Source organism: Nonomuraea roseola (assembly GCF_039535395.1).
GTDB classification, from domain to species: Bacteria; Actinomycetota; Actinomycetes; order Streptosporangiales; family Streptosporangiaceae; genus Nonomuraea; species Nonomuraea roseola.
Map to the genome: position 1 here is coordinate 335579 of NZ_BAAAXC010000014.1, position 223602 is coordinate 559180.

At 71.5% G+C, this 223602-nt stretch carries 217 protein-coding genes, 2 tRNA genes and 4 pseudogenes (2 of these 223 only partly in view); 103 read left to right on the forward strand and 120 right to left on the reverse strand.

Annotation, left to right across the window (positions count from 1 at the left end):
- The 3 genes in view from ABFX55_RS19865 to ABFX55_RS19875 are tightly spaced (at most 30 nt apart) and all read right to left on the reverse strand, a layout consistent with a single transcriptional unit that may run on beyond the window.
- Positions 1-454 carry the 5' end (the start) of an ABC transporter substrate-binding protein gene (locus ABFX55_RS19865; RefSeq protein ID WP_346123079.1) on the reverse strand. It extends 809 nt beyond the left edge of the window, so 454 of the gene's 1263 nt are visible here — the first part of the coding sequence; it begins with the start codon at positions 452-454; its stop codon lies off the left edge, out of view.
- Between the two features lie 30 nt (positions 455-484).
- Positions 485-2089 (reverse strand): FAD-dependent oxidoreductase, encoded by a 1605-nt coding sequence (locus ABFX55_RS19870; protein WP_346123080.1) that lies wholly within the window; start codon positions 2087-2089, stop codon positions 485-487.
- Between the two features lie 7 nt (positions 2090-2096).
- The gene (locus ABFX55_RS19875; protein WP_346123082.1) at positions 2097-3122 is read right to left on the reverse strand and encodes a LacI family DNA-binding transcriptional regulator; all 1026 of its coding nucleotides are present in this window, start codon (positions 3120-3122) and stop codon (positions 2097-2099) included.
- Between the two features lie 295 nt (positions 3123-3417).
- Between ABFX55_RS19875 and ABFX55_RS19880 the strand changes: the two genes are divergently transcribed.
- Together ABFX55_RS19880 and ABFX55_RS19885 are read left to right on the forward strand one after the other, a co-directional pair.
- Positions 3418-4158, forward strand: a complete 741-nt coding sequence (locus ABFX55_RS19880) for a VOC family protein (RefSeq protein WP_346123083.1) — start codon at positions 3418-3420, stop codon at positions 4156-4158.
- Positions 4159-4281: 123 nt separating this feature from the next.
- On the forward strand, positions 4282-5226 hold the full coding sequence (locus ABFX55_RS19885) for an alpha/beta fold hydrolase (protein WP_346123085.1): 945 nt from the start codon (positions 4282-4284) through the stop codon (positions 5224-5226).
- Between the two features lie 72 nt (positions 5227-5298).
- Here the strand turns inward: ABFX55_RS19885 and ABFX55_RS19890 are convergent, their stop codons facing one another.
- Together ABFX55_RS19890 and ABFX55_RS19895 are read right to left on the reverse strand one after the other, a co-directional pair.
- Positions 5299-5943 carry a response regulator gene (locus tag ABFX55_RS19890; RefSeq protein WP_346123086.1) on the reverse strand — a complete coding sequence of 215 codons (645 nt, stop codon included), beginning with the start codon at positions 5941-5943 and terminating at the stop codon, positions 5299-5301.
- An 11-nt stretch (positions 5944-5954) separates the two neighbouring features.
- A complete protein-coding gene (locus tag ABFX55_RS19895) occupies positions 5955-7223 on the reverse strand; it encodes a sensor histidine kinase (RefSeq protein ID WP_346123088.1) in 1269 nt (422 codons plus the stop codon).
- 163 nt (positions 7224-7386) lie between these two features.
- Here ABFX55_RS19895 and ABFX55_RS19900 point away from each other — a divergent pair, with 163 nt between their 5' ends.
- On the forward strand, positions 7387-8850 hold the full coding sequence (locus tag ABFX55_RS19900; RefSeq protein WP_346123090.1) for an alpha/beta fold hydrolase: 1464 nt from the start codon (positions 7387-7389) through the stop codon (positions 8848-8850).
- A 65-nt stretch (positions 8851-8915) separates the two neighbouring features.
- Positions 8916-9800, forward strand: a complete 885-nt coding sequence (locus tag ABFX55_RS19905; RefSeq protein WP_346123092.1) for a hypothetical protein — start codon at positions 8916-8918, stop codon at positions 9798-9800.
- 20 nt (positions 9801-9820) lie between these two features.
- On the opposite strand, the gene ABFX55_RS19910 is transcribed toward ABFX55_RS19905, so the two are convergent.
- Complete coding sequence (locus ABFX55_RS19910) at positions 9821-10684, reverse strand: alpha/beta fold hydrolase (protein WP_346123094.1); 864 nt, start codon at positions 10682-10684, stop codon at positions 9821-9823.
- A gap of 16 nt (positions 10685-10700) precedes the next feature.
- Entirely contained in the window at positions 10701-10862 is a 162-nt protein-coding gene (locus ABFX55_RS19915; protein ID WP_346123095.1) for a hypothetical protein, read from the reverse strand.
- Positions 10863-11140: 278 nt separating this feature from the next.
- Between ABFX55_RS19915 and ABFX55_RS19920 the strand changes: the two genes are divergently transcribed.
- On the forward strand, positions 11141-11608 hold the full coding sequence (locus ABFX55_RS19920; protein WP_346123097.1) for a MarR family transcriptional regulator: 468 nt from the start codon (positions 11141-11143) through the stop codon (positions 11606-11608).
- A gap of 39 nt (positions 11609-11647) precedes the next feature.
- On the opposite strand, the gene ABFX55_RS19925 is transcribed toward ABFX55_RS19920, so the two are convergent.
- Positions 11648-11938 (reverse strand): DUF1876 domain-containing protein, encoded by a 291-nt coding sequence (locus ABFX55_RS19925; protein ID WP_346123098.1) that lies wholly within the window; start codon positions 11936-11938, stop codon positions 11648-11650.
- A 113-nt stretch (positions 11939-12051) separates the two neighbouring features.
- On the opposite strand from ABFX55_RS19925, the gene ABFX55_RS19930 reads away from it, so the two are divergent.
- The gene (locus ABFX55_RS19930; protein ID WP_346123100.1) at positions 12052-12990 is read left to right on the forward strand and encodes a TIGR03885 family FMN-dependent LLM class oxidoreductase; all 939 of its coding nucleotides are present in this window, start codon (positions 12052-12054) and stop codon (positions 12988-12990) included.
- A 12-nt stretch (positions 12991-13002) separates the two neighbouring features.
- Here the strand turns inward: ABFX55_RS19930 and ABFX55_RS19935 are convergent, their stop codons facing one another.
- Together ABFX55_RS19935 and ABFX55_RS19940 are read right to left on the reverse strand one after the other, a co-directional pair.
- Complete coding sequence (locus ABFX55_RS19935) at positions 13003-13629, reverse strand: TetR/AcrR family transcriptional regulator (RefSeq protein WP_183645289.1); 627 nt, start codon at positions 13627-13629, stop codon at positions 13003-13005.
- Between the two features lie 107 nt (positions 13630-13736).
- Positions 13737-15662 (reverse strand): hypothetical protein, encoded by a 1926-nt coding sequence (locus ABFX55_RS19940; protein ID WP_346123102.1) that lies wholly within the window; start codon positions 15660-15662, stop codon positions 13737-13739.
- A 223-nt stretch (positions 15663-15885) separates the two neighbouring features.
- Between ABFX55_RS19940 and ABFX55_RS19945 the strand changes: the two genes are divergently transcribed.
- A complete protein-coding gene (locus ABFX55_RS19945) occupies positions 15886-16410 on the forward strand; it encodes an EF-hand domain-containing protein (protein WP_346123104.1) in 525 nt (174 codons plus the stop codon).
- A gap of 78 nt (positions 16411-16488) precedes the next feature.
- Here ABFX55_RS19945 and ABFX55_RS19950 read toward each other — a convergent pair whose 3' ends face one another.
- Positions 16489-17514, reverse strand: coding sequence for a glycoside hydrolase family 113 protein (locus ABFX55_RS19950; protein ID WP_346123106.1), 1026 nt, complete (start codon positions 17512-17514; stop codon positions 16489-16491).
- A gap of 113 nt (positions 17515-17627) precedes the next feature.
- On the opposite strand from ABFX55_RS19950, the gene ABFX55_RS19955 reads away from it, so the two are divergent.
- Positions 17628-18248 carry a TetR/AcrR family transcriptional regulator gene (locus ABFX55_RS19955; RefSeq protein WP_346123108.1) on the forward strand — a complete coding sequence of 207 codons (621 nt, stop codon included), beginning with the start codon at positions 17628-17630 and terminating at the stop codon, positions 18246-18248.
- Positions 18249-18298: 50 nt separating this feature from the next.
- Here ABFX55_RS19955 and ABFX55_RS19960 read toward each other — a convergent pair whose 3' ends face one another.
- The 3 genes from ABFX55_RS19960 to ABFX55_RS19970 form a co-directional block, all read right to left on the reverse strand.
- Complete coding sequence (locus ABFX55_RS19960) at positions 18299-18808, reverse strand: hypothetical protein (RefSeq protein ID WP_346123109.1); 510 nt, start codon at positions 18806-18808, stop codon at positions 18299-18301.
- Positions 18809-19003: 195 nt separating this feature from the next.
- Entirely contained in the window at positions 19004-19747 is a 744-nt protein-coding gene (locus tag ABFX55_RS19965; protein WP_346123111.1) for a histidine kinase, read from the reverse strand.
- Positions 19748-19757: 10 nt separating this feature from the next.
- Entirely contained in the window at positions 19758-20225 is a 468-nt protein-coding gene (locus ABFX55_RS19970; RefSeq protein WP_346123113.1) for a hypothetical protein, read from the reverse strand.
- Between the two features lie 123 nt (positions 20226-20348).
- Between ABFX55_RS19970 and ABFX55_RS19975 the strand changes: the two genes are divergently transcribed.
- Complete coding sequence (locus ABFX55_RS19975) at positions 20349-21338, forward strand: GlxA family transcriptional regulator (protein ID WP_346123114.1); 990 nt, start codon at positions 20349-20351, stop codon at positions 21336-21338.
- Positions 21339-21362: 24 nt separating this feature from the next.
- On the opposite strand, the gene ABFX55_RS19980 is transcribed toward ABFX55_RS19975, so the two are convergent.
- From ABFX55_RS19980 to ABFX55_RS19995, 4 genes are all read right to left on the reverse strand, one after another.
- The gene (locus tag ABFX55_RS19980; RefSeq protein ID WP_346123116.1) at positions 21363-22340 is read right to left on the reverse strand and encodes an LLM class flavin-dependent oxidoreductase; all 978 of its coding nucleotides are present in this window, start codon (positions 22338-22340) and stop codon (positions 21363-21365) included.
- Positions 22341-22476: 136 nt separating this feature from the next.
- The gene (locus tag ABFX55_RS19985; RefSeq protein WP_346123118.1) at positions 22477-22860 is read right to left on the reverse strand and encodes a DoxX family protein; all 384 of its coding nucleotides are present in this window, start codon (positions 22858-22860) and stop codon (positions 22477-22479) included.
- A 270-nt stretch (positions 22861-23130) separates the two neighbouring features.
- Positions 23131-23967 carry an aldo/keto reductase gene (locus ABFX55_RS19990; protein ID WP_346123120.1) on the reverse strand — a complete coding sequence of 279 codons (837 nt, stop codon included), beginning with the start codon at positions 23965-23967 and terminating at the stop codon, positions 23131-23133.
- A gap of 170 nt (positions 23968-24137) precedes the next feature.
- Positions 24138-24689: a YceI family protein gene (locus ABFX55_RS19995; RefSeq protein WP_346123122.1), complete on the reverse strand. Its 552-nt coding sequence runs from the start codon at positions 24687-24689 to the stop codon at positions 24138-24140.
- Positions 24690-24790: 101 nt separating this feature from the next.
- Between ABFX55_RS19995 and ABFX55_RS20000 the strand changes: the two genes are divergently transcribed.
- Positions 24791-25642 (forward strand): helix-turn-helix domain-containing protein, encoded by an 852-nt coding sequence (locus tag ABFX55_RS20000; RefSeq protein ID WP_346123124.1) that lies wholly within the window; start codon positions 24791-24793, stop codon positions 25640-25642.
- A gap of 226 nt (positions 25643-25868) precedes the next feature.
- Positions 25869-26111 carry a hypothetical protein gene (locus tag ABFX55_RS20005; protein WP_346123126.1) on the forward strand — a complete coding sequence of 81 codons (243 nt, stop codon included), beginning with the start codon at positions 25869-25871 and terminating at the stop codon, positions 26109-26111.
- 487 nt (positions 26112-26598) lie between these two features.
- On the opposite strand, the gene ABFX55_RS20010 is transcribed toward ABFX55_RS20005, so the two are convergent.
- The gene (locus ABFX55_RS20010; protein WP_346123127.1) at positions 26599-27147 is read right to left on the reverse strand and encodes a MarR family winged helix-turn-helix transcriptional regulator; all 549 of its coding nucleotides are present in this window, start codon (positions 27145-27147) and stop codon (positions 26599-26601) included.
- 76 nt (positions 27148-27223) lie between these two features.
- Between ABFX55_RS20010 and ABFX55_RS20015 the strand changes: the two genes are divergently transcribed.
- From ABFX55_RS20015 to ABFX55_RS20035, 5 genes are all read left to right on the forward strand, one after another.
- Entirely contained in the window at positions 27224-28168 is a 945-nt protein-coding gene (locus ABFX55_RS20015) for an EamA family transporter (protein ID WP_346123129.1), read from the forward strand.
- A 2-nt stretch (positions 28169-28170) separates the two neighbouring features.
- Positions 28171-29055, forward strand: a complete 885-nt coding sequence (locus ABFX55_RS20020) for an SDR family oxidoreductase (protein WP_346123131.1) — start codon at positions 28171-28173, stop codon at positions 29053-29055.
- Positions 29056-29147: 92 nt separating this feature from the next.
- Positions 29148-30590, forward strand: coding sequence for an argininosuccinate synthase (gene argG / locus ABFX55_RS20025; RefSeq protein WP_346123133.1), 1443 nt, complete (start codon positions 29148-29150; stop codon positions 30588-30590).
- Positions 30591-30746: 156 nt separating this feature from the next.
- Positions 30747-31607, forward strand: a complete 861-nt coding sequence (locus ABFX55_RS20030; RefSeq protein WP_346123135.1) for an SDR family NAD(P)-dependent oxidoreductase — start codon at positions 30747-30749, stop codon at positions 31605-31607.
- Positions 31608-31617: 10 nt separating this feature from the next.
- On the forward strand, positions 31618-32142 hold the full coding sequence (locus ABFX55_RS20035) for a MerR family transcriptional regulator (RefSeq protein WP_346123137.1): 525 nt from the start codon (positions 31618-31620) through the stop codon (positions 32140-32142).
- A 77-nt stretch (positions 32143-32219) separates the two neighbouring features.
- Here the strand turns inward: ABFX55_RS20035 and ABFX55_RS20040 are convergent, their stop codons facing one another.
- The gene (locus ABFX55_RS20040; protein ID WP_346123138.1) at positions 32220-33389 is read right to left on the reverse strand and encodes an AfsR/SARP family transcriptional regulator; all 1170 of its coding nucleotides are present in this window, start codon (positions 33387-33389) and stop codon (positions 32220-32222) included.
- A gap of 120 nt (positions 33390-33509) precedes the next feature.
- Here ABFX55_RS20040 and ABFX55_RS20045 point away from each other — a divergent pair, with 120 nt between their 5' ends.
- The 3 genes from ABFX55_RS20045 (at position 33510) to ABFX55_RS20055 (ending at position 35308) form a co-directional block, all read left to right on the forward strand.
- Complete coding sequence (locus ABFX55_RS20045) at positions 33510-33905, forward strand: hypothetical protein (RefSeq protein ID WP_346123140.1); 396 nt, start codon at positions 33510-33512, stop codon at positions 33903-33905.
- Between the two features lie 110 nt (positions 33906-34015).
- A complete protein-coding gene (locus tag ABFX55_RS20050) occupies positions 34016-34873 on the forward strand; it encodes a hypothetical protein (protein WP_346123142.1) in 858 nt (285 codons plus the stop codon).
- Positions 34874-35011: 138 nt separating this feature from the next.
- Complete coding sequence (locus ABFX55_RS20055; RefSeq protein ID WP_346123144.1) at positions 35012-35308, forward strand: hypothetical protein; 297 nt, start codon at positions 35012-35014, stop codon at positions 35306-35308.
- A 169-nt stretch (positions 35309-35477) separates the two neighbouring features.
- Here ABFX55_RS20055 and ABFX55_RS20060 read toward each other — a convergent pair whose 3' ends face one another.
- Both ABFX55_RS20060 and ABFX55_RS20065 read right to left on the reverse strand, forming a co-directional pair.
- Complete coding sequence (locus ABFX55_RS20060) at positions 35478-36149, reverse strand: response regulator (RefSeq protein ID WP_346123146.1); 672 nt, start codon at positions 36147-36149, stop codon at positions 35478-35480.
- Positions 36146-37501: a sensor histidine kinase gene (locus tag ABFX55_RS20065; protein WP_346123147.1), complete on the reverse strand. Its 1356-nt coding sequence runs from the start codon at positions 37499-37501 to the stop codon at positions 36146-36148. Before ABFX55_RS20065 ends, ABFX55_RS20060 begins: the two co-directional genes overlap by 4 nt.
- 214 nt (positions 37502-37715) lie before the next feature.
- Here ABFX55_RS20065 and ABFX55_RS20070 point away from each other — a divergent pair, with 214 nt between their 5' ends.
- A complete protein-coding gene (locus ABFX55_RS20070) occupies positions 37716-38930 on the forward strand; it encodes an alpha/beta hydrolase family protein (protein ID WP_346123149.1) in 1215 nt (404 codons plus the stop codon).
- Between the two features lie 53 nt (positions 38931-38983).
- Here the strand turns inward: ABFX55_RS20070 and ABFX55_RS20075 are convergent, their stop codons facing one another.
- From ABFX55_RS20075 to ABFX55_RS20085, 3 genes are all read right to left on the reverse strand, one after another.
- Positions 38984-39205 (reverse strand): ferredoxin, encoded by a 222-nt coding sequence (locus ABFX55_RS20075; protein ID WP_346123151.1) that lies wholly within the window; start codon positions 39203-39205, stop codon positions 38984-38986.
- 109 nt (positions 39206-39314) lie between these two features.
- Positions 39315-39719, reverse strand: coding sequence for an SRPBCC family protein (locus ABFX55_RS20080; RefSeq protein ID WP_346123152.1), 405 nt, complete (start codon positions 39717-39719; stop codon positions 39315-39317).
- 5 nt (positions 39720-39724) lie between these two features.
- A complete protein-coding gene (locus tag ABFX55_RS20085) occupies positions 39725-40681 on the reverse strand; it encodes a helix-turn-helix transcriptional regulator (protein WP_346123153.1) in 957 nt (318 codons plus the stop codon).
- 47 nt (positions 40682-40728) lie between these two features.
- Here ABFX55_RS20085 and ABFX55_RS20090 point away from each other — a divergent pair, with 47 nt between their 5' ends.
- Positions 40729-41823, forward strand: a complete 1095-nt coding sequence (locus ABFX55_RS20090) for an epoxide hydrolase family protein (protein ID WP_346123155.1) — start codon at positions 40729-40731, stop codon at positions 41821-41823.
- On the opposite strand, the gene ABFX55_RS20095 is transcribed toward ABFX55_RS20090, so the two are convergent.
- Positions 41810-42844: a winged helix DNA-binding domain-containing protein gene (locus tag ABFX55_RS20095; protein ID WP_346123157.1), complete on the reverse strand. Its 1035-nt coding sequence runs from the start codon at positions 42842-42844 to the stop codon at positions 41810-41812. The genes ABFX55_RS20090 and ABFX55_RS20095 overlap by 14 nt on opposite strands.
- 452 nt (positions 42845-43296) lie before the next feature.
- Between ABFX55_RS20095 and ABFX55_RS20100 the strand changes: the two genes are divergently transcribed.
- The gene (locus ABFX55_RS20100; protein WP_346123159.1) at positions 43297-43449 is read left to right on the forward strand and encodes a hypothetical protein; all 153 of its coding nucleotides are present in this window, start codon (positions 43297-43299) and stop codon (positions 43447-43449) included.
- A 156-nt stretch (positions 43450-43605) separates the two neighbouring features.
- On the opposite strand, the gene ABFX55_RS20105 is transcribed toward ABFX55_RS20100, so the two are convergent.
- Both ABFX55_RS20105 and ABFX55_RS20110 read right to left on the reverse strand, forming a co-directional pair.
- A complete protein-coding gene (locus tag ABFX55_RS20105) occupies positions 43606-44895 on the reverse strand; it encodes an MFS transporter (protein WP_346123160.1) in 1290 nt (429 codons plus the stop codon).
- A complete protein-coding gene (locus ABFX55_RS20110; protein ID WP_346123162.1) occupies positions 44892-45380 on the reverse strand; it encodes a MarR family winged helix-turn-helix transcriptional regulator in 489 nt (162 codons plus the stop codon). Before ABFX55_RS20110 ends, ABFX55_RS20105 begins: the two co-directional genes overlap by 4 nt.
- Positions 45381-45739: 359 nt before the next feature.
- Here ABFX55_RS20110 and ABFX55_RS20115 point away from each other — a divergent pair, with 359 nt between their 5' ends.
- Positions 45740-46606 carry a hypothetical protein gene (locus tag ABFX55_RS20115; protein ID WP_346123164.1) on the forward strand — a complete coding sequence of 289 codons (867 nt, stop codon included), beginning with the start codon at positions 45740-45742 and terminating at the stop codon, positions 46604-46606.
- Positions 46607-46795: 189 nt separating this feature from the next.
- Positions 46796-46999 carry a hypothetical protein gene (locus tag ABFX55_RS20120; RefSeq protein WP_346123166.1) on the forward strand — a complete coding sequence of 68 codons (204 nt, stop codon included), beginning with the start codon at positions 46796-46798 and terminating at the stop codon, positions 46997-46999.
- A gap of 74 nt (positions 47000-47073) precedes the next feature.
- Here the strand turns inward: ABFX55_RS20120 and ABFX55_RS20125 are convergent, their stop codons facing one another.
- The 3 genes from ABFX55_RS20125 to ABFX55_RS20135 are packed head-to-tail and all read right to left on the reverse strand — an operon-like array spanning position 47074 to position 49377.
- Complete coding sequence (locus ABFX55_RS20125) at positions 47074-47715, reverse strand: response regulator (protein ID WP_346123168.1); 642 nt, start codon at positions 47713-47715, stop codon at positions 47074-47076.
- Positions 47706-48758 carry a sensor histidine kinase gene (locus ABFX55_RS20130; protein ID WP_346123170.1) on the reverse strand — a complete coding sequence of 351 codons (1053 nt, stop codon included), beginning with the start codon at positions 48756-48758 and terminating at the stop codon, positions 47706-47708. The genes ABFX55_RS20125 and ABFX55_RS20130 overlap by 10 nt, the downstream gene beginning before the upstream one ends.
- Positions 48742-49377, reverse strand: a complete 636-nt coding sequence (locus tag ABFX55_RS20135) for a DedA family protein (RefSeq protein ID WP_346123171.1) — start codon at positions 49375-49377, stop codon at positions 48742-48744. The genes ABFX55_RS20130 and ABFX55_RS20135 overlap by 17 nt, the downstream gene beginning before the upstream one ends.
- A 101-nt stretch (positions 49378-49478) precedes the next feature.
- Here ABFX55_RS20135 and ABFX55_RS20140 point away from each other — a divergent pair, with 101 nt between their 5' ends.
- From ABFX55_RS20140 to ABFX55_RS20155, 4 genes are all read left to right on the forward strand, one after another.
- Positions 49479-52061 (forward strand): DEAD/DEAH box helicase, encoded by a 2583-nt coding sequence (locus ABFX55_RS20140; RefSeq protein WP_346123173.1) that lies wholly within the window; start codon positions 49479-49481, stop codon positions 52059-52061.
- A complete protein-coding gene (locus tag ABFX55_RS20145; protein ID WP_346123175.1) occupies positions 52058-53116 on the forward strand; it encodes an SWIM zinc finger family protein in 1059 nt (352 codons plus the stop codon). The genes ABFX55_RS20140 and ABFX55_RS20145 overlap by 4 nt, the downstream gene beginning before the upstream one ends.
- A gap of 120 nt (positions 53117-53236) precedes the next feature.
- On the forward strand, positions 53237-54217 hold the full coding sequence (locus ABFX55_RS20150; RefSeq protein WP_346123177.1) for an acyl-CoA desaturase: 981 nt from the start codon (positions 53237-53239) through the stop codon (positions 54215-54217).
- Positions 54218-54337: 120 nt separating this feature from the next.
- On the forward strand, positions 54338-55222 hold the full coding sequence (locus tag ABFX55_RS20155; protein WP_346124101.1) for an aminoglycoside phosphotransferase family protein: 885 nt from the start codon (positions 54338-54340) through the stop codon (positions 55220-55222).
- A 133-nt stretch (positions 55223-55355) separates the two neighbouring features.
- Here ABFX55_RS20155 and sigJ read toward each other — a convergent pair whose 3' ends face one another.
- Complete coding sequence (gene sigJ, locus ABFX55_RS20160; RefSeq protein WP_346123178.1) at positions 55356-56291, reverse strand: RNA polymerase sigma factor SigJ; 936 nt, start codon at positions 56289-56291, stop codon at positions 55356-55358.
- Between the two features lie 271 nt (positions 56292-56562).
- Between sigJ and ABFX55_RS49860 the strand changes: the two are divergent.
- Positions 56563-57512: pseudogene (locus tag ABFX55_RS49860) on the forward strand (DUF3237 domain-containing protein).
- Positions 57513-57522: 10 nt separating this feature from the next.
- Here the strand turns inward: ABFX55_RS49860 and ABFX55_RS20175 are convergent.
- Positions 57523-58434, reverse strand: a complete 912-nt coding sequence (locus ABFX55_RS20175; RefSeq protein ID WP_346123180.1) for an alpha/beta fold hydrolase — start codon at positions 58432-58434, stop codon at positions 57523-57525.
- Between the two features lie 80 nt (positions 58435-58514).
- Here ABFX55_RS20175 and ABFX55_RS20180 point away from each other — a divergent pair, with 80 nt between their 5' ends.
- Complete coding sequence (locus tag ABFX55_RS20180; protein ID WP_346123182.1) at positions 58515-59087, forward strand: helix-turn-helix domain-containing protein; 573 nt, start codon at positions 58515-58517, stop codon at positions 59085-59087.
- Here the strand turns inward: ABFX55_RS20180 and ABFX55_RS20185 are convergent.
- Positions 59077-59697, reverse strand: coding sequence for a pentapeptide repeat-containing protein (locus ABFX55_RS20185; protein WP_346123184.1), 621 nt, complete (start codon positions 59695-59697; stop codon positions 59077-59079). The genes ABFX55_RS20180 and ABFX55_RS20185 overlap by 11 nt on opposite strands.
- Positions 59687-60400, reverse strand: coding sequence for a FadR/GntR family transcriptional regulator (locus tag ABFX55_RS20190; protein WP_346123185.1), 714 nt, complete (start codon positions 60398-60400; stop codon positions 59687-59689). Before ABFX55_RS20190 ends, ABFX55_RS20185 begins: the two co-directional genes overlap by 11 nt.
- 51 nt (positions 60401-60451) lie before the next feature.
- Here ABFX55_RS20190 and leuA point away from each other — a divergent pair, with 51 nt between their 5' ends.
- Positions 60452-62116 carry a 2-isopropylmalate synthase gene (gene leuA / locus ABFX55_RS20195; protein ID WP_346123187.1) on the forward strand — a complete coding sequence of 555 codons (1665 nt, stop codon included), beginning with the start codon at positions 60452-60454 and terminating at the stop codon, positions 62114-62116.
- On the opposite strand, the gene ABFX55_RS20200 is transcribed toward leuA, so the two are convergent.
- Together ABFX55_RS20200 and ABFX55_RS20205 are read right to left on the reverse strand one after the other, a co-directional pair.
- Positions 62109-63041 (reverse strand): PaaX family transcriptional regulator C-terminal domain-containing protein, encoded by a 933-nt coding sequence (locus ABFX55_RS20200; protein WP_346123188.1) that lies wholly within the window; start codon positions 63039-63041, stop codon positions 62109-62111. The two genes, leuA and ABFX55_RS20200, sit on opposite strands and share 8 nt — an antisense overlap.
- Positions 63041-63694 (reverse strand): GNAT family N-acetyltransferase, encoded by a 654-nt coding sequence (locus ABFX55_RS20205; protein WP_346123190.1) that lies wholly within the window; start codon positions 63692-63694, stop codon positions 63041-63043. Before ABFX55_RS20205 ends, ABFX55_RS20200 begins: the two co-directional genes overlap by 1 nt.
- Positions 63695-63813: 119 nt before the next feature.
- Here ABFX55_RS20205 and ABFX55_RS20210 point away from each other — a divergent pair, with 119 nt between their 5' ends.
- Both ABFX55_RS20210 and ABFX55_RS20215 read left to right on the forward strand, forming a co-directional pair.
- Entirely contained in the window at positions 63814-64857 is a 1044-nt protein-coding gene (locus ABFX55_RS20210; RefSeq protein ID WP_346123192.1) for an alpha/beta hydrolase family protein, read from the forward strand.
- Between the two features lie 276 nt (positions 64858-65133).
- Positions 65134-65664: a hypothetical protein gene (locus tag ABFX55_RS20215; protein ID WP_346123194.1), complete on the forward strand. Its 531-nt coding sequence runs from the start codon at positions 65134-65136 to the stop codon at positions 65662-65664.
- 104 nt (positions 65665-65768) lie between these two features.
- On the opposite strand, the gene ABFX55_RS20220 is transcribed toward ABFX55_RS20215, so the two are convergent.
- The 3 genes from ABFX55_RS20220 to ABFX55_RS20230 all read right to left on the reverse strand — a co-directional run bounded on the left by ABFX55_RS20220 (position 65769) and on the right by ABFX55_RS20230 (position 67199).
- Positions 65769-66011 (reverse strand): hypothetical protein, encoded by a 243-nt coding sequence (locus ABFX55_RS20220; protein ID WP_346123196.1) that lies wholly within the window; start codon positions 66009-66011, stop codon positions 65769-65771.
- A 16-nt stretch (positions 66012-66027) separates the two neighbouring features.
- Positions 66028-66372, reverse strand: coding sequence for a class I SAM-dependent methyltransferase (locus ABFX55_RS20225; RefSeq protein ID WP_346123198.1), 345 nt, complete (start codon positions 66370-66372; stop codon positions 66028-66030).
- Between the two features lie 179 nt (positions 66373-66551).
- Positions 66552-67199 (reverse strand): TetR/AcrR family transcriptional regulator C-terminal domain-containing protein, encoded by a 648-nt coding sequence (locus ABFX55_RS20230; protein WP_346123200.1) that lies wholly within the window; start codon positions 67197-67199, stop codon positions 66552-66554.
- Positions 67200-67252: 53 nt separating this feature from the next.
- Here ABFX55_RS20230 and ABFX55_RS20235 point away from each other — a divergent pair, with 53 nt between their 5' ends.
- Positions 67253-68044, forward strand: coding sequence for an alpha/beta fold hydrolase (locus tag ABFX55_RS20235; RefSeq protein WP_346123202.1), 792 nt, complete (start codon positions 67253-67255; stop codon positions 68042-68044).
- A 58-nt stretch (positions 68045-68102) separates the two neighbouring features.
- On the opposite strand, the gene ABFX55_RS20240 is transcribed toward ABFX55_RS20235, so the two are convergent.
- Positions 68103-69173: a Gfo/Idh/MocA family protein gene (locus ABFX55_RS20240; protein WP_346123203.1), complete on the reverse strand. Its 1071-nt coding sequence runs from the start codon at positions 69171-69173 to the stop codon at positions 68103-68105.
- Positions 69170-69859, reverse strand: a complete 690-nt coding sequence (locus tag ABFX55_RS20245; protein WP_346123205.1) for a sugar phosphate isomerase/epimerase family protein — start codon at positions 69857-69859, stop codon at positions 69170-69172. Before ABFX55_RS20245 ends, ABFX55_RS20240 begins: the two co-directional genes overlap by 4 nt.
- Positions 69860-69903: 44 nt before the next feature.
- Between ABFX55_RS20245 and ABFX55_RS20250 the strand changes: the two genes are divergently transcribed.
- Positions 69904-70875: an adenylate/guanylate cyclase domain-containing protein gene (locus ABFX55_RS20250; protein ID WP_346123206.1), complete on the forward strand. Its 972-nt coding sequence runs from the start codon at positions 69904-69906 to the stop codon at positions 70873-70875.
- Here ABFX55_RS20250 and ABFX55_RS20255 read toward each other — a convergent pair whose 3' ends face one another.
- Both ABFX55_RS20255 and ABFX55_RS20260 read right to left on the reverse strand, forming a co-directional pair.
- A complete protein-coding gene (locus tag ABFX55_RS20255) occupies positions 70876-71811 on the reverse strand; it encodes a S66 peptidase family protein (protein ID WP_346123208.1) in 936 nt (311 codons plus the stop codon).
- Positions 71812-71965: 154 nt separating this feature from the next.
- Positions 71966-72667 (reverse strand): NAD(P)-dependent oxidoreductase, encoded by a 702-nt coding sequence (locus ABFX55_RS20260; protein WP_346123210.1) that lies wholly within the window; start codon positions 72665-72667, stop codon positions 71966-71968.
- Between the two features lie 95 nt (positions 72668-72762).
- Between ABFX55_RS20260 and ABFX55_RS20265 the strand changes: the two genes are divergently transcribed.
- Positions 72763-73467, forward strand: a complete 705-nt coding sequence (locus tag ABFX55_RS20265) for a TetR/AcrR family transcriptional regulator (RefSeq protein WP_346123212.1) — start codon at positions 72763-72765, stop codon at positions 73465-73467.
- 36 nt (positions 73468-73503) lie between these two features.
- Here ABFX55_RS20265 and ABFX55_RS20270 read toward each other — a convergent pair whose 3' ends face one another.
- Positions 73504-77505 (reverse strand): hypothetical protein, encoded by a 4002-nt coding sequence (locus tag ABFX55_RS20270; protein ID WP_346123213.1) that lies wholly within the window; start codon positions 77503-77505, stop codon positions 73504-73506.
- 85 nt (positions 77506-77590) lie between these two features.
- Positions 77591-78193 (reverse strand): class I SAM-dependent methyltransferase, encoded by a 603-nt coding sequence (locus tag ABFX55_RS20275; RefSeq protein WP_346123215.1) that lies wholly within the window; start codon positions 78191-78193, stop codon positions 77591-77593.
- 56 nt (positions 78194-78249) lie between these two features.
- On the opposite strand from ABFX55_RS20275, the gene ABFX55_RS20280 reads away from it, so the two are divergent.
- Positions 78250-79068: an alpha/beta fold hydrolase gene (locus ABFX55_RS20280; protein WP_346123217.1), complete on the forward strand. Its 819-nt coding sequence runs from the start codon at positions 78250-78252 to the stop codon at positions 79066-79068.
- Between the two features lie 73 nt (positions 79069-79141).
- On the opposite strand, the gene ABFX55_RS20285 is transcribed toward ABFX55_RS20280, so the two are convergent.
- From ABFX55_RS20285 to ABFX55_RS20300, 4 genes are read right to left on the reverse strand one after another with little or no spacing between them, the layout of a single operon-like run.
- Positions 79142-79885 (reverse strand): SDR family NAD(P)-dependent oxidoreductase, encoded by a 744-nt coding sequence (locus ABFX55_RS20285; RefSeq protein WP_346123219.1) that lies wholly within the window; start codon positions 79883-79885, stop codon positions 79142-79144.
- Positions 79882-80718: an amidohydrolase family protein gene (locus ABFX55_RS20290; RefSeq protein ID WP_346123221.1), complete on the reverse strand. Its 837-nt coding sequence runs from the start codon at positions 80716-80718 to the stop codon at positions 79882-79884. The genes ABFX55_RS20285 and ABFX55_RS20290 overlap by 4 nt, the downstream gene beginning before the upstream one ends.
- Positions 80708-81886: a mandelate racemase/muconate lactonizing enzyme family protein gene (locus tag ABFX55_RS20295; RefSeq protein WP_346123223.1), complete on the reverse strand. Its 1179-nt coding sequence runs from the start codon at positions 81884-81886 to the stop codon at positions 80708-80710. Before ABFX55_RS20295 ends, ABFX55_RS20290 begins: the two co-directional genes overlap by 11 nt.
- Positions 81886-83223 carry an aspartate aminotransferase family protein gene (locus ABFX55_RS20300; RefSeq protein WP_346123225.1) on the reverse strand — a complete coding sequence of 446 codons (1338 nt, stop codon included), beginning with the start codon at positions 83221-83223 and terminating at the stop codon, positions 81886-81888. The genes ABFX55_RS20295 and ABFX55_RS20300 overlap by 1 nt, the downstream gene beginning before the upstream one ends.
- 187 nt (positions 83224-83410) lie before the next feature.
- On the opposite strand from ABFX55_RS20300, the gene ABFX55_RS20305 reads away from it, so the two are divergent.
- From ABFX55_RS20305 to ABFX55_RS20355, 11 genes are all read left to right on the forward strand, one after another.
- The gene (locus tag ABFX55_RS20305) at positions 83411-84172 is read left to right on the forward strand and encodes an IclR family transcriptional regulator (protein ID WP_346123227.1); all 762 of its coding nucleotides are present in this window, start codon (positions 83411-83413) and stop codon (positions 84170-84172) included.
- A 179-nt stretch (positions 84173-84351) separates the two neighbouring features.
- Positions 84352-86310: a hypothetical protein gene (locus ABFX55_RS20310; protein WP_346123229.1), complete on the forward strand. Its 1959-nt coding sequence runs from the start codon at positions 84352-84354 to the stop codon at positions 86308-86310.
- Positions 86297-88357: a hypothetical protein gene (locus tag ABFX55_RS20315; protein WP_346123231.1), complete on the forward strand. Its 2061-nt coding sequence runs from the start codon at positions 86297-86299 to the stop codon at positions 88355-88357. Before ABFX55_RS20310 ends, ABFX55_RS20315 begins: the two co-directional genes overlap by 14 nt.
- The gene (locus tag ABFX55_RS20320; protein ID WP_346123233.1) at positions 88354-89589 is read left to right on the forward strand and encodes a Gfo/Idh/MocA family protein; all 1236 of its coding nucleotides are present in this window, start codon (positions 88354-88356) and stop codon (positions 89587-89589) included. The genes ABFX55_RS20315 and ABFX55_RS20320 overlap by 4 nt, the downstream gene beginning before the upstream one ends.
- A complete protein-coding gene (locus tag ABFX55_RS20325) occupies positions 89586-90809 on the forward strand; it encodes an ABC transporter substrate-binding protein (protein WP_346123234.1) in 1224 nt (407 codons plus the stop codon). Before ABFX55_RS20320 ends, ABFX55_RS20325 begins: the two co-directional genes overlap by 4 nt.
- 2 nt (positions 90810-90811) lie before the next feature.
- Positions 90812-91660, forward strand: coding sequence for a carbohydrate ABC transporter permease (locus ABFX55_RS20330; protein ID WP_346123236.1), 849 nt, complete (start codon positions 90812-90814; stop codon positions 91658-91660).
- Positions 91657-92499 (forward strand): carbohydrate ABC transporter permease, encoded by an 843-nt coding sequence (locus tag ABFX55_RS20335; protein ID WP_346123238.1) that lies wholly within the window; start codon positions 91657-91659, stop codon positions 92497-92499. Before ABFX55_RS20330 ends, ABFX55_RS20335 begins: the two co-directional genes overlap by 4 nt.
- Positions 92496-93503 (forward strand): dihydrodipicolinate synthase family protein, encoded by a 1008-nt coding sequence (locus ABFX55_RS20340; RefSeq protein WP_346123240.1) that lies wholly within the window; start codon positions 92496-92498, stop codon positions 93501-93503. Before ABFX55_RS20335 ends, ABFX55_RS20340 begins: the two co-directional genes overlap by 4 nt.
- A complete protein-coding gene (locus ABFX55_RS20345; protein WP_346123242.1) occupies positions 93487-94455 on the forward strand; it encodes a hydroxyacid dehydrogenase in 969 nt (322 codons plus the stop codon). The genes ABFX55_RS20340 and ABFX55_RS20345 overlap by 17 nt, the downstream gene beginning before the upstream one ends.
- A complete protein-coding gene (locus ABFX55_RS20350; protein ID WP_346123244.1) occupies positions 94456-95331 on the forward strand; it encodes a GNAT family N-acetyltransferase in 876 nt (291 codons plus the stop codon). It begins immediately after the preceding gene.
- Between the two features lie 60 nt (positions 95332-95391).
- Complete coding sequence (locus ABFX55_RS20355) at positions 95392-95979, forward strand: cadmium resistance transporter (protein WP_346123245.1); 588 nt, start codon at positions 95392-95394, stop codon at positions 95977-95979.
- 4 nt (positions 95980-95983) lie between these two features.
- On the opposite strand, the gene ABFX55_RS20360 is transcribed toward ABFX55_RS20355, so the two are convergent.
- The gene (locus tag ABFX55_RS20360) at positions 95984-96436 is read right to left on the reverse strand and encodes an Lrp/AsnC family transcriptional regulator (protein ID WP_346123247.1); all 453 of its coding nucleotides are present in this window, start codon (positions 96434-96436) and stop codon (positions 95984-95986) included.
- A 79-nt stretch (positions 96437-96515) separates the two neighbouring features.
- Here ABFX55_RS20360 and ABFX55_RS20365 point away from each other — a divergent pair, with 79 nt between their 5' ends.
- Positions 96516-99779 (forward strand): indolepyruvate ferredoxin oxidoreductase family protein, encoded by a 3264-nt coding sequence (locus ABFX55_RS20365; RefSeq protein ID WP_346123249.1) that lies wholly within the window; start codon positions 96516-96518, stop codon positions 99777-99779.
- On the opposite strand, the gene ABFX55_RS20370 is transcribed toward ABFX55_RS20365, so the two are convergent.
- The gene (locus ABFX55_RS20370) at positions 99776-99979 is read right to left on the reverse strand and encodes a hypothetical protein (protein WP_346123251.1); all 204 of its coding nucleotides are present in this window, start codon (positions 99977-99979) and stop codon (positions 99776-99778) included. The two genes, ABFX55_RS20365 and ABFX55_RS20370, sit on opposite strands and share 4 nt — an antisense overlap.
- Positions 99980-100292: 313 nt before the next feature.
- Between ABFX55_RS20370 and ABFX55_RS20375 the strand changes: the two genes are divergently transcribed.
- From ABFX55_RS20375 to ABFX55_RS20395, 5 genes are all read left to right on the forward strand, one after another.
- Entirely contained in the window at positions 100293-101150 is an 858-nt protein-coding gene (locus tag ABFX55_RS20375) for a GNAT family N-acetyltransferase (RefSeq protein ID WP_346123253.1), read from the forward strand.
- A 212-nt stretch (positions 101151-101362) separates the two neighbouring features.
- On the forward strand, positions 101363-102394 hold the full coding sequence (locus ABFX55_RS20380; protein WP_346123255.1) for a hypothetical protein: 1032 nt from the start codon (positions 101363-101365) through the stop codon (positions 102392-102394).
- 337 nt (positions 102395-102731) lie between these two features.
- Entirely contained in the window at positions 102732-103046 is a 315-nt protein-coding gene (locus ABFX55_RS20385; protein ID WP_346123256.1) for a hypothetical protein, read from the forward strand.
- On the forward strand, positions 103043-104176 hold the full coding sequence (locus ABFX55_RS20390; protein WP_346123258.1) for a bifunctional WXG100 family type VII secretion target/C40 family peptidase: 1134 nt from the start codon (positions 103043-103045) through the stop codon (positions 104174-104176). Before ABFX55_RS20385 ends, ABFX55_RS20390 begins: the two co-directional genes overlap by 4 nt.
- Positions 104177-104273: 97 nt before the next feature.
- Positions 104274-104492: a cold-shock protein gene (locus ABFX55_RS20395; protein ID WP_346123259.1), complete on the forward strand. Its 219-nt coding sequence runs from the start codon at positions 104274-104276 to the stop codon at positions 104490-104492.
- A 1-nt stretch (position 104493) separates the two neighbouring features.
- Here ABFX55_RS20395 and ABFX55_RS20400 read toward each other — a convergent pair whose 3' ends face one another.
- Positions 104494-104931, reverse strand: coding sequence for a GNAT family N-acetyltransferase (locus ABFX55_RS20400; RefSeq protein ID WP_346123261.1), 438 nt, complete (start codon positions 104929-104931; stop codon positions 104494-104496).
- 61 nt (positions 104932-104992) lie between these two features.
- On the opposite strand from ABFX55_RS20400, the gene ABFX55_RS20405 reads away from it, so the two are divergent.
- Positions 104993-105757 (forward strand): SDR family NAD(P)-dependent oxidoreductase, encoded by a 765-nt coding sequence (locus ABFX55_RS20405; protein ID WP_346123262.1) that lies wholly within the window; start codon positions 104993-104995, stop codon positions 105755-105757.
- Here the strand turns inward: ABFX55_RS20405 and ABFX55_RS20410 are convergent.
- The 9 genes from ABFX55_RS20410 to ABFX55_RS20450 are packed head-to-tail and all read right to left on the reverse strand — an operon-like array spanning position 105741 to position 117305.
- Complete coding sequence (locus ABFX55_RS20410; RefSeq protein WP_346123264.1) at positions 105741-108725, reverse strand: chondroitinase family polysaccharide lyase; 2985 nt, start codon at positions 108723-108725, stop codon at positions 105741-105743. The genes ABFX55_RS20405 and ABFX55_RS20410 overlap by 17 nt on opposite strands.
- Before the next feature lie 57 nt (positions 108726-108782).
- Positions 108783-110204 (reverse strand): aldehyde dehydrogenase family protein, encoded by a 1422-nt coding sequence (locus tag ABFX55_RS20415; protein ID WP_346123265.1) that lies wholly within the window; start codon positions 110202-110204, stop codon positions 108783-108785.
- Entirely contained in the window at positions 110201-111250 is a 1050-nt protein-coding gene (locus ABFX55_RS20420) for a P1 family peptidase (RefSeq protein ID WP_346123267.1), read from the reverse strand. Before ABFX55_RS20420 ends, ABFX55_RS20415 begins: the two co-directional genes overlap by 4 nt.
- Positions 111247-112434, reverse strand: a complete 1188-nt coding sequence (locus tag ABFX55_RS20425; RefSeq protein ID WP_346123269.1) for a M20 family metallopeptidase — start codon at positions 112432-112434, stop codon at positions 111247-111249. The genes ABFX55_RS20420 and ABFX55_RS20425 overlap by 4 nt, the downstream gene beginning before the upstream one ends.
- Positions 112431-113216: an ABC transporter ATP-binding protein gene (locus ABFX55_RS20430; RefSeq protein WP_183645363.1), complete on the reverse strand. Its 786-nt coding sequence runs from the start codon at positions 113214-113216 to the stop codon at positions 112431-112433. The genes ABFX55_RS20425 and ABFX55_RS20430 overlap by 4 nt, the downstream gene beginning before the upstream one ends.
- Positions 113185-114081, reverse strand: a complete 897-nt coding sequence (locus tag ABFX55_RS20435; protein ID WP_346123271.1) for an ABC transporter ATP-binding protein — start codon at positions 114079-114081, stop codon at positions 113185-113187. The genes ABFX55_RS20430 and ABFX55_RS20435 overlap by 32 nt, the downstream gene beginning before the upstream one ends.
- Positions 114068-114889, reverse strand: coding sequence for an ABC transporter permease (locus tag ABFX55_RS20440; RefSeq protein ID WP_346123273.1), 822 nt, complete (start codon positions 114887-114889; stop codon positions 114068-114070). The genes ABFX55_RS20435 and ABFX55_RS20440 overlap by 14 nt, the downstream gene beginning before the upstream one ends.
- Positions 114886-115824 (reverse strand): ABC transporter permease, encoded by a 939-nt coding sequence (locus ABFX55_RS20445; protein WP_346123275.1) that lies wholly within the window; start codon positions 115822-115824, stop codon positions 114886-114888. Before ABFX55_RS20445 ends, ABFX55_RS20440 begins: the two co-directional genes overlap by 4 nt.
- Positions 115821-117305: an ABC transporter substrate-binding protein gene (locus tag ABFX55_RS20450; RefSeq protein WP_346123277.1), complete on the reverse strand. Its 1485-nt coding sequence runs from the start codon at positions 117303-117305 to the stop codon at positions 115821-115823. Before ABFX55_RS20450 ends, ABFX55_RS20445 begins: the two co-directional genes overlap by 4 nt.
- A gap of 87 nt (positions 117306-117392) precedes the next feature.
- Here ABFX55_RS20450 and ABFX55_RS20455 point away from each other — a divergent pair, with 87 nt between their 5' ends.
- Positions 117393-118118, forward strand: a complete 726-nt coding sequence (locus ABFX55_RS20455; RefSeq protein ID WP_183645368.1) for a FadR/GntR family transcriptional regulator — start codon at positions 117393-117395, stop codon at positions 118116-118118.
- Here ABFX55_RS20455 and ABFX55_RS20460 read toward each other — a convergent pair.
- From ABFX55_RS20460 to ABFX55_RS20485, 6 genes are read right to left on the reverse strand one after another with little or no spacing between them, the layout of a single operon-like run.
- Positions 118079-119524 carry a sensor histidine kinase gene (locus ABFX55_RS20460; protein WP_346123279.1) on the reverse strand — a complete coding sequence of 482 codons (1446 nt, stop codon included), beginning with the start codon at positions 119522-119524 and terminating at the stop codon, positions 118079-118081. The two genes, ABFX55_RS20455 and ABFX55_RS20460, sit on opposite strands and share 40 nt — an antisense overlap.
- Positions 119521-120222, reverse strand: a complete 702-nt coding sequence (locus tag ABFX55_RS20465) for a response regulator transcription factor (protein ID WP_346123281.1) — start codon at positions 120220-120222, stop codon at positions 119521-119523. Before ABFX55_RS20465 ends, ABFX55_RS20460 begins: the two co-directional genes overlap by 4 nt.
- Positions 120209-120742 carry a single stranded DNA-binding domain-containing protein gene (locus ABFX55_RS20470; protein WP_346123283.1) on the reverse strand — a complete coding sequence of 178 codons (534 nt, stop codon included), beginning with the start codon at positions 120740-120742 and terminating at the stop codon, positions 120209-120211. Before ABFX55_RS20470 ends, ABFX55_RS20465 begins: the two co-directional genes overlap by 14 nt.
- A gap of 10 nt (positions 120743-120752) precedes the next feature.
- Positions 120753-121985, reverse strand: coding sequence for an ABC transporter permease (locus ABFX55_RS20475; protein ID WP_346123284.1), 1233 nt, complete (start codon positions 121983-121985; stop codon positions 120753-120755).
- On the reverse strand, positions 121982-122839 hold the full coding sequence (locus tag ABFX55_RS20480) for an ABC transporter ATP-binding protein (protein ID WP_346123286.1): 858 nt from the start codon (positions 122837-122839) through the stop codon (positions 121982-121984). The genes ABFX55_RS20475 and ABFX55_RS20480 overlap by 4 nt, the downstream gene beginning before the upstream one ends.
- An 8-nt stretch (positions 122840-122847) precedes the next feature.
- On the reverse strand, positions 122848-123948 hold the full coding sequence (locus ABFX55_RS20485) for an efflux RND transporter periplasmic adaptor subunit (protein ID WP_346123287.1): 1101 nt from the start codon (positions 123946-123948) through the stop codon (positions 122848-122850).
- Between the two features lie 148 nt (positions 123949-124096).
- Between ABFX55_RS20485 and ABFX55_RS20490 the strand changes: the two genes are divergently transcribed.
- Together ABFX55_RS20490 and ABFX55_RS20495 are read left to right on the forward strand one after the other, a co-directional pair.
- Complete coding sequence (locus ABFX55_RS20490; protein ID WP_346123289.1) at positions 124097-125728, forward strand: efflux RND transporter periplasmic adaptor subunit; 1632 nt, start codon at positions 124097-124099, stop codon at positions 125726-125728.
- Between the two features lie 74 nt (positions 125729-125802).
- Positions 125803-126867 (forward strand): FUSC family protein, encoded by a 1065-nt coding sequence (locus tag ABFX55_RS20495; protein WP_346123291.1) that lies wholly within the window; start codon positions 125803-125805, stop codon positions 126865-126867.
- Between the two features lie 60 nt (positions 126868-126927).
- Here the strand turns inward: ABFX55_RS20495 and ABFX55_RS20500 are convergent, their stop codons facing one another.
- Genes ABFX55_RS20500 through ABFX55_RS20520 form a run of 5 tightly spaced genes read right to left on the reverse strand, consistent with a single transcriptional unit; the run spans position 126928 to position 133271 of the window.
- The gene (locus ABFX55_RS20500) at positions 126928-127833 is read right to left on the reverse strand and encodes a dihydrodipicolinate synthase family protein (RefSeq protein WP_346123292.1); all 906 of its coding nucleotides are present in this window, start codon (positions 127831-127833) and stop codon (positions 126928-126930) included.
- Complete coding sequence (locus ABFX55_RS20505; protein ID WP_346123294.1) at positions 127830-128819, reverse strand: oligopeptide/dipeptide ABC transporter ATP-binding protein; 990 nt, start codon at positions 128817-128819, stop codon at positions 127830-127832. Before ABFX55_RS20505 ends, ABFX55_RS20500 begins: the two co-directional genes overlap by 4 nt.
- Positions 128816-130711, reverse strand: a complete 1896-nt coding sequence (locus tag ABFX55_RS20510; RefSeq protein WP_346123296.1) for a dipeptide/oligopeptide/nickel ABC transporter permease/ATP-binding protein — start codon at positions 130709-130711, stop codon at positions 128816-128818. The genes ABFX55_RS20505 and ABFX55_RS20510 overlap by 4 nt, the downstream gene beginning before the upstream one ends.
- Positions 130711-131670: an ABC transporter permease gene (locus ABFX55_RS20515; protein ID WP_346123298.1), complete on the reverse strand. Its 960-nt coding sequence runs from the start codon at positions 131668-131670 to the stop codon at positions 130711-130713. The genes ABFX55_RS20510 and ABFX55_RS20515 overlap by 1 nt, the downstream gene beginning before the upstream one ends.
- Complete coding sequence (locus ABFX55_RS20520; RefSeq protein WP_346123300.1) at positions 131667-133271, reverse strand: ABC transporter substrate-binding protein; 1605 nt, start codon at positions 133269-133271, stop codon at positions 131667-131669. Before ABFX55_RS20520 ends, ABFX55_RS20515 begins: the two co-directional genes overlap by 4 nt.
- 115 nt (positions 133272-133386) lie before the next feature.
- Here ABFX55_RS20520 and ABFX55_RS20525 point away from each other — a divergent pair, with 115 nt between their 5' ends.
- Positions 133387-134076: an FCD domain-containing protein gene (locus ABFX55_RS20525; RefSeq protein ID WP_221241001.1), complete on the forward strand. Its 690-nt coding sequence runs from the start codon at positions 133387-133389 to the stop codon at positions 134074-134076.
- Here ABFX55_RS20525 and ABFX55_RS20530 read toward each other — a convergent pair.
- A complete protein-coding gene (locus ABFX55_RS20530) occupies positions 134069-134662 on the reverse strand; it encodes a transglutaminase domain-containing protein (RefSeq protein ID WP_346123302.1) in 594 nt (197 codons plus the stop codon). The genes ABFX55_RS20525 and ABFX55_RS20530 overlap by 8 nt on opposite strands.
- Before the next feature lie 37 nt (positions 134663-134699).
- Between ABFX55_RS20530 and ABFX55_RS20535 the strand changes: the two genes are divergently transcribed.
- Genes ABFX55_RS20535 through ABFX55_RS20545 form a run of 3 tightly spaced genes read left to right on the forward strand, consistent with a single transcriptional unit; the run spans position 134700 to position 136805 of the window.
- Entirely contained in the window at positions 134700-135074 is a 375-nt protein-coding gene (locus ABFX55_RS20535) for a BlaI/MecI/CopY family transcriptional regulator (protein ID WP_183645379.1), read from the forward strand.
- Positions 135071-136012 (forward strand): M56 family metallopeptidase, encoded by a 942-nt coding sequence (locus tag ABFX55_RS20540; protein WP_346123304.1) that lies wholly within the window; start codon positions 135071-135073, stop codon positions 136010-136012. Before ABFX55_RS20535 ends, ABFX55_RS20540 begins: the two co-directional genes overlap by 4 nt.
- Before the next feature lie 43 nt (positions 136013-136055).
- Positions 136056-136805 (forward strand): hypothetical protein, encoded by a 750-nt coding sequence (locus ABFX55_RS20545; protein WP_346123306.1) that lies wholly within the window; start codon positions 136056-136058, stop codon positions 136803-136805.
- 9 nt (positions 136806-136814) lie between these two features.
- Here the strand turns inward: ABFX55_RS20545 and ABFX55_RS20550 are convergent, their stop codons facing one another.
- From ABFX55_RS20550 to ABFX55_RS20575, 6 genes are all read right to left on the reverse strand, one after another.
- Positions 136815-137261: a hypothetical protein gene (locus ABFX55_RS20550; RefSeq protein ID WP_346123308.1), complete on the reverse strand. Its 447-nt coding sequence runs from the start codon at positions 137259-137261 to the stop codon at positions 136815-136817.
- The gene (locus ABFX55_RS20555) at positions 137252-137425 is read right to left on the reverse strand and encodes a hypothetical protein (protein WP_346123310.1); all 174 of its coding nucleotides are present in this window, start codon (positions 137423-137425) and stop codon (positions 137252-137254) included. The genes ABFX55_RS20550 and ABFX55_RS20555 overlap by 10 nt, the downstream gene beginning before the upstream one ends.
- Positions 137426-137443: 18 nt before the next feature.
- Positions 137444-138337, reverse strand: a complete 894-nt coding sequence (locus tag ABFX55_RS20560) for a TolB-like translocation protein (protein ID WP_346123312.1) — start codon at positions 138335-138337, stop codon at positions 137444-137446.
- Positions 138338-138386: 49 nt separating this feature from the next.
- Positions 138387-139568, reverse strand: coding sequence for an MFS transporter (locus tag ABFX55_RS20565; protein ID WP_346123314.1), 1182 nt, complete (start codon positions 139566-139568; stop codon positions 138387-138389).
- A gap of 3 nt (positions 139569-139571) precedes the next feature.
- Positions 139572-141242, reverse strand: coding sequence for a discoidin domain-containing protein (locus ABFX55_RS20570; protein WP_346123316.1), 1671 nt, complete (start codon positions 141240-141242; stop codon positions 139572-139574).
- 165 nt (positions 141243-141407) lie between these two features.
- Positions 141408-142994 (reverse strand): Na+/H+ antiporter, encoded by a 1587-nt coding sequence (locus ABFX55_RS20575; protein ID WP_346123318.1) that lies wholly within the window; start codon positions 142992-142994, stop codon positions 141408-141410.
- Positions 142995-143079: 85 nt separating this feature from the next.
- Here ABFX55_RS20575 and ABFX55_RS20580 point away from each other — a divergent pair, with 85 nt between their 5' ends.
- Entirely contained in the window at positions 143080-143253 is a 174-nt protein-coding gene (locus tag ABFX55_RS20580; protein WP_346123320.1) for a hypothetical protein, read from the forward strand.
- Here ABFX55_RS20580 and ABFX55_RS20585 read toward each other — a convergent pair.
- Positions 143250-143825: a TetR/AcrR family transcriptional regulator gene (locus tag ABFX55_RS20585; protein ID WP_346123321.1), complete on the reverse strand. Its 576-nt coding sequence runs from the start codon at positions 143823-143825 to the stop codon at positions 143250-143252. The genes ABFX55_RS20580 and ABFX55_RS20585 overlap by 4 nt on opposite strands.
- 110 nt (positions 143826-143935) lie before the next feature.
- On the opposite strand from ABFX55_RS20585, the gene ABFX55_RS20590 reads away from it, so the two are divergent.
- Positions 143936-144724, forward strand: a complete 789-nt coding sequence (locus ABFX55_RS20590) for an SDR family NAD(P)-dependent oxidoreductase (RefSeq protein ID WP_346123323.1) — start codon at positions 143936-143938, stop codon at positions 144722-144724.
- 102 nt (positions 144725-144826) lie between these two features.
- On the opposite strand, the gene ABFX55_RS20595 is transcribed toward ABFX55_RS20590, so the two are convergent.
- A complete protein-coding gene (locus ABFX55_RS20595) occupies positions 144827-145645 on the reverse strand; it encodes a PIG-L family deacetylase (RefSeq protein ID WP_346123325.1) in 819 nt (272 codons plus the stop codon).
- A gap of 160 nt (positions 145646-145805) precedes the next feature.
- Between ABFX55_RS20595 and ABFX55_RS20600 the strand changes: the two genes are divergently transcribed.
- The 3 genes from ABFX55_RS20600 to ABFX55_RS20610 are packed head-to-tail and all read left to right on the forward strand — an operon-like array spanning position 145806 to position 148581.
- Positions 145806-146231, forward strand: coding sequence for a DUF485 domain-containing protein (locus ABFX55_RS20600; protein ID WP_346123326.1), 426 nt, complete (start codon positions 145806-145808; stop codon positions 146229-146231).
- On the forward strand, positions 146228-147895 hold the full coding sequence (locus tag ABFX55_RS20605) for a solute symporter family protein (RefSeq protein ID WP_346123328.1): 1668 nt from the start codon (positions 146228-146230) through the stop codon (positions 147893-147895). The genes ABFX55_RS20600 and ABFX55_RS20605 overlap by 4 nt, the downstream gene beginning before the upstream one ends.
- A gap of 59 nt (positions 147896-147954) precedes the next feature.
- Positions 147955-148581, forward strand: a complete 627-nt coding sequence (locus ABFX55_RS20610) for a class I SAM-dependent methyltransferase (RefSeq protein ID WP_346123330.1) — start codon at positions 147955-147957, stop codon at positions 148579-148581.
- Between the two features lie 100 nt (positions 148582-148681).
- Here the strand turns inward: ABFX55_RS20610 and ABFX55_RS20615 are convergent, their stop codons facing one another.
- Both ABFX55_RS20615 and ABFX55_RS20620 read right to left on the reverse strand, forming a co-directional pair.
- Positions 148682-149233: a dihydrofolate reductase family protein gene (locus tag ABFX55_RS20615; protein ID WP_346123331.1), complete on the reverse strand. Its 552-nt coding sequence runs from the start codon at positions 149231-149233 to the stop codon at positions 148682-148684.
- 139 nt (positions 149234-149372) lie between these two features.
- Positions 149373-151706, reverse strand: coding sequence for an ATP-binding cassette domain-containing protein (locus tag ABFX55_RS20620; RefSeq protein WP_346123333.1), 2334 nt, complete (start codon positions 151704-151706; stop codon positions 149373-149375).
- A 110-nt stretch (positions 151707-151816) separates the two neighbouring features.
- On the opposite strand from ABFX55_RS20620, the gene ABFX55_RS20625 reads away from it, so the two are divergent.
- Positions 151817-152620, forward strand: a complete 804-nt coding sequence (locus tag ABFX55_RS20625) for an SMP-30/gluconolactonase/LRE family protein (RefSeq protein ID WP_346123334.1) — start codon at positions 151817-151819, stop codon at positions 152618-152620.
- On the opposite strand, the gene ABFX55_RS20630 is transcribed toward ABFX55_RS20625, so the two are convergent.
- Entirely contained in the window at positions 152610-153731 is a 1122-nt protein-coding gene (locus ABFX55_RS20630; protein WP_346123336.1) for a methyltransferase, read from the reverse strand. The genes ABFX55_RS20625 and ABFX55_RS20630 overlap by 11 nt on opposite strands.
- A 110-nt stretch (positions 153732-153841) precedes the next feature.
- Here ABFX55_RS20630 and ABFX55_RS20635 point away from each other — a divergent pair, with 110 nt between their 5' ends.
- The 10 genes from ABFX55_RS20635 to ABFX55_RS20680 all read left to right on the forward strand — a co-directional run bounded on the left by ABFX55_RS20635 (position 153842) and on the right by ABFX55_RS20680 (position 161664).
- Positions 153842-154285: a 2'-5' RNA ligase family protein gene (locus tag ABFX55_RS20635; RefSeq protein WP_346123338.1), complete on the forward strand. Its 444-nt coding sequence runs from the start codon at positions 153842-153844 to the stop codon at positions 154283-154285.
- Positions 154286-154334: 49 nt separating this feature from the next.
- A complete protein-coding gene (locus ABFX55_RS20640; protein WP_346123340.1) occupies positions 154335-154634 on the forward strand; it encodes an NUDIX domain-containing protein in 300 nt (99 codons plus the stop codon).
- Positions 154635-154664: 30 nt separating this feature from the next.
- On the forward strand, positions 154665-155450 hold the full coding sequence (locus tag ABFX55_RS20645) for a class I SAM-dependent methyltransferase (protein ID WP_346123341.1): 786 nt from the start codon (positions 154665-154667) through the stop codon (positions 155448-155450).
- Between the two features lie 10 nt (positions 155451-155460).
- On the forward strand, positions 155461-156606 hold the full coding sequence (locus tag ABFX55_RS20650; RefSeq protein WP_346123343.1) for a thiolase family protein: 1146 nt from the start codon (positions 155461-155463) through the stop codon (positions 156604-156606).
- 7 nt (positions 156607-156613) lie between these two features.
- On the forward strand, positions 156614-157354 hold the full coding sequence (gene pcaH, locus ABFX55_RS20655; protein WP_183645402.1) for a protocatechuate 3,4-dioxygenase subunit beta: 741 nt from the start codon (positions 156614-156616) through the stop codon (positions 157352-157354).
- A complete protein-coding gene (gene pcaG / locus ABFX55_RS20660) occupies positions 157351-157887 on the forward strand; it encodes a protocatechuate 3,4-dioxygenase subunit alpha (RefSeq protein WP_346123345.1) in 537 nt (178 codons plus the stop codon). The genes pcaH and pcaG overlap by 4 nt, the downstream gene beginning before the upstream one ends.
- Positions 157874-159346, forward strand: coding sequence for a lyase family protein (locus ABFX55_RS20665; RefSeq protein ID WP_346123347.1), 1473 nt, complete (start codon positions 157874-157876; stop codon positions 159344-159346). Before pcaG ends, ABFX55_RS20665 begins: the two co-directional genes overlap by 14 nt.
- Complete coding sequence (locus tag ABFX55_RS20670) at positions 159343-159537, forward strand: hypothetical protein (protein ID WP_346123349.1); 195 nt, start codon at positions 159343-159345, stop codon at positions 159535-159537. The genes ABFX55_RS20665 and ABFX55_RS20670 overlap by 4 nt, the downstream gene beginning before the upstream one ends.
- Positions 159534-160631 (forward strand): bifunctional 3-oxoadipate enol-lactonase/4-carboxymuconolactone decarboxylase PcaDC, encoded by a 1098-nt coding sequence (gene pcaDC / locus ABFX55_RS20675; RefSeq protein ID WP_346123350.1) that lies wholly within the window; start codon positions 159534-159536, stop codon positions 160629-160631. The genes ABFX55_RS20670 and pcaDC overlap by 4 nt, the downstream gene beginning before the upstream one ends.
- Before the next feature lie 703 nt (positions 160632-161334).
- The gene (locus ABFX55_RS20680) at positions 161335-161664 is read left to right on the forward strand and encodes a hypothetical protein (RefSeq protein WP_346123352.1); all 330 of its coding nucleotides are present in this window, start codon (positions 161335-161337) and stop codon (positions 161662-161664) included.
- A gap of 128 nt (positions 161665-161792) precedes the next feature.
- Here ABFX55_RS20680 and ABFX55_RS20685 read toward each other — a convergent pair whose 3' ends face one another.
- The 4 genes from ABFX55_RS20685 to ABFX55_RS20700 form a co-directional block, all read right to left on the reverse strand.
- Positions 161793-162815, reverse strand: coding sequence for a LacI family DNA-binding transcriptional regulator (locus ABFX55_RS20685; RefSeq protein ID WP_346123354.1), 1023 nt, complete (start codon positions 162813-162815; stop codon positions 161793-161795).
- Between the two features lie 67 nt (positions 162816-162882).
- Complete coding sequence (locus ABFX55_RS20690) at positions 162883-163752, reverse strand: carbohydrate ABC transporter permease (RefSeq protein ID WP_346123356.1); 870 nt, start codon at positions 163750-163752, stop codon at positions 162883-162885.
- A complete protein-coding gene (locus tag ABFX55_RS20695) occupies positions 163749-164702 on the reverse strand; it encodes a carbohydrate ABC transporter permease (RefSeq protein WP_346123357.1) in 954 nt (317 codons plus the stop codon). The genes ABFX55_RS20690 and ABFX55_RS20695 overlap by 4 nt, the downstream gene beginning before the upstream one ends.
- A gap of 19 nt (positions 164703-164721) precedes the next feature.
- Entirely contained in the window at positions 164722-166104 is a 1383-nt protein-coding gene (locus ABFX55_RS20700) for an ABC transporter substrate-binding protein (RefSeq protein WP_346123359.1), read from the reverse strand.
- 190 nt (positions 166105-166294) lie between these two features.
- On the opposite strand from ABFX55_RS20700, the gene ABFX55_RS20705 reads away from it, so the two are divergent.
- Genes ABFX55_RS20705 through ABFX55_RS20715 form a run of 3 tightly spaced genes read left to right on the forward strand, consistent with a single transcriptional unit; the run spans position 166295 to position 172086 of the window.
- Positions 166295-168685: a glycoside hydrolase family 2 protein gene (locus ABFX55_RS20705; RefSeq protein ID WP_346123360.1), complete on the forward strand. Its 2391-nt coding sequence runs from the start codon at positions 166295-166297 to the stop codon at positions 168683-168685.
- Positions 168686-168690: 5 nt separating this feature from the next.
- On the forward strand, positions 168691-170475 hold the full coding sequence (locus ABFX55_RS20710; protein WP_346123362.1) for a hypothetical protein: 1785 nt from the start codon (positions 168691-168693) through the stop codon (positions 170473-170475).
- 45 nt (positions 170476-170520) lie between these two features.
- Entirely contained in the window at positions 170521-172086 is a 1566-nt protein-coding gene (locus ABFX55_RS20715) for a Rossmann-fold NAD(P)-binding domain-containing protein (RefSeq protein WP_346123364.1), read from the forward strand.
- Between the two features lie 67 nt (positions 172087-172153).
- Here ABFX55_RS20715 and ABFX55_RS20720 read toward each other — a convergent pair whose 3' ends face one another.
- The 15 genes from ABFX55_RS20720 to ABFX55_RS20790 form a co-directional block, all read right to left on the reverse strand.
- The gene (locus tag ABFX55_RS20720; RefSeq protein WP_346123365.1) at positions 172154-172795 is read right to left on the reverse strand and encodes an SDR family NAD(P)-dependent oxidoreductase; all 642 of its coding nucleotides are present in this window, start codon (positions 172793-172795) and stop codon (positions 172154-172156) included.
- Positions 172796-172860: 65 nt separating this feature from the next.
- Positions 172861-173445 (reverse strand): TetR/AcrR family transcriptional regulator, encoded by a 585-nt coding sequence (locus ABFX55_RS20725; RefSeq protein WP_346123367.1) that lies wholly within the window; start codon positions 173443-173445, stop codon positions 172861-172863.
- A gap of 257 nt (positions 173446-173702) precedes the next feature.
- Positions 173703-175463, reverse strand: coding sequence for an ABC transporter substrate-binding protein (locus ABFX55_RS20730; protein WP_346123369.1), 1761 nt, complete (start codon positions 175461-175463; stop codon positions 173703-173705).
- Between the two features lie 10 nt (positions 175464-175473).
- A complete protein-coding gene (locus ABFX55_RS20735) occupies positions 175474-175749 on the reverse strand; it encodes a DUF2160 domain-containing protein (protein ID WP_221241011.1) in 276 nt (91 codons plus the stop codon).
- Between the two features lie 2 nt (positions 175750-175751).
- On the reverse strand, positions 175752-176555 hold the full coding sequence (locus ABFX55_RS20740) for a carbohydrate ABC transporter permease (RefSeq protein WP_183645416.1): 804 nt from the start codon (positions 176553-176555) through the stop codon (positions 175752-175754).
- Positions 176552-177487, reverse strand: coding sequence for a carbohydrate ABC transporter permease (locus ABFX55_RS20745; RefSeq protein WP_346123371.1), 936 nt, complete (start codon positions 177485-177487; stop codon positions 176552-176554). The genes ABFX55_RS20740 and ABFX55_RS20745 overlap by 4 nt, the downstream gene beginning before the upstream one ends.
- Positions 177484-178578: an ABC transporter ATP-binding protein gene (locus ABFX55_RS20750; RefSeq protein WP_346123373.1), complete on the reverse strand. Its 1095-nt coding sequence runs from the start codon at positions 178576-178578 to the stop codon at positions 177484-177486. The genes ABFX55_RS20745 and ABFX55_RS20750 overlap by 4 nt, the downstream gene beginning before the upstream one ends.
- A complete protein-coding gene (locus ABFX55_RS20755; protein ID WP_346123375.1) occupies positions 178571-179662 on the reverse strand; it encodes an ABC transporter ATP-binding protein in 1092 nt (363 codons plus the stop codon). Before ABFX55_RS20755 ends, ABFX55_RS20750 begins: the two co-directional genes overlap by 8 nt.
- Before the next feature lie 110 nt (positions 179663-179772).
- Positions 179773-180801, reverse strand: coding sequence for a 2-hydroxyacid dehydrogenase (locus tag ABFX55_RS20760; protein ID WP_346123377.1), 1029 nt, complete (start codon positions 180799-180801; stop codon positions 179773-179775).
- Positions 180798-181403 (reverse strand): histidine phosphatase family protein, encoded by a 606-nt coding sequence (locus ABFX55_RS20765; RefSeq protein WP_346123379.1) that lies wholly within the window; start codon positions 181401-181403, stop codon positions 180798-180800. Before ABFX55_RS20765 ends, ABFX55_RS20760 begins: the two co-directional genes overlap by 4 nt.
- Positions 181400-182863 carry an FGGY-family carbohydrate kinase gene (locus tag ABFX55_RS20770; RefSeq protein WP_346123381.1) on the reverse strand — a complete coding sequence of 488 codons (1464 nt, stop codon included), beginning with the start codon at positions 182861-182863 and terminating at the stop codon, positions 181400-181402. Before ABFX55_RS20770 ends, ABFX55_RS20765 begins: the two co-directional genes overlap by 4 nt.
- Entirely contained in the window at positions 182860-184287 is a 1428-nt protein-coding gene (locus ABFX55_RS20775; RefSeq protein ID WP_346123382.1) for an FGGY family carbohydrate kinase, read from the reverse strand. The genes ABFX55_RS20770 and ABFX55_RS20775 overlap by 4 nt, the downstream gene beginning before the upstream one ends.
- 12 nt (positions 184288-184299) lie before the next feature.
- Positions 184300-185538, reverse strand: a complete 1239-nt coding sequence (locus tag ABFX55_RS20780) for a sugar ABC transporter permease (protein ID WP_346123384.1) — start codon at positions 185536-185538, stop codon at positions 184300-184302.
- Positions 185535-186302 (reverse strand): ATP-binding cassette domain-containing protein, encoded by a 768-nt coding sequence (locus tag ABFX55_RS20785; protein ID WP_183645423.1) that lies wholly within the window; start codon positions 186300-186302, stop codon positions 185535-185537. The genes ABFX55_RS20780 and ABFX55_RS20785 overlap by 4 nt, the downstream gene beginning before the upstream one ends.
- Positions 186303-187364, reverse strand: coding sequence for a substrate-binding domain-containing protein (locus tag ABFX55_RS20790; protein WP_346123386.1), 1062 nt, complete (start codon positions 187362-187364; stop codon positions 186303-186305). It lies immediately after the preceding gene.
- Between the two features lie 179 nt (positions 187365-187543).
- On the opposite strand from ABFX55_RS20790, the gene ABFX55_RS20795 reads away from it, so the two are divergent.
- Positions 187544-188329: a DeoR/GlpR family DNA-binding transcription regulator gene (locus ABFX55_RS20795; protein WP_346123387.1), complete on the forward strand. Its 786-nt coding sequence runs from the start codon at positions 187544-187546 to the stop codon at positions 188327-188329.
- Positions 188330-188357: 28 nt separating this feature from the next.
- Here ABFX55_RS20795 and ABFX55_RS20800 read toward each other — a convergent pair whose 3' ends face one another.
- Positions 188358-188786 (reverse strand): hypothetical protein, encoded by a 429-nt coding sequence (locus ABFX55_RS20800; RefSeq protein WP_346123389.1) that lies wholly within the window; start codon positions 188784-188786, stop codon positions 188358-188360.
- A gap of 57 nt (positions 188787-188843) precedes the next feature.
- Entirely contained in the window at positions 188844-190604 is a 1761-nt protein-coding gene (locus ABFX55_RS20805) for an alpha/beta hydrolase (RefSeq protein WP_346123391.1), read from the reverse strand.
- A gap of 158 nt (positions 190605-190762) precedes the next feature.
- Between ABFX55_RS20805 and ABFX55_RS20810 the strand changes: the two genes are divergently transcribed.
- On the forward strand, positions 190763-191395 hold the full coding sequence (locus ABFX55_RS20810; RefSeq protein WP_346123392.1) for a DUF2278 family protein: 633 nt from the start codon (positions 190763-190765) through the stop codon (positions 191393-191395).
- Positions 191396-191442: 47 nt separating this feature from the next.
- Positions 191443-191721, forward strand: a pseudogene (locus ABFX55_RS49865) (substrate-binding domain-containing protein); the annotation flags it as partial.
- A gap of 88 nt (positions 191722-191809) precedes the next feature.
- Here ABFX55_RS49865 and ABFX55_RS49870 read toward each other — a convergent pair.
- Positions 191810-192332, reverse strand: a pseudogene (locus ABFX55_RS49870) (transposase family protein); the annotation flags it as partial.
- A 122-nt stretch (positions 192333-192454) separates the two neighbouring features.
- Between ABFX55_RS49870 and ABFX55_RS20825 the strand changes: the two are divergent.
- Positions 192455-192985 (forward strand): GNAT family N-acetyltransferase, encoded by a 531-nt coding sequence (locus ABFX55_RS20825; protein WP_346123396.1) that lies wholly within the window; start codon positions 192455-192457, stop codon positions 192983-192985.
- Between the two features lie 79 nt (positions 192986-193064).
- On the opposite strand, the gene ABFX55_RS20830 is transcribed toward ABFX55_RS20825, so the two are convergent.
- From ABFX55_RS20830 to ABFX55_RS20845, 4 genes are all read right to left on the reverse strand, one after another.
- Positions 193065-193661, reverse strand: coding sequence for a 2OG-Fe(II) oxygenase (locus tag ABFX55_RS20830; RefSeq protein WP_346123398.1), 597 nt, complete (start codon positions 193659-193661; stop codon positions 193065-193067).
- A 21-nt stretch (positions 193662-193682) separates the two neighbouring features.
- A complete protein-coding gene (locus ABFX55_RS20835; protein ID WP_346123400.1) occupies positions 193683-194171 on the reverse strand; it encodes a methylated-DNA--[protein]-cysteine S-methyltransferase in 489 nt (162 codons plus the stop codon).
- Positions 194172-194259: 88 nt separating this feature from the next.
- A complete protein-coding gene (locus ABFX55_RS20840; protein ID WP_379478985.1) occupies positions 194260-195102 on the reverse strand; it encodes an NAD-dependent protein deacetylase in 843 nt (280 codons plus the stop codon).
- 101 nt (positions 195103-195203) lie between these two features.
- Entirely contained in the window at positions 195204-195758 is a 555-nt protein-coding gene (locus tag ABFX55_RS20845; protein ID WP_346123403.1) for a TetR/AcrR family transcriptional regulator, read from the reverse strand.
- Between the two features lie 54 nt (positions 195759-195812).
- Here ABFX55_RS20845 and ABFX55_RS20850 point away from each other — a divergent pair, with 54 nt between their 5' ends.
- Positions 195813-198923, forward strand: a complete 3111-nt coding sequence (locus ABFX55_RS20850) for a bifunctional cytochrome P450/NADPH--P450 reductase (protein ID WP_346123405.1) — start codon at positions 195813-195815, stop codon at positions 198921-198923.
- Here the strand turns inward: ABFX55_RS20850 and ABFX55_RS20855 are convergent.
- Positions 198902-199522 (reverse strand): TetR/AcrR family transcriptional regulator, encoded by a 621-nt coding sequence (locus ABFX55_RS20855; RefSeq protein WP_346123407.1) that lies wholly within the window; start codon positions 199520-199522, stop codon positions 198902-198904. The two genes, ABFX55_RS20850 and ABFX55_RS20855, sit on opposite strands and share 22 nt — an antisense overlap.
- 68 nt (positions 199523-199590) lie before the next feature.
- Between ABFX55_RS20855 and ABFX55_RS20860 the strand changes: the two genes are divergently transcribed.
- The gene (locus tag ABFX55_RS20860; RefSeq protein ID WP_346123409.1) at positions 199591-200178 is read left to right on the forward strand and encodes a hypothetical protein; all 588 of its coding nucleotides are present in this window, start codon (positions 199591-199593) and stop codon (positions 200176-200178) included.
- An 18-nt stretch (positions 200179-200196) separates the two neighbouring features.
- Here ABFX55_RS20860 and ABFX55_RS20865 read toward each other — a convergent pair whose 3' ends face one another.
- The gene (locus tag ABFX55_RS20865) at positions 200197-201369 is read right to left on the reverse strand and encodes an MFS transporter (RefSeq protein ID WP_346123410.1); all 1173 of its coding nucleotides are present in this window, start codon (positions 201367-201369) and stop codon (positions 200197-200199) included.
- Between the two features lie 108 nt (positions 201370-201477).
- Between ABFX55_RS20865 and ABFX55_RS20870 the strand changes: the two genes are divergently transcribed.
- On the forward strand, positions 201478-202173 hold the full coding sequence (locus ABFX55_RS20870) for a TetR/AcrR family transcriptional regulator (RefSeq protein WP_346123412.1): 696 nt from the start codon (positions 201478-201480) through the stop codon (positions 202171-202173).
- On the opposite strand, the gene ABFX55_RS20875 is transcribed toward ABFX55_RS20870, so the two are convergent.
- From ABFX55_RS20875 to ABFX55_RS20895, 5 genes are all read right to left on the reverse strand, one after another.
- Positions 202166-204187, reverse strand: a complete 2022-nt coding sequence (locus ABFX55_RS20875; RefSeq protein ID WP_346124103.1) for an acetate--CoA ligase family protein — start codon at positions 204185-204187, stop codon at positions 202166-202168. The two genes, ABFX55_RS20870 and ABFX55_RS20875, sit on opposite strands and share 8 nt — an antisense overlap.
- A gap of 5 nt (positions 204188-204192) precedes the next feature.
- Positions 204193-205356: an acyl-CoA dehydrogenase family protein gene (locus ABFX55_RS20880; RefSeq protein ID WP_346123414.1), complete on the reverse strand. Its 1164-nt coding sequence runs from the start codon at positions 205354-205356 to the stop codon at positions 204193-204195.
- Between the two features lie 11 nt (positions 205357-205367).
- Positions 205368-206738, reverse strand: coding sequence for an aminobutyraldehyde dehydrogenase (locus ABFX55_RS20885; protein ID WP_346123416.1), 1371 nt, complete (start codon positions 206736-206738; stop codon positions 205368-205370).
- Positions 206735-208120 (reverse strand): aspartate aminotransferase family protein, encoded by a 1386-nt coding sequence (locus tag ABFX55_RS20890; RefSeq protein ID WP_346123418.1) that lies wholly within the window; start codon positions 208118-208120, stop codon positions 206735-206737. Before ABFX55_RS20890 ends, ABFX55_RS20885 begins: the two co-directional genes overlap by 4 nt.
- A gap of 72 nt (positions 208121-208192) precedes the next feature.
- Positions 208193-208792: a TetR/AcrR family transcriptional regulator gene (locus ABFX55_RS20895; RefSeq protein WP_346123420.1), complete on the reverse strand. Its 600-nt coding sequence runs from the start codon at positions 208790-208792 to the stop codon at positions 208193-208195.
- A gap of 116 nt (positions 208793-208908) precedes the next feature.
- On the opposite strand from ABFX55_RS20895, the gene ABFX55_RS20900 reads away from it, so the two are divergent.
- The 8 genes from ABFX55_RS20900 to ABFX55_RS20935 all read left to right on the forward strand — a co-directional run bounded on the left by ABFX55_RS20900 (position 208909) and on the right by ABFX55_RS20935 (position 215684).
- Positions 208909-210288, forward strand: coding sequence for an APC family permease (locus tag ABFX55_RS20900; RefSeq protein WP_346123422.1), 1380 nt, complete (start codon positions 208909-208911; stop codon positions 210286-210288).
- Positions 210289-210302: 14 nt separating this feature from the next.
- Positions 210303-211919 (forward strand): amidohydrolase, encoded by a 1617-nt coding sequence (locus tag ABFX55_RS20905; protein WP_346123424.1) that lies wholly within the window; start codon positions 210303-210305, stop codon positions 211917-211919.
- Positions 211920-212030: 111 nt separating this feature from the next.
- The gene (locus ABFX55_RS20910) at positions 212031-212909 is read left to right on the forward strand and encodes a polysaccharide deacetylase family protein (protein ID WP_346123426.1); all 879 of its coding nucleotides are present in this window, start codon (positions 212031-212033) and stop codon (positions 212907-212909) included.
- A gap of 12 nt (positions 212910-212921) precedes the next feature.
- Positions 212922-212996 (forward strand) — tRNA-Gly (locus tag ABFX55_RS20915).
- 11 nt (positions 212997-213007) lie between these two features.
- Positions 213008-213081, forward strand: a tRNA-Ala gene (locus ABFX55_RS20920).
- 20 nt (positions 213082-213101) lie between these two features.
- Positions 213102-214343, forward strand: a complete 1242-nt coding sequence (locus ABFX55_RS20925; protein WP_346123428.1) for an SDR family NAD(P)-dependent oxidoreductase — start codon at positions 213102-213104, stop codon at positions 214341-214343.
- Positions 214337-215458 (forward strand): leucine-rich repeat domain-containing protein, encoded by a 1122-nt coding sequence (locus ABFX55_RS20930; protein WP_346123429.1) that lies wholly within the window; start codon positions 214337-214339, stop codon positions 215456-215458. Before ABFX55_RS20925 ends, ABFX55_RS20930 begins: the two co-directional genes overlap by 7 nt.
- 55 nt (positions 215459-215513) lie before the next feature.
- Positions 215514-215684, forward strand: coding sequence for a hypothetical protein (locus ABFX55_RS20935; protein ID WP_346123431.1), 171 nt, complete (start codon positions 215514-215516; stop codon positions 215682-215684).
- Between the two features lie 13 nt (positions 215685-215697).
- Here ABFX55_RS20935 and ABFX55_RS20940 read toward each other — a convergent pair whose 3' ends face one another.
- On the reverse strand, positions 215698-215847 hold the full coding sequence (locus tag ABFX55_RS20940; protein ID WP_183645441.1) for a hypothetical protein: 150 nt from the start codon (positions 215845-215847) through the stop codon (positions 215698-215700).
- A 65-nt stretch (positions 215848-215912) separates the two neighbouring features.
- Between ABFX55_RS20940 and ABFX55_RS20945 the strand changes: the two genes are divergently transcribed.
- From ABFX55_RS20945 to ABFX55_RS20975, 7 genes and pseudogenes are all read left to right on the forward strand, one after another.
- A complete protein-coding gene (locus ABFX55_RS20945) occupies positions 215913-216104 on the forward strand; it encodes a hypothetical protein (RefSeq protein WP_346123433.1) in 192 nt (63 codons plus the stop codon).
- A gap of 158 nt (positions 216105-216262) precedes the next feature.
- Positions 216263-216988: pseudogene (locus ABFX55_RS49875) on the forward strand (serine/threonine-protein kinase); the annotation flags it as partial.
- A 280-nt stretch (positions 216989-217268) separates the two neighbouring features.
- Complete coding sequence (locus tag ABFX55_RS20955) at positions 217269-217943, forward strand: hypothetical protein (protein ID WP_346123437.1); 675 nt, start codon at positions 217269-217271, stop codon at positions 217941-217943.
- Between the two features lie 84 nt (positions 217944-218027).
- Positions 218028-219728 (forward strand): carotenoid oxygenase family protein, encoded by a 1701-nt coding sequence (locus tag ABFX55_RS20960; protein WP_346123439.1) that lies wholly within the window; start codon positions 218028-218030, stop codon positions 219726-219728.
- A 75-nt stretch (positions 219729-219803) separates the two neighbouring features.
- Positions 219804-220331 (forward strand): hypothetical protein, encoded by a 528-nt coding sequence (locus ABFX55_RS20965; RefSeq protein WP_346123441.1) that lies wholly within the window; start codon positions 219804-219806, stop codon positions 220329-220331.
- A 185-nt stretch (positions 220332-220516) separates the two neighbouring features.
- Positions 220517-222517: a glycosyl hydrolase family 28-related protein gene (locus tag ABFX55_RS20970; protein ID WP_346123443.1), complete on the forward strand. Its 2001-nt coding sequence runs from the start codon at positions 220517-220519 to the stop codon at positions 222515-222517.
- Positions 222518-222547: 30 nt separating this feature from the next.
- A complete protein-coding gene (locus ABFX55_RS20975; RefSeq protein WP_346123445.1) occupies positions 222548-223021 on the forward strand; it encodes a hypothetical protein in 474 nt (157 codons plus the stop codon).
- 13 nt (positions 223022-223034) lie between these two features.
- Here the strand turns inward: ABFX55_RS20975 and ABFX55_RS20980 are convergent, their stop codons facing one another.
- Positions 223035-223602: the 3' portion of a TetR/AcrR family transcriptional regulator gene (locus tag ABFX55_RS20980; protein WP_346123447.1), read on the reverse strand. Its footprint extends 23 nt past the window's final position; only the last 568 of its 591 coding nucleotides appear in the window; its start codon lies off the right edge, out of view — the gene reads right to left on this strand; the stop codon is at positions 223035-223037.

The following is a 223602-nucleotide window of genomic DNA, read 5'->3' on the forward strand; positions in this document are numbered from 1 at the left end:
CGAAGACGCCGAAGGGCGAGGTGGAGAACGGGTAGGCGTACAGCTCTCCGTCGCGCTCCCACAGCCGGGTGGCGGCCGGGACCAGCTCGCCCGCGTTCTCGATCTTGCTCTTGAGCGGGACGAGGGCGCCTGAGCCGACGAAGTCGGGGGCGGAGTTCTCCAGGATCCACGCCAGGTCGGGGGCGTTGCCGCCGGCGATCTGCGTGGTCAGCGTGGTCGTGTAGTTCTCGAACGGGATGGGGTCGAAGGTGATCTCGCCGACCTGCGGGTGGGACTTGCGGTACTCGGCGGCGATCTCGTTGAACAGTTTCAGGTGAGCCTCGTTGGAGGTCCAGATCGACATGCGCAGCGGCTGCGGGCCTTGTGCGGCTGGCGCGGGCTCGCCGCCGCCGCAGGCGGTGACCGCGAGGAGAGCGGTCAGCGAGAGGGCCGCCAGCTTCCCTGGTGCTTTCATGGGGGTTCTCCTTCTGGCGTGATTGCGGCGTCAGTAACCGGTGACGTCGGGCCAGCGCAGCTCCACGCCGTCTCGGGTGAGCCGGTCCTGGTAGTCGGCCAGGAGCCGCTCGCTCGCGCGCACGGCGTGCGGCGTGGTTGCACGGTCCAGGCAGAAAGCGGCGAGCGCGCCGGCGGCCTCGCCGACGTTCCACTCCACCGGGTGCAGGCGGTAGGCGCCGTTGGTGATGTGAGTGGTGCCGATGTTCTTGCATGCGGGCAGCAGATTGGTCATCCGCTGGGGGATCAGCGCCCCGAGAGGGATCTCGAACGGGGAGCAGGCGACGTCGATGTAGTTGTCGCCGCCGGTCGAGGGGTGCAGGTCGATGCGGTACATGCCCACGCCCACCGAGTCGTGATAGGAGACGGCGCCCTTGTCGCCGCGTACCGCCACGGACAGGTCCTGTTCGGTGACGGTGGTCAGGGCCCGGATGCGCCGGGACTCGCGGATGTAGGGGGCCTGGGCGAGCCCGTCGGCCCCGCCCGTGACGTCGCCGCGCAGCCGCAGACCTGGGTATCCGGTCCCGCCGTCGTGGCGGGGGGCCTCGGTCTGCAGCCAGTACAGCGCCGAGAGGGACAGCTCGCGGGCCTTCGCCAGGTGCTGGTCGGCGTCCGGCACGTCGATGACCGGGCCCTCCAGGTAGTCGATCATAGGCCAGTTGACCAGCGTGATGTCGCTCTCGTAGGCGCCGGGCACGAAGTTGTCGCGGGCGGCGATTCTGCGGAAGGTCCACAGGTTGCCGTCGCCCGGGTTGACCCGCTGATCGGCCTCCACCAGGCGCGGGTCGTCGCCGGGGTTCGGGGTGAAGGAACGCTCCACGATCTCCAGCGTCCGCGGGCTCGGGCAGCGCCATGACAGCAGCCGGTCGCCCCAGAAGGGCGGCTGGTAGGCGCGCCAGAAGTCGTACGAGGCGGGCTTGTCCACGGTGTGGTCGCCGTCCACGTGGTCGATCGCGAAGCACACGGACACGGCCTGCATGTTCATCGGCTGCGCCACTGCGGGGGCGCTCGGCTCCCCGGTGTCGCCCTGCGCCTCGAAGCCGGTCACGTACTCCGCCCCGGCCAGCGGCAGCAATTCGCCGGTCTCCGTGGCGTCCAGCACGTACGACGCCACGGCGGTGATCTGCGCGTCTCCGTCCCGGTGCGCGAGCCGCACGGCCGTGACGCGGTCGCCGTCCACCTCGGCCCCGACCGGCCGGTACGGCTGCAGCACGCGCAGCCTGCCCGAGCCCCGGTACGGGGCCAGCATGGCCTCGATGACCGCGACGGCGACCCGGGGTTCGTGGCACAGTTTGCTGACGTGCCCCGCTCCCGGGTTCAGCTCCCGCCAGGCCCGCGCCCGCTCGGTGAGCGGGTAATGGTCGCGGTAGTAGCGCCGGATGCCGTCGCGTAGCGCGCGATAGCTCGCCGTGACGCCGAACCGCTCCACCCAGGTGTGCTCGTCCGGCGGCACCGCCTGACTGGTCAGCTGACCGCCCAGCCAGTCGTACTCCTCGGTGAGCACCACCGAGCGGCCCGCCCGCAGCAATGCGAGCGCGGCGGCCACGCCGCCCAGCCCGCCGCCGACGACGAGCGCGTCTGCCGATATCTCAACCACGTAGGGATTACCTCTCATCATGGACGGGTGCCAGCGTCGAGCCCTCGACCAGCTCGCACGCCAGCAGTTCCTGCGGGACGCCGCCGTGCTCCAGCACCTGGGTGAGCAGCTCGACGGCCCTGCGGCCCATCTCCCGCCGGGGGATGCGGAAGCCGGCGAAGTCGATGTCGGTGGACACCGGCCTGGTGCGGGCGCCCAGCGCGACGATGGAAAGGTCGCGCGGCACGTTCAGGCCGCGAGTCCTGGCGATCTCGGCGATGGCCGCGCCGTCGGCCAGCTCCTCGGCGAACACGACGGTGGCGCCGGAGCCGAACAGGTGGTCAGCCTCCTCCAGGTGCACGCCTTCGAGGCCGGCCGCGGACACCCCCTCGGTGAAACCGCGCAGCCGGTCGGCGTAGGATTCGGCGCCCTGCCCCGTCCCGACGTAGGCCATACGCCGGTGCCCGAGCGCCGCCGCCCGCTTCACCAGGGCCCGCACTGCCGGCGGGTAGTCCGCCCCGACGTACGGCACCGGCCCGCCGGCGTCGTCGCGGCGGCCGACCGAGACGAACGGGATGCCCTCGGACAGCAGCCTGGACAGATCGTCCCGGTCGATCGTCCGGCCGAGCAGGACGCATCCGTCCGCCAGCCGGATCCGGCTCTCCGCGCTGAAGATCCGCCGCCGCTCGCCCTGCTCCACCTTGGCGCTGGTGAACAGCAGCAGGTCGCAGCCCGCCTCCTCGGCGCACTCCTCGATCCCGACCAGGAAGGGGTGGTAGAAGTCGGCGCTCTCCGCGGGGAAGACGGCCTCGTAGGTGAACACGCCGTAGATGCGGTTGCGGCGTTCGACGAGACGGCGCGCCGCGGGGTCGGCCACGTATCCGGTCTCCCTGATCACCTGAAGCACCCGGTCGCGGGTTTCGGGCGAGATCCGCACCTCGCCCTCGGCCCTCCCGTTGAGCACCAGGGACACCGTCGTCTGGCTCACACCTGCCATGCGTGCGATGTCCTGCTGCGTCAGACGCCGCCCGGAAGGAGTCACTGTGCGTATCACCCGTCGTCTTGGTAATGCGTATTAGTGCGGTCATTGTGTAACCGGGCACAACGGGGCGTCAAGGGGTAATCGCCCAACTAATTCGTATTAGCAGCGTGCTTCCCGCCGACGACGATCGCCTCCGGCCCCGTTCGTTCGGCGAACACCGCATGGCGATCGTGAGGCCTGCCGCTACGCCTGGTCGACGATGATTCCGGCGCCGGGCGACCGCCGGGCGAGACGAGATCCCTTACCGCCAGTAGAACCGAAAACGTGGTTCCTCCTGGTTTGTCTGTTGGGCATAAGGTAAGGCGGCATGGCACTGACTCTTGTTCAGGCGAATTTCAAAGCTCGGGATGACTCGGCGCTCGGCCGGTTCTGGGCGGAGGGGCTCGGTTGGGGGCTTTCCAGCGAGGGACCCGGCGTGACCAACCTCGAGCCCGAGGGCTTCGTCTGGCCGGACCCTGCCGCCTTCTACATCGATGTCGTCACCGTCCCGGACCCCGAAACGGTGAAGTACCGCGTGCACCTCGAACTCGCCACCACCTCTGCGGCTCATCAGACGGAGTTGGTCGCGCGCCTGAAGGAGCTCGGTGCGACGCCCGCCGATGTGGGCCAGGGCGACGTCCCGTGGACGGTCCTGGCCGACCCGGAGGGCAACGTGTTCCGCGTGCTGGAGCCTCGGGAGATCTACCGGGATACCGGGCCGATCGCCGCGGTGGTGGTCGACTGCGCGGACCCGCGGGCCATGGCCCGGTTCTGGGGCGAGGCGATCGACTGGGCCCTGCACGAGGTGACCGACGATCACGCGATGCTGCGCTCCGCCAAGGGCGTCGGACCGTATCTTGAGTTCCGCCGCACAACGCCCGGTGTGAAGACCGTGTGGAACCGCGTCCATCTCGACCTGCTGCCGAACCCCGTTGACGAACAGGCCGCGGAGGCGGCTCGGCTGCAGACCCTCGGCGCGACGCCCGCCGACGTCGGCCAGGGCGACGTCCCGTGGATCGTCCTCGCCGACCCGGAGGGCAACGAGTTCTGCGTCCTCGGTCGGGGCTGACGCGGAGCCTTCCAGTCACGGACAGCGACGGGTGGTCAGAGAGTGTCTCTGATCCTCTCTGACAATCTTTCCCGACACCCCGATCGGGTCCACGCTTCAGGCCCTGCGTGGCAGGCTGAAGGCGTGCGGTATGCGGACTGGGGCGAGCGCTCCCCACGGTGGGCCGGGATCCGGAGCCAGGCGATCGACGTCTCCGGTACCAAGGTCCATTACCTGAGCGCAGGCGAGGACCAGGGCGGGCCCACCCACCTGCTGATTCACCCCATGGCCGGTAGCGCGTCGATGTGGATGGACACCATCGCCGAGCTGAGCGCCCACGGTCCGGTGATCGCGCCCGACCTGCCTGGCTCGGTGTTCGGCCACACCGACTCACCGCACCCGCGCGCGTCCAAGGCCGAGCTGAGCGCGCGTTTTCTGCGAGCGTTCACCGGCCGCATGGGGCTCAAGGCCACCGTCACCCACGGCTGGTCCATGGGCGGCCTGGTCGCGGTGCACTTCGCGACTTCCTCGCCGGACCGGGTCGATCGTCTCGTCCTGGCCTGCCCGGCGCTGCCCGGCCCGATCCCGCCTGACGAGGTCACCTTCTGGCGTGTTCTGGGCCGCCCGCTGCTCGTGATCGGGCCCGGACTGCTGCGGGGCGTGCTGCGGGTGACGGGCCAGCGTGTGATCGATTTCAAGCTGCGCGCCTACGCCGATCCCGGCGCCTGGTCGGGCGGCGTGATCGGTGATGACCTCGAACGGCTCTCGCCCGAGATGCTGGCCTTGCTGATCGACGAGCTTCGGGCTACTGACCCGCGCCGCCTCGATGACGCCATCGCGGCCTTCGCCTCGGTGGTGTCCAGCCTCTACATCAACCGGGATGCAACCCACCGGATGATCGACCAGCTCGGCATGCCCACGCTGCTGCTGGCCGGGGCGCAGGACAAGCTGGTCACCACGACCACCGTCGACGACGTGGCCGCTCGCCGCCCCGACTGGGCGCACCGCACCTTCCCTTCGGCCGGGCACCTCCTGCCCCTGTCGGAGACGCGCGACTACGTCGCGACAGTCGCCGACTGGCTGGACTGATCTGGCAAGCGACGATGAGGCGGCAGCTTTCTTCACTCCCGCGCCACGGCAGGCAGGCACGGGCGTGGCGCGTCAGGCCTGCAGGTAGTGCAGGACGGCGAGCACCCTGCGGTGGTCACCGTCCGAGGGAGGCAGGCCGAGTTTGGTGAAGATCTGCGTGACGTGCTTCTCCACCGAGCCGTAGGAGAGGAACAACGCATCGGCGATGGCGCTGTTGGAGCGGCCCTCCGCCATCAGCGCCAGCACCTCGCGTTCCCTGGCGGTGAGCGTGCCCAGGACGTCGCCGCGCCTGCTGGCGCCCATGAGCTGGGTGACGACCTCCGGGTCGAGGACGGTCTCCCCCGCCGCGATCCTGTCGAGGGCGGCCAGGAAGTCCCTGACGTCGGCCACGCGCTCCTTCAGCAGGTAACCCACCCCGCGGGCGCCGCCCGCGAGCAGCTGCGCGGCGTAGCGCGTCTCGATGTACTGGGAGAACACCAGCACGCCCAGGTCAGGATGGTCGCCGCGGATCTGGATGGCGGCGCGCAGTCCTTCGTCGGTGTGGGAGGGCGGCATGCGCACGTCGACCACCGCGATGTCGGGACGGTGCTCGTCCACGCAGGCCCGCAGGGCCTCGCCGTCGCCCACGGCGGCGACCACCTCGTGGCCCCGGGAGGCGAGCAGCAGGCGGAGGCCGTCTCTGAGCACCACGGCGTCCTCGGCGATCACGATGCGCATGCGGCTTCCGTTCAGATGTGCAGGGGCAGTTCGACGGTGACCGTCGTAGGTCCTCCGGCCGGGCTGCGGATGTCGAGCCTGCCGTCCACCATCCGTATCCGGTCGGCGAGGCCACGCAGACCGGATCCGGCGTCCATCATCGCGCCGCCCTTGCCGTCGTCGCGCACGAGCAGGGTGAGCAGGCCTGCCCGGGTCCGTAACCCGACCGCGGCCCGCCGGGCGCCGCTGTGCTTGGCCACGTTGGCCAGCAGTTCGGCCGTGCAGAAGAAGGCGATGCTCTCGACGGCGGGCGACGGCCGCTCGGGCAGGTCGGCCTCGAGCGCCACGGGGATCGGGCTGCGCGCGGCGAGCGTTTCCAGGGCGATCTCGAGCCCCTTGTCCAGGGCGGGCGGGTGGATGCCGCGGGTCAGGACACGCAGCTCGGCCAGCGTCTCCTTGGCCTCGCGATGCGCGCCGTCGACGAGGCCGCGAGCGCGTTCGAGCCGCTCAGGGCGGTCCGCTTCGGACAGCTCCTCCTGCGCCATGCCCAGGCGCATCGCCAGCGCCACCAGGCGCGCCGCCGTCCCGTCGTGCAGGTCGCGCTCGATCCGGCGGAGCTCGGCGGCGGCATCGTCCACCGCCAGCGCCCGGGTCTGCTCCAGCGTGCGGATCCGAGCGGCGCCAGGGGCGGGTCCGAGCAGGGTCCTGGCGAGCCATCGCTCGGGAACCAGCGCCAGGCGCACGCCCCAGGGGGCGAGGAGCAGCAGCGCCACTCCCGCCGCGCTCAGGAGCAGCGCATCCGGCCAGGTGGTGGGGGCGATGGTGGGAAGGGCAGCGATCCGCCACCACAGCGGGCAGCTGAGAAGGAGCAGGCCATACCCCCACAGCCCCGCGGCGACCGCGAAGGCGAGAACCGCCGTCGGAAGGCGGACCAGGCCGTGGATGACGGCGCGCCATCCCACGACGTCACCCAGCGCCGCCGCGAGCCGGTTGAGCGGTCCAGGCCGGGAGCGGAAAGGAGCGGGAGCCGGCACCTGTTCCCCTGCCAGCGTGCGCGCCAGCCCGCGGTTTGCGGTGCCGAGCCCCCTCGCCCCCACCACGCACAGCGCGAGGAACGGGACCCCGACGACGTTGGCCGTCGCGATGACGCCCAACAGCACGACGAGCAGGTAGACGAGGCCGAGACCTGCCATCAGCGGCATCAGCAGCGCGTACGCCAGCTCGCGCCCCGCTCGTCCCCGCACAGAAGCGGTGATCAGCATCCGCCATGACTCGAAGCCGCCTAACGCTCGCCTGTCCACGCGTACAGCTTGACCGACACCGAGCCGGGCGGACCAGCCGGCCAACCCCCGGGGGACATCCCGAAAGAGGTACGGCGGGCGTCCCGGTGGTATCGGCCGACCGGTTTCGCGAGCGTGGCTCCTACACGGCGAAGCAATCGCCATCGAGACAGAGGAGTCGCGCATGCCCGGCAGGACCGGATGGCTGGTCGTTGGTGTGACCATGGCGGCGCTGGCAGGGATGACGCCATCGGCGGCCTCCGCCGCTCAGGGGGAGGCGTCAGGGAGCGGCCGGCCGAGGTGGCAGGCGTGCACGGGCCAGGACCTGCCCGCGGGCATGGAATGCGCCGCCATCGAGGTGCCCGTGGACTGGGCCCGACCAGCGGGGCGGCGGGTCAGGCTGGATCTGGCCCGGCTGCCCGCCACCGAGCCGGCGCGCAGGATCGGCAGCGTGCTCGGTGTCCCCGGCGGCCCCGGCGCCAAGGGCATCGAGGACCTGAAACGCGCGGCTGGCGACCTCACCGAGCTGCGCCGACGGTTCGACCTCGTCGCCTACGACCCCCGCCCTGCCGTGTGGAGGGATCAGCTGCCGCAGGTATGCAGGCGGCCAGGGGTCTCCCTGCACGAGCCCAGGAACCGCAGGCAGTACGAGTCGCTGGCCACCACGATGGCCAAGGCTTTCGCAGCATGCGCGAAAGAGGACAAGAGCGGGTTGTTCGCCCACATGGACTCCCTGTCGGTGGCCAGGGACATGGAGGCGGTCCGCAAGGCTCTGGGCGAGGAGCGGCTGAGCCTCATGGCCAACTCCTACGGCGGGGTGCCCGCGGCCGCCTATGCCCGGCTGTTCCCTCAGCGCATCCGGGCCATGTACCTCGACGGCGTGATCAACCAGACCGAGGGCTGGCCCGAGCAGGGACTGCTGGCCTTGCGTCGCATGGAGCAGGTGTTCAGCAGGTTCACCGGCTGGTGCGCGGACACCACCGCCTGCGCGCTGCACGGCGAGGACGCGGGAGCGGTCTGGCGCGAGCTCGTCCGGGGCGCCGATCGCGTGCCGATCCCGGTCACGTCCTCGGAGTTCGGGAAGGGGAAGCTGACCGGAGGGCATCTGAGGAGCTTCGGCTTCGTCGGGGACCCCGGGCAGGGGAACTCCCGGTGGCTGGCCTTCGCCGACGCGGTGGACAAGGCCAGGCGTGGGGACGGCTCCGGATTCGCCGACGTCGCTCTCGGCAACGCGCGCGTCTGGAGCATGCCGGGAGCGCTCGCGATGACGTGCGGGGACGAACGCGGCTACACCGGATACGCCCAGTTCCAGGAGGCCCGTCGGCAGGCGAAAGAGATCTCCCCGAACTTCGGCGGAGCCGCGTTCGACGCGCTGGGCTGCGCAGGGTGGCCGCTGCGGGTGGCCAACCCCTCGCGCCCGCTGCCGGTTCGCGGACTGCCGCCGTTCCTGGGGGTGGGCAGCACCTGGGGCGACCAGGCGTGGACCGAGAGCTTCACCGCGATGATCCCCGGCTCGGTCACCGTCGGCTACGACGGCCCCGGGCATGTGATGTACCTGTCGGGCAAGAAGTGCCCCATCGAGCACGCCACCAGGTATCTCACCACGCTGAGGCTGCCGGGGCCTGGCACCGTCTGCCCCGCCGAGTGAACGGGGCCGCCCCAGGTGGCTGATATGTACAAGACCGCAGGTCAGGGCTGAGGAAGGATGGCGACATGGATATCGACAAGGTCGCCTCCTTCATGGCCGGTCACGCGCGGCTGCTCGACAGGCGCCGCTTCGAGTTGCTGATGGGCGAGGGCGACCCCGCCGGCGCGCTGGCCGCGCTCGAGGGTTACCGCAACGCCGACGGCGGATACGGCTGGGGCCTGGAGCCGGACCTGCGCTCGCCCGAGAGCCAGCCGGGCTCCGCGCTGCACGCCTTCGAGGTGTTCGAGCAGGCGCCGAGCCCCCGTGCGGCCGAGCTGTGCGACTGGTTGCAGACGGTGACGCGGCCCGACGGCGGCCTGCCGTTCGCGCTGCCGCTGACGGTCGCGCAGGCGACGGCGCCGTGGTGGCAGGGCGCGGACCGTTCGGAGTCGTCGCTGCAGATCACCGCGGTGACGGCGGCGGCGGCCTGGCGGGTGGCCACCCATGACCCCGCCGTCGCCGCGCACCCGTGGCTGGCGCGGGCGAGCGCCTACTGCCTGGAGGCCATCTCCTCGCTGAAGGAACGGCCTCACGCCTACGTCCTGGCCTTCGCCGTGCGCTTCCTCGACACCCAGCCTTCGGCCTCCGACCTGCTCGACCGCCTGGGCGCGTTCGTGCCGCCCGACGGGAAGATGCACGTGGAGGGCGGCACCGAGCACGAGATGCTGCGCCCGCTGGACTTCTCCCCCTCTCCAGGCCTGCCTTCACGCCGGCTGTTCACGGCCGAGGCGGTGGCCGCCGACCTCGACCGGCTGGAGAGCCTGCAGCGGGAGGACGGCGGGTGGGCCGTCGACTACGCGACGATCTCCCAGGCGGGGGCGCTGGATTGGCGCGGCGCCGTCACCGTCGACGCCCTGCGGATCCTGCGCGACAACGGCAGGCTGGCCCAGGCGTCGGGGCGCCGCGCCTGACTGCCCACGCCCTCACGAAATCAACGCTTCCAGGCGCGGTCGAGGAAGTCCGCGACGAGCGGGGCGATCTCGGGCAGGTTCTCCTCCAGGGCGAAGTGCCCGGTGTCGAAGACGTGCAGCTCGGCCTCCGGCAGGTCGCGCAGGTAGGCGCGGGCGCCAGGCTCGGGGAAGAACGGGTCGTTGCGGCCCCAGACGACGAGCGCGGGCGGCGTGTGCTCGCGCAGCCACGCCTGCCAGCGCGGATAGCTCTCCACGTTCGACTTGTAGTCGAAGGCGAGGGCGACCTGAGCCTCGGCCCGTCCCGGCTGGTCGAGGAAGTGCTGGTCGAGGGTCCAGCCGTCGGGGGCGACGAGTTCGGGGTCGCTGGTGCCGCCCTCGTACTGGCCGCGCGTGCCCTGCAGGGTCAGCAGTTCCCTGATGGTCTGCTCGGCGCCGGGCTGCTCGGGCGACAGCGCGACGAAGGAGCGGGCGCCGTCCGACAGCCCCTCCTCGTAGGCGTTGCCGTTCTGGACCACCAGGCCCGCGATCCACTCGGGGTGACGCTCGGCCAGCCTGAAGCCGACAGGCGCGCCGAAGTCGAAGACGTACATCACGAACCTGGCCAGCCCGAGCCGCTCGATGAAGCCCTCGGTGATGTCGGCGAGCCTGTCGAAGGTGTAGGAGAACCCTTCGGGGGCCTCGGTGTGGCCGAATCCGGGGTAGTCGGGGGCGATCACCCTGTACCTGGTGCCGAGCGCGTCGATCAGCCTGCGGTACTGGTGCGAGGCGGAGGGGAAGCCGTGCAGGAGCAGCAGCACCGGCGCGTCCAGCGGCCCGGCCTCCCTGTAGAAGACGCGTACCCCTTCGACCTCGACGAACCTGTGCGCAACGCGGGGAATGTCCATGGCAAAGATCGTACGGTCAGCCGGTTTCCACTCTTTCGGCGGCCTCGGCGAGGTCCTCGGGGGTGGGGGCGTCGTCCTGGGTGAGCCTGAGCCGCCAGTAGCCGGCGAAGTCGATGGAGCGCTTGGCGACGCCCCTGTCGTCGACCAGGTGCCTGCGCGGCGCCCTGCCCTGCCCCACTCCCCCGCGATCCAGGCGAAGAGCTCGCCTGAAGGCAGCCGCGCCTGCCGTACGGCCTGCAGGAGCCGCTCCCCCGCCTGCGCGCGGACTCGTCCAGCGGCGGCTGCCTGGCGCTGCAGGAGGTCGCGCCCGACTTCGCCGAGCGCTTCCCCATGGCGCTGTGGCTGGAGAGCGAGGCCACGGCGCCTGGAGGCCGTCGCCAGGCAGTCCTTCCAGTCGGGGCTCACGGTCCTGCTGGACGGCATCGAGGCGGCCACGCGCCCCTAGAGTGAGGGGCCATGGAATCCAGTGAGCTGCTGGGCACGCGGCTGCGCCTGCTCCTCGACCTGCTCGACGACGGGGTCACGGCGCTCTATCCCAGCCTCGGGCTGGAGGGCTTCCGCCCCCGCTTCACCCCGATCCTGCGCCAGCTCGCCGCCGAAGGCCCCGCCTCCATCCGCGACCTGGCCCGCGCCATCGGCGTGACGCACTCGGCCGCCAGCCAGACCGTCGCGCAGATGGCCAAGGAGGAGCTGGTCACCCTCTCCCCCGGCGCCGACGCCCGCCAGCGCATCGTGCGGCCGACCAGCAGGGCCGAGGCGCTGCTGCCGGCCCTCGACAGGGAGTGGGCCGCCACCAGCGCCGCCGCGGCCGAGCTCGACGCCGAGCTGCCCTACCCGCTCAGCCGCCTGGTCGACGAGGCGCTGGAGGCCCTGAGCCGCCGTCCCATGCGCGACAGGATCAGCGAATCCGCCAGACACCTGTAGCGCAGGAGACCGGCGCCGCCGCCTGGATGGTTTCCTCGATCAAGGCGATGGGGTGAGTGTCGCACCTCCCGATCGGGCGGGTCCCGACAGCTCGGCGATGTCCTCGGCCCCGTCACCGAGGAGTTTTTCGGCCAGATCCATCAGGGCGCGCCCTGCCGCCAGCTCGTCGCCGATCTCGGGGACGGGACGGTCCTCGGGGTTGCGGCGGGCGTGGCCGACGCTCTCGTGCCTCCTGTTGCCGAGGGCGTAGAGCACGGCGGTGGCCGCGGTGCGCTTGTCCTCGTCGTCCTCGCTGATGAGGATCTTGACGGTCCATTCCTGGGTCTTCATGACGACTCCAAATGTCACAAAAGTGACGATGCGGACATATCTCTAGCATCCACCCAGACGTGTGATGAGCGCGAGGAGGTTCGCCGCGGATGTGATCGGGTAGCAGCGGCGCCATGCCTACGTACGGATTCCACGCCTCGCACGAGCAGGTCTCGCCCCGAGCGCTTCTCGACGCGGTCGCGGCCGCCGAGGAGGCCGGCTTCGGCGCTGCCATGTCGTCGGACCACTTCTCGCCGTGGAGCGAGCGGCAGGGCGAGTCGGGGTTCGCCTGGTCCTGGCTGGGCGCCGCCCTCGAGCGGACGTCGCTGCCCTTCGGCATCGTCAACGCCCCAGGGCAGCGCTACCACCCCGCGATCATCGCGCAGGCCATCGCCACGCTCGCCTCGATGTATCCCGGCAGGTTCTGGGCCGCGCTCGGCAGCGGCGAGGCGTCCAACGAGCACATCACCGGCGCCCCCTGGCCGCGCAAGCAGGTGCGCAACGCCCGCCTGCGCGAGTGCGTGGAGGTGATCAGGGCGCTGCTGGCCGGCGAGGAGGTCACGCACGAGGGGCTGGTCACGGTGGACAGGGCCAGGCTGTGGACGCTCCCTGCCGAGCCGCCCCACCTCGTCGGGGCGGCCGTGAGCCAGGAGACCGCGCGCTGGTGCGCCGAGTGGGCCGACGGTCTGATCACCGTGGGCGGGCCGCAGGCCGAGAGCGTGGCGCGCGCCTACAGGGAGGCAGGCGGACGTGGCCCGCTGCGCGTGCAGGTGCACCTGAGCTGGGCGCCCACTGAGGAGGAGGCGCTGCGGCTGGCCCACGACCAGTGGCGCTCCAACGTGTTCGCGCCGCCGGTCTGCTGGGACCTGGACCGCGTGGAGCTGTTCGACATCGTCTCCCGTGACGTCCCGCCGGAGAAGGTGGCCGAGGTCGTGCACGTCTCCGCCGACGTGGGCCGCCACGCCGAGCTCCTGCACTCCTACGCCGAGCAGGGCTTCGACGAGATCTTCCTGCACCATGTCGGCCAGGAGCAGCGCCCGTTCATCGAGGCCTTCGCCGAGATCGTCAAGTGAGCGGCCGCCCGGTCACGGCGGCGAACCGGGCAGCCCGAGCGTTCGATGGATCATCTGGTGCATGTGGGCGCGGAAGCGGCGCATGGCGCGCGGGTCGTCAGGACCGCGCCGCTGCGCCGCCGCGTCGAACACGCCGCTGAGGACGAACCCGTGCACGCACCAGATCATCGAGTTGATCGTGTAGTGCACGTCGGCGTGCTCCACGTTCGACGCCGGGATGATGTTCTCGATGGCGAACTCGGCCAGCGGCTGGACATACTGCGCCTCGAGGCTGCTGACGTCGCTGGCGTCCGACAGCCACCGGTGCATCCACAGTGACGGCACCTCGGGATGCTCGGCGGCGAAGTCGATGTAGGCGTCGATGAACCTGTGCACCGCGGCCACCTTGTCCTCGGGCGGCGCGACCTGAAGGTCTCTGATCCGCTCCTTCACGACGGCCGCGTGCAGGGTGTGGGCGCGCTCCATGACGGCTATGTACAGGTCACGCTTGGCGCCGAAGTGGGAGCTCACGGCCTTCGCGCTCAACCCGGCTGTCTCAGCGATCTGCCCGATGTCGGTCGCGTCGTAGCCGAGCGCGGCGAACAGCTTGGTCGCAGCGTTGAGGATGCGCTCCCGCTCACCCCCCTTTACTGACGTCATACTGGTGACCCTAGAATCCGACGTCGGCCAGGCCAATCACGTGATCGACAAATACCGGTCAAATCGCTCCTGTACGGCCGGCGGCCGCACAGGAGCGTGAGCCGGGCTCAGAGCACGATGCGCACCAGGTTGCGGCCGCGCAGGGCGTAGAGCGCGGCCCCGTCGGGAGCGGCCGCGAGCAGTGGCTGGGAGCCGTAGGCCTGCGCGGCGAGCCCGTCGACCACGGTCGAGATCGTCATGGTCAGCGGGTCGATCCGGTAGACGCTCTCCCCGTCGGTGCCGTAGAGACGGCCGCTCGCCCGCACGATCGTGCCGGTGCGAGACTTGCTGAGCGGCACCGCGACCGTCCTGGTGACCTTCTTGCGGCGCGGGTCGAACTCGAACAGCACGCCGGTGTCGGCGATGCCGTACAGCATGGCGCCGTGGGAGACCAGCTCGGAGATCACGGTCGTGCCCTCCACCGGGACCACCGACCAGCGGACCCGCTTGGTGCGCAGGTCGAAGGCGGCCAGCTCGGCCTGCTTGGCCACCGGGGTGGTGCCCAGGCCGCCGCTGATCTCGCTGGCGACGTAGGCGGTGCCGGCCCTGGCGGTGACCGAGCGGATCGACTGGTTCGCGATGATGTTCCTGAACGTCTCGATCCTGTCGCCGCGCGGGTCGTAGAGGGCCAGCGCGCCGCCGTGCAGGCCGTACTCGGGCTGGGTGCCCACCAGCAGCCGCCTGCTGACGGGGTCGTAGTGGGCGTCGAGCGGGCGGTTCTGCTCCTCGCCGACGCGGGCCAGCCTGCGCAGGTCGGAGCCGTCGGGCCGCATGCCGAACAGGTAGGCGAGGGTGTAGACCGACAGGTAGACCTGGTTGCCGACGACCGTCATCGCCTTGGCCTCGCCAGGCAGGAACGTGCGGGTGCTGCCGCCGGTGGCCAGGTCGTGCACCTGCACGCCCGCCTTGCCGCTGACCAGCACCTGGTCGCGCGTCGCTGTGACCGCCATGGCCAGCTCGGGCGCGGGTGGCATGCCCGCCTGCGTGAGGTCCACGCCGGTGAGCTCGCCGGTGGCCAGGTCGTACTCCACGACCGAGCTGGTCAGCACGCCCGTCACCTTGCCGCCGCCGACGAAGATGCGATTGAAGGACGCCCCGTCGTACGGCACCGCCAGCCGGTCGAGCTTCGCGGTGTCACGGTCGTAGCGGTAGAGCGTGCCTGAGGGCCTGGTGCCGAAGTAGACGTCGTTGTTGGGCGCGTCGATGCCGATCGCGGTGACGTAGGAGTCGCCGGGCGCGTCGACCAGCACGTGGCGCGAAGGGTCGGCGGTCTCCATCAGCATCAGGTCGCCCGTCGCCGACAGCCCCGCCGCCAGCAGCCCGCCCTCCAGCGCCAGGGTGGCCACGAAGGTGCGGTCGGCCAGCTCGGCGGGCAGGAGCTCGCGCTTGGCGCCGGTGACCCTGTCGATGGCGATCAGATGGGCCTTGGCGCCCACTCCCGCGTAGATCGTGGTGTCGTCGACGGCGATGCTGCGCACGTACTGCTCGCCCGCGACGGCTTGGCCGAAGTCGCGGGTCTGGCCGGTGGCGGGGTCGTACTCGACGACGCGGCCCCTGGGATAGGTGCCGGCGTAGATCTTGCCGTCGGGGGCGGCGTCGATGGACCAGATGAAGTTGTCAGGCCGTACGTCGGCGACCTTCGTGGCCGTGCCGGTGCGGGTGTCGACCTTGTGGATGTCGCCAGGGGTGTAGGTCCCGACGTACAGGTCGGTGCCGACGGCCGCGGCCGCCCACGTGCCGTCGCCGCTGGGCAGCTCGGTGATCGAGGTGACCTTGCGCTGCGCGGGGTCGTAGGCGCCGATCCTGGTCGGCTTGATGCCGCCGGTGCCCAGGTAGAGGCGGTCGCCGACGAACTCGGCCGCGCTGATCGAGGTCACCTGCGAGGCCGGGCCGAGGTCCTCGACGACGGGCGTCGCGCCTGCCGCGACGGGCGCGCCCGTCAGGCACAGAGCCATGGCCAGGGTCAACGCCGTGGCGAACCGTATCCTTCTCATCCACTTGCCTCTCGGGGGGCTCATTACGGACCAGGCCGATATTGGGCCAATTCGTACCATGCGTGGAAACGATCGAGCAAGACCCCTGATGCGCACATTCGCGCACGCACGGGGGTCCACCATTCGCCCCATTACCGAGGGTGAAAATTCCGTCACCACACGGGAAGGCGATGGAGCCCTTGGGGCACGGGTTGTCAGCCGTGACGCAGGGGACGATCCGCGCATGGCGAGCACGTTTCAGCGGGGCAAGGTGGAACTCGTGTTCAGCGCGATGGACGCCGACGGAGACGGCATCCTGCGCGAGGGCGATTTCGAGGCTCTCGCGCGGCGCTGGGCGTCCGTCCGCGCGGCGGGCGATGAGGAGCGCCTGACGTCGATCATGCACGGCTGGTGGGGAACGCTCGCCGCGAGCTCCCGCGACCCCGAGTCGGTCGCGGTCGAGGACGTCCTCACCGTCGTGGATCTGCTCGGCCGGATGCCTGACGCCGTCGCCGCCACCGCCGAGGTCATGTTCGAAGCCGTCGACGAGGACGGCGACGGCCGGATCTCCCCGGCCGAGTACCGGCGGATGATCGAGGCATGGAACGGCCGCCCCACCGACACCGCCGCCGCGTTCGCGCGCCTCGACGCCGACGGCGACGGCACCATCTCTCGCGCGGAGTTCATCCTCCACTGGCGCGAGTTCTGGGCGGGCGACGACCCCGCAGCACCCGGCACCCACGTCTTCGGCACGCCCCCTGCCCTCTGACCGTGCACGGTGACCGGAAAGGCTCTGCACGGAGGAGTCTCCCTGACTCCGGCTCTGGTCGGCCGCCTCGGCGAGGGCTCAGTGCTCCCGGTAGAAGTCGGCGAGCGCGGCGAACGCGGCCTTGGGCTCCCAGAGCATGTCGGGGTAGGTGACTCCGAGGCGGTCCTCGTAGACCTTGACGATGCCGTAGCCGGCCAGGTCCAGGTCCTCACGGGGATCGCCGTCGGGGCGGTGCAGGTGGTCGTGGAGCGCGAAGGTGAACACGAAGGCGCTGTCGACGCCTCCGGCGTCGAAGACCTCCAGCAGCTCGCGCAGGTACGCGGCCTGACCGGCCTCGTCGCGGGCGTACACACCGTCCAACCGAACAGGCGCACGGGTGTCCTTGTCGTATTCGACGATCTCCAACCCGAGAGCGCCCCTGTCACCCGCGCCCTGGTAGCCGGCGGCGCCGAACTCGGTGATCGCGACCGGCTTCCCCTGCGCGACGAGGCCATGGACGCCTTCGGCGAACCGGTCGGCGACCTCGGCCGACCGGTAGAGATCCATGGAGACGATGTCGAAGGGCTCCCAGTCGACGCGCTCAAGCGGTACGGAGGCATAGGTCACCTTGCCGCCGAAGCGCTCACGGACGAGCGCCACGGCCCTGCCGAGGAAGTCGTTGACCCGTGCGCCGATCTCCGCGATGTGCTCGCGCACGCGATGCGGCTGACGCAGCAGCTGGATCCGCTCGTCGATGTCGCCGCCCGGCAGGAACCCCTTGTTCATCAGGCTGAGCTCGGCTCCGGTGACGAACACGACCTCGGCTCCCCGCCGCCTGAGCCGCTCCGCGCGCTCAGCGCAGTCGGCGAACAGCGACAGCATCTCGTCGTCGGTCAGTTCGAGCGGGTAGGGGGAGAACCAGACCTCGAGACCGAGGTCGGCGGCGTGCGCCGCCGCGAGCTCCATCCGTTCCGGATCGCCGCCCATGACGCGGACCGCGGTGCAATACAGGTCATCTCGGATGATGCGCAACTCGCGCCTGACCGTCTCCGAGTCGAAACGCGTGTGGCCGATCACTCCGTTGTAGACGAAGCCGGTGTCGTAGCTGATGCCTTTGGCTCGCATGCGCTCCCTCTTTCAGGGTGTTGTTACGGTACTTGGCGTACCGTAGTTGCCCATAGGCAGGGATGACAAGCAGAATGCGGAGGTACGGCCGGTACCGATCGAGGGAAGGGGCCATGACAGCGGATCCGATGAGGCAGCCAGGCGCCGGGCAGACGCGGCGACGCGGAGCGGCCCTGGAGGAGGTGATCCTGCGCGCAGCGGCGGACGAACTGACCGCGTCGGGATACGCCGGGTTCACCATGGACAAGGTCGCCGCCCGCGCCGGCACCAACAAGAACGCCATCTACCGCCGCTGGTCGAACCGCCTCACGCTCGGCATCGCCGCCTATCGGCGGCTGGCCACGGCGGTCCCTCCCCCCGACACCGGTGAGCTGCGCGGCGACGTCCTCGAGTGGCTACGCCAGGCCAACCGCTACTGGAGCTCCCCCCTCGGCGCGCTCCTGCGCGAGCTGCTCTCCGCGGCGGGTGGCGCGTCGGAACTCCTGGCGCAGCTGCAGGATCAGTCCGGCGACGCCGCAGCAGCCCCCTGGTTGACCATCCTGGGCCGCGCGGTCGCTCGCGGTGAAGCCTGCCCCGAGGCGCTCCATCCCCGGGTCGCCACCGTGGCCGGCGTCCTGCTGCGGAACGAGTTCGTCGTGCGCGGGGCGCCTACCGTGCCCGACGACGTCCTCGTCGAGATCGTCGACGAGGTGTACCTGCCCCTTGTTCGGCGACGAGGTCCGAACCCGAGCTGACCTTCCGCCGGCGCCGTGACCCATGTCAGGAGGTCTCCGTCGGGCCGACCTCAGGGACGGCTGGCGACCATCTGCTGGCGGAGCCGCCACGTCCGGCCGCCGTCCGATGACTCGACGGCGCGCCAGTGGAAGGAGCCGGGCTTGACGTCGGAGAAGACCCAGCGGGTCAGCACGCCGTCGAAGGTCCCCTCCAGAACCATCTCCTCGCCCTGCTGACGAGCGATGAACGGCAGGACCCAACTTCGCGCGGGGCCGATCCACGTGGAACGGATGGCTTTGATCCGCGGATCGTAGAAGCGGAGCGTCGCCCCCCACTCCCCGCTCTCGTCCCCGGTCCTGGCCCGTTCGGCCCGGCTGGGAGCCAGCCACACGTCCTGGATGGCGCGGCCGTCCAGCACCCACCCGAAGTGCCACTCCCCCAGCAGCTCCTCGCCGGCGCCGTCAGGATGGTGGTTCGTCACCGCCACGTCCCAGGAGCCGACGAGCCGGCCGAAGAAGGCCAGCTCGACAGCGGCCTCGGACCGCGGCCCAGCGCTGAGCAGCACGTCAGCAAGACTCATACCCGATCACACCCTTCATCGGCAGGAGGCGGCGGGGCGGTATCCGGCCGATCACTCATGCTGGCACGCGGGGCCGAGAACACGAGTCGTATGACTGTCAGAATCCGTCGTCTTCCTGCCACGCCCCGCACCGCGTCCCCGGGACGGCCCGGCAGGTCAGCCAGGAGGCGGGAGTGACGGCCTGCGCGATCTGCGTCACGCGGGAGGGTCGGCGGCCGTGCGACGTGCGAGCGCGGCGGTGGCCAGCCTGTGCAGGTCGGCGGCCTCCTGCACGGCGCGCTCGGGGTCGCGCTCGGCCAGTTCGGCCTTCAGCGCGATCACCGACAGATCGCGGCCGAGGAGGTCGTACACCTCACGGGCCAGGCGTAGCCGCTCCTCGGCCGCCTCGAGCCTGGCCTGCGCCGTACGGCCGGATTCCGCCTCGAGCAGCAGCGTCCACAGCCACACGTGCAGGCCGTTGACGGCTACCACGCACAGCGCCGTGACCAGCGTGATGACCGCATAGGCGAGAGGCGCGCCCTGCCACCAGCCGACCGCCACCGAGACGGCGACGGCGGCGCCGCCCGTCCCGATCCGCAGCCACCTGCCGCCCAGGAAGGGAGCGGTGGCCAGGACCGAGCCGCCCACCCAGGCCCAGGTGTGCCAGCGAGTGCCGGCCAGCGGGGCCACCAGGGGCACCGAGGCGGCCGCGGCGAGCAGGAAGCCGGTCACCAGGCGAGCCAGGGCCCGGCTGGAGATCTGCGGGGTGACGGCGGCGTACAGCACGCCCGCCTGTGCGGCGGTGATCGCCAGGATGCCGATCGCGGCCAGGGCCGGACGGGTCGTGCCGCCGTCCCTGAGCAGTCCGGCCCCCGGCATCACGAGCGTCGTCAGGATCGCCGTGCTCAGGGTGGCGAGCGTGGCGATCCTGGCCACGCGCAGGTGCTGGGGATGCGGCACCTGCGTCCTTCTAGGCACCGGCGGCGGCGGGGAGCACGAGGACGGACGCGGCGACCAGCAGATCGACCGAGATGCACCATTCGGCGTACCAGCGGGGCACCACCCGACCGGCGCGGTGGTGGAAGTAGTCCCACGCCGCGTGCGCGGCCCACCCGGCGGCCACCAGGTAGCGGCCCAGGTCGGGGGCGACCGCGAAGGCCGCCACTGCGAGCAGGGCGTAGACCGCCAGGGTGCCGCCCTGCAGGCTGAGCACGCCGCGCCCGCGCAGCTCCCCTCGGAAGGCCCCGAAGATCAGGTACGCCAGGGCCAGCATCGGCAGGCCCCAGGTCACGAAGTCGGCGGCCTGCCAGGGTTCGGCGGTGAACAGGATGAAGCCGCCGCAGGCCAGGCCGACCAGGGTCGGCCAGCGGCGCAGGAGGGGATGGCCCCTGCGGGGCGTCGTGGTGGTCGCTTCCGGGACGCGCGTCGTGGTTTCCATGACTCAAGGCTCGGGCGGACGGCGCGCAAAAGGCAGATGAGGAACGCACGAAGGGTTCATGCGTTTCCCATGGCGGCCGCCTCGGATCATGCTCGGTCCGAGCGGTGTACCGTGATTCCTGCCATGCGTAGACACGTCGTCGCGGTCGCCGTGACCAGCGGCATGCCGACGTTCGAACTCGCCGTGCCGTGCGAGGTCTTCGGCCTCGACCGCAGCGACATCGTCGATCCGTGGTACGAGCTGCGCCTGTGCGCCGCCGGGCCAGGCCCGCTGCTGACCTCCGGCGGGCTGCAGATTCACACCCCTCACACCCTGGACGATCTTCTTGAGGCGGACACGGTCGTGGTGCCCGCGTGTGCGCGGGCCGTCCAGACCAGCCCGCCGCCGTCCCTGGTGGAGGCGGTGCGCAAGGCGCACGAGCTGGGCCGCCGCATCGTCTCGCTGTGCACGGGCGCCTACATCCTCGCCGCCGCCGGCGTGCTGGCAGGGCGTCCGGCCACGACACACTGGATGAACGCCGGCGACTTCACCCACCGCTTCCCCGAGGTCCGCTTCGAGCCGGCCGTGCTCTACACCGACGACGGGGACGTCCTCACCTCGGCAGGCACGGGCGCCGCCGTCGACCTGTGCCTGCACCTGCTGCGCCGCGACCACGGGGCCGCGGTCGCCAACGAGGTGGCCCGCCGCATGGTCGTGCCGCCGCACCGGGAGGGCGGGCAGGCCCAGCACGCCCCGCTGCTGGTCCAACCCGAGAACAGCGACGACCTGGCACCGGTGCTGCAGTGGGCGCGCGACCGCCTGGACCAGCCGCTGACCGTCTCGCAGTTCGCCAGGGCGGCGAAGCTGAGCGAGCGCACCCTGGCTCGCCGTTTCCACGACAAGCTGGGGACCACTCCCCTGCGCTGGCTCCTCCAGCAGAGGGTGCGGCTGGCACAGGAACTGCTGGAGACCTCGGACGAGCCGGTCGAGAGGATCGCGCGCCGCACCGGTTTCAGTACCGCCGCCAACCTCCGGCTTCACTTCGGACGCGTCACCGGCATGACCCCTCAGACGTACCGGCACGTCTTCCGCGCTCGGGCCCAGCGAGCGGCCGGGCCCAGGCCCGGCACCTGAGCGTGAAGGCCGCGGCGGGCGCGGTCACGGAGAGGTCCTGCCGAGGACGTCGTCGGCCAGCCGCTGCAACTGGTCCGCGAGACGGTCGGGCGGGAACAGCCACAGGCCGAGCGAGTCGGCACCGGAGTCGAGCAACCCCCGCAGTCGGCCTCTCACCTGGTCGGGACTGCCTGCGGCCGCGAACTCGTCGATCCACGCGTCCTCGACGGCGAGCGGTTCGTCCTCGCCGAGAGCCGCCACGCGCCGACGGATCTCGGTGCCGTACCGGGACTGTCCCACCAGCGCCGTGTGCGCCTCCGCCTTCAGGAAGAAACCGACCGCGTCCCGTACCGCGTCCCTCGCCGCCTGGTCGTCGTCGGCGACCGAGGCCAGGACGAAGGCCGTGATCGGCGGCGCGGCCCGTCCCGCGTGGGTGGCCACCCGCCTGGCCCAGTTCACATAGGCGGGGCTCGCGAGAACCGACAGCAGGATCCCGTCCGCCTTGCCACCGGCTGCGCGGAGCGCCCGCTCGTTGACCGCCCCGATCCACAGCTCCGGTGGCTGCTTCGGGGGGAAGTCCAGCCGGATGCCCTCCAGGTGGTGTGCGGCGGTCCCGCGGTCGACAGTGGCGCCGTCGAGCAGCTCGCGCACGACGTCGAAGGTCTCGGTGACCGCGCTCAGTGGGCGCGGGGGCAGCAGTCCCATCTGCCGCAGCCAGTGGGTGTTGCCGAGGCCGACGGCCGCCTTGACCCGCCCTGGATAGGTCCTGGCCAGTCCTGCCAGCTCCATCGCCAGGACGGCGGGGTGCCGCGTCATCACGCTGGCCAGCCCCAGTCCGGCGGGCATGGCGCGGGTCGCGGCGAGCAGCTGCGTCAGTCCGGACATGCCGCCGGTGAAGAAGCAGTCCTCGGAGAACCACAGCTCGCCGAAGCCGAGCCGCTCCGCCAGCGCGGCTCCCTCTCTCAGCTCCTCCGGTGGCGTGAGGCTACCGAAGACGATCCCGATCGTGCCGGTGTCCATCATGCGTCCCTTTCTGGTTCCTTCTTGGGGACGGTGGCCGCGCCCTCGACGGGAGCGAGCCCCCACGGCACCGGAGCTAACCGGACGCTATGTCCGCTTATTCCTGAGAACCCGTGTCAGCAGCCAGACCGGCAGCCGGTCAGCCGGTGAAGGACTCGGGGCCGAAGCGGCCCCACGCCACGAAGCCGGCCAGGACGAGATAGGCCAGGTTCGCCACGATCACCTTGGCCTCGTGGCGGCGGAGGTGCGTGATCATCGCGCCGACCATCAGCAGCACCACACCCACAGCGGCCAGCGGCACCAGAACCGGCGCGATGCCGAGCACGGCCGGCAGGATCAGGCCTACCGCGGCCAGGACCTCGAGAACTCCGATGACCTTGACGGTGCCGGCGCTGAAGTCTTCGACCCATCCCCCGCCGGGGGCGGCGGCCAGCTTCTCCTTCGACAGGGTCAGCTTGATGGCGCCGCCGGCCAGGAAGGCAACGGCCAGCAGTCCGGCGATGATCCACAGAGCGAGGTCCATGAGGCTCTCCTTACAGGGGTCGTAGGCGACTCCGGTCCTGCGGCCGGAGTGGGGATGGTGGGCTCCTCCCAGCTGTACGACGACACAGCCCCGCCGAATGTGAGGCGGCGTCGCGAGGTCTCGCCGACCGGCTCGTCTTCGACGAGACCCCCGTGCCCGTAGTGGAGCGGTGCAGGGCCGCTTCACCATGCGCGCGCCCGCCGCGGCCGTGGCCGACATGTCCGCGCGCTCACCGCCCCGACTCGCCGACGGGGCCGGCCTTCGGATGGCCTAACGCGGCTGGATCCGATCCAGTCGTCGCCACTGGTCGACGCTCAGCCGCAGACTCGCCGCGGCGATGTTCTCCTGCAGGTGGTCGATCGAGGCGGTGCCCGGAATCGGCAGCACGACCGGCGAGCGGTCGAGGAGCCACGCGAGCGAGACCTGCGCCGCCGTGGCGCCGAGTTCGGCCGCCACGGCGGTGACCTCGGCCGTCGCCGTCGTCACCGCGGGGTGGACGGGGCGCCAGGGCAGGAAGGCGATCCCAGCGGCGGCGCAGGCGTCGAGCACGGCCTCGTGCTCGCGATCGAGCAGGTTGTAGCGGTTCTGCACGCTCGCGACGTCGATGATCTGCCGCGCCTGCTCGAGCTCGGCGACGGTGACCTCGGACAGCCCGATGTGGCCGATCTTGCCCTGGACCTGGAGCTCGCGCAGCGTTCCCAGCTGGTCGGCGAGCGGCACCGCAGGATCGATGCGATGCAGCTGGAGCAGCTCGAGCCGGTCGACCCGGAGCCGGCGCAGGCCCTGCTCGACCTGATCGCGCAGGAAGTCCGGCCGTCCGCAGAGCGTCGCGTCGTGCGGCGGCTCCGGGGGCGCGACCCCGACCTTCGTCGCGACGAGCAGGTCGTCAGGATAGGGGTACAGCGCCTCGGCCAGGAGTTCCTCGTTGGCGCCCCACCCGTACATGTGAGCGGTGTCGATCAGCGTGACGCCCAGCTCGACGGCGCGCCGGGCCACGGCGATGGCGGCTTGCCGATCCGGTCCTGGTTCGGTCGGCAGTCGCATGGCCCCGAACCCGAGCCGCCGTACGCCGAGCTCACCCCCGATGCGGAACGTGCTCGATGTCATTGTCGGTTTCGCCCTCTCATTCAAAGTCGATCACGATGACAGCATCGGTGATCGTCATGGTCCTACGTGTCCGCGTGGCGGCGGACGTGCCCCACGTCCGGGCCATGGGGCAGTCGCCGCTCGTGCAGGCGAGCCCGTCCTGCGCCGGCGTCAGGGCCCGCCCGCCCATGTCACTCAGGCTCGACGAACTGCATGTCGAGCTGGATCTTGACCGAGTCACCGAGGATGGCCATGGCGAAGCCGAGACCGAAGTCGCTGCGACGGATCTCACCCTTCGCCTCGAAACCGGCGTGCCTGCGTCCGTCCACGATGGAGTCCTCGACCCCGCCGAACTCGACGTCGAAGGTGACGGACCTGGTCACCTCGCCGATGGTGAGGTCGCCCTCCATGGTCCAGTCGTCGCCGTCGCCGTCGATCCTGGTGGAGCGGAACGCCATGGCAGGGCGGTTGGCGACGTCGAGCATGTCGGGGCCGCTGACGTGGGCGTCACGGTCGGCGTTGCCGGTGTCGATCGAGTCGAGAGCGACGGTGGCGGTGACCACGCAGTCGTCGAGGGTGTCGCCGACGGTGAGGTCCGCCTCGAAGCGCCCGAACTGGCCGCGCACCTTCGAGATGCCGAGGTGGCGGATCGTGAAGCCGACCGCCGAGTGGAACGGATCGAGGGTCCAGTGACCGGCGGCGAGCGGCAGAGCGGTCGTGGTCGTCATGGTCTCAGAAGTCATGCCCTCCAATCTGGCCTGGACGGCGGTGCTCAGGGAGGCCGGGCTGAGGCGGGCCCTGACAGGGCGACGATGAGCGCGCCGGAGGCCGGTAGGTTGCAGGTGTGAGCGACAACGAGCTGGGCGCGTTCCTACGCAGCCGCCGGGAGGCCCTCAGCCCTGCCGATGTAGGGCTTCCCAACGGGTCCCGGCGCAGGACTCCCGGGCTGCGCCGCGCCGAGTTGGCCATGCTCGGTGGGATCAGTGTCGAGTACCTGGCACGGCTGGAGCAGGGCCGCGACCGTCATCCGTCCCCGCAGGTGCTCGGCGCGCTCGCCGACGCCCTGCGGATGTCCACCGACGAGCGGTTCCACCTCAGGCTCCTGGCGAAGGCGATCGAAGGCGGCAGCTCGTACGTCTGCCCTTCGGCACAGCCGCCGGTCGTGTCCATCCGGCCGACGGTGCGGGCGCTGCTCGACAAGTTGGAACCGTCCCCTGCGGTGCTGATCAACCGGATGACGCAGGTGCTCGCGTACACCACGGGCTTCGAGCGCCTGGCCCGCCCCAGCGGCCTCCTGGACCCTGCCGAGCCCAGCTTCCTGCGGTTCGTGTTCACCGACCCGCGCGCCCGCGACGTCTACCCCGACTGGGACGCCGTCGCGACCCAGCAGGTCGCCACCCTTAAGCACGCGGCCGGTCTCGCAGACCCGCACGTGGCCGCGCTCGTCGACGAGCTCACCATCACGGCCGGCGGACCTTTCAGCGAGCGGCTCACGACGCCGGGCGTCCCCGAGCGGGCCGGTGCCCAGCGCTGGACGCATCCGGAGGCCGGGGAGCTGCGCCTCGCGTACGAGGCTCTCGAACTCGCCGACGATCAGCGTCTGATCGCCTACCTGCCTGCGGACGAGACGTCGTCGGCCGCGCTCGATCGCCTGGCCGGCCGCCACCCCGGCACGCTCCGCGTCGTCAACGGCTGACCCGCGCCTCCGGGTCCAGGTGGACGCGCGCGCGTCCCCGGCTTCCTCAGCGCCTCAAGCGAGCAGGGGGCACGCCGGGCCTTGCGGGTGATCCCTGCGGCCCGGACCGCTCCCCGCGCACACCGCGACCGGGCTGAGCCGATCGAGCCTGTACGCGACCTTCGGCGGCAAAGGCCAGCTGTACGCGGCCGCGCTGCGCCGCTACCTGGAGCGGCAGTCCCGCCCGGTGTTCGACGCCCTGGCCGCCGACGAGCGGGGGCTGCCCGCCATCGCCGGCTTCTTCGAGCGGCTGGTGTCCGCGCGCTGCACGGGCGAGCACGCCCGCTGGGGCTGTCTGGTGACCAACGCCCACGCCGCAGCCCGACGCGAACTCCCCGAGGTACAGCACGTACTGGCGGCCCACCATGGGGCGTTGCGCTCGGCGATGCGTGCCGCGCTGGAGGCGGCCCGCGAGCGCGCGGCCATCTGAGATCCGGCCTCGATACGGACGCGAGCGCCGAGACGCTCGCCCTGCTGGCCTACGCGGTCAATCTCCGCTCACGATCCGGAGCCGAGGCGGCCGAACTGCTGGTCGGCGTGCGCACAGTCCTGGACGAAGCGTCGCCCTCGAGTCGACCCTGGTGGTCGCGATCGGCGCGCTGCTCGGCATCGTGGTGGCCGTGACGGCTCTGGTCGGCATCACCGCGGGGCTGACCAACATGATCGGCACGACCGTCGGCATGATCCTTCCCTGGCCCATCATCGGCGCGGTCATCGGCATCTGCCTCCTGCTCGCCGTCGCCTCCTCGGTCATCCCGGCCAGAGCCGCGCTCCAGCCGGCCGGTCCGGCCCGACCTTTCACCCCTCGCCGACGTCGGCAACGGGCGAGAGGAGTACCCCCGGAAGGCGCTGGTCAACCAGTACATCCTCGTGCTCCCCGGCTTCCCCGGGACCGTGTGACAGGAGGTCCCTACAAGTCAGTCTGGCGGATTCAGGGGATTGCCTGGCGAGTAGTCGCCGAGGCTCGTGAGCAGCTTGCGCAGCAGACCGGCGAGATCTTCCTGGTCGCGGCCGCTCAGTTTGCTGAGGAGCTTCGTCTCCAGGTCGACATGGTGGACGACGACTCGGTCGATCAGCTCCCGGCCGCCCTCGGTCAACGTGATCAACACGCTGCGCCGATTGAGGGGATCGACCTCGCGGGTCACCAGCCTCCTGGCGACGAGCCGGTCGATCCGGTTGGTGATCGCTCCGGAGGTGACCATCGACGACTCGACCAACTGCCCCGCGGTGAGCTGATACGGGGGCCCGGACCTGCGCAGCGTCCCCAGGATGTCGAACTCCCACAGCTGCAGGTCGTGCGTGGCGAAGTGGTCGCGAAGCTCGCGTTCGAGCAGTCGGCAGGCGCGCTGGATCCGGGCCACCACGCCCATCGGCGTGGGGTCGATGTCGGGTCGCTCGGTCCGCCACTGGTCCATCCGCCAGTCGACGTTGTCCTCCACGAGCCTGCCGCCTCCAGAACATCTCAACGTGAAACTGTTTGACGCCATGCTAACAGACGGCTACATTCGCCAACGTTGAACATTTCAATGTTAAGGAGATGGGATGACGCAGGCTCTGAGCCGGTCTGATGTGGGCAGCGCGCCCCCGTCCGGCGGCACCCTGGGAATGACCGCGCTGACCGCGCTCGCCCCGGCCAGCTGGGGCACCACATACCTGGTCACCACTGAGTTCCTCCCGCCCGGCCACCCGTTGGTGTCCGGTGTGATCCGCGCGCTGCCGGCCGGGCTGATCCTGCTCGCCGCCACGCGCAGACTGCCGCACGGCACGTGGCTGTGGCGCTCGTTGGTGCTCGGCACCCTCAACATCGGCGCGCTCTTCGCGCTGCTGTTCGTCGCCGCCTATCGACTGCCGGGTGGCATCGCGGCGACCCTCACCGCCGTCCAGCCGTTGCTCGTCGTCGGCCTGGCGTTCCTGCTGCTCGGCGAGAAGCCCACACGCTGGCGGCTCGGCTGGGGCCTGGTCGGCGTGGTGGGCGTCGGGTTGATCGTCCTGCGCGGCCAGCTCTCCTTCGACCTGCTCGGCATCCTGGCCGGCATCGCAGCCGCCGGCGTGATGGCCGGCGGGATCGTCCTGACCAAACGTTGGGGGCGTCCGGAGGGCGCCGGCGCGGCGACCATCGCCGGCTGGCAGCTCACCGCCGGCGGTCTCGTGCTCCTTCCCCTCGCCCTCGCCTTCGAGGGACTTCCGTCCGGGCTGGATCTTCGTGCGATCGGCGGCTACGCGTGGCTGTCCGTCGTAGGCGCCCTGCTGTCCTTCCTGGTCTGGTTCCACGGCATCGGCAGGCTGCCCGTGGTCGCCGTGTCGTTCCTCGCCCTGCTCTCACCCATGGTCGCCACGGTCCTGGGCTGGCTGTTCCTCGGTGAGTCCCTGACGGCCTGGCAGGGCGTCGGGTTCGTGCTCGCGCTGGCCGCGATCGCCGCCGCGCAGCTGACCCCCGCGGTCGTCCGCAACCTGGTCCGTATCCCCGCCCCCACCAAAGGAGAATGAGCGTGTCGCGCACCGTGCTGATCACCGGAGCCACCGGAACCGTGTCCACCGCGCTGATGAGTGCGCTGGAAGGGGCCGATGTGGATCTTCGTGCTCTCGTCCGCGAAGGGTCCAGAGCGGACGGCCCGCGCGAGCAGGGCGCCGAGGTCTTCGTCGGCGACCTCGATGACGCTCGCTCTCTGCAGCCCGCCTTCGAGGGCGTGCAGGACGTGTGGCTGCTCACCCCGAACGGCCCGCGCGCCCCGGAGAACAACATGAACGCCGTGTGGGCCGCACGCCAGGCCGGTGTGGAGCGCGTCGTGCGCCTGTCCGCCGTCGGCGCCGCGCACGACGCGCCGAACCGCAGCGGCAGGCTGCACGCGCTGTCCGACCGGGAGACCGAACGGTGCGGCATGCGCTGGACGATCCTGCGTCCGCTCTGGTTCATGCAGAACCTGCTGAACGAGGCGGGCGACATCTCCGCCACCGGCGCGTTCTCGCTGAACATGGCCTCGGCGCGGCTCAGCATGATCGACGTGCGCGACATCGCCGAGTGCGCCGCCCGCGTGCTCCTCGACGACCCGGATCACCACCACGGCCAGACGTACACCCTCACAGGCCCGCGCTCGCTGACGTTCGACGAGGTCGCCGGCCAGTTGGGCCTCGCTCTCGGCAGGCCCGTCACGTACCTGCCGGTCAGCGACGACGCCAAGCGCAGGACACTGCTCGGCTACGGCGTTCCGCGCTGGATCGTCGACATGGTCGAGGAGTACGCGCAGGCGTACGCCTCCGGCTGGGGAGACTTCACCACCGACACGGTCGCCGACCTTCTCGGCCGCCCCCCGCGCGACATCGCCGACTTCGCCCGCGACCACGCCGCGGCGTTCGCCTCGGCCGACGACCGCTGAACCGCGCCTCTGCGACGGTGTGAGCCGGCCATCCCGAAGCTGATTCATGGAAGGAATTGAATGTTCATGCGCCAGCGTGCATACTTCTGCACATGTCCAAAGTGCTCACCTCCCTGCCTGTCGGCACACGTGTCGGGATCGCCTTCTCCGGAGGCCTCGACACCTCGGTAGCGGTCGCGTGGATGCGGGAGAAGGGTGCCGTGCCGTGCACCTACACCGCTGATATCGGCCAGTACGACGAGCCGGACGTCGCATCGGTGCCCGGACGCGCCACGGCCTACGGCGCCGAGGTCGCCCGGCTGGTCGACTGCCGGGCCGCCCTCGTGGAGGAGGGGCTGGCGGCCCTCGCGTGCGGGGCGTTCCACATCCGGTCCGGCGGCCGCGTGTACTTCAACACCACGCCGCTGGCGCGGGCCGTCACGGGAACGTTGCTGGTGCGCGCGATGCTCGAGGACGACGTGCAGGTCTGGGGTGACGGCTCCACCTTCAAGGGCAACGACATCGAGCGGTTCTACCGGTACGGCCTGCTGGCCAACCCGTCCCTGCGGATCTACAAGCCATGGCTGGACGCGGACTTCGTCAGCGAGCTCGGCGGCCGCAAGGAGATGTCGGAGTGGCTGCTCGAGCGCGGCCTCCCCTATCGGGACAGCGTGGAGAAGGCCTACTCCACCGACGCGAACATCTGGGGCGCGACCCACGAGGCCAAGGCGCTCGAGCACCTCGACGCGGGCATCGAGACCGTCGAGCCGATCATGGGCGTGCGGTTCTGGGACGAAGCCACGCAGATCGCCGCCGAGGACGTCACGATCGGCTTCGAGCAGGGACGCCCGGTGACGATCAACGGTAAGGCGTTCGCCTCCGACGTCGACCTGGTGCTCGAGGCCAACGCCATCGGCGGCCGGCACGGCATGGGCATGTCCGACCAGATCGAGAACCGGGTCATCGAGGCCAAGAGCCGGGGCGTCTACGAGGCGCCCGGAATGGCGTTGCTGCACGTGGCGTACGAGCGGCTGGTCAACGCCATCCACAACGAGGAGACCCTCTCGATCTACTACAGCGAGGGACGGCGGCTGGGCAGGCTGCTGTACGAGGGCCGCTGGCTCGACCCGCAGGCGCTGATGCTGCGCGAGTCGCTGCAACGCTGGATCGGGACGGCGGTCACCGGCGAGGTGACCCTCCGGCTGCGCCGCGGCGAGGACTACTCCATCCTGAACACGTCAGGGCCCGCGTTCAGCTACCACCCTGACAAGCTCTCCATGGAGCGGACCGAGGATTCCGCCTTCGGGCCGGTCGACCGCATCGGCCAGCTGACCATGCGCAATCTCGACATCGCCGACTCCCGCGCCAAGCTCGAGCTGTACGCCGGACTCGGCATGGTCGGCACCCCGCACCCGGCGCTGATCGGTGCCGCCCCGACGACCAGCCTCGTCGGCGTGCTGCCCGAAGGCGGGGCCGAGGCGATCGCGTCCCGCGGGGAGAACCCCGACCACGACGAGCTGCTCGACCAGGCCGCGATGGAGTTCGGGACCGACTGACGGCATCGGGCTCGGCCGCCGATCGATCGGGCAGGAGCCCGGCATGACGGCGACCAGGCCGTGCGCGCCGGTGCGCGCGCGAGCGCCTCGGCGTGGTGCAGCCGGCCACCACGCCGGTTTGCGTTCGAGCGCGCTCGAAGCCATAGCGTCGCCGCCATGACGACACAGACGTGGATCATCACCGGCGCGTCCCGTGGTTTCGGGCGCGCCCTGGCGGAGTCGGCCCTCGCGGCGGGCGACCGCGTGGTGGCGGCCGTGCGCACGCCCGAGAGTGTGGCCGACCTGGAGGCCACCTACCCGGACACCTTCCTGATCGCGAGGTTCGACGCCCGCGACACCGCTGCGGCCGCGGACCTCGTGCGGGCCACCCTCGACCGCTTCGGTCAGCTCGACGTGCTCGTCAACAACGCGGGCAGGGCCGTGGTCGGAGCGGTCGAGGAGGTCAGCGACGCGCACCTGCGCGAGCTGATGGATCTGCACCTGTTCGGCCCCGCCGCGCTCGTCCGCGCGGCGCTGCCCGCGATGCGGGCGCGGGGCACAGGGACGATCGTGCAGATGAGCAGCCAGGGCGGGCGGATGTCGTTCCCCGGCGTGTCGACGTACTCCGCGTCGAAGTTCGCCCTCGAAGGCTGGTCCGAGGCGCTGGCCGGCGAGGTCGCGCCGTTCGGCGTCCGCGTGATGCTCGTCGAGCCCAGCCGGTTCAGGACCGACTTCAACGCGGCCGACGTGCTCGAGTTCGCCGAGACGTCCGGGACCTACCGTGACCTGCTCGCCGGCGTCCGTGCGGACATGGCAGGGACCGACGGCCACCAGGAAGGCGACCCGGCGCGGGCGGCCGAGATCATCGTCTCCCTCGCGCACGGCGACGAGGTGCCGCTGCGGCTGCCGCTCGGGCGCGAGGCGGTCGAGCGGCTCTCGGGTGCCTACCGGCGTGGCCTGGACGAGGTCGAGCGGTGGGCCGAGATCGCCCGCAGCGCCGACTTCGAGGGTGTCCCCGCATCGGCACGGCCGATTTAGGCTGGCAGGCATGGCCACCGACGATCTGATGACCAGGGCGCTCGACATGCTCGGGGACGACGGTCCGCTGTCGGTCGAGGCGATCCACCGCCTCACCGAGCCCGCCGACGTGCCCGAGTCGATGGTGATCGCCGAGGTCGCCGAGCTCCTCGACGTCTCGCCCCACACGCTGCGCTACTACGAGCGGGCCGGGCTGGTCGAGGTGGCCCGCGACGGCAACGGTCATCGCGTCTACGACGCCCAAGCGGTGCGGCGCCTGGTGTTCGTCACCAGGATGCGGCTGTCCGGTATGGCGATGCGCGACCTGCAGCACTACATCTCGCTCGTCGACGCGGGCGAGCACACCGAGCCCGAGCGGCTCGACATGCTGCTCGAACAGCGCGACACCATCCGCCGCCGACTCCGCGAGCTGACCCTTTCCCTCTCGGCGGTCGAGTACAAGATCGCCACGTACGGGGGCGCGACCGGACCGGACGTCCAGGCGTCCGACTCCGGAACCGGCACCGGCCGTACGGCGTCGCCGCAGGAGCCGTAACGACGGGCGCTACCGGCAGGGGTGAGGGACGCCGCTCGGTGGTCGCGCCTGCCATGGTCAGGCAGCCGACGGCACCCCTAGGCGGGTGGCTCCAGCCAGACGTAGCCGGCGGTGGCCACCAGCGAGACGAGCGCGAGCGCGGCTCCGCCCGCCGCCTTCTGCCAGCGAGGCCGCTCCACCGCAGGGTCGCGGGCGAAGACCTGCTCCCTGACCAGGACGGCGTGGCAGGTCCCGCCGAACCACAGGCTGATCAACGCCAGCATCGGGATGATGTCCAGCTTGTTCAGCCCGTCGTCGTCGGTCAGCGGCATCACCAGGAAGATGGCGCCCAGCCCGAGGTAGGCCAGGGCCCACAGGCCCAGTCCGAGCGAGCGACGCGTGACGGCGGCGTACACGAACGCCCACGGCGTGCCGTACCCGCAGCTCAGCAGCGGGATGGCCGCCCACACCCAGCTGCCCCACACCGGGCCGCCTTCCGGGGCCTGGACCTGAGGACGCGGCGGGGTGACGCCGAGATCGGGGTCGGGGTCGCCGTTGAGGATGCGCATCTCCAGCGCGCGCATGGCGGGGCCAGGCTCGATGCCCAGCTCGTCGACGAGCACCTTGCGCGTCTCCTGGTAGACCGCGAGCGCCTCGACCTGGCGGCCCGAGCGGTACAGGGCGAGCATCAGCTGCGCGCGCAGCCGCTCGCGCAGCGGGTACTCCTGGACCAGGCCGCGCAGCTCGGCGACGGCCTCCGCGTCGCGGCCCAGCGCGAGGTCGGCCTCGACGGCGTCCTCGGCGGCGGCGGCCCGCCGCTCCTCCAGGCGCAGGGCGGTCGCCGCGATCGGGTCGACATGCTCGACGTCGGCCAAGGCCCTGCCTCGCCACAGCGCGAGCGCCTGGCGCAGGAACACGCCGGCCATCACCGGGTCGCCACAGCCGCGGGCGGCGGTGAGGAGCTCCTCGAAACGGCCGGCGTCGAGCTCCCCGGGTCCGATGGTCAGGGCGTAGCCGTGCGGCCCCCTGACGATCCTGCCGGCGTCGCCGAGAAGCTTGCGGAGCTGCGACACGTACACGCGCAGGTTGTCCCCCGCCGACTTGGGGGGTTCCTCGCCCCACAGGACGTCGACGAGGCGATCGGTGGACACCGGCTCGTTGGGGTGGCACAGCAGCACGGCCAGCAGGAGTCGCGGCTTGCCTGCGGGAACCCGAAGCTCGATCCCGTTCTTGGCGATGCCGAGCGGACCGAGGATGCGGAATTCCATGCCTGTTTCCGTGGGGGAAATGCCCTGGTGGACAGCCCTTTATACGGTCCGCTATACGGCCCGCGCAACCCCCTGCTCCTACGTTGCCGCCCAACGACGACAACTCCCGAAAGAGGTTTCGTGATGAAGCGCACGCAGGTGCTGGTTGCCACGCTCGCCACCGGTCTGATGTTCACAGCGGTCCCCGCCGCCGCCATGGCGGAACGGGTGGATGACAGGGCGGTGTTCACCCTGACTCAGCTCTCCGGCCCCAAGGTCGGAAAGCTCGTCGTCGGCTACGCCGTCGTCTCCGTGAAGGACCTCGAGGACACCGCGACCGTGGAGAAGGCGACCAAGGCGGTCAAGGCCCGCGTTCCGTTCAGGAAGAGCTTCAGGGTGAAGCAGGACACCTGCGCGATCGTGGCCGTGGCCGAAGGCAGGAAGGGAGCCAGGCTCCGTCTGAGCGTCACCGTCGGCGGGGCCGTCGTCAGCGCCAAGAAGGGCAAGGCGCCCTACGACGCCTACTGCAACGTCTAGACGCCGGGTGCGGTACGGCGTGCCCGCCGTACCGCACCCTCTCGGCCGGGAACCCGGCCGGCCGCTCACGAGTTCCCGTAGTGATCGTCGCTGTGCTGAGGAGGCGAGCAGTGGCATTCAGGCGAGAGGACGAACCTCCCCCCTGGCTGTCGTCGGCGGACGAGCACGGGCTGGCCGGCCCGGCCGAACGCAGATGGATCGACTCCTCGATGGCCTGGTTCGTGCGCCAGTTCGGCAAGGACATCGTCCTTCGCGACGTCGCCCTGCCGACTCCGGAGTTCTTCCACTTCCTCTCCGTGCGACCGGGGGGCGAGGAGGCGCTCAACGCCCTGGTGAGCAAGGCGCGCAGGCTGATGGCCGTCGAGGCGTCCGACATCAGAGTGAGGCTCTTCACCGCCAAGGAGCACGCATCAGAAGGGACGACGGTGGGGCATTACGACACAGAAGACGGCCATCACGTCATCGGGATCGATCGGCGACAGCTTGCCGATCGCACCGTCCTGACGGCCGTCGTGGCGCACGAACTCTGCCATGTGCGCCTCCTCGGGGAGGGGCGCGTCTCGTGGGAGCGGGAGGACCAGGAGCGCCTGACCGACCTGCTCACGGTCTATCTCGGGTTCGGCGTCTTCACCGCGAACGCCGCGATGAGGTTCGCGCGGGCCGCGCGCGGCTGGCAGATCATGCCCAGGGGCTACCTGAGCGACGAGCTGCTCAACGGCGCGTCCAGCGACCTGAGCAGCCGGCGCCTCGGCTACCTCACCCAGCAGGAGTTCGGCTACGCGCTGGCCCGCTACTGCTGGCTGCGCGGGGAGACGCGGCCGAGCTGGGCCGCCTACCTGGGTCCCGGCGCCCGCGCCGCCCTGACGCGGGGTCTGGCCCACCTCGCCCACGACGCGGACGATCAGGAGTTCCGCAAGCCGGCCACTGAGATCCCTTTGAACAACCGCTGGTTCCTGCCCTACAAGTGATGCACCACGTAGCGCCTGGCCCATGATCTGCCCCGCACTCCTCGTGGCGGCTACACAGAGTGATCGAACGAACACTATTGTGCGACTTGGCGCCCTACGGCTGTAGCGCTTGATCACTCTCTCGAGAAGGAACCTTCGATGAAGATCACCGTTGCCACGCTGAGCTTCGCTCTCTTCGCCCTGGTCGGCCTGGCCTCACCTGCCCACGCAGGCTCGACCCCTGCCTACGTCTGCATGGTCGTGAACCTGGCGGAGGACGGCACGCTGGAGGGCACCTACTGCCACGAGAACGACGGCGCCCCCGCGCGCGGCGCGGTCAAGGGGCCGTTCGCCGTCTGGTCGCCCTTCCAGCTGACCCGCATCATCGTCTGCAGGTCAGGTCAGGCCGACGCGCCTTCCCGCATCACCGCATCCGGCTGTCACCGTCTCTTCTGAGCTGTCCTTCGGGGCGCGCCACGTCCTTTTCGGGGGACGCGGCGCGCTTTCGTCGCCCGGCTGAGCCGCCGGCCGAAGCCTTGGCGTCAAGCGACGACGCGGAGGACCCGAAGCGCGTGGTCGAATCCGGCACAGGCCGATCGCGTCGGCAAGGCGAGACCGGCGTCAGTCACCTCGCGCCCCGAGGGGAGACCAGTCCGGTCTCGTAGGCCAGCACGACGGCCTGCACGCGGTCGCGGAGGCCGAGTTTGGACAGGATGCGCGCGACATGGGTCTTCACCGTCGTCGGGCTGAGAGTCAGCCGGTCAGCGAGCTCGCCGTTGCTCAGGCCCGTGGCGAGCAGGCTCAGCACCTCCAGCTCCCGTGGCGTCAGCTCCGCCAGGTCGCGGTGCGGGGCGCTCTTCTCCTCCTCGCGAGGGGCGAAGCGCTCGATCAGGCGACGGGTGATGGTCGGCGCGAGCAGGGCGTCACCCGAGCGCACCAGCCGTACGGCGGCCACCAGGTGCTCTGGGGTGACATCCTTGAGCAGGAAGCCGCTGGCACCCGCGGTGAGCGCGGCGTAGACGTAGTGGTCGAGGTCGTAGGTGGTCAGGATGAGGACGCGGGTCTCCTCCGCGCCGCCACTGACGATCTGCCGGGTGGCTTCGAGTCCGTCCGTCCGCGGCATCCTGATGTCCATGAGCACGACGTCGGGCCTGGCGCGCCGGACGGCGGCGACCGCCTCCTCTCCGTCGGCCGCCTCTGCCACCACCTCGATGCCGTCGGCGGCGAGGATCATCCGGAAGCCGGTGCGCACCAGCGCCTGGTCGTCGGCGATGACCACACGCACGGGCCCGCTCACGCGCCCGTCCACGGCAGCCTGGCCACGAGCCGGTAGCCGCCGCCCGCTCTCCGTCCCGCGTCGAGCGTTCCTCCGTAGACGGCCAGCCGCTCGCGCAGCCCGATCAGCCCCCGGCCGTGGCCGGTCCCCGAGTGCTCCGCGGGCGCTCCGCCGGTGTCGGTGACCTCGATCTTCATCCAGTGGCCGTCGTGGCCGATCTCGACGGAGGCCGCCGCACCTGCCGCGTGCTTGATCGTGTTGGTCAGGGCCTCCTGCACGACGCGGTAGGCCGCCAGGTCGACGCCCGGAGGCAGCGAGCAGGGCGGGGGCGACAGCGCGACGCTCACGGGCACCCCCGCGGCGCGCACCCGTTCGAGGAGGGCATCGAGCTGCTGGAGCCCGGGCTGGGGTTCGAGCCCGTCGCCATGGCCGTCGGGACGCCCGCTCTCCGGCCCTGCGAGCAGGCCCATCACGTGGCGCAGTTCGGCCATGGCGGCCCTGCCGCCGGCCTCGACCTCGAGCAGGGCCTGCTTCGACTGCTCAGGCTCCGCGTCCATCACCCTGCGGGCCGCGCCGGCCTGGATCAGCATCACGCTCACATTGTGGGTCACCACATCGTGCAGCTCGCCGGCGATTCTGGCGCGCTCCAGCTCCACCGCCCTGCGCGTGGCCTCCCCCTGGGAGCGCTGTAGCTCGGTGAGCCGATGCCTGCTGACTCTGAGCTGTTGCCGCCAGAACCGGACGAAGCTCGCGCAGACCCCGGCGCTGAGCAGCACGACGAAGGGCCCGAGCCACGTCGGCAGCCCGGGGGCGACGTCTCTGAAGGCGACACCGGCCAGTACGGCCGCCAGCACCAGGCTGACCACGGCAGGGACCCTGGTGCGGCTGTGGGCGACGGCGCCGTAGGCGGCGACGGCGCAGGTCAGCACGGTGATCCAGGTCGCCGCATGAGCCACGAGCAGAGCCGCTGACACCACCGCCCAGAAGGTGGCGAGCGGATGGCGACGCCTGACCGCCAACGGCAGCGCCGTCAGCGCCACCAGGAACAGCGACAGGTCGCCGAGCCCATCATCCGCTCGCTCGGGTGGAGAGGGCCGGACCGGGCCGGGCGGCCGAGGGGTTTCAGGCGGCCGAGGGATGGCTGCGGCCTGAGAGGGCCGCAGCTGCAGGGGTTCGATCAGGTGGCTCGGAAGCTTGCCGAGGAGTTGGTCGCCGACGGGCGACCTCGCCACCGCGACCACCGCGACGATGGTCAGGACGAGCGCGAGCACCACGTCGGCGACGAGCGCCCGGCGAGACGGTATGGCGGGCTTCTCCGGGCGCAGCACGTCGAGCACGTACTGCCGCCACAGCCGTCGTTCGTCCACTTCCACGGCCATATTGTCGCGCCCGCCCGCTTCGGGCCACATCCGCCTATGTGACCAGACGGCGTCCCTGAGGAGTACATCGCAGGGATGACCTCGGGGCCGGGTCCTTCCCGTGAGGTATCCGAAATCGGCGCGACGGCCGACGCGCCCGGCCACCGGCCGGCCCTAGCGTCGTCCCCGCCAGCAGTTCTCGGGCGTTCCGACCGGAAGAACGGACATCATGGGTTATACGACAGTGCCTGCAGCGGCCACGCGGCGACATCCGCTCGTCCGGGGTGGCCTCGCCGCGGTGCTCGCGGTCGTGGCGTCCGCCTCCTGCGCCTCCGCCTCCTCTTCCAGAGAAGTTTCGGCGGCAGCTTCAACCGCGCGCGCCGCGCCGTCGCTGCCGGAGCCGAGCGGCTCTCATCCGGTCGGCGCCACGTCCCTGCATCTGAAGGACGGCTCTCGCCGCGATCCCTGGGTGCCCACCGTGAAGGCGAGGGAGCTCATGGTCTCCCTGTGGTACCCGGCGAAGTCGCGGGGAAAGCGGCGGGCGCAGTACATGACGCCCAAGGAGTCCGAGGTCTTCCTGAAGGGCGGGCGGATCACCAGCGTGCCGTACGACGTGCTCAGCAGGACGCGGACCAACGCCTTCACCGACGTCGAACCGGCTGGGCGCAGGCGCGGGCTGCCCCTGGTGGTGCTCTCCCCCGGCTTCACCCAGCCCCGCAGCACACTCACAGCGCTGGCGGAGGACCTGGCCAGCCGAGGCTATGTGGTCGCCGGAATCGATCACACCTACGAGAGCTTCGCCACCTTCCCCGGGGGTCGGATGACCATGTGCGCCGCGTGCGCGGTCGGCAAGGACAAGGACTTCGGCGTGAAGGTGGTCGGCGTCCGGGCCGCCGACGTCTCCTTCGTGCTCGACGAGCTGACGGGGTCACGCCCGAGGTGGAAGGGCTCGGCTCTGATCGACCCTTCCAGGATCGCGATGGCCGGCCAGTCGGTAGGAGGCGCGAGCGCCCTGGGAGCGATGGCGAAGGACTCCCGGGTGCGGGCCGCTGTCGACATGGACGGCTCCACGTTCGCCGCGCTGCCGGCGGGCGGGCTGTCGCGGCCGTTCCTGTTCCTGGGTTCGCAGGCGGTGCACAGCCCCGCGGGCAAGGACCCCTCGTGGGCGCGTGACTGGAAGAACCTGACCGGGTGGAAGCGCTGGCTCGTGGTGGCGGAGGCGCAGCACGCCTCCTTCACCGACATCCCGGTGCTGGCCGACCAGCTCGGCATCGAACACGGCGCCCGGCTGTCAGGGGCCCGCGCGCTGGAGATCACCCGACTGTACGCCGGGGCCTTCTTCGACCTGCACCTGCGCAAGAAGGCGCAGCCCCTGCTGGACAAGCCGTCGAAGCGCCATCCCGAGGTGAAGCACTGCTCACCGGCGAGGAAGACCTGCGTGTAGGACCTGACGTGTCCGGGCAGGGTCGCCGGTCATGCGATGCTTCCCGGCGTCGGTCATGAAGGGTCTGCGGGCGAGCCGGCGCGAGAGACAAGAGTGATCGCTCCCGACGGGCACACGTCGACCGCCCGGCGCGCCTTCGCCTGGTGCAGGGGTGGCGGTGACGAATCCAGCAGCAGCACTCTGCCGTCGTCGAGGTCCTGGTCGAACACCTCGGGGGCGGTCAGCGCGCACATCCCCGCCCCGATGCAGCGCTCGCGATCCGCTTCGAGTTCCATCGGCTACTCCTTGTCCCGTGCGACCGGGAGCCGGTGCACGCCGTAGATGTCGGAATCGGTGCGCAGCGGCACCTCTGCTGAGGGTACGGCCAGCCGCAGCGTTCAGGCCTCAGCCGCCTGCGGCGCGCACCAGCCTGCGCAGCGTCCAGCGCATGAAGAGCTTGGCCGCCGGCCGTACCAGGGATCCGAGCGGCAGCGACAGTTCCTCGGCCCAGATGAGCCGTCCGCCACCGATCCTGAAGATGCCGACGCCACGCACCAGCCGTCCGGTGTGGGCGACCGCGACCACCGTCGGGGGCTCCCACCGGGTGACGGTCATCGTGTCGAGGAAGCCCAGCCTGCCGACCCCCGTGAAGGCGGCCAGCTCGCTGCCCACCCCACGCCCGTCGCCCGCGACGACGCGGGCCGTGGTGAGGAACATCCACTCGGGATGGCGCGGCCAGTCGGTCAGCACCTCGAACAGCCGCGCCGGAGGAAGGTCGGTCTCCACGGCGACGGCCAGGCGGGTCGGCATGATCCCTAGCCTACGCCCGCCCCCCTGAGCAGCCTTCCCGCCAGATCGGCCAGCGCCGAGGGCAGCTCCGGCGGCTCGTGCACCTCGAACTCCACGCCGAGCATGCCGACCAGGAAGGCGATGCCCTCCAGCGAGTCGGCCCCCACCTCCAGCAGGCAGGAGGTGTCGTCGATGGGCGTGAGGACGCCCGCCGTGGGGCTCACGCGCGGCCGTACGAGCGAGATCGGGGCGTGCACGGTGACCCGCGCGCGGTAGCGGTAGACGGAGGAGGCGACCCTGCGGGAGATGTAGGCGGCCAGGTCGTCGGCGGGCGGCTCGCGCGGACTGAAGCGGGCGCCCAGAGAAGGGGTGCCGACGCGGTCGACGCGGAAGGTGCGCCAGTCGGCCCTGTCGACGTCCCAGGCCAGCAGGTACCAGCGGCGGCCGAGGTGGGCCAGGCGCAGCGGCTCGACGTGCCGGCGGGCCGGCTCGCCGCGGAAGCTCAGGTACTCGAATCGAAGGCGCTGCCGGTCGCGGCAGGCGGCGGCGAGCGCGGTCAGGGTGGCGTGGTCGACCAGGGGGGTGCCGCCCGCCATCGTGACCGTCGCGTCCTGCAGGGCGGTGACGCGCGGGCGCAGCCGGGAGGGCAGCACCTGCTCGAGCTTGGCCAGCGCGCGGACCGAGCTCTCCTCGATGCCCGCCACCGTGCCCGAGGCGGCGGTGCGCAGCCCGACGGCGACGGCGACCGCCTCCTCGTCGTCCAGCAGCAGGGGCGGCAGCGCGGCGCCGGCGCCCAGGCGGTAGCCGCCCGCCACTCCCCTGGCCGCGTGGACCGGGTAGCCGAGCTCGCGCAGCCGCTCCACGTCGCGCCTCAGCGTGCGGACGTCGATCTCCAGGCGTTCGGCGAGCTCGGTACCGGTCCAGTCGCGGCGGGACTGGAAGAGCGACAGCAGGCGAAGCAGCCGGGCCGAGGTCATGAACATGCATATTAAGGGCGGTAGCTGTCCTCTATTCGTCCTACCGTCGAGGTATGGAGATCAAGGAGTTCCGCATCGATGTCCCCCAGGCCGACCTCGACGACCTGCGCGAGCGACTGAGCCGTACCCGCTGGCCCTCGGAGATCCCCGGCCAGGGCTGGAGCCGCGGCGTGCCGGCGAGCTACCTCAGGGAGCTGGTGACCTACTGGCTCGAAACCTACGACTGGCGGGCGCAGGAGGCACGGCTCAACTCGTTACCGCAGTTCACCACAGAGATCGACGGCGCGAACGTGCACTTCGTCCACGTCCGCTCGCCGCGCGAGGACGCCACGCCGCTGATTCTCACGCACGGATGGCCGGGCTCGATCGTGGAGTTCCTCGACCTCGTCGAGCCGCTGTCGCGCGACTTCCACCTGGTCATCCCCTCGATCCCCGGCTACGGCTTCTCGGGGCCCACCGCCGAGCCCGGCTGGGACCTGGCCAGGGTGGCGCGGGCGTGGGCGCGGCTGATGAGCGGTCTCGGCTACGAGCGGTACGGCGCGCAGGGCGGCGACTGGGGCTCGGGCATCTCGCGCGAGCTGGGCATCGCCGAGCCCGACAGGGTGATCGGCGTGCACCTGAACTTCCTGCTCACCTTCCCCACCGGCGACCTGCCCGAGCTGAACGAGGAGGACAGGCGGCGCCTGGCCGTGTACGACACGTGGGAGGACACGGCCGGCTACATGAGGATCCAGGCCACCAGGCCGCAGACACTCGCCTACGGCCTGCACGACTCCCCCGTCGGCCAGCTCGCCTGGATCGTGGAGAAGTTCAAGGAGTGGACCGACTCCAAGGACGTGCCGGAGGAGGCGGTCGACCGCGACCTCATGCTCACCAACGTGATGATCTACTGGCTGACCGGCACGGCCGGATCGTCGGCGCAGCTCTACTACGAGTTCGGCAGGAGCTGGGCTCCGCCGCGGCGGCTGGAGGCGCCCACGGGCGTCGCGGTCTTCCCCGCGGAGGGCGGCAAGCCCGTGCGGGCGCTGGCCGAGGCGACCAACAACATCGTGCACTGGAGCGAGTTCGACAGGGGCGGCCACTTCGCCGCGATGGAGGAGCCCGACCTGCTGGCCGCCGACATCAGGGCCTTCTTCAGTCGAATCTGACGACCGGCTTCCTGCCGGGCTCGGCGAAGGCGAGAAGGGCGAGGGCCTCGGCCTCGATCTCCTCGCGCGGGCCTGGGCCGAACAGCGTGACCGTCACCGTGGCGGCGGTGCGCTTCCAGATGCCGCGCACGTAGCCGTCGACCAGGACGGTGCCGAGGACCTGACCGTTGATGGTGATGACGCGCTTGCGGTGCTCGTCGGAGATGACCCTGGTGCGGTCGGCGTGGCTGAGCACGAGGTTGTCGAACGGGGCGACCAGCCGTACGGGAGCGGGGGTGTCCTCGTCGGGGCGGGGCGCGTCGGGCAGGTCGAGCAGGCCACCGCCGAGATCGGCCAGGTCCATGCGGGCGACGGCCGCGCGCAGGCCGGTCAGTCCGGACCAGGCCTGCATGTCGGCGATCGTGGCGGGACCGAAGGCGGCGAGGTAGCGGGCCAGCAGCGCCTGAGGGTCGGGCGAGGGGTCGAGGTCGCGGCCCAGCCAGGCCTCCACGGGGGTGAGGACGGCATCGCCCGCCTTGCCCCAGACCGCGCGCGGTGGCACCTGGACCATCGGCAGCAGCCAGCGCAGGATCACCGGCGGCGCGGCGGAATCGGCGTCGGGGAAGCGCTCGGCCAGCAGCGGCGTCATGGCCTTGACCGACAGCGGACGCTCGGTGAGCAGCGCCCTGCCCTCGGCCACCACGGCCTCGTGGTCGAGCCCCTCGAGCCTCCTGGCCGTCAGCGCACGGGTGAGCATCGGCTGGATGAGCGGTCTGATGGCCAGGCAGTCGGCGGCGCTGACCAGGTGGACGGTGCCGCGCATGAGCGTGATGCGCACCACCTCGCGGCCGAGCAGCAGGTCGGCCAGCTCTTTCGGCTCGAAGCTCTCCAGGCGTGACCACAGGCCGAAGTAGGGCGCGAAGGGCGCCTGGGCCTGCAGCCCGACCAGATGCTCGATCGCCCGCAAGGGGCTCATGGCGTGGCGGCGCAGGAGCAGCTGCCTGGCGAGAGTGGCGCGGTTGAGGGCACGCTGGCTGATCACGGGGTCCACCCTAGACAGGGTCGCCGACATTCCTGATGGCGGCGGCCATGCCGTCCAGCAGATAGGCCAGGCCGTGCTCGAAGGCGAGGTCCCAGTCGGATCGATGGTCCGGACGGAAGGCTGCTGCTGAACGAGGTCTCCTTCATGGTCGGCGACGGCGCCGAGGCCCCCTCGTCGGCCCGAACGGCGCGGGCAAGACCACCCTGCTCCGCCTTGGGTTCGCCGGATACGCGGCGGCCAGGGCCGAGCGTCACGAGCGGCTGCACGAGCTGCGCCGCCGATGGGAGGACGAGCACGCCAGGCTGCGCGGCATCGCGCACACGCTACGCCGGAGGGCCGCCCACAACGACGCGCGGGCCGGCGGATACCAGGCGGCCCTGACGCGGCCGGCCAGGTTCGAGGAGGCCGGCCATCCCGTCGCGCACACCGGCGAGGCCGTCCTCGGCGTCAGAGTGCGGCCCGGCCTGTTCGCCCAGACTCATGTCCGGCCCGACTTGCACGGCAGGGCGATCGCCGACACTGTGATGGGCGACCACGCGCTGGAGCGCAACGACGCGATGGCCCTCCTCGCCCGCTACGAGCTGGCGTCGAGCCGCTGGTGTTAACCCCCGACGAGCGGCGGATGTTGCAAGGATGGGTCAGCCGGCGCTCCACCGCGCAGGGTTAGGCCAACGACAACGCCCGCCCGTTCGTCTGGGCCAAGACCGCAGATCAGGTCATCGACCGCATCCGCCAGTACTGCTCAAGAATCTCCCGACCGCTCACTGGCCAGCGGTCGCCGCCGCGTCGGCGACCCCAGGGGCGGTCGGCTTCACGGCAGCAGACGGCGTGCGGTAGGCGCGAAGGGGGGCGTTGGTCGCGGCCACGGCGGCGATCGCCAGGATGGCGGACAGCCCGCCGGCGACCAGGGAGAAGGAGGCGGAGGTGGCCGACGCCAAGAGGCCACCACGGAAGTTGCCGAGTTCGGGGCCCGCGACGCCGATGACGTGTTCCACGGAGGAGACCCGCCCCCGGTACGCGTCCGGGGTCTCCAATTGCACCAGGGCACTGCGGGTGACTACCGACACGGTGTCGGCAGCGCCTGCCACGGCCAGGCAGCCGAGCGCCAGCCACAGTGACCCGGCCAGACCGAAACAGGCCAGCGCCAGACCCCACACACCGGCTGCGGACAGCTGCACCAGGCCGCCACGGCGCCAGCCCGTCACCGTGCCGGAGAGCAAACCGGCCGTGATCCCCCCGACCGCAACGGCCGAGAGGAACAGGCCGAGGGTCTGCGGGTTGCCCTCGAAGCGGATCTCGTTGACCAGCGGGAAGAGCGAGATCGGCATGGCGAGCAGCGTCGCGGACAGGTCGGTGGCCATCGAGCCCCACAGCGTTGGGCGGCGCAGGACGATCCGCCAACCGCCACGCTCCGGCCGGCGCCTGCCGCCTGCTGCGTCGGCGCCTTCGGGCCTCATGGCAGGGAGGCGGATCATCGCGAGCATCGAGACTGCCATGGCCACGGCCTGGGCTGCGTATGCGGCAGAGAAGTCCCAGTGGGCGATGATTAGGCCGGCCATCGCGGGCCCGGCCAGCATCGCCGCCTGGAAGGAGACGTTGGTCAGCGCGAGACCGGCCGCGACCTGGTCGCCCGGCAACAGCCGGACCGGGAAGGTGCGCCGGGCAGGAGCTCCGAGAGCGCCGCAGGCCGTCCCCATGGCGACCAGGGCGAGCAGCAGCAGCACGTTTCGGTTGCCCGCCAGAGCCTGGGCGCACAGCCCTGCGGCGGCCAGCAGTTGGCCTACGGTGGTGGCCCGTACCACCGTACGACGGTCAACAGTATCGGCCAACGTACCGCCGAGCAGCCCGAACAGCACCATCGGCAGGCCGGTGGCGAGCCCGATGGCGCCGGTGCCCACCGGGCTGCCGGTCAGGTCCCAGACCTGGGCCAGCACCGCCACGTTGGCTATCTGTCCGCCGAGTTGAGAGGCCGAGGTGCCGATCCACAGATCGCGGAACGGCTGACTGCCACGCAGTGGGCGGGTGTCGAGGAACCGGACACGCCCCCTCATCGCGGTGGCTCGACGAGGTGGTGGAGGATCCGCTGCCGCATCGACCGGTGTTCCAGTGCCCGCCGCAGCTCCTTGACGACGGTGGTCATCGCATACGGGACCTCGCTGTCCAGTTCGGCGACCGTCTCGTGGGTAGCGCGCCACTCCGCCTCCAGGAACGGCACCAGCGACCGGCCGCGCTCGGTCAGGTCGATCCGCCGGGTGCGGGCGTCGGACCCCGGCTCGGAGGTGACCAGATTCTCCTTGCGCATGGCGGCGACGGTCTGGCTGATCGCGGAGTGCGAGCGGTCCAGGGATTTCGCAAGCTCGCGGATGGTCAGTGGTCCGGTGTGGGCGAGCCGGATCAGCGGATAGGCGAACCGAGGCCGCACCCCCTCGATGCCACGCTCGACGTAGACCTGCTCGATCTCGGCGTCCATGGCGGCCAGCAGCTCGTGCAGGGAGTGCCAGGGATCGGGTAGCGCCGTGGGATCGGAAGATGTCACAGCGCTAATATAACAGTGCTGCGATAATTGAGGAGGCCACGCTCGGTTGCCCCGCCTGGCCGAGGGGCTGGCCTCCGCTTCGCGCCGAGGGGGCGGGTCGGTCAGTTCGGCTGGGAATCGGTCAGGTCGCTGGCCACCTCCAGCAGGGCTCGCTCACTTCTGCTGAGAATGGACACCCAGTCCCCGGAGACGCCGGCGAGGATCAGCGGCGGGCCGTCACCGATCCCGCCGGCGCCACCGTGTTCGAGGATCTCTGCCAGCAGTGTGCCCCGCAGTCGGGCATCGCGCTCCGGCCGTGAGTTGCTCGCGCGCCAGCCAGGCGAGCAGCGGTCCTGCTGGTCCTAGCGGCCGGCATCCCGGTGGCGATAGGGATCGCCATCTTCAAGTATCGCCTTTACGACATCGACGCCGTCATCCACCGGACGTTCAGCCACACCGTGCTCGCAGGGTTCATCACGGCGGTCTACCTCGCCGTCGTCGTCGGAGTGGGCTCGGCCGTCGGCGCACGCACCGGCGGCGGGATGTTCCTTCCGCTCATCGCCACGGCCATCGCTGCACTGGGGTTCAGTGGGGTGCGCACCCGGGCACAACGACTGGCCGACCGCCTCGTCCACGGGGCCAGGGCCACGCCGTACGAGACTCTGTCACGCCTGTCCGAGCATCTGGCCACGACGTCGTCCATCGAGGAGTTCCTGCCATCGCTCGCCAGGGCGCTCGCCGACGCCACCGGAGCGCTGCGGGCGGACGTCTGGGTGCGGGTCGGCGGACGGCTGGAGCCGGCCGCCTCGCATCCGCCGACCGCCGAACCCGCCACGCCACTGGACCTCGTCGGGGAAGCCCTTCCGCGGCTTCCCTCCGGGCACACGGTCGCCGAGGTCCGCACCCACGAAACCCTCCTCGGGGCCATCGCGTTGACGAAACCGCCCGGCGAATCACGTGGTAGCCCCGCCATCAGGGTGCGGTCTCACGGGCGTCGCAGGGCAGCGAAGTCTTACGGGGGACTCCCCCTCTCGCCGTCGCTTCGGGAGGCAGACGAGCCCCTCGACCCCGGCGGGCTAGTCCCGGGCTCCTCCAGGAACGGCGTGCGGGACCTGCCCGCTCCCCTGCTGTCCGCCCTGGCCCTGGCGGCCGCGATCGGGCTGCACCTGAAGACCCGCGACGCTGTGATCAGCGTCCTGGGCGCCACCGCCTTGCACGTGGTGCTGTCGACCCTCTGGCATGCCTGAAGATCCGCCGCACGACTGCGGTCGTCTCGCGCGTACGCAGCCGAAGCCCCAGGACCACGGCCAGACCGAAGGTCACGAGGAGGGCCGCGACGGCGAAGGCCCAGTGAGTTCCTCGGGCCACCTCCGCTGACGCGGCTGTGGTCACATCACTCGTGCCGGCGGCGAAGGCGAAGACCGCACCCATGACCGATGCCCGCCACCGCACGTTCCGCCGCCGTGATGGCGTTGCGGAACAGCATCGCGACCGTGGTGGGCCTTACGCCGCCGAAACCGCGGCGTGATCGCGCCCGCCACGCTCTCGACCGACTCGTCCACATCCGGCAGCAGGCGGCGGCCCTCGTAGCGGACCCCGCCACCGACCACGACCACGCCGCGGCCTGGCACTTCACGTGATCCGTGACACCCTCTCCACCCCACAAGGCGCCGGTGGTGCACCGTTACTGCTCAAGAATCTCCCGACCAGCTCACTAGGACAGGAAGCGCAGCACGGCCAGGACGCGACGGCTGTAGCCGGTCGTGTGCGACAGGCCCAGCTTGTCGAAGACCGAGTTGACGTGCTTCTCGACCGCGCTCTGCGAGATGAACAGCGCCTCGGCGACGGAGGCGTTGGTGTAGCCCTGCGCCATGTGCTCCAGCACCTCGCGCTCACGCGGCGTGAGTCTGGCCAGCGGATCCACCTGCGGGCTGCGGGCCAGCAGCTGCCGTACGACCTCGGGGTCGAAGGCGGCCCCGCCCGCGCCCACCCGCTCCAGCGCGTCGAGGAAGTCGCCGACCTGCGCGACTCTGTCCTTCAGCAGGTAGCCGACGCCGTCGACGTCGCCCGACATCAGCTCGGTGGCGTATTTCTTCTCGACGTACTGCGACAGCACCAGGACCCTGACGCGTGGCCAGCGGCGCCTGATCTCCAGGGCGGCGCGCAGCCCCTCGTCGGTGTGGGTGGGCGGCATCCGCACGTCGACCACCACGATGTCGGGCCGCTCGGCCTCCACCGCCTCGACCAGCGCCGTGCCGTCGCCGACGGCGGCGAGCACCTCGTGGCCCTCCTCGGCCAGCAGCCTGACCAGGCCCTCGCGCAGCAGCGTCGAGTCTTCGGCAAGGATCACCCGCACGGCAGCTCCGCTCTCACCACGGTCGGCCCCCCTGAGGGGCTCGACACCGCGAACACGCCGTCGAGCGCGGCGACCCTGCGGGCCAGGCCGGACAGGCCGCCTCCCGAGGGGTCGGCCCCGCCCCTGCCGTCGTCTCGCACGCTCACGACGACCATCGTCCCATCGACGGCGACCTCCACGGTGATCAGGCCCGCCTCTGCGTGCTTGGCCGCGTTCGTCACCGACTCGCAGACCAGGAAGTACGCGGCCGTCTCCACCTCTCGCGGCGGCCGCGACGGCAGCTCGCAGCTCACCTTCACCGGTACGGCGGAGCGCTCGGCGACGGCGGCCAGCGCCTCGCCGAGGCCGAGGCTGTCCAGGCCGCTCGGGTAGGCCCGCCACGCGACCTCGCGCAGCTCGGCGAGGGCCTGCTGGGCCTCCTCGTGCGCCTGGTCGAGCAGCTCGACGCGGCCTCGTTTCGCTCTGCCGATCACCATGGCCAGCGCCACGAGGCGCTGCTGGAGCCCGTCGTGCAGGTCGCGCTCGATGCGGCGGCGTTCGGCGTCGACGGCGGCGAGCACGCCCGCGCGGGTCTCCGCGAGCTCGGCGATCCTGCGTTCGAGCGCCTCGGTGGAGTGCGGGCCGAGCGTGCGCAGGGCCAGGCGGCGCTCGAGCGCCTGCACGCCCACGATGCCGGTCAGGTCCATGAACAGCAGCACGACGCCCGAAACCGTCAGGTAGATCAGGATGGGAGGGGTCATGTACATGCCGTCGAAGGACTCTCCGCGAGCCCACCTCCACGCGATGAGCAGCGCCGTGACCGCACCGATGACAAGGAGGGCGACCACCAGGCCGCCCATCACGCCCACGGGCACCCGCAGCGCCAGATAGCGCAGCGCCTGGCCCCGGGAGAAGTCGCCCACCCGCACGCCCAGCCGCCGGGTCTCCAGCCGCGCCACCCGCGAGGCGTGCTCCGCCAGGCGGGGATGGGCCAGGAAAGGGAGCGCGACGAGTTCGGCCAGGGCGCTCAGCGCTCCCATGGTGACGCTAAGAACGACCCGCATGCCTGCCCTTGCGCCGCTCGGTCAGCCGTACGCCGACGAAGACGAGGATCGCGAGCACCACGATGCCGATCACCACGTTGGTGCCGATGCCGACGTAGCCCTCGACGAGCTGCCAGTTCTCACCGAGGTAGTAGCCCGCCATGACAAAGATGGTGTTCCAGATCGCGCTGCCGAGCGTGGTGAAGAGAAGGAACACCCAGATCGGCATGCGCTCCACCCCTGCGGGGATCGAGATCATGCTGCGGAAGATGGGGATCATCCGGCCGAAGAACACGGTCTTCACGCCGTGCTTGGCGAAGAAGGCCTCGGTCTTCTCGATGTCGGAGACCTTGATCAGCGGCAGCCGGCGCGCGATGGCCACCACCCTGTCCCTGCCCAGCAGGGCCCCGACCAGGTAGAGGGCGAGCGCTCCGACGACCGAGCCCGCGGTGGTCCACACCAGGGCCTCGACCAGCCCCATGCGGCCCTGGCCCGCGGTGAATCCGGCCAGAGGGAGGATCACTTCGCTCGGTAGCGGCGGGAAGAGATTCTCGAGCGCGATGGCCAGCCCCGCGCCAGGCGCGCCCAGGGTCTCCATCAGGCCGGTGGCCCACCCGGCGATCCCGTCGTTAGATGTCATGCCCTGAGCCTACGAGCGATCACACGATGTGCGAATGCGGTCACCTGCCGAATTCTGGGTGTGGTAAACCACAGCTACAGCGTACGGTACGCTGTACGGCTATGCGGGAACTCCTTCGGCACGCGGCCATCTTCGAACCGGGCGACCCGCCCAGGACGGGCACCATGGCCTTCCTCGACCCTGAAGGCGGCGAGCGCGCGACCATCGCCGAGCCGGAGGGGCTGCGCGAGGTACGCGTCACCCGCGTTCCCGTCAACGAGGCGATCGCACAGCTCAGCAGGGCTCGCGCCGACGACAGCGCCCATCCTGCCACCCGATTCTGGGGCACGGTGGCGCTGCTGGCGCTCCAGCTGGTCGCCAGGGGCCGCATCAGGCCCGGCGTCACCTCGGGCGACTTCGCCGCCTGGCGGGCGGGCCCGCTCGACGCCGCCGACGTGGCCAAGGTGAAGGAGCTGGCCGACGCCATGCCCGCCGCGGCCAGGGCCATCCCGCTCGAAGGGGTGCTGCTGCTGCCTGACGCCGAGGGGCTGGTGCGCGCCTTCCTCGACGCCGTCGCCGACGGGATGCCGCGCTCCCCCGGCGCGCTGCGGGCCGTCGGCGTGCCCGCCTTCTCCGCCGCCAAGCCGGTGAAGACGCCCCAGCTGCGCGAGTGGGCCGCCGACCCCGGCGTACGGCTGTCGCTGCGCGTGGAGAGCGCCGGCGACGGCCACGAGAGGTTCCGCGCGGTCGTCCAGCTGCACAGCCTCTCCGACCCCACGCTGGTCGTCGACGCCGCCGACCTGTGGGAGGGCCGCGACCCCGGCCTCGGCGCGAGGGCGAAGGTCGAGGCCCTCGTCGAGCTGCGCAGGGCGGTCAGGCGATGGCCGCCGCTCGAACGGCTGCTCGACGCCGAGGTGCCCGACGAGCTGGAGCTGACCGACGAGGAGGTCTCCGCCCTGTTGTCGGGCGCGGCCGCAGGGATCGACGTGCACTGGCCGCGCGAGCTGGTGCGCGGCGTGAGCGCGCGAGCGATGATCGACGGGGAGTCCAGCGGGCTGTTCAGCTTCAACTGGCACCTGTCGCTCGGCGACGACCCGCTGACCGCCGCCGAGATGGACCGGCTGGCCGAGGCGCACCGCCCCGTCGTACGGCTGCGCGACCAGTGGGTGCTGATCGACCCCGCCACGGCCCGCAAGGCCGCCAACCGCGAGATGAAGCCGCTGACCGGCATCGAGGCCATCGGCGCCGCCCTCACGGGCACGGCGCTGGTCGAGGAGGAGGAGATCGAGGTCTCCCCCGGCCCCGTCCTCGACGAGCTGCGCGGCAGGCTGCTGGCCGAACCGGTGGAGCAGCCGCCCGCCCTGGCCGCCACGCTGCGCGACTACCAGCTGGCGGGGCTGCGCTGGCTGGCCCAGATGACCGCGCTCGGGCTCGGCGGCTGCCTGGCCGACGACATGGGGCTCGGCAAGACGATCACGCTCATCGCCCTCCACCTGCATCGCGGCGGCGGCCCCACGCTCGTCGTCTGCCCTGCCTCGCTGCTGGGCAACTGGGAGAGGGAGATCGCCAGGTTCGCACCGGGCGTGCCCGTACGGCGCTACCACGGCGCCCAGCGCACGCTGCCGGAGAGCGGATTCGTGCTCACCACCTACGGCACCATGCGCGTCGACGCGGCCAAGCTGGCCGAGCACCCCTGGGACCTGGTGGTCGCCGACGAGGCCCAGCACGTCAAGAACCACCGCTCGGGCACCGCCAAGGCGCTGCGCGAGATCCCCTCTGCCGCCCGCGTCGCCCTGACCGGCACCCCCGTCGAGAACACGCTGTCGGAGTTGTGGGCGATCCTCGACTGGACCACCCCCGGCCTGCTGGGCTCGCTGGCGCGCTTCCGCGCCAGGTGGGAGCCGCAGCCCGACAAGCTCGGCCGCCTCATCGCGCCCTTCCTGCTGCGCCGCAAGAAGTCCGACCCCGGCATCGCGCCCGAGCTGCCGCCCAAGACCGAGACAGACAGGCCAGTCTCCCTGACCAGGGAGCAGACCGTGCTGTACGAGGCCACGGTGCGCGAGCTGATGTCGGCGATCTCCGACGCGGACGGCATGGCCAGGCGCGGCCTGATCGTGAAGCTGCTCACCGGGCTCAAGCAGATCTGCAACCACCCCGCCCAGTTCCTGCACGAGAAGGACCCCGCGCTGGAGGGCCGCTCGGGCAAGCTCGAGCTGCTGGACGAGCTGCTCGACACCATCCTCGCCGAGGACGGCGCCGTGCTGGTCTTCACCCAGTACGTCACGATGGCCCGCCTGCTGGAGCGGCATCTGGCCGCCAGGGGCGTGACCACCCAGTTCCTGCACGGCGGCACCCCCGTCCCCAGGCGCGAGGAGATGGTCAGGCGCTTCCAGGACGGCGAGAGCCCGGTCTTCCTGCTCTCGCTCAAGGCGGCAGGAACCGGCCTCAACCTCACCCGCGCCGACCACGTGATCCACTTCGACCGGTGGTGGAACCCCGCCGTCGAGGACCAGGCCACCGACCGCGCCTACCGCATCGGCCAGACCAAACCCGTCCAGGTGCACAGGCTCATCGCCGAGGGCACGGTCGAGGACCGCATCGCCGCGATGCTCGAGACCAAGCGGTCGCTCGCCGAGGCCGTGCTCTCCAACAACTTCACCGAACTCACCGACGCGGACCTGCTCAACCTCGTGGAGCTGCGATGACCGCCGCCAAGGGCTTCCCCGCCTTCCCTCCGCAGCGCGCCGGCGCCCGCTTCGCCACCTCGTGGTGGGGCAGGGCCTGGCTCAAGGCGCTGGAGGACACCTCCCTCGACCACACGCTGCTCGCCAAGGGCCGCGCCTTCGCCAAGACAGGCCAGCTGGGCCCCATCACGGTCAGCGAGGGCCGCATCGCCTCGGTGGCCTCGGCCGAGTACTCGGCGGTGGTGCACATCAGCCCGCTGCCCGACTGGGACCGCTTCCTCGAGCAGGTCGCCGCCAAGGCGGGCCACCTGGCCGCGCTGCTCGACGGCGACATGCCGTACGACCTGGTCGAGCTGCTGCCCGGAGTGGGCGACCTCGAGCCCGACTGCGAATGCCCCGACTGGGGTCACCCCTGCAAGCACGCCGCGGCCCTGTGCTACCAGGCCTCCTGGCTGCTCGACCGCGACCCGTTCCTGCTCATGCTCATGCGCGGCATGGACAAGGACGACCTGCTCGCGGCGCTCCAGCAGGCCGCCGCCCCCTCCGGCACGCCCGTCGAGGAGGCCTACGCCCACGGGGTGCCGCCGCTGCCCCGCCTGTCGTCGGCGGAGCTTCCCGCCGCCGAGCCGCTGGAGGTGGAGCCGGCGCCAGGCGTCGATCCCGCCGCGATGCGGGTGCTGGCCGCCGACGCCGCGCTGCGCGCCCGCGAGCTGCTGACCTCGGGCGCCGCCGCCGTGCTCACCGAGTTCCACGACAGAGTGCGGCTCGCCGCCGTCCACGACCTCGACATCGGGCTGCCCGCCGCCGTCCAGTCCTGGCGGTACGGCGGTGCGAGCGCCCTCGACACGCTGACCACGGCCTGGACCCCGCCCAAGCAGGCCGTCGCCCGCGCCGCCTGGCAGCTGCCGGGCTTCGAGGCCGCGCGCAACCGGTGGACTCTCGGCGAGGTCCAGCTCCGTTACGGCAAGGACGGCCGGTGGTATCCCTTCGTGGCCGCGGACGGAGACTGGCATCCCGCGGGACCGGCCGAGTCCGACCCCGCCGCCGCGCTGGCCGTCGCCAGGGGAGCCGACTGACTGCATGTCGCGGAGGTAGACTCGAAGACACCGAGGTCTCTTCGCGCGTTGGCATTCAGGTCGGCGTCGCCCACGGCGATTCACTGCATCGGCCCCTGAGCGGGCCCTGGACAGGCGACAATGACCGATTCTCCTTTTCTCGCGACGCGAGCGACGCCCTCCTCCCAGGGCTATGACGGAAGCGCACCCTTCCCCGAGCAGGACGCGCCGGCCGAGGCCGGCCCCCTGCAGATCTCCCTCACCACCGCGATCGTGGTCGCCCCCTTCCTCGCCCTGGCCGCCGGTGTCTGGCTGGCCTGGGGCAGCGGGATCTCCCTCACCGACGTGGTGCTGTTCGCGGTGCTCTACGTCGTGACAGGGCTCGGCGTCACGGTCGGCTTCCACCGGCTGCTCACCCACCGCTCCTTCGTCGCCCGCCCGTGGCTGCGCGTCACGCTGGCCGTCGCGGGCTCGATGGGCTTCCAGGGCAACGTCGTCGACTGGGTGGCGGTGCACCGCCGCCACCACGCCTTCACCGACCGACCCGGCGACCCGCACTCTCCCTACCGCTACGGCACCCACCTGCGTGGGCAGCTGCGCGGGCTGGCCCACGCCCACCTGGGCTGGATGTTCAGCGCCGACCCGACGCCGGCCGAACGCTACGCGCCCGACCTGCTCGACGACCCCGCCATGGTGCGCGTCGCGCGCGCCTTCCCCGCGCTGTGCGCGATCTCGCTGGCCCTGCCGTTCGTGGCGGGATGGGCGATCAGCGGCACCCTGTACGGCGGGCTGACCGCCTTCCTGTGGGCAGGGCTGGTCAGGGTCGCCCTGCTCCAGCACGTGACGTGGAGCGTCAACTCGCTCTGCCACATGATCGGCGACCGGCCGCACGCCACCCGTCGCCACGACCGCTCGACCAACCTGTGGCCGCTGGCCCTGCTGTCGTTCGGCGAGAGCTGGCACAACGGCCACCACAGCCAGCCCAGCTGCGCCCGCCACGGCCTCGGCCGCAACCAGATCGACCCGTCGGCCGCCCTCATCCGCCTGTTCGAGCGCCTGCGCTGGGCCGCCGACGTGCACTGGCAGAGGGAGATCAGACGCGGGGCCGATCGCGCCTCCTAGGGATTCGCGCCCCCGGCCTCGGGGGCGCGCAGCCGGCGCCTGTTTCCGGGTTCGGACCTTCGCGTGCGGAAAACGGGTTGCAGATCAAGATCGGGACGCGGGACGCTCCCCCGTGTGAAGATGCACGCCGACCAGCTCACGCTGTCGATCGAGATGGTGCGCACGCTGGTGGACAAGCAGTTTCCGCAGTGGCGGCGGCTGCCTGTCAGGAGCATCGCCGCCCAGGGGACGGTCAACGCCATCTTCCGCATCGGCGACCTGTTCGCGGCTCGGTTCCCTCTCCAGTACGGGGACGTCGAGTCGACGCGGCGCCGGTTGGAGTCGGAGGCGCAGGCAGCCCGTGAGCTGGTGGGCCGCACGCGCTTTCGCACGCCCGAGCCGGTCGCGCTCGGCGAGCCGGGGGCGGGTTACCCGCTTGCCTGGTCGGTGCAGACGTGGCTGCCCGGCCTCGTGGCCACGGACGAGGACCCGGGGGAGTCGGTCGCGTTCGCCCACGACCTGGCCGGCCTCATCAACGACCTGCGCGCCATCGACACGCGCGGCCGCACGTTCGCGGGAACAGGCCGCGGAGGCGACCTCGCATCCCATGACGGGTGGATGGAGACCTGCTTCAGGCACAGCGAGCCGCTTCTGGACGTCCCCCGGCTCCGCCGCAGGTGGGCCCGCATGCGGGATCTGCCGCGCGACGCCGTCGACGTGATGAGCCACAGTGATCTGATCCCCGGCAACGTGCTCGTCTCCGCCGGGCGGGTGGCCGGGATCCTCGACGTCGGCGGCCTCGGACCGGCTGACCCTGCTCTGGATCTCGTGAGCGCCTGGCATCTGCTCGAGGCGGGGCCGCGGCAGGTGCTCCGCGAGGAGCTCGGCTGCGACGACCTCGAATGGGAGCGCGGCAAGGCGTGGGCCTTCGAGCAGGCGATGGGGGTGGTCTGGTACTACGTCGACAGCAACCCCGGCATGAGCCGGATGGGCCGACGCACCCTGGACCGCATCCTGGCGGCCTGAGCGTCGAGCCGCCCCACCCGCTCCGACACCGTCTGTCCGGTCCCGGCAGGCGGGGGCTGTTCTCATCCCTCGCTCCGGACGCGCCCCGAGTGGGGCGGCCGACGGCCGGGCCGTCCCGGGTGGGCAGCGGGTGTCAGCCCGTCGTCCAAGGCCGGAGCTTCTCGGGGTTCCGTACTGCCCAGATGTGCTTGATCCGGTCGCCTGCGACGTCGATCGCCAGCACCACCACGGTGACGCCGTCCAACTGCGCCACCAGACCGGGCTGACCGTTGACCGTACGCTCCAGGATCGTCAGGCCGGGCGCCTTGGTGGCGATCTCGACGAAGATGCGCGCGATCTCCTCGCCACCTTCGATCGGGCGGAGCACGGCGCTGACGAGACCGCCGCCGTCGGCGATCCCCGTGGCGTCGGGGGCGAGGATGCCGACGAGAGCGGCGATGTCCTTGGCCTCCCATGCCTGCTTGAAGGCTCTGACGAGGTCGGCGCGCTGGGCTGCCGGGGTCGTGGGAGCCTCCGACGCGCGGATGCGACGGCGGGCTGAGGAGGCCAGCTGGCGGCAGGCCGCCGGCGTGCGGCCGACGATCTCGGCCACCTCTGTGAAGGAGTAGCGGAAGACGTCGTGCAGGATGAAGGCGACGCGCTCGGCCGGGGTCATCGATTCGAGCACGACGAGGAAGGCCATGTTGATCGACTCGTCGAGGGTCACCCGGTCGGCCGGGTCGGCCGTGGTGCCGCCCGACCGCCCGTCGATCCACTCCATACGATCGGGCAGCGGCTCCGGGATCCATTCGCCCACGTAGCGCTCACGCCGGGCCCGTGCAGAGCCGAGCAGGTCGAGGCAGATGCGGCTGGCGACTCTCGTCAGCCAGGCGCCGGGGGATTCGATGGCTTCCTGCTGCTGCCGGGACATGGCGTACCAGCGGGCGTAGGTCTCCTGGACGACGTCCTCGGCATCGGCCAGGGAGCCGAGGAGCCGGTAGGCGAGATTGATCAGCTGACGCCGCTCGCTCATGATCGCGCTCAGGCCCGGATCGGGCCGGCCGTCTCCTGGCCCGGATGGGGTGGTCATGGTGTGGCCGGCCTTCCTTGTCGCGTCTGCCCTCACCAGATCGACGAGACAGCCCCTCGGATTGTGAGGTTGAGGCGTCACCCCACGTTCCGAGGGGCCGCGTCGTATGCGCCGGTCACGGCCGGACGTGGCCTCTCGTTCCGATCGAGCCGCGAGAGGCAGGCGCGGATGTGATGTGTTCCGCGGGGCTCAGAGGAAGGTGACCGGGGTGATGTCCATGGTGCTGGAGCACGGCGACGGCACGCGAGACGTCGAGCAGACGGCGCGCAAGATGTACTTCGCCTCCCACTACGTGGACGCCGATCGCTACGAATGGGAGCCCGACTGGAGTGGCCGCCCGCTACGGGCGACGTTCGAGCGGTTCTTCAGGCAGCTCGGCAGGCGCTCACCCAACTTCGACCCCTCCGACCCCGTCCCTTCCGCTGGAGGCAACCCCTTCGCCGCCCTGGCCGACCGCTCGGACCTACGCTCCGTCGGGCAGCGCGACGACGTGCTCCGCTTCACCGAGCCGTCCGTGCCCGAGGACGTCGATCTGGTCGGCACCGTGACCCTGCTGGCGCGCCTGACGGCCCCCGCAGGCGCGAACGTGCACGTCCGGCTGCTCGACCTCACACCTGACGGCAGCGCGTTCCTCATGGCCAAGGGCCAGCTTCGGCTCGACGTGCCCCTGGCAGGGCAGGCGGCGACGCACGAACGAGCCATGACCGCCGAGACCGCCACCCGCTTCCCGCCTCTTCCCAAGGAGCCGAGCATGTCCGACACCCCCTTCGCCCCCGCCCTGACCTTCGCCTTCGAGATCCGCGCCCACCTGTCCCCCACCCTGCACGTCGGGCACGGAGACGGAGAGAGGACCGAGTTCACCCCCGTCGTCGGCGGCACGGTCGACGGCCCGTCGCTCAGGGGATCGTCCTGCCCGGCGGCGGCGACTGGTCGAACACGCGCGGCCGGGTCTGCGAACTCGACGCCCGCTACCTCCTCCAGGCGGAGGACGGCGCGGTCATCGACGTGGTCAACCGGGGGTACTACCACGAGGGCGGGCAGAGTGCGGACCAGTACGACGGCGACCTTCAGGTGGCCAGGACCGGCGTGTACCACCGCACCTCGCCCACCTTCCGCACCGACGCGCAGGCGCACCGGTGGCTCGCCGAGACCGTCTTCGTCGGTCTCGCCCGCGAGGCGGCCGGCGACGTCGTCGCCATCCGCATGTACGCCCTGGCCTGACGGGCCCCGCCTACCGGTGCGGCGCCGCCCTGTCGAGCAGGTCGCGGACGGCCTCGATGACGGCGTCAGGCTGTTCCACGTGGAGGTGGTTGTGCGCGGCGTCCTTGAGCACGCGCTGCTCCCCCCGTGGAACGGCCGCCGCCATCGCCGCGTGCATGGCGCGCACGCCCTCGAGCCCCTGGCGCATGACCTCGGGAGACATGAACTGCGCCCAGTAGGGGTTGTCGCCTCCGGCGGTGAGCACGATCAACGGGACGTCGGGCAGCCCTCCCCCATGCCTGAGCTCGTCGTAGATCTCGGTCTCGAAGTTCTCCGTCTCCCGCAGGCTCGTCCGCCACGACGCGAGGTGGTGATCGATCAGCGGCTCGCGCGCAGCGTCGGGCCACTGCGCGTAGATCTGCGCGTACTGCCCGCGGGCGGCCTCGATCTGCTCGGCGGTCAGGTCAGGCATCTCGGCCTCGTTCAGCTTCATCCGCTCGCTCAGCTCGGCCATCTGCTCCGGCATGAAGGTCAGAATGTCCTCGTGGCCGGGGTCCACCAGGAGCAGGCCGGCCACCTCGGCGGGGAAGAGCTGCGCGTAGCGGCGCGCGTAGAACGCGCCCAACGAGTGGCCCACCAGCAGGTAGGGGCCGGGCACCTCGGCGGCGCGCAGGAGGCGGCGCAGCTCGTGGGCGACCTCCTCCGCCCGGCGGGGCAGCTCGACCCGGTCGCTCCAGCCCGTCCCCGCGCGGTCGTAGAGCACGCTCGTGGCGAACTCGGCGGCCCGCTCCTGGACGTTCAGGAAGTCAAGGCCGACCAGGCCCGCCCCCGGCAGGAACACCACGCTCGGAGTCCCCTCGCCGGAGCGGTGCAGCAGCAGGCGCCGACCTTCCACGTCGTACTGCCGCCCCACGGGCGGCTCCTCGAATGACTGCTCTGACATGTCCGTTCCTTCCGCATCATCATTCTCAATGCGAGAACAGTATCAGCTTGCGAAAGGTTGCAGTGTGAGATGATGACGCCGTGGACACGTTGGAACTGCTGGCGCATCCGGTACGGCTGCGCGTCGTGCACGCCATGTCAGGCGGGCGGACGCTCACGACCTCCCAGCTGTGCGCGCGGATGCCCGATATCTCCAAGGCCACCGTCTACCGCCAGGTCGGCCTGCTCGCCGAGGGAGGCGTGCTCGAGATCGACGGCGAGCAGCGGGTGCGCGGCGCCGTCGAGCGCACGTACCGGCTGCGCGGGGAGCTGGCGCTGATCGACGCGGAGACGGCCGCGTCGGCGTCGCTGGAGGACCACCGCCGCGTGTTCGCCACCGCGATGGCCACTCTCATCGCCGAGTTCAACGTCTTCCTCGACAGGGGGCACGGCGGCTCGATCGCCGAGTCGGTCGGCTACCGCCAGCACGCGCTCTGGCTCAGCAGGGAGGAGCTCGCCGACATGATCAGCGAGCTGCGCGGGACGATCGTGGCCCGTATGGCCAACGAACCCACGCCCGAGCGCGCGCAGTACCTGCTCAGCCCGATCCTCTTCCCGCTCGAGGAGCCGGCGGCGCAGGCGCGGGCAGAGCGGGGGCCAGGAGTCACTCCCTGACGCTGAGGCCCAGGTTGGCGGCGATGGTGATGGCCTGGACGGGGTCGATGATCGCGCCGGCGATCTCGCAGGTGACGGGGTCGAGCGAGGTGAGGTCACTGCCCCGCAGATCGCACCGGGTGAGGTCGGCCTTGCTCAGCCAGGCGCCCGACAGGTCGACGCCCCTGAGCTTCGCCCCGGCGAAGCGGGCACCCGTCAGGTCGGCCTCCCGCATGCGCACGTCGGCGAACGTGGCGTTGCGCAGGTCGGCGCCGGGCAGCCCCACGAACGACCAGTCGCCGCCCGAGACCTTCATCAGGTCGTAGGTCGAGCCGTCGAACATGCTGCCCACGAACTTGCACCTGGTGAAGGTCGCGTCGAAGAAGGACGTCCTGGTGAAGGTGCAGTTGATGAAGCCGCTCTCCTCGTGTGTGGAGGCGTTGAAGCGGCAGTTGCGGAACGTGCACTCGAAGAACTCCGCGCCCCTGCTGACCGCCTCGGTGAGATCCACGTCGACGAAGGCGACCCGCCGGTGCTGCTCGCCCGACAGGTCCTTGCTGTCCCAGTCGGCGGAGTGAACGGTGGTGTCGGTCGGCGGCGCTGGCACCCCGTGCTTGCGGTCAGCCATCATGGGCGGAAAGCCTAGAGGGCGGCGGCGACAGTTTCTGCAGCGCCCTGAGCGTCGTGGCCAGTTCCTCCTGCACGATGCGGCTGGCCGCCTCCCTGTCGAACTTCTCGATCGCGGTGACCAGCCCGGCGTGCGAGGCGTCGCCGTGGTTGGGGTCGCCGGCGCGCAGCTTGAGCAGGTCGACCAGGTCGATCAACCCCTGCCGCAGCGCGGGCACGAACTCGGCGAACAGGTCGGTGAGCACCGGGTTGCGCGCCGCGGCCACCACCGCCGCGTGGAGGGCGATGTCGGCGTCGACGAAGGCGGCGTCGTCGCCCGCGGAGGCGGCGCGCCTGGCCGCGAGAGCCGCCTTCAACGCCTCGAGGTCGGCGGGCCTCCTGCGCTCGGCGGCCAGCCTGGCGGCCTGCACCTCGACCAGCATCCTGACCTCGTACACGTCCGCCACGGCCGCCCGCCGCAGGCGCGCGGACCACTCCTCGGCCGCCTCGGTCGCGATGACGAACACCCCGGCGCCCTGGCGGGCCTGCAGCAGCCCCGCCCCTGCCAGCGCGCGCAGCGCCTCGCGGACGGTCGACCTTCCCACGCCGAGCGTCTTGGCCAGTGTCGTCTCTCCGGGCAGCTTCGTGCCGACCGGGTAGCGCCCCGCGGCTATCTCCGCGCGGAGGTGCTGCGTGGCCTGGTCGACGAGCGGACTGGGACGGAGCATCGAAACCTCTCAGGTTGTCTGAGGAGCTGAGGTGTGCTTAATCTACCGCACATGACCTGGAATCCCCAGCGCCCGAGCCCCATGTCCTACCACCGTTACCAGTCCTTTGACCAGCGCGTCGAGGTGCCGCTCACCGAGCGGGCCTGGCCGGGGAGGCGGCTCGGACGGGCGCCCCTCTGGGTGTCTGTGGACCTGCGCGACGGCAACCAGGCGCTGGCCGAACCCATGGACACCCCGCGCAAGCGCCGCCTGTTCGACCTGCTGGTCAGAATGGGCTTCAAGGAGATCGAGGTCGGCTACCCCTCGGCCAGCCAGACCGACTTCGACTTCGTCAGACACCTGGCCGAGAGCGACGCCGTGCCCGACGACGTGACGCTGGTCGTCTTCACCGCCGCCCGCCGCGACCTGATCGAGCGGACCTTCGCCTCCGTCGAGGGGCTGCCGCGCACGGTCGTGCACCTGTACACCGCGACCGCGCCGGTCTGGCGGGAGGTGGTGCTGGGCCGGGCCAGGCCGGAGGTCCGCGCGCTGATCACGGACGCGGCCGAGCACATGGCCAGGCTGGGCACGGCCGCCACCCGCTTCCAGTTCTCGCCCGAGGTGTTCAACCTCACCGAGCCCGACTTCGTCCTGGAGGTCTGCGACGGCCTCACCGAGCTGTGGGACGCCTCCCCGGACCGTCCGGTGATCCACAACCTGCCCGCCACCGTCGAGATCGCCACCCCCAACGTCTACGCCGACCAGATCGAGTACATGCACAGGCACCTGGCCAGGCGCGAGTCGGTCATCCTGTCGGTCCACCCGCACAACGACAGGGGCACCGGCGTCGCCTGCGCGGAGCTGGCCGTACTGGCGGGGGCGCAGCGGGTGGAGGGCTGCCTGTTCGGCAACGGCGAGCGCACCGGCAACGTCGACCTGGTCACCCTGGCGATGAACCTCTACGCCCAGGGCGTGGACCCCATGCTGGACTTCTCCGACATCGACGCCGTCCGCGAGACCGTGGAGGCGTGCAACAGGCTGCCGGTGCACCCGCGCCATCCCTACGGCGGCGAGCTGGTCTACACCGCCTTCTCCGGCACCCACCAGGACGCCATCAGCAAGGGTCTGGCCCACCAGAGGCCCGACGAGCCGTGGCGGGTGCCGTACCTGCCGATCGATCCGGCCGACGTCGGCCGCAGCTACGAGGCTGTCATCAGGGTCAACAGCCAGTCGGGCAAGGGCGGCATCGCGCACCTGCTGCACACGCACTACGGGCTCGACCTGCCCGTACGGCTGCGCGCCGACTTCGCCGCCGTCGTGCAGGCCGCCACCGACGGCAGCGGCCACGAGGCCACGCCGCAGGACCTGTGGCGGCTGTTCCAGGCGACCTACCTCGAGACTCCCGCGATGGCGTGGAGCACGGCCGAGGTGGCGCCTGACGAGCACCGCTTCACCTGCGAGCTGGGCGAGGGGAGCGGCAACGGCCCTCTGTCCGCCCTCGTCGACGCCCTGCGCGGGGCGGGGATCGACGTGGACATCCTGCACTTCGCCGAGCACGCGGCGGTCGCGGGGCCCGACAGCCCCGCGATCGCCTATGCCGAGTGCAGGGTGGCGGGCGCGACCTGGTGGGGCGCAGGTCAGGACGGCTCGGTGCTGACCGCCTCGGTGCGGGCGGTCCTGTCCGCCGTCACCAGGGCGCGGCGAGGAGGCCGGACCACGGGGCCGTCTGTCAGGTGAGGCGGTCGGGGATCGACGCGAGGAGGTCCTCGTACTGGACGAACAGGCGCGGGACAGGGGTCCCGGTCGTGGCGTGGGTGTCGGCCTCGGTGAGCGCGGTCCAGCAGGCGGCCATGAGCCGGCGGGCGTGGGCGCCGGGCCAGGGCTGCGGGAGGAGCTCGGAGGGCAGGAGGGGGTCTGGTTCCATGGCGTGGGTGAAGGCCGCGGCGAGCTGGACGGCCATGGTCAGCTGCTCGGACCCGGTGAGGGTGTCCGGCTGCGCGAGCCGGTCGAGGCAGACCCGGGCGAAGTCGGCGAGGCGGTCGTGGCGGGCGGCGATGTCGTCCAGGGGCCAGAGGGCGGCGGCCAGGGCCAGCGGGTCATCGTGGCCCCCGATGCGCAGGTCGGTGGTGGTGAGGCAGGTGAGCGCGTGGGCGACGTCGAGGTGGCGGGCCTGGGCTTCGACGAGTTCTTCGATGCGGTTCGCGCTGACGTAGAGGCCGCTTTGGACGGGGGCGGCGCCGAGGTGGCGCAAGGTGTCGCGAAGGGCGTCGCGAGAGGTCCTGCTCGACTCGGGGATGGCGAAGGCGAACAGGTGCCAGACACCGTCCCAGGGGGCGAGCCCGTGGTCCTGGCGGTAGGCGTGGCGGACGTAGGCGAGGTTGGGGGTGAGCGAGCCGGTGGCGTCGGCGACCGTCCTCAACAGGGCCTTGCGTCCGCGGCCTTCGTGGCTGAAGCGGCCCTCGGCGACAAGCCGCTTGACGCACAGGCGGACCTGCTGGTCGCTCATGCCGAGAAGGCCCGCGACGGTGTAGAGCTCACCGGCGTCGACGGTGCCGTCCTCGCGGACCAGGGCGTGCACCAGCAGCCGGGTGGGGACGGGCGCAGGGGCGGCGCTGTCCGCGTCGGCCCGCGTGCGCATCGGGGTGTTCGAGAGGGTGCTCATCAAGCCGCCCTGCGCTTCGTCGAGACGGCCGGCGTGACGGGCCTGTGCATGGTGGTGACGGCGCCGAAGCCCATCAGGTGGCGTAGGTACGGGGTCTTCTCGGTGTGTACGGCGATGAAGCCGTGCCGTTCGTACAGGGCGCGGGCGCGCGGATTGACGTCGATGACGTCGAGGCGGATGCGCCGGCAGGAGTGCTCGGCGGCCACGGCCGCGATCTCGCGCAGCAGGAGGCTGCCGATGCCCTTGCCCCGGTGCTCGGGGGCGACGGCGATGCCGTCCATCACGAGCTCGCCGTCAGCAGGGCGCCGTTCCAACAGGGCGAGGAGGGCCAGGCGCGGCAGTCCGCGCAGAGTCCCGTAGGCGGACAGGACGTCGCCAGGGCCGCCGCCCGTCAGGCCGCGTCCGCCGAGCTGGTAGCCGGCCACCCCTGCCACCTCGCCGTCGACGACGGCTGCCACACCCCGGTCGTGGTGGAGGTGGGCCGCGAGGAAGGCGCGGGCCTTGTCCGGCGGGTTCAGGGCGGCGCCGAGCTTCCGTCCGAACGCCTGCCAGTACAGCGCGGCCACCCGGGACTCACTGCCCTCGGGCAGGCCCCTGCGCACCTCCGGGCCTTCCGGACTGCCCGGCCTGGTTCCCGGCTTCGTCGTGTCCATCGGCGCTCCTCCTGAGCGGCGGGCCGGACGCCCGCCCGTTTGCACTATCAACCCTACTACGCTCATTCTCTATACGAGCGTATCAACAACAATAGTTCGGAGTGGGTATGAGCCGAGGAATGGCAACGCGGCGCCGGCGGCGCGTCCTGGTGTGGTCGTTGGCCGCCGTGCTGCTGGTGGGCGCGGGGCTCGGCGGTGTCGCGGTCTGGCAGAACACCTACGCGCTACGGGAGGAGCGCATCACCGTGCGCCACGACGGGCGGTCGCTGGACGGCGTCCTCGCCCGGCCGGAGAGCGGCGACGGCCCCTTCGGCCTGGTGGTCTTCGTTCACGGCGACGGACCCATCGACGCCACGCACGACACCTTCTACCGGCCCCTGTGGGAGTCCTTCGCGAAGGCCGGCTACGCCTCGCTCTCCCTGAGCAAGCCCGGCATCGGCGCCTCCGAGGGGAGCTGGCTGGACCAGAGCATGGACGATCGAGCCGGCGAGACCCTCGCCGCGATCACCTGGGCGCGCACGCGTCCCGACATCGACGCTCGGCGCATCGGTCTGTGGGGGGCCAGTCAGGCAGGGTGGGTGCTGCCCAAGGTCGCGGCCCGCGACCGCGCTGTGCGGTTCGTCATCGCGGTCTCACCGGCCGTCGACTGGCAACAGCAGGGGCGCTACAACCTCCTCGCCGACCTGCGCACGAACGGCGCCACCGAGGACGAGAAACGTGCGGCGCTGCGACGGCGCGAGGCGAACCTGCGCCTGCTGCGGCAGGGCGCGACCTTCGAGGAGTACCGCACCGCCGTCGGCGACACCGACGGCATGACCGCCGAACGCTGGCGGTTCATCGCCAAGAACTACCGCTCCAACGCGAGCGAGGACCTGCGCGCCATGCGCGGCACCCCCACGCTCCTGGTGCTGGCCGGGCACGACGTCAACGTCGACGTCGCCGACACCGAGGCCGCCTACCGGCGCATCCTGCCTCCCGCCTCCCTGACTGTGCGGCACTACCCCGACGCCACCCACTCGCTGGTCGACCACGCCGTCGAGAACTCCTCGCCGCGCCTCACCCTCACCGCCGTCTTCGCCCCGCGCCGCCTGTACGCGCCCGGATTCCTCGCCGACCAGCGCCACTTCGTCGAACAGATCACCGACCACAAGGAAACCGACTGACCACCGCAACCATTCCTGCGGGTTAGGGCGGCCCTCTCGCAGCAGCACACCCAGCTCGTCGCGGGCTGCCACGTCCGGGGCTGGGCCATCCGTCACCAGGGCCGTGCGGCCCGGTCAGCGGCGCCGATCCACGACAACGAAGGCGGCGGCTTGTGCTTAGGGATCTTTCCCGACCTCTGCGGCCTCCCACGCGGCGCGGATCGCCGGCCCTGATGCGGCCTGATGCATTTGTGTGCGGCAGCCTCACCGGCGCCCCGTATGCGGCAAGATCGCTCCATGCGTCCGAGCCGCGATCCCTTCGTCCTGCTCTTCACCGGGGCCGTCGCGCTTGCCTCGGTCCTGACGCTCATCGAGGCGAGCACTCCCGGCCTGTCCTACTGGGCCTTGGCGCTGGCGCTGTACTGGGTGGCGCTCGCCATCGCCACCGCCTGGTTCGCACGGGTGAGGGAACCTGGCACCGGCAACCGAGCGTGGAAGCCCTGGATGTTCGTGCCGGTCGCGCTGGTGCTGGGCACCGTGCTGCTGGTCGAACTCGACGCGCCCCTTCACGCGCGCTTCGCCCTGTCCGAGCCGAGCCTGGAGCGCTACGCCCGGTCAGTGCGCGACGACCATGACAGCAACCGGTGGTGGGGCCTGTATCAGGTGGGCTACGTGGAGAAGATTCCAGGGGGAGCGAGGTTCACGGTCACCTCGCTCACGATGGATTGGCAGAGCTACGGCTTCGCCTACAGCCCGGATCGGGCGCCGGAAGAGGGCCGGTATGAACACTTCAAGGGCCCCTGGTACATCTGGAGCGAGGGACCCTGAAGGCGCCGAACAGCCGCGCCGATCCACTCGTTCACCGCGCATCACCAAGATCGTTCACTGGGGCCTCGGCCTGCCGACCCGTACGGCCGAGCGCGATGACCGGGCTAGCAGGTGGCGATGAGCGCGTAGCGTTCGTCGTCGATGTGCTTGCCCCACAGACGCGGGTCGGTCAGCGGCTCCACGCGAAGGCCGGTGACGAGGTCGCGCAGCGCGAGCGACAGCGTCGCCGCCGTGACCCCGCCCGACCATGGTGTCCCCCCCGTCGGAGCCCGTGCCCCAGCGGCCCTCGACGAGCACGAGCCTGCCGCCTGGACGCACCAGGTCGCGCCAGCGGCGCAGCGCGGCATGGGGATCGGGCATGGCCTACACCACGTGCCTGCACAGCAGCACGTCGAAGCGCGCCTCGCCCACGGGCGGGTCGGCCGCGTCGCCGGTGAGAACCTCGACGGGCAGCCCCGCCACCTTGGCCCTGGCCAGCTCGACCATGCGGGGCGACAGGTCGACACCGGTGACCGTGTGACCCTCCTCGGCCAGCAGGCGCGCCAGCGTGCCCGTGCCGCAGCCGACGTCGAGCACGCGTGAGGGCGGCTCGGGCAGCCAGGAGATCAGGCGCTCACGCCAGGCGGCGCGCACCTCGGGATCGAGCAGGCCGTGGTCGGCCTCCTGGTCGAAGGTGGCAGCGGCGCTGTCCCAGTAGTCCGTCGTCATGAGGGCGCTGTGCCAGGCGGCACCGACAGAACTGTGCCAGGCGGCACCGACAGAACGGCGTCCGCTCTCAGGGCGGTCCGAGGACCTCGAAGGTGACGAGCGGGAGGCGGCACCTCACTCCCGGGTGAGCCGCCGCAGTGGGCCATGGCCGTACGAGACCGCTGCGAGAGCAGCGCGCCTCACGTGTCCGAGCGCGGGCCCGCGGGGAGGGTTCCCGCGATGATGGCGTGGAGCCCGTGCTCGAAGGCCGCGTCTCCCCCGGCGGAGGAGCCCTCCCTCAGCGCCACGATCAGTGGCGCCTCGGCGTCGCCGTCAAGGAGAGCGATCAGGGGGTCGAGCGAGGCGGCGCCGGGCGGACGCGCGGCCTGCTCCTGCAGGACGAATCCCGTGACGTAGTGGCTGATCGCGGTGACGGTGCGCAGCGCGAGCACGGGCGTGAAGCCGTGGGCCTGCATCGCCGTCAGCTCCTCGTTGAGCCGCCTGATCGGCTCCTGGCCCAGGCCGGTGGCGTTGGCGACGACGCGAGCGCCGTCGCGGTGGGCCAGGAGCGACCTGCGGTAGGAGCGGCCACGTCTGGCCAGCCAGTCCTGCCAGGACTCACCCTCCTCGGGCGGCCCCATCCCCGCCGACAGGACGATGGCGCCCGCCATGCCGTCCAGCAGGTCCTGCTTGGTGCGGATATGCCAGTACAGGGCGGGCGAGCGCACGCCGAGCTCCGCGGCCAGGCGGCGGACCGTCAGCCCCTCCAGCCCCACCTCGTCGAGCAGGCGCAGCGCCGCGTCGATCAGCTTCTGCGGCGTCAGCCCCGCCCGCCTGTTCTCACCCATCGACCAGCCACCTTAGCACTGCTAAGCTCTCCTTAGCGTTGCTAAGGAGAGTCGTGATCACTGCATCCTCCGCGGACGGCACCGAGGTCAGGGCCTCGGATCAGGGTCAGGGCCCGATCGTGCTGGTGCTGCACGCGGGGCTCGACGACGGCTCGCAGTGGGGCGAGGTCGCCGCACGGCTCGCGCCGCGCTTCCGCGTCGTGCGCGTCCATCGCCGGCAGTACCGGCTGGACCTGACCCCGCCGAGCACGATCGCCCAGGAGGTCGAGGACGTGCTGGCGGTCGTGGCCGCGCTCGGCGGCGGGCCCGTCCTGCTCGTCGGGCACTCCTCGGGCGGCGTGGTGGCGTTGGAGGCCGCGCTCGCCTCCCCCGCCGCCTTCGGCGGGCTGGTCCTCTACGAGCCGCCCGTCGTGGTCGGCACGTCACTGGGCGGCACGGCGACCGCGGCGGCCCAGGCCGCCGTCGAGCGCGGCCGTCCCGGCAGGGCGCTCCAGATCTTCCTGCGCGATGTCGTACGGCTGCCGCCGTGGCAGGCCGGGCTCATCAGGCTGATCCTCCCCTTCTACCCCCGGCTGCGGGCGCTGGTCCCCCGGCAGATCGACGACCTCCAGGCCATCGACCGGTTGGGGGAACGCCTCGACGCCTACGGAGCCGTCGGGGCGCCCACCGTGCTGCTGGGCGGCGGGACCAGCCCCGCGCATCTCGGCGAGCGACTCGACGCCCTGGCCAGGGTGCTGCCGGCGGCCGAGCGCGTGACCCTGCCAGGGCAGGGCCACGGCGGCCATATGCGCGCCCCTGGCCAGGTGGCGCGGGTGATCGAGGAGCACGGCCTGCGGGTCTTGTAGGCGGGCGCGACGGCCCCCGAGGTCGAGCGTCGCGCCCGGCTCCTTCCTGACAGCGGCCTCAGACAGTGGCGTCCCACGGGTCAGGTGGGGTGAAGGTGGAGGTGACGGGGACGAAGCGGGAGTCCTCCGCCGAGGTCAGGATCGCGGTCATGACCTCGACGACGTGCAGCGCCAGCTCGCCCGACGCCCGGTGCGGCCGGCCCTCGGCGATGGCCTGCGCCATCTCCAGCACGCCGAGGCCGCGGCCCGCCGTGGCGCCCTTCACCGGCAGGTCGGTCCAGTCGGGGGCTCCGGTGCGGCGCAGCCGTACGGGGCCGGTGAAGTCGTTGGGGTTGGGCGCCGCGAGCGTCGCCTCGGTGCCCGTGAGCTCCAGGAAGTCGCCGCGCGACAGCGGCGAGTCGAAGGAGAACACGGTCGTGGCCCGCTGGCCTCCCGCGAACTCCAGCAGGGCGCTGACGTGCGTGAGCACCTCCACGTCGAAGACGGATCCCGCCAGCGGGCCCGAGCCGATGCGCCGCTGCGCGTGCGCCCTGCTGCCGTTGGCGGCCACCCTCGTGACCGGCCCGAACAGGACGGCGAGCGCGGTCAGGTAGTAGGGGCCCATGTCGAACAGCGGGCCCGCGCCCGGCTTGAAGAGGAACTCGGGGCTCGGATGCCAGCGCTCGGGGCCTGGCCCCTGCAGAAGGGTGATGGCCGACAGCGGCCTGCCGATGTCCCCCGCCGCGAGGCTGCGGGCGACGGTCTGCAGCCCCGCGCCGAGGAAGGTGTCGGGCGCGCAGCCGACCCTGACCCCCGCCGCCTCGGCCGCCTCCAGCAGTTCGCGGCCCGCGGCGGGCTCGAGGGTCAGCGGCTTCTCGTTGTAGACGTGCCGTCCCGCCGCGATGACCTGGGTAGCGACCTCGGCGTGCGCGGCCGGCACCGTGAGGTTGACGACGATCTCGACGTCGGGGTGGTTGACGACCCGCTCGACCTCTCCCGCGACCGGCACGCCGTACTCCTTGGCGACGGCCCGCGCGCGCTCCACGTCGAGGTCGGCGCAGGCGACCACGCGTACGTCGGTGAAGGAGGTCAGGTTGGTGAGGTACTGCTGACTGATGTTGCCGCAGCCGACGATGGCGATTCCCGTCATCGGCCCTCCACCGAGCGCAGGTAGGCGAGGGAGTCGGCCAGCGCGTCGAAGATGTCCGTGGCGCAGCTGTCGAGCTCGACCACGCGTCTTGCCTGCGGGGCGGCGGCCAGGATGTCGGGGATGGGCAGCGTGCCGGAGCCGACCGCGGTCATCGGCTCGCCGAGCGTGGCAGGGCCATCCTTGACGTGCAGGAACTGCACCCGTTCGCCCAGCCTGCCGAGCAGCGAGGGCACGTCGGCGCCGCCGACCGCGGCCCAGTAGACGTCCACCTCCAGCACCACGGCGGGGTCGAGCAGGTCGGCCAGCACCTCCAGCGCGTGACGTCCGCCGACCCGCGAGGCCAGCTCCCAGTGGTGGTTGTGGTAGCCGACGGTGACGCCGTGCTCGGCTCCCCACGCGGAGGCCGCGTTCAGCGCGTCGGCGGTCCTTCCGATCCCCTCCTGCGTCGTGAACTCCTCCGGCCCCACCATCGGCACGATGAGCGTGCCCGCGACCTTGAGATAGTCGTCCCTGTTCGGTCCGAGCAGGGGGGCGTGGGCGGAGGGGACCTCGAACCCGTCCACGGGGGTCAGATCGAACGGTTCGACCGCCTCGTACCCGAGTGAGGCGAGCCTGGAGAGGGTGGCGGCTGGGTCGGCGGCCAGATGGTCTCTGAGGGTGTAGAGCTGCACGGCATAAGACCTCATGGTGATGAACGCTAACTATGCCGGGTGTGTGGTGCAATGTCCCCATGACGGTCGAGGATCCCGAGATCGATCTCCTGACGGAGGCCTTTCTCCGCCAGCCCGCGCGCTACACCAGTCATCAGGTGGCCGCGATGGCGGGCGTGCCGGTCTACCGTGCGCGCCGCTACTGGCGCGCGCTCGGGTTCGCGAACGTCGCCGACGAGGCGGTGGTCTTCACCGACGCCGACGTGGAGGCGCTCAGGACCCTGGTCAGCCTGGTCGGCGACGGGTGCTACGACGAGGAGCACATGCTGCTGGTCACCAGGGCGCTCGGCAGGGCGACGGCCGCGCTGGCCGAGTCGCAGGCCGAGCTGGGCGCCGAGACGCTCGACCAGGCGGGCGTGCCGCTGTCGGCGCGCCCGACGGCGTGGAGGGCGCGCGCCGACCGCGTGGTGCCCTCGCTGGAGCAGCTGCTGGTCTACACCTGGCGGCGCCAGCTCGCCTCCGCCGCGGGGCGCATCGTGGACCAGGAGGTCGGCACCGTACGGCTGGCCGTCGGCTTCGCCGACATGGTGGGTTTCACAAGGATGAGCAGGCAGATCCCGGAGAAGGAGCTGGCCGGGCTGGTCGAGCGGTTCGAGGGCCGCTCCGCCGACGTCGTCACCTCCTCGGGCGGCAGGGTGGTGAAGACCCTGGGCGACTCGGTACTGTTCGTCGCCGACTCCGCGGCCGTGGCGGCCGAGATCGCGCTGCGACTGATCCAGGTGCACGCCCCCGACAGGGCGATGCCCGACCTGCGCGTCGGGCTGGCGCTCGGCCCGGTGATCAGCAGGATGGGCGACGTGTTCGGCACCACCGTCAACCTGGCTAGCAGGCTGACCTCGCTGGCGCCCGCGGGCGGGGTCCTGGCCGACCCTGAGCTGGCGGGCGGCCTGGTAGGGAGCGCGGCCTTCGCCCTGACCCCCGCCGAACCGATGACGGCCAAGGGCCTGGGCGAACTGCGCCCCTCCCTCCTTCGCAGGGCGGGCCGTCCGTAGCTACACCTGTTCGGGCTCGGTCAGCACGGGCTCGAGGAAGGTGAGGGCGCCCTTCTCGGTGTCGAGGCGGGCGCGCACGCCGATCGGGTAGGTCTGCATGGCGACGTTGTGGCCGATGTCCGCGCCCGCCAGCACGGGGACGCCCAGGTCGCCGAGGCGCTCGACGAGCATGCGCTCGACGTCGCGCGGGTCGCCGCAGTCGGTGAACGTGCCGAGGACGATGCCCGCGACGCCATCGCTGTAGGTGGCCCTGCGCAGCTGGGTGACGTAGCGGTCGAGGCGGAACAGCTCCTCGTCGACGTCCTCGAGGAAGAGGATCCCGCCACGGGCGGGCAGGCTGGTGTCGGTGCCGAGGGAGGCGGCCAGCAGGGTGACGGTCCCGCCGAGTGTGACGCCCTCCGCGACTCCTGGGACGACGGTCCTGAAGCCGGGGAAGGTCAGCTCCCTCACCTCTGCGGGGGTGAAGAGCAGCCGCATGAGCTGGTCGAAGTCGTACTCGCCAGGGCCCTGGTAGAAGCCGTCGCACGCCACCATCGGGCCGAACAGCGACACCCAGCCGAGCTTGACGGCGACGGCCTCCAGCAGCGCGGTCACGTCGGAGTAGCCCACCACGACCTTCGGCCTCGCGGGGTCGACGACGCTCCAGTCGACGAACTCGAGCGTGCGCTGCATGCCGTACCCCCCGCACGCGCAGAAGACGGCGGCGAAGGCGGGGTCGGCCAGCGCGGCGGTCAGCTCCGCCGCGCGGGTGGCGTCGTCTCCCGCCAGGTAGTCGTACTCGGTGCCGCCCATGCGCACGGCGCTGAAGACCTCGGGCTTGAGGCCGACGTGCTCCATCGCGAGCAGACCGCGTTCGAGGTTGACCTGGTTGGGCGGGCCGCTGGCGGCGATCACCGCCACGCGGTCGCCGGGGCGGAGGGCAGGCGGGCGGATCACTCGGTTACCTCCAGGGGGTCAGGGTGGGGCGGGTCGATCGTGCCGCACTCGCCGAATGGTGTCGACAGCGACCCGCCATCCCAAGGGCCGTGAACGCTTGTGAGCCTGACCGCGCACGGTTTCGAGGCTCCCCCAGGTCGCTCGGAGGGCCGGTTCAGTAGCCGATCGTGAAGCGCCGCTGGACGAAGCGGGGCAGTTCCGCCTCGTCGACAAGGGCGACGGCGGCATCCTCCGAGGAGATGCGGCTGCGTCCGTCAGCGTCGACGACCGGCTGGTCGCCGCCGATCCGGAACCGGCCGGTGCGCTGACCGGGCGCGATGTCCTCGGCCGGGCTGAAGTAGGTCCAGAGCCGATTGGACGTGCGCAGGACGTTCAGGGCATCCCGGTGCCCGCGTACGGCCGCGGCGTACGCCCTCGGCAGCCCCAGCTGATCGAGGCTCCCGTGCAGGATTTCGTCGGAGTCGGCTGGTACGAGGCCAGGTTCGATCTCCAGGCTGCCGGCGCCGCCGATCACGATCAGCCGGGTCCTGGGGTGGCTCTCCAGCGCCTTGAGCAGCGCTCGGGCGGCGGTGGCGTAGACCGTGGGATCGGCGATCGAACGCGCCACGGTGTCGGCGAAGTCATTGGCGGCGTTGCCGGGCTGGAATCCGCTGATCAGTATGTCCAGCCCAGGCAGGACCGCGGCGATGCTCTCGGCGTCGAGGACGTCGATGCTCCTCCAGACGACGTTCTTCCGCTCTTCGCTGATCCGGCTGGCGTCGCGGGTGAACGCTGTGACGTGGTGCCCTCTGTCGAGGGCCTCGGTGACGACGCGGCTTCCGATGCCGCCCGTCGCTCCGATGATTCCGATGTGCATGGGTCCCCCCGTGTAGTCGAGTCGGGCGTGAAGAAACTATACGGCGTGAAGTTTCTTCACGGCAACCAGTCCGGTGACGGGGTAGAGTGACCGCTGTGGAAGGCACGGGAGGGCGCCGGGCACGGCTGCGGGCCGAGACGACAGCGGAGATCAGGCAGGTCGCGCTCAAGCTGATGGCCTCGGGGGGACCTGACGCGATCACGCTGCGGGCCATCGCCCGCGAGATGGGCATGACCGCCAATGCCATCTACGGCTACTTCGCCACCCGCGACGATCTGGTCACCACGCTGATCAGCGAGGTCTACACCGCACTGGCCGACGCTGTCGACGCCGCATGGGCCGACGCCCCTGCCGCGGATCCAGCCGGCCGGATCCGGGCCTGGGCGCGGGCCTTCCGGGGCTGGGCCCTGGCCAACCCCGAGGGATTTCGCCTCATCTACGGCGACCCCGTGCCCGGCTACCAAGTCCCCGAGGGCGGTGCGGCCCCGGACGCCGCGTACCGGGTCTGCACGGGCATCGCCGCCCTCGCGGCGGCCGCCTGGCCACACGCAGGTCCGCTCTACGCGGACAGCGACTTCCAGTGGTCCGACTTCGACGCCGGGCTTCTGGACAAGCTCCGCCCGGCCTTCCCCGACCTGCCGCCGGCCGGCGTGGCACTCGCGCTGCGCATCTGGGGCCACCTGCACGGCCTGGTGTCACTGGAGATCTACGGACATCTGCGTACCCAGACGATCAGCCCTGACAAGCTCTTCCAAGAAGAACTGGCTCAGCTCATCCGGTCGCTGGGCGTCGACTCCTAGGGGTGCGAGCCCCGAGCGCCGAGGTGCCTCCCACCTCTAGTCGCAGGTGCCGGGGTCGACGGAGGAGACCTTCCAGTCGGCTCCAGGGAAGGGGGACATGAAGGAGGTCAGCAGGTCGAGGGCATAGCCCGGCGTCTGGCCTCCCGCGTCGAGCAGCGAGACGACCTGTGGCCCGTCGGCTCCGCGCAGCGTCAACGCGCCGCCTCGCCGGGCGGGCACCAGGCCGGGCTTGGCTTCGACGCCCACGCAGGCCAGCGGCACGCCGCCCGCCTGCACCGCCTGCCTGGAGCTGATCGGCCGCATCCGCTGGTCGTAGCGGCGCAGCCGCAGCGACGTCACCGGCCCGATCCGCACGCTCTCGTCGAAGACGTCCGCCCCGACGCTCCTGGTGACTTTCACGTCCATCCGGACGTCGGGGCGCAGGTCCACGCCGGCCGTGCGCAGGACGAGCCGGTCGTAGCCGCCCTCGAACCCTGGTGAGACGAACCCTGCGGCGGGCGGCGCGGACACCCCGAAGGGCAGCTTGCCTGGGCGGACCCTCAGCCACGACATCCCGTGGACGGCGAGCGTGAGGTCGTCGATCCTGCTGCGGCCCATGCCGAAGCTGCCGTCGAGCTGGTAGGCGAGGAACCCACCCGCGTACGGCACGTCCTTGCGGGCCGAGACCTTCCGCGCGGTGACGGGCGCCAGGTCCAGCCCCGTGCGGGCTCTCAGCAGCCTGGTGGGCGACGGCTTGGACACCAGATCGATGGACAGGTCGGGATTGAGCCTGGCGGTGGTCTCCTGCGCCAGGTCCTCGACCTCGAGCACGGTGTCGAGCAGGCCGCCCTGCGGCGGCTGGTACACCTTCTCCACCAGCGCGGCCTGGACGGCGAGCAGGCCGTCGAGGGTGCCGGCGTCGGCCTTGTAGGTGAGCCGGGGAATCTGGAGACCGCTGGCGTTGGTGTCGGCGTCGATGCCGAACACGGCGGGGACGTCGGTGAAGCGGAGCAGGCCGGTGGCCCCGCCCATGGTCACGGCGGCTTCGAGCCGCCTGACAGGGGCGGAGTTGCGGACGCGCACGCGGGTCTGCCCGCCGTACAGGCCGGTGACGGAGACGGCGGAGGGAACGGGATCGATCAGCACGCGCCCGCGCAGACCGCCCCTGTCGGTCTCGGCGCGGACGTCGAGCGTGCCGAGCGTGGCGGGCGGCAGGATCGTGTAGGCGGCGGTGACGGACCTGCCCTCGACCCCGATGGGACCGACGGTCATGCTGGTGATCGCGGAGGGCAGCCCCGTGAGAGTGGCGCTGGCCCTGATCGGGACGGGAGCGAGGACCGAGCTGTCGAGGTAGAGCGCGAGCCTGCGTCCCTCGGGGCGGAAGCCCTCGAAGGTGAAGGTCTTCTTCGCCAGGTCGACGCTCACCTTGCCGGGCAGCCCGCGCACGTCGACGTAGCCCTTGAGCCCCGGCCTGTCGCGGGTGCCGCCGTCGACGAGGGAGAGCCCTCCGCGCACGTGCGGGGCGTCGGGGACGGCGGCGCTGTCGCCGAGCCAGATCCGCCCCTTGAGCGCGACCTCGCCCGCCTCGTAGGTGAGCCTGCCCGCCGAGGTCGAGACGGCGACGCGGCCGGGCGCGGGGCCGAGGGCGGCCAGGGCGCCCCACCGCCTGCCGTCCGAGGTGCGCAGGTCGGCGTCGAGCGTGACGGGACGGCGGGCGGCGCGCACGTCGGCGTGGAAGCCCGTGCGGCCTGGGTCCGTGGCGAGGTCGGCGGCGCGCAGCCGGTCGAGGCGGGCGCTGGCGTCGAACCTGCCGGTGGCCGCGTCGTAGTGGGCGGCCAGGTGGGGCCCTTCGGGGGCGGTGGCGTCCGGGTGGTTGGCCACCGCGATCGTCGCCGACCCGAGGGGACCCGACAGCCCGCGAAAACTCACCACCTCCGCGGCGGCGGGCGCCGTGCCCTGAGCCGGGGCGCCGCTCTGGGCGGGGGTACCGGTCTGGGCCGGGGTGGCGGTCTGGGCCGGGGTGGCGGTCGGGGTGGTGGTCGCCTGGCCGGGGGTTCCCCAGGTGGCCTGCCAGCGGGCGGGGACGCCGACGGCGCTGACGGCGGCGCGCAGGTCGCCCGCCCTCGCCGAGACGGTCGCCGCGCTCACGGGGGCGTCGGCGGTCCAGTCCAGCCGCCTGCCCACGCTGTCGGCCACCGCCGACACCTTCCCTCGCACGCCCCGCACCCCTGCCCGCAGCGTCCCCTGCCCGCTCGCCGCGTGCAGGTCCACGCGCGCCAGCCTGGCGGGGCTGCGCACCTCGAGCGAGGTCCTGGGCCCGAGCTCCCACGAGGCGCGTACGCTGCCGCGTACCCCGCGCACGCTCGCCTCCACGCTCAGACCCGACGTGGGGTCGGCGTAGGCGGCGCGCAGGCGGTCGATGGCGCCGCCCGCCGAGTAGACGGCCCTGCGGGCGCCGGGATCCAGCTCGGCCTCGATCGTGGCGGGCGTGTTGGAGATCTCCAGCCTGGCCAGGTGCCTGCCGTCGATGCTGGCCGCGCCGACGAACGGCCTGCCGCCCGAGCCCAGCCTCAGCTTGACGCGCGGCGCGGCGCCGTACGTGACGTCGAACCCCGCGACCCCCGCCAGCCTGGCCGAGACGCCCAGCCGCGCCCCTTCCTTGATCATGGTGACGTGGTCGCCCGCGAGGCCGGCGATCGCGCCGCCGCCCCGCTGCAGGAGCAGGGAGCAGCCGCCGAGCGGGGAGCTGGAGGTGTGGACGACGCGGTTGGCCTCGGCGTCGTGCTCGATCGTCATCGTGGCGGGCAGCCCCGTGAGGCTCGCCTGGACGAGCGTCCGGTCGCGCGCGGCGTCGTAGAAGGTCAGCTGCGCGGCTTTGGGCCTGGGCGCGCCCGAGGCCACCGACAGCCCGCCCGAGCGGGCCGTGGCGCGGAACTCGCGGGGCAGCCGCGTGATCGACAGCGCCGCCGCTCTGGACAGCCGTCCCTCGCTGTAGAGGTAGTCGTGGAAGGTGGCCGAGGCGATCGGGGCGGCGGCGGCGAAGCGGACCTCGCCAGGCCTGGTCAGCTCGGCGGTCAGTTCGGCGCCCATCCTGTCGACGGTCACCTGCGTGAACCTGCGGCCTCCTGTGACGGCGAGGGCGTCGAGGCGCGCCGGCGTGGAGGCGGTGGCGGTCAGCGTGCTCCTGTCGCCGTCGAAGGCGGCGTGGGCGGCGAAGCGCTCGGTAGCGGGCGTCTGCCTGAGGCTGAGCAGCGCCTTGCCTTCCAGGCCCGCGATGGTCGCGACGGAGGCTCCGGGGTCGCTGCGCCGTACGGTGGCCCTGACGTCGACCCTGCCCTCGGCGAGGGCGGCGAGGTCGACGGTGAACAGGCCCGAGTCGCGGGCCGACAGCGACGTGCCGCGGCGGTAACCGTCGAAGCCGACCTTCACCACCCGTCCTTCGCCGATGCCGTACTCGGCCCACACCTGCGCGCTGACCGGGTCACCCAGCTGGACGACGGTCAGGCCGATGCCCACGCTGCCGCCCTCCGCCTTGCGCGGCACCAGCGTGGCGGTGAGGTCGGGCAGGCCGTCGCCCGTGACGTCCGCCTGGACGGGGGTGGCCACCGGCCGCGCCGACGAGCACGCCGCGGGCAGCCGTTCGCTGGCCGCGCACAGCCTGAAGGTGACCAGCGGCACCCGCTCGCGCCCGCCCGTCAGCACGCGGGCGCCCTTCATCGGCAGCAGCCCGAGGCCCTCGCCAGGGTCGGCGGGCAGGATGGCCTCCGTCGAGGGGCTGTCGGCGCCCATCCGCCGCTTCGCCTCCTCCGCCACCTTCCCCGCCAGCTCGGGGCCCTCAGGTACGGTGACCTCCGGCTTTCCCGGCCCGTCGGGTTTCTGCTCCCCCACGCGCGTCGCCAGCGACGGCTTGCCGGCCGGGGCCGCAGGGGCCGCGCCTGGCACCTTCACCCGCGCCACCGGCTCGATGCGCGGTCTGTCCTCCTTCGGTACGGCGTGAGCCACAGTGGGCACGCCGAAGACCAACGCGCAGGCGAGCAGGACGCAGGACAGCCGCGACATGACGGGCATTCCCCCGGGAATGTGGTTGCGCAATTACGAAAGGTAAGAGCCGACCATATCTCTCCACAGCCCGTCAAGGCCGGATTTACACGGACATCCCGGTGAATACGGTGAGCGTCTTCAGCTCATGCCTGGTCACGTCGGCGAAGTGCTCCCCGAGCGCGGCTGCGATCATCGCCAGCTTGTCCTCCGGCAGGGTGAGCTTCCTGGCGATGCGTCCCGGCGCGCTGCCGCCGTGCCAGGCGATCACCACGCGCCCGCCGGACCTGAGCACCCTGCGGAACTCCCTGAGGCCCGCGCCGAGGTCTGGCCAGAGCGCGACGTTGTTGACCGACACGACCCTGTCGAAGACGCCGTCGCCGAAGCCGATCGCGTCGGCGGTGCCGATCCGCAGATCCACCCGCCTGTCGGCGCGGTGCGGGCGGCCTGCGAGGTCGCGCATGTCCGGCGAGGGGTCCACGCCGCAGATGCGCGCCGAGGGCCCCTTCGCCAGCACCCTGACGAGGCCGCCCGGCCCGTAGCCGACCTCCAGTACGTGGTCGCCCTCCCCCGCGTCGATGAGGGCGACCAGCTCGCGCTGCTCGTTGGTGAGCAGCATGAACAGGCCCGCCAGCCGTCCCGCAAGACCGCGTGGCTGCGCGAAGGGGGAGGTGATCGGCCGGTCGAAGGCCCAGGGCGTGCTCTCCATTCTTCGACTGTACGTCACTCCTTGACAAAAAAATTTGTCGGTGAGATGCTCCTGCCATGAAGAAGACGGAAACCCTGCAAGCGCCGGGCGCGCGGCTCTACTACGAGGTCCAGGGCTCGGGCCCGGTCCTGCTGATGATCCCCGGCGGCCCCACGGACGCGGGCATCTTCGCCGCCGTGACCCCGCTGCTGGCCGAGCACTTCACCGTGGTGCCCTACGACCCCCGCGGCAACTCCCGCAGCGTCCCCGACGACCCTGCTCTCGAGCAGGACATCGACGTGCACGGTGACGACGCCGCCCGCCTGGTCGCCGAGCTGGGCGGCGAGCCCGCCTACGTCTTCGGCAGCAGCGGCGGCGCCCAGATCGCCCTGAACCTGGCCGCCAGGCACCCCGAGCTCGTCCGCGTCGTGGTGGCGCACGAGCCGCCGTGCGTGCGGCTGCTGCCCGACGCCGACGAGGTCGCCGCGGGCATGGAGGAGGTGGCCTCCACCTACGAGCGCGAGGGTGTGCCCGCCGGCATGCAGAAGTTCAACGAACTCATCGGCATGAGTGAGGAGGATGCCCCGCAGGGGCCGCCGAGCCCCGAGCAGCAGGAGATGTTCGGCCGCCTCATGGGCAACCTCGGCTACTTCCTCGGCAAGGGCGTGCGCCCGATCAGCACCTACAGGCCCGACGTCGAGGCGCTGCGGTCGGGCTCGCCGAAGATCGTGGTGGGCATCGGCGAGAGCACCGAGGGGCAGCTGGCCCGCCGTAGCGCGATCGCGCTGGCCGAGCAGGCGGGCCTCGAGCCCGTGGTCTTCCCCGGCGGCCACGGCGGCTTCGCCGACGCCCCCGAGGCGTTCGCGGCCAGGCTCGCCGAGGTGCTGCGCGCCTGACCGCGCGGTCCCTGAGCTCGCGCCGTCCGGGGACCGAGTTGCGGTTGAGCGCGCGGTCCCTGAGCTCGCGCGGTCAGGAGACCGAGTTGCGGTAGGGCGGCATGAAGCGCCGCCTCGGCATCTGGTCGGCCAGCACGCCGCCGTCCACGACCAGCGTGCTGCCCGTGACGTAGCGGGCCGCGCCCGAGACGAGATAGCGCACCGCGCCCGCCACGTCGGACGGCGCGCCGTACCCCCCTCGCAGCGGGATGCGTTCCTCCCACGCCGCCTCGAAGGCCGCCCTGTCCAGGGGGAAGTCCCCGTCGATCGGGGTGGCGACCATGCCAGGGGCCACCGCGTTGACGGTGATGCCGAACGGCCCGAGCTCGGCCGCGAGCGACTTGGTGATCAGCTCGAGCGCCCCCTTGGAGGCGTTGTAGTGCGCCAGGCCCGCCTCGGCCACGAGCCCGTTCTTGGAGGAGATGTTCACGATCCGCCCCTCCACCCCGTCGGCGATCATGTGCTCGGCCGTCCGCTGCGACAGGAAGAACGGCGCGTCGCAGTTGACAGCCATGACGTGCCTCCACGACTCGACGGTGATCTCGTTGAAGTGCTCGAGGCGGGCGGTGCCCGCGTTGTTGACCAGCACACCGATCGGGCCGTGCTCGCGGCGCACGCCGTCCACGAGCTCTGCCAGGGCCCGCGTGTCGGCCAGGTCCGCGAGCACGTCGGCGCCGGCGAGGTCCACGGTGACGACGTCGTAGCCGTCCTCGGTCAGGCCTGCGGCGATGGCGTGGCCGATGCCCCTGGCAGCGCCCGTCACGACGGCGAGCGTCATGTCAGGCCCAGCAGGTCGAGGGAGGGCCGGTGGATCATGTTCTCGATCTCCTGCCTGTCCAGCGGCGCGAGCCCCGGGATGCCGGGGACCGCGCCGACCGCGCGCAGCCCCTCGACGGAGGCGTCGACCGTGGTGAACGGGTAGTCGCTGCCGAACATCAGCTTGTCCCACACCCCGTAGTCCTGCACCAGGCGCAGGCTGTGCCACAGCTGGAAGGGGCGGTAGTGCAGCGCCGACACGTCCGCGTAGACGTGCCGGTGCTTGCGGATCACCGCGATGCACTCCCCCTCGAAGGGATGGCCGAGGTGGGCCAGGACCATCCGCAGTGACGGATGCCTGATGGCCACCTCGTCCAGGTGGACGGGCAGCGCGTAGCGCAGGGGCGCGGCCGAGACGAACGTCGTGCCGGTGTGCACGAGCAGCGGCAGGCCGTGCTCGGCCGCGTAGGAGTAGAGGCCGTCGAGCTCAGGGTCGGCGGGGTCGAAGCCGGCATACATCGGCATGAGCTTGATCCCGCGCAGGCCCAGGTCCTGGTGGCCGTGCTCGAGCTCCTCCCGCCAGCCCGGCTGGGTGGGGTCGAGGGCGAGGTAGCCGATCAGGTCGTGGTCGGCGGCGTAGCCCGCCACGGCCGCGTCGTCCACCCACAGCCCCGACCTGCGCGCCTTGCCCCCGACGACGATCGTCCGCGTGCCGGGCGGTGAGCTGGCCTCGTACTCCGCCCAGCGCACGGTGAGGTCCACGTGCCCGCCGTGGGCGCGGGCCGACTCGGCGGCGAACGGGTCGCCCACGTCGTCGGGGCAGGTGAACAGGTGGGAGTGGACGTCAACGATCACGCTTCTCCCAGCCTTCGGCGAAGAGGTTCCAGAACCGGTGGCTGGGCGGGTGCTCCTCGAAGACCTCGTCGACCAGCTCGACTCCCAGCCCCGGCGCGCCCGGCAGCCCGATGTGCCCGTCGACGACCGGCAGGGCGCCCCTGACTGCCTCGAAGACGTACGGCTCCAGCATCCCGTCGAAGGTCTCGAGGATGGTGAAGTTCGCCATCCCGAGCACCGCGTGGACGGAGGCGGTCGTGCACAGCGGGGAGTTGGAGTTGTGCGGCGCGACCAGCATGGCGTGCACCTCCGCCTGCACGGCCAGCTTCCTGACCTCGGTGAAGCCGCCCGCCATCGACAGGTCGGGCTGGATGATGTCCACGGCGTCGGTGTCGAAGAGCCTGGCGAACTCGTAGCGGTTGTGGAAGTGCTCACCGCCCGAGATCGGCATCGGCGCGCGCTGCCGCAGTTCGGCGTAGCGCTCGATGTGCGTCCACGGCAGCGGCTCCTCGAACCAGGCCAGGTCGTAGGGCTCCAGCTCGCGCAGCAGCCTGGAGGCCGTCGGCATGGCGAAGCGCGCGTGCCCCTCGACCATCAGGTCCACGTCGACCGCCTCCCTGACCGCGGCGACGATGTCGACCGAGCGGCGCAGCTCCTCGCGCGAGAGCTCGCCGAGGCCGGCGCCGAACGGGTCGAACTTCAGCGCGGTGTAGCCGCGCGCGACGACCTCCTTGGCCTTCTGCGCGAAGGTGGCGGGGTCGCGCTCGCCGGTGTACCAGCCGTTGGCGTACACCCTGACCTCCGAGCGGCACGCGCCGCCGGTCAGCCGGTAGGCGGGCACGTTCAGCGCCTTGCCCATGAGGTCGTACAGGGCCTGGTCGACGCCCGAGACGACGATCCCGCCGACGTCGCCGCCGCGCAGGAAGTCGCCCTGGTACATCCGCAGCCAGATCTCCTCCACGTCGAAGGGGTCGGCGCCGATCAGGTGCCGCTCGGCCATCGCGGTGGCCAGCGAGCACGTCTCCCTGCCTCTGTAGGGGTGGGTGATCTCGCCGACGCCGCTCAGCCCCTGGTCGGTGTGGATCCTGACGTAGGAGAAGTCGCGCCACGCGGTGCCGAGGGTGAGGGTCTCGACCCTGCTGATGCGCCCGGCAGGGCCCACGGGCCTGGTGGTGTTCACGGTGAGCATCAGCGGACCGCCCCTCCCATCGTGCTGGCCGCCGCGAGGTCCTGCACCTCGCCGCCCGCCTGCCTGGCGGCGACGGCGGCGGCCTCGAGGAGCCTGTCGACGTCGGCGTCGGTGTGGGCGTAGGAGACGTGGCTGCGTTTGAGGTTCAGCGGCAGCTCGAAGATCCCGTGGTCGAGCAGCCTGCGCCGGTAGCCGATGAACATGTTGGCATCATTGCGCAACAGGTCGTCGTAGGTCCGCGCGGGCCCCGTCATGAAATATCCGACGAAGACCGAGCCGTAGCCGGTGACCAGCGCGGGGATGCCCAGCGAGTCGAAGACCTCGGTCAGGCCCGAGCGGATCCGCTCGCCCAGGGCGAAGACGTGCGCGTGGACCGGCTCGGCGCGCAGCTTGCGCAGCGTGGCCAGGGCGGCCGCCACGACGGCGGGGTGGCCGTTGTAGGTGCCGGCGAAGAAGGCGGGGCCGCCGGGCCTGGAGCTGAACAGGTCCATGAGGTCGGCGCGACCTCCGAGCGCGCCGACAGGGTAGCCGTTGGCGATCGCCTTGCCCATGGTGGTCAGGTCGGGTGTGACGCCGCTGATGGCCTGCCAGCCGCCCAGATGGTGACGGAAGCCGGTGATCACCTCGTCGAAGACGAGCACGCTGCCCGCCTTCGTGCACTCCTCGCGCAGGGTCCGCAGGAACTCCTGCTCGGGAAGCAGGCAGCCGACGTTGTGCGGCACCGGCTCGACGATGACGGCCGCGATGTCGGCGCCGTGGTCGGCGAAGGCCTGCCGTACGGCCTGGCTGGAGTTGAAGGGCAGCACGAGCGTCGCCTCCAGCACCTCCGGCAGGATGCCGGTGGAGATGGGGTCCCTGCCGCCGACCTTCTCGGCGGAGGAGATGACGTTCAGGCTGACCGAGTCGTGCCAGCCGTGGTAGCAACCCTGGAACTTCACCACCAGCCGGCGGCCCGTCGCCGCTCTCGCCACGCGCAGGGCGTGGAAGGTGGCCTCGCTCCCCGTGCTGGTGAGCAGGACCCGCTCGACGCTGGGCACCAGCTCGGCCAGGGTCTCGGCGAGCTCGACCTCGCCCTCGGTGACGCCTACGCCGCACAGGTCGGCGCCGTTGCCCGCCTCGGCGACCGCGGCGTTGACGTCGGGGTCGTTGTGGCCGAGCAGGGGCGGGCCGAATGCCGCGTGGAAGTCGAGGTACTCCTTGCCGTCCGCGTCGCGGAAGCGGGCGCCCTCGGCGTGTGCGATCACGAGATCGCTGAGACCCGGAACGTTCCGCTGACCGCTGTTCACGCCGCCGGGGATGGCCCGCCGGGCGCGCTCGGCCAGGACTCGCTGATTCACATCTGCTCCTCGGTCGCGGAGCGCGGCCCGGCCCGGCCACGACTCCGCGGGGTTAACCGCCGCAAATTCCGAACAGTGTTTGGTACTGCCGAACAACATAGACCGAGCAAAATCCGTGCGTCAACCGCCTCACCGGGTAAGCTGTTCGGCTGTGACGAACACTGCTGCTGAGGATTCGCGTTATTGGGTGCGAAGCGTCGCCAGAGCCGCCGACGTCCTGGAGGCTCTGGCCACCGGCGCCCAGGGCGCGGGCATGAGCGTGACGGACCTCGCCGCGGCCTGCGGGCTGAGCAAGAGCGCGGCCTTCGCCACCCTCTACACGCTGCGCCAGTACGGCCTGGTGGCCGACGACGGCGAGGGCATGAACCGCCGCTACCGCCTGGGCATGGCGCTGGCCAGGCTCGGCGCCCGCGCGCAGGACCAGCTCTCGCTGCGCGACGTGGCCAGGCCCGTCCTGGTGGAGCTGACCGCCGCGACGGGGATGAACTCACGCCTCGCCGTACCCGACAACGGGCAGGCGGTGGTCGTCGACCAGGTGAGCAACCAGGACCGCATCCAGGTCGACCTGCGGATGGGCTCCAGGGAGCTGCCGCACTGCACGGGCCTCGGCAAGGCGCTGCTGGCCGAGATGCCCGACACCGAGGTCGCCGCGCTGGTCGACAGGGTCGGCCTGCCGCACAGGACCAGCCACACGATCACCGACCTGCCCACGCTGCTCGCGCATCTGAAGACCGTCCGCGAGCTCGGCTACGCGGTCGACGACGAGGAGGACGCCGACGGCGTCTTCTGCATCGGCGGGGCCCTGCGGGACCACACAGGCGCGTGCGTCGGGGCGATCAGCATCACCTCGCTGAAGCGGGATCTGCCCGCCTGGAAGTACCAGGAGCTGGGACGACAGGTCCGCGACGCCGCCGAGCGGATCTCCAGAGACCTCGGTCACACCCCTTGACAGCGCCGCCGCGCGCTGTCTAACGTCCCGTCACCTCGGGCGAACAAGCTGGCTCCCGTGCGTCGCGGCCCCGACGCGGGAAGTTCTGGCCAGCAGCTCCGCCGCCTGCGCGCCTTCGCGTGTCGCCCGACCTTCCACCCCCTGCCGGTCCTCCCGGCGACGAAGGTTGAGGCCCTTTCATGCACCATGTGGCCAGCGTCGCGCGCCTGCTGGCGCTCGACGCACGCACAATCGACGACGGCTCGCTCGTGTCCGTCGCGGGCTACCTTGCCCCCGGCGACGGCGGCGGGATGCTGGTCCGCTGGGACGCCTCCGCGACCCAGCCCTCCAACGGCGGCACCGTCCTCGGCGGCGGCTCCCGCGGCCGGTGGCTCCGGCTGCACGACGGCTGCCTGGACTTCAGGACGTTCGGCGTCTTCGACGCCGAGACCCCGGCCGACGCCGCGCTCGACGCGATGGTGAACGACCCCGCGGTCCACCGGGTCGAGGCGCACACCGACCTGCTCTTCACCAGGCGGCACACGTTCTCGAGGTCGGGCGTCGAGCTGGACTTCGGCGGCAACACCGTCCGCACGGACGGCATCGAGCGCAACACGCACGACAACCCCTTCGGCGCGGTGTTCCTCTTCCGCGGCGAGGTCACCGAGGAGGTCGTCACCCACAAACTGACGGCCGTCATGCCCGACCTGTCCGACGTCTTCGAGGTCGGCGACTCGGCGAGGTTCGAGGTCGGCCAGTGGTGGACGGCCGAGGTCGACGCCCTGGCCGGGAAGTACGAGCGCGAGCTGCAGCGGATGGTCCAGGTCACCCAGATCCTCGACGGCTCGCGCGTCAGGGTGAACTACAAGAACGGCTGGGAGCTGGCGGCCGGCCGTACGATCACCTGGACCAGGGTGAAGCCCGTCGAGAAGGCGCACGTCAGGAACCTCATCTTCGACGCCCCCGGCGGCGACCAGTACACCGGCTCCCACCCCGTCGCCTACGAGTACGCGGTGAGCTGCGACGTCGAGGGCGTCCACGCGACGGGCACGTTCTGGCCGGTGATCATGCGGCGCTGGTGCACGCACTTCCGCACCGTGGGCTGCAGCCTGAAGAACCCGCCGACCGTCATGTACGGCGGCGCCGGCTACCTCACCCAGCAGATCTACTGCCTCTACGGCCACGTCGCCGACTGCGTCACCTCGAACGTGCGCCACCTCAACGACTTCACCGCCTCGGCCTACTGCACGGTCGAGAACTGCCACGGCGACGGCGACGACGAGGGCGGCAACCCCTTCACCACGCACGGCCAGTACGAGCACGACCTGGTCTTCACCGGCTGCTCGGGCCTCATGGACCTGGCCAACTCCGGCGCGCTGTGGGGCACGAGCGCCAAGCGGATCACCGTGCGCAAGCACCTGTGCTCCTGGTTCGTCGCGGGCACGAAGATCACCGACCTGACGCTGGAGGACGTGCGGGTGATCCCCCGCTCGACCTTCGACCCCGGCGGAACGCTCCAGGTCAACGCCGACGGCGTGCAGCTGCGCGGCTGCGTGGCCAGGACCTTCGCGATCGGGCAGCGCTCCAACCGCTCGGGCAGGCCCAACCTCGTCCAGGGCTGCTCCTTCGACCTGCCCAAGGGCCAGGTGGTCGTGCAGACACCGGTCTCCAACCCCGTCCACTTCGTGGACTGCTCCTTCACCGGCGTGGACGGCGCCCACTTCAGGGGGTCGGGCCCGCTGCGCTTCACCGCCTGCCGCCTGGACGGCGCGAGCGCCACGCTGGGCGCGTCGGAGATCACCTTCTCGGGCGGCCTCGTGGACAACGTCACGATCGAGCTGAGCGCGGTCCGCGACCAGGTCCTGCGCCTGGACGGCACGACGCTCAGGAAGGCGCCGCTGACGAGGGCGGCCGGCCCAGGCAGGCTCGCATGGGAGCTGGACGGCTGCCGCGTCGAGGGCGGCGGCCTGGAGCTGACGACCGGCGAGAACCGCTACGCGGCGACCGGCACGTCCTTCACCGGCGGACGGCTGACGCTGACGGCCGTCTCCTCCCTCCTTCACACGGGCTGCGTCGAGGACGGCGTCGCCCGCTCCCTCCCCTCCTCCTCGTCCGTGCTCATCGCCGACACCCTGGAAGTGGCCCATGGAACGTCGTGACATCCTGCGCGCCTCGGGGCTGGCCCTGGGCACGCTGCTGATCGCCAGGCCCGCCGCCGCCGACCCCGCCCACAAGCCGAAGGACGAGGTCCTGACCGCGGGCACGGTCGCCGAGCTGCTCGCCTTCACCAAGGTGGAGGACGGCACGCTGGTCCAGGTGGCCGGCTACCACCGGCCGGGCGACGGCGGCGGGATGCTGACGCGCTGGGACGCCGCGTCCTCGTCAGCGCCCAACGGCGGCACGGTCCTCGGCTCCGGCGCGAAGGGCCGGTGGCTGATGGTGCACGACGGCGTCCTCGACTTCAGGAAGTTCGGCCTCTTCGACACCGAGACCCCCGCCGACGCCGCGCTCGACGCGATGGTGAACGACCCCGCCGTCCACCGCGTCGAAGCCCACACCGACCTGAACTTCGTCAGGCGCCACCGCTTCGCCAGGTCCGGCATCGAGCTCGACTTCAGCGGCCGCACCGTGACGACGGAGGGCATCGAGAAGGCGGGGCAGGACGACCCGTTCGCCGCCGTGCTCCTCTTCCGCGGTGAGGTCACCAAGGAGGTCGTCACCCACAAGCTGACGGCCCCCGTGCCCGACCTGTCCGACGTCTTCGAGGTCGGCGACTCGGCGAGGTTCAAGGTCGGCCAGTGGTGGACGGCCGAGGTGAACGCGCTGACCGGGCGGTGGGAGCGGGAGCTGCAGAAGCTCGTGCAGATCACCCAGATCCTCGACGGCTCGCGTGTCAGGGTGAACTACAAGAACGGCTGGGAGCTGGCGGCCGGCCGTACGATCACCTGGACCAGGGTGGAGCCCGTCGAGCGGGCGCACGTCAGGAACATGGTCTTCCAGGGTGTCGCGGGGGGCGACCAGTACACCGGCTCGCACCCGATCGCCTACGAGTACGCGGTGCGCTGTGACGTCTCGGGCGTCGACGCGACAGGCACGTTCTGGCCCGTCGTCATGCGCCGCTGGTGCACCCACTACCGCACCGAGCAGTGCACGCTGAAGAACCCCGCCTCGGTCACCTGGGGCGGCGCAGGCTACCTGACGCAGCAGATCTACTGCCTGTACGGGCACGTCTCCGACTGCCACGTCGCCAACTCCCGCCACCTCAACGACTTCACCGCCTCGGCCTACTGCTACGTGGACAACTGCCACGGCGACGGCGACGACCAGGGCCCGTTCGTGACGCACGGCCAGTACGAGCACGACCTCACCTACACCGGCAACTCGGGCCTGATGACCTTCGCCAACTCCGGCGCGGCGTGGGGCTCGGCGGCCAAGCGGATCACCGTCCGCAAGCACGTGTGCTCCTGGTTCGTGGCCAGGGTGAAGGTGACGGACCTGACGCTCGAGGACGTCCAGGTCATCGGCAAGCCGTCCCTGCAGGGGTCGGGGATGATCTGGGTGAACGCCGACGGCCTGCAGATGCGCGGCTGCTCGGCCAGCGACACATTGATCGTCTCCCAGCAGTCGAAGCTGTCGGGCAGGGCCAACCTCATCGAGGGCTGCACGTTCAACCTGCCCGCCAAGAGCGAGATCGTCCAGGCGAACGTCACCGCGCCCGTGCACATCAGCAGGTCCGCGCTGAACGGCCTGGACGGCAACGCCTTCAACGGCGCCGAGCTCCGTCTCACCGACACCGTCCTGCAGGCGCGGGACGGCGCCGCCCCGCTGACCGTCTCGGGCTCGGCCACGTTGACCGGGTGCACGGTCAAGGGCCTGGGGATCAGGGCGGCGGGCAAGGCCGACCAGCGCGTCCGCCTGGCGGGCGGCACCACGCTCACCGGCGCGGGCCTGTCGCGCGCGGACGCGGGCGGCGTCGTCACCTGGGAGCTGGACGGCTGCCGCGTGCAGGGCGGCGGCGTGGAACTGACCACGGGGCGCAACCGCTACACCGCGACCGGCTGCCAGTTCACCGGCGGACGCCTCGAGATCAGGGACGGGGCGTTCGACTACCTCAAGCACACCGGCAACCTCGAAGAGGGCGTCACCAGGGCCCTGCCCGCCGACGGCCCGAGGGTGCTCACGACAGGGAATCTGGTGATCCAGTGACAGTCACCGTGGCGCTCGCGGGCGCGGGGAACAGGGGGCAGACCTATGCCGCCTGGATCGCCGCGCACCCCGAGCGCGCCCGCCTGGTCGCCGTGGCCGACCCCTCGCCCGAGGCGAGGGCGAAGGTCGCCGCGCAGGTCGAGTTCGACGACTGGACGGGGCTGCTGAAGGAGCGGGTGGCGGACGCCGTCATCGTGGCCACCCAGGACGGACTGCACGTCGAGCCGGCGATCGCGCTGGCCGAGGCGGGCTACGCGCTCCTGCTGGAGAAGCCGCTCGCGCCGACCGAGCAGGAGTGCCGCAGGCTCGTCGAGGCGGTGGCCGCGACGGGCGTGCTGTTCGGGGTCTGCCACGTGCTGCGGTACACGCCGTACACGAACCTGGTCAAGCAGGTCGTCGACGGCGGGACGCTCGGCGAGATCATGAGCGTCGAGCATCTCGAGCCGGTCGGCTGGTGGCACCATGCCCACTCCTACGTGCGAGGGCCGTGGCGCAGCGAGCGGCTGGCCAGCCCGATGCTGCTGGCCAAGTCGTGCCACGACCTCGACTGGCTGGCCTACGTCACGGGGCGCGAGGTGGAGCGCGTCTCCAGCTTCGGCTCGCTCGGCCACTTCCGCCCCTCGCAGCGGCCCGAGGGCGCGGCCGACCGCTGCCTCGACTGCGCGATCGAGGAGGGCTGTCCGTACTCCGCGCCCAAGCTCTACCTGCCCGTCCTGCGCGACGAGGGCTTCGTCTGGCCGGTCAGCGTGCTGGCCGACAGCCCCGACGGCGTGATGGAGGCGCTGCGCACCGGCCCGTACGGCAGGTGCGTCTACGCCTGCGACAACGACGTGGTCGACCACCAGGTGCTGGCCATGGAGCTGTCGGGCGGCGCCACCGCGACGTTCACCATGACCGCCTTCACCGAGCAGACGCACCGCCAGACCAGGATCTTCGGCACACACGGCTGCCTGACCGGCGACGGCGAGAGCGTGACGATCGTGGACTTCCGCGATGGCCGTACCGAGAGAAGGTGGGCCGCCGTGGGCGGCTCCAGCGCCGCCGACGGGCACGGCGGCGGCGACGCCGGTCTCATGGACGCCTTCGTCAGGGCGCTGGAGACCGGCGACCCCGCCCCCATCCGCTCAGGCCCCTTCGAGTCGCTGAGCAGCCACCTGGCGGTCTTCGCCGCCGAGCGCGCCCGCCACACAGGAACCGTCGTGACCCTCCCCTCCGAAAGGAACCGACCATGAGAGCACTCGCAGCGGCGACCCTCGCGATCGGCCTGCTCACCGCCTGCGGCAGCGGCGGCTCAGGCGACGAGAAGCAGACCGTGACGATGTGGATCTACCCGATCATCGCCGACCAGGCCACCCACCAGGCCTTCTGGGACGGCCAGACCAAGGCGTTCGAGCAGGCCAACCCCGGCATCGACGTCAAGGTCGAGATCTACCCGTGGGCCAAGCGCGACGAGGCGCTGTCGACCGCCATCGCGGGCAACAAGGCGCCCGACGTCGTCTACCTGATCCCCGACCAGTTGCCCAAGTATGCCAAGACCCTCCAGCCCGTCGACGAGTACCTCTCGGCCGAGGCCAAAGGCGACTACCTCGACAACGCCAAGGCCGCGGTGACCATGGACGGCAAGCTGATGGGCGCGCCGATCCTGATGTCGGCCGTGCCGCTGATGTGCGACAAGAAGGCCTTCGACGACGCGGGCGTCACCGACTACCCCAGTACCTGGGACGACCTGCTTGCCGCCGCCCCCGCCTTCAAGGCCAAGGGCATCGACGTCACCAACTACTGGGCGGACCCCGCCGCCACGCTCAACCAGTCGTTCTACCCGCTGCTCTGGCAGGCGGGCGGCGACGTCTTCAAGCCCGACGGCAGGTCGGTCGCCTTCGCCGGCCCCGAGGGCGTCAGGGCGCTGACCTTCCTCAAGCAGCTCGCCGACGGCGGGCACCTGGAGAAGGATTTGCTGACCGGGCTGCCCAAGTTCGAGCAGACCCGCATCGCCCAGCACAAGGTCGCCTGCACCTGGCAGCACGTGCCCGCCGACGTCGAGTCGTTCTGGGGCAAGGAGAACATCAAGGTCTTCCCGCCGCTGACCGGCGTCAAGCAGGTCGCCTACGGCACGGTCGGCTCGCTTTCGATGCTGAAGGCGGGCGACGACAAGCAGGCGGCGGGCAAGTGGATCGCCTTTGCCTCGGGAGCGCAGGTGACCAAGGCGTTCGACGTGGCCTCCGGCTACTTCTCGCCGCAGAAGTCCACCGGCTCGCTCTACGCGGGCGACCCGCTGCAGGCCGAGGTGGAGAAGTCGCTGCGGTTCGCCACGGCGGGGCCGCTGCACGAGAAGGCGCGTGACGTCATGGGCGTGCTGGCGCCCGAGATCCAGGCCGCGCTCATCGGCGAGAAGACGCCCGAGCAGGCGCTCACCGACGCGGCCAAGGCGGCGGACGCGCTGCTCGGCGGGTGATCATGGGAGCGACCGCACGGTGGGAGCTGCGCACCGGACTGCTGTTCGTGCTGCCCTGTTTCCTGCTCTTCCTGGCTTTCAGGTTCGGCCCTTCGATCGCGGGGGTGCTGCTGGGGTTCTTCGAGTTCTCCATCGGCGACAGCCCGTCCTTCACCGGGCTGGACAACTTCACCCGCATGGCGGGCGACCCCGTCTTCTGGGACGCCCTCGGCGTGACGCTCGTCTACACCGTCCTGTACGTGCCGCTGTCGATGGCGCTGTCGGTCGGCATGGCGTTGCTGGTGCGCCGCTCCTTCCGCGGCTCCCGCTTCTTCCGCTCGGTGTTCTTCCTGCCCGTGGTGACCAGCCTGGTCCTCGCGGGAACCGTCTTCACCTGGCTGTTCTCCTCCGAGGGCCCCATCACCAAGCTGACGGGCGCCTCGTGGCTGGCCTCCTCGACGCTCGTCATCCCGGCCCTGGTCCTGGTCTCGGTCTGGTCCAGGTTCGGGTACGGCATGCTGATCATCCTGGCCCGGCTTCAGGACCTGCCGCGCGAGCTGGAGGAGGCGGCGCTCACCGACGGGGCCGGCGTCTGGCAGCGCTTCAGGCACATCGTCTTCCCGCAGCTGCGGCCCGCGCTGTTCTTCGTCGCCGTCATCGAGACCACGAGCTCGTTCCAGGTCTTCGACCTGGTGTACGTGATGACCGGCGGCGGGCCCGCGCACGCCAGCTACACCCTCGTCATGCACCTGTACGACCAGGGGTTCAAGTACTTCGACTTCGGCTACGCCAGCGCCATCGGCGTCGCGCTGTTCGTCATGACCCTCGTCGTCGCGCTCATCCAGCGCCTGATCATCGGGAGGAACAAGTGACACCGGTGTCCTACCGGGCGCTCGAACCCTCGCGCGGCGGCCGGATCGTCAGGACCGCCCTGCTGGTGCTGGCCACGCCCGTCACGCTCTTCCCCTTCTACGCGATGGTCGTGCTCTCGCTGAAGCCGGCCGCCGCCGTCGAGTTCCCCGGCAGCCTGCTGCCGTGGCCGATCGACACCTCGGCCTACGCCCAGGTGCTCGGCGGCCGCGACCTGCCCCGATGGACGCTCAACACGCTCGTCTACTCGGTGGTCAGCGTCGTCGCCGTCCTGCTGCTGGCCTCCCTGGCCGGGTACGCCTTCGCCAAGAAGCGCTTCCCCGGCAGGGAGCCGATGTTCTGGTCGTTCCTGGCGATGGTGATGGTGCCCTATCACGTCACGCTCATCCCGACCTTCGTCCTGGTCGCCCAGCTCGGCGGCGTGGACACCTACTGGGGACTGATCGTGCCGACGCTCGCCAACGCCCAGGCGGTCTTCCTCATGCGGCAGTTCATCATGGGGCTGCCCGACGAGCTGTTCGAGGCCGCGCGCCTGGACGGCTGCTCGGAGTGGCGCGTCTTCACCCGCATCGTGCTGCCGCTGTGCAAGCCGATCCTGGCCACGCTCGGCGTCTTCGTCTTCCTGTGGCACTGGAACGACTTCCTGTGGCCGCTGATCGTCGGCAGGGGCGCCGACATGCAGACCCTCACGGTCGGCATCGCCTCGCTCCAGCAGGAGAACGTCCCGCTGAACGTCGTCCTCGCGGGGGCCACCGTGGCCTTCGTCCCGATCTTCGCCGCCTACCTCGTGGGGCAGCGCTACTTCACAGAAGGCGTCACCATGTCAGGAATCAAGGGATGAACGCGGTCATTCCCGCTCATCCGCTCGCGCTGACGGCCGGCCGTACGCTCGACGAGCGGCGTCAGGCGGCTCTGACGCGCTACTACGTGGCGGCGGGGGTCAGCGGGCTCGCGGTCGGCGTCCACACCACCCAGTTCGAGATCCGTACGGCGGGCCTGCTGGAGCCCGTCCTCCGCCTGGCAGCCGACGTCGTCGCCGAGTCCCGCAGGACGCCGGTCTCAGGGCAGCCGGCGGGTCCCCCGGGGGCCGGCCGGTTCCAGCTGATCGCGGGGGCGTGCGGGCCTGTCGGGCAGGCGGTCCAGGAGGCCGAGCTCGCCGCCGGGCTCGGCTACAACGCGGTGCTGCTGTCCCCTGTGGTCCCTGGAGCGTCGGAGGCCGACTTGCTGGAGCGCGCCAGAGCCGTCGGCGAGGTGCTGCCCGTCGTCGGGTTCTACCTGCAGACGGCGATCGGCGGCCCTGTCCTTTCCCGGCGGTTCTGGCGAGAGCTGGCCGAGCAGCCCTCGACGGTCGCCGTCAAGGTCGCCGCCTTCGACCGCTACCGCACGCTCGAGGTCGCCCACGGCGTGGCCGCCTCGAGCCGCGCCGACCAGGTCGTCCTCTACACGGGCAACGACGACCACATCATCGGCGACCTGCTGGCCGACCTGCCGGGAGGGCTCAGGTTCTCCGGCGGCCTGCTCGGACAGTGGGCCGTGTGGACAAGGGCGGCGGTTGACATGGTCGCGGGGCTGGCGAAAGATCCGGAACTGTGGGCGAGCAGGGCCGCGGCGCTGACCGACGCCAACGCGGCCGTCTTCGACGCGGCGAACGGCTTCGCCGGCTGCATCGCCGGCGTCCACGAGGTGCTGCGCAGACAGCGACTGCTGGAGGGGATCTGGTGCCTCGACCCGGACGAAGGGCTCTCGCCAGGGCAGGCCGAGGAGCTGACCAGGGTGAGCGGCGCCTACCCGTGGCTGACCGACGACGACTTCGTCTCGGAGCACCTCGATGACTGGCTCGGCTGACAGCGGCGTGCTGGTGAGCGTCCCGCCCGGCCTGCGGGCGCAGTTCTTCCCCGACCCCTCCGGCCTGCTCGCGCTCGGCCGGGTGCGGCTGCTCGACGACCACGCGGGCCTGGCCGACGCCCTTCCTGGCACCGGCGTGCTGGTCACCAGCTGGGGCGTCCCCCCGCTCACCGCCGATCTGCTCGACAGGGCGCCGGGGCTGCGCCTGGTCGCGCACACCGGCGCGACCGTCAAGCCGTTCGTGACGGACGAGCTGTGGTCGCGCGGCGTCCAGGTGACCCAGGCGGGAGCGGGCATGGCGCGCTCCGTCGCCGAGGTCGCGCTGGCCTTCACGCTGGCGCTGCTGCACCAGGTGCACCGGTTCGACCACGCCCTGCGCGGCGGCCTGCCGTGGCAGGCCGCCGAGCGGGCCCCCGCCAGGCACGAGATCCTGGGCTGCCCGATCGGCGTGATCGGCGCCTCCCGCACCGGCAGGGCCTACATCGACCTGGTCCGCGCGCTGGGCGCCGACGTCAGGATCGCCGACCCCTACCACGAGGACGCGATCCCGCTCGACGACCTGCTGGCCACCAGCAGGATCGTCGCCGTCCACGCCCCTTCGCTGCCCGAGACCAGGCACCTGCTCGGCGAGCGGGAGCTGGCCCTCATGCCCGACGGCGCGGGCCTGGTCAACACCGCCAGGTCCTGGCTCGTGGACGAGCGGGCGCTGCTGGCCGAACTGCGCTCGGGACGCATCGACGCGGCCATGGACGTCTACGACGAGGAGCCGCTGCCCGCGGGCCACCCCTTCCGCTCGCTGCCGAACGCGCTGCTCACGCCGCACCAGGCGGCGGGGACCGTCGAGTGCAGACGCAGGCAGGGCGACGTGGTGGTCTCGGAGATCGCCCGCTTCGCCGCGGGACTGCCGCTGGAACACGCCGTCACCCCCGCGCTTCTCGACCGGATGGGATAGATGACCACCTACCGCGCCGCCACCCCCGCCGACGAGCCCGACCTCCACGCCCTGTGGGCCGTCTGCTTCACCGCCCCCCAGCTCCTGCCCCTCTACCGGAGCGATCCTGACCGCCTGCCCCGCACCATGGTGGCCGAGGGCTCGGACGGCGTGGAGGCGGTCGTCTACTGGCTGCCGCGCCGCCTGCGGAACGCCGAGGGCGGGATCGACCTGGTGGGCGGCGTGGCCAACGTCGCCACCCGTCCCGACGCGCGCGGCCGCGGCCACATCAGGAGCCTGCTGGGCCTGGCGCTGGAGAGCATGTCCGAGGCTGGCTGCGACTGGTCGCTGCTGTTCACCGGCAGCCCCGGCGTCTACGAGAGCTCGGGCTACAAGGTCTTCTCCCAGTCGCTGACGCGCGGCCCGCTCGCCGCCGCGACCCGCGAGGCGTCCGCCGTGCGGCGGGCCTCGCTCGCCGAGTGGCCGCTCCTGGCCGAGCTGTACGACAGGCACAACGCCCACCGGCCGCTCACCACGGTCCGCACGCCCGACGACTGGCGCCACAGGGTGCCCGCCCACTACGACGACTCCGTCGACCTGCGTCTGGCCGAGGGCTCGGGCTACGTGGCCCTGCGCTGGCACGACACCTCGGTGGAGGTGCTGGAGGCGGCGGGCCACCTGCCCGAGCTGTTCTCGTGGGTCGCCGCCGAGGCCGCCGCCCTCGGCATCACCCGGGCCAGTGCCCGCCTCACCCCCGGGGAGCCCGCGCTGCCCTTCCTGTTCGCCGGACTCGAGACCGTCGCCGACACCAGCGGCATGGCCCGCCCGCTGGCCGTCGACCCCTCCCCCACTCTCGCCTCGCCTTCGGCGATCCACTGGGTCGCCGACTACTTCTGACGGCCCAGCCGCTATCGTCGATCCGCGACCGCGCCCCGACCGAGAGGATGCACCGCGCCCGTGGATCTCGGCCTCGTCGGACAGGCAGCGGGACTGTTCGCCGTCACCAACCTCGACGACCTGGTCATCCTGGCCCTGTTCTTCGCCAGGACCTCCGGGCGTCCAGGCTCGGCCGCGCGGATCGTCGCCGGGCAGTATCTCGGCTTCGCGGCCATCCTCGCCTTCGCCGTGGCCGCCGCCTTCGGCGCCGCCCTGCTGCCTCCCGCGGTCCTGCCCTACCTCGGCCTGCTCCCCCTGGCCCTCGGGCTGAAGGCGGCCTGGCAGGCGTGGCGCGAGCGCGGGAACCCCGAGGAGAGCACGGTCGAGGACGGCGCGGCGGGCCCTCTCGCGGTGGCCGCCGTCACCTTCGCGAACGGCGGCGACAACATCGGCGTCTACGTGCCCGTCTTCGCCACGGCCGGTACCGGCGCCATGACCGGCTACGTGCTCGTCTTCCTCGTCCTGGTCGCCGTCTGGTGCGCGGCCGGCCGCTTCCTCGCCACCAGACCGTTCGTCGCCAGGACGCTGGCGCGCTGGGGTCACGTCGTGCTGCCCGCGGTCCTGGTCGGCCTCGGCCTGCTCATCCTCGTCGAGGGCGGGGTCCTGTAGCGCGCTACAGCGGCAGTGAGCCGCCCGGCTTCAGCGCCTTCATCGCGATCTGCGAGGTGAGCTTGTCCAGGCCGGGAAGGCGTCCGAGCTTCTCCAGGCACAGGCGGCTGTAGGCCTCCATGTCCGCCACCGCCACCCTGAGCACGTAGTCGGGGCGGCCGAACATGCGCAGGCACTCGATGACGTCCTCCACCTGCATGACCGCCGTCTCGAAGGCCGTCACCGTCTCGGCGTCCTGGCCCTCGAGCTCCACGAAGGCCAGCACCTGGAAGCCGCGTCCGACCGCTCCGGCGTCCACGACCGCGCGGTAACCGGAGATCACTCCCGTCTCCTCCAGGTTGCGCACCCGGCGCAGGCACGGCGACGGCGTCAGCCGCACCCGCTCGGCCAACTCGATGTTGCTGAGCCGTCCGTCCTCCTGCAGTAGACGGAGAATTGCGCGATCTGTGGCATCCATGGCAATAGATGCTAACCACTGCGGAAAACGCCGCAAGTATTGACATCGGCTATCCCGACCCCTGAAATAATCTCTCGACATGACCACCGACGCGTTCATGAGCGGCACCCAGGCCCTGGTGCACCTCCTCAAGGACCAGCTCGCCGCCGACCGCAGGGCGGGGCTGGACACCGGCGCGATGGTCTCCGGCTATCCCGGCTCGCCGCTGGGCGGTTTCGACCAGGAGCTGGCCAGGTCGACACCCGAGGGTGTCGTGCACCGTCCCGGCCAGAACGAGGAGCTGGGCGCCACGGCGGTGTGGGGCAGCCAGCTGGTCACCGCGCTGCCGGATCCCCGCAAGGCGGGCGTCCTCGGCGTCTGGTACGGCAAGGCCCCAGGCGTCGACAGGGCGGCCGACGCGTTCAGGCACGGCAACTTCGTCGGCGCGCACCCCGAAGGCGGGCTGATCGCGCTCTGCGGCGACGACCCCACCTGCAAGTCCTCCACGCTGCCGAGCGCCACCGAGAGCACGCTCGTCGCGCTCGGCATGCCCGTGGTCTACCCCGGCACCGTGCAGGAGCTGCTCGACCTGGGCAGGCACGCGATCGCCGCCTCGCGGGCCAGCGGCCTCTGGGTGGCGATCAAGGCGGTGGCCAACGTGGTCGACGCCACCGCGACGGTCGACCTCGACCCCGAGCGGATCAAGCCCGTCATGCCCGAGGTGCAGTGGCAGGGCAGGCCGTACCGGCACACACCCGACGCGACGCTGCTCACGCCGTACTCACTGGACATGGAGCGCACCCTGGTCGGGCCGCGGCTGGAGCTGGCCCGCGCCTACGCCCGTGAGAACGGCCTGAACCAGATCACCTGCGCCGCGCCCGAGGCGCGGCTCGGCGTCGTCGCGGCGGGCACGGCCTACTACGACGTGCGCGAGGCGCTGAGGAAGCTCGGCGTCGGCGACGAGGTCCGCCTGCTGAAGATCGGCATGCTCTGGCCGCTGGAGCCCACGGTGGTCAAGGAGTTCGCCCGCGGCCTCTCCGAGATCATCGTGGTCGAGGAGAAGGCGCCGCTGCTGGAGGGCCTGGTCAAGGATGTCCTCTACGGCACGCCCGACGCGCCCGCGGTCACCGGCAAGGCCGTCATCCCGCAGCACGGCGGCGTCGACGCCGACCTGGTCGCCAGGGTGCTCGCCGACCGGCTCTCCATCGACCTGCCGCGCCCGCGCGAACCGCTGAAGCTGCTCGGCCCCTCCCGCACGCCGTTCTTCTGCTCGGGCTGCCCGCACAACCGCTCCACCGCCGTCCCCGAGGGCTCGGTCGTGGCCGCGGGCATCGGCTGCCACACCATGGTCGTGCTCAACCCCGAGGGCAAGGGCGAGCTGACGGGGCTCACCCAGATGGGCGGTGAGGGCGCGCAGTGGATCGGGCAGGCGCCCTTCACCGGCACCCGTCACATCTTCCAGAACCTCGGCGACGGCACCTTCCACCACTCGGGCTCGCTGGCCGTCAGGGCGGCGGTCGGCGCCGGAGTGAACATCACCTACAAGCTCCTGTACAACAGCGCCATCGCCATGACCGGCGGCCAGACGATCACCCCTGCGCTGTCGGTCGCGGCGCTGACCAGCTGGCTGGAGCTCGAGGGCGTGCGCAAGGTGATCGTCACCACCGACGAGCCCTCCCGCTACAAGGGCGTACGGCTGTCGCGCATCGCCACCGTGCGCGACCGCGCCCACCTGGAGTCCGCGCAGCGCGAGCTGGCCGCGATCGAGGGCGTCACGGTCCTCATCCACGACCAGCAGTGCGCCGCGGAGAAGCGGCGGCTGCGCAAGAAGGGCGACCTGCCCGACCCGGTGAAGCGCGTGGCGATCAACCAGCGGGTCTGCGAGGGCTGCGGCGACTGCGGGCAGAAGTCCGAGTGCCTGTCGGTGCTGCCTGTCGAGACCGAGTTCGGCCGCAAGACCGAGATCCACCAGTCCTCCTGCAACAAGGACTACTCCTGCGTCGAGGGCGACTGCCCGTCGTTCCTCACGATCGTTCCAGGCTCGCGCAAGCGCGCCGCCGTCCCCGCTCCCCCTGCGATGCCCGCGCCCGACGTCGTCGTCAGAGACGCCACGATCAGGCTCGTCGGCATCGGCGGCACCGGCGTGGTGTCGGTCGCGCGGCTGCTCGGCAAGGCCGCGATGCTCGACGGCCGCCAGTCGCGCGGCCTCGACCAGACCGGCCTGGCGCAGAAGGGCGGCACGGTCGTCTCCGACCTGCGCCTGTTCGACGGCGACGAGGACCGCTCCGCCCAGGCCACCGCGGGCTCCGTCGACGCCTACCTCGCCCTCGACGTCATCGGCGGCACCGACCCCAAGCACCTGCGCACCGCCTCCCCCGAGCGCACGGTGGCCGTGGTCTCCACCCACCTGTCGCCCACGGGCGCGATGGTGCTCGACCCCTCGCAGCACGTCACCGACCTCGGCCCCCAGCTGGCCGCTCTCGAGTCGCGCACCCGCTCGGTCGTCGCGCTCAACGCCGAACGCCTGGCCCAGGCGCTGTTCGGCGACCACATGCAGGCCAACACGATCGTGCTGGGCGCGGCCTGGCAGCGCGGGCTGATCCCGCTGTCGCTGGAGTCGATGGAGAAGGCGCTCGGCAAGTCCGCCACCGCCTTCCACTGGGGGCGCGCGGTGATCTGCGCTCCTTCGGCGGTGGAGGCGCTGTTCACCGTCCCCGAGCCCGCCGCCCCCTCGGCCGAGGTGCTGCGGCAGATCGCCTTCGCCGACGGCGAGCTGCACAGGCTGCTGGCCGTACGGGTGCCCGACCTGGTCGCCTACCAGAGTCCGCGCTACGCGCTGCGCTACCTGGAGGCCGTGCGCGAGGTCCACTCGCGCGCGCCGGTCGCGATCACCGAGGCGTACGCCACCCAGCTGCACAGGCTGATGGCCTACAAGGACGAGTACGAGGTGGCCAGGCTGCACCTCGACCCGGCCGAGCGCGCCAGGATCGCCGCCGAGTTCGGCCACGGCGCCCGCGTCGCCTACAACCTGCACCCGCCGGTGCTGCGCGCGCTCGGGATGAAGCGCAAGCTGAGCCTAGGTCCGTGGTTCGACCCCGCCTTCAAAGCCCTGTACGGCCTGCGCACGCTGCGCGGCACCAAGCTGGACGTGTTCGGTCTCGGCGAGGTGCGCAGGACCGAGCGGTCGCTGCCGGAGGAGTACACCCGCGACGTGCTGCGCGCCCTGGCGTCGGGGGCCCCTGAGGAGACGGTCATGGAGCTGGTGCGGCTGCCCGAGGTGATCCGCGGCTACGAGCACGTCAAGCTGCGCGGGGTCGCCGACTACCGCGCCCGCGCCGCGGCCCTGCTGGAGCCGTCCGCCTAGCGGGAGACGCCCGCGCGTCGGGCGACTCGCAGGATGACGACCATGAAGGTCAGGCCCACGCCGATGCTCGCGCGGTGCTGAACGACGGCGGCCATCGTGTGCTCGGCGGTCACGAACCCGCCGGGCCGCAGGATCACCATCGGCAACTTCCAGCAGCTCCACGCGAACAGCGAGCCCGAAGCCGCGAAGGCCGGCGTCACCGGGATCCACCGCCGAAGCCCGACGGGCGGCGGCGGGTGATCGTCCAGATGCTCCAGGATCCCGGCGAAGCCGACGGCGAGGAAGACCGTCTTCCCCCGCGGAGCCTTCGCCTCCGCCCAGGTCGACCCCGAGTGCGCCGAGGACGCCGCTGATCACCATGTGGGGAAGCATCGGGACCAGGAGGCCCGCGACGAACCGGCCGCGCCGCGCTGCGCCGTGCGACGGCAGGGTGCTTTCATGGAGGAGATGGCGTTTCCAGATCCAGAGCGGACGCATGCCGAGCTGGTGACCAGCGGAGACGGAGGTTACGCCATGGAGCTTCTCCTACGGCCGGGGGCGCGCGCCGACGCGACTGACTGCGGAAGGATCTGCTTCGAAGCGTTCGACCGGTTGGCCCGCGAACACGGCTTCGTGGGCGACTTTCCCAGCGTGGAGGCCGCGACCGGGCTGATGGACACGCTTCTGGGCCACCCGGGCTTCTACAGCGTGACCGCGGAGCTCGACGGCCGGATCGCCGGCAGCAACTTCCTCGACGAGCGCTCGAGCGTCGTCGGCATCGGGCCGGTCACCGTCGATCCGGCCTGCCAGAACGCCGGCGTCGGCCGCAGGCTCATGGAGGATGTCATGCGCCGGGCCGACGAGCGGCAGGCGCCGGGCATCCGGCTGCTGCAGTCGGCCTACCACTGCAGGTCGTTCGCCCTGTACGCGGGCCTGGGCTTCCAGTTCCGCGAGACCCTGGCCTGCCTGCAGGGCCCGCCGATCGGGCACACCGTCCCCGGCTACACGGTACGGCCGGCGACGGACGCGGACCTGGCCGCCTGCAACGAGGTGTCCAGGCGCGTCCACGGCGTCGACCGCGGCGGCGAGGTGAGCGACGCGCTCAAGCAGGGCACGGCCCGTGTCGTCGAGCACGAGGGCCGGGTGACCGGCTACGCCACGGACCTGGCCTTCTTCGCCCACGCCGTGGGCGAGACGACCGAGGATCTCAAGGCGCTCATCGCCTCGGCCACGGCTTTCGGCGGCCCTGGCATCCTCGTGCCCGCGAGCGACGCGGCGCTGCTCCAGTGGTGTCTGCGCCATGGGCTCAAGGTCACCCAGCTCATGACCTTGATGACCGTCGGGCTCTACAACGAGCCCGCAGGGGCGTACCTGCCCAGCATCCTGTACTGACGCCGGCACCGAGCCCGCTGAGACGCGGCCTCGCGCAGGGGTATCGGCACGCCCGGCCACCCGCCACCGGCCTGATCCAGGTGGAACGACACGCTCTTGTTGGGCATTCGGCGTACAAGGGGTCACCCGCCCGGCAGTATGGCTTGGAGCCTTTCCGGCGCAGACCGGATATCGGCGCACGACGGCACGTCCGGAGCTGACAGGGAGATCTCATGCGCGCGGTTCCCCCCATCGCGGCGGTCCTCACCTTCCTTCTCGTCTGCACGATCGCCCCTTGGCCTGCCGCCGCGTCCACGGCGGCCCTGCCGGGCGGCAAGGCCACCTACGTCGTCTCGCAAGGACACCTGAAGGGCGCATCCAACCAGAACTGGGTACGACTCGGCAGCTACCGCTTCACCGCCGACGGCACGGTGACCGCGGCCCTGCATCTGTGGTGGCAGCGCCGTCCCGAGGCAAGGCAGGGCACCGGCACCACCCCCGACTCGGGCTGCACCACCAAGGCAGGCGGCTCCGCATCGCGCCCCCGTACCTGCGAGGTGCTCACCGCCGGGGGCTTCACCGGCGCCCCCGACGAGAACCGCACCGGGACGTACACCGTGTCAGGGAACGTGGTGAGCATCCGGTGGAAGATCGCCCAGACGTGGACCGAGCAGTGGTTCGTGCGGCCCTCCTCCGACGGCACGCTCGCCCGTCTGGACCTCAAGCACAGCACCCTGGCCACCCACGGTTACGGATACGGCAGCAACGCGGCGCTCGGCACGCGGCGTGCGATGAGCTCGGTGAAGGCGTTCTCCGGCACGCTCAGACAGGATCTGACTAGCTGGGCGGGCGGCGAGATCGTCAACTCCGGCGGCCAGCGGTTCGCCCACTCCTCCTTCCGCACCTGCGCCAGCACCACGTGGTGCCTGACCTACCTGCAGCCGTCGTCCTCGGGCGCGTGCCAGAAGTCGGGCGGCTGCCCCACGTACGGTGGCGGGACGAAGGCGAACGTGAGCTCCATCCAGTACTACCTCACGAAGGTCTCCAATTCCGATCGCCGCGACACGTTGTGGCACTGGTGCACCTGCCTGGCGATGGAGCGCGGCCAGTTCTGCTACACCGGCAACTCCCACGTCAAACCGCTCATGCAGATCATCGACGACAGGGGCGCCTTCCGCGGGTGGGTCGGCGCCGAAGCCTCCTTCTCCACCGGCGCCAGGGGCGCGGACATGCTGGCCGTCTTCCGCATCACCGACTTCCGCTGACCTGCCGCCCTGGAGCCGCGTCCCTGGCAGCCTCGGCAGGCTGACGACACGCTGGCGCCGCGGGCGGTGGCCAGCGTCCGCGGCGCCGGGGAGCGTCAGCAGAAACGTCGTCCAGGAGGTCGTTCAGGTCATCGTGTACGGCTGTGCCCGCCGCGAGGACAACCCTTCGACCGGTACGGCAGGGCCACCGAACCGGGTGCAGCCTCCGGCCCCCACCAGGTGACGGAACGACGCATGATCAGGCGAACGCCGACCCGGTCTGCCGCGCGACCCCGCCCGAAAAGTGCCAAAGGTGTGAGATTCTCGGAACAGTTGATGTTGGTGTGGCACGAGAGGCGTGACTCACGTGGCGGGGTTCGAGATCTACTATGACGGGCTCGAAGAGTGCGCGACCAGGGCCAGAGGGGTCGCGAACCAGTTCAAGAGTTTGGCCGACGAGGCTCCCCCGAGCGTCGGCTCCTCCTGTTTCGGAGACCTCGAGGGCTTCTCCGACAAGCTGGTCAAGGCCGTCAGCGACCTTGAGGCGAAGATCGAAGCCGAGGCACGCCACGCCCATCAGAACCTGACCAAGGTGGAGGCGGCCATCTACAAGGTCGTCGACAACGTTCGCAAGGCCGACCCATCCCCCGGTCCCCGGACGGAGCAGGCGTGACGGATCAGTACTTCAGCGCCATCCAGCGCCTCATCGACGACCTGACCGGCGACCAGGCCGAGATCTCGAAGATCTCGAAGCGCTGGCGGACGCTGGCCACCAACTTCACCACGGAGACCGGTGCCGTCAAGCGCGCGGTCAACACGGTGAACAACGCGTGGAACGGCGGCGCCGCCGAGAGCTTCGCCGACTACATGGCCAAGTATCCCGCGGCCGGTACGGCGCTGAGCAACGCCCTGACCAGCTGCGCCGGCAAGCTGGATGCCGCGGAGACCGCGCTGGAGACGGCCAAGGGCAAGGTACAGGCGCTCTACCGCGAGAAAAGCGCCTGGCTGGAGGCGCAGCGCAACGACCCCGAGACCACCGCGATCTCGCTGACCAGCATCAGGGCCCAGGTGTCCGACGCCCTCGAGCGGGCCAAGGCGCCGACGGCCGAGGCGACCCAGGCCATCAAGAACGCGACCGACGAGATCGGCAAGTACCTCGGCGAGGTGCAGTTCTTCTCCGCCATCCCGGCTCCCGGCGATCGGGACTTCGTCCCCGGCAACAACCCCGCGATGCGCTGGATCCCCGACCCCGATTTCCTGCCCCGCACCTCGACCACGCAGTTGGCGTCCTACAACGGGGGCAGCACGCCGGCCGGCGCCAACGGGTACAGCACGAACGGATCAGGCGGTGGCGGCGGAGGTGGCGGAGGTGGCGGCGGGGGCGGCGCGCCCTCGCTCGCCGTCCCGCCGAACGCGAGCAGCCTGGCGTCCAACCCCCGCGCCCAGGCCGTCATCGACTACGCGCTCAAGCAGATCGGTGACCCGTACGTGTGGGGCGCGACGGGACCCAACTCCTTCGACTGCTCCGGGCTGACGCTGCGCGCGTACGAGTCGGCGGGGACCCGCATCCCCCGAGTCGCCCACGATCAGTGGATGCGCGGACCTCGCGTCCCAGACGGCAACGCGCAGCCAGGCGATCTCGTCTTCTTCGACAACGACGGCGACGGCATCGCCGACCACGTGGGCATCGTGCTCGACCCCAAGGAGGGCACGATGATCCACGCGCCCAGGACGGGCTCCGACGTCAAGATCGCCCCCTACGGGGGCACTCCCCTGGGCTTCACCAGGCCGGGAAACAGCTGACCATGGCACGGGCCCGCACCTTCCGCCTGCTCCCGCGTGCCGCCCGGGGAGAGCATGGGGTTGTCGCCTGTGCGGCCCGAGGCGGCATGATTTCCTCATGACCCGAGGCACCGTGAAGTTCTGGAAGTCCGAGAAAGGGTGGGGAGCCGTCTCCTCCCCCGATCTTCCCTCTGGCCGCGACGCGTTCGTTCACTTCAGCGACATCCTCGGCGAGGGCTACAGGGAGCTGCACGAAGGCGACGCCGTGGAGTTCGACCTCGTCGAGCGCTCCCAGGACAGCTTCGACTACTGCGCCACCAACGTCCGCAGGCTCTGACCTACCGCCCGAGCTCCTTGCCGTAGGACCTGCTCGTCGGTTCGTCGACGTACTTGCTGTACGCGGGGATCGGCGTGTACCCCGCGCTCTCGTACAGCGCGATCGCCTCGGGCTGCCGGATGCCCGTGGTCAGCCTGAGGCGGGTGTGGCCGAGCTCGGCTCCCAGCGTCTCGAGCGCCTTCAGCAGCGCCCTCGCCGCTCCTCGCCCCCTGTGCGACGGCAGGACGTACATCCGCTTGATCTCGCCGGTCCGGTCGTCCGCCTGCTGGAGGGCGGCGCAGGCGATCGGCCGTCCTTCGTCCACCGCGACGAGGAAGCGGGCGGCGGGGTCCACGCCCGAGCGTCCCTCCGGCCCGTAGCGCGCGACGAGCTCGGCGAAGGCCGCCTCGAGCAGGGCCTGGAGCTGGGCGTCGGCGAGCGGACGTTCCTCGATGAGCACGGTGGAACTCTACACAGGAGCCACCTAGTGCACTGGTCGGACCAGTGGGTAGGGTTCGACCATGGACTACGAGCGGTTGTTCCGCCTTGACGGGCGTCGGGCGGTTGTCATCGGGGCGGGCAGCGGCATCGGCAGGCAGGCCGCCCTGGCGCTGGCCGCCCACGGCGCGCAGGTGGTCTGCGCCGACCGCGACCTGCCCTCAGCCGAGGAGACCGCGCGAGGCTGCGGCGGCTCGGCCGTCCTGCTCGACGTGCTCGACACCGAGGCGGTGCGGGAGACGGCCGCCGCCGCGGGAGCCGTCGACGTGCTGGTGTTCACCGCCGCCACCAACGTCCGCAAACGGCTGCTCGACTACTCGGGCGAGGAGTTCCAGCGCGTCGTGGACCTCAACCTGCGCGCCTCCTTCGAGGTGCTGAGGGCCTTCGGCGCCGGCATGGTCGAGCGGGGAACCGGCTCGATCATCGGCTTCGCCTCCATCAGGGCGGCGGTGACCGAGCCCGGCCAGGGCGTCTACTCGGCCACCAAGGCGGGCCTGGTCCAACTGCTGCGGACGGCCGCCGCCGAGTTCGGTCCCTCGGGCGTGCGGGTCAACGCGATCGCGCCCGGGGTGGTCGAGACGCCGCTCACCAGCCAGATCAAGAACGATCCCGCCTGGTACGACGCCTACGCCGCCAAGTCGGCGCTCGGCAGGTGGGCGCGGCCCGAGGAGATGGCCGGCGCCGTGGTCTACCTGGCCTCCGACGCGGCCACCTTCGTGACGGGCTCGGTCCTGTACGTCGACGGCGGCTGGACCGCCGTCGACGGCAGGTTCAATCCGCCGAACTGAGCCTCACCTGTAGCGACGTGCCGTGGACCGTCTCGAACTCCAGCACGGTCCTGCCCCCTGTGATCCGCGCCCCGCACGGGCCCTGCGCCCTCCACCTGCCCTGGACGGTCACCCGCAGCAGGTGGGGATGGCTGGGGCGGGTCAGCCACGGCCGTGACCACGGGCTGTAGTGGCCGACGTAGCGGCCTCCCTCGTACTGGTCGTGGTCGATGCCGTTGTACAGGCGAAGGTCGGGATCGGCGACCGCGAGGACGAGGTCGTCGCCGTCGCGGCGGGTCATGAGCAGCGAGGGCGTGTCGACCTCCAGGATCGGGCCCGCCAGCCGTACGCGCTCGAAGACGGCGTAACCGGTGATCCCGGTGGCGCGGTCGGTGACCACGTGCGCGAGGCCGTCCGCCCTGACCACCTCGTACGGCACGTCGGCGGCGAAGGCGGCCATGCGCTCGGCGGTGGTCTCGACGACCATGGCGTACTCGTAGGAGCCCGCGCGCGGGGCGCGGCCGTGGCTGATCCACGCGGTGGAGAAGTCGCCGCCGGTGGGCGCCTCGGTGGCGTTGTGGCGTGAGGCCTGCGTGGAGCGGGTGAGCCCGGCCCGCTGTCCCGGAGCCAGGTAGTAGCCGATGTTCTTGTCGTCGAGCAGCCAGCGAGGCCGCAGGTCGCGGTTGTCGTAGGGGAAGGGGACCTGGTCGCCGTCCATCACGACGGCGCCCGTCCTCCTGGTCTGGAACAGGGTGGTCTCGGTCTCGTGCGCCCCGTCGGCGTTGGTGATGCCGGTGCCGAGAGCCACGATCCTGTCGTCGAACAGGAACACCGACTTGCGCGCCCTGTGGGTGCCCTCGTACTTCGGGTGCTCGTGCAGGTCCATGGCGAACAGGCCGTGCCGTCCGTCGATGGCGCAGGAGCCGCCGAAGCGGGAGTCGGTCAGCAGCATCTCCTCGATCGCCCCTGTGAGGTCGCCCTTGAGCGCGTCGAGCGGCTTGTGGATCGTGGTCGTGCCCGGCCTGCGGTTCCAGTCGTAGCCGGCGTGGGAGTAGCCGCTGTCGAGGTTGGTGCCGCGGTGCACGACCTGGATCTGGCCGTAGGTGTTGTACCTGCCGTACCAGTTGGCGCCGACGTAGATCTCGGTGGACCACAGGTAGCGGTTGTGTCCTCGGACGGTGACCTGCCAGTCGCCGCGCCTGTGGACGGTGAGCGCGGCGTAGTTGAGCGCCCAGTTGCCCGTCGGCGAGGGCTCGGCGACGACGCCCCTGGCGGCGAGCTTCGCGGCCAGCTCCTTCTGCTGCGGGGTGGGCGAGGCCGGCAGCAGCCTGAGGAAGGCCGCGCCGATCTCGTCGTCGATCGGGGCCAGCCACTGGAAGGGCACGATCGACAGCGCGGTGGTGCCGATGGGGTTGCGGCCGCTGAGGGAGATCGGCCACTGCGTCCTGCCGGCGTAGACGCGCTGCATGAGCAGGGCCTTCTTGAGCCAGCCGGACGCCTCGGTGGAGATGGCGAAGGCGCCGCCGCTCATGACGTAGACCAGCGGGGCGAGGCCGGCGAATCCGTCGCGCACGTAGTCGGGGAAGAAGCCGACGTGGTGGAAGGCGGTGCCGTCGACCTTGATCCCGTCCTGGATGCCGTCGGTGGGCAGCAGGGCGGTGTTCAGCCAGTCGCGCAGGGCCTTCAGGTAGGCGACCTGCTCGGCCTCGGTGTCGCGCAGCAGCACGGCCGCCAGCAGGCCGCGGAAGGTGGTGTTGAAGATGTCCATGATGGAGCCGTGGGCCATGCGGTGCTTCCAGCCACGGAAGATCCTGCCCAGCCCGGTCAGCCAGTCGAGGTCGGCGCGCACCTGCTCGAACAGGCCGGCCTCCCGCAGGGCGTCGCGCATGAGGTAGACGGAGTCGTAGTAGCCGCGCACGTCGTAGCCGAGGTGGTGGATCGTCCCCTGGCAGCTGCCCCTGGTCCAGCCCTGCTCGCGCAGGTGGGCGACGATCTTCAGGTAGAGCGCGGCGAGGGCGGGCCTGTCGGGCGGGCTGGCCTGGTAGGCCTGGGCGATCGTCTTCATCAGGTCGGTACAGGCGCGCAGGGTGACGGGGTTGACGAACGCCCTCAGCTCGGCGGCGATCTCGACGGGGTAGATCTGCGACTGGTAGGCGTGGACGGGACGGCCCATGAGCGCCTCGGTCTGCGCGGTGAGCGCCGGTAGGTCCGGCCTGACCTGCGCGATGAGGTACTCGTCGTGATAGCGGGTGACCAGCGCCCGCAGCGCCGCGCTCTCCTCTGACGTCGGCGGCCTCACCTGCGGCCTGTGCTCGGCGAGGAGCCTGTCGAACAGGTACAGGGCCTGCCAGTGCTGGTTGTCGTACTCGTCACCCTCGGCGGCGATCTCGGGCAGCTGGTAGTCCCTGCACGGCGCGTCGGGACGCAGGGGCACGTTGAGCATCAACTGGTCCAGGTGCAGGCTCCCGGTACGGCGCGGCGCGATGATCCGCAGCGTGTCCATGTCGGGCCTGGGCCTGCCGCGCATGTCGTAGGCGTAGCGCACCCATGCCGTCCGCCAGCCGGTGTAGTTCAGGTGGAACTCGAACCACAGGTCGGTCCTGTCGCCCCTGCCGAACTCGAAGCGCACCACGTCGTCGACAGGGGTCTCGTTGTGGATCCACACGCAGAAGGCGTCCACGAGCCCCTGCCACGCCTGGTCGTCACCCGGCCTGTAGGGGTCGGCCGCCCACCTGAGCGGGGCTCTGACGGTGATCACTGCCCGCCCCTGGTGGTCCCAGCGCAGCGACCTCGTCCCGCAGACGGAGGTCTTGTCGCTGATGGTCAGACCCTCGCCGGTGAAGTGCGGCGGCACGGCCGTCTCCAGCAGGAAGACCGGCGGGTCCATGGCCATGGCCCGCTGCTCCAGGTCGGCGGACAGGGCCGTGCCCGGGATCGCGGGTAACAGCACCGCGCCCTTGAGCACCGTTCTGCGTGAGATATTCGCCATGATCGCCATGAAACGCGAAAACTATCTTCACGTCCATCCACTTCGGCCATGACGGGGTCAGGGACGGATGATCGCCATCCTGGTCACGGTGAACTCCTCGATGGCGAAGCGCGGGCCCTCGCGGCCGATGCCGGAGTCCTTGACGCCCCCGTACGGCATGTTGTCCGCGCGGAAGCCAGGCACCTCGTTCACCACCACGCCACCCGCCTCCAGCCGCTCGATGGCGGCGAAGGCCGTGGCCAGCGACCTGGTGAAGACCGAGACGTGCAGGCCGTACCTGGAGCGGTTGACGGTCTCGAAGGCCTCCTCCAGATCGGCCACCGCCCGCACGCACACCACGGGCCCGAAGATCTCCTCGTCCCACACCTCCACGCCGTCGGGCACGTCGGCCAGCACGGTCGGCGTGATCACCCGCCCGCCGGCCGGCGCGGGCCCGGTGACCAGCCGGGCGCCCGCCGACACCGCCGACTCCACCCAGCCGAGCACCCTGCTCGTCGCGCGCTCGTCGATCAGCGGCGCCACCCTCGTCTCCGGCAGGCGGGGGTCGCCGACGACCACGTCCTTCATCCGGGCGGCCAGCAGGTCGAGGAAGTCGGCGCGCACCGCCTCCTCGACCACGACTCGCTGCACCGAGATGCACGCCTGACCCGACGCGTAGTACCCGCCGCGCACGACCGCGTCGGCGGCGGCCTCGAGATCGGCGTCGGCCGCGACCACCAGCGCGGCGTTCGACCCCAGCTCCAGCACCACCTTGGTGGGGGCGGCGTTGCGCGCGATGGCGTGGCCGGCGGCGGCGGAGCCGGTGAAGGAGACGGCGCCGATCCTGCGGTCCTCCACCAGCGCCCTGCCCACCTCCACGTCGCCCGTGACGAGCTGCACCGCCGCGGCGGGCACAGCGCCGACCGAGCGCAACACCTCCACCAGCAGCAGCGTCGCCAGCGGGGTGGCGGGGGCGGGCTTCACGATCACCGGGCAGCCGGCCGCCAGCGCGGGCGCGATCTTGTGGGCGGCCAGCAGCAGCGGGTAGTTGAAGCCGGTGATACCGACGACCACCCCGATCGGCCTCCTGGTCCAGAACCCGACCAGCCCCTCCCCCGCGGGCAGCAGGTCGAGCGGCACGGTCTCCCCGTGCAGCCTGGCCACCTCCTCGGCCGCCGTGGCCAGGGTGACCAGCGTTCTGGCGACCTCCACCCTGCAGTCGACCAGCGGTTTGCCGGTCTCCAGCACGAGCAGGCGCTCGAACTCCTCCCTGCGCGCCAGCAGCGCGTCGTGCGCGCCCATCAGCGCGGCGCGGCGGGCGTGCGAGGGTGTCCTGGCCATCTGGCCCGCCACCGCGAGCGCCTCGTCGAGGGCTCTGCCTGCCAGCTCGACGGTCCCGACGGGGGCCCGGCCCACCGTGCTCCCGTCGTAGGGGAAGACCACCTCGGCCGTCTCCTCGACCGGCAGCCAGCCTGCCCCGATCGGCAGCCCTTCTCTCATCGTCCGCTCCGTGCGCTAGGGAAGACATCCAGGTAGGCGGGGGCGCCCTCCCTGCCGGTGGCGTGGAGGACGGCGTGGGCCACGGCCCTGCTGAACACGTCGGCCGCCGCGGCCAGCACGTCGTGCAGTCCCGTGTCGTCGGGGCCTGGCAGGCCGCAGGTCGACATGGCGAAGATGGTGTCGCCGTCGACCATCGTGTGCGCGGGCCTGATCGCCCTGGCCAGGCCGTCGTGCGCGACGCCCGCGAGCTTGCCGCACTGGGCCTTGGACAGCGTGAGGTCGGTGGCGACGACGCCGATCGTGGTGTTGAACGACGGCGCCTTCCGCGGGCGCCATCGCTCGTACTCGCCGGTGTCGGGCTCGCCGACGTGGTCGAACTCGCCCGGCAGGCCGTACCTGACGCCGGACAGCAGGCCGCTGCGCGGGTCGAGGACCGAGCCCGCGGCGTTGACGACGGCCAGGGCGGCGACGGTGACCCCCGAGGGCAGGACCGCGCTCGCCGTCCCGACCCCTCCTGCCAGCCCTCCTGCCACGGCGCCCGTACCCGCGCCCACCGACCCGTTGACCCCGGGACGGGAGGCCGCCCCGTCCGCGGAGAGCCCTCCGGAGAGGGCGCCTGGTGAGGAGAGCGCAGCGTCGTAGGCGGCGGCGCCCATCGCGGCGTCGGGTGTGGCGCGGAAGCTCCCGCCCCGCCCGAGGTCGTAGATGACGGCGCCTGGCACGATCGGCACCACCCCGCCCTCGACGGGGAAGCCCGTCCCCGCGTCGGCCAGCCGCTCCATGACGCCGCACGCGGCGCTCAGTCCGTAGGCGCTGCCGCCGGTCAGCACGATCGCGTGGACGCGCTCGACGAGGTTGCGCGGGTCGAGAAGCTCGGTCTCGCGGGTGCCGGGCGCCGCGCCGCGCACATCCACGCCCGCGACCGCGCCGCCCTGCGGGGCCAGCACCACGCTGACCCCTGTCCTGTAGCCGTCGCCGACCCGCTGGGCGTGCCCGACCCTGAGCCCCTCGACGTCGGCCAGCGAGTTGGTCGGCCCCCGCCTCATCGGGAGCCGTCCGTGCCGGTGAGGAAGCGCCGCGCGGCCTCGGCGAAGACGCGGGTGCAGCGGACGATCTCCTCGACCTCGACGAACTCGTCGGCCTGGTGGGCGATCCACTTGCCGCCTGGCCCGTAGACCACGGAGGGGATCCCGCCCCAGTGCGTCAGGACGGTCCCGTCGGTGGAGCCCGGCACGCCGCCGTACACCGGCTCCTCACCCGTGACCGCGGTGTGCGCCGCGGCGAGGGCGGTGACGACGGGGTGCTCGACCGGCACCTCGACGGGCGGTCTGTCCACCAGGATGGCCAACCGCGACCCGATGCCGTCGAAGGCGGCCAGCTCCTCGACCCTGTCGGCCACCTCCTTGTGGGCGACGCCGGGAACGGTGCGCACGTCGACGAAGACGGAGGCGACCGCGGGGATGACGTTGACCTGCTCCTGGCTGCCCGCCTGGACGACGGTCGGCGTGACGTACACCTCGCCGAGGTGCTCGTGCGCGGGATGGGCGGCCTGCAGCTCGTCCTGGTAGGCGCGCAGGGCGACCAGGAGGGCGCCCACCGCCTGGATCGGGTTGCGCCCGTGCTGCGGCATCGCGCCGTGCGCCATCTTGCCGGTGAAGTCGACGCGCAACCGCAGCGCTCCCTTGGCGACCGCGCAGATCTCCCCCGCCTCGGGCTCGGCCACGATCGCCGCGTCGACGCCCGCCGAGAGGGCGGAGTTGACGAAGTGGTGGGCGCCGATCATCAGGCCCTCCTCGTCGGCCAGCGCGCACACCTTGATCCGGCCGGGGAAAGGGCCCGCCAGCTGCAGCGCCCTGGTGGCGTACATGACGGCGGCCAGGCCCGACTTCATGTCGGCGCTGCCGCGCCCCCACAGCCTGCCGTCGCGGATCTCGCCGCCGAACGGGTCCACGGTCCACTCCGACAGGTCGCCCTCGGTCACCACGTCGGTGTGACCCTCGAACATCAGCGTCGGGCCCTCGCCTCCGCCGCCCTCGACCACGGCGACGACGTTCGGCCTGCCGGGGGCGGCCTCCTCGACCACGACCTCCCAGCCCCATGCGCGCATCTTCGCCTCGACCAGGTCGGCGGCGGGCTGCTCGCTGCGTCCGCGGGCGGGGTCGTTGGTGCTCGGGACGCGGACCAGTTCCTGGGTGAACTCCACGACTCCCTGGGCATCGATCTCGATCACAGCAGTCCCTCCAGAGTGGGTACGGCCTGCAGCAGCGTCCGCGTGTAGTCGTGCTGGGGACGGGACCACACGTCGTCGACGAGGCCGCGCTCGACGACGACGCCGCGGTGCATGACCGCGACGGACTCGCACACGTGCCGCACGACGGAAAGGTCGTGCGAGACGAAGACCAGGGTGAGGCCGTGCGTGTCGATGAGGTCGGCCAGCAGGTTGAGGATCTGGCCGCGCACGGAGACGTCGAGCGCGCTGACCGGCTCGTCGGCCACCAGCACCTTGGGGTTCGGCGCGAGGGCGCGGGCGATGGCGATGCGCTGGCGCTGCCCGCCCGAGAACTGGTGCGGGTAGCGGTCGGCCGCCGACGCGGGCAGGCCGACCTCGGTCAGCAGCTGGGCCACGCGGTCGCCGACGGGCCTGCCGAGGGCGACGAGGGGTTCGGCGACGATGTCGCGGACCCTCATGCGCGGGTCGAGCGAGCTCATCGGGTCTTGGAAGACGATCTGCAGGTCGTCGCGCAGGAAGCGCAGCTGACGTTCGCCGAGCCCGGTGATCTCCCTGCCCTCGAAGCGGACCGAGCCGCTGGTGGGCCTGTCGAGCCCGCACAGCAGGCGCAGCAGGGTGGACTTGCCCGAGCCCGACTCGCCGACGATCCCGAACCGCTCGCCGCGCCCGATGTCGAGCGACACCCCGCGCAGCGCCTCGACGCCGGGTTTGAAGCGCGAGGCGCGGTAGACGCGGGTGAGGTCGCGGGCCTCAATCACGGGGGTGCCAGCAGGCGTAGGCATGGCCCTCTCCTGTCAACGCTGGGTCGCTCTCGCAGGCCGGCGAGGCTTGGGCGCATCTGTCCCTGAAGGGGCAGCCCGAGGGGAACCTCGAGGGGACGGCGCCGGGGATGATGGGCAGGCGGGTGCCTCGGGGAGTGAGCTTCGAGGCGGCCAGCAGGCCCTCGGTGTAGCGGTGGCGGGGGTTGGTGAACACCTCGCGCAGGGGGCCGCTCTCCACGACGCGCCCGCCGTACATCACGAGCACCCGCGAGCAGACGGAGGCGACGACGGCCAGGTCATGGGTGATGAACAGCACGGCAGGGGCCAGCTCGACGATCAGCTCCAGCATCTGCTTCTGGACGGTCACGTCGAGCGCGGTGGTGGGCTCGTCGCAGATGAGCAGCGAAGGCTCGTTGGCCAGCGCGATGGCCAGCATCACCCGCTGCCGCTGGCCGCCCGACAGCTGGTGCGGGTAGGCGCGCGGAGCCTCGACGCCCACCCGCCCGAGCAGGTCGAGCGCGCGCTGCCTGGCCTCGGCGCGCGGCACGCCGTGCAGCGTCATGACCTCCGAGACCTGGGCGCCGACCCGCATGGTGGGGTTGAGCGCGGTCATCGGCTCCTGGAAGACCATCGACACGACCCTGCCCCGCAGGCCCTTCACCCGCTTGTCCGGCACGCCGAGCAGCGGCTGGTCCTGGAGCGTGGCCGAGCCCGTGGCGCTGACGCCCTCGGGCAGCAGCCCCATCAGCGAGAGCGCGGTGAGCGACTTGCCCGAGCCCGACTCGCCGATCAGGCCGACGCGCTCGCCCGGCGCGATGCCGAACGACACCTCCCGCACCAGCTCCACGCCGTCGGCCCTGACGGTGAGTGCCTCAACGCTCAGCACGGATCCTCCTGAGCTTGGGGTCGAGGTGGTCGCGCAGGCCGTCGCCGAGGAGGTTGAAGCCGAGGACGGCCAGCGCGATCGCGAGCCCTGGCCACAGGGCCAGGCGCGGCGTGGAGAACAGCAGCTCCTGCGCCTCCTGCAGCATCCGGCCCCACGAGGGGGTCGGCGGGCGCGTGCCGAAGCCGAGGAACGACAGCGCGGCCTCGGCCAGGATGGCGATGGCGAAGGAGACCGACGCCTGCACGATGAGCATGGAGCCGATGTTGGGCAGGACGTGCCGCAGCGCGATGGCGGGGCCGCGCCGTCCCGAGGCGCGGGCGGCCATGATGTAGTCGGTCAGCATGACCTGCATCGTCGCCGCGCGCGCGATGCGGGCGAAGGCGGGCACCGTGGCCACGCCGATCGCGATCATCGCGGTGAGCGTGCCCGCCCCGTAGACGGCGCCGAGCATGACCGCGAGCAGCAGCGCGGGGAAGGCGAAGACCAGGTCGTTGACCCGCATGATCAGTTCGGATAGCCAGCCGCGCGGCGTCATGCCGGCGAGCATGCCCAGCGGCGTGCCGATCACGGCGGCGATGCCGACCGCGACGATGCCGACGTACAGCGTGGTGCGCGCGCCGACCATGAGCTGGCTGAGCGTGTCGCGGCCGAACTTGTCGGTGCCGAGCAGGTAGTCGCCGCCGGGCGGGGCGAGCCGGTGGGCGGCGTCCACGAGCGTGGGGTCGTGCGGTGTCCAGACGAACGACACCAGCGCGGCCACCACGGTGAGGCCGACCAGGACGGCGCCGATGACCAGGTTCCCTCTCATCGCAACCTCGGATCGAGGACGGCGTAGGCGACGTCCACCACGAAGTTCACCAGCAGGACGGCCACGACGAGCACCATGACCACCCCCTGGACGAGCAGCAGGTCACGCTGGGCCACGCCGTTGAGCAGCAGGTCGCCGAGCCCCGGGATGACGAAGACCCGCTCGACGACGACCGCGCCGATCAGCAGCGTGGCCAGCTGGAGTCCGAGCACGGTGACGACCGGGATGGCCGCGTTGCGCAGGCCGTGCCGCCACAGCGCGCCCATGCGCCCCCTTCCCTTGGCGCGCGCGGTGCGCAGGTAGTCCTCGCGCATCACCTCGAGCACCGCGCTGCGCACGTATCTGGTGAGCACCGCGCCCTGCACCAGCCCGAGCGACAGCCACGGCAGCAGCAGCGACTGGAACCACATCGAGGGGTCCTCCGTCAGCGGTACGTAGCCGCCCGACGGCAGCGCCTGGGCCTGAACCGCGAAGACGAAGACCAGCAGGATGCCCGCGAGGAAGGCCGGGACGGCGATGCCGACCTGGCTGGCGGCGCTGATGAGCGCCCCGAGGGGGTTGCGGTGGTGGACCGCTGCGAAGGTCCCGGCGGGGACCGCGACGATCAGGGCGATCACCATCCCGCCGACGACCAGCGTGAGCGTGACGCCGAGGCGCTCGCCGATCTGCTGGCCGATGGGCGAGCTGGTGACGTAGGAGACGCCGAAGTCACCGGCGGCCAGCCCGCCGATCCAGTCGAGGAACTGGGTGAGCGGCGGCCGGTCGGTGCCCCACTGCCCGCGCAGCGCCTCGATCGCCTCGGGAGTGGCGTTGACGCCCAGTGCGACCTCGGCGGGGTCGCCGGGCAGCAGCGCCATGAAGGCGAAGACGACCACACCCGCGGTCGCGGTGCTCGCCAGGAGCACCGCGACGCGCTTGGCCAGGTACGAGATCACCGCTTGGTGAGGGCCGTGAAGTCGAAGGCCTCGGAGATGCCGTTCTTCGGCAGCCCGCCGGTGATGTCCTTCTTGGCCACGATGAGGTTCGGGAAGAGGAACAGCCAGTCGGCGGCGGCGTCCTCGGACAGCAGCTTCGCGGCCGCCTTCAGGTCGGCGGCCTGCTCCTGCTCGGTGCCGGAGTCGGCGGAGGCCAGCAGCTTGCCGAACTCGGGGTTGTCGTAACGGAAGTAGTACGACTCGTCAGCGAAGATGCCCATGTCGCGGGGCTCGACGTGGTTGATGATGGACAGGTCGTAGTCGCCCTGCTTGAACACCAAGTCCAGCCATCTGGCGGGGAACTCCAGCGGATCGATCTCCGCGGTGATCCCGACCTGGGCCAGCTGCGACTTGACCACCTGCGCCGCGGCGACCGCGTAGGGCAGGTTGGGGATGCGCATCTTCACGTTGTGGGTCTTGCCGCCGAGCAGTTCCTTGGCCTTGGCGACGTCGTAGGGGTAGTCGCCGGTGCGGTCCTCGTACCAGGGATCGGTGGGCGCCACCATGCTGCCGATGAGCTGGCCGCGCCCCGCCCAGGCGGTGTCGAGCAGCGCCCTGTGGTCGATGGCGTGGCGGACGGCCTGCCGTACCTTCTTGTCGTTGAAGGGCGGGCGGGAGTTGTTCATCGACAGCACCACCTCGCCGTTGGTGGTGCCCTCGACGACCTGGAAGCGGTTGGTGTCGGCGAACTGCGCGAGCGACTCGGGCGCCTGGACCGCGGAGATGATGTCGATGCCGCCGGTGAGCAGCGCGTTGTTCATCGCCGTGGCGTCCTTGAAGTACTTCAGCGTGATCTGCGGGACCTGCGGCTTGGTCCCCCAGTACTTCTCGTTGGCGGTGAGCTGGATGGAGTCGCCACGCTTCCACGAGCCGAGCTGGTAGGGGCCGGTGCCGACCGGCTTGTTGGCCAGGTCGGCCACCCCCGTGCGGCTGAACATCGCGCCGAGCCTGGTGGCCATCGAGTAGAGCCAGCCGTTGCTCGGCTGCTTCAGCGTCACGACGGCGGTGGACTCGTCCTTCTTCTCCACCTTGTCGACGACGTCCATCTGGGTCTTGATCTTCAACTTCCAGTCGCTCTTGACCCTGTCGACGGAGAAGACAACGTCGTCGGCGGTGAACGGCGCGCCGTTGGTGAAGGTGACGCCCTTGCGCAGGGTGAAGGTGTAGGTCTTGTTGTCGGGCGAGACCTCCCACTTCTCCGCGAGGAGGGGCTGGATCTTGCCGTCCTGGTCGAGCTTGACCAGGCCCTCGTAGACGTTGACCAGCAACGCCTGGGGGATGGCCGCGCCCTCTGTGGCGGTGAAGTCGAGGTTGGCGGGCTCGGCGACGAAGCCCACCGCGAGCGGCTTGGTCGCGGTCGTGGGGGTCGCGGCGGAGCCGCCGCCGCAGGCCGCGCTGAGAAGGAGGCCGCCGAGGGCGACCCAGGTGCCGATGCGCCTCATGCCTTAAGCCTCCTGGCTAGTGCACTGGTCTGACCAGTAGGCTACGCACACTGCCAGCCCAGGACTTTCCGGTCAAGAGGGGGCGTGATGGGCGGACCTCGGTTCCAACCTGTACGGACTGTCCGTGCTTACGAGCGCATCGTCGAGCAGATCGAGCAGGCCGTCGAGAGCGGTGAGCTGCGCCCCGGCGAGCGGCTGCCGAGCGAGCGCGACCTGATGGTCCAGTTCTCGGTGAGCCGTTCCACGGTGCGTGAGGCGCTGCGGGTCCTGCAGGCGCGCGGGATGGTGCGCTCCAGGCCTGGCGATCCGAACGGCGCGGAGGTGCTGCCCTTCACCCCCGCCGCGCTGCACAAGTCGATGACGACGCTGGCCAGGGTCGACGAGCTGTCGCTGGCCGAGCTCGTGCAGTTCAGGATGGTGCTGGAGGGCGCCGCCTACCTGCTCGCCGCCAGGCTTCACACCCCCTCGCAGCTGGCCGACATGGACGCGGCGATCGCGCGGATGCGGGCCGCCGAGGGCGAGGAGGCCTTCGGCGCGGCCGACGTGGACTTCCACGACGCGGTGGCACGGGCCAGCGGCAACAAGCTCATCCTGATCTGCAGCGACGTGGTGCGCTCCATCGTGCTGAACCTGATCGCCGACAAGATCAGGGCTCCCGAGCTGCGCAGCCGCAGCATCGCCCACCACGAGGAGGCGCTGGCAGCGGTCAGGGCCGGCGACGGCCCGCTGGCGGCCAGGCTGGCCCGCCAGGCGCTGAGCGACTTCTACTCGCCCTACCTGCCGGAAGGCGCGCTCGACGAGCTCCTGGAGTAGGCGGGCAGCGTGACCAGGAAGACCGCGCCCCTGCCGGGAGGGGAGGTCGCGCTGATCGTGCCGCCGTGCGCCTCGACCAGCGCGGCGGCGATCGACAGGCCGAGACCCGTGCCGCCTGAGTCGGCCCCGCGCGCGGGGTCGGCGCGGTAGAAGCGCTCGAAGACCCTGTCGGCCGCGCCGGGCGGCAGCCCCTGCCCCTGGTCGGCGACCTGCACCACGGCCTGCCCGCCCGACAGGCCCACGCCGACCGTGAAGGGCGTGCCCTCGGGGGTGTGCTTGAGCGCGTTGCCGACCAGGTTGCCGACCACCTGGGTGAGCCGTCCCTCGTCGCCGAGCACGACGACCTCTCCCTCGCCGCCGTCCAGCCGCTCGAACGTGACCTGGCGGTCGGGGGCGAGGGTCCTGGCGTCGATGACGGCGCCCGCCGCCAGACTCAGCAGGTCCACGGGGCGCCGGTCGAGCGGGCGGCGCTGGTCGAGCCTGGCCAGCAGCAGCAGGTCGTCGACGAGCAGACCCATGTGCGCGGCCCTGTTCTCGATGCGGTCCATCAGCCAGGTGGTCCTGTCGAGGTCGGGCGCGCCCTGCCTGAACAGCTCGGCGAACCCTCTGATCGAGGTCAGCGGGGTGCGCAGCTCGTGCGAGGCGTCGGCGACGAACCTGCGCATCAGCTCCGCCGAGCGCCCCGCCGTGTCGGCCGCCGCCTCCCGCTCCCTGACCGCCCTCTCGATCTGGGCCAGCATCCCGTTGAGCGCGCGGCCCAGCCTGCCCACCTCGGTACGGCGGTGCAGCTGCGGCACGCGTCTGGACAGGTCTCCCCCGGCGATCGCGACGGCCGTCGCCTCGATCTCGCCGAGGGGGCGCAGGCTGCGCCGTACGAGCCAGTAGCAGGCCAGCCCCAGGACCACGAGCACGCCGCCGCCCACGCCCGCGACGATCACCACGAGGCGGGAGACGGTGCGGTCGATGTCGGCCAGGCTGATCGCCACGATCCTGGTCGTCCTTTCGGGGCCGCCCACCGCGACGGCCCGCCACTCGGGGCCGCCAGGCTGGAGCGAGCCCACGCTGAAGGGCCTGCCCGCCATACGCGCCGCCTGCTCGGAGGTCAGCCTCGGCAGGTCGGGCCTGTCGGCGTCGATCGACTCGGCGACGGTCCTGACCACCTCGCCCCCGTCGTCGAGCAGCACCATGTGGAACAGGCCCGGCAGCCGTAGCGGCCTGGGCGGCTCGGGCCGCGGGCCCTCGCCGAGGCTCATGGGCCTGCCCGCCGCCGTCAGCTGCTGGTCCACCCGCTCGACGAGATAGCCGCGCAGCAACTGCACGGCGAACCCACCGGTCAGCGTGATCGCCAGGGTGACCAGCAGCAGGGTGGTCGAGACCAGCCTCAGCCACAGCGGCAGCGCCTTCACTGGCGGGGTTCTCGCAGGACGTAGCCGACGCCGCGCAGCGTGTGCAGCAGCCGAGGGTCGCCCCTGTCGAGCTTGCGGCGCAGGTAGGAGACGTAGGACTCCACGACGCCCGCGTCACCGTCGTAGTCGTGCGACCAGACATGGTCGAGGATCTGCGCCTTCGACAGCACCCTGCCCGCGTTGAGCATGAAGTAGTGCAGCAGCTTGAACTCCGTCGGCGACAGCGACACGGGCACGCCCGCCTTGCGCACCTGGTGCGCCTCCTCGTCCAGCTCCAGGTCGCCCACCTCCAGCCGGGACGGCGCCGCCTCCCCTCCCCTCGTACGGCGCAGCACCGCCCTGATCCTGGCCAGCACCTCGTCCAGGCTGAACGGCTTGGTCACGTAGTCGTCGCCTACCCGCAGCCCCGCCACCTTGTCGTCGTGGGCGTCGCGGGCGGTGAGGAAGAGCACGGGCACCCGCCTGCCGCCGGCCCGCAGCCGGTCGGCGATGGCGAAACCGTCCAGGTCGGGCAGCATCACGTCGAGGATCACCAGGTCGGGCCTGGACTCCTCGGACAGGCGCAGGGCCTGCCTGCCGTCCGCCGCCGCCTCGACCTCGAACCCGGCCAGGCGGAGGCTGGCCGACAGCAGCTCCCTGATGTTCGGCTCGTCGTCGACGACCAGCAGCCTGGCCTCGGGTGGTCTATCGCCTGGCACCCATGCCGCCTCCCTGGCTGATGGAGGTGGCGTTCACCGAGCCGTCCTCGCCCTTGTCTCCCTGGACCACGACCGTGGTGCCGGCCACCAGATCGGCGACCTCGCCCTCCCTGGTGACGCGCACGGCTGTCTCGGCCGTCGTCTTCACGGTGATGGACGAGCCGTCCGCGGCCTTAAGGATCACCTTGTCCTTGTCGACCTTCTCGACCGTGCCGACGGTGGCGCCGCCGAGCATACCCCGCTGTCCCTGCTGCCCAGGCTGTCCCTGCTGCCCAGGCTGTCCCTGCTGCCCCTGGCCCACGCCCGGTTGCCCGCCGTACGCCGGCCTGGCCCCTGGCTGACCCGCGAGGCCCGCGGGGCCCGCGGCCGAGACGGGCGCGCCCAGCGTCTTCTGGGCCTGGATGCCGATGATCACCCCCACCACCAGTACCAGCCCCGCGCCGAGCCCGAGCGTGAGCTTCGAGGCCCGCGGCCTGGGCCGGGCCTGGAACTGCTCCTCGAACGGTGACTGATCGAGCACGACGTTCTCCTTACTCATGGCGCAGCGCCTGGATGGGGCGGAGCTTGGCGGCCCTGTTGGCCGGATAGCTGCCGAAGAAGAGCCCGATGCCGACAGAGACGCCCAGCGCGAGCACGACCGAGGACGGCACCAGCACGGGCTCGATCCCCGCGATCGTGAAGCGGGTGCCCACGAAGGCGATCAGCACCCCCGACAGGCCGCCGACCAGGCTGAGCAGTGTGGCCTCCAGCAGGAACTGGCCGAGGATCGCGCTCCTCGGCGCGCCGATCGCCTTGCGGATGCCGATCTCCCTGGTCCGCTCGGTGACGGTGACGAGCATGATGTTGGTGATCCCGATGCCGCCCACCAGCAGCGAGATGGCCGCGACAGCGCCGAGCAGCACGGTGAACGTGCCGGTCGCCGCGCTGACCGTCTCCTGCAGCGTGGCCTGGTTGAGGATGCGGTAGTCGGCGTCGGTGGCGGAGGTGATGCCGTGCCGCTGGTTGAGCACGGTGGTGACCTCCGCCTGCGCCGTCTCCGTCGCCGTGGCCGAGGTGGCCTGCACCACGATCGAGCCCAGCGAGCCGAACCCGGTCAGGCTCTGCTGGACGGCCGGGAGCGGCGCGATCGCCAGGTCGTCGCCGTCCTGCATGCCGCTCGAGCCCGACTCCTTCAGCACGCCGACCACGGTGAAGGGCACCCCTGACACGCTCACCGACCTGCCGACGGGGTCGGTCTGGCCGAACAGCGCCTCGGCGACCGTCCTGCCGATCACCATGACCTTCCTGGCGGCGCGGACGTCGTCGTTGACGAAGTACGTGCCCGAGGTGACCGGCTTGTTCATCGCCTCGAAGTAGCTGGGGTAGGTGCCGACCAGCTGGGCGATCGAGTGGCTCGCGCCCTCGTGGACGGCGGCGGCCGCGTTCGAGGTCACCACCGGCGAGACGCTCTTGATCGAGGACAGCTCGGTCAGCGCCTTGGCGTCCTGCACGGTGAGCTGCCTGGCCTGCGTGCGCGGCCCGGCCGAGCCCTGTCCCCCGCCGGGGCCGCCGCCGCCTCCGGAGAAGGAAGGGGAGATGGTCAGCGTGTTGGAGCCGAGCCGCTGGATGTTCTGCTGAATGCTCTGCGAGGAGCCCTCGCCGACGGCGACCAGCAGGATGACCGCGGCGACGCCGATGAGGATGCCGAGCGTGGTCAGTGCGCTGCGCAGCTTGTTGGCCGCCAGGCCGCGCAGGGCGAAACGGAGGATCTCCAGCTGGTTCACCTGGCCCGCACCCCGCTCGGCGCCTGCTCCGTGCCGTCCCCTGCGCCGTCCCCTGCGCCGTCCCCTGCGTCTTGGCCTGGGTCGTGGTCTCCGCCCGCTCCCCTTGGCGTTCCCGAGCCGCGGCCGGGGAGCGGGGCGGAGGTCTGTGCGGCCAGGCGGGGCGGCGGGCCGTCCACGGGGGCCTGGCGGCGGTCTTCGGTGATCTCGCCGTCCACGAGCCTGACGACCCGCTTGGCGTGCGTGGCCACGTCGTCCTCGTGCGTGATGATCACGATGGTTCTGCCCGCCTCACTGAGCTGGTCCATGATGTCCAGCACGTCGCGGGTGGAGGCGGTGTCGAGGTTGCCCGTCGGCTCGTCGGCCAGCAGCAGCGAAGGGGCGGTCACCAGCGCCCTGGCCACCGCCACGCGCTGCTGCTGCCCGCCGGACAGCTCGTTCGGGTCGTGGTGGACGCGATCGGCCAGGCCCACCCGCTCCAGGGCGGCCATGGCGCGCGACCTGCGCTCGACCACGCCGACGCCGCCATAGGTGAGCGGCAGCTCCACGTTGGCCAGCGCGCTCATCCTCGGGATGAGGTTGAACGACTGGAAGACGAAGCCGATCTTGCGGTTGCGCAGGATCGCGAGCTGGTGCTCGTCCAGGGCGCCGACGTCGGTGCCGTCGATGAGATAGCGGCCGCCGCTGGGGATGTCGAGGCAGCCGAGGATGTTCATCAGCGTGGACTTGCCCGAGCCCGAGGCGCCCATGATGGCCACGTAGTCGCCGCGCTCCACGTCGAGGCTGACCCCGCGCAGCGCGCGGACCTGGGCGTCGCCCTCGCCGTACGTCTTGACCAGGTTCTCCACCCGGAGCACGGGCGGGCTCATCGGCCGCCGCCCGGAATGCCGCCGGTGATCCCGCCGCCGCCGGGGAACCTGTTCGGCTGCCGCTGCTGCTGGTCGGAGGTGCCCGTGGCCGCGGGCGGGACGAGCAGGTCGCCCTCGGCGACGCCCGACCTGATCTCGGTGGTGGCCGTGCCCTTCACCCCGGCCTCCACCGGGGTGCGGACCTGCCGGCCGTCCTTCAGGAGGGTCACGGTGCTCTGGCCGCCGGCGGTGGTGATGGCCGAGGAGGGTACGGTCACGACGTTCTCCGCCGTGCCGGTGACGACCTCGACGGTGGCCGTCTGGCCGAGCCTGACCTGGTCGGGCACCTCGGTGAAGGAGATCGTCACCGGGTACTGCACGACGTTGTCGCTGGTGGCCGCGACGGGCTCGATCTGGGTGATCTTGCCGGTGGCGGTGACGCCCGACAGCGCGTCGAAGCTGACGGAGGCGGGCTGGCCCACCTTGAGCTTGGTGACGTCCGACTCGGTGAAGGCGCCGACGAGCTTGAGCCTGCCCGTGTCGGCCAGCTCGATGAAGCCGGTGCCCGCGTTCTGTCCGGTTGAGGCGTCGGAGCCGCCGCTCGAGCCGTTGGAGGAGCCACCTTCGGCGCCGTTGAGCGCGGTGACCGTCCCCGCGAAGGGGGCTTTCAGGACGGTGCCCTCGACCTCGCGCAGGGCCGCCCTGTAGGCGTTGCGCGCCTTGACGTAGGCGGCGTAGAGCGCGGTGGTCGAGGTGCCGTCGTCGACGGCTGCCTCGTAGGAGGCCGCGGCCGAGGCGAGGCTCTCCCTGGCGGCGTCGTCGTCGAGCCTGGCGAGGATCTCGCCCTTGGAGACCTTGTCGCCCGCCTTGACGTAGATCCTGGCCACGGTGCCGGTGGAGCCGAACGCCAGCGAGCGTGACAGGGCGCTCTCCACGGCGCCCGAGGCGGTCACGGAGGCGGTGACCGTGCCTCTCGTCGCGGTGACCGTGCGCACGACGGCGTCGGCCGAGGACCCGCCCGCTCCCAGCGCGGAGTAGGCGAATCCGGCCCCGCCCAGCAACGCGACCGCGAGGATCCCGTTCGTTATCAGGCCCCTGCGCCTGGTCGACAGCTTCACAGGCCGTGACCCTCGCACACCATCCTTGGCTCCAGCCTCACGAAGCCTGGGTGTTTGCTGAGAGGCCGCGCCCTTCGCCCCGCGCGCTCAGGCAACCTCCAGGTTCCCGGCAGCCTTCTTCGAACCTGGCACGCCAGGATGGGCCGCCATGAGACCGACGTATGTTCGCACGGGCGTCCTGGCCGTGGCCGCGGCCGCGCTGGTGGGCACCGGCGTGCTGTTCGCGCTGGCCGACGAGCCCGCATCCCAGGCCACCGTACGGCTGGCGGCCGCCCAGCGCGGCACGGTGACGGCGGCGGTCTCGGCGGCGGGCAACACCAGCGACGGCTCCAGCCGTGACCTGTCGTTCGGCGCGCAGGGGAGGGTCACGGCGCTGTCGGTGAAGGCGGGCGACCGGGTGCGCAAGGGCCAGGTGCTGGCCAGGATCGACTCGGCGGCCGCCATGGAGGCCTACACCGCCGCCAAGGCGGACGTCGCCGCGGCTCAGGACGCGCTGGAGCAGGCCCAGGCGACCGACTGCACGCCCTCGGACACCTCTAGCGCCGCAGGTTCCGCGCAGGCGGCCGGTTCCTCGGGGACGGCGGGCTCCTCGGCCGCGGGCGGCGTGTCCGTGGCGAGGGTGGCGTGGGCGGGGTTCACACCCTCGCCCGGCCCGGTTGCGCGCCCGGGTGGCTCGCCCGCGCCCACGGGACCCGAGCAGCCGGTGCCCACCGTGACGGTCACGGTGACCGAGCCCGCGCCCTCCGTCACGGTGACCGCCACAGCGACGGTGACGGCCACCGTCACCGTCACCCCCTCGCCTTCGGGGAGCCCGTCAGGAAGGCCGACCACGGCTCCGGGCACAGACCCGGGCACGGACCCGGGCGCCGATCCGGCGGCCACCGGCAGGCCGGACGCCTCGCCCAGCGCGCGCCCCAGCCCCACCTCGAGCCGCACCTCCAACCCTGCCGTGAGCCCCACCCCTGCCGGAACCCGCACCACGACCCCGAGCGGCAGGCCGACCGGCGCCGCCAGCGCCAGGCCCACCGCCACCCCCGGCGGCAGGCCGAGCGCGGGCCCGAGCGGCAGGGCGACCCCGAGGGCCCAGACCGACTCCCGGCGCGGCGGCCAGTCCGAGACGCCCTGCGGCATGAGCGAGGAGCAGGCCGAGTCAGGCCTCGCCAAGGCGCAGGCCGCCATGGAGCAGGCCGCCGACGCCGTCAGGGGCACCAGGATCGTCGCCCCCGCCTCGGGCACCGTGCTGTCGGTGGCGGGCGCGAAGGGCGACACCGCGGGCACCGGCGCCTTCATCAGCCTCGGCGACCTGGACGAGCTGCAGGTCCAGGCGCTGTTCACCGAGTCGGACGTCAACAGCCTCCGCCTCGGCCAGCAGGCCGCCATCACGCTGGCCACCCGCCAGGGCGAGCGGTACTCCGGGACCGTCACCCACCTCGCCCCCACCGCCACGACCACGGGACGCCTGGTGCGCTACGCCGTGACGATCACCTTCGACGATCCGCCGAAGGGCCTCCTGCTCGGGCAGACCGCGACCGTCACCGTGACCACCGGCGAGGCCGACGACGCGCTCTACGTTCCCGCCCAGGCCGTCAGGACCGGCAAGGACGGCACCGCGACGGTGACCGTGCGAACCGGGTCGGGCGAGAAGGAGCAGCGGGTCACGACGGGGGTGCGCGGCGACCAGTACGTGCAGGTCAAAGAGGGGCTGACGGCCGGCGACAGAGTCGTGGTCGGGCAGGGAGGCAGCGGCGAGTTCCCCGACGGCAGCTGGCCCGAGGGCTGACAGCCAACGCTCAGCTCGCTGCCAGCTTCCTGCCTGGAAACAGGTTCGTCATCTTTTGCGGGCATGCTGACGCCGTGACATTCGACCTGCGGGGACGGCTCGACCGGCTCCGCCTCATGGCTCCCTCGATCGGGCAGTGCGCGGTCGCCGCGGCTCTGGCATGGCTGGTGGCCAAGGACCTGCTCGGCCATCCGCGCCCGTTCCTCGCACCCATCGCCGTGGTGCTGTGCGTCGGCGTGGGCCTGGGCGCGCGGCTGCGCAGGGTGGCCGAGCTCGTGGTCGGGGTGGGGCTCGGCGTCGGTGTGGGCGACCTGCTGGTCTCCCGGATCGGCTCGGGCGCCTGGCAGATCGCGCTGGTGGTCGCGCTGGCCATGGTGGTGGCGGTCTTCCTGGACAGGGGGACGCTGATCGTCCTGCAGGCGGGCTCGTCGGCGGTGCTGGTGGCCACCCTGCTGCCGCCCTCGGGCACCGGCGGCCTCGACCGGATGGTGGACGCCCTGCTCGGCGGCGTCCTCGGCATCGCCGCCTTCGCGCTCATGCCGGCGAGCCCCGCCGCCGTCGTCCGCAGGCACGCCTCCGCGGTGTTCGAGGCCCTGGCCGCGGCGCTCGACGGCACGGCGCTGGCCGTCGAGCGCGCCGACCCCGACCTGGCCGCCGAGGCGCTGGAGGAGGCCAGGGGCACGCAGGGCGCCGTCGAGCAGCTCTCCGAGGCGCTGCAGACGGGCAGGGAGATCGCCACCATCTCGCCGGTGCGCCGCCGTCACCGCCGCCTGCTGCTGCTGAGGTACGAGAACGCGGCCAGGCCCGTCGACCACGCGCTGCGCAACACCAGGGTGCTGGCCCGCCGCGCCCTCGTCGCCCTCGACCAGGGCGCGAGCGTCCCCGTGGGGCTGGCGCCCGCCCTCCGGCAGCTGTCGGCGGCCGTGTTGCTCCTGCGCGACGAGCTCGCCTCCGGCCGCGAGCCGGCGGGCGCCAGGGAGGCGATCGCCGCCGTGGCCGCCGCGCAGACCGGCGACAGGACGGGGTTCTCCGCCGACGTGATGACGGCCCAGCTCCGCTCGATCATCGTGGACCTGTTCCAGGCCACGGGTGCCGACCGCGAGAGCGCCGCCGCCTCCCTACCGCCCCTGGACGACTGACCGGCCGACTGACCGGCCGACTGACCGGCCGACCGGCCGGAGGGGCGCAGGGGGCGGGTGTCAGAGGAGGCCGGCGTCGGCGAGGTGCTTGCCCACCCGCCTGGTCTCCTCCTCGTTCAGCGGGATCTGCGGCACGGCCGTCGCGGGATGGTCGATGACTCCGCGCAGGTGCAGCGCCGCCTTGAAGGCGCCGAGCGCGGACGACCCGCCGCCCATCCTCGGCAGCCCCACCGTCACCAGCTCGAACAGCCTGATCAGCCGCTCCTGCTCGTCCTTCGCCGCCGCCCAGTCCCCCGCCCTCGCCGCGGCGAACAGGCGGGCGTAGCCGTGCGGATCCACGTTCCCCAGCCCAGGAACGACCCCGTCGGCGCCCATCCACAGCGCGCAGTCCACGGTGACCTCCGAGCCCGTGAGCACGCTGAAGGATGAAGGCCGCGACAGGATGAGCGAGCGCAGCCCGCCGTCGTCGCCGCTGGAGTCCTTCACCCCCGCCAGCACCCCTGACGAGGCCAGCTCCAGCAGCAGGTCGCGGCCGAGCTTGGTGTGCACGGAGACCGGAAGGTCGTAGGCGTAGACCGGCAGCCCCGCCACCTCGGCGATGGTCCGGAAATGGAGGGCGATCTCCGCCGGATGGGTGCGCGCGTAGAACGGCGCGGTGGCCACGATGCCGTCCACGCCCGCCGCGACCGCCGCGCGCACGTGGTCGAGCACCCTGAGCGTGGTCATGTCGATCGCGCCGGCCAGCACCGGCACCTGTCCAGCCACGTGCCCCACCACGGTGTCCAGCACGGCCCTGCGATGCCCGTCGGGCAGGTAGGCGGCCTCGGAGGAGGAGCCGAGCACGAACAGGCCGTCGACCCCGCCGTCCATCAGGTGGTCGACCAGCCGGGTCAGCGACGGCCCGTCCACGTCGAAGGAGGGTGTCAAGGGGGTGCACACCGGAGGGATCACGCCGGTCAGCTTCACGAGCTCTCCATCGCTTGGTTGATCAGTTCGACATCGGTGGCCCCTGCGGGCACCGGGTGGTGACAGCGGAACAGGTGCCCGTCCGTCCCTGTCGGCTCGGGCATCGACGACGCGCACCGGGCGTCGGCCTTCCAGCAGCGCGTGCGGAAGGGGCAGCCGCTGGGCGGGCGGGTGGCCGAGGGGACCGCCCCGCCCAGCGGGATCGGGTTGATCGGCGACAGCAGCCCCGGCGTCGCGGAGAACAGCGCGCGCGTGTAGGGGTGCCGTGCCCGATGAGGGACGGCGAGCGCCGGCGTCTCCTCGACGATCCGCCCCAGGTACATGGTGACGACCCTGTCGCTCATCCGCCTGACGGTCTGGATGTCGTGCGAGACGAAGACCATCGCCAGGCCGAGTCTTTCCTTCAGGTCCAGCAGCAGGTTGAGGATCTGGGCGCGGACCGAGACGTCGAGCGCGCTGGTGGGCTCGTCGGCGATCAGGAGGGCCGGTTCGAGGGCGAGCGCCCTGGCGATGGCCACCCGCTGCCGCTGCCCTCCCGACAGCTGGCCCGGCAGGAGGTCGGCGCTGGAGGCGGGCAGGCCGACCAGGTCGAGCAGCTCGGCGACCCTGGCGTCCCTGCCTGGCCGCCCGTGGACGGTGAGCGGGTCGCGCAGGATCTGCCTGATCGGCAGCCGCCTGTTGAGCGCGGTCGAGGGGTCCTGGAAGACCATGCCGACGCTGGCGCCGAGCAGCGGGCGGCGGCGCGACTCGGGCATCGCCCACACGTCCTGCCCGTGGAAGGAGAGCGTGCCCGAGGTCGGCCGCTGCAGGCCGACCAGCACCTTGGCCAGCGTGGACTTGCCGCACCCCGACTCCCCCACCACGCCGACGGTCTCCCCTGCCGACACGGTCAGGTCGGCGCCGGTGAGCGCGTGGACCCGGTCGCGGGAGAACAGCCCGCCCGTGCGGGCCCTGTGCACCACGTGCACGTCGGTCAGGGAGATCATGCGGGTACCTCCACCTTCGCGGGATGGTGGCAGGCCACCCCTTCGAGGAGCGCGGGAGCCTCGGTGTGGCACACCTCGGTGGCCATCGGGCAGCGGTCGGCGAACCTGCACCCCTCGGGGAAGTCGGCGGGAGAGGGGACGACGCCGCGGATCTGGGTGAGCCGCTCGGCCCCCGCCTCCAGCGACAGGACCGCGCCGAGCAGGCCGCGCGCGTAGTGGTGGCGCGGGTTGCCGACGAGCGCGGCCGTGGGGCCGGTCTCGACGATCTGCCCGCCGTACATGACGGCGACCCTGTCGGTGACGTCGGCGACCAGCGCGAGGTCGTGGGAGACCAGCACGAGCGCGAAGCCCAGCTCCGCGCGCAGGCGCAGCAGCAGCTCGATCACCTGCGCCTGGACGGTGACGTCGAGGGCGGTGGTCGGCTCGTCGGCGATGATCAGCTTGGGGTCGCGGGAGAGCGCCATGGCGATCAGCACCCGCTGGCGCTGGCCCCCCGACAGCTCGTGCGGGTAGGCCGACAGCGTGCGCGGCGGGTCGAGCCCGACGAGTTCGAGCAGCTCGGCGGGGCTGCGGGTGCCGCCCCGCCGCACGACCTGCTTGAGCTGGGACCTGATGGTCATCGCGGGATTGAGCGAGGAGAGCGCGTCCTGGTAGATCATCGCCATCTCGTGGCCCATGAGCCGCCGCCTGGCGCCTCTGGAGAGCGTCAGCAGATCGCGGCCCTCGAACAGCAGCGATCCGCCGACCTTCGCCTCGCGCGGCTGCAGGCCCATGATGGTCAGCGCGGTCAGGGACTTGCCGCAGCCCGACTCCCCGACCAGGCCGAGCACCTCGCCTGGCCGCACCTCCAGCGAGATGCCGTCGACGATGTCGACCTCGTCGAAGGTGATCCTCAGCCCGGTGACCCGGAGGATCGGCTCGCCCGTCGGCAGCGCTCTCGCGCGCTCGGCCAGACGCCTGGCCGCCTCGGCCAGGCCGGGCAGCGCGGTGAGCTCGCCGGGGGCGGCCCGCTCGAACGCCTTCCTCCTGGACGGCCTCGCGCGGGCGGCAGGAGCGGCCCACGCGTCCGAGACACCCTCGGAAAGGATGTTGAGCGCGAGCACGGTCAGGAGGATCAGCAGCCCGGGGAAGACCGTCGCCCACCAGCCGCCGAGCAGCACGAGGTTCTTGCCGTCGGCGATGACGCTGCCCCACGAGGGGTTGGGCGGGCGCACGCCCGCTCCGATGAACGACAGCGACGCCTCGAAGACGATCGCGTCGGCGACCATGACCGTGCAGAACACCAGCACGGGCGCGGCGCAGTTGACCGCGACGTGCCTGATCAGGATGTACGGCGTGCGCGCCCCGATGATCCGCTCGGCCGCGACGTAGTCCTCGCCGTACTGGGCGAGGACGTTGGCCCGCACCACCCTGGCCACCGACGGCATGTACAGGAAGGCGATCGCCATCACCAGCACGGGGATGCTGCCGCCGAAGACCGCCACCAGGACCGCGGCCAGCGCGATGCCGGGGAAGGCCATGATCACGTCGAGGATCCGCATCACGGTCTCGTCGACGGCCTTGCGGGAGGTGGCGGCGACGGCTCCGATGATCGCCCCCGCCACCAGGGCCAGGGCCGTCGCGCCCAGCCCGATGATGAGCGACCAGCGCGCGCCGTGCAGAAGCCTGGACAGGATGTCGCGGTTGGCGCTGTCGAGGCCCATCCAGTGCGCCGCCGAGGGTCCGCCTCCCGCGGCCTGCTGGAAGTACGGCGAGTGCGGCGCCAGCCAGGGCGCGAGCACCGCGGCGAGGACGACCAGTGCGAGCACGCCCAGGGCGGCCCACGACAGCGGTGAGAGCCTGCGGAAGGCGACGCCGGGGCGGGACAGCCGTTCGGTGAGTCCGTTTCTCATCAGCCCGCGCTCCTGAGCCTGGGGTTGACCAGCAGGTAGAGGACGTCCACTGCCAGGTTGACGACCATGAAGCCGACCGCGATGGTCAGCACGACGCCCTGGACGACCGCGGGGTCTCCGTCGCGCACCGCGTTGATCATGAGCTGACCCATGCCGGGCAGGCCGTAGATCTGCTCGATGACCACCGCGCCGCCGATCAGGTAGCCGATGCGCAGGCCGAGCACGGTCAGCGGGTTGATCAGCGCGTTGCGCAGCACGTTGCGGCCGACGACCACGACGGGAGGCAGGCCGCTGCCGATCGCGGTGCGCACGTAGTCGCGGTCGAGCTCCTCCACCATCGAGGTGCGGATGATCCTGGTCAGCTGGGCGGCCACCGGCAGTGACAGCGACAGGGCGGGCAGCGTCATCGAGCGCAGCCATCCCGGCAGGGAGTCGGCGGGGTTGATGTAACCGCCGGTCGGGAAGAGGCCCTCCCCCACCGACAGCCACTGGATCATCAGCAGCGCCAGCCAGAAGGCGGGGGCGGCCACGCCGATCAGCGACACCATACGGATGACCTGGTCGGGCCAGCGGTCGCGGAACAGCGCGCCGGTGACGCCGAAGACCAGCGCGAGCACGATCGCGACGCCGAGTCCGAGGAAGGTGAGCTGCAGGGTGAGCGGCAGCGCGGTGACGACCGACTCCAGCACCGGCTTCTTGGTGAGCACGCTGGTGCCGAGGTCGCCCTGGACCAGATCGCCGACGAAGCGCACGTAGCGCAGCGGCAGCGGGTCGAGCAGGCCGTTCTCCAGCTGGAACTGGCGGATCTGCTCGGCGGTCGGGTTGGCGCCCTGGAAGTAGGCGTACTCCGGCTTGTTGTTGGAGAAGCGCATCACGACGAAGACGAACGCGATCACGCCGAGCAGCAGCGGGATCAGGATGAGGACGCGCCGCGCCAGCATCCGCAGGACGACGATCATGCCCGCCTGGCCTGCAGCAGGCTGATGCCGGGGTAGGCCTGCGCCCTGATGCCCGAGAGCTTCTTCGGGTCCCACGCGGTCATGAGCTCGGTGTGGACGACCGGGTAGAGCACGGCCTGCTCGGCGATGACGTCGAGGTAGGAGTGGATCAGTTCGCGCCGCTTGGCCTGGTCGAGCTCCCTCGTCGCCTGGTCCATGAGCGCGAAGAGCTTCTTGGCGTCGTCGCTCTCGGCCCACTTGGTGTACTTCATCCACACGCCGCCCGGCACGTAGTTGTAGTGCAGGATCAGGTCGGCGTCCATGCCGAACTGGTTGGGGTTGGAGGCGGCCGCGACGACCTGGTAGTCCTGCGACTGGTCCATCTTGGTGAAGACGGCCGTGGTCTCCTGCGGCTCCAGGGTGGTCTTGACGCCGATGGCCTCCCACGAGGCGGCGATGGTCGGCAGGCAGTCGACGATCCAGCTCACGTTGACCGACATCAGGTTGATCGACAGATCCTTCACGCCCGCCTCCGCCAGCAGCGCCTTGGCCTTGGCGGGGTCGTGGTCGTAGACGGTGGCGGCCCGCCGGTGGTCGGGGTGCTGCTCGTTGAGGAAGGAGCTGGAGGCGCTGCCGTGGCCCTTGAGCGCCACCTCGATCATCTTGCGCTTGTCGATGGCGTAGTGGAGCGCCTGCCGTACGCGGACGTCGTCGAAGGGTTTCGTGGCGGTGTTGAACATCAGGAACATGTGGTTCATGCCCTTGCCGCCCTCGACGGTCAGTCCCTGCTGCCTGAGCTGCTCGATGTTGGCGTACGGGACGTTGTCCGCGATCTGGGCCTCCGCCGACGCGCCCGAGATCTTGGCGACCCTGGCCGAGGCGTCGACGATGGTCAGCCAGTTCATCTTCTTGGCCGTGGCGGGCCTGGGCCCGTTGTATCCGGCGTAGGCCTCGAAGGTGGTGTTCGACTTCGGGTTGTGCGCGGTCTGCCGGTAGGGCCCCGAGCCGACCGCCCTGCCGCCCTTGGCGGCGTCCCACGCTCCGGGCTGGGAGAAGACGTGCTTCGGCATGATCTTGGCGATCGACAGCCTCGGCGCCGCGTCGGGGAAGGGGAACTTGAAGACCAGCTCGACCGTGCGGTCGTCGACCTTCTTCACCTCCTCCAGGAACGGCCTGAAGAACGAGCCGGTCAGCACGTTGGCCTCGGGGTCGAGGATGCGCTGGAAGGTGAAGACCACGTCGTCGGCCGTGACGGGCTTCCCGTCGTGCCAGGTGGCGCCCTGTCTGAGGGTGAAGGTCCAGCGCGTGGCGTTCACGTCGGACGGCAGCGCGGTCGCCAGCGCGGGATAGGGCTCCCTGGTGATCGGATCGGTCTCCAGCAGTCCCTCGTAGATGTGGTTGTTGGCGGCCATGGCGAAGGCGGAGGCCGTCTGCGTGGGGTCCCAGCTGCCGTCGTTGCCGTAGCCGATGACGGCGGTGATCAGGTCGGTGTCGGAGCCCGCGCCCACCGATCCCGTCGAGGCGGGGCCGCCGGAGCAGGCCGCGACCGTGGTCGCGATGAACGCCGCGGCGCCGGTCGCCCCGCTGTAGCGAAGGAAGTCGCGACGGCTCAACCTGGACATGGGCGTCTCCTCTCCTAGGACGTGGGACGTCCTACCAATAAGGTAAAGTGGAGGTTAGGCTCCATGAAGGTTCCGGTCAAGAGAAGGTTTCGCCAATGTTTCCTAGGATGCACGCGTGAGACTGAGCCGCGCGGTCGAGGTCCAGCAGGCCGTCAAGGAGATCATCCTGAGCCGCAGGCTCGCGGCGGGCGATCCGCTGCCCACCGAGACCGAGCTCATGGAGGAGCTGGGCGCCAGCCGCAACTCCGTGCGTGAGGCGCTCAAGGCGCTGCAGGCGGTCGGCATCGTCGACATCCGCCACGGCTTCGGCATGTTCGTGGGCCGCATGTCGCTCAACGGCCTGGTCGACGAGCTCGCCTTCCACAGCCGCATCAGGATGCACGACGACGGCCCGCGACAGCTCGGCCACCTCGTCGAGATCCGCGAGGTGCTCGAGGCAGGGCTGGTCGAGCGCCTCATCGACCTGGGCGGCGAGGCCGACCTGTCGCCCGTGGCCGAGGTGATGGCGAGGATGAGCGCCGAGGCCGAGGTGGGGATCATCTCCCCCGAGACCGACAGGCTCTTCCACGACGTGCTCTACAGGCCGCTGGGCAATCCGCTGGTGGGGCAGCTGCTCGGCGCGTTCTGGGACGTCTACCACCAGCTGCGCGACCATCTGGGCGCGCCGGACGAGTCGCCCGCCGACCTGGCCAGGCGCCACCGCGACATCTACACCGCGGTCGCGGCGGGCGACAGGGCGGCGGCGGTGGCGGCCGTCCACGCCCACTTCGAGGGGGTCCGCAACCGCCTGGCCAGACTCACCTAGCCGAGACCGCACGCATCACGCACCCCCGCGGATGCAGCCGGTAGAAGCGGCGGAACAGCTCGTCCCTGCTGGTGAAGTACCCCAGGTCCTCCAGCACCCACGCCGACAGGTCCACGCTCGTCCTGCCGACCGCCTCGAACAGGGTCTCGGCGCCGCTGTTGGTGAAGGGACGGCAGTCGTCCAGGCACTCGTACAACTCCGACACCGGCACCCACCGCCCCTCCAGGAGGAACTCCGGCCAGGCCAGCAGCACTCTGCGCGGGATGAGCGGGCGCAGCAGCGGGAAGCGCGCGTGCCAGAACCTGCCGTCCACGCGCAGTCCCTTGACTCTGGTCGCGACGCCGACTGCCCGTGCCACGGCTTCCAGGACGGCAAGGCGCTGACTGCACGAGCCCTTGCCCAGCGCGAGCGTCCTGGACACCGGCCTGAACTCGTCGAGCGCGTAGACGGGCCTCAGCCTGGCGGCGATCAGGCGGTGGGCCGCGATCAGCCTCGCCCGGTCATCGGCGCCCCGCGCCTGGGCGGCGAGCCGGGCGACCAGGGGGTGGCCCCAGTCGAGGATGGGGGTGGCTTCGAGGGTCTTCACCCCTCGATTGTCCTACGATCGCAGGTAGCATGAGCCCATGGTGCGCGCTCTGGGTGACCTCGAATCCACGATCATGGACAGGATGTGGTCCTACCGCCGCCCCGCCTCCGTGCGTGACGTGCTCGAAGACCTGAGGCGCGAGCGCGAGATCGCCTACACCACGGTCATGACGGTGATGGACAAGCTCCACAAGAAGGGCCTGCTGCGCCGTCACCCCGTCGGCAAGGCCTACGTCTACGAGACCGTCAGCAGCAAGGAGGCCTACACCGCGGGCCTCATGCGCGAGACGCTGGCCAGCGGCGGCAACCAGGCCGCCACGCTCGTCCACTTCCTCGAGCGGCTGAGCCCCGAGGAGGCCGCCGCCCTGGAGTCGGCGCTGCGCGTCTACCCGCCGAAGGGCCGTCAGGAGTGACCGACGCCCTCATCCTCGCCGTCTACACCGTCGCCGCCTGCGCGCTGCTGGCGCGCCCGCTGTCGGCTGCGCGCTGGGCCGAGCGGGCGCCGCGGCTCGCGATCGCCATGTGGCTGTCGGCCTGCGCCTCCGTCGTCGGCTCCGCGCTGCTGGCCGTGCTGACCGCCACCGTGCCCGCCGACGCCGTCGGCCACGGGCTGGCCCGCCTGTTCGAGCTCTGCACCATGATGCTGGCCGAAGGGCCGGGAGCGTCCGCGTGGGCGGCGCTCGGCGCCTGCGCCGTCACGCTGGCGCGGCTGGCGGCGAGCCTCGCCACCGTGCTGGTGCGGGCCAGGAGGGAGCGGGGCAGGCACGCCGCGATGCTCGCCCTGCTGGGCCGTCCCGACAGGGCGCTGGGCGCGATCGTCGTCGACTACGCCGAGCCGCTGGTCTACTGCCTGCCGGGGCGCGCCGCCAAGACCGTGATCACCACCGCGGCGCTCCGCTCGCTCAGCGCGTCCCAGGTGGCGGCGGTGCTGGCGCACGAACGGGCGCACGTGCGCGGCAGGCACCATCTGGTGCTGGCGGCCGGCGAGGCGTTCGCCAGGGCCTTCCCCTTCGTCCCGCTGTTCGACGTGGCCAGGCGAGAGGTGGCGCGCCTGATCGAGCTGCGCGCCGACGACGTGGCCGCCCGCCGCCATCCGCGCGTGCAGATCGCCGCCGCGCTGGTGGGCCTGGCCACCGGCCGGGTGCCCGCGTTCGTGATGGGCGCCGGCGGCCAGAGCGCGCTCACCAGGGTGCGCCGCATGCTGCGCCCTGCGGCGCCGCTGGCCAGGGGCGAGCGGCTGGCGGGCCTGGCCACCGTGGCGCTGCTGCTCGGCGGGCCCGCCGTCGTGGCCGCCGCGCCCGCGATGAGCGCGTTCGTCGCCCACCACTGTCACGCGCTCACCCTGCTGTGAACTACGATCCTTCGTCGTAGCTCCGTCTCGACGAAGGATTCACATGCACGACGTGTTCGCCAGGCTCGACGCCTTCGGCGAGCGTTACCGGCTCGAGCGCGGCCTGATCCCTGACGACGACTGGATCGACTGCTCGCGCCTGCTCGACCCCGGCTCGCCTGAGCTCACCCGCGTCCTGGAGGCGGAGCGGCACGCCAGCGGCCAGGTCTCCGACCACGCCACCGCGCTGACCGTCATCGCCGTCTACGCCGGCAGGGTCACCACGGCCGCGCTGCTGGCGTGGGCGCTGGAGGGCGTGCTCCTGGACATGCGCCCCTCGAACGTCGCCATCCGCCTGTCGGAGCACCACGGGTTCGAGGCGGTGGGCCTGAGGGAGCCGTCGGCCGTCGAGGGTCCGGTGGAGACGCTGGTCGCGTGGGTGCTGCAGGAGCACCTGCTGCCGCTGGCCGACGCCCTGCGCTCGCGCACGAGGGCGGGGCTGCGGCAGCTCCACGGCGGCATCGCGTACGGCTGCGCGGCGGCGTTCTGCTCGGCCAGCCTGCGCGGCGGCGACGTCCACCTGCTGGAGGCGGCCTACCACCGGTTCATGGCGGCGGCGGGCGGCGGCCTCGACCGGCTCGGCACGGTGGTACGGCTGCGGGAGGGCGAGCGTGAGGGCCTGTTCTACCTGCGCGACACCTGCTGCCTCTACTACACCTCGGCCGAGAAGACGCTCTGCGCCAGTTGCTGCCTGGACACCAGGCAGGACAGGATCGCCGCCTACCGCACGGTGCTGAGCGGTCCGAGCTCGTAGTCCTCCTGCTCAGCCGCCGAGCCACGCGTCAAGCCTGCTCAGCAGCGGGCGCTCGGCCACCACGCCCAGCACGGTGCCCGCGAACACGGCCTCGCACCGCCCGCGCCACACCCTGGTCTCGGCCACCGCCCCCGTGACGTCGGCCGCCCACACCACGTCGACGCGGGCGGGCAGGCCGTCGCGCACGCACGGGGAGTGGTTGACGTCCAGCAGCACCACGGCAGGCGGCCCCTCCCTGTAGGCGACGGAGAACGACAGCTCCTCTCCGTACCCGATGGTGGTGCACATGCGCACGGCCCCTGCGAAGGAGCGTTCGTCCGAAGGGAGGGCGTTGATCGCGGCGACCATCTCGGCGACGTGGGTGGTCAGCTTGCGCGCCTCACCCGGCGTCGGTGCGGGCCTCGGCCCTCCCTGCTCGGGCAGCGGGATGAGGAGCTCGCAGAGCGTCACCGACACCGCGCCTCCGCGGGGACGAGCGGTCCGGGCCGGTCTGCCCACTCGTACTGGGCCGGCCATGCCGTCGGGCAGCCGTCCGCGCCGAGCGGGGGCTGCTCGGTCGCCACGGCGCCCGAGCAGCCCGCCACCATCACGACCGCCAGGAGCACGAGCACTGGGCGCATGGGGCGAATGTACCCCGGTCAGCGGACGGCGGTCGGCGATGAGGCGTTCGCGACGAGCAGGCGGGGGGCGCCCGTGCCGTCGGCGGGCACCGCCCACACGTCGGGGCCCTTGGCGTACATGACGGTGCGGTCGTCGAGCCAGGCGGCCTGGTCGTCGACGTGGGCCGGCTCGGCGAGCGGGGTCTCCTTCATGCTCGCCAGGTCAAGGCCGTGCAGCCGCCACTGCCCTCCCGGCATGAGCTTCTTGAACACCAGCCGCCGGCCGTCCGGGGAGAGCGAGGGGCACTCGGCGTTCTCGCGCAGCACGCGCGCCCGCCACCTGCCGTAGTCGCCCTCCACGAGATAGGTTCTGCCCCGGGTGGAGACGGTGGCGTAGAAGCGGTTGTCGTCGCCGGCGAAGGTGACGCCCCAGTAGTTGACGTCGGCCGAGTGGTAGCGGCGGCCGTCCTTGGTCAGCGGGATCTCCTCCATGTTGGTGATCGCGTAACCGGTGCGGTTGTCGAGAATGCCGGTCCAGGTGGAGAAGCCGCCCTTGTTGTAGGAGTCGCCGGTCACGAAGACCGTCCACGAGATCATCCGCCCCGTGGGCGAGACCCTGGCGCGGCTCGGGATCCCCGCGATGTGCAGGCGCCTGGTCTGCTTCATGGTTCTGTCGACCACGACGGCGTAGGTCTTGGCGACCTCGGTGACCAGGCAGACCCCCGTTCCCGCCGCGGTGGCGAACCGCTCGCACCGGGTACGGCTGCCGCGCACGAAACCGCTCGCGTGGTCCCTCACCACGATCTGGCCCGGCCTGGCCAGGTCGAAGGCGGCCTCCTGCGCGGGGGCCACCCTGGCGGCGCGCACCGCGTAGAACAGCGCGCCGCCGCCCAGCACGAGCAGCGTGACGGCGAGGATCAGCGCCTTCCTCATCGGGTGCTCCTTCGCTGGAAATCTCTCGCCTTCAGGCGTGGGGAGGAAGTCAACGCACCACCTTCCAGAATGCGAGGCAGGCCACGATGCCCGCGCCCATCACGGCCAGCCCCGGCACGGGGCCGAAGAACGTCCACGCGGCGCCGTACATGATCGAGCAGAGCATGCGGGCGACGGCCTGCCCGGTCTGCAGCAGCGCCAGCCCGCTGGTGCGCAGGTGTGCGGGGAGCAGCGGGCCCGCGGCGGCCATCAGCACGCCGTCGGTGGCGGCGTAGAAGAACCCGAAGACGCCCAGGACCAGCCAGTACGGCGCGCCGCCGCCGAGGAGCGCGTAGACGCAGACCAGCGCGACGTGGCCGAGCATGAACACCGGCACGCGCCCCCACCTGTCGGCCAGCCGCCCGACGGGCACGGCCAGCAGCAGGTAGACGGCGGCCGTGCCGAGCGGCAGCAGAGGGAAGTGCTCGGGCGCGATGCCCGTGCCCTTCTGCAGGAGCAGGTAGACGAAGGGGTCGCTGACCGTCACCAGGCCGAGCCCTGCGGCCAGGAGGCAGATCCCGCGGAAGCGGGGCTCGCGCAGGAGCGCCAGCGTGACCCTCGCGCGCACGGCGGGAACCGGCACGACGACCGGCGGCTGCTCCCTGACGTAGAGGACCAGCAGCACGACACCGAGGACGGCGATCGCGAAGCTGACCACGAACACCACGTCGTAGGCGCCGGTCGCGCCCAGCACCGCGAAGGCGGCCAGCGGCCCGAGGAAGGCGCCGACGGTGTCCATCGCCCGGTGGACGCCGAAGGCCTGGCCCTGCGTCTCGGGCGAGGCGCTGAGCGAGATCAGCGCGTCGCGGGGCGCGGTGCGCAGGCCCTTGCCCGTCCTGTCGGCGGCGACCACGGCGCCGAGCAGCCCGACCGAGCCGCCAGCCGCCATCAGGCCGAGCTTGCACACCGCCGACAGCGCGTAGCCGAGCCCCGCGACCAGCTTGCGGCGCTGCCAGCGGTCGGCGGCGTGCCCCGCGGCCAGCCGTACCACCGCGGTGACCCCGAAGTAGAGCCCGTCGAGCAGGCCGTAGGCCAGCGGGCTGAGCCCCAGCACGAGGACCGCGTAGTACGGCAGGACCGCGGTGACCATCTCCGAGGAGATGTCGGTGACCAGGCTGACCACGCCCAGTGCCAGCACGTTGGCCGGCACGGCCATGGTCAGCCCGCGATACCGGAATCCCGAGATGTACATCAATCAGTGGCAGGTGTAGGTCGGGCTGGTGTCCTTGACCGCGCCGTCGACGCCGATCAGCTGCCAGGAGAAGGTGCTCTCACCGAGGCTGAGCTTCACCACGCCGAAGGTCCCCGACAGCCGCTTCTGACTGTTGGGCTGCACGTTCTCGATGTTGTACGGCGGAGCGCCGCCCATGCCGCCGAGAATCTCGACGATCCCGTTCGGGTCTGCCTGGGCGCTGGGGCTCTGCGGCCCGAAGCGCTCGTAGTGGTGGTCGTGGCCGTTGAGCACGAGGTCGGCCCGCTTGTCGTAGAGGGCCTGCCAGACCGGCCTGCTGACGGGGTCGTTGCCGTGCTCGCCCGAGCTGAACAGCGGGTGGTGCCAGTAGGCGGCCACGCAGCGCTTGGTGTTCGCGGCCAGGTCGGCCTTCAGCCAGTTGATCTGCGCGCTCTGGTCGAAGGCGTTGGAGTCGAGGGCGACGAAGTGCCAGTTGCCGTGGTCGTAGCTGTAGTAGCTCTTGCCGTTGGGGTAGGCGATCGAGCCGAAGTACGACTTGTAGCCCGCCAGCGAGCCCGCCGGGTCGTAGGTCTCGTGGTTGCCGGGCACGGGCCTGGTCTTGCTCTTGAACGAGCCCCACGTCTTGTCGTAGTAGGCGGTGAAGTCCTGCAGCCTGGCGTCGTCGTACTGGTTGTCGCCCATCGTGATGACGAACTCGGGGTTCATCGACTTGACCACGTTGGCGGTCTTGGGGTGCATGCACGAGCTCGAACTGGCGGTGCACTGGTCGGCGATGTCGCCGGCGGCCGCCACCACGAACGAGCCGCCGCCTGTCGCGGGGCCGACCGTGAGCTTGTCCAGGTTCGGCCCGCCCGTCGCGGCCGTGGCGGTGGCGCGGACGGTGTTGGCGCCCGCGTTCAGCGTCGCGGTGAGCGTGACGTCGGCCCAGGTGCTCCATGCGCCGGTGCCGGGGAAGTCGCGGTTGACGGTGACGCCGTTGACCGCGACGGCCAGCGGGCGGTTGGCCGTGGTGCCGTTGGCGTAGCGCAGGGTCAGGTTGTGGGCGCCCGCGGTGGCCGCGGTGACCGTCCACTCGACGTAGCCGCCCGCCACGTTGACGTAGTCGACGAAGCCGCTGCCGGTGAAGCCCGCGTGGTTGGCGGCCACGCTCGCCTGGGAGAGGGTGGCGTCCTCGGCCTGGTAGTCGGGGCCGGGGTTACCAGGGCCGCCCTCGCCGTAGACCTGCATCTCGTACAGGGAGTAGCCGTAGGAGGTGCCGCGGGCGGTGCCGTACATGCGGACGTAGCGGCCCGAGCCCGACACGGTCAGGTCGTCGGTGCCGCCGTCGCCGCTGGAGGTGGAGTAGAGGGTGGTCCACGCGGCCCCGTCACTGGAGGCCTGGATCTGGTAGGCCTTGCCGTAGGCGGCCTCCCAGGTCAGCTTGACGCGGGTGAGCGGGGTGACGGCGCCCAGGTCGACCTGGAGCCATTCGGGGTCGTGGCCCTCGACCGAGGCCCATCGGGTGGTGGTGAGGTCGCCGTCGAAGGCGCTCTCGGCGCCCAGTGTGGCGTCCTCGACGGAGGAGGCGGTCGCCGGCTTGCCCTGGGAGAGCAGGGATTCGGCTGCGGTGGCGGCGGCGGGGCCGACGAGCAGCCCTGCCATGAGGATGAGGGATAACAGCAGCGCACGCGGCATCGAGGGCTCCAAGGCATGGGGGAACTACTCACGACGCACGGCCGGGGCAGAAAGATCACTGAGCGCGTCACGTCGTCGCCGACGCCGCGCCAAGCCGCTTAATCGGCATCCTGGCAAGCGGTTCGGGCGACTGTCAAGGAAGTTAGGAAACCTTCCTAACTTGAATCAGCGCAGGCTTCTGACATCCAGCTCGCGCAGCACCCTGTCGACCACCTCAGGGTCGACGCCTGGCTCCTTGCGCGCGGCGAGCACGGCCTGGCGCGAGGCCGACAGCATCTCCTCCTGGACCCGGCGCACCCGTCGTCCGCGCTCGACCCGCTGCGCGACGGCCGCGCGCCGCTCGTCGTCGGCCATGTCGGGGCTGATCCGCACCCCCATGTCGAAGGCCCGTCTGACCAGCAGCTCCCTGACCTCCTCCGGCAGTTCCTCCGCGGCGTCGATCTCCTCGAGACGGCGCCTGGCCGCGCGGGTGGCCCGGATGGCGAGCTCCCGCTCGAGCGACTTCTCCGCCTCGGTGTCGGCGCGTACGCCGAGCCTGCTCACCAGCCAGGGCAGGGTCAGCCCCTGCAGGACGAGCGTGGCGAGGATGACGACGAAGGCGATGAAGACGATCTCGTCGCGGGCGGGGAAGGGCGAGCCGTCCTCGGTCTCGAGCGGGATGGCCAGGGCGAGCGCCACCGAGGCCACACCACGCATGCCCGCCCACCACATGACGATCGTCTCGCGCAGGCTGCCGGGGATCTCGGGGTGGTTGTGCGTCGCCTCGCGGATCCTCCTGGCCGCCCATGCGGCGGGCAGGAGCCAGGCCAGCCGTACGAACACGACCACGGCGACGACCGCGGCGCCCCAGCCGAGCATCTGCCACGCCCGCCCCTCGGAGGTGCCGAAGACGTTGTGCAGCTCGAGCCCGATCAGGCCGAAGGCGATGCCCGTGACGAGCGTGTCGACGATCTCCCAGAACGTCGCTCCCGCGAGCCTGCCTGAGACGTCGTCGGGGTTGGCCGTCCGCTCCGACAGGTAGAACGCCGTGGTCAGCACGGCCAGTACACCCGAGCCCCGCAGCTGGTCGGCCAGCGCGTAGCTGACGAACGGCACCAGCAGCGACAGACCGATCTGCAGGGTGGCGTCGGCGACGAAGCCCATCAGCCTGCCGGCCGTCCAGGCGACCGCCACGCCGACCACGACCGCCACCACCGCCGACAGCAAAAGCTCCCCCACCGCGCCCGTCCAGGTGAACGTGCCGGTGACGGCGGCGGCGATCGCCACGTGGTACAGCACGATCGCGGTGACGTCGTTGAAGAGCCCCTCGCCCTCCAGGATCGACACCATGCGCCTGGGCAGGCCGAGCTTGCCCGCCACCGCGGTCGCCGCCACCGGGTCGGGCGGGGCGACCAGGGCGCCGAGCGCGGCGGCCGCGGCCAGCGGCAGCCCCGGCACGATGGCGTGCGCCACGGCCGCCACCGCCGCGGTCGTGACGAACACCAGCGCGACGGCCAGCAGGAAGATGGGCTGCCAGTTGGCCGCGAACTGCCGCCACGAGGTCCGCTGCACCGAGGCGTACAGCAGAGGGGGCAGCACCAGCGGCAGCACCAGCTCGGGCGGGACGTCCACGTTCGGCACGAACGGCAGCAGCGCCATGACGATCCCGAACAGCGTCATGAGCACCGGCGCCGGCAGCCCGAGCCGGTCGCCCAGCGGTACGGTCACCACCGCGCCGAGCAACAGCAGGAACAGGAGCACGAGCTGGTCCACGCTTCGCAGCCTGGCACAACGGGTTCCGCATGATCGCCAGGCGGAAACGCCCGATCAGGAAACAATCCCCCTTCTTGGGGGAGACATGTGGTCGTGGCCGGACGGCGCCCTGCGCGAGCTTCCCCGGCTCGGCCTGCTCGATCGTCATCGGCGCCGGTCGTCATGCCGCAGGGGAGCGCGCAGGGTCCGCACCTGGTGGCGCCCGACCTGGCCGCCGCCCGCGCCCAACTGGAGCCGGGCCTCGCCTGAGGTGGGCTAGGCCAGTCCCTTGCCCGTGCCCAGGCCCCGCAGCAGGGTGTCGACCAGGCGCGTTGCCAGGGTGTCGGCGTCGCCGTCGTGGCTCTGCGCCGCCTCGTGGATCAGCGCGTAGTAGACGCGCCTGGCCCAGTCAGGGTCGACGTCGGCGCGAAGCACTCCTGTGGCCTGGGCGCCGCGGAAGAGCCGGTCGCACCGCGCCTCCACCTCCGCGTGCACCCTGCCCACCTCGGGGTCGGACGACAGCGCCCTGCTCATCGCGAACCCCCAGTCGATCTTCACTCGCAGCACGTTCGCCGTGACCTGGTAGAGCGCGACCAGCGGAGGCGTGGTCTCGGGATGCGCGGCCTCCACCGCCGCGGCGAACTGCTTGGTCGCCCATCCCGCCATCGCGTCGACCAGCGCCTCCCTGGAGGCGAAGCGCCGGTGCACGGTCGTGCGCGCCACCCCCGCGGCCTCGGCGATCTGCTCCATGCTGGCCGCGGGGTTCCTGCTGAGCACCCGCTCGGCCGCCTCCAGGATCGTCCGTACGGTTCGCTCCGCGTCGGACCGCAGCGCACGCGTCGTCTCACTCACACCCCGATGTTACGGCATGGTGGCCACTCGGCTCGAACTTGCGTCATCAGTGTTGCAAGTTATAGGTTCAAGGCATCGGCATTGACGCATCTAAGAGAGGTTTCACGACCATGGATATGCGACTGTCCGGCAGGACCGCCGTCGTCACCGGCGCGAGCAGGGGTCTCGGCCTGGCCATCGTCAAGGCGCTGGCCGGTGAGGGGATGCGGGTCGTGGCCGCCGCGCGGACGATCTCACCCGCGCTCGAGGAGAGCGGGGCGAGCGTGGTGGCGGTGGACCTGTCGACCCCCCTGGGGCCCGCCGAGCTGATCGACCAGGCGCTGGCCGAACTGGGCGAGATCGATCTGCTGGTCAACAACGTGGGCGGCGGCGACGGGGGCGAGGGCCAGCTCGACGGCTTCCTCGGCTTCGGCGACGAGCAGTGGCAGCAGGCCTACGAGCTGAACTTCCTCAGCGCCGTGCGCGCCACGAGGGCCGCCATGCCGAGCCTGCTGCGCCAGCGCGGCTCGGTCGTCACCATCTCCTCCAACGGCGCCCGCATGCCGCACGCAGGACCGATCACCTACACCACCGCCAAGGCGGCGCTGACCGCGTTCGGCAAGGCGCTGGCCGAGGAGTTCGGCCCGCGCGGGGTGCGGGTCAACACGATCTCGCCGGGCGCGGCGCGCACCTCGATGTGGGAGGACCCCAGCGGTTACGGCGCCGCGCTCGCCGCCTCGCTCGGTCTCGAACACGACCAGCTCCTGGCGGCGCTGCCGTCGAGCGCGGGGATGACGACAGGCCGGTTCGTCGAACCGGAGGAGGTCGCCGCGCTGGTGACCTACCTGGCCTCGCCGCACGCGGGAAGCGTCAACGGCGCCGACTACGTCATCGACGGCGGCGCCATCAAAACGGTCTGAGCCACGAGGGGCGGCGAGGGGATGCTCGCCGCCGGGCGCGCCCCCTGCCCGCGCGCCCCGCGCCCGGCGCATCCCCGCGACAGGGCAGGCGACTCTGTCGCGCTAGCCGCGCAGGCCCGCGAACAGGTCGTCCTCGTGGTCGGGTGCGGGGACCTTGCACACCTTCCGCACGAAGGCCTCCGTGGAGAAGACGCGATGCTGGGCCTCCTCCGGCATCTGCAGCAGGAAGATGCTGTCGCCCTGGCTGGCGTGCGCGCGCAGCGCCTTCACCTTGTGCTCGACGTACGGCGAGACGTCGGCCACCGTGGTGATCAGCTCGTCGGGGGTGCCGAAGTCTTCGGGTAGCTCGAGCTCGTCCATCTCCATGCCCGAGGCCCGCATGTAGTCGAACATCTCCTGGACCCCCTTCCTCGACACGGCCGTGTAGTAGAGCTTGTCGGGGATGCCCGTCGACTCGGTGGCCGCCACCGCGATCCTGTGCGCCTGGATGTGGTCGGGGTGGCCGTAGCCGCCCGTCTCGTCGTAGGTGACCACGACCTGCGGCCTGTAGTGCTCCATCAACTCCGCCAGCCTGGCCGCAGCGCGCTCCACCGGCACGTTCCAGAAGGAGTCGGGGTGGGTGTTGCCCTCCCAGCCGTCCATGCCCGAGTCGCGGTAGCCGAGCAGCTCGAGATGCTCGATGCCCAGGTGCGCCACGGACTCGCGCAGCTCGGTCAGCCTGCGCTCGGCGACGGCGGCGTCGTCGTGGGCGGGGTCGCCCGGCTTCACCCCGCCAGGCCCGTCGCCCTGCTCACCGTTGGTGCAGGTGACCAGGACGGTCCTGATCCCCTCGGCGGCGTAGCGGGCGAGGATTCCGCCGGTGCCGATCACCTCGTCGTCGGGGTGGGCGTGCACGGCCATCACTGTCAACTGTCGATCCATCCCTGCATTCAACCTCACGACGCCGACATTTCCCCGGCAGGAGGGGTGCGCATCGGGAGTTCCCGCATTTCCCGGAAAAAGTGCGGAGCCGCCCGTATCGTTCATCTCACTGTGGAGTCGCACCGCCACAGAGGGTGATCGGGAGCCAGGGGAGGGCCGCATGGTGGGTGGCTCAGGGCGTCACGGACCAGCGGGGCCGTACGCGGATGTGGTCCAGGACCGGAGGTTCCGCCTTCTCAGAACCCGCTTCCGCCGTCTGGCGATCGGCATCGTCGCCTCCTTCCTCGGCTGGTACTTCCTCTACATCTCGCTGTCGGCATTCGCCCGCGACTTCATGGCCTATCCGGCCATCGGCAACATCAACGTCGCGCTGCTGCTCGGCATCCTGCAGTTCGTCTCCACCTTCGTCCTGGCATGGCGCTACACCCGCTACGCGCGCAGGATGCTCGACCCGCTGTCGGCGCAGCTGCGTCAGGAGGCCGAGCAGCGCCAGGCCGACCTCGAACGGCACGAGCAGATCCTGGCCGAACGCAGGCGCATCGAGAACTGGACACCCCAGCCGCGGCACGGAAGGCGGCGCCGATGAGCGGGACGGTGCTGACCTTCGGCCTGTTCATCCTCTTCATCGTCATCACCCTCGTGGTCACGTTCTGGGTCAGAGGCAACACCCGCAGCGCCGAAGACTTCTACGCGGGCGGCAGGGCCTTCTCCGGGCCGCAGAACGGCCTGGCGCTGGCCGGCGACTACATGTCGGCCGCCTCGTTCCTCGGCATCGCGGGCATCATCGCGCTGTCGGGCTACGACGGCTTCCTCTACTCGATCGGGTTCCTGGTCGCGTGGCTGCTGACGCTGCTGCTGGTGGAGTTGATGCGCAACGCGGGCAGGTTCACGATGGCCGACGTCCTGTCCTACCGCGTACGGCAGCAGCCGAGGGTCCGCGTGGCGGCCGTCGTGTCCACGGTCACCGTCTCGGTCTTCTACCTGCTGGCCCAGATGGTGGGCGCGGGAGCGCTGGTGTCGCTGCTGCTGGGCGTCTCCACCGACACCGCCAAGGTCGTCACGATCGTCGCGGTCGGCGCGATGATGATCTTCTACGTGATGTTCGGCGGCATGAAGGGCACCACCTGGGTGCAGATCATCAAGGCCGTGCTGCTGATGTCGGGCACGATCGTGCTGACGGTGCTGGTGCTGGGCAGGTTCGGGTTCAACCTGAGCGAGATGCTGGGCGCCGCCGCCAAGGCCAGCGGCCAGCCCGACTTCCTGCGCCCCGGGGTCAGGTTCGGCCAGGACGTCGAGGGCGATCCCGTCAGGACGCTGCTGAACAAGCTCGACTTCATCAGCCTCGCCCTGGCGCTGGTCCTGGGCACGGCGGGCCTGCCGCACATCGTCACCAGGTTCTTCACCGTGCCCGACGCCCGCGCCGCCCGCGCCTCGGTCAACTGGGCGATCGGCCTGGTCGGCGTCTTCTACCTGATGACGCTGGCGCTGGGCTTCGGCGCCACCGCCCTGGTCGGGCGCGAGGCGATCACCGCCCAGGACCCCGCGGGCAACACCGCCGCCCTGCAGCTGGCGCAGGTGCTGGGCGAGTACGTCGGAGGGCCCGTCGGCGGCGACCTGATGCTCGCCTTCATCGGCGCGGTCGCCTTCGCCACCATCCTGGCGGTGGTCTCGGGCCTGGTCATGGCCTCCTCCACCTCCCTCGCCCACGACTACTTCGGCCACGTGCTGATGTTCGGCAGGCCGAGGGAGTCGCAGGAGGTCGGGGTGGCGCGCCTGTCCGCCCTGGTGATCGGGCTGCTGGCGGTCGTGCTCGCGGTGGTCGCCCGGCACCAGAACGTCGCCTTCCTGGTGGCGCTGGCCTTCGCGATGGCGGCCTCGGCGAACCTGCCCGCGATCGTGCTGTCGTTGTTCTGGAAGAGGTTCAACTCCACCGGCGTCGTCGCGGGGGTGTACGGCGGGCTGTCCGGGTCGCTGCTGCTGGTGTTCTTCTCCCCCGTCGTGTCGGGGAAGGTCGACCCGGTCACGGAGGCCAGCCTGTCGCTACTCCCCCGTGGCGTCGATTTCGCCTTCTTCCCGATGGAGAACCCCGGCCTGGTGTCGATCCCGCTCGGCTTCGTGTGCGCGGTCGCCGGAGCGTTGCTGAGCAAGGAGCAGCCCGACACCGACAGGTTCGACGAGCTGTCGGTCCGCTCCCTCACGGGGACCGGCGCGCACCGGGCCCCGACGAGAGGAACAAGGCGGCAGCACTAGCCCGTCGGCGTTCCAGATCCTAGGTTTCCCTTGAGTGCTTCTCGATCAAGGGAGACAGCATGACGGAACTCGCCGAGCGGATGCATCGGACCTTCTTCCGGATGATGTCCCTGCTGTCCCCTCGGGGGCAGGGCGTCTTCCTGCGCCGTTACTTCGACTGGTGGCACCGCACGCCCGATCCGTGGAGGCTCGGGAGCGACGCCTACGAGCGGCACAAGTACGCCATGACGCTGGAGGCGGTTCCCCGCCTGCCGTACCGGCGGATCCTGGAGGTGGGGTGCGCGGAGGGGGTGTTCACCGACGCTCTTGCGCGGCGCTTCCCCGAAGCCGAGATCGTCGGGATCGATATCTCCACGCGGGCCCTGGAGCGGGCCAGGCAGCGGACGGAGCAGGCCAGGTTCGTCCATGCCGACCTCCTGAGCCATCCTCTTGAAGAGGGGTTCGACCTGGTCTTCTGCGCGGAGACGCTCTACTACGTGGGCAGGTCGGGACGGCTTCGCCAGGCCTCGCAGCGGCTGGCGGGGCTGCTGGCCGAAGGCGGGGTGCTGGTGCTGGTGCATCCGTGGCCCGAGGCGGCGAACCTGCACAGGTTCGCCGACGCCGACCGCTCGCTGTCGCCCGTGGCCGACCGGGTCGACACCGGCACCCATCGGCCCTTCGCCGTCGCCGTCTATCGCAAGGCCTGAAGGTCACCTGTCACCGGTGAAGGCCGGCTCGCCGGGCTTCGGCGCCCTGAAGCGCAGCGCCGATCAGACCTCGTCGACGGCGACCTGCCCGTTGGGGCGGTCACTTCGGCTCCGTGGAGTAGACGAGGGAGAGGACGCCGGTCTCGAAGGTGGTGGAGGAGACGAGCTTGAGCGGGATCTGGCCGGCGCCCTCGAACAGTCGGCGGCCGGCGCCGACGACGACCGGGTGCACCATCAGGTAGAGCTCGTCGAGCAGGTCGTGCTCGAGCAGCGACCTGACCAGGGTGGCGCTGCCGCTCATCGCGATGGTGCCGCCGTCCTGCCGCTTCAGCGCGGTGAGCTCCTCGACGAAGGAGTCTCCCTTGATCAGCGTGCTGTTGGTCCAGTCGGCCGAGTCGAGCGTGTTCGAGACGACGTACTTCTTGACGTTGTTGATGTGGTCGGCGAAGACGTCGCCCTGTCCGTCCTTGCTGGGCCAGTAGGCGGCCCACTCCTCGTAGTTGACGCGGCCCATGAGCATGGCGTCGGACTCGGCCATCTGCGCGCCGATCGCGGCGCCCATCTCGTCGTTGAAGTAGGGGAAGTGCCACTGGTCGGGCGACTCGACGACGCCGTCGAGGGAGATGAAGAAGGCTGCCGTGATCTTTCGCATGTCGTCTCCTCGTGTTCCTTGTGGTGTGGCTTCACCCTCTCACCGACAATTTTTTTTGTCAAGAACGAGCAGCGCCTCGCGGTCCTGGGTGGTGGATCGCCGCCGGGGTCAGCCCGACGGCCGCCGCGGCGCGCACGTCTCAGGGGCGCGAGCCGGGCAGGTGCGCTCGCAGGTAGGGGGCGGTGCGGCTGCCGGGCGCGGCTGCCACCTCCTCTGGCGTGCCCTGGGCGACGATGGTGCCGCCCTGCTCGCCGCCGCCCGGCCCCAGGTCGATGACGTGGTCGGCGGCCAGGATGACGTCGAGGTCGTGCTCGACGACGACCACGGTGGCGCCGCCGTCCACGAGGGCGCCGAGCTGCCGCATCAGCACCTCGGTGTCGGCGGGGTGCAGCCCCGCGGTCGGCTCGTCCAGCAGGTAGAGGGTGCGGCCCCTGCCGGTGCGCTGCAGCTCGGAGGCGAGCTTGACGCGCTGGGCCTCCCCGCCGGACAGCTCGGTGGCGGGCTGGCCGAGCCGCAGGTAGCCGAGGCCGACGTCGCGCAGCGTGCCCAGCTGTCGCCGCGCCGCGGGCAGGAAGGCGTAGGCGTCGTCCACCGTCAGGTCGAGCACCTGGGCGATCGTCAGCCCGTCGTAGGTGATCTCCAGGGTGGCCGGGTTGTAGCGGGCGCCGTGGCAGTCGGGGCACGGGGCGTAGGTGCTGGGCAGGAAGAGCAGCTCGACCGAGACGTAGCCCTCGCCCTTGCAGGTCTCGCAGCGCCCGCCCTGGACGTTGAAGGAGAAGCGTCCCGCGTCGTAGCCGCGCCTTCCTGCCTCGTCGGTGGCGGCGAACAGCTTGCGGACGACGTCGAACAGGCCAGTGTAGGTGGCCAGGTTGGAGCGCGGGGTGCGGCCGATGGGCTGCTGGTTGACCCGCACCACCCTGTCGGTCTCGCCGCTGGAGCCCAGCGCGTCGAGCAGCGTGGACTTGCCCGAGCCTGACACCCCTGTGATCGCGGTGAAGACGCCGAGGGGCACGTCGACGTCGAGGCCGCGCAGATTGTTGCGGGTGATGCCGCGCGGCTTCAGCCAGCCGCGGGGCGTGCGGGGCGCACCCACCCGCGCCGAAGGCGTGCGGAACAGGTAGCGGCGGGTGACCGACTCCTCGACCCCCGCGAGCTCGCCGACCGGGCCGCTGTGCAGGATCGTGCCGCCGTGCACCCCCGCTCCGGGGCCGACGTCGACCACCCAGTCGGCGGTGCGGACCACGTCGAGGTCGTGCTCGACGAGGAAGACGGTGTTGCCCGAGCGCTTCAGCCGTACCAGCACCGAGGTCAGCGCCTCGGTGTCGGCGGGGTGCAACCCCGCCGACGGCTCGTCGAGCACGTAGACGACGCCGAACAGGCCCGAGCGCAGCTGGGTGGCAAGGCGCAGCCGCTGCAGCTCGCCGCCCGACAGGGTGGGGCTGCTCCTGCTCGCGCTGAGGTAGCCGAGCCCGAGCTCGACCAGCACGTCGATCCTGGCGATGAGGTCCTGCGACAGCACGGCGGCCGCTCCCTGGCCCTCCGTGTACGGCCTGAGCACGCCTGCCAGCGCCTGGAGCGGCATCGAGGCCAACTCGGCGATGTCGTGCCCGGCGAAGGTGACGGCCAGCGCCTCGGGACGCAGCCTGCGCCCCCCGCACAACGGGCAGGCCGCACCGACCAGGAAACGCTCGGCCTTCCTCCTGCTGGTCTCGCTCTTGGAGTCGGCGTAGGCGTGCAGCACCAGGCGTTTGGCGCTGGAGTACTTGCCCTGGTAGGGCCGCTGGATGCGGTCGGGGTCGCGCTCGGGATGGACGGTCACCACCGGCTGCTCGTCGGTGAACAGGATCCACTCGCGCTGCTCCTCGGGCAGCTCGCGCCACGGCCTGTCGATGTCGTAGCCCAGGACGGCGAGCAGGTCGCGCAGGTTCTTGCCCTGCCAGGCGCCGGGCCACGAGGCGATCGCGCCCTGCCTGACGCTCAGCGAGGGGTCGGGGACCAGCGACTCCTCGGTGACCTCGTAGACCACGCCCTGGCCGTGGCACTCGGGGCAGGCGCCCACCGCCGTGTTGGGCGAGAAGGCGTCGGAGTCGAGCCGCTCCGTGCCCTCCGGATAGCGGCCCGCCCTGGACAGCAGCATCCGCAGCGAGTTGGAGATCATCGTCACCGTGCCGACCGACGAGCGGCTCGACGGCACCGACCTGCGCTGCTCCAGCGCCACCGCCGGCGGCAGCCCTGTGACGTCGTCCACGTCGGGGGTGCCCGCCTGGTGCAGCAGCCTCCTCGCGTATGGCGCGACGGACTCCAGGTAGCGGCGCTGCGACTCGGCGTAGAGAGTGCCGAAGGCCAGCGACGACTTGCCCGAGCCCGACACGCCGGTGAAGGCGACCAGGGCGTCGCGCGGCATGACGACGTCCACGCCGCGCAGGTTGTGCACCCTCGCGCCGCGTACCCGGACGTACTGGTCAGGCTCCATGCGCACGACGTTACCGGCGCCCCGTCCAAGATTCTTCCAAGATTTTTCCGGCCGGATGTCGAGAGAGCGGGCCCCGGTTTCTACGTCTCATGCGAAAAGGAGGAACAGTGATGGAAACGCTGGTCAGTGGGGGCGCGTTCTTCGAGGGGGCGCGCTGGCACGAGGGGCGCCTGTGGGTCTCGGACTTCTGGCGCTACCAGGTCTTCGCGATCTCGATGGACGGCACGGCCGAGCCCGTCGCCGAGGTGCCAGGCGCGCCGTCCGGTCTCGGATGGCTGCCCGACGGCGACCTGCTCGTGGTCTCGATGATGGACAACAAGCTCCTCAGGGTGAGCGAGGGCAAGGCGGTGGAGTACGCCGACCTGTCGCCGTACAGCACGCAGTTCAGCAACGACCTGGTGATGGACGGCCACGGCCGCGCCTACGTCGGGACCATCGACTTCGGCGGGCCCGACACCGTCCTGCTGCGGATCGACCAGGACGGCTCGGTCACCGTGGTCGCGGAGGGGATGCGCTTCCCCAACGGCATGGTCATCACTGACGGGGGCGCGACGCTGGTCGTCGCCGAGTCGTGGGCGGGACGGCTGACCGCCTTCGACCTCGCCCCCGACGGATCGCTGGGCGACAGGCGCACGTGGGCGCGGCTGCCCGAGGGCAGCGCCCCCGACGGCCTGGCGCTCGACGCGGACGGCACGATCTGGGCGGCCGACGCGGGCGGCAACAGAGCCGTCAGGGTCCGCGAGGGCGGCGAGATCGTCGACGAGGTCAGCGCGGGCGAGCTCGGCGTCTTCGCCTGCGCGCTGGGCGGGAGCGACGGGCGCACGCTCTTCCTGTGCACGGCGCCCGACGCGAACAAGGCGGCCGAGCAGCGCGAGGGGAGGATCCTGTCGGTGCGGACGCGGCTCAGCGCTTGACGGCGCGCAGGACGACGAACTTCGGGTCGCTGGCGACGACCTCGCAGTTGCCGAAGAGCCTGCGCAGCTTGGCGTGGTAGCCGAGGTGCCTGTTGCCGATCACCCACAGCTCGCCGCCCCTGCGCAGCGCCGTACGGGATCCGGTGAACATCCGCCAGGCCGTGTCGTCGGTGGTGGCGCGGTGGGTGTGGAAGGGCGGGTTGTTGAGCACCAGGTCGACCGAGCCTGGCTCGACGTCCGCCATGCCGTCGCCCGTCGCGAAGCGGGCGGCAGCCCCGGCATGGGAGCCGAGGTTGGCCTGGTAGGTGGCGCGCGCCGAGGCGACCGCCTGGTGCGACTCGTCGACGAACAGCACCTCGGCCTCGGGGTTGGCCAGCGCCATGGACAGGCCCACCACGCCGTTGCCGCAGCCGAGGTCCACGACGCGCTCAGGGCCTCTGCTGCCCGGCAGGTGGCGCAGCAGGAACCTGGTGCCGATGTCGAGGCGGTCGGCGCAGAAGATGCCGGCGTGGTTGACGACGGTGCGCCCCGAGGCGGGGCCGACGTCGTCGGGCAGGGCGTAGCTGACCGGCCACGGGCTCGGCGTTCTCTGCAGCGCGGGGTCTGGGGCGCAGAAGATGAGGCGCGCCTTGCGCTCGGCCAGGGAGGTCCTGGTGGGGCCGAGGATGCGCTCGAAGGCCCGCAGCGTAGAGGTGTGGATCTCGGTGACCATGCCGGCGCCGACCACGACCGTTCCCTCGTGGACGGCGGGCGCCAGGCGGTGCAGCTGGTCCTCCAGCAGCGCGAGGTTCTTGGGCACCCGCACCAGCAGCGCGTCGACGCGGTCGGGCGGGGTGTCCCTGGTGGACAGCAGGCGCACCTGTCCCTCGTCGATCCCGTTGCGCTTCAGGTTGGCCCTGGTGGCCTCCTGGGTGAGGAAGGAGTCGGTGATCTGGGTGGGCCGGTGGGCGGCCAGCGCGGTGACCAGCGCTCCCCATCGGTCGCCGAACACGACCACGTCGCCATGGAGGGTGTCGCCGAGGTGCCGCAGGAGGTACTCGTCAGCGGCGTCCCACGCGCGCAGCTGGTCGCGGGGGTTGGCGGGGTAGCGGGTCAGGTCGAGCTCGTTCATCGCGCCCCAGGGTAGTGGGGTTCTGACCCACACCTCGACAGTGGTCACGCCGTCACCTGATCATGGATGGACGATGTGAGCTCGTCCGGCGGAGGAGAGGGTGGAACGGCGTGGGATCCTTCGAGGTGGGCGAGACCGCCCTGGTGGTGAACGTGCCCGCCGCCGAACCCGTCGTGGGGCGCTGGCGCGAGCGTCACGACCCCTCCGCCGCCTACGGCGTGGGCGCCCACGTCACCGTCCTCTACCCGTTCCTGACCCTCGGGCGGATCGACGCCGGAGTGCGGGGCGAGCTCAGCCGGCTGTTCGCCGCCCGCCGCGCCTTCGACGTGACCTTCCGCGCGACGGGCCGCTTCCCCGGCGTGCTGTACCTGGCCCCCGAGCCCTCCGGGCCGCTGCGCGAGCTCACCGAGTCGGTCACCGCCCGCTGGCCCGAGGCCCGGCCGTACGGCGGGCGCCATCTGGACGTGGTCCCCCACCTGACGGTCGCCGACGGCGCGGAGGCCGACGTCATGGCGGAGATCGAGGCAGACCTGGTCGCGCGGCCGTGGCGGTGAAGTGGGCTCAGGCGCTGGAGCGGCGCGGCGGGGCGGTCGCGCCGCACGAGTGGAGGAGGGCGAGTCGGCGCTCGAGGCCGCGGTACGGGAGGCCCGCGAGGAGGTAGGCGTGGTGATCGACCCCGCCGACCTGACCTTCGTGCACGCCATGCACCGCGCGCCCGACAGGATGGGGCTGTTCTTCCGCGCCGAGCGGTGGACCGGCGAGCCGTACAACGCCGAGCCGGGAAAGTGCGCCGCGCTCGACTGGCATCCGCTGGACGCGCTGCCCGACGGCCTGGTGCCCTACCCGGAGGCGGCGCTCCTGGCGATCCTGCGCGGCGAGCCGTTCGCGCAGTTCGACTTCTGACGATTCGTTTCCGACAGGGAGGAGGCGCGGGTGCTCGACTACGACAGCGAGGCGGCCCACTACGACGCCACGCGCGGAGGAGAGGTCAGGGCGCGGGCGGCGGCGGAGGCGGTGGAGAGACTCCTGCCCGGCTCGGCGGCCGTGATCGCCGACGTGGCCTGCGGAACAGGTATCGTCACCGCCCTGCTCAGGCGCCCAGGACGGAGGGTCGTGGGCGTCGACAGCTCGCCCGGCATGGCGCGGGTGGCCGCCTCCCGCTTGGAGGGGTCCGTGGTGATCGGCGACGCGACCCGCCTTCCGCTGCCGGGCTCCTGCGTCGACGCCGTCACGATGGTCTGGCTGCTGCACCTGCTCGACCGGGCGACGGCTGCGGCGGTGCTCGCGGAGGCGGCGAGGCTGCTGCGTCCCGGCGGGATGCTGATCACGACCGTGGACAAGAACGACGCCGTCTACGCCGCGCAGGGCGACGCCGCCGCGCTGCTGCGCCCGCTGCGCGAGGCCCGGGGCCCCGCCGAGGCCGACGCCTGCTCGTGGGTGAGCGAGGTGGCTGCGGGCCTGGGGCTCGTGGCGGCGGGCCGTACGAGCTTTGCCGGGTTGGGGCAGGGGCGCAGCCCCAGGGTGTGGCGCGAGCGGCTGGCCTCGCCGCACAACGGCTGGACCGGCGGTGCGCACCCGGCCGAGGTGGAGGAGCTCGACGCCCTGCTGGCCGCGCTGCCCGAGCAGGATCGCCCGCGTCCCGACCCCGTCTACCCGCTGATCGCGCTGGCTTCCACTCACCGGAAGCCGGTGCGTGCGGGCGAGGCGATCGCGCCCTAGCGTCGTCGCTGTGAACGAGGTCTTCGTCGTGGACGCGGTCCGCACGCCCATCGGCAGGTACGGCGGGGCGCTGTCCGGCGTCCGCCCCGACGATCTGGCCGCGCACGTCATCAAGGAGCTGCTGGCCCGCTCCCCCGCCCTCGACCCCGCCGCGATCGGCGACGTGGTGTTCGGCAACGCCAACGGCGCCGGCGAGGACAACCGCAACGTCGCCAGGATGGCCTCGCTGCTGGCGGGGCTGCCGGTCAGCGTGCCCGGCGCGACGGTCAACAGGCTGTGCGGCTCCGGGATGGAGGCGGTGATCCATGCCTATCGCGCCATCGCCCTCGGCGACGCCTCCGTGGTGGTCGCGGGCGGCGTCGAGTCGATGAGCCGCGCTCCGTGGGTGCTGCCCAAGCCTTCGCGCGCCTTCCCCGCCGGCAACCAGGAGCTGGTCTCCACCACGCTGGGCTGGCGGCTGGTCAATCCGCGCATGGCCCCCGAGTGGACGGTCTCCCTCGGCGAGGGCGCCGAGCTGGTCGCCGACAGGCACGGCGTCTCGAGGCAGGCGCAGGACGCCTACGCGCTGGCCAGCCACCAGAAGGCGGCCAAGGCCGACTTCGGCGCCGAGGTGGTGGCCGTCGGCGAGGTCGTCAGGGACGAGTCCATCCGCGAGGACACCTCGATGGAGGCGCTGGCCAGGCTGAAGCCCGCCTTCCGCGAGGGCGGCACGGTGACGGCGGGAAACTCCTCCCCCCTCAACGACGGCGCCTCCGCGCTGCTGCTGTGCGACGCGGACGGCCTGGCCGCCATCGGGCGTGAGCCGCTGGCCAGGATCGCCGGCAGCGCGGTCAGCGCGATCGAGCCGCAGTACTTCGGCCTCGGCCCCGTCGAGGCGATGAGGAAGGCGCTGAGGGGACGCGAGCCGTCCGTCGTCGAGCTGAACGAGGCCTTCGCCGCCCAGGTGCTGGGGTGCCTGGCCGAGCTGCCCGACCTCGACCCCTCGATCGTCAACCCGCGCGGCGGGGCCATCGCCCTCGGCCATCCGCTCGGAGCCTCGGGCGCGCGCATCACCGGCGCCGTCGCCCACCAGCTGGCCTCCGCGGGCTCGGGCCTCGGCCTCGCGGCGTTGTGCATCGGCGTCGGTCAGGGCCTGGCCGTCGTCCTGGAGCGCTGAGGAATTCATGACCCAAGAACGCATTTCCGCCGAGATCGCCGACCTGCACGAGGCGTACCTGAAGGAGGGGGTCGAGCGGCACCATGCCGCCCGCGACTTCGCCCCCTACCGCAGCAGCGCCCTGCGCCACCCGCACCAGCCGCTCGTGGTGGTGGACGACCCCGAGGCCGCCGAGCTGACCGGCCCGGTCTTCGGCGTCACGGACGTGACCGCCCTCGACGCCGACCTCACCCGTCAGCATCAGGGTCAGCCGCTCGGCGAGCGCATCACGGTGACCGGAAGGGTGCTCGACAGGGCGGGGCGCCCCGTACGAGGCCAGCTGGTCGAGGTGTGGCAGGCCAACGCCTCGGGACGCTACCTCCACCAGCGCGACGACCATCCGGCGCCGCTCGATCCCAACTTCACCGGCGTCGGCCGCTGCCTGACCGACGACGAGGGCCGCTACGCGTTCACGACGGTCAGGCCCGGCGCCTACCCGTGGCGCAACCACCGCAACGCCTGGCGGCCCGCGCACATCCACTTCTCGCTGTTCGGCACGGCCTTCGCGCAGCGGCTGATCACCCAGATGTACTTTCCAGGCGATCCGCTGTTCCCCTACGACCCGATCTTCAACTCCGTCCTGGACGAGCGGGCCAGGCAGCGGATGATCGCGGCCTACGACCACGACCTGTCGGTTCCCGAGTGGTCGCTCGGCTACCGGTGGGACATCGTGCTGGACGGCCCCTCCGCGACCTGGATGGAATCATGATCAAACCCACGCCTTCGCAGACCGTCGGCCCCTTCTACGGCTACGCGTTGCCGTTCGCGGGCGGCGGCGACCTGGCCCACGGCGGCATCGTGGTCCACGGCAGGGTCTACGACGGAGCGGGCGAGCCCGTCCCCGACGCGCTGCTGGAGTTCTGGCAGTCGGACCCCGACGGCGGGCTGCGCGGCGCGCCCGGCTCGCTGCGGCGTGATCCGGTGACGGGGGCGATCATCGGCAGGCACGGCCTCGACTTCACCGGCTTCGGCAGGGTCGCCACCGACGCCGACGGGCGCTGGATGCTGCGCACGCTGATGCCAGGACTGCCCTACATCTCGGTCTGTGTCTTCGCGCGTGGCCTGGGACACCACCTCTACACTCGCGCCTATCTGCGTGACGAGCCCGGCGACCGGCTGCTGGCCGCCCTCGAGCCCGGCCGCAGGGCGACGCTGATGGCGGCCGAGGAACGGGAGGGTGTGTACGTGTTCGACGTGCGCCTGCAGGGTGAGCAGGAGACGGTGTTCCTTGACTTCGGCTGATCTCGGGCTGCTGTCGGCGGGCCACGCGGGCTCGGCGGTGGCGGCCGCGACCGGCGACGAGGCCTTCCTCCAGGCGCTGCTCGACGCCGAGGCGGCGCTCACCAGGGCGTGGGCGTCGCTCGCCGGAGGCGGCTTCCAGGTCCCTGAGCAGGCGGGGCTCTGGGTGACCGAGGCCGCCCGTGCGGACCGTTTCGACCTGCCCTCGCTGGTTCTGCGCGCCCGCGAGGGCGGCAACCCGGTGATCCCGCTGGTCGCCGACCTGACCGCCGCGGTCGGCGACAGGGCGGCGCCGTACGTGCATCTCGGCGCGACCAGCCAGGACATCATGGACACCGCGCTGATGCTCGTCGCCCACCGCGCGCTCGGCGCCGTCCTGTCCGACCTGGCCCGTACGGCGGGCGCGCTCGCCGTCCTGGCCGCCGAGCACCGCGACACGCCGATGCCGGGGCGGACACTGACCCAGCACGCCGTCCCGACCACGTTCGGCCTCAAGGCGGCGGGGTGGCGGGCGCTGGCCCTGGACGCCCACGACCGGCTGCTGGCCGTACGGCGGTCCCTCCCCGCCCAGCTCGGCGGCGCGGCCGGCACCATGGCCGCCTTCTCCGCCATCTCGGAAGCCCCTGCGTCGTCGGCGGTGCCGGCTGGTTCGGCGCGACCGGCCGTCGTGGAGGCTCCGGAGAGTTCGAAGTCCTCGGAAGGCCCGGGCGGCTCGGGCGGCGCGGAAGGCTCGGCGGGGTCGGGTGGGGGGCCTGCCGGGGTGGGGCCGTCGCTGGTTGCCGGGTTCGCTCGCGAGACCGGCTTGGCCGAGCCCGTCCTGCCATGGCACGTGCTGCGCACGCCGGTAGCCGACCTCGGCGGCGCGCTCGCCTTCACCGCGGGCGCCCTCGGGAAGATGGCCGCCGACGTGCTGGTGCTCTCGCGTACCGAGATCGGCGAGGTGAGTGAGGCGGCGGGGGGCGGCTCGTCGGCCATGCCGCACAAGAGCAACCCGGTGCGCGCCACCTGGATCGCCGCCGCCGCGCGCAGGGCCCCCGCACTGGCCGCCGTCCTCTACGGCTCGCTGGCCGCCGAGGACGAGCGTCCCTCGGGGGCCTGGCATGCCGAGTGGCAGACCCTGCGGGACCTGCTGCGCCTGGTCGGCGGCGCGTCGAGGGACGCCGCCGAACTGGCGGAGGGGCTGCGGGTCGATCGGGAGCGGATGCGCGCGAACCTCGACCTGACGGGCGGCCTCATCGTCTCCGAACGTCTCGCCGCCGCGCTGACCCCTGTGCTCGGCAGGGAGCGCGCCAGGGCCCTGCTCGCCGGGGCCTCCCCCGGTCAGGGGCTCAGGGAAGCGCTCGAGCAGGCGGTGGGCGACCGGCTCGACCTGGACGACCTGCTCGACCCGACTCACTATCTCGGCTCGGCGCCCGCCCTCGTCGATCGAGCCCTGCGCCGCACCCCGGGAGAGACCCTGTGACCCGCCCCGCCACCACGCCTCGCCGTACCCGAGAGAACCCCGCGACCCTCCGTACCACCGCCCTACGTCTCACCTCCGACCGGCCCGCGGCAGACCCCACCACCACGCGTCGCCGTACCCGAGAGAAGGCCGTGAGCCGCCGTGCCGTCGGCGGGGCCGTGAGCCGCCGCACCCTCGAGGAGAGCGCGTGAGTCTGCCGCATCACCGTCTCGACGGCGGGGAGGGCGGTGTCCCGCTGATCCTCGGACCCTCGCTCGGCACCTCGCTGCGCGTATGGGAGCCGCAGATGGGCGCGCTCGCGCTGCGTCACCGCGTGCTCCGCTTCGACCTGCCAGGTCACGGCGGGTCGGCGCCAGGCGAGGTGGCGACCGTCGGCGGCCTCGCCGAGCTCGTGCTGCGCCTGGCCGACGCCCAGGGATGGGACGACTTCCACTACGCGGGCATCTCGCTCGGCGGCGCGATCGGCGCGCACCTCGCGCTCCACCACCCCTCGCGGGTGAGGTCGCTGGCCATGGTGTGCTCGTCCGCGCGGTTCGGTGAAGAGCGGTCCTGGCTGGAGCGGGCCGCGCTGGTGCGCGACAAGGGCACCACCCCGCTGCTGGAGGGCGCGCGGTCGCGCTGGTTCGCGGGCGGGCCCTCCCCCGCCCTCCTCGACGACCTCGCGACCACCGATCCCCTGTCGTACGCGGCCTGCTGCGAGGCGCTCGCCCGCTACGACCTGCGCGCCGACCTCGGTGGGATCGTCCAGCCCTCCCTGGTCGTCACGGGCCGCGACGACCCCGCCACCCCGCCCTCCCACGGCAGGGAGCTGGCCGACGGGCTGCCCGACGCCACGCTCGTGGAGATCCCCTCGGCGGCCCACCTGGCCAACGTGGACAGGCCCGCGGCCGTCACGGCCGCCCTCGAGGCGCACCTGCGTGCGCCGGTCACCGGCATGGGCGTACGGCGGGACGTGCTCGGCGACGCCCACGTCGACAGGGCGATCGCGGCGACCACGCCGTTCACCCACGACTTCCAGGACCTCATCACCCGCTACGCGTGGGGCGAGATCTGGACCAGGCCAGGACTCGACCGCCGCACCCGAAGCTGCATCACCCTCACCGCCCTGGTCGCGCACGGTCACCTCGACGAGCTGGCCATGCACGTGCGGGGCGCGCTGCGCAACGGGCTCACCCCCGACGAGATCGGCGAGGTGCTGCTCCAGACCGCCATTTACTGCGGGGTGCCGGCCGCCAACTCCGCCTTCGCGGTCGCCCAGCGGGTGCTGAGGGAAGAGGGGCGCTGACCCGCCCGTCTCCGCGGGCGGCCACGCGGTAGGCCGGCCTGTGCAACGCCGCGCCGTCGAGCCTGCTCCGTCACCTGCGCTAACGCGGTGTGACCGGGCGGGCTTCGTAGGCGGCGATGACGAGTTGGGCGCGATCCCGGGCCTGCAGCTTGGCGGCGCCTCCAGCACCGGGACGCCCACGAACGCGAGGATCCGCTGACAGACGGCGGCGGCCTTGGCTTCTGGACGGTGATAGGCGGGCGCGTGCGCAGCACCGCCACCTCATGACGCAGCACATGGAGACTCAGACACAACTCGACTTTAGCGCTTAAGCAATTCGGCGAACAAGTCGTTGACATCTCGTGAATGTTTCGTCATCGTGACGTCTGCAAGAAGCAGGCCACCCAGGTGTACGCACCGGCGACTACTGCGGATGAGCAGCGGGAACAGAGAATCACTCGGGGGAGGTCCTGCCATTTTCCAATGAAGCCCCCGATGCGGAGCCACAGCACTGAAGGGTTTCAGCCCATGTTATCCAGGCTTCTGACCGCATGTCTCGTACCGCTCCTTCGTCGAGGCGCAGGCAGCCAGCCCGGTCTTCGTCGGCTCAGGCTGGTTCGTCTACTACGACCAGGCCGTCACCGGACGGCCCGGCGACGGCGAGAGCTTCAACTTCGGCCTGCTCAACCAGCAGGACCAGCCCTACACCGAGATGACGGACGTCATGCGGGACGCCAACCTCACGCTGGAGCTGGTGCACCTGCACGGCACCCGTGAGCTCACCGCCCCGATGGTGGCCGGCTCCATCACCCGGCTCGGGCCGATGACCGGCGGGCACGAGCCCTCGCTGACCCTGCCGCGGCTGCCGCGGGCGTTCACTCTTGAGATCGCCTCCTCCAGCAGGCCCGACATCGTCGCACTGGACGGGACCGCACGGCTTCCGTCCCGCGCCACCACCGTCACCCTCGCCCTCAAGGTCACCGGCGCGAGCGGCGGCGGCACGGCCACGACCGCGCCGCTGCGGGTGAAGGTGCCGCGATCGCCGCGACGGTAAGGCCCGCCCCGCGGCCGACCTGAAGAGCGGGAGCGGGACAGGGCGGCGCCGATCCGGCGCCGCCCGTCCTCAGCGGTTCTGCCCTCAGCGGTCTGTCCCCAGCCGCCCCGTCCTCAGCGGTTCTGTCCTCAGCGGTCCTGGGCCAGCGGGCCCGTGCTGCCCCGTGGGGCGAGCTGTGCCGGTTCTGTCTCCAGGTCGGACACGGTCTCCCCTCCGATGAGCGACAGCAGCAGGCGGGCCGCGGCCGTGCCGAGCGCGGGGACGTCACGCCGCATCGCGGTCAGGGCCGGCCGTACCACCTGCGCAAGCTGCGAGTCGTCCCACGCGACCAGCGACAGGTCGTCGGGCACGCGCAGGCGCATCTCCTGCGCCACCGACAGGCCGGCCACCGCCATGATGTCGTTGTCGTAGACGATCGCGGTCGGCCGCGTGGGGGAGCTGATCAGGCGCCGGGTGGCGCGCGCTCCCTCCTCGCCGGTGTAGTCGGTGTGCAGGGTGGCGCATTCCTCCAGGCCCAGCCTGGTGCAGGCCTCGGCGAAGGCCTCGTCCCTCACCTTGGTGTGCACGAGGTGAGGAAGGCCTGCCACGCGGGCGATCCTGCGATGGCCCAGCGCGGCGAGGTACTGCACCGTCTCGTGCACCGGCGCGCTCTCGTCCGACCGCACGGACACCAGCGAGCCGCTGCCCGGCAGCCCGCCGATCACCACGGCGGGCATGCCGAGCGCCTCGAGCACCGGGGTGCGGCGGTCGGCGACGTGCACCTCCACCACGATGGCGCCGTCGATGCGGCCCTCCGCCCACCAGCGGCGGTAGACCTCGATCTCGGCGTCCTGGTCGTCGGCCATCTGCACCATCAGCGCGTACGACTGGGGCTTCAGCGCCGTCTCGATCCCGCTGAACAGCTCCATGAAGAACGGCTCGGCGCCGAGGACGCTCGGCGGCCTGGACAGCACCAGGCCGATGGCGCCGGAGTGGGCGCCGGTGAGGGCGCGGGCCGCGGCACTGGGTCGCCAGCCCAGTTCGTCGGCGACCTTCAGCACCCGTGCTCGTGTCGCCTCCGACACGCCGGGGCGGCCGTTGAGGGCGTAGGACACCGCGCCCTGGGAGACCCCCACCCGCTGGGCGATGTCGGCGATGGTCGGCCGCTTCACGCTCGCACCTTACCCGCTGGTACGGCGGGCCCGGTGCCGGCCCGCCGTACGGGAGCGATCACTCCGGTCACCCCTTGAGCCCGGTGAAACCGATGCCGCGGATGATGTGCCGCTGGAAGACCAGGAAGAGCAGCACCGGCGGCACGATCGCGACGAGCATGCCGGCGATCACCTGGTTCTGCTCGGCCGTCTCGGCCAGCCTGGGCAGCGCGACGGCCAGAGGGTGCGCCTCGGCGTCGGAGATGGCGACCATCGGCCACAGGAAGTCCTTCCACGCGTCCATCACCGCCAGCAGCGACACTACCGCCAGGATGGGCCGCGACATCGGCAGGACGATCTGCCAGAACAGCCGGAACGGACCCGCCCCGTCGACCTGGGCGGCCTGGTACAGCTCCCGCGGCAGCGCGTCGAAGAACTGCTTCATGATCAGCACGTTGAAGGCGTGCGCGCCCGCGGGCAGCCACACCGCCCACGGGGTGTCCACGAGAGACAGGTCGAGCACCGTCAGGTACAGCGCCACCAGCGACACGGTGGACGGGACGAAGAGGGTGACCAGCACCGCGCCGTAGATCAACCGGCCGAACCTGGGCCTGAGCACCGAGAGCGCGAACGCCCCGGTGGCGGCCACGAACAGCTGGACGAACCAGGAGCCGCCGACCAGGACGACGGTGTTCAGCAGGTAGTGGCCGACTCTCAACTCCGTCCAGGCCGCCGCCAGGTTCTCCCACCGGGCATCGGAGGGCCAAAGCCGCAGCGGCTCGCGCAACAGCTCCTGGGTGGAGGACAGCGCCCCCTTCGCGGTCCACAGGATCGGCCCCAGTCCGACCAGCAGCGTGGCCAGCAGCAGCACGCCCTGGGTCAGCCGCAGGGACCAGCGCATGGCGGGCCGCCGCCGGTCGAGGTCGGAGACGATGCCCCGGCCGCGGTCGTCACTCATGCACGGCTCCATTTCCTCGTCAGACGCAGGTAGACGGCGGAGACGACGCCGAGCGCGATCGCCAGCAGGACGCCGAGCGCGGCGGCCGTGCCGTAGTCGCCGTAGATGAACGCGTAGCGGTAGATCAGCAGCAGGATCGTCACCGTGGAGTCCTCGGGCCCGCCGTCGGTGAGCACGAAGGGCTCGGTGAAGACCCGGAAGGTGCCGATGATCTGCAGCAGCAGCATGATGAGCAGAACGCCCCTCAGGTGCGGGAGGGTCACGTGCCACAGCCGCCGCCAGATGGAGGCGCCGTCCATCTCGGCCGCCTCGTACAACTCGCCAGGCACCGAGGTGAGCGCCGCCAGGTAGATCAGCACGGTCGAGCCCGCGGCGGCCCAGGTGGCCTCCAGCACCAGGCTCGGCATCGCGGTGGTGGTGTCCTGCAGCCAGAGGAAGGGGCCCAGCCCGATCGTGGCCAGAGCCTGGTTGAACAGGCCGTGGTCCGGATCGTAGAACCACTTCCACATCAGCACCGCCACCACGGGCGGGACCGCCACCGGCAGGTAGACCAGCACCCGGAACAGGCCGCCGAACCTGCGCAGTTCCGACATCACCACGGCCAGCAGGATCGGCAGCGGGAAGCCCAGGACCAGCGCAAGCCCGACGAACCAGACCGTGTTGCGGACCGTGATCCACAGCAGCGGGTCGGCCAGCAGCGCGGCGAAATTGTCCGCCCCCACCCATACGGGGGCCTCCACCAGGTTGGTGCGCTGGAAGCTCAGCACCGCGCCGCGCACGATCGGCCACCACGCGAAGCATCCGAACACCGCCACCATGGGCAGCACGAACAGCCAGCCCGCCGGACGCGGCCGGCGGCGCGGCAGGCCGAGCCTGCGGCCGGCCCGCACGGGACCGGCCGGGGCCTCCTGCGGCCGATCCCGTGCAGGGCGCCGGTGCAGCGTCGTCATCGGCGCTCCCGTCCTGCGGTCACTGCCTGGCCCGATCCAGCGCGGCGGCGGCCTTGTCCTGGGCCTTGCGCAGCTCCTCGGCCGGCTCGGCGTCCTCGCGCGTCAGGATCGCCTGCACCGCCGTGTCCAGCGCCGCGTACATGTCCTGGCCCGCGACGGCAGGCTCGGTGACGAACTCCTGGGCGGCCACGCCCTTCTCGTACGGCTCGAAGTTGGCGACCGGCACGTTGGCGTGTTCGCGCTCGGCTCGCAGGACCGGGTCCGCGACCGCGGGGCCGTACAGGGAGACGTAGGGAAAGCCGACAGGGACGTCGTCGGCGGCCTTGGCTGCGGCGACCGTCGCCGCGGCCTTGGTGTCGTATCGCGGCTTGAGGAAGAAGAAGTCGATCCACTTCACCGCGGCGGCCCGCTCGGCCGCGGTGGCCTTGGGGCTGACCACGGCCACCTTGCCACCGAGCAGCGTCGCAGGCGTGCCCGCCGAGGGAAGGGCGGCCATGCCGAACACCTCGGCGGTGCCGCCGAACTGGGTCGCGAACTCGGTGTAGGAGCTGGGCGTGGCGATCATCATGGCGACCTTGCCCGCGGCGAAGTCCTTGGCCAGGTCGGCCGCGTTGCGCAGGTGCTGGGTGCCCATGGAGCCGTCGGTCCAGCGCATCCCCTTGAGCAGGCCGAGGACGGCGCGGGACTGCTCGGTGTCGAGGGTGGCGACGGCCTTGCCGCCGCTGTCCTGCTGGACGCGGCCGCCGTAGGTGTAGGTCATCGTGGTGAAGATCCAGCCGCCGGTGTTGTTGGTGGCCGGTACGCCGAAGCCGGGCACCCCGGTCTTGTCGGTGATCGTCTTGGCCGCCGCGCGGACCTCGTCCCAGGTCGTCGGCGGCTTGGCGACGTCGAGGCCCGCCTTGTCGAACAGCTGCCTGTTGTAGACGAGGCCGAGGGCGAACTGGCTGGTGGGCAGGCCGTAGACGCGGCCGGCCTGGTCGGTCGCGGGCGCCAGCGCGCGCTTGTCGAACGTGGCGGCATGCGGCAGCGCGCTGACCTCGCCGCTGATGTCGGCGACCTGGCCCCGCTTGATCAGCCCCTGCGGCTCGGTGAGCGGGACCTGGAAGACCGTCTCCACCTGGCCACCGGCCAGGCGGGTGGCGAAGGTCTTGGCCTCCCACTTGGACTCGCGCGGTTCGATGTCGATGTCGGGGTTGGCCTTCTCGAAGGCCGCGACCTGGTTGAGGAACTGCTGGCGCACGTTCTGCTGGGTCGTGGGCGGCAGGTCCGCGACGGTGATCCGGGTCCGTCCGCCCGCGGCGGGCTCGGCGGGGCCACCCGAGCAGCCGGCGACGGCGGTGATGGCAGTGCCGGCGAGCGCGGTGAGGGCGGCGGCGTACAGGCCCGGCGGTCGTTCTCGCATGAGAGCTCCGTTCAAGGGGGTGGGCCGTCACTATGGGTGGCAATCCGCCTCGTTGTCAATACTTCGCTGAAGCGCCTCATAAAGCGCGATCACGGATCTCATGCCAGCTTGATTACGGTATTGACCTGAAGGTGCGGCGGTCATATTGTCCACTTTACTTATGCGCTTAAGTGCATCCAGAGGAGACCATGTGAGTGTGTACCGACCGCTGGATCACGGGTGGACCGTGACCGCAGTCTCGTCCGAGGTGGCCATCGAGAACGTGCCCGCCACCGTTCCCGGCTGCGTGCACACCGACCTGCTCGCGGCTGGGCTCATCGCTGACCCCTACCTGGACGACAACGAGGACAGACTGGCCTGGATCGGCCGTACGGCCTGGCGGTACGAGACCGACTTCACCGTCGACGACGACGGCTTCGACCGGGCCGACCTGGCCTTCGACGGTCTGGACACCGTCGCCACGGTGACCCTGAACGGCGAGCGGATCGGCGCGGTCGCCAACATGCACCGCTCCTACCGCTTCCCCGTCCGCGAGCTGCTGCGTCAGGGCCGCAACACGCTGGCCGTCGAGTTCGAGTCCCCGTACCACCACGCCGAGGCGCAACGGGCCGTCAGCGGAGGACGCCCGAGCCCCTATCCCGAGCCCTACCAGTTCATCAGGAAGATGGCCTGCAACTTCGGCTGGGACTGGGGCCCCACCCTCGTCACCTCCGGCATCTGGCGGCCGGCCGCCCTGCACACCTGGAGCACCGCCCGCCTCGCCCAGGTCCGCCCGGAGATCACCCTCGAAGGGCGCGACGGCCTGGTGCGGGTCCACGTCTCGGTGGAACGCGCCTCCGACGTCCCGATCACGCTGACCGCCACCGTCGCGGGGGCCTTCGCCCGGGCACGGCTGGCGCCGGGCGCGTGCGAGGCGGTCCTGGAGATGCGCGTGAACGAGCCCGACCTGTGGTGGCCCCGCGGCTACGGCCCGCAGCCGCTCAGCCCGCTCACCGTCGTGCTCGAGGAGACGGGACAGACCTGGCGGCGCAACGTCGGCTTCCGCTCGATCCGGCTGGACACCACCGCTGACGAGCAGGGATCGGCTTTCACCCTCGTCGTCAACGACGTGCCGGTGTTCGTGCGCGGCGCCAACTGGATCCCCGACGACTGCTTCCCCTCAGGGGTGACCCGCGAGCGCCTGGCCGAGCGGTTCGCCCAGGCCTGCGAGGCCAACGTCAACCTGCTGCGGGTGTGGGGCGGCGGCCTGTACGAAAGTGACGACTTCTACGACCTGGCCGACGAGCTCGGCCTCCTGGTCTTCCAGGACTTCCTGTTCGCCTGCGCCGCCTACCCCGAGGACGACCCCCTGGCCGCCGAGGTCGCCGCCGAGGCCCGCGAGCAGGTGGTCCGCCTGGCGCCGCACCCCAGCCTGGTGCTGTGGATCGGCAACAACGAGAACTTCATGGGCCACGCCGACTGGGGCTGGCGCGAGCACCTGGCGAACCGCAGCTGGGGCGCGGGCTACTACCTGGACGTGCTGCCCGGCATCGTCGCCGAGCTCGACCCCTGCAGGCCGTACTGGCCGGGCACGCCGTACTCAGGCGACGACAGCCGCCATCCCAACGCGCCCGAGCACGGCACCGTCCACATCTGGGACGTCTGGAACGAGCGCGACTACACCGGCTATGCCGACTGGCGGCCACGCTTCGTCGCCGAGTTCGGCTTCCAGGGCCCTCCCACCCACGCCACCCTGCGCCGGTCGGTCACGCACGGCCCTCTCACCGCCGACTCCTCCCACCAGAAGGCGGACGACGGTCAGCGCAAGCTCCTGCGCGGCCTGGACGGGCACCTGCCGCCGCCCGCCACCTTCGACGACTGGCACTTCCTCACCCAGCTCAACCAGGCCAGGGCGGTGAGCTTCGGCGTCGAGAGGTTCCGCTCGCTCATGCCGTCCTGCATGGGCACGATCGTCTGGCAGCTCAACGACTGCTGGTCGGTCACCTCCTGGTCCGCGATCGACGGCGACGGGCGCCGCAAACCCCTCTGGTACGCGCTGCGTCGCGCCTACGCCGACCGCCTGCTGACCGTCCAGGACGGCGCCCTCGTCGCCGTCAACGACAGCCCCGAGCCGTGGTCGGGCGAGCTGGAGCTGGTGCGCCGCAGCCTCACCGGCGAGCCGCTGGCCAAGGAGTCGGCGCGGGTGCGGGTGCCGCCGAGGAGCGTGAGCAGGATCGCGCTGCCTCCCCACGTGGCCACCGCCGCCGACCCGTCGGCCGAACTGCTGGTGGCCGCCCTGGACGAGACGCGCGTCATCCGGTTCTTCGCCGAGGACGTCGACCTGGCGCTTCCCCCCGCCGCCTTCGAGGCGGGCGTACGGCCCGTGGCCGACGGCTACCTCGTCACCGTCACCGCCAGGACCCTGCTGCGCGACCTGACACTCCTGCCCGACCGGCTCGATCCGGACGCCACCGTGGACGACATGATGATCACACTGCTGCCGGGCGAGCGAGCCGTCTTCCACGTCCGCAGCTCCCGCGACCTCGATCCCGCGTCGCTGATCTGCGCCCCGGTGCTGCGCTGCGTCAACGACGGGAGGTAGCGCGGATGCGACTCGAGGAGTACGTGGCGGAGCTCGACGCACGATACGACGCCGACGTGCGGATGCCCTGGTCGCCCGCCACCGGGCCCGGCTATCACACCCGCGTCCCCGAGGGCGCCCGGGCGCACCAGACCAAGCAGGCCGCCGACTACGCCATCGCGCTCCTGCGGCTGGGCAGGGCCGATCGCGCAGGCGAGGTGCTCAACGCCCTGGCAGACCTGCAGGTGACCGACCCGCTCTCGGCTCACTACGGGATCTGGGGATGGTTCATGGAGGAACCCCCCGAGCAGATGAGCCCGGCCGACTGGAACTGGGCCGATTTCATCGGGGTGCGGCTGGCGCAGGTCCTCGCCGTCCACGGCCGGCTGCTCGAGCCTCGCGTGCGGCGGCGGGTGCGGGCCGCGCTCCACCACGCGGCGATGGCCGTCTTCCGCCGCAACGTCGATCCCGGCTACACCAACATCGCGGTGATGGGCGCCGTGACGACCGCCGCGGCCGGACAGCTGCTGCGCCCCGGCCCTCCCCACGCCCCGGCCCCCGCGCCCCGTGACGTCGACGACGTCCTGGAATTCGCAGATGGCGGGCTGCTGCTGGATTTCGGCAGGAGGCGGCTGCGCGCGGTGCTCGCCCTGCACGACGAGGCCGGCGGGTTCACCGAGTACAACTCCCCCGCCTACGGGAGGGTGGTGCTGGAGGAGCTGGAGCGGGCCGCGCTGATCGTGACCGATCCCGCCTTCAGGGCCGTCGCCGAGCAGCTGAGGGAGCTCACCTGGGCGGCGCTGGCCGAGCGGTTCCACCCCGGCACCGGCCAGCTCGCCGGCCCGATGAGCCGCGCCTACCACGACCGGATCCAGCCGGACCTGGCCGCGTACCTGCGCGCGCAGACGGGCGCGCCCGTCGTGGCGGCCGGGCAGGCGGGCCGCCAGACAGAGCCGCACGTGCCGTCGCAGGAAGGGCCGTCGCAGGAAGGGCCGATCCAGGAGCGGCCACCGCAGGCGCCGCCGCCGGTGGTCGCGCCGCTGTTGGTGCCGCCGCTGCCCTGCCCGCGGAACATCGCCGAACGCTTTCGCGCGCTGCCCTCGGTGCCCTACCAGGTGCGCACCCGCTTCAGCTCCGACACGACCGGCACGTCCTGGTTCGCCGAGGACGCCTGCCTCGGCTCCGCCGACGAGGAGTTCGCCTGGGTCCAGCGCCGCCCCCTGCTCGGCTACTGGCGCACGCCCGACGACCCGGCCGTGGTCCTGCGGGCCCGGATGTCGCTCAACGGCCACGACCTGAGCGCCGCCTGGTGCCGCCAGCATCAGGAAGGCCCGCGCGTGCTGTCGGCCTGGTGGCTCAGCTACGACTCCGGCGACTTCCACCCCGTGCTCGACCGGCCCACCGGCAGCGTCTTCCACGTCGGCGACCTGCGGCTGAGCGTGACCCTGCGGGGCCGCGGGGTGGAGGCCCGCGAGCTGGGCGACGGCGTGTTCGCCCTGCGCGCAGGGGAGCGGCAGGCGGTCGTGCACACCGCTCCTGCGCGCTTCCTCGACCGGACCAGGACCTGGCAGGCCGTCAACGACGACGGCGAGGCGCGGGTCGAGGTGAGGCTCCACCAGGGGCCGGGCACGCCGCTCGACTTCCACGAGGCCAGGCTGCGGGCCGCCTTCGCCCTGGAACTGCTCGCCCCCGGCGAGCAGCCCCGCACCGCCGCCGTGACCGGCGACCACGACGGCGACGGCCTGCTCCGCTGGCGCTGGGACGGCCTGCGGGTGAGCTCACCGGCCGCACCCACGCCCTTCGACAGGTAGCTCCAGGACACGTTTCGCTCCCCCCACAAGAAGGAGTCCACACCCATGTCCCCGATATCACGACGACGCCTGCTCCTCGGCGTACCAGCCCTCGCCGCGGCCGGCGTGCTCGCCGAAGGCCGGGCGGCCACGGCGGCATCGGCGAGCGCCGCCGGCACCGCGCTCGTCGACCGCTACGGCCAGTACCTCCACCAGAGCTGGCCCGGCAAGGTCACCTCGGACGAGCAGCTGCGGCGCGAGTACGCCGAGGAGGCGGCGCGGCTCGCCGACGTCGCCTTCGACGCCGCCACCTACGACGCCTACGGCGGCCTGAAGCGGCTGGGGCGGCGCGAGGCGACCGGATACTTCCGCCTGGAGAAGGTCGAGGGCCGCTGGTGGTTCGTCACCCCCGACGGCCACCTGTTCTTCCTCAAGGGCGTCGACGCCTTCTCCGCGGAGGAGTGGGGCTACGGCACCCTGTACCTCAACGCCGACGGCAGCCCTCGCGAGCTGTTCGAGGAGCTGCCCGACCGTGACCGGTTCGCCGCCGCGTATGCCGTCGTCGAGCAGGGGCTGCACACGGTGAGCTTCCTGAAGGCGAACCTGATGCGCAAGTACGGCGACGACTACAAGGACAGGTGGCGCGACATCAGCCGGCGCCGGATGATCGACTGGGGGTTCAACGCCCAGGGCAAGTGGCACAGGGACCCTGCCGTCGTCATGCCCTACATCGAGCGGGCGCCGACGCCCACCGACGTCATCAAGGTGGGCTGGGGCATCGACCCGTTCGACCGTGACTTCTCCGCCAAGCTCGATCGCGCCTTCGGCGACTTCGGCATGCGCGGGATGCGCGACGACCCGTGGCTCATCGGCTACTTCTTCGAGAACGAGCGGGGCTGGAACCGGGAGATCGTGGCCCAGGTGGCGCGGAGGGGCTCGGACCTGCCGGCCAAGAAGGCGTTCGTGCGCCACCTCGAGCACGCCTACGGCGAGGATCTCGCCCGCGTCAACGAGCTCCTGGGCACCGATGCCCGCTCCTTCCGCGCGCTGGCCGACGAGGTGATCGACATCGCCAGGGTGCCAGACGGCGACGTGCGGGCGTTCATCACCCAGGCCTCCGCGACCTATTTCCGCAAGGTGCGCCAGGCGATCAAACGGCACGACCCGCACCACCTGTTCCTCGGCTCCTCGCTGGTGCCGACCTGGCGGACGAGCCCGGAGTGGAACGTCGGCGGGATCGAGCACCTGGACGCGATCTCCTTCGACTGGTACTCCGACAGCGCCGACTACCTGCGGCAGTACGAGACCCACGACAAGCCCATCATCAACATCGAGTTCTCCTTCTGCTACCCCGACCGCGGCCTCACCTCGCACAATCCCTCGATCACCGCCACCGGCATCGCCGACAGGGGCGAGAAGTTCAAGGCGTTCGTCGAGGCGCAGGCCAAGAGCCCGGTGTTCGTGGGCTACGCCTGGTTCGTCTACTACGACCAGGCGGTGACCCGCAAACCCGGCGCCACCGAGGCCTTCAACATGGGCCTGGCCAACCAGCAGGACCAGCCCTACCACGAGATGACCGACATCATGCGCGCGACGAACAGGACCGTCGAAGCGGTCCACCTGAACGGCTAGGAGGGTTCACGAGCACGCGGGCGCACCGGCACGCCGGTGCGCCCGGCACCCGCCCCGGCGCCGGTGGTCAGGAGCCCTCGTGTACGGCCTCGTGCTCCCACTGCCCTTGGGGCTGGGTGTGAAGCCGCCAGTAGTGCTCGGCGATGTCGTCGGGGTCGAACGCGGTGCCGGGGGCGACGGCCCCCGCCACGGTGACGCTGGCCACGTGCACGCCCGCGGCGCCGTACTCCTGGTCGAGCAGGCTCACCAGCGTCCTGACCCCCGCCTTGCCCAGCGACAGGCTCACGTAGGCCGCCTTCGGCTGTGGCATGCCTCCGGTGATGAGGATGGAGCCGCTGCCGCGCCGCGCCATCGCGGGCGCGACGTGGGCGGCGGCCGTGAGCGCGCCCACCACGTTGACCGCCCATGCGTCCAGGTGGGCACGGGCGGGCAGCTCGCCCGGCCCGTCGGCCTGGATGATCGCGGCGTTGTACACCACCACGTCCGGCAGGCCGAACTCGTCTGCCGCCCTGTCGAGCGCGGCGCGCAGCGCGACCTCGTCGGTGCTGTCGGCCGTCAGGGCGAGCACGGGCACCCCGCCCGGCTCGGCGCCCTTCAGCGTCCCTGCCCCTCGCGCGATCAGCGTGACCGGCATGCTCTCCCTGGCGAACCTGCGCGCGACCGCCTGCCCGATCCCCGGTCCCGCTCCGATGACCACCGCTCCTGCCACCTTGCCTCCTCCGTTCGTCCAGATTCGCGACAACGGGAGGTTAAAGCGTCACATCGGTGTGATGGTCAACCGCGCGCGCCGGGACGGTGGCCCGCCTGCCTGAGCACCGCGGCGAGAAAGGCCTTGATGTCGGCGGCGCTCGTGGTGTCGGGGTAGGAGCCGAGGTGGTGCAGCACCGCCCCGTTGAGCACCTGCTGGAGGATGTCGAGGTCCGTGTCGGCGGGCAGTTCGCCGCTGTCGCGCGCGGCGGCCAGCGTGGCGTGCTCGGCCGCCGCCCTGCGCAGGCCGTTGGCGCCGCGGTAGGCCTGGAGCAGTTCGGGGTGGTCGTCCACGGCGCCGTACAGGCGGCGCAGCATGCGGCGGTTGCGCGGCTCGCTCAGGTAGAGAGCCCAGTCGTCGAGCATGCTGCCGATGTCGGGCCAGTCGATGGCGCCGGGCTCGTGGTCCTGGTGGACCGACTCGATCGCCTGGACCAGCAGCGCCGTCTTGCCGGCGAAGCGCCGGTAGACGGTGGCCCTGGTCACCCCCGCCCGCTGGGCGACCTGCTCGATGCTGGTCTGGCTGGCGCCGTACTCGATCAGCAGGTCGAGGGCGGCGGCGAGCACGGCCGCGTCCACCTCCTGGCTGCGCGGCCGTCCCGGCGCCCTCACCGCTTTCCCGCGGCGGTGGCGGCGACGCCCGTCGCGCGGCCGGCGGTCACTTGCACGATCAGCCCCCTCGGTCGATCCCGGTCAGGGGCGCGACGAGGCCGGAGAGGATCCGGGCCCGCCTCGCGGCGCGCCCCCGCAGGTAGCCGACAGGGTAGCGCGGCCGCGGCCGGCCCGCGCCTTGGTGATCGCGCCTTGCCGGCCTCAGCCACCACCACGGCCCTTCGCGGGCCGGAGGCGGCGCCGAGGCCGGTCGGCCGTCAGTCGGTGCCCTTCCACTGGGCGAGCAGCTTGTCGTAGTCGAGCGTCTCAGGCTTGCCTCTCTCGTCGGCGAGCTTCGGCGCGGGGGCGCCGGGCTGGTCGAGCCAGTACTGCGCGTCCCTCTCCTGGTTCAGCTTCGGCGCGCACTCCCCGCCGTAGCCCCGCCGCTCCAGCCTGGACAGGATGTCGTCCTGCTGCTTGGCCAGGTTGTCCATCGACTGCTGGGCCGTCGTCTCTCCCGTGACCGCGGTGGCGACGTTCTGCCACCACAGCTGGGCCAGCTTCGGGTAGTCGGGGACGTTGGTGCCCGTCGGGGTCCACTGCTTGCGGGCGGGCGAGCGGTAGAACTCGATGAGCCCGCCGTACTTGGCGGCGTTCTCGGTGAAGTAGTCGCTCCTGATGTCGGAGTCGCGGATGAAGGTGAGGCCCGTGATGGACTTCTTCAGCGAGACCGTCTTGGACGTGACGAACTGGGCGTACAGCCACGCCGCCGCCCGTCGCTCCTGGGGGGTGTTCTTCAGCAACGTCCAGGCGCCGGCGTCCTGGTAGCCCAGTTTGTTGCCGTCCTTCCAGTACGCGCCGTGCGGGCTCGGGGCCATGCGCCACTTCGGCGTGCCGTCGGCGTTGACCACGGGCAGCCCCTCCTTGGCCAGGTCCGCGGTGAAGGCGGTGTACCAGAAGATCTGCTGCGCGATGGCGCCCTGCGCGGGAACGGGCCCCGACTCGCTGAAGTTCATGCCCGCCGCCTCCTTCGGGGCGTACTTCTTCAGCCAGTCGACGTACTTGTTGAGCGCGTAGACGGCCGCGGGGCCGTTGGTGTCGCCGCCGCGGGTCACCGACGAGCCGACGGGGCGGCAGTTCTCCACCCTGATGCCCCAGTCGTCCACCGGCAGCCCGTTGGGGATGCCCGCGTCGCCGTTGCCCGCCATGGACAGCCACGAGTCGGTGAAGCGCCAGCCCAGCGACGGGTCCTTGCGGCCGTAGTCCATGTGGCCGTAGACCTTCTTGCCGTCGATCGTGCCGTCGCCGTTCACCTTGTTGGTGAAGAAGTCGGCGATGTCCTCGTAGGCCGCCCAGTTGACGGGGACGCCAAGGTCGTAGCCGTAGGCGTCCTTGAACTGCTTCTTGATCTTCTCGTCGGTGAACCAGTCGTAGCGGAACCAGTAGAGGTTGGCGAACTGCTGGTCGGGAAGCTGGTAGAGCTTCTTGTCCGGGCCCGTCGTGAAGCTGATGCCGATGAAGTCCTGCAGGTCGAGCGTGGGCGAGGTGACGGCCTTGCCCTCTCCCGCCATGTAGTCCGACAGGGGGAAGACGTAGTCGCCGCGGGAGTGGGTGCCGATGAGGTCGGAGTCGTTGACGTAGGCGTCGTAGATGTTCTGGTTGCCCTGGATCTGGGTCTGCAGCTTCTCGACGACGTCACCCTCCTGGATCAGGTCGTGCTTGAGCCTGATGCCGGTGATCTCGCTGAAGGCCTTGGCGAGCTTCTGCGACTCGTACTCGTGGGTGGTGATCGTCTCGGAGACCACGTTGATCTCCATTCCGCGGTACGGCGCGGCCGCCTTGATGAACCAGTCCATCTCGGCCAGTTGCTGGTCGCGGGAGAGCGTGCTGGGCGTGAACTCCTCGCTGGCCCATCGGCGGGCGGCGGCCTTGCCGTCCTCCTCCCTGAAGTCGCTCGTGCCCCCACCTCCCCCGCCGGTGCTGCAGCCCGCCACCAGCAGGATGAGTACGGCACCTGCCCGTTTGAGCGTTGACGACATCGTCCCTCCTTCATCCCCATATGCCGATGACCAGTGCCACCAGCAGCGCGCAGCCCAGCGCCAGCCACATCGACAGGTCGGTGAGGGCGATCCACCCGGCCAGCACGACGGCCGCGCTGATCAGCCCGATGTACAGGCGGTCGCCCCTGTCGGTCTCGATGCGCAGGAATCCGCGGCGCGCGACGGGAGGCGAGAGCCTGCCCCACACCGCCATCCCGGTCAGCAGCAGTACCAGCCCCGCGAACACCAGTGCCGTGGGCGGGGTCCACACCATCCACTCGAGCACGGTCAGACCCTCCCCATGGAGAAGCCCTTGGCTATGTAGTTCCTGACGAACCAGATGACGATCGCGCCCGGGATGATCGTCAGCACGCCCGCCGCGGCCAGCAGTCCCCAGTCGACGCCCGCCGCGCTCACGGTCCTGGTCATGGTGGCCGCGATGGGCTTGGCGTCGACGGAGGTGATGGTCCTGGCGATGAGCAGTTCGACCCAGCTGAACATGAAGCAGAAGAAGGCGGTGACGCCGATCGCCGAGCGGATCATCGGCAGGAAGATGCGGATGAAGAAGCGCGGCAACGAATAGCCGTCGATGGCCGCCGTCTCGTCGATCTCGCGTGGAATTCCCGACATGAAGCCTTCGAGGATCCATACGGCGAGCGGCACGTTGAAGAGCATGTGCGCGATGGCGACCCCGAGGTGCGTGTCGAAAAGGCCGACGCTCTGGTAGATCTGGAAGAAGGGCAGCAGGAAGACGGCGGGCGGCGCCATCCTGTTGGTCAGCAGCCAGAAGAACAGGTGTTTGTCACCGGCGAATCTGAAGCGCGAGAACGCGTACGCCGCGGGAAGTGCCACGATCAGCGACATGACCGCGTTCATGGACGTGTAGAGAATCGAGTTGAGATAGCTCGAATACCACACGTCGTTGGTGAAGAACGTCTCGTAGTTCTCCAGCGTCACCCGCTGCGGAATGAGCGAGAAACTGCCGAGGATGTCCTCGTTCGGCCTGATGGACATGCCGAACATCCACAGCAGCGGCAGCATGAGGGTGGCGGCGTACAGCCAGAACACCGTGCGCGCCCATGGCAGCCTCATCGCCCGCTCCTCGTCAGCACGGTGAAGAAGACGTACGAGATGATCTGCACGATGAGGAAGTAGAGCAACGAGAACGCGCCCGCGGGGCCGAGGTCGAACTGCCCGACGGCGATCTTCGACAGCAGGATGCTGAGGAAGGAGGTGGCGTTGCCGGGCCCGCCGCCCGTCACCACGAAGGGCTCGGTGTAGATCATGAAGCTGTCCATGAAGCGGAGCAGGACGGCGATGGTCAGCACGCCGCGCAGGCGGGGCAGCTGGATGTGGCGGAAGGTGGCCCACGCGGAGGCGGCGTCGATCTGCGCGGCCTGGTAGTAGGGGTCGGGGATCGAGCGCAGGCCAGCGTAGGCCAGCAGCGCCACCAGCGGCGTCCAGTGCCAGACGTCCATGAGCAGGACGGTGATCCAGGCGTCGGTGGAGTCGAGCGTGTAGTTGAACCCGATGCCCAGCACGTTGTTGATCGTCCAGCCGCCCAGGCCGATGTCGCCGCGGGCGAAGATCTGCCAGATGGTGCCGACCACGTTCCACGGGATGAGCAGCGGCAGCGCGACGACGACCAGGGCCACCGACACCGACACCCCGCGCCGCGGCATGCACACCGCGATCGCGACGCCGAGCGGGATCTCCACCAGCAGCACCTGGGCGGAGAACAGCAGGGTCCTCAGGAAGGCGGCGCGCACCTCGGGGTCGCGGGAGATGGACCTGAACCAGTCGAGCCCCACGAAGATCCGGTCGGTGGGGGTGAAGATGTCCTGCACGGAGAAGTTGACGACGGTCATCAGCGGGATGACCGCGGTGAACGCGACCGACACCACGACGGGCAGCACCAAGAACCAGGCGCGGTTGTTCTTCGGCTTCAGGTCGGCCTGCCTGCCGCGAGCCTCCTCTCGCGGCGCGGCCTCGGCGACGGCGTCCTCGGCTAACTGGCTGGTCACGCTCCCTGGCCCCCTTCGAGCGGCGCTATGGACCCGCACCTCACCTCGTCCCTGAACAGGAACGCCCCGTCGGCGGCGAAGTGGAAGAACTCGACGGCGCCGGGCGTGTGGTGGGAGCCCGCGTCCACCTTGGCGACCAGGTCGTGGCCGTCCACGTCGGCGCGGACCAGGTGGTAGGCCCCCATGCGGTCCACGCCCTTCACCCGCGCCTTCACGCCGGGCGTCTTCCGCTCGGCGCTGACGCGCACGAACTCGGGCCTGACGCCGACGCGCACGGGACCGGGCGGCAGCTCGCCGACGGCCCTGCCGATCACCGCCTCCCCCACTCTGACCAGCCCGCCGGCGACCTCGGCCGGCAGCACGTTCATGCCGGGCGATCCGATGAAGTGGCCGACGAACTCGTGGGCGGGCGACAGGAACAGCTCGGCGGGCGTGCCTGACTGGACGACCTCTCCGTCCTTGAGCACCACCACCTCGTCGGCGAAGGTCAGCGCCTCGGTCTGGTCGTGCGTGACGTAGATGAGCGTGTGGCCGGTGTCGCGGTGGATCTCCTTCAGCTTGCTCCGCAGGGTCCACTTCAGCGCGGGGTCGATCACCGTGAGCGGCTCGTCGAGCAGCACGGCGGCGACCTCGGAGCGGACCAGGCCCCTGCCCAGGCTGACGATCTGCTGCCGGCCCGGATCCAGCCTGCGCGACCTGCGGTGGAGATGCTCGTCGAGCCCCAGCAGCTGCGACACCCTGCGTACGCGCTGGTCGATCTCGGCCTTGGGATACCTGCGGTTGCGCAGCGGGAAGGCGAGATTGTCGTAGACCGACATCTGCTCGTACAGCACGGGGAACTGGAAGACCTGCGCGATGTTGCGGCCTGCCGTCGGCACCGAGGTCACGTCGCGGTCGCCGAACCAGATCCGCCCCACGGTCGGGGAGAGCAGGCCGGAGACGATGTTCAGCAGGGTGGTCTTGCCGCACCCGCTCGGCCCGAGCAGGGCGTAGGCCCTGGCCTCCCGCCAGGTCCAGGTCATCGGCTTGAGCGCCCAGGTCCTGCCGCCGTCGTAGCTGTGCCCCACGCCCTCGAGGCGGATGTCAGCCATGCAGATCCACCTCCGCCGCCGAAGCGGCCAGCAGGTCCCCGCCTGCCTCGTCGAAGATCAGGACGTGGGCGGGGTCGACGTAGGCGGTCGCCTGCTCGCCGGGGGTGAACAGCCGGGTGCCCGGCAACTGGGCGACGAGGTGGGTGCCGCCCCGCAGCAGCAGGTGCAGGAAGGTCGCGCTGCCCGTCACCTCGGCCAGGCGGATCTCCGCCGGGAAGGCGAGCGCGCCGGGCCCGGCCCGCTCGATGCTCACCTGGTGCGGGCGGACGCCGAGGACGACGCGCTCGGCCCTGGCGTGCGCCCGCGGAGCTTCGAAGGAGGCGCCCATGCACTCGATCCATCCGTCGCGCACGACGCCGGGCAGGAGGTTCAGCGGCGGATCGCTGAGCGTCGCGGCGACGGCCAGCGTGGGCGGCCGGTCGTACATGTCCGCGGCCTCGCCGACGTGCCGTACCCGGCCCTCGCCGAGGACCACTGTGGGCGCCGCGAAGCCGAGCGCCTCCGCGGGATCGGACGTCGAGTAGAGGACCACGCCCTTCGACTGGCCGAACATGCTCTTGAGGTCGCCCCTCAGCTGCTCCCTGAGCTTGTAGTCGAGGTTGGCGAGCGGTTCGTCGAGCAGCAGCACGTCCACGGGCCTGGCCAGCGCCCTGGCGATGGCGGTGCGCTGCTGCTGGCCGCCCGACAGCTCGGACGGCCTGCGTGGCAGCAGGTCGCCGATGCCCATGAGCTCGGCGACCTCGCGTACCCGCCGGTCGACCCGGCCCTTGGGAAAGGCGCGGTCGAGACGGAGCGGGGAGGCGATGTTCTCGTGGACCGTCAGCGAGGGGTAGTTGATGAACTGCTGGTAGACGAAGGCCACCGAGCGCTTTCGCACCGAGATCGAGGCGACGTCTTTCCCGTCGACAATGACCCGGCCTGCGCTTGGCGGGTGCAGGCCTGCCACGACCCGCATCAGCGTCGTTTTCCCCGCGCCCAGCGGACCGATGAGCACGGTCATTCCGCTGGATAATTCGAGGTTTATGTCGTCGAGCCAGATCTCGTCACGTTGTCGTACGCAAACACCGTCAAGAACCAGCGCCATCGAGCCCGGTCCTCTCTCCCGGTGCAAGATTGTTTACTGGGTGCCGCTCCTCCATCTAACATGACAAGCAAGTGCGTGCCTAGAGTAAATGTCTGGTGCGAAATCTCCGGTTAACGGAGCCGGAATACCTCCGGGTTGGCGCAGTGGGCGAGCGGCTCTCCGCGCAGGTAGCGGCCCACTTCGGCGGCCACGATGCGGGCGGCGTTGCCCGCCGTCTCCTTGCTCGCCCCCGCCAGGTGCGGCGTCATGACCACGTTCGGCGCGGTGAGCAACCTGGAGTCCTTCGGCAGCGGCTCCTCGGGGAAGACGTCGAACGCCGCGGCGAACAGCTGTCCCGACTCCAGCGCGTCGCAGACCGCCTCGTAGTCGACCAGGCTGCCCCTCGCGCAGTTGACCAGCACCGATCCTCTGGGCATGACGGCCAGCTGCCTCGCGCCGATCATGCCGGCGGTCTCGGGGGTGGCCCTGGCGTGCAACGACACCACCAGCGACCTCGACAGCAGCTCCTCCAGCGACGAGACCCGCTCGGCCAGGCCGTCCTGCTCGGCGTAGGGGTCGAAGACCAGCACCCGCGCGCCGAACCCGGCCAGCATCCTGGCCACCCTGCGGCCGATGGCGCCGTAGCCGACCAGGCCGACCGTCGCGCCTTCCAGCTCGGGGCCGACGCTGTCGTAGGTGTAGTAGTCGCCGCGCCAGACGCCGGAGACGAGCTCGCCGTGGGTGGCCGGGATGCGCCGGATCGCGGCGAGGATCATGCCCATCGTGTGCTCGGCCGTGGCGGTGGCGTTGCGGCCGGGGGCGTAGCAGACGGCGACGCCGTGTCTGGTGGCCGCTTCCAGGTTGGCGTTGACCGGCCCGCCTCTCCCCACGCAGAACAGGCGCAGCTCCGGTGAGGCGGCGAGGATCCGCTCGGTCAGCGGCGCCATCTGGGTGAGGCAGATCTCCACCCCGCGCAGCGCCTCGATGAGCTCCTCCTCGCCTCCCGACGCCTCGCGCACCTCGGCGACCGGGCCGAACGGCTCGACCGGCCACGGCAGGGTCAGCTCGGAGAGCTCCAGGTCGCCGACGCCTTCGAGAGCTTCGGCGAACAGGCGGTTGAGGACGAAGTGGTCGCCTGCGGCGAGGACACGGGTGGTCATGAGAGGGCTCCGTTGAGCTGGAGGAGGGCGATGTCGCCGTCGCGGAGGGCGATCTCGGTCAGGGCCCCGTTGCTCAGGAACGGGAACAGCCGCCGGTACTCGCGCAGCGGCACCCCGATGAGCCCGCACAGGGCGAGCCTGATGATCGTGGTGTGCGCGACCACCAGCACGCGGCCCTCGGGATGCTCGGCGGCGATGTCGTACAGGCACTCGGTGAAGCGCTGGGCGGCCTTGACGGGGTCCTCGCCGCCCGGCAGGTGGTGGGCGACGGGGTCGGTGGTGAACGCCTCGCGCGCCTGAGGGAAGCGGCTGCTCATCTCGGCGGCCGTGAGCCCCTCGGCCTCGCCGAAGGCCAGCTCGCGCAGCCGCTCGTCGACGCGCAGCGGGACGCCGGCCGCCTCGGCGCACGGCTCGGCCGTGAGCCTGGAGCGCGACAGCGTGGAGGCCCACACCGCCGACAGCTGCGCGCCCTCGGCCCATGCGGCGAGCTTGGCGGCCTGCCGTACGCCCAGCGGGGTCAGCGCGATGTCGCTGATGCCCGCGTAGCGGTTCTCGGCGTGCCACACCGACTCTCCATGACGGACCAGGACCAGGCGGGTCATCGGGTTGTCCTCTCGTGTGCGTGCGCGGCGACCTCGGCGGGCAGCCACTGCCTGCGCGCCAGCTCGTCGACCAGGCGCAGGTAGGCGTCGTCGAATCGGTCGGCAGAGCCGGGGCGGGGGTCGATCGTGGCGCGGACGCGGACCATCTCCGCGGCCACGTCGGCGACCCTGCGGCCTGGCGAGGCGGCCAGCACCGCCATGCCGAGCGCGGGTTCGGCGTTCTCGGGGAGCGTGACCTGCCTGCCCAGCACGTCGGCGCGCAGCTGGCACCAGTACGCGCTGCGCGTCGCGCCGCCCGTCAGGGTGAGCGCGCCGTCCACGGGAGCGCCGAGCTGGTCCAGGTAGTCGAAGCAGAGCCGTTCGACGAAGGCGACGCCCTGCAACAACGCGGCGAAGTGCTCGGCCTCGTCGGCCACCTCGCCGAGGAGGAACCCTCTGGCCTGGGGCGCGACGAAGGGGAAGCGCTCCCCGGCCGAGACGAGCGGATAGGCGAGCGGCCTGGCCGGTTCGCGTCCTGCGGCCGCGGCGCTCAGCTCGTCGAGGTCGCGGCCGGGGAAGTCGCGGGCGATCGCGCCTGAGCCCGTGCTCGACGCGCCGCCCGGCAGCCAGCCGCCGTCGGGCGCCCTGTGCGAGTAGACCGCGCCCAGGGGGTCGCGGACCAGCTCGCGGGTCACCCCCTTGATCACCAGGGTGGTGCCGAGCACGGAGTTCCAGCTGCCGGGGGTGAGCGCGCCCGCGCCGAGCTGGGCGGCGCAGCCGTCGGTCGCCCCCGCGATGACGGGGGTGCCCTCGGGCAGGCCGGTGAGCTCGGCCGCCGCGGCGCAGACCGTGCCGAGAACCGTGCCCGAACGGACCAGGAAGGGCAGCGTCTCGCCCGGCACGCCGAGCGTGGCGAGCACGTCCGAAGGCCAGTCCTCCTCGATCAGGTGCGCTCCTGTCTTGAGCGCGCTGCTGAGGTCGGTGGGCACCTCGTGGCCGACCAGGCGGCGGTTGACGAAGTCGCTCTGGTGCAGCAGCCTGACGCCGTTCCAGCCGTACTCGTCGAGCAGCCAGAGCAGTTTCGGCAGCGCCCACGCGGCCTGCATGCGGCGGTAGCCGAGCTGGGACCAGACGTGGCCGCCCACCTCGTTGATCTTGTCCACCTGGGCGGCGGCGCGGGTGTCGTCGTACATCAGGCCGGGCGTGAGCGGGCGGCCCTGCGTGTCGGCGAGCAGGACGGTGCCGGAGGTGGCGTCCACCGCCACGCCGCGCACCTCGGCGTCCGGCACGTCGGCCAGCGCCTCGGCGCAGGCCAGCGCGGTCGCGTGCCACCACTGCTCGGGGTCCTGCTCGTGCCGCTCGCCTTCGCGGTGGCTGGTCAGCTTGCGCGTGCCCATGCCCGCGACCCTGCCCTCGCCCGTGACGGCGAGCGCCCTGACGCTCTGCGTGCCGAGATCCAGCCCGACCCAGACGCCGCTCACCTGCCGCTCCTGACGCTCTCCCTGACGCGCAGGAACCGCTCGAACAGCTCGTCGTACGGCCCCGCGGCCGGGTCGAGCGCCTGCCGTACCCGGGGTTCGGGCACCTTGGCCAGTGCGCCGGTGGCCAGGCCGCCGAGGACGTAGGCGCCTCTGGCGCCCGCCTCCTCGTCGGCCGTGCGCAGCACGGGCAGGCCCGTGACGTCGGCGATGAGCCGCGTCCACACCTCGCTGGCCGCGCCGCCTCCGCAGACGCGCAGCTCGGTGGGCCTGACATGGGAGGCGGTGAGGCAGTCTCTGATGACCATGCTGAGGCCTTCCATGACCGCGCGGGCCAGATGCTCGCGGCGGTGCTCGAAGGAGAGGCCGACGAACGCGCCTCTCGCGAACGGATCGAGGAAGGGGGCGCGCTCTCCGGCGGGCGACAGGTAGGGAAGGAACACCAGCCCCTCCGCGCCCGCGGGCGCCAGGGTGGCCAAGTCGCCGAGGTCGGCGGGGTGGCTCAGGCCGAGCATCTCGCAGGCCCAGCCGATCACCTCGCCGCCCGCCAGCGTGGGGAAGGCCCGCAGGTGGAGCCCGGGCAGCCCGAGTGCGACGGTCAGGCCCGAGGCCCGCTCGCCCAGCTCCACCCGGTCGGTGACGATCTCCGTGCACAGCGTCGTGCCGAGGATCGTGCACGCCTGGCCTGGAGTGACGGCGCCGACGCCGACCGCGGTGGAGGCGATGTCGTAGGAGGACAGCACGACGGGGGTGCCCGTGGGCAGGCCGAGCCCCTGCGCGGTCAGCGGCGCGGCCCTGTCCTCGTCGTCGAGCTGCTCGGGCAGCAGCGGGGCGGCCCACTCCAGGTCGTAGAGAGCCAGCAGCTCGGCGGAGTAGCGCCCCGTGGCCAGGTCCGTGAACGGCGCTGAGGCGTCGGAGCTGTCGGCCGCGACCCTGCCGGTGAGCTTGGAGAACAGCCAGCCGCCGCAGGTCAGCGCGGTCGCCGAGCGTTCGAGCCGCTCGGGGTCGTGCTGGCGCAGCCACGCCAGGACGGCGTTGGGCAGACCCGCGAAGGTCAGCGAGCCGTTGCGGTGAAAGGCCCGCTCCAGCACGCCCGCCTCGGTCCAGTCCGCGACGAAGGCGGCCGCGCGGGCGTCGTTCCAGAGGATGGCGGGCCCCGTCGGCTCTCCGTCGGGACCGACCAGCCAGCAGCCGTCGCCCTGCGCGGTGACCGCGACGTAGTCGACGGGCCCGGCCATGCCCTCGACCACCTCGCGCACGCAGGAGACGACCGCCTCCCACACCGCGTTCATGTCCTGCTCGGCCCAGCCGGGACGGGGCCTGGTCACGGTGGTGGCCCTGCGCGCCACCACCGCCTCGGCGCCCTCCTCGTCGTAGCCGACCGCTTTGATCATCGTGGTGCCGGCGTCGACACAGACCACTGCCATCGCTCGCTCCCCCTACGCCCTGCCGTGGGAGACCCGCGACCTGCGGGCCACCGAGTCCACGGCCACCGCGAGCAGCAGGACGGCGCCGGTGACCATGAAGCGGAAGGAGGAGTCGAGGTTGAGCAGGGTCAGCCCGCTGGAGATGGACTGGATCACCACGATGCCCAGCAGCGCGGCGAAGGCCGTACCCCTGCCGCCGAACAGGCTGGTGCCGCCGATGACGGCGGCCGCGATGGCGTTGAGGTTGACGTCGCCGCCTCCGCTGCTCTGGTTGACCGCGGCGAGCCTGGCCGCGGCCAGCACGCCGCCGACGGCGGCGAGCGTCGTGCACAGCACGAACGCGGAGGTGTAGACGGCCCTGACGTTGATGCCCGCGCGCCTGGCCGCCTCGGCGTTGCCGCCGACCGCGTAGATCGACTTACCGAACTTGGTACGGCCGAGCACGTAGTGCATGACCAGCACCAGCGCGAGGAACAGCACGAACATCCAGCCCACGCCGCGGGTCTGGTTGAGATACCAGACGACCACGCCGAGGCCGATGAGCACCAGGACGCTCCTGGCCACCAGCAGTTGGGTGGAGACCGCCGACAGCGAGGCCTGCCTGCGCCGCCTGGCGTGGGCGTACCCGCTGGCGAACAGGCCCGCCGCGGCCACCACGACGAACACGTACGACAGCCACACCGGCACGAAGGCCAGCTGCGCGAAGGCGACCAGGCCCGAGTCGAACGGCAGGTTGATCGAGCCCTTGGCGCCCAGCATCCACAGCTGCACGCCGAGCAGGCCCAGCAGTCCCGCCATGGTGATGACGAAGCTCGGCACGCCGAACCTGTTGAAGATCTGCCCGTAGACCCAGCCGATCGCGCAGCCGATCACGATCGCGGCCAGGATCGCCAGCCAGACCGGCAGCCTCCTGTCCACGAAGAACACCGCCATGACCGCGGAGGTCAGGCCGCTGACCGAGCCGACCGACAGGTCGATCTGGCCGACGAGCAGCACGACCACCACGCCCAGCGCGATGATGCCGACAGGGGCGCACTCCAGTGTGAGGTTCACCAGGTTGACGCTGGACAGGAAGATCGGGTTGAGCGCCTGGAACACCGACCAGATCACGATCAGCCCGATGACGACGGGCAGGACGCCCAGGTCGCCGCCGCGGACCCGGTCGAGCAGGCCCTCGGCGGCGCCGCGCAGGCCCTGCCTGCCGATCAGCCGCTCGTCCTTCAGGTCCGTCGGAGTCTCGAGATCGGTCATTGGCGGAGCCTTTCCTGCGATTGCGCGCGGCGGGTCACCACGTTGTCGGTGGCGCCGGTGATCGCCGCGATGATGTCCTCCTGGGACACCTCGCCGACGGCGAAGGTCCCGTTGTTACGGCCGAGCCGCAGCACCGCCACCTTGTCGGCGACGGCCTTCACGTCGGCCATGTTGTGGCTGATCATGATCACGCCGAGACCGCGGTCGCGCAGCCGTTCGATCAGGTTGAGCACCTCCGCCGTCTGCGCGACGCCCAGCGCGGCCGTCGGCTCGTCCAGGATGACCACCTTGGGATCGGCCAGCAGCGACCTGGCGATGGCCACGGTCTGCCGCTGTCCGCCCGAGAGCGAGGCCACGGGGGTGCGCACCGAGGGGATCTTCGCGGAGAGCTGGCGCAGCAGCTCCCACGAGCGGACCTCCATCGCCACGTCGTCCAGGCGCAGCGCGCGCAGCTCCTGGCCGAGGAAGAGGTTCTCGATCACATTGAGGTTCTCGCACAGCGCCAGGTCCTGGAAGACCGTGGCGATGCCGAGACGGTGGGCGTCGGCGGGGGTGGCGATGTGCGCCTGCCCGCCCTCGAAGGTGATCGTCCCGGAGTCGGCGGCGTGGACGCCGGAGAGGATCTTGACGAGGGTGGACTTGCCCGCGCCGTTGTCGCCGACGATCGCGACGACCTCACCGGCTTCGACGTCGAGGTCGATGCCGGTGAGCGCGGCGACGGCGCCGAAGGTCTTGGTGATGCCGCTCAGGGACAGGATGGGCATCTACTTGATCCCGAGCTTGTCACAGGCGGCCTTGTAGTCGGGGGTGCACACCTCCGACACCTTGAGCGCGCCGCCGGGACCGAGCAGTTCCTTCGCCACGTTCTCCTGGGTCACCACGGTCGGGGTGAACAGCTCGGAGGGGGTGTCGAACAGCGTGGTCTTACCCGCAGGCTTCTTGCCCTGGGCGAACTCGTTCGCGACCACCGCCGCCGCCTCGGCCACGATCTTGATCGGCTTGGAGATGGTGTTGTACTGGTCGCCGTTGATGATCCGCTGGACCGCGGCCAGCTCGGCGTCGTTGCCGCTGACCGGCGGCACGGGGGTGTCGGCGGCCTTGAACGCGGCGATCGCGCCGCCGCCGGTGCCGTCGTTGGCGGCGACCACTCCGCCGATCTTGCCGGGGAACTGGGCGATCTGACCGCTGACCCACTCCTGCGCCTTGTTGGGCTGCCAGCCTGGGGTGTCGTACTCGGCCAGCAGCTTCAGGCCGCTGGAGTCGACCGCGCTGTGGATGCCCTTCTTGATCAGCTGAGCGGCTGCGTCGGTGGGCGAGCCGTTCACGACGAGCAGGCCGCCGTCGCCGCCCTTCTTCTTCACCTCTTCGACGAGCGACTGTGCGATGAGGGAGCCGATCTTCTCGTTGTCGAACGACACGTAGTAGTCGGCCTTGGCGGCCGGGATCGGCCGGTCGTAGGCGATGATCGGCACCTTCTGCGCCTGCGCCGACTGGACGATCGTCGCGGCGGCCGCGGAGTCGACGGGGTCGATCACGATCGCCTTGACGCCCTGGGCCAGGGCGGAGTTGGCCTGCTGCTGCTGCTTGGCGGCGTCGGCTCCGGCGTTCTGGTAGAGCACCTCGCAGGTCGGGCAGAGCTCCTTCATCTTCGCCTTGAACAGCGGCGCGTCGTAGAGCTCGTAACGGGTGGAGGCGATGTCCGGCATGAGGAAGGCGATCTTCGCACCTTGGGCGGCGCTCTCGCCCTGCCCTGCCGACGTGGTGGTGGACGAACAGGCGGTGGCCGCCGCCAGCGCGACGGCGACCGCGAAGGTGACCCTCTTCATGACTGCTCCTTGGCTCATCGACGAGAGGTCTGGGTGTGTGTTGTGGTGTGAGGAACACAACACCCGAAGGGCCAAATATGTCAAGAGTCTGATAACTACAACATACGGACATGTGAGAACTTACGGCGACATCTCGTGTTACCTTTAGCACCGACTTCACACTGATCAGGAGGCGACTCGTGGCAGACGGCGACCCCGCGCTCGGCCCAAGGGAACGCCGCGACCAGATCCGCCAGCTCGTCGCGAGCGAGGGCTTCGTCCGCATGGAGCAGCTCGCCGAGGCCCATGGCGTGAGTCTGATGACCATCCACCGTGACCTCGACGTGCTGCAGAGCGAGGGATGGCTGCGCAAGGTACGCGGCGGCGCGACGGCCCAGCCGTCCGCGCTCTACCACGGCGACGTGCGTCATCGCGTGCAGGCGATGTCCGAGGCCAAACGGCTGCTCGCCGAGGAGGCGGTCGCGCTCGTCGAGCCCGGCGCCTCGGTCATGATCGACGAGAGCACGACAGGCCTGGCCGTCGCCGGACTGCTGCCGGCCAGGGGGCCCGTCACGGTGATCTCCAACTTCCTCGCGGTGGTCAACCTGCTGGCCGGCGAGGCCACCATCGACCTCATCGCGCTGGGCGGGGCCTACTACCCGGCCTACGACGCCTTTCTCGGCATGCGCACCACCGAAGCGATTCGGTCACTGCACGCGGACGTGCTGTTCATGTCCACCACGGCGGTGACCAACGGGCACTGCTACCACCAGTCGCAGGAGACGGTGGCGGTGAAGCGGGCGCTGATGGAGTCGGCGAGCAAGAAGGTGCTGCTGATCGACCACACGAAGTTCAGCAAGCGAGGGCTGCACCAACTGGCACCGCTGACCGCCTTCGACCTGGTGATCGTGGACAGCGACGCCCCCGAATCCGACCTCGCCCCACTACGCGCAGCCGGCGTCCCTTTGAAAATCGTTTCGAACTGAGCCTCATCGGTTCAGTGCTCTTGGTGGATCAACGGTCGGCTGGCGCAGGCGTCCCGTCGGGCCAGACGCAGGGAGAAGTTGCGGCGAGATAGAGATCGTCACCTGCCGACCAGGTGAGTGCCAGAATGAACTCGTCGGGTCGGGATTCTCCTCCGATGCTTGGATGACCGACCTGCCACCCCCCAGTGGACGTGATGACATGCCCCTGTCGCTCCCAGAAAGCGTGAACCTGCCTGGCGATGTTCATGTTCTCGCTACTGGGCACGTCTCGAAGCCAATAGGCCCGATTGACCACCACTTGGTTCTCCGACTTCCCTTCATCCAGGCACATGCTGAACGGGACCGACGATTGGATGAGTTCCAGTCGTGGCTTGGGACTGAGCGCAGCAGCAGTCTCAGCTACGAGCTGGTCTACGCGGGCAAGAGCTTGCGCCTGAGTCATGGTCGGTTCGTTCATCGTGCACCCCGAAAGGAGAAGGATGAGGATCACAAAGAGAGCTCGGGACAAGGCGATTCACCTGTTCGGCTTAAAAGCCAGGTCGGGGGCCAATTCGGGCATCAGGAGCTGGGGGCGTTCATTGAGCGGTGCAGGATGGTCGAGTTCGTCCCTCTGTCCATTGATGATGCGGCCCATGTTCCGCAAGGACACAGAGTCTTGGTTCCAATAGCTGCTGTGGGCCGAGGTGTAGACGTCTCGTCCGACTGGGAAGTGCTTGGCGCCGAAGGAGGAGTTGCCCGGGTCGGCGCCGAAGCGGCCGAGCGCGGCGACTGGATCGTTGCCGGCCTCCCCGACCCAGACGTTGTGCGGCCTGACGCCCAGTTGGGAGGCGTGATCGACGCCAACGCCCGGACTGCCGACGAAGATGAACTCGTCAGCCAGCCTTCCCGGGCGAAGGACTGCGGCGTGGCCGGTGGTGAGGGAGCCGTAGCTGTGGCCGACGACGACGGCCCTCGCTGTACCCGACGGAACATGGGCGGCGCGCAAACCGTCGGCGAAGGCGGCGAGCGCGGCTCCTCCCTTGGCGGCCGCTCTCTCGAAGGCCACGGACTTGTCCGGGTCGAGGAGGCCAGGGTCGATCTGAGGAGCGTCGTAACCGAGCCACGTGATCGAGGCGACGACCTGCTTCCCGCTGGTCTTCGTGGCCTGTTGCCAGAGGGCGCGGGAGCGTTGGAGGTCGCCTGGGGCGGCGTCCAGGCCTGAGGTGAGGCCGGAGACGGAGGTGACCGTGGTGTCGGCGGTGTCGGGGTCACCCCAGGAGACGATGAGTCGTCCCTGTCCGTTCACGTCGAAGGCCAGCAGCAGGGGTGGCGGGTGTCCAGGGACCGGCTGGAGTTCCCTTTCGATGTTCTCGATGCGGCGGAGCTGGTTGGCGAGGCGTTCCCAGCCGCCGAACAGGGTGGGGTCGTCGAGGCGGTCGAGTTCGGCGGCGGCGGCGTCGAGCCTGCGCTTCAGCGCGGCCTTCTGGCCGGCGAGTCCCAGCCGGTTCGAGCGGTCGCGGACGCTCGCGGGCAGGCCGTTGAGCAGGCCGAGCCCCGGCAGGCGGATCAGCTGCTCCCGGCTGCCCTGCGTCAGCGTGTGCCACCAGGCGTGGACGCGGGCGGCCAGGCCGGGATCCTCGCCCCTGTCCTGGAGGTCGAGCAGGCGGGTGACCGCGTCGCCGTCGCCGCCGGCGACGCGGGCGAGCAGGGCCTGGGCGGCGGCGGGGTCCGTGGCGTGGGCGGCGAACAGGTCGTGGGCCGCGAGACCGGCGGGCAGCGACGTGCCTGGAACGGTCTGCTGGATGCGGGTGAGGCGGCGGCGCAGGTCGGCGCTGTGGGTGGTGGACCAGTCGGCGATCCTGCCCAGGGTGTGGCCGGGTTCGGCGGGCAGGCCGTGGGCGGAGAGTTCGGCCGCCAGGCGGGTGCCCGCCGCCGAGAGGGCCTGGCCGGCGTGTTCGAGCGCCGAGGTCAGGGCGGACATCGCCAGGGGGTCGATGCCCTGGAAGGTGCCGGGGGTCGCGCTCATGGTGGTGACCGAGGTGGTCAGCGCGGGGAGGGCGGGGGCGGGTCCGCCCTGCCGTACGACCAGGTGGGCCAGGGTGGTCAGGGCGACGGTCAGCGAGGACTGCAGGCCGGCGCGGTGGCGGGCGAGGGCGGCGGTGAAGGCGGGGGCGCCGCCGCCGACCCAGGCGTGCGACCGCATGAGGCGCATGGCGGTGTCGAGGTGGGTGTGGTGTTCGGCGGCGAGCGCCGCTGCTCGCCCGTACGCCCCGAGGGCTGCCGTGTGATCCGCCATGACGCGGTCCAGGATGGCAGGACGGCGGGCCGCCTCTCAGGTGATCGTCGACTCACCCGCATTGCTGGGGAAATGCGGTGAGTACGGCGTACTCAGGCGCGGGAGCGGTCCAGGCCCGATACTGCTGCTGAACCGCCAGGAGGAAAGGACGTGACGGCGTGCCACTCGACCGGTACGGCGTGCTCGTGGGGACCGCGCGCCGCCACTTCCGCGACAGGCCCGACACGCAGGGCCGCTGGTTCCATGTGAACATCGAGGTCAGCGCGCCGCTCGGCGTCCACCGCTGCGCGGTCGACGTCGACAGCAAGCAGTCGGCCACCGGCGTCCGGTGGAGGGCGTTCACGATCGCGCCCGGCGCGCTGGGACCGGCGGCCCACCTGGCGGGGGGCTTCCACGAGCTGGCCCGCGACCGGAACTCGGGGGCGCTCGACTACTACCGGCACCCGGCCCTCGTGGAGGGCGACGGGTCGTGGGTCTCGGGGACGAACCTGGACGCCGCGCGGGCCCTGGAGCCCCTGCTCACTCCAGGGCGGCGCGTGCTGGTCTTCGGCGAGCCGTTCGACGAGGGTCTGGGTGTGCACAACATCCACCAGAACCAGGGCGACCCGTACGGCTCGCAGTGGTGGGACGAGAACGGCATCTGGCAGGACGGCGCCACACTGACCGAGCGGCCCGACGGCGGTTTCGACGTCTTCGTCTCCAGGTTCTCCACGCAGTCGGACCGCACCGACGACGACGGCCACCCCGTCCCGAGCGACCTCAGGTCAGCAGGACGCTCCCTGCCAGGGTGAGGTAGCCGGCCGACAGGCCGACGAAGGTGACGTTGTCCGTCCACCTCATGGTGCTGGCGCGGCCGGACAAGCTCGAGACGAGCGCGGTCTCGGCCGCCGCGGAGATCCTCGATCACCGGCCCGACGCCGTCTACGTGCCGCCGCGGTGGCTGGCCTCAGGTCTGCTGCGGGTGGCGAGGGAGCGTGGGGTCGACGTGCCCGGCGACCTGCTCGTCTCCGTCGGTGTCGACAGCCATCTGGCCCGCACCAGCGACCCGCCGCTCACGGCGGTCGATCTCGACCCCGCGGCGACGGCGAGGCAGGCCGTCGACCTCCTCATCCATCGCATCGAGGAGGGCGAGCCCGCAGGGCCCCGCCTCATCCCCACCACCCTCCACCCGAGGGCCCGGGCCTCAGGGCCTAGACGAGTAAACAACCCTGGCCGGCGACGATCAGCAGCCCGGGCCGGTCGACGAGCAGGTCAGGATCGTGATCGAGAACAGCCAGCAGCACCTGCCGTTCGTCGATCTTCGGGGGGCCAGGGCCCAGGTGACCGGCAGTCCGGCCGGTGTGCAGACCAGGTGTAGCCGCAGGCCCCAGAACCAGCGGGAGTGGGAGCGGCAGTAGCCGTAGCCGGCCCAGCCGGCCAAGTCCGAGCGCTGCGTGGTGGGGCGGGAACGGCCGCATTCGACCGGGGTGGAATCGACCACCCACACCAACTCGGCCCAGAGGTCGGTGTCACGGCCAAGACCCGGATTGCGCGCTGGAGCAGCGGCAGGGCGTTGCACAGTCGTTTGTTGTAGCCGGATTGGCCGGGCAGGTAGGGAAATGCGCCGGGCAGGTGTCGGGGGACGAACCGCAGCCGGCCTGCCTCGGAACGGACGCCGAGCAGGACCTGGGCCACCGCCAGGGTCAGTAACTCGGCATCGGTCAGCTTCGGTGGGCGTCCGATACGGGGTGGCCCACACCAAACGACTTAGGACTTACTCGTCTAGGCGTTTCTTTCGAATCACGGCCTGGCCGTCCCTGCCGTGAGCGGCCGCCGCTCGGGGCCGCGGCCGTCTGCTGTTGACTGCCGGGATGAACATCGACTCGACGGGCACGAGTACGCAGGAATCGGTCCGGGTGCGGCGCTTCCACGAGGGCGACTCGGTGGAGGAAGTGACCCTCCTGCTCCACCGTGCGTACGCGGACCACGCCGCAGCCGGGCGGATCTTCTTCGCCTCCTACCAGTCTCCGGAAGACACCCGGCATCGCCTGAGCAAGGGCGAGTGCTGGATCGCAACGAGAGATGACGCGCTGGTCGGGACCGTCACCGTGTCCGCCCCCCACGCCGCTCCCCCCGGCTATCCCGCACCTGAAGGAGCGGGGTCGTTCTGGCAACTGGCGGTGGATCCGTCGCAGCGGGGAAGCGGGCTGGGACACCGGCTCCTGACACTGGCGGAGTCCAGGATGGCCGCCCTGGGTTCGACACACGCCGTCATCGACACCTCCTCAGCAGCGGAAGACCTCGTGGCCTGGTACCGCCGGCGCGGATACGTGCCGATCGGGACATGGCGGTGGGACGTCACCAACTACGACAGCGTCGTCCTCGCGAAGACCTTGCCCTGAGAATCGCGCCTTCGGCGACCGATCCGCGCCCGCCGCGCATCAGTCGACGACGTATCCGGACGACGATCAGCCTGGGCGGTCAGGCCGCGTCGTGGAAGACCAGGCCGAGCGTGTGCCGCAGGCCCCGCCGCACGGTGCTGACGCCGTGCCGTACGGGCGCGGCCGACCAGCCGCGCGCCGAGCGCACGGGCCTGTCACGGGTGGTGAAGATCAGGCCGTGGCCCTGCCGCAGCAGCGTCACCGTGCCGCGGGACTGGGCGCGCGGACGCTGCTCCACCAGCAGGAACTCACCGCCGTCGTAGTCGTCGCCCGGCCTGTCCAGGCCGATCACGACCTGCAGCGGGAAGACCAGGTCGCCGTACAGGTCGCGATGCAGGGCGTTCCAGTCGCCCTCGCGGTAGCGCAGCAGGATCGGGGTGGGCTTGGTCTGTCCCGCCGCGTGGCACATCTCCAGCCAGTCCTCCAGGCTGTCGGGCCAGGGGGCGGGCTTGCCCAATCTCGCGGCCCAGTCCCTGGCGATGGGCAGCAACCTCGGATAGAGCGTGCTGCGCAACTCCTGGACAAGGTCGGGGAAGGGCTGGGCGAAGTAGCGGTACTGCGCCTCGGTGAGGAGCGGGCCCGTGGGCGCACACCCGTAGGCGTCCATCTCCTGCGCCCATGCCTCAGGATTCATCATGGTCATCCTTCCGTGGAGGGGTCACACGAACAGCGGCTGGAGCGCGCCCTCGTGGGTGAGCAGGAGCCGCTTGCGCTCCAGTCCGCCCGCGTATCCGGTCAGCGACCCCGTCGCGCCGATGACGCGGTGGCAGGGCCTGACGATCAGCAGCGGGTTGGCGCCGATCGCCGCGCCGACGGCGCGGATGCGGTCCTTCGGCGCGCCGATCCGCTCGGCGAGCTGTCCGTAGGTGATCGTGGTGCCATAGGGAACGCTCTCCACCGCGCTCCAGACCTTCCGCTGGAACGGCGTGCCCCCTCCGGCCAGGGGCAGGTCGAAGTCGCGCAGGTCGCCGTCGAAGTAGGCGCGCAGCTGGCCGATGATCGCGGCGAACGCCGCCGCGTCCTCGGTCCACCCGGGCTGGACGGCAGCGGCCCACGTCAGCGACGTCAGCCGTACGCCGTCGGTGTCCTTGTCCCCGGTGAGCAGCAACAGGCCCAGCGGGCTCTCGGTCGTGGTGTAGACGGTCATCTCTCCTCCTCGCCTTGTATAACGCGATTCCAGCCGCCGACCTCGGCGGTTTTCGGACCTCGCGCTGGGAGGTGGGAGAGGTGACGGGCTAAGGAATTCTGGCGACGCCGCCGGATGACTCCAGCTCGCAACCGAACCTCGCCAGCAACGCGGTGAGGGTGGGGCCGAGCGGGGCGTCGAGGGCAAGGTGGGCGTCGTCGTCGCCGCGCGTGGGGCCCTGGTTGACGATCACGACGGGTACGCCGTGGTCGGCGGCCCGCCGTACGAACCGGTAGCCGGACATCACGGTCAGCGAGGAGCCCAGTACCAGCAGCAGGCCGGCCTGCTCGGTCAGCTCGTAGCACTCCGCGACGCGGGGGCGCGGCACGTTCTCGCCGAAGAAGATGACGTCGGGTTTGAGCAGGCCGCCGCAGCCGGCGCAGTCGACGGTCTCGAACGCGCCGATCTGGTCGTCGGCGAGGACGGCGTCGCCGTCGGGATTGATGGCGTCGGCGGCGCCGAGCCAGCCTGGGTTGGCCGCGTTCAGCCGCTGCTCGAGCCACTCCCTCGAGGTGCGCTCCCCGCAGGACAGGCAGACCACGCGGTGGAGGCTGCCGTGCAGCTCGACCACCTGCTCCGCGCCCGCCGCCTGGTGCAGGCCGTCCACGTTCTGCGTGATGATGCCGCTCACCAGGCCCATCGACTGCAGGCCCGCGACGGCGCGATGGCCGGCGTTCCAGCCGGCGTGCGCGATGTGCCGCCATCCCAGGTGGCTGCGAGCCCAGTACCGCTGCCTGGCTGCGGCGCTGCCGACGAAGGCCTGGTAGGTCATCGGCTCCGCCCTGCGCCTGCGGCCTGTCTCGCCCCGGTAGTCGGGGATTCCCGACTCCGTCGACAGCCCGGCTCCGCTCAGGACGACCACCCCGCCGTCGCCGACGAGGTCGACCAGCATGTCGAACGCGGGGGCCGCCCGGCCCACCTCATCTCGTACCGCCTGCGTCACCCTTCCATGGTGCCCGAAGCCTCGGCTCACCTGCGACGCGGCGTCCCGGCTCAGCGGGGGGCGCGCAGGCCCGCGGTGATCAGGTTGATCGCGGTGTCGAAGGCGAGGTCGCTCTCCTCCTCGGCGATGTGGCCCAGGTTCTCCGCCAGCACGAAGCCCGCGACGAAGGCGTGCAGCACGTCCGCCGTACGCTCCCGCTCGTCCTCCGGCACCTGCGCCGCGTGCAGGATCCGGTCGAGCACCTCCCACATCCCGCCCTGCCTCGGCTTCATGACGTCGGGGTGGTTGTGCACGTACCGCCACAGCCAGGGGTGGGTGCGGGCCAGCCTGCGGAAGGCGTGGGCGAGCGCGCGCAGCTGGTCGGCCCATGGGGCGCCGTCGTCGGGCGGCAGCTGCAGCGTGGGCGCCACGTTGAGGCACAGCGTCTTGATGAGCTCCGTCTTGTTGGCCACGTGGTGGTAGAGGGACATCGGGTTGACGTCGAGCTCGGCGGCGAGCTTGCGCATGGACAGCGACTCCACGCCGCCCGCGTCGATCAGCCGCAGGGCGGTGCCGAGGATCTCCTGAAGGGTCAGGGGTGTCCCCCGCCGTGCGCTCACTGCCATACACCGTATGGTAGCGTCAGCCATACGGTGTATGGCTACTCCTGGGGAGTGCTCATGAAGACGATTCCGGCTCCGCAAGGGCTGCCGTTGCTCGGCAACACGCTGCAGGTGCCCGCGCACGCGCCCGCCCTGCACTTCGAGCAGGTCGCGAAGAGGTACGAGGAGGGGATCTTCCAGCTCGAGCTGGTCGGCCGCCGCGTGCTGTTCGTCTATGACCCCGACCTGGTCGCCGAGGTCAGCGACGAGACCCGCTTCTACAAGGGCATCGACCCCCCGCTGAGCACGGTCCGCGACTTCGCCGGCGACGGGCTGTTCACCGCCAGGCACGACGAGCCGGTCTGGGGTCACGCGCACCGCATCCTCATGCCCGCCTTCAGCCAGCGCTCGATGAAGGCCTACTTCCCGCAGATGCTGGAGGTGGCCGAGCAGCTGACCGAGTCGTGGGCGGGCCGCCAGGGCCAGGACCTGCCGGTGACCGACGACATGACCAGGCTCACGCTCGACACGATCTCCCTCACCGGGTTCGGGTACAGGTTCCGCTCCTTCGACTCTCCCGAGCTGCACCCGTTCCTGCTGGCGATGGGCGGCGCGCTGACCGAGGCCATGCTCCGCCTCCAGCAGCTGCCCATCGTCACCAAAATGAGGCGCAGGCAGGAGCTGGCCTACCGCGACGACATCGCCGTCATGCAGGAGCTGGTCGACGAGGTGATCAGGCAGCGCAGGGCCGAAGGCGGCGGCGGGACGAAGGACCTGCTCGGTCTCATGCTGGAGGCCTCCGACCCGCAGACGGGCGAGCGGCTGTCGGACGAGAACATCCGCAACCAGGTCCTGACCTTCCTCATCGCCGGCCACGAGACGACCAGCGGCCTGCTCTCCTTCGCGATGTACAACCTGCTGCGCGATCCGCACACGCTGGCCAGGGCCTATGACGAGGTCGACAGGCTGCTGCCGGGCGACGAGCCGCCCGCCTACGAGACGATCATGAAGCTCGACGTGATCCCGCGCATCCTGGAGGAGACGCTGCGGATCTGGTCGCCGATCCCCGCGTACGGCGTGAACGCCTACGAGGACACCACGATCGGCGGCTACCCGGTGCCGAAGGGCCAGAAGATCGTCGTGCTGCTGCCGTCGCTGCAGCGCCACCCCAAGGCGTGGGAGCGGCCGGAGGAGTTCGACATCGACCGCTGGCTGCCCGAGAACAAGAAGAACCACCACCCCGCCGCCTACAAGCCGTTCGGCAACGGCGAGCGGGCCTGCATCGGCCGGCAGTTCGCGCTCACCGAGGCGCGGCTGGCGCTGGCGATGATCCTGCGCCGCTTCGCCGTCTCCGACCCCGCCGTCTACCGGATGGAGATCAAGCAGACGCTCACCCTCAAGCCCGAAGGCTTCACGGTCAGGGTGCGCGAGCGCAGGCCGCACGAGCGCTCTGCCGTCCACGAGCTGCCCGCCGAGCAGGCCGACCAGCACGACATCGCGGTCACGGGCGTGGCGCTCACCGTCGCCTACGGCTCCAACCTGGGCACCTGCGCCGACATCGCCGAACGGCTCGCCGAACGGGCCGGCAGGTCCGGCTTCGCCACCACGCTGACCAGCCTGGACGACCTGAAGCCTCCCTCCGAGGGGCTGCTGCTGGTGGTGGCCTCCTCCTACAACGGCAAGGCGCCCGACAACGCCCAGCGCTTCGACGCCCTCGAGGACCTTCCCGACCTCTCAGGCGTACGGCTGGCGCTGCTCGGCTGCGGCAACACCCAGTGGCCCACCTACCAGGACTTCCCCCGCCGCGCCTTCGACAAGCTCACGGCCGCGGGAGCCGTCCCGCTGGTCGAACGTGGAGAGGCCGACGCCGACGGCGACTTCGACGGCGACGTCTCGGCGTGGACGGCGAAGCTGTGGGCGGCGCTGGCGCAGGAGTACAGCGCCTCGGCGGCCGACGCGGGGCCGCGCTACGAGATGGAGGTGCTCACCGAGGCCGAGGTACGGCCCGCCGTGGTGTCGGAGCGCGCCGTCCCGCTGACCGTGGTCTCCAACAGGGAGCTGACCGGCGACCCCACGGGCCTGTGGGACTTCTCGCTGGAGCAGCCGCGCCCAGGCGTCCGCTCGATCGTGGCCGAGCTGCCCGAGGGCGTGGAGTACGAGGCGGGCGACCACCTGGCGGTGTTCGCCAAGAACGATCCCGAGCTGGTGGAGTGGGCGCTGCGCTGCCTGCGCGTCCCGCGCGACAGGGTCGTGCGGCTGCGCGCCCACGGGCACACGCACCTGCCGGTGGACACCCCCGTGACCGCGGGCCTGCTGCTCACCGACTTCGCCGAGCTGCAGGAGGTGGCCACCCGCTCCGACCTGGAGGCGCTGGCCGCGCACACCGGCTGCCCGTGGACAACGAGCCAGCTGGCGGCGCTGACCGCCGACTACGCCGACGAGGTGCTCGCCAAGCGGCTGTCGGTGCTCACGCTGCTGGAGCGCTTCCCCGCCGTGGAGCTGCCGCTGCCGGTCTTCCTCGAGCTCGCGGGGCCGATCAGGCCGCGCTACTACTCGATCTCCTCCTCGCCGCTGGCCGAGCCAGGCAGGGTGCGGATCACCGTGGGGCTCGTGGAGGGGCCGGCCTGGTCGGGCGGCGGCGCCTACCGCGGCATGTGCTCGGCCTACCTGGCGGGGCTGGGCGAGGGCGAGGTCTTCTACGGCTACATCAGGGTGCCCGCGCCGCCGTTCAGGCTGCCTGACGACCCGGCCACGCCGGTCGTCCTCGTCGGGCCTGGCACCGGGTTCGCGCCGCTGCGCGGCTTCATGGAGCAGCGGGCGCTGACCGGGGCCCAGGGCAGGGCCGAGGTGTTCACCGGGTGCCGCCACCCCGAGCACGACCTGCTCTACAAGGAGGAGGTCGAGGCGTGGGCCGCGGCCGAGGGGGTGCGCGTGCACACGGCGTTCTCCGCGGTCGAGGGGCATCCCTACCGGTTCGTCCAGGACGCCGTGGCGGCGCAGGCCGACGCGGTGTGGGAGCTGCTCCAGCAGGGCGCGCACGTCTACGTCTGCGGCGACGGGCTGCGGATGGCGCCGGCCGTACGGCAGGCGCTGCTGGCGATCCACCGCGAGAGGGCGGAGGGCGACGCCGAGGCGTGGCTGGCGGGGCTGGAGGCCGAGGGCCGCTATCAGCAGGACGTGTTCGCCTGATCGCGCAGCCCGGAAAGGAGGGCGCGCACGCCTTCGGTGAGCACCCGCTCGCCCTCCTCCCGCGAGTCGAGGAACCAGCCGGGCAGCGGGCTGCGCAGCGCGTGGGTGAGCTCGATGCCGACGATGCCGTGGATGGTCGTCCACACCAGGTAGGCCGCCCTGTCCGGCTCTCCTGGGCGGCCGAGCCCCGCCTCCTCCACCGCGTCCGCGAGCAGGTGGAAGGTCAGCCCGAGCGCCTCGCGCCGCAGCTCGGGCGAGGGGTCGAAGTCGGGTAGCGGCCGCTCGAACATCAACGCGAAGAGCGAGGGGTCGGCCAGGGCGAACGCGCGGTAGCCCGCCGCCACGGCCATGACGCGGTCGACGGGGTCGCCGCAGGGCGCCAGAGCGGCGGTCAGCGCGTCGCGCAGGGCGTGGAAGCCGTGCAGGTAGATGGCTTCCAGCAGCCCGGCGCGCCCGCCGAAGCAGGTGTAGATGCCCATCGTGGACGTGCCCGCCGCCTCGGCCACCCTCCGCAGCGTCAGGTGCGCGGCTCCCTGCTCGCGAAGGACGCGCACCCCCGCGTCGAGGAGTTCTTTCGAGGTTCTTACGGCCTGGCTCACCCTCTCACCCTAACGGCCTGTAACGCGGATGATAACGAGCGTTATAGCCAACAGAAGGGACCTGCGCCATGCAGCTCTACCGGGTCACGGCGGTGGCGGGCTTCGCCTGTGCCGTCCTGCTGATCGTCAACATCGCCCGCAGGGCGGGACTGCTGCCCGAGACCGCTTTCACCCACGCCCTCGCCCCCTTCGCGCCGCTCACGGGGCTGTTCGCCATCACCGGGATCTACCTGCTCATCCGCCGTACGGCAGGCGGCCTCGGCCTGGCCGGCTACCTGCTCAACGCCGCGGGGCTGGCGGGCGCCTTCGCCATCGAGTACACCCTGCACTTCGTCTTCCCGCTGCTGACTCCCGGCGTGGTGGCAGGGCTGCTGGCAGGAGGGACGGGGCGGGCCTTCCTCGTCACGTCCGTGGTCCTGGTGACGGGGGTGCTGGTGTTCGCGGCGGCGGCGCTGAGGGCCGGGGCGCCGCCCGCGATCGCGGTCGTGCTCTACGCCGCGGGGATGGTGCCGGGCTCGCTGCGCAACGCCGTACCTCTGCCGGTCTACCTGGCGGGCCTGGTGCTCGCCGCCGTCGGTGTCGCCTGGATGGCCTCCAGGCTGTGGTCGGGCGAGCGGGCCGTTCTGGCGCGGCCCGCCGACGCCCTCCCGTCGTAGCGCTCACCGGCTGGGGCCTCACACGAGGGCGACCGGGTGCGGCTCCGCTCCCGCCTCGCCCCTGATCGCGCCGGCCCTGCGGGCGACGGCGACGAGCGGGATCACCACGGCGCAGCTGACCGCGACCAGGACGGCCGACAGCCCGCCGATCCCGCCGGCCGACAGGATCCCGGTACCCGCGACGGGCCCCAGGGCGGTGCCGAAGCCGAACGCGGCGTTCGCCAGCACCGCCCACCGTCCTCTCGCGTCGAGGGTGGCGGCGATGGCGATCATGTAGGTGAGCGCTCCCTGGTAGGTCAGGTTCCACAGGAGCTGGCCCGCGGTGTAGATCGCGGGGGTCCCTCCCGCCGCGATCATCACCTTGGAGGCCACGCCGAGCAGCAGGAACACCGCCAGCGGCACGGCCCTGCCGTACCTGTCGCCGATCACCGCCACCACGCCGCCGCCGATCAGCCCGGCGAACAGCGACCCGGAGAGGATCAGGTTGACGACACCCTCGTCCATACCGATCTCGTCGACGCCGATCGTGCCCGTGACCGCCCACAGGGCGTACTCGCAGGCGCCCCAGAGGCAGATGCCCGCCACCAGGACCAGGCCCGCGCCTCTGAACCCCAGCGGGCCGGCGGAGGCGGCGCTCTCCACCGGCGCCTCCGGCATGCCGCGCATGAAGGGGACGGTCGCGGCGCACACCACCGCGATCGAGCCGACGGTCACCGCCAGCCCTCCGCCGAACAGCGGGAGCGCCATGTAGATGCCCGAGCCGATCACCGTGCTGGCGATGAGCCCGACCCCTGTGGCCCTGTCGGGGTTGGCCATGGCCGCGATTCCGGCGCTGGCCAGCGACAGGACCGCGCCGCCGCCGACCCCGCCGAGCAGGATGCCGGCGATCGCGAGGACGGGCACGGGGACGAGCGCGGCGGCCAGGAAGCCCGCGACCATCGCCGTGAGACTGACGACGGCCGCCCGTGCCCTGCCGGGTCTGGCGGCACGTCCGGTGATCAGGACTCCCGTCACCGCGGAGGCGAGCAGGGCGCCCGTGCCGACGAAGCCCGCGCCCTCCATGCTCAGGCCGAGACCGGAGCCGAGGGTCTCGATCAGGGTCGGGAGCATCGTGGGGACCATGTAGGCGGCGGTGAGAGCCATGGAGATGGCGGCCAGCGCGAACGCCGGCGACCTGGGGGGTGTGGTCACGCCGGACTCCTCAATCTGCGGAGACTATCGATTGATAGTTGAACCTAAGCGCTGGGCCTGGCTCCCGTCCAGAGCCAATTACTATCGGGTGATACCCTGGGCGGCCATATGAGCGCGAAGCCGAGCACCGAGAGCCGTCCGGATTTCACCCAGCTCAGAGCGCTGCCCCGCGAGCGCTGGCCGCGCAGGGAGCAGATCCTCTGCGAGGCGGCCAGCCTGTTCGCCCAGCGCGGCTACCACGGAACCTCGACGAGGGACATCGCCGAGGCGCTCGGCATCCGGCAGCCGTCGCTGTACAACCACTACCCGTCCAAGCTGGCGATCCTCCAGGACCTGTGCGCCTACGACATCGGCGTGCCCGAGGAGCGGGTCAGGTGGCTGGCGGGGGCGGAGGCGAGCGCCTCCGCCAGGTTGTACGCCGCGGTCAGCCTCGACGTGGAGTACTGCCTCGAGGCGCCCATCGACATGCGCGGCCTGCCCGACGACCTGATCCGCGAGCCCGGCCTCGAATCGTGGAACCGCAGGCTGCGCGCCTGGTACGGCACGGTCCGCGCGCTCGTCCGCGAGGGCGTCGAGGAGGGCGAGCTCGCCCCCATCGACCCCGAGTTCGCCAGGCAGGCGATCTGGGGCGTGGAGTGGGAGGTCATCAGGGTCTCCCACGGCGGACGCCGCCGCAGGGCGGGCACCAGGCCCGACGACACCGCGGCCTTCCTGCTGCGCGGCCTGCTGGCCGACCCCGGCCGCGTCGGCGAGGTCAGGCAGGCGGCCGCCGAGGTGATCGCCGCCTACCGCGCCGCTACGTGAGCCCGCTCGGGCCCGCGTAGCCGACCAGGGCGTCCACGGCGAGCACCCCCTCGACGCCCACCCTTACCGGGTTGACCTCGACCTCGGCGACGTCGGGCCGTTCGGACAGCAGGCGGGAGACCGCCACGACCACCTCGGCCAGCGCGCCGACCGCCAGCGCGGGCCCTCCCCTCCATCCGGTCAGCAGCCGGTGGCAGCGCAGGCCGCGCAGCATCTCCGTCGCCGCCCGCGTGGTGACGGGCGCCAGCGCGGTCACCGTGTCGCGCCACAGCTCGACCTCGGTGCCGCCGAACCCCGCCACCACGACGGGGCCGAAGGCGGGATCCCTGCGCCCTCCGACGATGATCTCCACGACGTGGTCACGGGTGTCCATCTCCTCCACGACGTAGCGGCCAGGACCCAGCCGCCGCGCCATCTCGCGCCTGGCGCGGCCCAGGGCCGCGCCGTCGGGGAGCCCGACCACCACTCCCCCCGCCTCGCTCTTGTGCTCGAGCCAGTCGGCCTTGAGCACGTACGGCGCCCGCAGCCCGTCCACGCCCTCCTCGGCGAGCCGTCCAGGAGGGAACGGCACGCCGTATCCGGCCAGCAGCTCCCTCGCCGCCCAGTACCCCCGCGCCGGCGGCGAAGGGGCGAGAGGCCGAGGAGGACGGCCGGGCCGACCGGCCGGGGGAAGGGCGGCCGCCCGTCCGAGGGCCCAGGCGGCGCCGTCCACCCGGTCGTAGACGGGCACGCCGCACTCCCTCAGCGCCGCGAGCGCCTCCGTGCCCCTGCCCATGCTGTCGACGTGGACGGCCAGCCCGCGCGCCACCTCGGCGATCCGCCCCGCGACCGACACCTCCGTCCTGTCCAGCGCGGGGTTGTCGCCGCCCCACGCGCCGAAGTAGCCGGTGAGCAGGACCGCGTCCGCCTCCCCGCTGCCGGCGATCACCTCGACGACCCTGGCGTAGCTCGTCATGTCACGCTCGCCCGCTCCCGCCAGGTCCACCGGGTTGGCCGTGGCGGCGGCCGGTGGCAGCAGGGCTGCCAGGCGCGCGGCGAGCTCCGCGGAGAAGGGCGGCACGCGCAGCCCTTCGGACTCGGCCAGGTCGGCCGCGAGCGCGCCCTGCCCTCCGCCGTCGGAGACGACCGCGACCCTGCGCCCGCGAGGTGGGGCGGGGGCGGCCAGCGCCTGGGCGAGGTCGACCAGCCGTCCTGGCGAGGTGACCCTGATCGCGCCGCCCGCCTCGCATGCGGCGTCCACGACCTCCATGGCCGAGGTCAGCGCTCCGGTGTGGGAGCGCGCCGCGGCCCTCGACGCCTCGCCGCCCCCGACCGTGAGGACGATCACGGGCTTGCCCGCCTCGCGCAGGGCCGCGAAGGTCTCCACCAGGGCGCGGCCGTCGCCGAAGTCCTCGGCGTAAAGGGCGACGGCCCTGGTGCGGTCATGTCCCGCCAGGTCGGCCAGTGCCTCGGCCGCGGTGACGTCGGCCTGGTTGCCGAGCGAGACGAACCTGGAGACGCCGAGGCCCGCGTCGGCCGCCAGCGTGCCGAGCGCCAGACCGAGCTGACCGCTCTGCGAGACTATGGCCAGGCTGCCAGGGGAGAACGATCCCCAGGCCAGGTGCAGCTCGGTGGCCGCGTCGTACAGGCCGAGGCAGTTGGGGCCGAGCAGCCTGGCCCCCGCGGCGGCGATCCGCTGCGCGAGAGCGCGCTCGGCTCCCTCGCCCAGCGCGAGGTCGAGCCCCGCCGTGATGCCGACGAACCCTCGCGCGCCCATGCCGAGCGCCTGGTCCACCACTCCGGGCACCGCCCCAGGCGGCACGCACAGCGCGACCAGGTCGGGCGCGCTCGGCAGGTCGTGGAGCGAGGACAGGCACCGCACCCCCTCGACGACCGCGCCCTGCCGTCCGACCAGGTGGACCTCGCGCCGGTGCGCGCCCTTGATCGCCCCTCGCGCCAGCCAGTAGCCCCACTTGGCGCGGTCGGCCGACGCGCCGACCACCGCCACCGACCGGGGGTCGGCGAACACCCGCATGCCGTTCACGACCTCAGGGACCTGGAGATGATCAGCCGCTGGATGTCGGAGGTGCCTTCCTCGATCTCCTCCAGCTTCGCGTCGCGCATCCACTTCTCCACCAGATACTCGCGGGAGTAGCCCCAGCCGCCGTGCGTCTGGACCGCCGCCCACGTGCACCACATGGCGTGCTCCGACGCGGTCAGCTTGGCGACGGCCGACTCCTGCGTGACGTTCTCGCCCGCGTCGAACAGCCTGGCCGCCCGCATCGTCACCAGGTGCGACACGTCGACCTTCGCGGCCATGTCGGCGAGCCTGAACGCGACCGCCTGATGCTCGATGATCTTCACGCCGAACTGCTCCCGCTCGCGCGCGTAGGCGAGCGTCGCGTCGAGGGCGGCCCTCGACAGGCCCGTGCAGGCCGCGCCGATGAGGATGCGCGAGGCGTCGAAGGTGCGCATCAGCCCGCGGAAGCCCTGCCCCTCCTCCCCCAGCCTGTCGGCCACGGGGACCCTCACGTCCTCGAGGAAGAGCTCGGCGCAGGCGATGCCGCGCTGGCCCATCTTCGGCATCGGCCTGCCGACCGTCAGCCCCCGGGTGCCGCGCGGGACCACGAAGGCGGTGATCCCCTTCGACCTGGTGCCGGGGGCGACCGTCGCGAAGATCACGAAGAGGTCGGCGTAGGGTCCGTTGGAGATCCACGCCTTCTGGCCGTTCAGAACGTAGGAGTCGCCGTCTCGCACGGCTCGCGTGGTCAGCGAGGCCGCGTCCGAGCCGGCTCCCGGCTCGGTGACGGCGAGGGCCGTCAGCGGAGGCAGGCCCGAGCAGAGCGGGGCGAGGAAGCGGCGCTTCTGCTCCTCGCTGCCCAGCTCCAGCACAGGAGCGGCGAAGAAGCCCGCCGACGTGGTCAGGTTGCCGATGGAGACGTCGCCGTGGCACAGCTCCTCCTGCACCAGGCACTGCGTCACCAGGTCCGTCACCCCGCCGCCACCGTACTCCTCGGGGATCATGAAGGAGGTCAGGCCGACGGCGGCGGCCTTCTCCCACACCTGCGAGGGCAGCGCGTGGTCGGCCTCGTCCACCTCGCGCGCCCTCGGCCTGATCTCGGCGGCGGCGAACTCGCGCGCCAGCCTGACGAACGCGGACTGCTCCTCCGTCATCGCCACGCCCCCGCGCACCTCGCGCGTCATCGGCCCTCCTCCTACCATCGGATCGTCACCTGCTTGGGCTCGGCGTAGTGGTCCAGCGCGTACGCCGACATGTCCTTGCCGTAGCCGGACTGGCCGAAGCCGCCGTGCGGCAGCTCGGAGGCGGCGGTCATGTGGTCGTTCACCCAGACCGCCCCGTAGCGCAGCTCGGCGGCGGCCCGCATCGCCCTGCCGACGTCGCGCGTCCAGACGCTGGCCGCCAGGCCGTACGGCACGTCGGCCGCCATCGCGAGGGCCTGCTCGTCCGAGCCCGCCCGCTGCACGGTGAGCACGGGGCCGAAGACCTCCTCCTGCACGATCGGCCAGCGCTGCTCCACCCCGGTCAGGACCGTGGGCGGGTAGGAGGCGCAGGGGCCTTCGGGCACCGTCCCTCCCGCCAGGGCCTCGGCGCCGGCCGCCACGGCGGCGCCGACGTGGTCCGCCACCCTGTCGCGGTGCTCGCGGGTGACCAGCGGGCCCATCTCCGTCGCGGGGTCGGCGGGCGGGCCTACGCGCAGCGACCGGGCGCTCTCGGCCAGCGCCGAAGCGACCTCGTCGAAGCGCTCGCCCACCACGATCACGCGGGTGGCGGCCGTGCAGTCCTGCCCCGAGTTGGCGAAGGCGGCCACCCGCAGGCTCGCGGCCAGCCGGTCCACGTCCGCGTCGGGGAAGACCACGACGGGGGCCTTGCCGCCGAGCTCCAGGTGGAGCCGCTTCACCGTGCCGGCCGCGGCCACCGCGACGGCCCTGCCCGTCGCGGTGGAGCCGGTGACCGAGACCATGTCCACCCCCTGGTGCGAGGACAGGAACGCCCCCGCCTCCCTTCCACCGGTGACGACGGTGAAGACGCCCTCGGGCAGCACCCGTGAGGCCAGCTCGGCCAGGCGCAGCGTGGTCAGCGGCGTCTGCCTGGACGGTTTCAGCACGACCGCGCAGCCCGCCGCGACGGCGGGGGCCATCTTCCAGACGGCCATCATGAGCGGGTAGTTCCACGGCGCGATGCCTGCGACCACGCCGACGGGCTCGCGGCGGATCATCGACGTGGCTCCAGGAAGGTACTCCGCCGCCGCCCTGCCCTCGCAGGTGCGCGCGGCGCCGGCCAGGAAGCGCAGGTTGTCCGCGCAGTAGGCGATCTCGCCGGGAGCGCCCGCCATGGGCTTGCCGACGTTGCGCGACTCCAGCTCCGCCAGCTCGGCGGCGTGCTCGGTGACCAGGTCCGCGAGCGCGTGCAGCGCGTCGGAGCGCTCGGCCGGGGTGGTCCTGCGCCACCCGTCGAAGGCGGCGCGGGCGCCGGCGACCGCCCGCTCCAGCTCGGCCGGCGTGGCGCGCGGCACCTCGGCGATCGTCTCCCCCGTCGCCGGGTCGACCACGGCGTCGGCGCTCATCGGCTCTCCCCGCGTACGGCCGCGCAGAGCGTCTCGAAGTTGGCCACGAAACGCCGCGCGTCCTCCATGGTGTGCTGGACGGAGAGCGTGAACTGCTCGGTCTTGCCCCACGGCGGCAGGAAGATCCCGCCGTTGATCTGGTAGAGCCAGTGGGCGTGACCCCACTGGTCGGCGTAGCGCAGGAAGTCGCGGTAGTTGCGCAGCCGGTCGGCGAAGATCACCGACCCCTTCGCGCCGGCCGAGGCGACGTAGCCGGGGATCTCGTAGCGGGCCATCAGCTCGGTGACGCCGTCGGCCATGTGGGCGCGCATCGCGTCGAGGTGGGCGTAGGCGGCGGGGGTGAGCACCTCCGTGAGCACGGCGCGCACCGCGGCCATCGTGAGCGGGTTGCCGTTGAAGGTGCCGACCTGCTGGTAGGTGTTGTCGGCGACCAGCTCCATGAGCTCGGCGGTGGCGCCGATCGCGCCGCAGGGCACGCCGCCGCCCAGGGCCTTGGCCAGGCAGACGATGTCGGGCGTGACGCCGTACAGCTCGGTGGCCCCGCCGGGCGCGACCGCCAGCCCCGTCTTGACCTCGTCGTAGGTCAGGTAGGCGCCGTGGGAGTGGAGCAGCGCCTTGAGCTCGGCGTGGTAGCCCTCGTCAGCGGTGATCATGCCGATGTTCATCATGATCGGCTCGATGATCATGCCGGCGACCTGTCCCTGGTGGGCCTCCAGCACCCGCCGCACGGCGTCGAGGTCGCCGAACGGCACCACGAGCGTCAGCTCGACGACCTCGCTGGGGTAGGCGGGGCCGAAGGCCACCGAGCGGGGCGCGTCGTCGGGGCCGATGTCGCCGTCGGCGGAGTAGGTGGAGACCTGCACCGAGTCGTGGTGGCCGTGGTAGGAGCCCTCCACCTTGATGATCTTCTTGCGCCCGGTGGCGACGCGCATCAGGTGGACGGCGTCCATGGTCGCCTCGGTGCCTGAGTTGCCGAAGCGCCAGACCGGCAGGCCGAAGCGCTCGCGCAGCAGCCTGGAGACGGCGATGAGGTCCTCGGTCGGCTGCCCGAAGTGCGTGCCGAGGCGCGCCCTGCCGGTGAGCGCCTCGACGACGGCGGGGTGGGCGTGGCCCGCCAGGCCGACGCCGAAGCCGCCGTGCATGTCGACGTAGTCGTTGCCGTCGACGTCGCGGATGCGCTGGGCCCTGCCGTACTCGATCCAGATGGCGCCGGGCACGGAGTCCTGCCAGGAGGAGGCCACGCCCCCTGCCAGGGTCTCGCGAGCGCTCTCGCGCAGCTCGAACGAGCGGCTCATTCTGGAGACCAGAAGCCCCTCCTGCCGGGCGATCAGCGAGTCGAGCGTGTCGAGATCTCGGGTGTGCCGCACCAGGGCGTGCGTCATGGCTGTCCCCTTCACGTCCGGAAACTATCGATTGATAGCTTGCAGGACGCTCACGGGCGGACACAAGGGGGTTCAGCTATCGATCGATAGTGCCTCACGGGAGTAGCCCATGGCGTGCGCCGCCAGCCCCCGCCGGTCGACTCCAGGCACGCCGATGACGATCTGGGTGCTGAACCCGTCGAGCATCGCGCGCAGCCGTACCGAGAAGGCCCCGGCGTCGAGCGGCGCGAACTCGCCCGCGGCCACGCCGCTCTCCACCAGGCCCACCAGGTCCTCGTGCCAGCTCCGGTCCAGGTCGGCCTGGGTTTCGCGCAACTCGGGCACGGCGATCGTGCGACTCCAGACGTCCACCCAGAGCAGCCAGCGCGGATCGGCGGCGCCCGTGGGCAGGTAGAGGTCCACGTACGCCGCCAGCCGCTCGATCGCGGGGGCCGCGCGCCCGACGAGCTCACGCCGTCTGGGCGCGAGCCTGTCCTCGCTCCAGCGCAACGTCTCCAGCAGCACCTGATCCTTGCTGCCGAAGTAGTAGAGGATGTGGCCCCCGCTGGTGCCCAGCCGCCTGGCGAGGCCGGCCATCGTGAGCTCGGCCAGGCCGTTCTCGGTGATCGCGGCCATGGCCGCCTCAAGCATCTGCTCCCGCGGGCGATCCAGCCTGCGCCGCTCCCGTGCCATTGCTCACCTTGCGATAACGGTCGTTGACATGTCTTGACGGACCACAGTACGGCAGTGCATTTTGAATGGCATTCAATACTTTGAACGGCATTCAAAGTCCGTTCCGAGGAGTCCCGATGATCCAGCCGCACACGGCGCCCCCCTCCGCCCCCGCCCCTCCGTCCCTGTCCAGGGTGCTCGGCCTGTTCGGCGCGGTGCTGCTCACCCTGTCGTGCATCACCCCCGCCTCCTCGCTGTTCATCATCGTTCCCGAGGTGCTCGCGGGGCAGGGCTCGGGCGCGGTGCTCACGCTGCTGGCCGGCGTGGCCGTCTCGATCGCCGTCGGCTGTTGCTACGCCGAGCTCGGCACGCTCAAGCCCAGCTCGGGCGGCGAGTACGCCATGGTGACCGCCATGCTCGGCCGCCTGAGCGGCTGGCTCACCTTCGGCCTGTCCATCACCCTGCTGATCGTGATCCCGCCGGTCATCGCCCTCGGCACCGCCGACTACCTGAGCGACCTGTTCGCCGTGGACAGGGCGCTGGCCGGCGCGGTGGTCATGCTGGCCGCCACCGCCTTCGCGGTGCTCGACATCCGGTCGAACGCGCTGATCACCGGCGTCTTCCTGGCCATCGAGGTGATCGCCGCCGCGGTGGTGGCCTTCCTCGGCTTCGCCAACACCCAGCGCGGCGTGGACGCCCTGGTCGCGCCCGTCGTCCCCGACGGGCAGGGCGGCCTCTCGCCGTTCGGGCTGGCCGCGCTGATGGCGGGCCTCACGGTGGCGATGTTCGTCGTCAACGGCTTCGGCACCGCGACCTACCTGGCGGAGGAGATCAAGGACCCGCGGCGCAACATCGCCCGCACGGTGTTCTGGTCGCTGGGACTGGCCGCCGTCGTCATCATCGTGCCGGTGACCGCGACCGTCATGGGCGTCGGCTCACTCGACGACCTGGTCAACCGCTCCTTCTCCGACTACGTGAGGGAATGGGGCGGCGACGGCGTGGCGACCGCGGTCAACCTGGGCATCGCGATCGCGATCCTCAACGCCGTCCTGGTGATGGTCCTGCAGAACGGCCGCGTCGTGTTCGCCTCCGCCCGCGACCGCGCCTGGCCTGCGCCTGTCAGCAGGACGCTCACGCGCATCCACCCGCGTTGGGGCTCCCCCTACGTCGCGACGCTGGTCATCGGCCTGCCGGGGGCCGCGATGGCGTGGCTGCTCGACATCGAGCAGCTGCTCGGCCTCACCTCGGTGATCGTGACCGTCGTGTCGCTGCTGCTGGCCGCCGCCGCACTCCGCTCCCGTACGGCGGCGCACCGCGCGCTGCGCGCCTGGCGGATGCCGCTGTGGCCGCTCCCCCCGCTGGTCGTGATCGCCGCCCTCGGCTACGCCCTGTTCGAGCAGAGCGCCACCGACCTCCTGGTGGGGGCGGCGATCGTCGTGCTGTTCACCGCCTACTACGCCTTCTACCTGTGGCCGCGCCGCGCGACCCACTGGATCGTCACCGCTCCCGAAGACTGAGAGACGAGCTCCTGATGACCGCCGACCTGATCGTCCGCAACGCCCGCATCCACACCGTCGACGACGCCCTTCCCCGGGCGGAGGCGATGGCCGTCAGCGACGGCCGCATCGTGTGGCTGGGCCCCGACGCCGACGCGCCCGAGGCGGCGCGGACCATCGACGCCGCGGGCCGCCTCGTGCTGCCCGGCTTCGTGGACGCGCACAACCACGTGAGGCTCGGCTCCGACGCGGCCTGCGTGCAGCTCGCGGGCGCCGGAGACCTGGCCGAGATCGGCCGCAGGATCGGCGCGTGGCGGGCCGCGCACCCCGAGGCGACGTGGATCGAGTGCGAGGGCTTCGACTACTCCGCGCTCCCCGGCATGCCCACGGCCGCCGATCTCGACCCGCTCACCGGCGGCCTTCCCGCGATCGTGTTCAGCTACGACGTGCACACGATGTGGGCCAACACCGCCGCGCTGCGCCGCCTCGGCATCGACGGCGACCACACCGACCTGCCGTTCGGCGTCGCCCAGCTCGACGAGGCGGGAAGGCCCACCGGCTTCGTCACCGAGTTCGCCGTACGCGGCCTCTCCCGCGACGGGCACCGCGCGCTGGCCGCCCTCGGTGTGCCGTGGGCGGGGGCCGACCGGGCCTACACCCGCCTGCTCGACAGCCTCGACATGGCCACGGCCTTCGGCATCACCACGATCGTCGAGCCGCAGAACTCGGTGGACGACCTGGCCCTCTTCGAGCGGGCGAGGTCCGAGGGACGGCTGCGCTCCCGCCTGATCGCGGCACTGTTCCACCCGAGAGGGACCGGCGCAGGCGACCTGGCCGAGTTCGCTCGAGCCGCGGCGACCTACGACGACGAGTGGCTGAGGGCGGGGCCGCTCAAGCTCTACATCGACGACGTGGTGGAGCCCCACACGGCCGCGCTGCTGGAGCCGTACTGCGGGCACGGCGACCACAGGGGCGACACCTTCTACCCGCCCGAGGAGTTCGCGGCCCTGCTGACCGAGCTGGACGCCGCCGGCTTCCAGGCGTTCGTGCACGCCACGGGCGACAGGGGCATCAGGACCGTCCTGGACGCCGTGGAGCACGCCAGGCGGGTCAACGGCCCGCGCGACGCCCGCCACCAGGTCGTGCACGTGGAGTGCCTCGACCCCGCCGACGTGCCGCGATTCGCCGAGCTGGGCGTCGTCGCCTGCATGCAGCCCAGGCACTGCTCCCCCGACATCGCGGGGCCGGGACGCGACTGGGCGGAGGCGGTCGGGCCGTCCCGGTGGTCCAAGGCGTGGCCGATGCGGTCGCTGCACGAGGCGGGCGCGGTCCTGGCCTTCTCCAGCGACTGGAACGTGGCCGAGATGGACCCCATGGTCGGCATCTACACGGCCGTCACCAGGCGGGGTCTCGCCGGAGGCCCGGCCTGGATGCCCGAGGAGTCCGTCGACCTCGCGACCGCGATCCGCGGCTACACGATGGGCTCGGCCTACGCCAACTTCTGCGAGCACGACAGGGGCTCGCTGACGGTGGGCAAGCTGGCCGACTTCACGGTCCTCTCGGACAACCTGTTCGAGATCCCCGCCGAGGCGATCCCCGGAGTGCGCACGGACCTCGTGGTCGTCGGCGGCGAGGTCGTCCACGAAGGGTGACCTCCTGCGGCCGCGATGCCCCGCGGCCGCCGGCCCGGGCGACGCTCAGCGAGCCGGCTGACCCCTATAAACGGTTGGACACGCCCTTCCCCCTCCCTCCAGGCTCGAGGCATGGACGAACCTGATCGCGAACCGGGGAGGCCGAGCCTCGAGCTGCTCGGCCTCCCCGCGGACGCCAGGGTGCTCATCGTGAACAACGACGACTTCGGCATGGACGAGGCGATCAACGACGCCGTCATCGCCTCGATCGAGGAGGGCATCGCGGCCTCGTGCAGCCTGATGCCGCCGTGTCCTGGAGCGCCGCACGCCATGGAGCTGATCAGGCGGCGGGAGATCCCTTTCGGGATCCACCTCACGCTCGTCCGCGACGCCGGCCACTGCCGGTGGGGCCCGCTGGCCGCGAGGGAGCACGTCCCCTCGCTGCTCGACGAGGAGGGCGAGCTGTTCACGCCCCCGCGCATCCCCGACCTGCTGGCCGGAGCCCGGCTCGACGAGGTGGAGCGGGAGTTCCGCGCCCAGGTCGGCGCCGTGCTCGACGCGGGCCTGACGCCCACGCACCTCGACTGGCACTGCCTGGCCGACGGCGGTCGCGACGACATCTTCGACCTGACGGTGGCGCTGGCCGACGAGTACGGCCTGGCGGTGCGGGCCTGGCTCGGGCCAGGACGGGAGAAGCTGTGGCGGCGCGGACTGCCGGTCGTCGACCACGACTTCCTGGACAGCTTCTCGCTCGACCTCGACGGCAAGGCCGAACGCTACGCCGAACTGCTGCGCGCCCTGCCGTCCGGGCTGAGCGAATGGGCCATCCACCCGAGTACGGGCGACGAGGCCTCCGGAGCGATCGACGACGGCCGGCGGGTGCGCACGACGGACTACGACTTCCTGACCTCCCCGCTGGCCCGCGACATCGTCCGTGAGGAGGGGATCACCGTCATCGGCTACGCGCCCCTCCAGCAGACCTGGCTCCGGCGCGCCGATCACCACCGGTAGATTCACCCGGGTGGGACCCATAGCGCAGCGGCCGTCGCGCCGCCTTGCCAAGGCGGAGGACGCCGGTTCGAATCCGGCTGGGCCCCACACTTCGCAGGGAGCCCGTAGCGCAGGTGGCCGTCGCGCCTCTATCGCATAGAGGAGGACGCTGGTTCGACTCCAGCCGGGCTCCACCCAGAGGAAGGGACGAACGTGGACGTCTCGACGGTGCTGCGGTGTCTCGGACAGGCGCGGGAGCTACCGCTGGACGATCCCGATCGCCTGCGCCTCGAGCACGCCGCCCTCGCGCTGGTCCGCGACGGCCAGCGCCGCCGCCGCAGGGAGCGCGAACGGGCCGCGGCGCGGAGCGACGCGCAGGCCATGGCCGCCACCGCCATGGGAGCGCCCGAGCGCGTCGCCGACGCGCCCGTCACCCCGCCCGAGGACGCCACCGAGCTCCGGCTGAGCAGGACACGGACCTGCTACATCTGCAAGGCCGGATACGACCGGGTTCGCGGCCTCTATCACCTGCTGTGCCCGGCGTGCGCGTCCGTCAACGCCGCACGCCGTACGGCTCGAACGGACCTGAAGGGACGACGCGCGCTCGTCACCGGCGGACGCGTGAAGATCGGCCACCAGCTCACGCTCAAGCTGCTCCACGACGGCGCCCACGTCACCGTGACCACACGCTTTCCCAACAACGCCGCCCGCCGCTTCGCCGAGGCGGGCGACTGGAAGGGCCGCCTGCGGATCATCGGCCTCGACCTGCGTGACCCGCGCCAGGTCATCGCGCTGACCGACCGGTTGCTGGAGGCCGGCGACCCGCTGGACATCCTGGTCAACAACGCCGCGCAGACCATCCGCAGGCCCGCCTCCTCCTACGCGGCACTGGCCGAGGGCGAGCGTCCTGACGCCGTCCCTGCTTTCACCGAGCCCGTCGCAGGGCTGCCCGACGTGTCCGGGCTGCTGCCCGACCTGTCACCCGCGAACTCCTGGTCGGCCAGGATCGGCGACGTCGACCCCGTGGAGCTGCTGGAGACCCAGCTGGTCAACGCGGTGGCGCCGTTCCTGCTCATCGACCGGCTGCTGCCGCTCCTGCTCGCCTCACCGGCCCAGCGGCGCTACATCATCAACGTCTCGGCGGTGGAGGGCCAGTTCGCCGTCCCCAACAAGACCGGCCGCCACCCGCACACGAACATGGCCAAGGCCGCTCTGAACATGCTGACCCGCACCAGCGCCGCCGATCTCGCGCTGCAGGGCGTGCACCTGTGCAGCGTGGACACCGGGTGGATCACCGACGAGCAGCCCGCACCCGTCAGGGAGCGCCTGGACCGCCGCACGCCGCTGGACGTGATCGACGGCGCCGCCCGCCTCTACGATCCGATCGTGCGCGGCGAGGCGGGTGCGCCCTTGCACGGCGTCTTCCTCAAGGACTACCAGGTGGCGCCATGGTGACGCCCCCTCTTGGCGACCTGCTGGCGTGGCTGCGCGATGGCGAGCCCGTGGCGCGCCGTACCGACTTCGCGGCGGGTTCGGCGATGCCCGACGGGCGGCTCGACCTGTGCAAGCAGGGGCTGGGGCCGTACGGCATGCGCCTGGTCGCCGACGCCCTGCCGGTCGGCGGGCCCGCCCGCCACCTGCTGCTCGGCACCGACGGCCTCGGCGACGAGGGAGCGGAGATCGCCGCGGCGGGCGCGGCCCATTCGGGGGCGGCGACCCTCTATCTCGGCTGCAACGCCATCACCGCCGCGGGGGCCTGCAGAATCGCCGACCGCCTGATCGCCTCGCCGGGGATCGTGCGCGGGCTCTGGCTCAAGCGCAACCCACTGGGCCCCGACGGCGGCCGGATCGTCGCGGAGACCGTCGACGCGGGCCTGCGCACGATCGACCTGGTCCAGACGGGCCTGGACGCGGCGGGCCTCGCCGTCCTGGTCGACCGTCTGCTGGCCACGGGAGGAGCGGGACGGCTGTTCATCAGCGGCAACCGGCTGGGCCCCGAGGGCGCCGAGCAGCTGGCCCGGCTGATCGCCCGTGACGGAGCCGAGGAGCTCTATGTCTCCGCGGCCGGTCTGGGCGACCAGGGCGCGTCGGTCGTGGCCGGCGCGCTACGTCCTGGACGGCTGCGGCGCCTGTCGATGGCCAGCAACGGCATCGGCCCTGCCGTACTGGCCGAGCTCGTCGCTGCGGCGGCGCGGGCCGGTGTGGAGATGCTCGACCTGGGACGCGCGCCCTCCGCGAAGCCCCTCCACGCTGCGGACAACCGCCTCGACGAGCAGGCGGCGGCCCTGATCGCCCAGGCGCTGTCGGAAGGGCCGCACCGGCTGGCCCACCTCGATCTGCGCCACACCGGCCTCACCAGTAGAGGGGCGCTGCACCTGCTCGCGGGTGCCGGGCGCGCTCCGTCCCCGACGAGGTACACGCTGGGCGGTGGCATCGCCTCCCGGGTGAAGCGCGAACTCAACGAGCTGGCGGCGGCCGTACCCGGTCTTCGACCCCATCCAGATGTCGCGGCGGTCCGCAGCGTCCACAGGGTCGCTGATCGCGCGGCCCACGGGGTCACGGGTGTGTAGGGTCGGTTCAGTCGTCGCCTGACAGGCGCTGTGGCGGGGATGGCGTGGCTCCCGGGTGGTGGCGATCGCCCTGGCCGTCCTGCTGGTCCTGCAGGGGCCGGGCACGCTGGGGACCGTCACGGCCGGCGTCCTTCCCGCCGTGGCCGCGACGGTGCTCTCGGCGGCGCTCCTCGCGCTGCTCGTCGTTCCTGGGGCCTCCCGCGCGTGGTTCGCGCGGCGCCGCTGACGCGATGCTCGCCTCAGTGGCGACGCGAGCGGAACCGCTCGAAGAAGCTTTTGGCCTTCTGCTGGTTATGAGGGTCGCGGGCCATCCGCTTGGCCTTGTCCATCGTCTGTCTGCCCGAGGGGCTGCGCAGGTACGCGCGCACCCGATCAATGATCGTTGACATGCCATCCCCCTACCCGCCACATTCGCCTCGATGCGCCGACGGGACACGGCAGTAGGCTCGGTCCGGTGGAGACCCCGCGAAGGAACGCGGCGGAGCTGCTGGCCAGGGCTCGCGGCGGCGACGCGGCGGCCTTCGACCTGCTGGTCGCCGACGGCAAGACGCCGCCGCTGCGCCTGCTCGGCACGCGGTCGCAGGAGGGCTCGGACAACCTCCTGGTCCGCTACGCCGCGGGGTCGGAGGGCGAGCGCCGGCGCTGACGCGCGGACGGGGCCGCCCGCCGTACCGCGACAGCGTGCGGTACGGCAGGCGGTCCGCGCCAGACCTTCCGCCCATCCGGCACAATGAGATCCACGCTCCTACCCGCTCGAAGGCGAGGTCTCCGTCGCATGCGTCGTGACCGATCGGAGAGCTCCTGATGCGGCGGATTCCGCCCCTGCGATCGACCGATCCCCGGCAGGTCGCCGGGTTCACCCTGCGCGGACGGCTCGGCCAGGGCGGCCAGGGCACGGTCTTCCTCGGCGTCTCCCCCACGGGGGAGCAGGTGGCGGTCAAGCTCCTGCACGCCGCCTTCGGCCAGGACACCGAGGCCAGACGCTACTTCGACAGGGAGCTGGCGGCGCTGCGGCGGGTGGCGCCGTTCTGCACGGCCCGCGTCCTGGCCGCCGAGCCCGACGCCGACCCTCCCTACGTCATCAGCGAGTACATCGACGGCCCCTCGGTGCAGGACGCGGTGCGCGACCGCGGGGTCATGGCGGGCGCCGAGCTGACCCGCCTGGCCATCGCGACCGCGACGGCGCTGGGTGCCATCCACGCGGCGGGGGTCGTCCATCGTGACTTCAAACCGGCGAACGTGCTGCTGGCCGCGGACGGCCCGCGCGTCATCGACTTCGGCATCGCCCGCCCGCTCGATGCCACGGCCGCCACGGTCAGCGGGGTCGTGGGCACCCCCGCCTACATGTCGCCCGAGCAGCTCGCGGGCGACCCCGCGGGCCCGCCCATGGACCTGTTCGCGTGGGCCTGCACGATCGTGTACGCGGCCGCCGGCCGTCCGCCGTTCGGTCATGAGCCGCTTCCCGCCGTGATCAACCGCATCCTGAACGCCCCGCCCGACCTCGGCCCGCTGACGGGGACCTTACGCGCCCTCGTCGCCGCCTGCCTGGAGAAGGACCCGTCGCGGCGGCCGACAGCCCAGCAGGTGCTGCTGGGGCTGATGGACGAGCGGCCCGGCGCCCCGATCCCCCCTCTCACCGGCCCCGTCGATCCGCGGCCACCCGCGGCCCGCCCCTGGCCCCCCCGCGCCCCCACCACCGGGACCGCCCGCCTGGCCGGCCCCGGCCCCGCCGTCATGGCAGGCCTCGAAGCCGCCTGCGGGGCGGAGCTCCGTGCATCCCGCCATGCCGCCCACGACCCAGCCCAGCCGGATGAAAAGCAGGGCGGTCGCCGGCGCGGCGCTCACCGCGGGCCTGGCCGTCCTGACGGTTCTCGCCGTCGTCATCGCCAACGTCATGAAACAGCCGGACACCGGCTCAGGCCCGACGACCTCGCCCTCCACCGCCATGTCGCAGGCGACGCCCGCGGGGCAGCTGGCCCGCTCACCCCGCCTCGGGCTGGAGTTCTGGCAGGACGGCACGCCCAGCCTCCTCACCCTGACCGACCTCGAACGCCCCGTCACCACGGTCGCCATGAAGCGGGCGCCGTTCGAGCTGCGCTTCCCCACCCTCCCCAAGGACACCCCCCTGCAGATCTGCGCGTGGACGGACGCCTCCGTCTTCTCCATCACCGACGGGGGCAAGACCGACGATCACCCCTGCTTCGCCCCTGGCACCGGCATCGCCGACTACGAGCACGGCTCGGGCACCCTGTACCTGAACAACGCGGGCCACAACCACCTGGTCGGCAGCCGCGTCGCCGCTCACTCCGCCACCCAGGACAAGGTCCTGTTCGCCAGCCTCTTCCAGGGCGGCGCCGCGTCGCCCGTGGCCCAGCGGCAGGGCGAGCTCTACCTGACCGTCTTCGTCGACCTCGACGGCGACGGAGCCTTCAAGCGGGCCGGCGAGGGCGAGTACGAGTATCTCGTCCTCGACTTCCCCTCCTGATCGCGTCGCACGGCGGGTTGACTCCTCGCGTCTCGGGCGGTGTGGTGGCGGTACCGGGTAACAGAACGAGATTCGGAGGCCGTCGTGCCGATTCCGCGCTCCATCCTGACCAAGGGTGACCTCCCCGACCTCGATCTGCGCGTCGTGCGGGGCGCGTGGCCCTCCGACATCTCGGGCCACATGGTGATCAGCACCTCCGACCAGCGCACCCACCCCGTCCACGCCTTCTTCGGCGACGGCGTCATGGTCAGGCTGGCCCTCGAGCCCGGCACCGACGGCGCGGCACCCGACCGCTTCGCCTGGCGGCCACGGGTCATCGACACCCCCTCGGTACGGCTGCGCCGCCGCCGTCCCGAGGTGTTCACCGCCACGAGGCTCGGCACCACCTCCCCTTTCGGCACGCTCAACGCCGCCAACACCGCGCCCCTGCCATGGGGCGACAGGCTCTTCGCCACCTGGGACGCCGGGCGACCTGTCGAGATCGACCCCGTCACACTGGCCTTCGTGGCGGAGGTGGGCCACCGTGACGACTGGGCGCCCGCGCTCGACGCGCCCGTGCTGCCGCTGATCGCCACGACCGCGCATCCGGTGATCGACCCCGAGCGTGGCTGCCTGTGGTCGGTCACCCGCGACGTCTTCAGCGGTGAGCTGTCGGTCGTCCGCTACGACGGCTCTGGCAGGCACGTCAGGAGATGGAGGGTCGAGGGCGTGACCTTCCCCCAGGCCACGCACACGATCACGCAGACCCGCGACTGGCTGGTGCTGGCCGACACCGCCTACAAGGTGGACCTGGCCGACGACCGTACGGTGGCCAACAACCCCGACGGCCCGCTGGTCCTGGTTCGCAAGGACGACCTGGAGTCGGCGGGCGGCGGCGGGGCCGTGCGGGGCAGCGTCTTCAGGCTCGCCCCCGAGGTCAACCACTTCTACGCCGCCTACGACGACTCGGCGGGCATCCGCGTCGTCATGGAGCACACGCCGGGCGTCGACATCGGGATGTACCTGCGGGAGGACGACGTGGACGCCTTCGGCCGCCCGATCGACCCCGCGCTGCGCGGCATGTACTGCCACGGCATGAGCCCCGCGCTCACCACCGTGCTGGAGTTCGACCCCGTCAAGGGCACCGTCACCGATGTGGCCAGGCTGTACGACCCGTCGCGCTACTGGCAGGCCGAGCTGTCTGCCATGGACTGGTCCTTCGAAGGTCAGCTCGCGCCCACGCGCCACCACCTCGTCTTCCAGGGCTTCCATCCCGAGGCGATCAACCAGCGGGCGCTGCGGAACTACGAGGGCAGGGTCGACCCTTCGATCTTCCCCCGTGAGGAGACGCCCTCCGTGCTCGCGTCGCTGGAGCGCGACTCGCTCAAGCCGCTGGCGGAGTGGGCGTGGACGGTGGAGGACTACCCGACCTCGCCCGTGTTCGTCCCGCGCTCACCCGGCGGCCCCGGCAGGTCGCGTTACGCGGGCCGCGACCCCGGCGGGCACAGCGGGTACCTGGCCGTCGTCGTCCACCACGACGACGGCTTCCGCGTCGAGCTCCTGGACGCCGCCGACGTCTCGCGCGGGCCAGTGGCGGTGCTCGCTCCTCCGGGCGGAGAGGTGATCCCTTTCATGATCCACGGGGCGTGGCTACCTCGCGCGGTTCCCGCTCCGCGAGACCTCGAGCGTCTCTCCTTCGCCGACGACCTGGACGACAGGCTCTCGAGCCTCGATCCCGACCTCCAGGCCGCCGCCAGGGCGGTCGCGGCCGACCTGCCCCAGGGAGGCGACCGCCACCCTGAGTGAAGCCAAGAAAGCCGACCGTGACATTCGCCTGCGCGCCGCGCGGCCATGGCCGCTCTCTCGCCCTACCGTGGGAGGGTGAGCGCCAACCACAACCTGCCGGCAGGCGCGGCCGGAAGCACCGAGACGGCGGACGCGGCCGCCCTGGTCATCAGCGAGTGCGCCCGCTTCGGCGCGTGCGTACAGATCCTGGCCCGCAGGCTCGGCGAGGCCGACGCCGACCGCGACGAGCTTCAGCAGGCCGTCATGTACGTGCACGCCATGCTGGCCGATCTGATGGCCACCGTCAGGCCGCTGCACCATCAGGACCTGCGGCGGATCCTGCACGACCGCGCCGTCGGCCGTACCCGCTGCGCGGGCGGCTGCCGTCCCCACCCGCCGGGTGAACACACCGACGCCGACACCGACACCGACGCCGGGGCCGCGCTGTGCGCGGGCTGCGGCGGCGCGGCCTGCGCGCGATGCACCTACCCGGTCCCCCTGGACGGCCCCGCCCTGTGCTGGCGATGCTCCGATCCCGGGGGCGAAGGCCAGGACGGCGCGACCCGTCCGCCCGGCAGGGAGCACCGCCACGGCGGCGACCTGCCCTGGGTGGCCACCGCCTAGACGTCGCGCAACGACTCGGGAGTAGACCGCAAGAAGACAGCAGGCTCGTGAAAATGGCTCACAGAAGCCTTGTCAAGCGTGTTCGTGACCCCTACTGTCACCTCACTGCCTCGCCCCGTCTTCAGGCGTTCATCCAGAGAAACGAGCACGCGATGTCACCCAGCAACCGGTTACCGCGAAGGGTCATGACGGTGATCACCGCGACCGCCGCCGCGCTCAGCCTCGTGCCAGGCGGCACGCCGGGGGCCGCCGCCGAGGCGGGCCGCACGGCCGCGCCCGTGGTGACGCGCGCCGCCCTCGACCCCTCGCTCGTCGAGGGCAGAGGCGCCGAGGTCGCCTTCGCCGAGCAGGAGGCGGAGAACGCCGTGACGAACGGGACCGTCATCGGCCCCGACCGCACCGCGTACACGCTGCCGTCGGAGGCCTCGGGCCGTAGGGCGGTCAGGCTGACGCCCGGACAGCACGTGGAGTTCACGCTGCCGGCCGCGGCCAACGCGATCACCGTGCGCTACAGCATCCCCGACGCGCCGAACGGCGGCGGCATCACCGCGCCGCTCGACGTCACGGTGAACGGCAGAGCCAAGAAGACCATGACGCTCACGTCGCAGTACGCGTGGCTGTACAACCAGTATCCGTTCTCCAACGACCCGAGCGCCGACCTGCTGCACCTCGACTGGTGGATCACCGAGTGCTCCTGCGTGCCCAGCGCCACCACGCCTGCCCCGGTGATCACCAAGCCGTTCCGCCCCAGCCACTTCTACGACGAGCAGCGCCTCCTGCTCGGCAGGGCCTACCGGGCCGGCGACAGGGTGCGCCTCACCGTCCCCTCGGGAAGCGGCGCCGCGTGGACGGTCGTCGACCTGCTCGACTCCGAGCTCGTCGGCGCGCCGCACGTCAGGCTCGTCGCGGCCAACGTGCTCGCCTTCGGGGCCGACCCCACGGGACGGCGCGACTCCGCCGGCGCCTTCGACAGAGCGATCGCCTTCGCAAGGAGCCAGCGGCTCAGGGTCTACCTCCCGCCCGGCACCTACCAGGTCAACCGCCACATCGTCGTCGACGACGTGACGATCGAGGGCGCGGGCAGCTGGTACACCGTCGTCAAGGGCCGCGAGGTCGCGCTCGACCGGCCCGCCCCCGACGGCTCGGTGCACACCGGCGTCGGCTTCTACGGCAGAGGCGCGGCCGACGGCGGCAGCAGGAACGTTCACCTGTCCGGATTCGCGATCGAGGGCGACGTCCGCGAGCGCATCGACACCGACCAGGTGAACGGCGTCGGCGGCGCGATGAGCGACTCCACCATCGACGGCCTGCACATCCGTCACACCAAGGTCGGCATGTGGTTCGACGGGCCCATGACGAACCTGCGGATCACCCGCACCATCGTCGTCGACCAGATCGCCGACGCGCTCAACTTCCACACCGGCGTGACGGACTCGCTGGTGTCGCACACCTTCGTCCGCAACACCGGCGACGACGGCCTGGCCATGTGGTCGGAGAAGAGCGCCGACGCGGGCAACACCTTCGACCGCAACACCGTGCAGACGCCGGTCCTGGCCAACGGCATCGCCGTCTACGGAGGCACGGACAACACCGTCTCCAACAACCTCGTCGCCGACCCGGTCCGCGAGGGCAGCGCGATCCAGGTCAGCTCCCGCTTCGGCGCCGAGCCGTTCACCGGGCACCTGTGGATCAAGGACAACACCACGGTCAGGTCGGGCACGTTCGAGCTCAACTGGAAGATCGGCCTGGGCGCCATCTGGTTCTACGCGCTCGAGAAGGACATCGACGCCGACATCCGGGTGACAGGCAACCACTTCCTGGACAACACCTACAACGCGATCATGCTGGTGAGCGAGTGGTCGGTGAAGGACCTCTACTCGATCGACGGTGTCCACTTCAAGGACATCAGGGTGGACGGCACCGGCACCTCGGTCGTCAGCGCCCGCGTGAAAGGGTCGGCGACCTTCGAGAACGTGGACGCCCGCAACGTCGGCGCGGTCGGCGTCAACAACTGCGGCTCGTTCACCTTCCCTGCCACCGGATCGGAGTTCTCGCTGACCGACCTCGGCGGCAACGACGGCGGCGGCGTCACCGGCCCGTGGCTGGCCCCCTGGATGCTGCCGAACACCATCACCTGCGACGACCGCCCGCCGGTCGTGGCGCCTCCCGCGCCTTCGCCGTGGTGAATCGGTGACGGAGTGTGACAGGATCGCCGGGTGCGTACGACGCTGCGGATCCTGGTCGCGCTCGTCCTGGCGCTCGCGCCGGCCGGCCCCTCGACGGCGGCCGAAGAGCCGTTGGACGGCTTCACCATCGAGCACGTCCCGCGCGGCGCGGGTCCGAGCGTGTCGGAGTTCGCGTACGAGCCCGACGACGGGGTCAGGTGCGCCTCGCGGGTCTGGGAGCGGGCGACAGGCGACGGCGGTCACAGCGTCGACCTGACCGTCGTCGTCCTGCGCGGCGCGAGCCTGACCACGCTCGGCCGGCTGCGCTCGTTCATGGCGCGTCACCATGAGCGGGCACCCGGTTCCTGGAGCGAGGTCATGGTCGGGGCGCGTCCGGGGCTGCGGGCGGATGGCCACGTGTTCTGGCTGGTGGAGCCGGGCGTGGCCGTCTCCGTCACGATCGACACCGGCAGGTTCGGCCCTGGAGAGCTGACGGCCGTCGCCGAAGGCGTCCGGCACGGCTGACGGCCGCCCTCCGTCAGGGCTTGAGCGCCTCCAGCAGGCGCTCGGCCTCCGCCGCGAGGACGGGCAGGTCCGCCTCAGGGTCGGGCGAGCGGGCCAGCAGCATGCCGCCCTCGCAGAGCGCTCCGAAGACCAGCTGGGCCCTGGCGGGCAGGTTCCCTTCGGCGAGCAGCCCGTCGGCGGCGGCCATGCGCATGCCGTCGAGCAGGACCCTGAGCGTGTGACCGTACTCGATCTCCCGCACTGCCTCCCACCCCAGCACCGAGGGCCCGTCCAGGATGACGATCTGCCGGAAGCCCGGATCGAGACAGCGCTCGAGGAAGGTGCGGCAGCCGCGCCGCAGCGCCGCCCACGAGTCACCCTCGCTCATGGCCACCCGCCCCAGCATGGCGGCGGTCTCCTCCTGCTCGCGGACGAACGCCGCCCTGAACAGCGCGGGCTTGCCCTCGAAGTGGTGGTAGGCCGCGCCCTTGGTCACCCCGGCCGCCGCGGCGATCGCGTCGATCGACGTCGCGGCGTAGCCGTTCCTGCCGAACAGCTCCTGCGCGGCGCTGACCAGCTGTGACGTCGTCGCGTCCGAACGC

Coding starts and splice junctions, on each gene's coding strand:
- ABFX55_RS20760 (WP_346123377.1), bottom strand. CDS start 180,801: ATGACCACCCGTGTCCTCGCCGCAGGCGACCACTTCGTCCTCAACCGC.
- ABFX55_RS20210 (WP_346123192.1), top strand. CDS start 63,814: ATGGCAACGCGGCGCCGGCGGCGCGTCCTGGTGTGGTCGTTGGCCGCC.
- pcaG (WP_346123345.1), top strand. CDS start 157,351: ATGATCAAACCCACGCCTTCGCAGACCGTCGGCCCCTTCTACGGCTAC.
- ABFX55_RS20875 (WP_346124103.1), bottom strand. CDS start 204,187: ATGCGGGTGTTCGCCGACCCCCGGTCGGTGGCGGTGGTCGGCGCGTCG.
- ABFX55_RS20850 (WP_346123405.1), top strand. CDS start 195,813: ATGAAGACGATTCCGGCTCCGCAAGGGCTGCCGTTGCTCGGCAACACG.
- ABFX55_RS19935 (WP_183645289.1), bottom strand. CDS start 13,629: ATGACGTCAGTAAAGGGGGGTGAGCGGGAGCGCATCCTCAACGCTGCG.
- ABFX55_RS20825 (WP_346123396.1), top strand. CDS start 192,455: ATGAACATCGACTCGACGGGCACGAGTACGCAGGAATCGGTCCGGGTG.
- ABFX55_RS20835 (WP_346123400.1), bottom strand. CDS start 194,171: ATGACCGTCTACACCACGACCGAGAGCCCGCTGGGCCTGTTGCTGCTC.
- ABFX55_RS20405 (WP_346123262.1), top strand. CDS start 104,993: ATGGACTACGAGCGGTTGTTCCGCCTTGACGGGCGTCGGGCGGTTGTC.
- ABFX55_RS20185 (WP_346123184.1), bottom strand. CDS start 59,697: ATGATGGCTGACCGCAAGCACGGGGTGCCAGCGCCGCCGACCGACACC.
- ABFX55_RS20085 (WP_346123153.1), bottom strand. CDS start 40,681: ATGTTCATGACCTCGGCCCGGCTGCTTCGCCTGCTGTCGCTCTTCCAG.
- ABFX55_RS20420 (WP_346123267.1), bottom strand. CDS start 111,250: ATGAGGCGGGGGCCGACCAACTCGCTGGCCGACGTCGAGGGGCTCAGG.
- ABFX55_RS19950 (WP_346123106.1), bottom strand. CDS start 17,514: ATGCGAGCCAAAGGCATCAGCTACGACACCGGCTTCGTCTACAACGGA.
- ABFX55_RS20790 (WP_346123386.1), bottom strand. CDS start 187,364: ATGAAGAGGGTCACCTTCGCGGTCGCCGTCGCGCTGGCGGCGGCCACC.
- ABFX55_RS20595 (WP_346123325.1), bottom strand. CDS start 145,645: ATGGATCGACAGTTGACAGTGATGGCCGTGCACGCCCACCCCGACGAC.
- ABFX55_RS20015 (WP_346123129.1), top strand. CDS start 27,224: ATGACGCAGGCTCTGAGCCGGTCTGATGTGGGCAGCGCGCCCCCGTCC.
- ABFX55_RS20140 (WP_346123173.1), top strand. CDS start 49,479: ATGCGGGAACTCCTTCGGCACGCGGCCATCTTCGAACCGGGCGACCCG.
- ABFX55_RS20205 (WP_346123190.1), bottom strand. CDS start 63,694: ATGGACACGACGAAGCCGGGAACCAGGCCGGGCAGTCCGGAAGGCCCG.
- ABFX55_RS20325 (WP_346123234.1), top strand. CDS start 89,586: ATGAGAGCACTCGCAGCGGCGACCCTCGCGATCGGCCTGCTCACCGCC.
- ABFX55_RS20080 (WP_346123152.1), bottom strand. CDS start 39,719: ATGCCGACCCGCCTGGCCGTCGCCGTGGAGACCGACCTTCCTCCGGCG.
- ABFX55_RS20145 (WP_346123175.1), top strand. CDS start 52,058: ATGACCGCCGCCAAGGGCTTCCCCGCCTTCCCTCCGCAGCGCGCCGGC.
- ABFX55_RS19980 (WP_346123116.1), bottom strand. CDS start 22,340: ATGATGGACACCGGCACGATCGGGATCGTCTTCGGTAGCCTCACGCCA.
- ABFX55_RS20545 (WP_346123306.1), top strand. CDS start 136,056: ATGCACGACGTGTTCGCCAGGCTCGACGCCTTCGGCGAGCGTTACCGG.
- ABFX55_RS20515 (WP_346123298.1), bottom strand. CDS start 131,670: ATGATCGTCGTCCTGCGGATGCTGGCGCGGCGCGTCCTCATCCTGATC.
- ABFX55_RS20395 (WP_346123259.1), top strand. CDS start 104,274: ATGACCCGAGGCACCGTGAAGTTCTGGAAGTCCGAGAAAGGGTGGGGA.
- ABFX55_RS19880 (WP_346123083.1), top strand. CDS start 3,418: ATGGCACTGACTCTTGTTCAGGCGAATTTCAAAGCTCGGGATGACTCG.
- ABFX55_RS20175 (WP_346123180.1), bottom strand. CDS start 58,434: ATGTCAGAGCAGTCATTCGAGGAGCCGCCCGTGGGGCGGCAGTACGAC.
- ABFX55_RS20905 (WP_346123424.1), top strand. CDS start 210,303: ATGACCGCCGACCTGATCGTCCGCAACGCCCGCATCCACACCGTCGAC.
- argG (WP_346123133.1), top strand. CDS start 29,148: ATGTCCAAAGTGCTCACCTCCCTGCCTGTCGGCACACGTGTCGGGATC.
- ABFX55_RS20625 (WP_346123334.1), top strand. CDS start 151,817: ATGGAAACGCTGGTCAGTGGGGGCGCGTTCTTCGAGGGGGCGCGCTGG.
- ABFX55_RS19930 (WP_346123100.1), top strand. CDS start 12,052: ATGCCTACGTACGGATTCCACGCCTCGCACGAGCAGGTCTCGCCCCGA.
- ABFX55_RS20225 (WP_346123198.1), bottom strand. CDS start 66,372: ATGACGACGGACTACTGGGACAGCGCCGCTGCCACCTTCGACCAGGAG.
- ABFX55_RS20250 (WP_346123206.1), top strand. CDS start 69,904: ATGACGGTCGAGGATCCCGAGATCGATCTCCTGACGGAGGCCTTTCTC.
- ABFX55_RS20040 (WP_346123138.1), bottom strand. CDS start 33,389: ATGGAATTCCGCATCCTCGGTCCGCTCGGCATCGCCAAGAACGGGATC.
- sigJ (WP_346123178.1), bottom strand. CDS start 56,291: ATGACCACCCCATCCGGGCCAGGAGACGGCCGGCCCGATCCGGGCCTG.
- ABFX55_RS20075 (WP_346123151.1), bottom strand. CDS start 39,205: ATGGAACTCGAAGCGGATCGCGAGCGCTGCATCGGGGCGGGGATGTGC.
- ABFX55_RS19985 (WP_346123118.1), bottom strand. CDS start 22,860: ATGGACCTCGCTCTGTGGATCATCGCCGGACTGCTGGCCGTTGCCTTC.
- ABFX55_RS20350 (WP_346123244.1), top strand. CDS start 94,456: ATGACCACCTACCGCGCCGCCACCCCCGCCGACGAGCCCGACCTCCAC.
- ABFX55_RS20430 (WP_183645363.1), bottom strand. CDS start 113,216: ATGCCTACGCCTGCTGGCACCCCCGTGATTGAGGCCCGCGACCTCACC.
- ABFX55_RS20600 (WP_346123326.1), top strand. CDS start 145,806: ATGGTGGGTGGCTCAGGGCGTCACGGACCAGCGGGGCCGTACGCGGAT.
- ABFX55_RS20135 (WP_346123171.1), bottom strand. CDS start 49,377: ATGACATCTAACGACGGGATCGCCGGGTGGGCCACCGGCCTGATGGAG.
- ABFX55_RS20315 (WP_346123231.1), top strand. CDS start 86,297: ATGGAACGTCGTGACATCCTGCGCGCCTCGGGGCTGGCCCTGGGCACG.
- ABFX55_RS20415 (WP_346123265.1), bottom strand. CDS start 110,204: ATGAGAGAAGGGCTGCCGATCGGGGCAGGCTGGCTGCCGGTCGAGGAG.
- ABFX55_RS20215 (WP_346123194.1), top strand. CDS start 65,134: ATGCGTCCGAGCCGCGATCCCTTCGTCCTGCTCTTCACCGGGGCCGTC.
- ABFX55_RS19905 (WP_346123092.1), top strand. CDS start 8,916: ATGGATATCGACAAGGTCGCCTCCTTCATGGCCGGTCACGCGCGGCTG.
- ABFX55_RS20275 (WP_346123215.1), bottom strand. CDS start 78,193: ATGGAGAGCACGCCCTGGGCCTTCGACCGGCCGATCACCTCCCCCTTC.
- ABFX55_RS20070 (WP_346123149.1), top strand. CDS start 37,716: ATGGGTTATACGACAGTGCCTGCAGCGGCCACGCGGCGACATCCGCTC.
- ABFX55_RS20860 (WP_346123409.1), top strand. CDS start 199,591: ATGCAGCTCTACCGGGTCACGGCGGTGGCGGGCTTCGCCTGTGCCGTC.
- ABFX55_RS20845 (WP_346123403.1), bottom strand. CDS start 195,758: ATGGCAGTGAGCGCACGGCGGGGGACACCCCTGACCCTTCAGGAGATC.
- ABFX55_RS20280 (WP_346123217.1), top strand. CDS start 78,250: ATGAAGAAGACGGAAACCCTGCAAGCGCCGGGCGCGCGGCTCTACTAC.
- ABFX55_RS20535 (WP_183645379.1), top strand. CDS start 134,700: ATGGTGCGCGCTCTGGGTGACCTCGAATCCACGATCATGGACAGGATG.
- ABFX55_RS20910 (WP_346123426.1), top strand. CDS start 212,031: ATGGACGAACCTGATCGCGAACCGGGGAGGCCGAGCCTCGAGCTGCTC.
- ABFX55_RS19975 (WP_346123114.1), top strand. CDS start 20,349: ATGCGTAGACACGTCGTCGCGGTCGCCGTGACCAGCGGCATGCCGACG.
- ABFX55_RS20375 (WP_346123253.1), top strand. CDS start 100,293: ATGGAGCTTCTCCTACGGCCGGGGGCGCGCGCCGACGCGACTGACTGC.
- ABFX55_RS20360 (WP_346123247.1), bottom strand. CDS start 96,436: ATGGATGCCACAGATCGCGCAATTCTCCGTCTACTGCAGGAGGACGGA.
- ABFX55_RS20800 (WP_346123389.1), bottom strand. CDS start 188,786: ATGAACGAACCGACCATGACTCAGGCGCAAGCTCTTGCCCGCGTAGAC.
- ABFX55_RS20260 (WP_346123210.1), bottom strand. CDS start 72,667: ATGCACATCGGAATCATCGGAGCGACGGGCGGCATCGGAAGCCGCGTC.
- ABFX55_RS20890 (WP_346123418.1), bottom strand. CDS start 208,120: ATGACGCACGCCCTGGTGCGGCACACCCGAGATCTCGACACGCTCGAC.
- ABFX55_RS20940 (WP_183645441.1), bottom strand. CDS start 215,847: ATGTCAACGATCATTGATCGGGTGCGCGCGTACCTGCGCAGCCCCTCG.
- ABFX55_RS20765 (WP_346123379.1), bottom strand. CDS start 181,403: ATGACCCGCCTGGTCCTGGTCCGTCATGGAGAGTCGGTGTGGCACGCC.
- ABFX55_RS20220 (WP_346123196.1), bottom strand. CDS start 66,011: ATGCCGCGCTGCGCCGCTGGCGCGACCTGGTGCGTCCAGGCGGCAGGC.
- ABFX55_RS20715 (WP_346123364.1), top strand. CDS start 170,521: ATGTCCCCGATATCACGACGACGCCTGCTCCTCGGCGTACCAGCCCTC.
- ABFX55_RS20055 (WP_346123144.1), top strand. CDS start 35,012: ATGAAGATCACCGTTGCCACGCTGAGCTTCGCTCTCTTCGCCCTGGTC.
- ABFX55_RS20970 (WP_346123443.1), top strand. CDS start 220,517: ATGACGGTGATCACCGCGACCGCCGCCGCGCTCAGCCTCGTGCCAGGC.
- ABFX55_RS20285 (WP_346123219.1), bottom strand. CDS start 79,885: ATGACGCTCGCCGTCGTGACGGGCGCTGCCAGGGGCATCGGCCACGCC.
- ABFX55_RS20150 (WP_346123177.1), top strand. CDS start 53,237: ATGACCGATTCTCCTTTTCTCGCGACGCGAGCGACGCCCTCCTCCCAG.
- ABFX55_RS20330 (WP_346123236.1), top strand. CDS start 90,812: ATGGGAGCGACCGCACGGTGGGAGCTGCGCACCGGACTGCTGTTCGTG.
- ABFX55_RS19910 (WP_346123094.1), bottom strand. CDS start 10,684: ATGGACATTCCCCGCGTTGCGCACAGGTTCGTCGAGGTCGAAGGGGTA.
- ABFX55_RS20490 (WP_346123289.1), top strand. CDS start 124,097: ATGAGACCGACGTATGTTCGCACGGGCGTCCTGGCCGTGGCCGCGGCC.
- ABFX55_RS19925 (WP_346123098.1), bottom strand. CDS start 11,938: ATGAAGACCCAGGAATGGACCGTCAAGATCCTCATCAGCGAGGACGAC.
- ABFX55_RS20410 (WP_346123264.1), bottom strand. CDS start 108,725: ATGGCGAATATCTCACGCAGAACGGTGCTCAAGGGCGCGGTGCTGTTA.
- ABFX55_RS20690 (WP_346123356.1), bottom strand. CDS start 163,752: ATGAGTGACGACCGCGGCCGGGGCATCGTCTCCGACCTCGACCGGCGG.
- ABFX55_RS20930 (WP_346123429.1), top strand. CDS start 214,337: ATGGTGACGCCCCCTCTTGGCGACCTGCTGGCGTGGCTGCGCGATGGC.
- ABFX55_RS20035 (WP_346123137.1), top strand. CDS start 31,618: ATGGCCACCGACGATCTGATGACCAGGGCGCTCGACATGCTCGGGGAC.
- ABFX55_RS20230 (WP_346123200.1), bottom strand. CDS start 67,199: ATGGGTGAGAACAGGCGGGCGGGGCTGACGCCGCAGAAGCTGATCGAC.
- ABFX55_RS20455 (WP_183645368.1), top strand. CDS start 117,393: ATGGGCGGACCTCGGTTCCAACCTGTACGGACTGTCCGTGCTTACGAG.
- ABFX55_RS20520 (WP_346123300.1), bottom strand. CDS start 133,271: ATGTCCAGGTTGAGCCGTCGCGACTTCCTTCGCTACAGCGGGGCGACC.
- ABFX55_RS19955 (WP_346123108.1), top strand. CDS start 17,628: ATGACAGCGGATCCGATGAGGCAGCCAGGCGCCGGGCAGACGCGGCGA.
- ABFX55_RS20695 (WP_346123357.1), bottom strand. CDS start 164,702: ATGACGACGCTGCACCGGCGCCCTGCACGGGATCGGCCGCAGGAGGCC.
- ABFX55_RS20885 (WP_346123416.1), bottom strand. CDS start 206,738: ATGAGCGCCGACGCCGTGGTCGACCCGGCGACGGGGGAGACGATCGCC.
- ABFX55_RS20730 (WP_346123369.1), bottom strand. CDS start 175,463: ATGTCGTCAACGCTCAAACGGGCAGGTGCCGTACTCATCCTGCTGGTG.
- ABFX55_RS20190 (WP_346123185.1), bottom strand. CDS start 60,400: ATGCTCCGTCCCAGTCCGCTCGTCGACCAGGCCACGCAGCACCTCCGC.
- ABFX55_RS20570 (WP_346123316.1), bottom strand. CDS start 141,242: ATGCCGCGTGCGCTGCTGTTATCCCTCATCCTCATGGCAGGGCTGCTC.
- ABFX55_RS20780 (WP_346123384.1), bottom strand. CDS start 185,538: ATGACCGATCTCGAGACTCCGACGGACCTGAAGGACGAGCGGCTGATC.
- ABFX55_RS19990 (WP_346123120.1), bottom strand. CDS start 23,967: ATGACATCGAGCACGTTCCGCATCGGGGGTGAGCTCGGCGTACGGCGG.
- ABFX55_RS19940 (WP_346123102.1), bottom strand. CDS start 15,662: ATGAGAAGGATACGGTTCGCCACGGCGTTGACCCTGGCCATGGCTCTG.
- ABFX55_RS20345 (WP_346123242.1), top strand. CDS start 93,487: ATGACTGGCTCGGCTGACAGCGGCGTGCTGGTGAGCGTCCCGCCCGGC.
- ABFX55_RS20610 (WP_346123330.1), top strand. CDS start 147,955: ATGACGGAACTCGCCGAGCGGATGCATCGGACCTTCTTCCGGATGATG.
- ABFX55_RS20155 (WP_346124101.1), top strand. CDS start 54,338: ATGCACGCCGACCAGCTCACGCTGTCGATCGAGATGGTGCGCACGCTG.
- ABFX55_RS20755 (WP_346123375.1), bottom strand. CDS start 179,662: ATGGCGCTGGTTCTTGACGGTGTTTGCGTACGACAACGTGACGAGATC.
- ABFX55_RS20740 (WP_183645416.1), bottom strand. CDS start 176,555: ATGAGGCTGCCATGGGCGCGCACGGTGTTCTGGCTGTACGCCGCCACC.
- ABFX55_RS20240 (WP_346123203.1), bottom strand. CDS start 69,173: ATGACGGGAATCGCCATCGTCGGCTGCGGCAACATCAGTCAGCAGTAC.
- ABFX55_RS20870 (WP_346123412.1), top strand. CDS start 201,478: ATGAGCGCGAAGCCGAGCACCGAGAGCCGTCCGGATTTCACCCAGCTC.
- leuA (WP_346123187.1), top strand. CDS start 60,452: ATGACCTGGAATCCCCAGCGCCCGAGCCCCATGTCCTACCACCGTTAC.
- ABFX55_RS20900 (WP_346123422.1), top strand. CDS start 208,909: ATGATCCAGCCGCACACGGCGCCCCCCTCCGCCCCCGCCCCTCCGTCC.
- ABFX55_RS20380 (WP_346123255.1), top strand. CDS start 101,363: ATGCGCGCGGTTCCCCCCATCGCGGCGGTCCTCACCTTCCTTCTCGTC.
- ABFX55_RS20840 (WP_379478985.1), bottom strand. CDS start 195,102: ATGCTGGTCGACCTCGTCGGCGACGGCGGGGTGGTCGTCCTGAGCGGA.
- ABFX55_RS20620 (WP_346123333.1), bottom strand. CDS start 151,706: ATGGAGCCTGACCAGTACGTCCGGGTACGCGGCGCGAGGGTGCACAAC.
- ABFX55_RS20200 (WP_346123188.1), bottom strand. CDS start 63,041: ATGAGCACCCTCTCGAACACCCCGATGCGCACGCGGGCCGACGCGGAC.
- ABFX55_RS20030 (WP_346123135.1), top strand. CDS start 30,747: ATGACGACACAGACGTGGATCATCACCGGCGCGTCCCGTGGTTTCGGG.
- ABFX55_RS20440 (WP_346123273.1), bottom strand. CDS start 114,889: ATGAGAGGGAACCTGGTCATCGGCGCCGTCCTGGTCGGCCTCACCGTG.
- ABFX55_RS20615 (WP_346123331.1), bottom strand. CDS start 149,233: ATGCGAAAGATCACGGCAGCCTTCTTCATCTCCCTCGACGGCGTCGTC.
- ABFX55_RS20830 (WP_346123398.1), bottom strand. CDS start 193,661: ATGATGAATCCTGAGGCATGGGCGCAGGAGATGGACGCCTACGGGTGT.
- ABFX55_RS20580 (WP_346123320.1), top strand. CDS start 143,080: ATGTGGTCGTGGCCGGACGGCGCCCTGCGCGAGCTTCCCCGGCTCGGC.
- ABFX55_RS20555 (WP_346123310.1), bottom strand. CDS start 137,425: ATGCGCCCAGTGCTCGTGCTCCTGGCGGTCGTGATGGTGGCGGGCTGC.
- ABFX55_RS19920 (WP_346123097.1), top strand. CDS start 11,141: ATGGAATCCAGTGAGCTGCTGGGCACGCGGCTGCGCCTGCTCCTCGAC.
- ABFX55_RS20630 (WP_346123336.1), bottom strand. CDS start 153,731: ATGAACGAGCTCGACCTGACCCGCTACCCCGCCAACCCCCGCGACCAG.
- ABFX55_RS20605 (WP_346123328.1), top strand. CDS start 146,228: ATGAGCGGGACGGTGCTGACCTTCGGCCTGTTCATCCTCTTCATCGTC.
- ABFX55_RS20785 (WP_183645423.1), bottom strand. CDS start 186,302: ATGCCCATCCTGTCCCTGAGCGGCATCACCAAGACCTTCGGCGCCGTC.
- ABFX55_RS20340 (WP_346123240.1), top strand. CDS start 92,496: ATGAACGCGGTCATTCCCGCTCATCCGCTCGCGCTGACGGCCGGCCGT.
- ABFX55_RS20270 (WP_346123213.1), bottom strand. CDS start 77,505: ATGTCGCGGCTGTCCTGCGTCCTGCTCGCCTGCGCGTTGGTCTTCGGC.
- ABFX55_RS20700 (WP_346123359.1), bottom strand. CDS start 166,104: ATGCGAGAACGACCGCCGGGCCTGTACGCCGCCGCCCTCACCGCGCTC.
- ABFX55_RS20560 (WP_346123312.1), bottom strand. CDS start 138,337: ATGAGGAAGGCGCTGATCCTCGCCGTCACGCTGCTCGTGCTGGGCGGC.
- ABFX55_RS20130 (WP_346123170.1), bottom strand. CDS start 48,758: ATGCGGGTCGTTCTTAGCGTCACCATGGGAGCGCTGAGCGCCCTGGCC.
- ABFX55_RS20295 (WP_346123223.1), bottom strand. CDS start 81,886: ATGCTCACCGTGAACACCACCAGGCCCGTGGGCCCTGCCGGGCGCATC.
- ABFX55_RS20450 (WP_346123277.1), bottom strand. CDS start 117,305: ATGAGGCGCATCGGCACCTGGGTCGCCCTCGGCGGCCTCCTTCTCAGC.
- ABFX55_RS20565 (WP_346123314.1), bottom strand. CDS start 139,568: ATGTACATCTCGGGATTCCGGTATCGCGGGCTGACCATGGCCGTGCCG.
- ABFX55_RS19890 (WP_346123086.1), bottom strand. CDS start 5,943: ATGCGCATCGTGATCGCCGAGGACGCCGTGGTGCTCAGAGACGGCCTC.
- ABFX55_RS20310 (WP_346123229.1), top strand. CDS start 84,352: ATGCACCATGTGGCCAGCGTCGCGCGCCTGCTGGCGCTCGACGCACGC.
- ABFX55_RS20105 (WP_346123160.1), bottom strand. CDS start 44,895: ATGAGGGGGCGTGTCCGGTTCCTCGACACCCGCCCACTGCGTGGCAGT.
- ABFX55_RS20750 (WP_346123373.1), bottom strand. CDS start 178,578: ATGGCTGACATCCGCCTCGAGGGCGTGGGGCACAGCTACGACGGCGGC.
- ABFX55_RS20775 (WP_346123382.1), bottom strand. CDS start 184,287: ATGGCAGTGGTCTGTGTCGACGCCGGCACCACGATGATCAAAGCGGTC.
- ABFX55_RS20895 (WP_346123420.1), bottom strand. CDS start 208,792: ATGGCACGGGAGCGGCGCAGGCTGGATCGCCCGCGGGAGCAGATGCTT.
- ABFX55_RS20245 (WP_346123205.1), bottom strand. CDS start 69,859: ATGAGGTCTTATGCCGTGCAGCTCTACACCCTCAGAGACCATCTGGCC.
- ABFX55_RS20090 (WP_346123155.1), top strand. CDS start 40,729: ATGGAGATCAAGGAGTTCCGCATCGATGTCCCCCAGGCCGACCTCGAC.
- ABFX55_RS19900 (WP_346123090.1), top strand. CDS start 7,387: ATGCCCGGCAGGACCGGATGGCTGGTCGTTGGTGTGACCATGGCGGCG.
- ABFX55_RS20120 (WP_346123166.1), top strand. CDS start 46,796: ATGCCCGCCACCGCACGTTCCGCCGCCGTGATGGCGTTGCGGAACAGC.
- ABFX55_RS20680 (WP_346123352.1), top strand. CDS start 161,335: ATGCGGGACGCCAACCTCACGCTGGAGCTGGTGCACCTGCACGGCACC.
- ABFX55_RS20710 (WP_346123362.1), top strand. CDS start 168,691: ATGCGACTCGAGGAGTACGTGGCGGAGCTCGACGCACGATACGACGCC.
- ABFX55_RS20805 (WP_346123391.1), bottom strand. CDS start 190,604: ATGGCGGATCACACGGCAGCCCTCGGGGCGTACGGGCGAGCAGCGGCG.
- ABFX55_RS20955 (WP_346123437.1), top strand. CDS start 217,269: ATGAAAAGCAGGGCGGTCGCCGGCGCGGCGCTCACCGCGGGCCTGGCC.
- ABFX55_RS19970 (WP_346123113.1), bottom strand. CDS start 20,225: ATGGAAACCACGACGCGCGTCCCGGAAGCGACCACCACGACGCCCCGC.
- pcaH (WP_183645402.1), top strand. CDS start 156,614: ATGACCCAAGAACGCATTTCCGCCGAGATCGCCGACCTGCACGAGGCG.
- ABFX55_RS20365 (WP_346123249.1), top strand. CDS start 96,516: ATGACCACCGACGCGTTCATGAGCGGCACCCAGGCCCTGGTGCACCTC.
- ABFX55_RS20510 (WP_346123296.1), bottom strand. CDS start 130,711: ATGAGAAACGGACTCACCGAACGGCTGTCCCGCCCCGGCGTCGCCTTC.
- ABFX55_RS20505 (WP_346123294.1), bottom strand. CDS start 128,819: ATGATCTCCCTGACCGACGTGCACGTGGTGCACAGGGCCCGCACGGGC.
- ABFX55_RS19945 (WP_346123104.1), top strand. CDS start 15,886: ATGGCGAGCACGTTTCAGCGGGGCAAGGTGGAACTCGTGTTCAGCGCG.
- ABFX55_RS19960 (WP_346123109.1), bottom strand. CDS start 18,808: ATGAGTCTTGCTGACGTGCTGCTCAGCGCTGGGCCGCGGTCCGAGGCC.
- ABFX55_RS19995 (WP_346123122.1), bottom strand. CDS start 24,689: ATGACTTCTGAGACCATGACGACCACGACCGCTCTGCCGCTCGCCGCC.
- ABFX55_RS20880 (WP_346123414.1), bottom strand. CDS start 205,356: ATGACGCGCGAGGTGCGCGGGGGCGTGGCGATGACGGAGGAGCAGTCC.
- ABFX55_RS20590 (WP_346123323.1), top strand. CDS start 143,936: ATGGATATGCGACTGTCCGGCAGGACCGCCGTCGTCACCGGCGCGAGC.